The 227,253-nt window shown below is 60.4% G+C and carries 209 protein-coding genes, 8 tRNA genes, 1 pseudogene and 2 riboswitches (2 of these 220 running past the window's edge); of the genes and pseudogenes, 125 read left to right on the top strand and 93 right to left on the bottom strand.

Features of this window, described 5'->3' with window-relative positions:
* Positions 1–452 carry the 5' end (the start) of a ribonucleotide-diphosphate reductase subunit beta gene (locus ACSSVC_RS27610; protein ID WP_011062780.1) on the bottom strand. 796 nt of this gene lie to the left of the window's left edge, so 452 of the gene's 1,248 nt are visible here — the first part of the coding sequence; it begins with the start codon at positions 450–452; its stop codon lies off the left edge, out of view.
* A 750-nt stretch (positions 453–1,202) separates the two neighbouring features.
* Complete coding sequence (locus ACSSVC_RS27605; protein ID WP_016968107.1) at positions 1,203–1,466, bottom strand: DUF2790 domain-containing protein; 264 nt, start codon at positions 1,464–1,466, stop codon at positions 1,203–1,205.
* 411 nt (positions 1,467–1,877) lie between these two features.
* On the opposite strand from ACSSVC_RS27605, the gene acs reads away from it, so the two are divergent.
* The 14 genes from acs to astE all read left to right on the top strand — a co-directional run bounded on the left by acs (position 1,878) and on the right by astE (position 17,871).
* On the top strand, positions 1,878–3,833 hold the full coding sequence (gene acs, locus ACSSVC_RS27600) for an acetate--CoA ligase (protein WP_346632338.1): 1,956 nt from the start codon (positions 1,878–1,880) through the stop codon (positions 3,831–3,833).
* 612 nt (positions 3,834–4,445) lie between these two features.
* Positions 4,446–5,222, top strand: a complete 777-nt coding sequence (locus ACSSVC_RS27595) for an ABC transporter substrate-binding protein (RefSeq protein WP_102860678.1) — start codon at positions 4,446–4,448, stop codon at positions 5,220–5,222.
* A gap of 92 nt (positions 5,223–5,314) precedes the next feature.
* Positions 5,315–6,004, top strand: a complete 690-nt coding sequence (locus ACSSVC_RS27590; protein WP_016968104.1) for an ABC transporter permease — start codon at positions 5,315–5,317, stop codon at positions 6,002–6,004.
* On the top strand, positions 6,001–6,699 hold the full coding sequence (locus ACSSVC_RS27585) for an ABC transporter permease (protein ID WP_102860679.1): 699 nt from the start codon (positions 6,001–6,003) through the stop codon (positions 6,697–6,699). Before ACSSVC_RS27590 ends, ACSSVC_RS27585 begins: the two co-directional genes overlap by 4 nt.
* A gap of 1 nt (position 6,700) precedes the next feature.
* The gene (locus tag ACSSVC_RS27580) at positions 6,701–7,813 is read left to right on the top strand and encodes a succinylglutamate desuccinylase/aspartoacylase family protein (protein ID WP_346632337.1); all 1,113 of its coding nucleotides are present in this window, start codon (positions 6,701–6,703) and stop codon (positions 7,811–7,813) included.
* A 23-nt stretch (positions 7,814–7,836) separates the two neighbouring features.
* A complete protein-coding gene (locus tag ACSSVC_RS27575; RefSeq protein WP_011062773.1) occupies positions 7,837–8,601 on the top strand; it encodes an ABC transporter ATP-binding protein in 765 nt (254 codons plus the stop codon).
* A 112-nt stretch (positions 8,602–8,713) separates the two neighbouring features.
* Positions 8,714–9,694, top strand: coding sequence for a transcriptional regulator ArgR (gene argR / locus ACSSVC_RS27570; RefSeq protein WP_102860681.1), 981 nt, complete (start codon positions 8,714–8,716; stop codon positions 9,692–9,694).
* A gap of 370 nt (positions 9,695–10,064) precedes the next feature.
* The gene (locus ACSSVC_RS27565) at positions 10,065–11,285 is read left to right on the top strand and encodes an aspartate aminotransferase family protein (RefSeq protein WP_446439226.1); all 1,221 of its coding nucleotides are present in this window, start codon (positions 10,065–10,067) and stop codon (positions 11,283–11,285) included.
* Between the two features lie 132 nt (positions 11,286–11,417).
* Positions 11,418–12,437 carry an arginine/ornithine succinyltransferase subunit alpha gene (gene aruF / locus ACSSVC_RS27560; protein ID WP_346632335.1) on the top strand — a complete coding sequence of 340 codons (1,020 nt, stop codon included), beginning with the start codon at positions 11,418–11,420 and terminating at the stop codon, positions 12,435–12,437.
* Between the two features lie 85 nt (positions 12,438–12,522).
* Positions 12,523–13,548, top strand: coding sequence for an arginine N-succinyltransferase (astA, locus tag ACSSVC_RS27555; RefSeq protein WP_402885479.1), 1,026 nt, complete (start codon positions 12,523–12,525; stop codon positions 13,546–13,548).
* On the top strand, positions 13,545–15,014 hold the full coding sequence (gene astD, locus ACSSVC_RS27550) for a succinylglutamate-semialdehyde dehydrogenase (RefSeq protein ID WP_346632567.1): 1,470 nt from the start codon (positions 13,545–13,547) through the stop codon (positions 15,012–15,014). Before astA ends, astD begins: the two co-directional genes overlap by 4 nt.
* A gap of 143 nt (positions 15,015–15,157) precedes the next feature.
* A complete protein-coding gene (gene astB, locus ACSSVC_RS27545; RefSeq protein ID WP_346632333.1) occupies positions 15,158–16,504 on the top strand; it encodes an N-succinylarginine dihydrolase in 1,347 nt (448 codons plus the stop codon).
* Between the two features lie 56 nt (positions 16,505–16,560).
* Complete coding sequence (locus ACSSVC_RS27540) at positions 16,561–16,848, top strand: topoisomerase II (protein ID WP_102860686.1); 288 nt, start codon at positions 16,561–16,563, stop codon at positions 16,846–16,848.
* A 12-nt stretch (positions 16,849–16,860) separates the two neighbouring features.
* The gene (astE, locus tag ACSSVC_RS27535; protein WP_492611720.1) at positions 16,861–17,871 is read left to right on the top strand and encodes a succinylglutamate desuccinylase; all 1,011 of its coding nucleotides are present in this window, start codon (positions 16,861–16,863) and stop codon (positions 17,869–17,871) included.
* A gap of 67 nt (positions 17,872–17,938) precedes the next feature.
* Here the strand turns inward: astE and ACSSVC_RS27530 are convergent, their stop codons facing one another.
* Positions 17,939–18,448 carry a 6,7-dimethyl-8-ribityllumazine synthase gene (locus ACSSVC_RS27530; RefSeq protein ID WP_102880592.1) on the bottom strand — a complete coding sequence of 170 codons (510 nt, stop codon included), beginning with the start codon at positions 18,446–18,448 and terminating at the stop codon, positions 17,939–17,941.
* A 121-nt stretch (positions 18,449–18,569) separates the two neighbouring features.
* A riboswitch (FMN riboswitch) is annotated at positions 18,570–18,740 on the bottom strand.
* Positions 18,741–18,961: 221 nt separating this feature from the next.
* Here ACSSVC_RS27530 and ltaE point away from each other — a divergent pair.
* From ltaE to mgtE, 8 genes are all read left to right on the top strand, one after another.
* A complete protein-coding gene (ltaE, locus tag ACSSVC_RS27525) occupies positions 18,962–19,966 on the top strand; it encodes a low-specificity L-threonine aldolase (protein ID WP_492611719.1) in 1,005 nt (334 codons plus the stop codon).
* A gap of 146 nt (positions 19,967–20,112) precedes the next feature.
* Positions 20,113–22,737: an alanine--tRNA ligase gene (gene alaS, locus ACSSVC_RS27520; protein WP_492611718.1), complete on the top strand. Its 2,625-nt coding sequence runs from the start codon at positions 20,113–20,115 to the stop codon at positions 22,735–22,737.
* Positions 22,738–22,834: 97 nt separating this feature from the next.
* On the top strand, positions 22,835–24,076 hold the full coding sequence (locus ACSSVC_RS27515) for an aspartate kinase (protein WP_102860691.1): 1,242 nt from the start codon (positions 22,835–22,837) through the stop codon (positions 24,074–24,076).
* A gap of 188 nt (positions 24,077–24,264) precedes the next feature.
* Positions 24,265–24,453 carry a carbon storage regulator CsrA gene (gene csrA / locus ACSSVC_RS27510; RefSeq protein ID WP_002554426.1) on the top strand — a complete coding sequence of 63 codons (189 nt, stop codon included), beginning with the start codon at positions 24,265–24,267 and terminating at the stop codon, positions 24,451–24,453.
* A 62-nt stretch (positions 24,454–24,515) separates the two neighbouring features.
* Positions 24,516–24,606: transfer RNA gene (locus ACSSVC_RS27505), tRNA-Ser, on the top strand.
* Positions 24,607–24,713: 107 nt separating this feature from the next.
* Positions 24,714–24,790: transfer RNA gene (locus ACSSVC_RS27500), tRNA-Arg, on the top strand.
* Between the two features lie 72 nt (positions 24,791–24,862).
* Positions 24,863–24,939 (top strand) — tRNA-Arg (locus tag ACSSVC_RS27495).
* Between the two features lie 410 nt (positions 24,940–25,349).
* A complete protein-coding gene (gene mgtE / locus ACSSVC_RS27490) occupies positions 25,350–26,792 on the top strand; it encodes a magnesium transporter (RefSeq protein ID WP_346632329.1) in 1,443 nt (480 codons plus the stop codon).
* Positions 26,793–26,903: 111 nt separating this feature from the next.
* On the opposite strand, the gene ACSSVC_RS27485 is transcribed toward mgtE, so the two are convergent.
* Entirely contained in the window at positions 26,904–27,230 is a 327-nt protein-coding gene (locus tag ACSSVC_RS27485) for an Arc family DNA-binding protein (RefSeq protein ID WP_016968184.1), read from the bottom strand.
* Between the two features lie 378 nt (positions 27,231–27,608).
* On the opposite strand from ACSSVC_RS27485, the gene phnN reads away from it, so the two are divergent.
* Complete coding sequence (gene phnN / locus ACSSVC_RS27480; RefSeq protein ID WP_346632328.1) at positions 27,609–28,190, top strand: phosphonate metabolism protein/1,5-bisphosphokinase (PRPP-forming) PhnN; 582 nt, start codon at positions 27,609–27,611, stop codon at positions 28,188–28,190.
* Here the strand turns inward: phnN and ACSSVC_RS27475 are convergent.
* Positions 28,165–28,344: a PA3371 family protein gene (locus ACSSVC_RS27475; protein WP_346632327.1), complete on the bottom strand. Its 180-nt coding sequence runs from the start codon at positions 28,342–28,344 to the stop codon at positions 28,165–28,167. The two genes, phnN and ACSSVC_RS27475, sit on opposite strands and share 26 nt — an antisense overlap.
* 23 nt (positions 28,345–28,367) lie before the next feature.
* Positions 28,368–28,607, bottom strand: coding sequence for a hypothetical protein (locus ACSSVC_RS27470; RefSeq protein WP_492611717.1), 240 nt, complete (start codon positions 28,605–28,607; stop codon positions 28,368–28,370).
* A gap of 295 nt (positions 28,608–28,902) precedes the next feature.
* Here ACSSVC_RS27470 and ACSSVC_RS27465 point away from each other — a divergent pair.
* Positions 28,903–28,979 (top strand) — tRNA-Arg (locus ACSSVC_RS27465).
* A gap of 13 nt (positions 28,980–28,992) precedes the next feature.
* Here ACSSVC_RS27465 and ACSSVC_RS27460 read toward each other — a convergent pair.
* The 3 genes from ACSSVC_RS27460 to ACSSVC_RS27450 are packed head-to-tail and all read right to left on the bottom strand — an operon-like array spanning position 28,993 to position 33,219.
* The gene (locus ACSSVC_RS27460; RefSeq protein WP_404937503.1) at positions 28,993–29,652 is read right to left on the bottom strand and encodes a DUF1266 domain-containing protein; all 660 of its coding nucleotides are present in this window, start codon (positions 29,650–29,652) and stop codon (positions 28,993–28,995) included.
* Positions 29,653–29,659: 7 nt separating this feature from the next.
* The gene (locus ACSSVC_RS27455) at positions 29,660–30,901 is read right to left on the bottom strand and encodes a hypothetical protein (protein WP_346632324.1); all 1,242 of its coding nucleotides are present in this window, start codon (positions 30,899–30,901) and stop codon (positions 29,660–29,662) included.
* Positions 30,892–33,219 carry a hypothetical protein gene (locus ACSSVC_RS27450; protein WP_492611716.1) on the bottom strand — a complete coding sequence of 776 codons (2,328 nt, stop codon included), beginning with the start codon at positions 33,217–33,219 and terminating at the stop codon, positions 30,892–30,894. The genes ACSSVC_RS27455 and ACSSVC_RS27450 overlap by 10 nt, the downstream gene beginning before the upstream one ends.
* A 527-nt stretch (positions 33,220–33,746) precedes the next feature.
* Here ACSSVC_RS27450 and ACSSVC_RS27445 point away from each other — a divergent pair.
* The 4 genes from ACSSVC_RS27445 to ACSSVC_RS27430 all read left to right on the top strand — a co-directional run bounded on the left by ACSSVC_RS27445 (position 33,747) and on the right by ACSSVC_RS27430 (position 39,067).
* On the top strand, positions 33,747–35,351 hold the full coding sequence (locus ACSSVC_RS27445; RefSeq protein ID WP_346632322.1) for a response regulator: 1,605 nt from the start codon (positions 33,747–33,749) through the stop codon (positions 35,349–35,351).
* On the top strand, positions 35,348–36,037 hold the full coding sequence (locus ACSSVC_RS27440) for a sensor histidine kinase (protein ID WP_404937501.1): 690 nt from the start codon (positions 35,348–35,350) through the stop codon (positions 36,035–36,037). The genes ACSSVC_RS27445 and ACSSVC_RS27440 overlap by 4 nt, the downstream gene beginning before the upstream one ends.
* 344 nt (positions 36,038–36,381) lie before the next feature.
* On the top strand, positions 36,382–37,623 hold the full coding sequence (locus tag ACSSVC_RS27435) for a glutamine synthetase family protein (RefSeq protein ID WP_346632566.1): 1,242 nt from the start codon (positions 36,382–36,384) through the stop codon (positions 37,621–37,623).
* Between the two features lie 73 nt (positions 37,624–37,696).
* Positions 37,697–39,067: an MFS transporter gene (locus ACSSVC_RS27430; protein WP_346632320.1), complete on the top strand. Its 1,371-nt coding sequence runs from the start codon at positions 37,697–37,699 to the stop codon at positions 39,065–39,067.
* A gap of 57 nt (positions 39,068–39,124) precedes the next feature.
* Here ACSSVC_RS27430 and ACSSVC_RS27425 read toward each other — a convergent pair whose 3' ends face one another.
* From ACSSVC_RS27425 to flgA, 4 genes are all read right to left on the bottom strand, one after another.
* Complete coding sequence (locus ACSSVC_RS27425) at positions 39,125–39,871, bottom strand: flagellar brake protein (protein WP_265073600.1); 747 nt, start codon at positions 39,869–39,871, stop codon at positions 39,125–39,127.
* Between the two features lie 96 nt (positions 39,872–39,967).
* The gene (locus ACSSVC_RS27420; RefSeq protein ID WP_123726894.1) at positions 39,968–40,435 is read right to left on the bottom strand and encodes a flagella synthesis protein FlgN; all 468 of its coding nucleotides are present in this window, start codon (positions 40,433–40,435) and stop codon (positions 39,968–39,970) included.
* A gap of 48 nt (positions 40,436–40,483) precedes the next feature.
* Positions 40,484–40,801: a flagellar biosynthesis anti-sigma factor FlgM gene (gene flgM, locus ACSSVC_RS27415; RefSeq protein WP_346632319.1), complete on the bottom strand. Its 318-nt coding sequence runs from the start codon at positions 40,799–40,801 to the stop codon at positions 40,484–40,486.
* Between the two features lie 151 nt (positions 40,802–40,952).
* On the bottom strand, positions 40,953–41,714 hold the full coding sequence (gene flgA, locus ACSSVC_RS27410; RefSeq protein WP_346632318.1) for a flagellar basal body P-ring formation chaperone FlgA: 762 nt from the start codon (positions 41,712–41,714) through the stop codon (positions 40,953–40,955).
* A gap of 75 nt (positions 41,715–41,789) precedes the next feature.
* Between flgA and ACSSVC_RS27405 the strand changes: the two genes are divergently transcribed.
* The 6 genes from ACSSVC_RS27405 to flgE all read left to right on the top strand — a co-directional run bounded on the left by ACSSVC_RS27405 (position 41,790) and on the right by flgE (position 46,821).
* A complete protein-coding gene (locus ACSSVC_RS27405) occupies positions 41,790–42,722 on the top strand; it encodes a chemotaxis protein CheV (RefSeq protein ID WP_102860707.1) in 933 nt (310 codons plus the stop codon).
* 44 nt (positions 42,723–42,766) lie between these two features.
* Complete coding sequence (cheR, locus tag ACSSVC_RS27400) at positions 42,767–43,594, top strand: protein-glutamate O-methyltransferase CheR (protein ID WP_011062744.1); 828 nt, start codon at positions 42,767–42,769, stop codon at positions 43,592–43,594.
* A 252-nt stretch (positions 43,595–43,846) separates the two neighbouring features.
* Complete coding sequence (flgB, locus tag ACSSVC_RS27395) at positions 43,847–44,254, top strand: flagellar basal body rod protein FlgB (RefSeq protein WP_346632317.1); 408 nt, start codon at positions 43,847–43,849, stop codon at positions 44,252–44,254.
* 3 nt (positions 44,255–44,257) lie between these two features.
* On the top strand, positions 44,258–44,701 hold the full coding sequence (gene flgC, locus ACSSVC_RS27390) for a flagellar basal body rod protein FlgC (RefSeq protein WP_011062742.1): 444 nt from the start codon (positions 44,258–44,260) through the stop codon (positions 44,699–44,701).
* Between the two features lie 15 nt (positions 44,702–44,716).
* Positions 44,717–45,448, top strand: a complete 732-nt coding sequence (gene flgD / locus ACSSVC_RS27385; protein WP_346632316.1) for a flagellar hook assembly protein FlgD — start codon at positions 44,717–44,719, stop codon at positions 45,446–45,448.
* Between the two features lie 29 nt (positions 45,449–45,477).
* Entirely contained in the window at positions 45,478–46,821 is a 1,344-nt protein-coding gene (gene flgE / locus ACSSVC_RS27380; protein WP_346632315.1) for a flagellar hook protein FlgE, read from the top strand.
* A 321-nt stretch (positions 46,822–47,142) separates the two neighbouring features.
* Here the strand turns inward: flgE and ACSSVC_RS27375 are convergent, their stop codons facing one another.
* Positions 47,143–50,037: a ribonucleoside-diphosphate reductase subunit alpha gene (locus tag ACSSVC_RS27375; RefSeq protein ID WP_346632314.1), complete on the bottom strand. Its 2,895-nt coding sequence runs from the start codon at positions 50,035–50,037 to the stop codon at positions 47,143–47,145.
* Between the two features lie 755 nt (positions 50,038–50,792).
* Here ACSSVC_RS27375 and ACSSVC_RS27370 point away from each other — a divergent pair.
* Entirely contained in the window at positions 50,793–51,515 is a 723-nt protein-coding gene (locus tag ACSSVC_RS27370) for a response regulator (RefSeq protein WP_346632313.1), read from the top strand.
* Positions 51,512–53,122: an ATP-binding protein gene (locus tag ACSSVC_RS27365; RefSeq protein WP_404937500.1), complete on the top strand. Its 1,611-nt coding sequence runs from the start codon at positions 51,512–51,514 to the stop codon at positions 53,120–53,122. Before ACSSVC_RS27370 ends, ACSSVC_RS27365 begins: the two co-directional genes overlap by 4 nt.
* On the opposite strand, the gene ACSSVC_RS27360 is transcribed toward ACSSVC_RS27365, so the two are convergent.
* Complete coding sequence (locus tag ACSSVC_RS27360) at positions 53,085–53,861, bottom strand: 4'-phosphopantetheinyl transferase family protein (protein WP_404937499.1); 777 nt, start codon at positions 53,859–53,861, stop codon at positions 53,085–53,087. The genes ACSSVC_RS27365 and ACSSVC_RS27360 overlap by 38 nt on opposite strands.
* A gap of 221 nt (positions 53,862–54,082) precedes the next feature.
* Between ACSSVC_RS27360 and ACSSVC_RS27355 the strand changes: the two genes are divergently transcribed.
* The 3 genes from ACSSVC_RS27355 to ACSSVC_RS27345 all read left to right on the top strand — a co-directional run bounded on the left by ACSSVC_RS27355 (position 54,083) and on the right by ACSSVC_RS27345 (position 56,826).
* Positions 54,083–54,685, top strand: coding sequence for a hypothetical protein (locus tag ACSSVC_RS27355; protein WP_102860716.1), 603 nt, complete (start codon positions 54,083–54,085; stop codon positions 54,683–54,685).
* Between the two features lie 120 nt (positions 54,686–54,805).
* Positions 54,806–55,483, top strand: a complete 678-nt coding sequence (locus tag ACSSVC_RS27350; protein WP_492611715.1) for a response regulator — start codon at positions 54,806–54,808, stop codon at positions 55,481–55,483.
* On the top strand, positions 55,480–56,826 hold the full coding sequence (locus ACSSVC_RS27345) for an ATP-binding protein (RefSeq protein ID WP_346632310.1): 1,347 nt from the start codon (positions 55,480–55,482) through the stop codon (positions 56,824–56,826). The genes ACSSVC_RS27350 and ACSSVC_RS27345 overlap by 4 nt, the downstream gene beginning before the upstream one ends.
* Before the next feature lie 12 nt (positions 56,827–56,838).
* Here the strand turns inward: ACSSVC_RS27345 and ACSSVC_RS27340 are convergent, their stop codons facing one another.
* Positions 56,839–57,837 carry an AraC family transcriptional regulator gene (locus tag ACSSVC_RS27340; protein ID WP_346632309.1) on the bottom strand — a complete coding sequence of 333 codons (999 nt, stop codon included), beginning with the start codon at positions 57,835–57,837 and terminating at the stop codon, positions 56,839–56,841.
* 332 nt (positions 57,838–58,169) lie between these two features.
* Between ACSSVC_RS27340 and ACSSVC_RS27335 the strand changes: the two genes are divergently transcribed.
* Together ACSSVC_RS27335 and ACSSVC_RS27330 are read left to right on the top strand one after the other, a co-directional pair.
* Positions 58,170–59,501 (top strand): dicarboxylate/amino acid:cation symporter, encoded by a 1,332-nt coding sequence (locus ACSSVC_RS27335; protein ID WP_346632308.1) that lies wholly within the window; start codon positions 58,170–58,172, stop codon positions 59,499–59,501.
* A gap of 147 nt (positions 59,502–59,648) precedes the next feature.
* Positions 59,649–60,830, top strand: a complete 1,182-nt coding sequence (locus ACSSVC_RS27330) for a CaiB/BaiF CoA transferase family protein (protein ID WP_346632307.1) — start codon at positions 59,649–59,651, stop codon at positions 60,828–60,830.
* A gap of 33 nt (positions 60,831–60,863) precedes the next feature.
* On the opposite strand, the gene ACSSVC_RS27325 is transcribed toward ACSSVC_RS27330, so the two are convergent.
* Entirely contained in the window at positions 60,864–61,358 is a 495-nt protein-coding gene (locus ACSSVC_RS27325; protein ID WP_346632306.1) for a SprT family zinc-dependent metalloprotease, read from the bottom strand.
* A gap of 151 nt (positions 61,359–61,509) precedes the next feature.
* Complete coding sequence (locus ACSSVC_RS27320; RefSeq protein ID WP_123726910.1) at positions 61,510–62,112, bottom strand: Yip1 family protein; 603 nt, start codon at positions 62,110–62,112, stop codon at positions 61,510–61,512.
* Positions 62,113–62,404: 292 nt separating this feature from the next.
* Between ACSSVC_RS27320 and ttcA the strand changes: the two genes are divergently transcribed.
* On the top strand, positions 62,405–63,229 hold the full coding sequence (ttcA, locus tag ACSSVC_RS27315) for a tRNA 2-thiocytidine(32) synthetase TtcA (RefSeq protein ID WP_346632305.1): 825 nt from the start codon (positions 62,405–62,407) through the stop codon (positions 63,227–63,229).
* 58 nt (positions 63,230–63,287) lie between these two features.
* Here ttcA and ACSSVC_RS27310 read toward each other — a convergent pair whose 3' ends face one another.
* From ACSSVC_RS27310 to arsC, 7 genes are all read right to left on the bottom strand, one after another.
* Positions 63,288–64,823: an ArnT family glycosyltransferase gene (locus ACSSVC_RS27310; RefSeq protein WP_446439232.1), complete on the bottom strand. Its 1,536-nt coding sequence runs from the start codon at positions 64,821–64,823 to the stop codon at positions 63,288–63,290.
* A gap of 102 nt (positions 64,824–64,925) precedes the next feature.
* Positions 64,926–66,659, bottom strand: a complete 1,734-nt coding sequence (arnT, locus tag ACSSVC_RS27305; RefSeq protein ID WP_404937498.1) for a lipid IV(A) 4-amino-4-deoxy-L-arabinosyltransferase — start codon at positions 66,657–66,659, stop codon at positions 64,926–64,928.
* A 262-nt stretch (positions 66,660–66,921) separates the two neighbouring features.
* The gene (gene pmrG, locus ACSSVC_RS27300) at positions 66,922–67,587 is read right to left on the bottom strand and encodes a lipopolysaccharide core heptose(II)-phosphate phosphatase PmrG (protein ID WP_346632302.1); all 666 of its coding nucleotides are present in this window, start codon (positions 67,585–67,587) and stop codon (positions 66,922–66,924) included.
* A 433-nt stretch (positions 67,588–68,020) separates the two neighbouring features.
* Complete coding sequence (locus ACSSVC_RS27295; protein WP_346632301.1) at positions 68,021–68,692, bottom strand: DNA-3-methyladenine glycosylase I; 672 nt, start codon at positions 68,690–68,692, stop codon at positions 68,021–68,023.
* A 125-nt stretch (positions 68,693–68,817) separates the two neighbouring features.
* The gene (locus tag ACSSVC_RS27290; protein ID WP_346632300.1) at positions 68,818–69,240 is read right to left on the bottom strand and encodes a DUF2069 domain-containing protein; all 423 of its coding nucleotides are present in this window, start codon (positions 69,238–69,240) and stop codon (positions 68,818–68,820) included.
* Entirely contained in the window at positions 69,233–69,838 is a 606-nt protein-coding gene (gene wrbA / locus ACSSVC_RS27285; protein ID WP_123726916.1) for an NAD(P)H:quinone oxidoreductase, read from the bottom strand. The genes ACSSVC_RS27290 and wrbA overlap by 8 nt, the downstream gene beginning before the upstream one ends.
* Entirely contained in the window at positions 69,835–70,188 is a 354-nt protein-coding gene (gene arsC / locus ACSSVC_RS27280; RefSeq protein WP_492611714.1) for an arsenate reductase (glutaredoxin), read from the bottom strand. Before arsC ends, wrbA begins: the two co-directional genes overlap by 4 nt.
* Positions 70,189–70,327: 139 nt before the next feature.
* On the opposite strand from arsC, the gene ACSSVC_RS27275 reads away from it, so the two are divergent.
* Complete coding sequence (locus ACSSVC_RS27275; protein ID WP_346632298.1) at positions 70,328–70,792, top strand: TlpA disulfide reductase family protein; 465 nt, start codon at positions 70,328–70,330, stop codon at positions 70,790–70,792.
* Positions 70,793–70,866: 74 nt separating this feature from the next.
* Here ACSSVC_RS27275 and ACSSVC_RS27270 read toward each other — a convergent pair whose 3' ends face one another.
* The 4 genes from ACSSVC_RS27270 to ACSSVC_RS27255 form a co-directional block, all read right to left on the bottom strand.
* On the bottom strand, positions 70,867–71,271 hold the full coding sequence (locus ACSSVC_RS27270) for an META domain-containing protein (protein WP_346632297.1): 405 nt from the start codon (positions 71,269–71,271) through the stop codon (positions 70,867–70,869).
* Entirely contained in the window at positions 71,268–71,705 is a 438-nt protein-coding gene (locus ACSSVC_RS27265) for a hypothetical protein (RefSeq protein WP_110594717.1), read from the bottom strand. Before ACSSVC_RS27265 ends, ACSSVC_RS27270 begins: the two co-directional genes overlap by 4 nt.
* 90 nt (positions 71,706–71,795) lie before the next feature.
* Entirely contained in the window at positions 71,796–72,785 is a 990-nt protein-coding gene (locus ACSSVC_RS27260) for a 2-hydroxyacid dehydrogenase (RefSeq protein WP_492611713.1), read from the bottom strand.
* A gap of 63 nt (positions 72,786–72,848) precedes the next feature.
* On the bottom strand, positions 72,849–75,602 hold the full coding sequence (locus ACSSVC_RS27255; RefSeq protein ID WP_346632295.1) for a response regulator: 2,754 nt from the start codon (positions 75,600–75,602) through the stop codon (positions 72,849–72,851).
* Between the two features lie 219 nt (positions 75,603–75,821).
* Here ACSSVC_RS27255 and ACSSVC_RS27250 point away from each other — a divergent pair, with 219 nt between their 5' ends.
* The 7 genes from ACSSVC_RS27250 (at position 75,822) to ACSSVC_RS27220 (ending at position 84,047) form a co-directional block, all read left to right on the top strand.
* Positions 75,822–76,544 (top strand): response regulator transcription factor, encoded by a 723-nt coding sequence (locus ACSSVC_RS27250; protein WP_492611712.1) that lies wholly within the window; start codon positions 75,822–75,824, stop codon positions 76,542–76,544.
* Complete coding sequence (locus tag ACSSVC_RS27245) at positions 76,531–77,886, top strand: histidine kinase sensor domain-containing protein (RefSeq protein WP_492611711.1); 1,356 nt, start codon at positions 76,531–76,533, stop codon at positions 77,884–77,886. The genes ACSSVC_RS27250 and ACSSVC_RS27245 overlap by 14 nt, the downstream gene beginning before the upstream one ends.
* Positions 77,887–78,002: 116 nt before the next feature.
* Positions 78,003–78,905 carry a cysteine synthase CysM gene (cysM, locus tag ACSSVC_RS27240; protein ID WP_102880559.1) on the top strand — a complete coding sequence of 301 codons (903 nt, stop codon included), beginning with the start codon at positions 78,003–78,005 and terminating at the stop codon, positions 78,903–78,905.
* Positions 78,905–80,257 (top strand): 23S rRNA (uracil(1939)-C(5))-methyltransferase RlmD, encoded by a 1,353-nt coding sequence (gene rlmD, locus ACSSVC_RS27235; protein WP_492611710.1) that lies wholly within the window; start codon positions 78,905–78,907, stop codon positions 80,255–80,257. Before cysM ends, rlmD begins: the two co-directional genes overlap by 1 nt.
* Before the next feature lie 122 nt (positions 80,258–80,379).
* Positions 80,380–82,623: a GTP diphosphokinase gene (gene relA, locus ACSSVC_RS27230; protein ID WP_346632291.1), complete on the top strand. Its 2,244-nt coding sequence runs from the start codon at positions 80,380–80,382 to the stop codon at positions 82,621–82,623.
* A 24-nt stretch (positions 82,624–82,647) separates the two neighbouring features.
* Positions 82,648–83,481 (top strand): nucleoside triphosphate pyrophosphohydrolase, encoded by an 834-nt coding sequence (gene mazG, locus ACSSVC_RS27225; RefSeq protein ID WP_346632290.1) that lies wholly within the window; start codon positions 82,648–82,650, stop codon positions 83,479–83,481.
* Positions 83,482–83,507: 26 nt separating this feature from the next.
* Positions 83,508–84,047 (top strand): DUF2058 domain-containing protein, encoded by a 540-nt coding sequence (locus ACSSVC_RS27220; RefSeq protein ID WP_025127007.1) that lies wholly within the window; start codon positions 83,508–83,510, stop codon positions 84,045–84,047.
* A 102-nt stretch (positions 84,048–84,149) separates the two neighbouring features.
* Here the strand turns inward: ACSSVC_RS27220 and ACSSVC_RS27215 are convergent, their stop codons facing one another.
* The 4 genes from ACSSVC_RS27215 to purM all read right to left on the bottom strand — a co-directional run bounded on the left by ACSSVC_RS27215 (position 84,150) and on the right by purM (position 87,065).
* The gene (locus ACSSVC_RS27215) at positions 84,150–84,338 is read right to left on the bottom strand and encodes a hypothetical protein (RefSeq protein ID WP_011062706.1); all 189 of its coding nucleotides are present in this window, start codon (positions 84,336–84,338) and stop codon (positions 84,150–84,152) included.
* 284 nt (positions 84,339–84,622) lie between these two features.
* Positions 84,623–85,336, bottom strand: a complete 714-nt coding sequence (locus ACSSVC_RS27210; protein WP_346632289.1) for a DUF3108 domain-containing protein — start codon at positions 85,334–85,336, stop codon at positions 84,623–84,625.
* An 8-nt stretch (positions 85,337–85,344) separates the two neighbouring features.
* Positions 85,345–85,995: a phosphoribosylglycinamide formyltransferase gene (gene purN, locus ACSSVC_RS27205; RefSeq protein WP_346632288.1), complete on the bottom strand. Its 651-nt coding sequence runs from the start codon at positions 85,993–85,995 to the stop codon at positions 85,345–85,347.
* Positions 85,996–86,006: 11 nt separating this feature from the next.
* Complete coding sequence (gene purM / locus ACSSVC_RS27200; RefSeq protein ID WP_123726926.1) at positions 86,007–87,065, bottom strand: phosphoribosylformylglycinamidine cyclo-ligase; 1,059 nt, start codon at positions 87,063–87,065, stop codon at positions 86,007–86,009.
* A 369-nt stretch (positions 87,066–87,434) separates the two neighbouring features.
* Between purM and ACSSVC_RS27195 the strand changes: the two genes are divergently transcribed.
* The 6 genes from ACSSVC_RS27195 (at position 87,435) to ACSSVC_RS27170 (ending at position 92,756) form a co-directional block, all read left to right on the top strand.
* Positions 87,435–88,484 (top strand): DUF2066 domain-containing protein, encoded by a 1,050-nt coding sequence (locus ACSSVC_RS27195; RefSeq protein WP_492611709.1) that lies wholly within the window; start codon positions 87,435–87,437, stop codon positions 88,482–88,484.
* Between the two features lie 38 nt (positions 88,485–88,522).
* Positions 88,523–89,596 (top strand): AI-2E family transporter, encoded by a 1,074-nt coding sequence (locus tag ACSSVC_RS27190; protein ID WP_346632286.1) that lies wholly within the window; start codon positions 88,523–88,525, stop codon positions 89,594–89,596.
* Positions 89,597–89,825: 229 nt separating this feature from the next.
* Positions 89,826–90,530 carry a DnaA regulatory inactivator Hda gene (gene hda, locus ACSSVC_RS27185; RefSeq protein ID WP_007898944.1) on the top strand — a complete coding sequence of 235 codons (705 nt, stop codon included), beginning with the start codon at positions 89,826–89,828 and terminating at the stop codon, positions 90,528–90,530.
* 223 nt (positions 90,531–90,753) lie between these two features.
* A complete protein-coding gene (locus ACSSVC_RS27180; protein ID WP_102860746.1) occupies positions 90,754–91,374 on the top strand; it encodes a C40 family peptidase in 621 nt (206 codons plus the stop codon).
* Positions 91,375–91,538: 164 nt separating this feature from the next.
* Positions 91,539–92,072 carry a C40 family peptidase gene (locus ACSSVC_RS27175; protein ID WP_092311761.1) on the top strand — a complete coding sequence of 178 codons (534 nt, stop codon included), beginning with the start codon at positions 91,539–91,541 and terminating at the stop codon, positions 92,070–92,072.
* A 21-nt stretch (positions 92,073–92,093) separates the two neighbouring features.
* Positions 92,094–92,756 (top strand): class I SAM-dependent methyltransferase, encoded by a 663-nt coding sequence (locus ACSSVC_RS27170; protein ID WP_346632285.1) that lies wholly within the window; start codon positions 92,094–92,096, stop codon positions 92,754–92,756.
* Between the two features lie 2 nt (positions 92,757–92,758).
* On the opposite strand, the gene ACSSVC_RS27165 is transcribed toward ACSSVC_RS27170, so the two are convergent.
* Both ACSSVC_RS27165 and ACSSVC_RS27160 read right to left on the bottom strand, forming a co-directional pair.
* The gene (locus tag ACSSVC_RS27165) at positions 92,759–94,078 is read right to left on the bottom strand and encodes a PQQ-dependent sugar dehydrogenase (RefSeq protein ID WP_346632284.1); all 1,320 of its coding nucleotides are present in this window, start codon (positions 94,076–94,078) and stop codon (positions 92,759–92,761) included.
* A gap of 70 nt (positions 94,079–94,148) precedes the next feature.
* Positions 94,149–94,730, bottom strand: a complete 582-nt coding sequence (locus ACSSVC_RS27160; RefSeq protein WP_346632283.1) for a hypothetical protein — start codon at positions 94,728–94,730, stop codon at positions 94,149–94,151.
* 169 nt (positions 94,731–94,899) lie between these two features.
* Positions 94,900–95,132: riboswitch (cobalamin riboswitch) on the top strand.
* Between the two features lie 80 nt (positions 95,133–95,212).
* On the opposite strand from ACSSVC_RS27160, the gene cobO reads away from it, so the two are divergent.
* From cobO to ACSSVC_RS27090, 14 genes are all read left to right on the top strand, one after another.
* Entirely contained in the window at positions 95,213–95,824 is a 612-nt protein-coding gene (gene cobO / locus ACSSVC_RS27155) for a cob(I)yrinic acid a,c-diamide adenosyltransferase (RefSeq protein WP_346632282.1), read from the top strand.
* Between the two features lie 10 nt (positions 95,825–95,834).
* Complete coding sequence (locus ACSSVC_RS27150; protein WP_492611708.1) at positions 95,835–97,157, top strand: cobyrinic acid a,c-diamide synthase CobB; 1,323 nt, start codon at positions 95,835–95,837, stop codon at positions 97,155–97,157.
* The gene (bluB, locus tag ACSSVC_RS27145; protein ID WP_123726934.1) at positions 97,150–97,800 is read left to right on the top strand and encodes a 5,6-dimethylbenzimidazole synthase; all 651 of its coding nucleotides are present in this window, start codon (positions 97,150–97,152) and stop codon (positions 97,798–97,800) included. Before ACSSVC_RS27150 ends, bluB begins: the two co-directional genes overlap by 8 nt.
* Positions 97,797–98,705, top strand: a complete 909-nt coding sequence (cbiB, locus tag ACSSVC_RS27140) for an adenosylcobinamide-phosphate synthase CbiB (RefSeq protein WP_492611707.1) — start codon at positions 97,797–97,799, stop codon at positions 98,703–98,705. The genes bluB and cbiB overlap by 4 nt, the downstream gene beginning before the upstream one ends.
* The gene (gene cobD / locus ACSSVC_RS27135; protein ID WP_346632279.1) at positions 98,698–99,690 is read left to right on the top strand and encodes a threonine-phosphate decarboxylase CobD; all 993 of its coding nucleotides are present in this window, start codon (positions 98,698–98,700) and stop codon (positions 99,688–99,690) included. The genes cbiB and cobD overlap by 8 nt, the downstream gene beginning before the upstream one ends.
* Complete coding sequence (locus tag ACSSVC_RS27130) at positions 99,687–101,138, top strand: cobyric acid synthase (protein WP_492611706.1); 1,452 nt, start codon at positions 99,687–99,689, stop codon at positions 101,136–101,138. The genes cobD and ACSSVC_RS27130 overlap by 4 nt, the downstream gene beginning before the upstream one ends.
* A 36-nt stretch (positions 101,139–101,174) precedes the next feature.
* Positions 101,175–101,696: a bifunctional adenosylcobinamide kinase/adenosylcobinamide-phosphate guanylyltransferase gene (cobU, locus tag ACSSVC_RS27125; RefSeq protein ID WP_404937489.1), complete on the top strand. Its 522-nt coding sequence runs from the start codon at positions 101,175–101,177 to the stop codon at positions 101,694–101,696.
* Complete coding sequence (gene cobT, locus ACSSVC_RS27120; RefSeq protein ID WP_492611705.1) at positions 101,693–102,748, top strand: nicotinate-nucleotide--dimethylbenzimidazole phosphoribosyltransferase; 1,056 nt, start codon at positions 101,693–101,695, stop codon at positions 102,746–102,748. Before cobU ends, cobT begins: the two co-directional genes overlap by 4 nt.
* The gene (locus ACSSVC_RS27115; protein WP_446439242.1) at positions 102,745–103,320 is read left to right on the top strand and encodes a histidine phosphatase family protein; all 576 of its coding nucleotides are present in this window, start codon (positions 102,745–102,747) and stop codon (positions 103,318–103,320) included. Before cobT ends, ACSSVC_RS27115 begins: the two co-directional genes overlap by 4 nt.
* A gap of 1 nt (position 103,321) precedes the next feature.
* Positions 103,322–104,053: an adenosylcobinamide-GDP ribazoletransferase gene (locus ACSSVC_RS27110; protein ID WP_492611704.1), complete on the top strand. Its 732-nt coding sequence runs from the start codon at positions 103,322–103,324 to the stop codon at positions 104,051–104,053.
* Between the two features lie 71 nt (positions 104,054–104,124).
* A complete protein-coding gene (locus tag ACSSVC_RS27105; protein ID WP_123726941.1) occupies positions 104,125–104,529 on the top strand; it encodes a MarR family winged helix-turn-helix transcriptional regulator in 405 nt (134 codons plus the stop codon).
* A gap of 52 nt (positions 104,530–104,581) precedes the next feature.
* The gene (locus ACSSVC_RS27100; RefSeq protein WP_446439244.1) at positions 104,582–105,784 is read left to right on the top strand and encodes an MFS transporter; all 1,203 of its coding nucleotides are present in this window, start codon (positions 104,582–104,584) and stop codon (positions 105,782–105,784) included.
* On the top strand, positions 105,781–105,903 hold the full coding sequence (locus tag ACSSVC_RS27095) for a hypothetical protein (RefSeq protein WP_346632273.1): 123 nt from the start codon (positions 105,781–105,783) through the stop codon (positions 105,901–105,903). Before ACSSVC_RS27100 ends, ACSSVC_RS27095 begins: the two co-directional genes overlap by 4 nt.
* 55 nt (positions 105,904–105,958) lie before the next feature.
* Complete coding sequence (locus ACSSVC_RS27090) at positions 105,959–106,510, top strand: glutathione peroxidase (protein WP_346632272.1); 552 nt, start codon at positions 105,959–105,961, stop codon at positions 106,508–106,510.
* A gap of 77 nt (positions 106,511–106,587) precedes the next feature.
* On the opposite strand, the gene ACSSVC_RS27085 is transcribed toward ACSSVC_RS27090, so the two are convergent.
* From ACSSVC_RS27085 to ACSSVC_RS27075, 3 genes are all read right to left on the bottom strand, one after another.
* A complete protein-coding gene (locus tag ACSSVC_RS27085; protein ID WP_492611703.1) occupies positions 106,588–107,868 on the bottom strand; it encodes an OmpP1/FadL family transporter in 1,281 nt (426 codons plus the stop codon).
* 144 nt (positions 107,869–108,012) lie between these two features.
* A complete protein-coding gene (locus ACSSVC_RS27080; protein ID WP_346632270.1) occupies positions 108,013–108,495 on the bottom strand; it encodes a hypothetical protein in 483 nt (160 codons plus the stop codon).
* Between the two features lie 271 nt (positions 108,496–108,766).
* A complete protein-coding gene (locus ACSSVC_RS27075) occupies positions 108,767–108,991 on the bottom strand; it encodes a hypothetical protein (RefSeq protein WP_123726946.1) in 225 nt (74 codons plus the stop codon).
* 881 nt (positions 108,992–109,872) lie between these two features.
* On the opposite strand from ACSSVC_RS27075, the gene ACSSVC_RS27070 reads away from it, so the two are divergent.
* Together ACSSVC_RS27070 and ACSSVC_RS27065 are read left to right on the top strand one after the other, a co-directional pair.
* Positions 109,873–110,196 (top strand): SEL1-like repeat protein, encoded by a 324-nt coding sequence (locus ACSSVC_RS27070; protein WP_317069559.1) that lies wholly within the window; start codon positions 109,873–109,875, stop codon positions 110,194–110,196.
* Positions 110,197–110,371: 175 nt separating this feature from the next.
* Complete coding sequence (locus tag ACSSVC_RS27065) at positions 110,372–111,739, top strand: DNA recombination protein RmuC (RefSeq protein ID WP_404940078.1); 1,368 nt, start codon at positions 110,372–110,374, stop codon at positions 111,737–111,739.
* Positions 111,740–111,751: 12 nt separating this feature from the next.
* Here the strand turns inward: ACSSVC_RS27065 and ACSSVC_RS27060 are convergent, their stop codons facing one another.
* A complete protein-coding gene (locus ACSSVC_RS27060; RefSeq protein ID WP_492611702.1) occupies positions 111,752–115,225 on the bottom strand; it encodes a hybrid sensor histidine kinase/response regulator in 3,474 nt (1,157 codons plus the stop codon).
* Between the two features lie 133 nt (positions 115,226–115,358).
* Positions 115,359–115,904, bottom strand: a complete 546-nt coding sequence (locus ACSSVC_RS27055; protein ID WP_346632268.1) for a TetR/AcrR family transcriptional regulator — start codon at positions 115,902–115,904, stop codon at positions 115,359–115,361.
* A 92-nt stretch (positions 115,905–115,996) separates the two neighbouring features.
* Between ACSSVC_RS27055 and ACSSVC_RS27050 the strand changes: the two genes are divergently transcribed.
* From ACSSVC_RS27050 to ACSSVC_RS27040, 3 genes are all read left to right on the top strand, one after another.
* Positions 115,997–117,202, top strand: a complete 1,206-nt coding sequence (locus ACSSVC_RS27050; protein ID WP_492611701.1) for an MFS transporter — start codon at positions 115,997–115,999, stop codon at positions 117,200–117,202.
* A 174-nt stretch (positions 117,203–117,376) separates the two neighbouring features.
* The gene (locus tag ACSSVC_RS27045; protein ID WP_446439246.1) at positions 117,377–118,528 is read left to right on the top strand and encodes a TDT family transporter; all 1,152 of its coding nucleotides are present in this window, start codon (positions 117,377–117,379) and stop codon (positions 118,526–118,528) included.
* An 83-nt stretch (positions 118,529–118,611) separates the two neighbouring features.
* Positions 118,612–120,486: an MFS transporter gene (locus ACSSVC_RS27040; RefSeq protein ID WP_492611700.1), complete on the top strand. Its 1,875-nt coding sequence runs from the start codon at positions 118,612–118,614 to the stop codon at positions 120,484–120,486.
* A gap of 63 nt (positions 120,487–120,549) precedes the next feature.
* Here the strand turns inward: ACSSVC_RS27040 and sugE are convergent, their stop codons facing one another.
* From sugE to rdgC, 3 genes are all read right to left on the bottom strand, one after another.
* Positions 120,550–120,867, bottom strand: coding sequence for a quaternary ammonium compound efflux SMR transporter SugE (sugE, locus tag ACSSVC_RS27035; RefSeq protein ID WP_016967450.1), 318 nt, complete (start codon positions 120,865–120,867; stop codon positions 120,550–120,552).
* 117 nt (positions 120,868–120,984) lie between these two features.
* Complete coding sequence (locus ACSSVC_RS27030; RefSeq protein ID WP_446439248.1) at positions 120,985–121,950, bottom strand: bile acid:sodium symporter family protein; 966 nt, start codon at positions 121,948–121,950, stop codon at positions 120,985–120,987.
* A gap of 75 nt (positions 121,951–122,025) precedes the next feature.
* Positions 122,026–122,946, bottom strand: coding sequence for a recombination-associated protein RdgC (rdgC, locus tag ACSSVC_RS27025; RefSeq protein WP_016967448.1), 921 nt, complete (start codon positions 122,944–122,946; stop codon positions 122,026–122,028).
* Positions 122,947–123,106: 160 nt separating this feature from the next.
* Here rdgC and ACSSVC_RS27020 point away from each other — a divergent pair.
* From ACSSVC_RS27020 to ACSSVC_RS27005, 4 genes are all read left to right on the top strand, one after another.
* A tRNA-Val gene (locus ACSSVC_RS27020) sits at positions 123,107–123,182 on the top strand.
* A 19-nt stretch (positions 123,183–123,201) separates the two neighbouring features.
* Positions 123,202–123,278: transfer RNA gene (locus ACSSVC_RS27015), tRNA-Asp, on the top strand.
* Positions 123,279–123,465: 187 nt separating this feature from the next.
* A tRNA-Val gene (locus ACSSVC_RS27010) sits at positions 123,466–123,541 on the top strand.
* A gap of 19 nt (positions 123,542–123,560) precedes the next feature.
* Positions 123,561–123,637, top strand: a tRNA-Asp gene (locus ACSSVC_RS27005).
* Between the two features lie 140 nt (positions 123,638–123,777).
* Here ACSSVC_RS27005 and ACSSVC_RS27000 read toward each other — a convergent pair.
* On the bottom strand, positions 123,778–124,947 hold the full coding sequence (locus ACSSVC_RS27000; protein ID WP_346632263.1) for a catalase family protein: 1,170 nt from the start codon (positions 124,945–124,947) through the stop codon (positions 123,778–123,780).
* Positions 124,944–126,752 carry a di-heme-cytochrome C peroxidase gene (locus tag ACSSVC_RS26995; RefSeq protein WP_492611699.1) on the bottom strand — a complete coding sequence of 603 codons (1,809 nt, stop codon included), beginning with the start codon at positions 126,750–126,752 and terminating at the stop codon, positions 124,944–124,946. The genes ACSSVC_RS27000 and ACSSVC_RS26995 overlap by 4 nt, the downstream gene beginning before the upstream one ends.
* A gap of 268 nt (positions 126,753–127,020) precedes the next feature.
* On the opposite strand from ACSSVC_RS26995, the gene bamJ reads away from it, so the two are divergent.
* The 5 genes from bamJ (at position 127,021) to ACSSVC_RS26970 (ending at position 129,728) form a co-directional block, all read left to right on the top strand.
* Positions 127,021–127,734, top strand: a complete 714-nt coding sequence (gene bamJ / locus ACSSVC_RS26990; RefSeq protein ID WP_346632261.1) for a BamJ family beta-barrel-assembly machinery protein — start codon at positions 127,021–127,023, stop codon at positions 127,732–127,734.
* A gap of 291 nt (positions 127,735–128,025) precedes the next feature.
* Positions 128,026–128,481 (top strand): YkvA family protein, encoded by a 456-nt coding sequence (locus tag ACSSVC_RS26985; RefSeq protein ID WP_346632260.1) that lies wholly within the window; start codon positions 128,026–128,028, stop codon positions 128,479–128,481.
* Between the two features lie 114 nt (positions 128,482–128,595).
* Positions 128,596–128,937, top strand: a complete 342-nt coding sequence (locus tag ACSSVC_RS26980; protein WP_346632259.1) for a helix-turn-helix domain-containing protein — start codon at positions 128,596–128,598, stop codon at positions 128,935–128,937.
* Positions 128,934–129,305, top strand: coding sequence for a hypothetical protein (locus ACSSVC_RS26975; protein WP_003179080.1), 372 nt, complete (start codon positions 128,934–128,936; stop codon positions 129,303–129,305). The genes ACSSVC_RS26980 and ACSSVC_RS26975 overlap by 4 nt, the downstream gene beginning before the upstream one ends.
* A complete protein-coding gene (locus ACSSVC_RS26970) occupies positions 129,306–129,728 on the top strand; it encodes an SEL1-like repeat protein (RefSeq protein WP_346632258.1) in 423 nt (140 codons plus the stop codon).
* Here the strand turns inward: ACSSVC_RS26970 and ACSSVC_RS26965 are convergent.
* Both ACSSVC_RS26965 and ACSSVC_RS26960 read right to left on the bottom strand, forming a co-directional pair.
* Complete coding sequence (locus ACSSVC_RS26965; RefSeq protein ID WP_346632257.1) at positions 129,673–131,505, bottom strand: bifunctional diguanylate cyclase/phosphodiesterase; 1,833 nt, start codon at positions 131,503–131,505, stop codon at positions 129,673–129,675. The two genes, ACSSVC_RS26970 and ACSSVC_RS26965, sit on opposite strands and share 56 nt — an antisense overlap.
* Positions 131,506–131,640: 135 nt before the next feature.
* Positions 131,641–133,725, bottom strand: a complete 2,085-nt coding sequence (locus ACSSVC_RS26960) for a carboxy terminal-processing peptidase (protein WP_492611698.1) — start codon at positions 133,723–133,725, stop codon at positions 131,641–131,643.
* A gap of 138 nt (positions 133,726–133,863) precedes the next feature.
* On the opposite strand from ACSSVC_RS26960, the gene ACSSVC_RS26955 reads away from it, so the two are divergent.
* A complete protein-coding gene (locus ACSSVC_RS26955; RefSeq protein WP_346632255.1) occupies positions 133,864–134,826 on the top strand; it encodes an NAD(P)H-quinone oxidoreductase in 963 nt (320 codons plus the stop codon).
* Positions 134,827–134,938: 112 nt separating this feature from the next.
* On the opposite strand, the gene ACSSVC_RS26950 is transcribed toward ACSSVC_RS26955, so the two are convergent.
* The 6 genes from ACSSVC_RS26950 to ACSSVC_RS26925 form a co-directional block, all read right to left on the bottom strand.
* The gene (locus ACSSVC_RS26950; protein ID WP_123726964.1) at positions 134,939–135,592 is read right to left on the bottom strand and encodes an HAD family hydrolase; all 654 of its coding nucleotides are present in this window, start codon (positions 135,590–135,592) and stop codon (positions 134,939–134,941) included.
* A gap of 40 nt (positions 135,593–135,632) precedes the next feature.
* The gene (locus tag ACSSVC_RS26945) at positions 135,633–136,622 is read right to left on the bottom strand and encodes an ABC transporter ATP-binding protein (protein WP_346632254.1); all 990 of its coding nucleotides are present in this window, start codon (positions 136,620–136,622) and stop codon (positions 135,633–135,635) included.
* Positions 136,619–137,419 (bottom strand): ABC transporter permease, encoded by an 801-nt coding sequence (locus tag ACSSVC_RS26940; RefSeq protein WP_123726966.1) that lies wholly within the window; start codon positions 137,417–137,419, stop codon positions 136,619–136,621. Before ACSSVC_RS26940 ends, ACSSVC_RS26945 begins: the two co-directional genes overlap by 4 nt.
* On the bottom strand, positions 137,406–138,251 hold the full coding sequence (locus ACSSVC_RS26935) for an ABC transporter permease (RefSeq protein ID WP_346632253.1): 846 nt from the start codon (positions 138,249–138,251) through the stop codon (positions 137,406–137,408). Before ACSSVC_RS26935 ends, ACSSVC_RS26940 begins: the two co-directional genes overlap by 14 nt.
* Positions 138,248–139,054 carry an alkaline phosphatase family protein gene (locus ACSSVC_RS26930; protein WP_346632252.1) on the bottom strand — a complete coding sequence of 269 codons (807 nt, stop codon included), beginning with the start codon at positions 139,052–139,054 and terminating at the stop codon, positions 138,248–138,250. The genes ACSSVC_RS26935 and ACSSVC_RS26930 overlap by 4 nt, the downstream gene beginning before the upstream one ends.
* 136 nt (positions 139,055–139,190) lie before the next feature.
* Complete coding sequence (locus tag ACSSVC_RS26925; protein WP_446439250.1) at positions 139,191–140,258, bottom strand: ABC transporter substrate-binding protein; 1,068 nt, start codon at positions 140,256–140,258, stop codon at positions 139,191–139,193.
* Positions 140,259–140,621: 363 nt separating this feature from the next.
* On the opposite strand from ACSSVC_RS26925, the gene ACSSVC_RS26920 reads away from it, so the two are divergent.
* Positions 140,622–141,335, top strand: a complete 714-nt coding sequence (locus tag ACSSVC_RS26920; protein ID WP_346632250.1) for a UTRA domain-containing protein — start codon at positions 140,622–140,624, stop codon at positions 141,333–141,335.
* 40 nt (positions 141,336–141,375) lie between these two features.
* Here the strand turns inward: ACSSVC_RS26920 and ACSSVC_RS26915 are convergent, their stop codons facing one another.
* The 7 genes from ACSSVC_RS26915 to minC form a co-directional block, all read right to left on the bottom strand.
* A complete protein-coding gene (locus ACSSVC_RS26915) occupies positions 141,376–143,532 on the bottom strand; it encodes a mechanosensitive ion channel family protein (protein ID WP_346632249.1) in 2,157 nt (718 codons plus the stop codon).
* A 79-nt stretch (positions 143,533–143,611) separates the two neighbouring features.
* On the bottom strand, positions 143,612–143,818 hold the full coding sequence (locus ACSSVC_RS26910; protein ID WP_346632574.1) for a hypothetical protein: 207 nt from the start codon (positions 143,816–143,818) through the stop codon (positions 143,612–143,614).
* Positions 143,819–143,900: 82 nt separating this feature from the next.
* A complete protein-coding gene (locus ACSSVC_RS26905) occupies positions 143,901–145,190 on the bottom strand; it encodes a M18 family aminopeptidase (RefSeq protein WP_077934615.1) in 1,290 nt (429 codons plus the stop codon).
* Positions 145,191–145,315: 125 nt separating this feature from the next.
* The gene (locus ACSSVC_RS26900) at positions 145,316–145,951 is read right to left on the bottom strand and encodes an RluA family pseudouridine synthase (RefSeq protein ID WP_015636609.1); all 636 of its coding nucleotides are present in this window, start codon (positions 145,949–145,951) and stop codon (positions 145,316–145,318) included.
* Between the two features lie 92 nt (positions 145,952–146,043).
* The gene (minE, locus tag ACSSVC_RS26895) at positions 146,044–146,298 is read right to left on the bottom strand and encodes a cell division topological specificity factor MinE (protein ID WP_007898843.1); all 255 of its coding nucleotides are present in this window, start codon (positions 146,296–146,298) and stop codon (positions 146,044–146,046) included.
* Positions 146,298–147,110 (bottom strand): septum site-determining protein MinD, encoded by an 813-nt coding sequence (minD, locus tag ACSSVC_RS26890; protein WP_011062650.1) that lies wholly within the window; start codon positions 147,108–147,110, stop codon positions 146,298–146,300. The genes minE and minD overlap by 1 nt, the downstream gene beginning before the upstream one ends.
* A gap of 200 nt (positions 147,111–147,310) precedes the next feature.
* Positions 147,311–148,048 (bottom strand): septum site-determining protein MinC, encoded by a 738-nt coding sequence (gene minC / locus ACSSVC_RS26885; protein WP_102860793.1) that lies wholly within the window; start codon positions 148,046–148,048, stop codon positions 147,311–147,313.
* Positions 148,049–148,170: 122 nt separating this feature from the next.
* Here minC and ACSSVC_RS26880 point away from each other — a divergent pair, with 122 nt between their 5' ends.
* Together ACSSVC_RS26880 and ACSSVC_RS26875 are read left to right on the top strand one after the other, a co-directional pair.
* Complete coding sequence (locus tag ACSSVC_RS26880) at positions 148,171–149,103, top strand: lipid A biosynthesis lauroyl acyltransferase (RefSeq protein ID WP_346632248.1); 933 nt, start codon at positions 148,171–148,173, stop codon at positions 149,101–149,103.
* A 50-nt stretch (positions 149,104–149,153) separates the two neighbouring features.
* Complete coding sequence (locus ACSSVC_RS26875; RefSeq protein ID WP_346632247.1) at positions 149,154–150,311, top strand: patatin-like phospholipase family protein; 1,158 nt, start codon at positions 149,154–149,156, stop codon at positions 150,309–150,311.
* A gap of 44 nt (positions 150,312–150,355) precedes the next feature.
* Here the strand turns inward: ACSSVC_RS26875 and denD are convergent, their stop codons facing one another.
* Both denD and ACSSVC_RS26865 read right to left on the bottom strand, forming a co-directional pair.
* Positions 150,356–151,330, bottom strand: a complete 975-nt coding sequence (gene denD / locus ACSSVC_RS26870) for a D-erythronate dehydrogenase (protein WP_346632246.1) — start codon at positions 151,328–151,330, stop codon at positions 150,356–150,358.
* A gap of 16 nt (positions 151,331–151,346) precedes the next feature.
* The gene (locus ACSSVC_RS26865) at positions 151,347–152,657 is read right to left on the bottom strand and encodes an MFS transporter (RefSeq protein WP_492611697.1); all 1,311 of its coding nucleotides are present in this window, start codon (positions 152,655–152,657) and stop codon (positions 151,347–151,349) included.
* Between the two features lie 167 nt (positions 152,658–152,824).
* Between ACSSVC_RS26865 and ACSSVC_RS26860 the strand changes: the two genes are divergently transcribed.
* Positions 152,825–153,604 (top strand): FadR/GntR family transcriptional regulator, encoded by a 780-nt coding sequence (locus ACSSVC_RS26860; protein WP_404937476.1) that lies wholly within the window; start codon positions 152,825–152,827, stop codon positions 153,602–153,604.
* A 78-nt stretch (positions 153,605–153,682) separates the two neighbouring features.
* Here the strand turns inward: ACSSVC_RS26860 and ACSSVC_RS26855 are convergent, their stop codons facing one another.
* From ACSSVC_RS26855 to puuE, 7 genes are all read right to left on the bottom strand, one after another.
* Positions 153,683–154,468: an outer membrane protein OmpK gene (locus tag ACSSVC_RS26855; RefSeq protein ID WP_346632244.1), complete on the bottom strand. Its 786-nt coding sequence runs from the start codon at positions 154,466–154,468 to the stop codon at positions 153,683–153,685.
* 641 nt (positions 154,469–155,109) lie between these two features.
* A complete protein-coding gene (locus ACSSVC_RS26850; RefSeq protein ID WP_346632243.1) occupies positions 155,110–156,468 on the bottom strand; it encodes a nucleobase:cation symporter-2 family protein in 1,359 nt (452 codons plus the stop codon).
* Positions 156,469–156,641: 173 nt separating this feature from the next.
* Complete coding sequence (locus ACSSVC_RS26845; protein ID WP_346632242.1) at positions 156,642–157,964, bottom strand: urate hydroxylase PuuD; 1,323 nt, start codon at positions 157,962–157,964, stop codon at positions 156,642–156,644.
* A gap of 51 nt (positions 157,965–158,015) precedes the next feature.
* Positions 158,016–158,519 carry an ureidoglycolate lyase gene (locus tag ACSSVC_RS26840; protein WP_102880511.1) on the bottom strand — a complete coding sequence of 168 codons (504 nt, stop codon included), beginning with the start codon at positions 158,517–158,519 and terminating at the stop codon, positions 158,016–158,018.
* Positions 158,520–158,618: 99 nt separating this feature from the next.
* On the bottom strand, positions 158,619–159,614 hold the full coding sequence (alc, locus tag ACSSVC_RS26835; RefSeq protein ID WP_346632241.1) for an allantoicase: 996 nt from the start codon (positions 159,612–159,614) through the stop codon (positions 158,619–158,621).
* Positions 159,615–159,713: 99 nt separating this feature from the next.
* Positions 159,714–160,229 (bottom strand): 2-oxo-4-hydroxy-4-carboxy-5-ureidoimidazoline decarboxylase, encoded by a 516-nt coding sequence (gene uraD / locus ACSSVC_RS26830; RefSeq protein ID WP_102860803.1) that lies wholly within the window; start codon positions 160,227–160,229, stop codon positions 159,714–159,716.
* A complete protein-coding gene (gene puuE / locus ACSSVC_RS26825) occupies positions 160,226–161,152 on the bottom strand; it encodes an allantoinase PuuE (protein WP_346632240.1) in 927 nt (308 codons plus the stop codon). Before puuE ends, uraD begins: the two co-directional genes overlap by 4 nt.
* 425 nt (positions 161,153–161,577) lie before the next feature.
* On the opposite strand from puuE, the gene uraH reads away from it, so the two are divergent.
* Positions 161,578–161,931: a hydroxyisourate hydrolase gene (gene uraH / locus ACSSVC_RS26820; RefSeq protein ID WP_221811274.1), complete on the top strand. Its 354-nt coding sequence runs from the start codon at positions 161,578–161,580 to the stop codon at positions 161,929–161,931.
* A gap of 146 nt (positions 161,932–162,077) precedes the next feature.
* Here uraH and ACSSVC_RS26815 read toward each other — a convergent pair whose 3' ends face one another.
* The 3 genes from ACSSVC_RS26815 to ACSSVC_RS26805 form a co-directional block, all read right to left on the bottom strand.
* Positions 162,078–162,704, bottom strand: a complete 627-nt coding sequence (locus tag ACSSVC_RS26815) for a LysE family translocator (protein WP_346632239.1) — start codon at positions 162,702–162,704, stop codon at positions 162,078–162,080.
* 63 nt (positions 162,705–162,767) lie between these two features.
* Entirely contained in the window at positions 162,768–164,117 is a 1,350-nt protein-coding gene (locus tag ACSSVC_RS26810) for an NCS2 family permease (protein WP_492611696.1), read from the bottom strand.
* A gap of 291 nt (positions 164,118–164,408) precedes the next feature.
* A complete protein-coding gene (locus tag ACSSVC_RS26805) occupies positions 164,409–164,852 on the bottom strand; it encodes a MarR family transcriptional regulator (protein WP_346632237.1) in 444 nt (147 codons plus the stop codon).
* Positions 164,853–164,934: 82 nt separating this feature from the next.
* Here ACSSVC_RS26805 and ACSSVC_RS26800 point away from each other — a divergent pair, with 82 nt between their 5' ends.
* Positions 164,935–166,101 (top strand): aminotransferase-like domain-containing protein, encoded by a 1,167-nt coding sequence (locus ACSSVC_RS26800; protein WP_492611695.1) that lies wholly within the window; start codon positions 164,935–164,937, stop codon positions 166,099–166,101.
* Between the two features lie 10 nt (positions 166,102–166,111).
* Positions 166,112–166,714 carry a glutathione S-transferase family protein gene (locus tag ACSSVC_RS26795; RefSeq protein WP_346632235.1) on the top strand — a complete coding sequence of 201 codons (603 nt, stop codon included), beginning with the start codon at positions 166,112–166,114 and terminating at the stop codon, positions 166,712–166,714.
* A gap of 58 nt (positions 166,715–166,772) precedes the next feature.
* On the opposite strand, the pseudogene ACSSVC_RS26790 reads toward ACSSVC_RS26795, so the two are convergent.
* The 6 genes and pseudogenes from ACSSVC_RS26790 to ACSSVC_RS26765 form a co-directional block, all read right to left on the bottom strand.
* Positions 166,773–166,880: pseudogene (locus tag ACSSVC_RS26790) on the bottom strand (LysR family transcriptional regulator); the annotation flags it as partial.
* A 42-nt stretch (positions 166,881–166,922) separates the two neighbouring features.
* Positions 166,923–167,294, bottom strand: a complete 372-nt coding sequence (locus ACSSVC_RS26785) for a glutathione S-transferase N-terminal domain-containing protein (RefSeq protein ID WP_404937471.1) — start codon at positions 167,292–167,294, stop codon at positions 166,923–166,925.
* 101 nt (positions 167,295–167,395) lie between these two features.
* Complete coding sequence (folE, locus tag ACSSVC_RS26780) at positions 167,396–167,941, bottom strand: GTP cyclohydrolase I FolE (protein WP_011062625.1); 546 nt, start codon at positions 167,939–167,941, stop codon at positions 167,396–167,398.
* Between the two features lie 77 nt (positions 167,942–168,018).
* Positions 168,019–168,576, bottom strand: coding sequence for a Smr/MutS family protein (locus ACSSVC_RS26775; RefSeq protein WP_103739899.1), 558 nt, complete (start codon positions 168,574–168,576; stop codon positions 168,019–168,021).
* A 74-nt stretch (positions 168,577–168,650) separates the two neighbouring features.
* On the bottom strand, positions 168,651–168,971 hold the full coding sequence (locus ACSSVC_RS26770) for a hypothetical protein (protein ID WP_346632233.1): 321 nt from the start codon (positions 168,969–168,971) through the stop codon (positions 168,651–168,653).
* A 129-nt stretch (positions 168,972–169,100) separates the two neighbouring features.
* Positions 169,101–169,691, bottom strand: a complete 591-nt coding sequence (locus tag ACSSVC_RS26765) for a cysteine hydrolase family protein (RefSeq protein ID WP_346632232.1) — start codon at positions 169,689–169,691, stop codon at positions 169,101–169,103.
* A 240-nt stretch (positions 169,692–169,931) separates the two neighbouring features.
* Between ACSSVC_RS26765 and prmB the strand changes: the two genes are divergently transcribed.
* On the top strand, positions 169,932–170,840 hold the full coding sequence (gene prmB, locus ACSSVC_RS26760; RefSeq protein WP_346632231.1) for a 50S ribosomal protein L3 N(5)-glutamine methyltransferase: 909 nt from the start codon (positions 169,932–169,934) through the stop codon (positions 170,838–170,840).
* A 51-nt stretch (positions 170,841–170,891) separates the two neighbouring features.
* Here prmB and ACSSVC_RS26755 read toward each other — a convergent pair whose 3' ends face one another.
* Positions 170,892–171,683, bottom strand: a complete 792-nt coding sequence (locus ACSSVC_RS26755) for a hypothetical protein (RefSeq protein ID WP_346632230.1) — start codon at positions 171,681–171,683, stop codon at positions 170,892–170,894.
* 98 nt (positions 171,684–171,781) lie between these two features.
* Positions 171,782–172,735, bottom strand: coding sequence for an alpha/beta hydrolase (locus ACSSVC_RS26750; protein WP_346632229.1), 954 nt, complete (start codon positions 172,733–172,735; stop codon positions 171,782–171,784).
* A 142-nt stretch (positions 172,736–172,877) separates the two neighbouring features.
* Here ACSSVC_RS26750 and aroC point away from each other — a divergent pair, with 142 nt between their 5' ends.
* The 3 genes from aroC to ACSSVC_RS26735 are packed head-to-tail and all read left to right on the top strand — an operon-like array spanning position 172,878 to position 175,697.
* Entirely contained in the window at positions 172,878–173,969 is a 1,092-nt protein-coding gene (gene aroC / locus ACSSVC_RS26745) for a chorismate synthase (protein WP_123726996.1), read from the top strand.
* 28 nt (positions 173,970–173,997) lie between these two features.
* Positions 173,998–175,155, top strand: a complete 1,158-nt coding sequence (locus ACSSVC_RS26740) for an MFS transporter (protein WP_346632562.1) — start codon at positions 173,998–174,000, stop codon at positions 175,153–175,155.
* Positions 175,152–175,697: a 1,2-dihydroxy-3-keto-5-methylthiopentene dioxygenase gene (locus ACSSVC_RS26735; RefSeq protein ID WP_346632228.1), complete on the top strand. Its 546-nt coding sequence runs from the start codon at positions 175,152–175,154 to the stop codon at positions 175,695–175,697. Before ACSSVC_RS26740 ends, ACSSVC_RS26735 begins: the two co-directional genes overlap by 4 nt.
* A 72-nt stretch (positions 175,698–175,769) precedes the next feature.
* Here the strand turns inward: ACSSVC_RS26735 and ACSSVC_RS26730 are convergent, their stop codons facing one another.
* Positions 175,770–176,048: a DUF3509 domain-containing protein gene (locus tag ACSSVC_RS26730; protein WP_019093389.1), complete on the bottom strand. Its 279-nt coding sequence runs from the start codon at positions 176,046–176,048 to the stop codon at positions 175,770–175,772.
* Between the two features lie 687 nt (positions 176,049–176,735).
* On the opposite strand from ACSSVC_RS26730, the gene ACSSVC_RS26725 reads away from it, so the two are divergent.
* From ACSSVC_RS26725 to ACSSVC_RS26685, 9 genes are all read left to right on the top strand, one after another.
* On the top strand, positions 176,736–178,574 hold the full coding sequence (locus ACSSVC_RS26725; protein ID WP_492611694.1) for a long-chain-acyl-CoA synthetase: 1,839 nt from the start codon (positions 176,736–176,738) through the stop codon (positions 178,572–178,574).
* A gap of 97 nt (positions 178,575–178,671) precedes the next feature.
* Entirely contained in the window at positions 178,672–179,190 is a 519-nt protein-coding gene (locus ACSSVC_RS26720; protein ID WP_446439256.1) for an ankyrin repeat domain-containing protein, read from the top strand.
* Between the two features lie 113 nt (positions 179,191–179,303).
* Entirely contained in the window at positions 179,304–179,834 is a 531-nt protein-coding gene (locus ACSSVC_RS26715) for a hypothetical protein (RefSeq protein ID WP_346632226.1), read from the top strand.
* An 84-nt stretch (positions 179,835–179,918) separates the two neighbouring features.
* Positions 179,919–180,110, top strand: coding sequence for a PLDc N-terminal domain-containing protein (locus ACSSVC_RS26710; RefSeq protein ID WP_404937470.1), 192 nt, complete (start codon positions 179,919–179,921; stop codon positions 180,108–180,110).
* Between the two features lie 497 nt (positions 180,111–180,607).
* Positions 180,608–182,695, top strand: a complete 2,088-nt coding sequence (locus ACSSVC_RS26705; protein ID WP_346632224.1) for an LTA synthase family protein — start codon at positions 180,608–180,610, stop codon at positions 182,693–182,695.
* A gap of 421 nt (positions 182,696–183,116) precedes the next feature.
* Positions 183,117–183,674: a fimbrial protein gene (locus tag ACSSVC_RS26700; RefSeq protein ID WP_346632223.1), complete on the top strand. Its 558-nt coding sequence runs from the start codon at positions 183,117–183,119 to the stop codon at positions 183,672–183,674.
* Positions 183,675–183,731: 57 nt separating this feature from the next.
* Complete coding sequence (locus ACSSVC_RS26695; protein ID WP_446439257.1) at positions 183,732–184,472, top strand: fimbrial biogenesis chaperone; 741 nt, start codon at positions 183,732–183,734, stop codon at positions 184,470–184,472.
* Between the two features lie 226 nt (positions 184,473–184,698).
* Entirely contained in the window at positions 184,699–187,200 is a 2,502-nt protein-coding gene (locus ACSSVC_RS26690) for a fimbria/pilus outer membrane usher protein (protein ID WP_492612592.1), read from the top strand.
* A 2-nt stretch (positions 187,201–187,202) separates the two neighbouring features.
* Positions 187,203–188,174, top strand: a complete 972-nt coding sequence (locus ACSSVC_RS26685; protein WP_492611693.1) for a fimbrial protein — start codon at positions 187,203–187,205, stop codon at positions 188,172–188,174.
* A 120-nt stretch (positions 188,175–188,294) separates the two neighbouring features.
* Here the strand turns inward: ACSSVC_RS26685 and ACSSVC_RS26680 are convergent, their stop codons facing one another.
* Positions 188,295–188,447, bottom strand: a complete 153-nt coding sequence (locus tag ACSSVC_RS26680) for a DUF3309 family protein (protein WP_003226960.1) — start codon at positions 188,445–188,447, stop codon at positions 188,295–188,297.
* Positions 188,448–188,753: 306 nt separating this feature from the next.
* Here ACSSVC_RS26680 and ACSSVC_RS26675 point away from each other — a divergent pair, with 306 nt between their 5' ends.
* Together ACSSVC_RS26675 and ACSSVC_RS26670 are read left to right on the top strand one after the other, a co-directional pair.
* On the top strand, positions 188,754–189,569 hold the full coding sequence (locus tag ACSSVC_RS26675) for an SDR family oxidoreductase (RefSeq protein ID WP_492611692.1): 816 nt from the start codon (positions 188,754–188,756) through the stop codon (positions 189,567–189,569).
* 64 nt (positions 189,570–189,633) lie between these two features.
* On the top strand, positions 189,634–189,966 hold the full coding sequence (locus ACSSVC_RS26670) for a YnfA family protein (protein WP_492611691.1): 333 nt from the start codon (positions 189,634–189,636) through the stop codon (positions 189,964–189,966).
* A 35-nt stretch (positions 189,967–190,001) separates the two neighbouring features.
* On the opposite strand, the gene ACSSVC_RS26665 is transcribed toward ACSSVC_RS26670, so the two are convergent.
* From ACSSVC_RS26665 to mnmC, 5 genes are all read right to left on the bottom strand, one after another.
* Positions 190,002–190,229: a YheU family protein gene (locus ACSSVC_RS26665; RefSeq protein WP_025127101.1), complete on the bottom strand. Its 228-nt coding sequence runs from the start codon at positions 190,227–190,229 to the stop codon at positions 190,002–190,004.
* 85 nt (positions 190,230–190,314) lie between these two features.
* Positions 190,315–191,499 (bottom strand): osmoprotectant NAGGN system M42 family peptidase, encoded by a 1,185-nt coding sequence (locus ACSSVC_RS26660; RefSeq protein ID WP_492611690.1) that lies wholly within the window; start codon positions 191,497–191,499, stop codon positions 190,315–190,317.
* A 121-nt stretch (positions 191,500–191,620) separates the two neighbouring features.
* Positions 191,621–193,366, bottom strand: a complete 1,746-nt coding sequence (ngg, locus tag ACSSVC_RS26655; RefSeq protein ID WP_346632216.1) for an N-acetylglutaminylglutamine synthetase — start codon at positions 193,364–193,366, stop codon at positions 191,621–191,623.
* A 3-nt stretch (positions 193,367–193,369) separates the two neighbouring features.
* Positions 193,370–195,142, bottom strand: coding sequence for an N-acetylglutaminylglutamine amidotransferase (locus ACSSVC_RS26650; RefSeq protein ID WP_492611689.1), 1,773 nt, complete (start codon positions 195,140–195,142; stop codon positions 193,370–193,372).
* Between the two features lie 203 nt (positions 195,143–195,345).
* Positions 195,346–197,322 carry a bifunctional tRNA (5-methylaminomethyl-2-thiouridine)(34)-methyltransferase MnmC2/FAD-dependent 5-carboxymethylaminomethyl-2-thiouridine(34) oxidoreductase MnmC1 gene (gene mnmC / locus ACSSVC_RS26645; RefSeq protein ID WP_492611688.1) on the bottom strand — a complete coding sequence of 659 codons (1,977 nt, stop codon included), beginning with the start codon at positions 197,320–197,322 and terminating at the stop codon, positions 195,346–195,348.
* 148 nt (positions 197,323–197,470) lie between these two features.
* Between mnmC and pap the strand changes: the two genes are divergently transcribed.
* The 3 genes from pap (at position 197,471) to ACSSVC_RS26630 (ending at position 201,400) form a co-directional block, all read left to right on the top strand.
* Positions 197,471–198,994, top strand: a complete 1,524-nt coding sequence (gene pap, locus ACSSVC_RS26640; protein ID WP_492611687.1) for a polyphosphate:AMP phosphotransferase — start codon at positions 197,471–197,473, stop codon at positions 198,992–198,994.
* A gap of 102 nt (positions 198,995–199,096) precedes the next feature.
* Positions 199,097–200,281 (top strand): thiolase family protein, encoded by a 1,185-nt coding sequence (locus tag ACSSVC_RS26635; RefSeq protein WP_492611686.1) that lies wholly within the window; start codon positions 199,097–199,099, stop codon positions 200,279–200,281.
* Positions 200,282–200,440: 159 nt separating this feature from the next.
* Positions 200,441–201,400, top strand: a complete 960-nt coding sequence (locus ACSSVC_RS26630) for a DMT family transporter (protein WP_346632211.1) — start codon at positions 200,441–200,443, stop codon at positions 201,398–201,400.
* A gap of 72 nt (positions 201,401–201,472) precedes the next feature.
* Here ACSSVC_RS26630 and ACSSVC_RS26625 read toward each other — a convergent pair whose 3' ends face one another.
* Positions 201,473–202,867 carry a class II fumarate hydratase gene (locus ACSSVC_RS26625; protein WP_492611685.1) on the bottom strand — a complete coding sequence of 465 codons (1,395 nt, stop codon included), beginning with the start codon at positions 202,865–202,867 and terminating at the stop codon, positions 201,473–201,475.
* A gap of 192 nt (positions 202,868–203,059) precedes the next feature.
* Between ACSSVC_RS26625 and ACSSVC_RS26620 the strand changes: the two genes are divergently transcribed.
* The 7 genes from ACSSVC_RS26620 to ACSSVC_RS26590 all read left to right on the top strand — a co-directional run bounded on the left by ACSSVC_RS26620 (position 203,060) and on the right by ACSSVC_RS26590 (position 210,880).
* Positions 203,060–203,575 (top strand): DUF2059 domain-containing protein, encoded by a 516-nt coding sequence (locus ACSSVC_RS26620; protein ID WP_042940787.1) that lies wholly within the window; start codon positions 203,060–203,062, stop codon positions 203,573–203,575.
* Positions 203,576–203,587: 12 nt separating this feature from the next.
* Positions 203,588–203,887 carry a BolA family protein gene (locus ACSSVC_RS26615; RefSeq protein WP_346632209.1) on the top strand — a complete coding sequence of 100 codons (300 nt, stop codon included), beginning with the start codon at positions 203,588–203,590 and terminating at the stop codon, positions 203,885–203,887.
* Between the two features lie 102 nt (positions 203,888–203,989).
* A complete protein-coding gene (gene trhO, locus ACSSVC_RS26610) occupies positions 203,990–204,931 on the top strand; it encodes an oxygen-dependent tRNA uridine(34) hydroxylase TrhO (protein WP_346632208.1) in 942 nt (313 codons plus the stop codon).
* A 36-nt stretch (positions 204,932–204,967) separates the two neighbouring features.
* Positions 204,968–205,570, top strand: coding sequence for a DsbA family protein (locus ACSSVC_RS26605; RefSeq protein ID WP_346632561.1), 603 nt, complete (start codon positions 204,968–204,970; stop codon positions 205,568–205,570).
* On the top strand, positions 205,563–207,383 hold the full coding sequence (locus tag ACSSVC_RS26600; protein ID WP_346632207.1) for an ABC transporter ATP-binding protein: 1,821 nt from the start codon (positions 205,563–205,565) through the stop codon (positions 207,381–207,383). The genes ACSSVC_RS26605 and ACSSVC_RS26600 overlap by 8 nt, the downstream gene beginning before the upstream one ends.
* Before the next feature lie 207 nt (positions 207,384–207,590).
* Positions 207,591–210,050, top strand: coding sequence for an EAL domain-containing protein (locus tag ACSSVC_RS26595; RefSeq protein WP_404937461.1), 2,460 nt, complete (start codon positions 207,591–207,593; stop codon positions 210,048–210,050).
* 77 nt (positions 210,051–210,127) lie between these two features.
* Complete coding sequence (locus ACSSVC_RS26590; protein WP_371261283.1) at positions 210,128–210,880, top strand: iron-containing redox enzyme family protein; 753 nt, start codon at positions 210,128–210,130, stop codon at positions 210,878–210,880.
* Positions 210,881–210,976: 96 nt separating this feature from the next.
* On the opposite strand, the gene ACSSVC_RS26585 is transcribed toward ACSSVC_RS26590, so the two are convergent.
* The 5 genes from ACSSVC_RS26585 to ACSSVC_RS26565 form a co-directional block, all read right to left on the bottom strand.
* Complete coding sequence (locus ACSSVC_RS26585) at positions 210,977–211,903, bottom strand: GGDEF domain-containing protein (protein ID WP_346632204.1); 927 nt, start codon at positions 211,901–211,903, stop codon at positions 210,977–210,979.
* 369 nt (positions 211,904–212,272) lie between these two features.
* Positions 212,273–213,013, bottom strand: a complete 741-nt coding sequence (locus ACSSVC_RS26580) for a YciK family oxidoreductase (protein WP_015636577.1) — start codon at positions 213,011–213,013, stop codon at positions 212,273–212,275.
* A 56-nt stretch (positions 213,014–213,069) separates the two neighbouring features.
* Entirely contained in the window at positions 213,070–213,741 is a 672-nt protein-coding gene (gene mupP, locus ACSSVC_RS26575) for an N-acetylmuramic acid 6-phosphate phosphatase MupP (RefSeq protein WP_346632203.1), read from the bottom strand.
* 3 nt (positions 213,742–213,744) lie between these two features.
* Positions 213,745–214,443 (bottom strand): bifunctional 2-polyprenyl-6-hydroxyphenol methylase/3-demethylubiquinol 3-O-methyltransferase UbiG, encoded by a 699-nt coding sequence (gene ubiG, locus ACSSVC_RS26570; RefSeq protein ID WP_016964097.1) that lies wholly within the window; start codon positions 214,441–214,443, stop codon positions 213,745–213,747.
* Between the two features lie 62 nt (positions 214,444–214,505).
* Positions 214,506–215,837, bottom strand: coding sequence for a TRZ/ATZ family hydrolase (locus tag ACSSVC_RS26565; protein WP_492611684.1), 1,332 nt, complete (start codon positions 215,835–215,837; stop codon positions 214,506–214,508).
* Positions 215,838–215,945: 108 nt separating this feature from the next.
* Between ACSSVC_RS26565 and mtnA the strand changes: the two genes are divergently transcribed.
* From mtnA to rpsA, 8 genes are all read left to right on the top strand, one after another.
* A complete protein-coding gene (mtnA, locus tag ACSSVC_RS26560) occupies positions 215,946–217,022 on the top strand; it encodes an S-methyl-5-thioribose-1-phosphate isomerase (RefSeq protein WP_346632201.1) in 1,077 nt (358 codons plus the stop codon).
* Positions 217,023–217,376: 354 nt separating this feature from the next.
* Positions 217,377–220,046, top strand: a complete 2,670-nt coding sequence (gene gyrA / locus ACSSVC_RS26555) for a DNA gyrase subunit A (RefSeq protein ID WP_346632200.1) — start codon at positions 217,377–217,379, stop codon at positions 220,044–220,046.
* 64 nt (positions 220,047–220,110) lie between these two features.
* Positions 220,111–221,196 carry a 3-phosphoserine/phosphohydroxythreonine transaminase gene (gene serC / locus ACSSVC_RS26550; protein WP_346632199.1) on the top strand — a complete coding sequence of 362 codons (1,086 nt, stop codon included), beginning with the start codon at positions 220,111–220,113 and terminating at the stop codon, positions 221,194–221,196.
* On the top strand, positions 221,196–222,290 hold the full coding sequence (gene pheA / locus ACSSVC_RS26545) for a prephenate dehydratase (protein WP_007939916.1): 1,095 nt from the start codon (positions 221,196–221,198) through the stop codon (positions 222,288–222,290). The genes serC and pheA overlap by 1 nt, the downstream gene beginning before the upstream one ends.
* A gap of 10 nt (positions 222,291–222,300) precedes the next feature.
* On the top strand, positions 222,301–223,413 hold the full coding sequence (gene hisC / locus ACSSVC_RS26540; protein WP_492611683.1) for a histidinol-phosphate transaminase: 1,113 nt from the start codon (positions 222,301–222,303) through the stop codon (positions 223,411–223,413).
* A gap of 28 nt (positions 223,414–223,441) precedes the next feature.
* Positions 223,442–225,649, top strand: a complete 2,208-nt coding sequence (locus ACSSVC_RS26535; RefSeq protein WP_404940074.1) for a bifunctional prephenate dehydrogenase/3-phosphoshikimate 1-carboxyvinyltransferase — start codon at positions 223,442–223,444, stop codon at positions 225,647–225,649.
* Positions 225,646–226,335 (top strand): (d)CMP kinase, encoded by a 690-nt coding sequence (gene cmk, locus ACSSVC_RS26530; RefSeq protein WP_011062580.1) that lies wholly within the window; start codon positions 225,646–225,648, stop codon positions 226,333–226,335. Before ACSSVC_RS26535 ends, cmk begins: the two co-directional genes overlap by 4 nt.
* Before the next feature lie 121 nt (positions 226,336–226,456).
* A protein-coding gene (gene rpsA, locus ACSSVC_RS26525; protein WP_007931318.1) for a 30S ribosomal protein S1 crosses the window boundary here: on the top strand, positions 226,457–227,253 show its start. 898 nt of this gene lie beyond the right edge of the window; only the first 797 of its 1,695 coding nucleotides appear in the window; the start codon lies at positions 226,457–226,459; its stop codon lies off the right edge, out of view.

Raw genomic sequence — 227,253 nt, 5'->3', positions numbered from 1 at the left:
AAGCCCAGGTTGCGCATGACGATGCGGCGCTCGTCGTCGGTCAGGCCTTCCGGGTTTTTCCACAGGGCGATGTCGGCGGTCATGTTGACCTCTTGCGGCATCCAGTGGTTGGCGCAGCCGTCGAGGTATTTCTGCCAGGCCCAGTCGTACTTGAACGGTACCAACTGGTTGAGGTCGGCGCGGCAGTTGATCATGCGTTTTTCGTCAACGGCGACACGGGCGGAAGAACCTTCCAGTTCGGCCAGGCCTTCGGCGATGTCGAGCTGGTCCAGGGACGCCTTGGCGCGGGCAACGGCAGCGGAGTCGCTGGCGGTCACGGCGCGGGCTTCAAGAGCGGCGGCACCACCAGCGCTGTCGAGGCGGTCCATGTTGGCTTCAGTAGCGTGGCCGGCGTTGGCGCCTTTGACTGCAACTTCGCCTTCTTCTTTGTCGAATTCGTCCCAGCTCAGCATGACGTGTCGTCTCCTGCTTGAGGGCCAGATGCCCGTGTGAAAACAAAAGGGTTGGCTTTTCACACGGCGCTACTGGCCGCGTTAAATCATTAGAAATCGTTTGTTGCAGCAGTGAACGCAGGCAATAAACAGAAATACGTGTTCGGGTGCCTTGAAGCTGCTGTCGGGCGGAACTGAGGGTGTCGGCTCCGGCGCGGGATTCAGCAGGTCGTTTTCATCCGGTAAGGGAATGTTGCGGGCCCGTTTTGAGGACGCATTATAAGGATATTTTCGGGGTCGTGGGGCGACCGATGGGCGCAGGCGTGCCCAAGAAGGAGGGGGACTGAGAGCAAAGCGCGGGTTTACAAGGCTTTGGCCGTTGAAGATTTTTTTTCAGGTTCGGAAAATTTATCCGGAAGTGGCCAAAAAATAGCCAATTTTACTAGATGTTGTGTTTTTGCAAGCCTTTTTCGGGTTTTGAACACAACTCGAATCGTCCGGTTTTGTCGCTGAAAATCTCCTGGCAGAGCTCTTCAAGGTTGGCAGGACTGCCCTCGCCGAAGTCGTCAGTCGAGAGGCGCGAAAGGTCGTTGGCAGTGCCATGAGCAGGCCATCAACCGCAGCAGGAAAAGTGCGTGCGATTGCCGTGCTCGCACGTCGTCAAGGTGAAGCCTTTCACGGCCCTTGGGCGGGTCGTTGTCGGGCATCTTTGCCGCAAGAGGGATTTCTTGCGGCCGGCAGTCATCAGGGGCTATGCAATGAACTTGGTTATTAGCCGTTAGAGCAACCGTTGCCCATTACGCGGTATTGAAGAATATGCCGCTGACCGTGGGAGTCTTCATATTCCATGCGCGCTGGTACAACTTCGCATACTTCTGGAACTTCGCTCATGGAGATAACTTTGGCGATATCCAGGTCGGTGGAGTAAGTGTATTCCTCTACCGGTACTTGCTGCTGGGCGACATCAGTCGGGATCTCATCAGCCATCGCTGTAACGCACAGACTGCTGAGGGCCAGAACTAATAAAGCTTTCATTTGCGTTTTACCTTTCTAAGGTCGTGTGGGGTCACGCAGCCTTTGTGGGGCTGCGTGTGGAACTTGAGTAGAAGTTTGATTAACTGCCTTCGTGGGGGCTGCAACTTGGTTAATCAGATTGCCTGTTTGGCGAGGCAGATTTTAGGCCCGGGGCCTGCGACCATATAGGCGTACTTTTGATAAACACCTTTGACGGTTTTTGTAACAATCCCCGAAAAAGGCCTGTCTGGAGGTCTGTTTGAACATTTTTATCCGCGGTGAATATCGCTGTAAGCAGCGTTCTTGAAGGGTTGCGGCAAATATCGGGGTATTTCGCAGGGGGTTGTTACTACCATCGTCGAATGGTTCTATAGGCGCCCCCCGGCTACAACGGGGTCATACAAAAACAACTATGTCACCGAGGTAAGAAAGATGAGTGCGGCTTCTCTGTATCCCGTTCGTCCCGAGGTTTTGGCCAATACGCTGACTGACGAGGCGACCTACAAGGCCATGTACCAGCAGTCGGTCGTGAACCCGGACGGTTTCTGGCGCGAACAGGCCAAGCGTCTCGACTGGATCAAGCCTTTTACCACGGTGAAGCAGACCTCCTTCGACGACCACCACGTGGATATCAAGTGGTTCGCCGATGGCACCCTGAACGTCTCCTATAACTGCCTGGATCGCCATCTCGCCGAACGTGGCGATCAGATCGCGATCATCTGGGAAGGCGACGATCCTGCCGAAAGCCGCAACATCACCTACCGCGAACTGCATGAAGAAGTCTGCAAGTTCGCCAACGCCCTGCGTGGCCAGGACGTGCACCGCGGCGATGTGGTGACTATCTATATGCCAATGATCCCCGAAGCGGTGGTGGCCATGCTGGCCTGTACCCGTATCGGCGCGATCCATTCGGTGGTATTCGGTGGCTTTTCGCCTGAGGCGCTGGCCGGTCGCATTATCGACTGCCGCTCGAAAGTGGTGATCACTGCCGACGAAGGCATCCGGGCCGGCAAGAAGGTGCCGCTCAAGGCCAATGTCGACGACGCCCTGACCAACCCGGAAACCAGCAGCATCCAGAAAGTCATCGTGTGCAAGCGCACCGGTGGCGACATCAAGTGGAACCAGCATCGCGACATCTGGTACGAAGACCTGATGAAGGTGGCCGGCAGCGTCTGTGCACCGAAAGAGATGGGTGCCGAAGAAGCGCTGTTCATCCTTTACACCTCTGGCTCCACCGGCAAGCCCAAGGGCGTGCAGCACACCACTGGCGGTTACTTGCTCTATGCGTCGCTGACCCATGAGCGGGTGTTCGATTACCGTCCGGGCGAAGTCTACTGGTGCACCGCCGACGTCGGTTGGGTCACCGGTCACACCTACATTGTCTATGGCCCGTTGGCCAACGGCGCCACCACCGTGCTGTTCGAGGGCGTGCCCAACTATCCGGACGTGACCCGGGTGGCGAAGATCGTCGACAAGCACAAGGTCAACATCCTCTACACCGCCCCGACTGCGATCCGCGCCATGATGGCTTCGGGCACCGCCGCCTGCGAAGGCGCCGACGGCAGCAGCCTGCGCCTGCTGGGTTCGGTGGGCGAGCCGATCAACCCGGAAGCCTGGGACTGGTACTACAAGAACGTCGGTCAATCCCGTTGCCCGATCGTCGACACCTGGTGGCAGACCGAAACCGGCGCCACCCTGATGAGCCCGCTGCCGGGCGCTCATGCCCTGAAGCCGGGTTCTGCAGCGCGTCCGTTCTTCGGCGTGGTGCCGGCCCTGGTAGACAACCTGGGCAACATCATCGAAGGCGCGGCCGAAGGCAATCTGGTGATCCTCGACTCCTGGCCAGGCCAGGCGCGGACCCTGTACCGCGATCACGATCGTTTCGTCGACACCTACTTCAAGACCTTCCGCGGCATGTACTTCACCGGTGACGGCGCCCGTCGCGATGAAGATGGCTACTACTGGATCACGGGTCGAGTGGACGATGTGCTCAACGTGTCCGGGCACCGCATGGGTACCGCCGAGATCGAAAGCGCCATGGTTGCTCACCCTAAAGTCGCCGAGGCGGCGGTGGTGGGTGTGCCTCACGACATCAAGGGGCAGGGCATCTATGTCTATGTGACCCTCAATGGTGGCGAAGAGCCGAGCGAAGCCCTGCGTCTGGAGCTGAAGAATTGGGTGCGCAAGGAGATCGGTCCGATTGCCTCGCCGGATGTCATCCAATGGGCACCGGGCCTGCCGAAAACTCGTTCCGGGAAGATCATGCGGCGAATCCTGCGCAAGATTGCTACGGCGGAGTACGACGGTCTGGGAGATATCTCCACCTTGGCCGACCCAAGTGTGGTGCAGCATCTGATTGATACCCACAAGACCATGAACGTCGCCTGAGGCGGATTCCGAGTCATCCAGCCCCGCCCGGCCTTGTGCCGGGCGGGGCTTTTTTGTGGCCACACGATTCGCCGGCAAGCTGATTCCTGCGGGGCTGCGTGGTTGTTGCGGCGGCTGCTTTGCCAGCGAAGAGGGGCGAATAAATATCGGATATTTCCGGCAGGCGTATCCGAATGTTACCGATGTTGTCGAAGATGTAACCCCGCGCTCATTTTCGGGGCCATGGGAAACGCCTAGCCCCATTTCAGGGCCTTTTATATCCATATAAAAAATAAGTCATCACGCTGCGCTTGCCGGAATAGAAGGCTTTGCGAATAATAGGCCCGCAATTTGCAACATAGATCGGTTTACTGTCTTTTGCTCTTGCATAGATTTGAAGAGCTGTCAATGTGCTGCCCCGGCATTCTCAATGCTTCTGTAATTTGTTGTCGCATTGAGGAAATATCGGCTTCCAGCCTGTCGTTAGAATGCCGGTCACTCGCTCGTCGTTGCCTGTGTGTGAGTCCTCTGCGGGCTTCCCGGGACGCAGCGCGGCAATTCAGGTTCCACCCATTCGCATATTGGGCTGTCGCTCACTCTGCCGTTTTCGCCCTTTACCGATGGAGTTCTAAGATGAAGAAACTCGTGCTTCTTGGCGCCCTGGCACTGTCCGTGCTGTCCCTGCCGACTTTCGCCGATGAAAAGCCCCTGAAAATTGGTATCGAAGCGGCTTACCCTCCGTTTGCCTCCAAGGCGCCGGACGGCAGCATCGTCGGTTTCGACTACGACATCGGCAATGCCCTGTGCGAAGAGATGAAGGTCAAGTGCGTATGGGTCGAGCAGGAGTTCGATGGCCTGATCCCGGCGCTGAAAGTGCGCAAGATCGACGCCATTCTCTCGTCCATGTCGATCACCGATGATCGCAAGAAGTCCGTGGACTTCACCAACAAGTACTACAACACTCCGGCCCGTCTGGTGATGAAGGCCGGTACTCAGGTCAGCGATGGCCTGGCTGAGCTCAAAGGCAAGAATATCGGTGTGCAGCGTGGCTCGATCCACGAGCGTTTCGCTCGTGAAGTCCTGGCGCCGCTGGGTGCACAGATCAAGCCTTACGGCTCGCAGAACGAAATCTATCTGGATGTGGCGGCCGGTCGCCTCGACGGCACCGTGGCGGACGCTACGCTGTTGAATGACGGCTTCCTGAAAACTGACGCCGGCAAGGGCTTCGCCTTCGTCGGTCCGGCCTTCACTGACGTCAAATATTTCGGCGACGGCGTAGGGATTGCTGTGCGCAAGGGTGACAAGGCCGATCTGGACAAGATCAACGCCGCCATCGCTGCCATTCGTGAGAATGGCAAGTACAAGCAAATCCAGGACAAGTACTTCGACTTCGACATCTACGGTAAGTAAGACCGTCGAAACAGTCAGTCCGAGATGGCGCAAGCAGCAGAATCTCTGAAGTTTGCGCCATTTTTTCATCCCAATTTTCGAGGACCTGAATCATGTTGAAAGGCTACGGGGCTGTCATCCTCGATGGCGCTTGGCTGACGCTTCAGCTCGCCTTGTCGTCCATGGCCCTGGCCATTGTTCTGGGTCTGATCGGGGTCGCGCTGCGCCTCTCGCCGGTGCGCTGGCTGGCCTGGCTCGGCGACCTGTATTCCACGGTGATTCGTGGCATTCCCGATCTGGTGCTGATCCTGCTGATCTTCTACGGCGGCCAGGACTTGCTGAACCGTGTGGCACCGCTGCTGGGCTACGACGATTACATCGACCTCAATCCGCTGGCCGCCGGTATCGGCACCCTGGGCTTTATCTTTGGTGCCTATCTGTCGGAAACCTTCCGTGGCGCTTTCATGGCGATCCCCAAGGGGCAGGCCGAGGCGGGCATGGCTTACGGCATGAGCAGCTTCCAGGTGTTCTTCCGGGTGATGGTGCCGCAGATGATTCGCCTGGCGATTCCCGGCTTCACCAACAACTGGCTGGTTCTGACCAAGGCCACTGCACTGATTTCGGTGGTGGGACTGCAAGACATGATGTTCAAGGCCAAGCAGGCGGCAGACGCCACTCGCGAGCCTTTCACCTTCTTCCTCGCAGTGGCGGCGATGTACCTGGTGATCACCAGTGTCTCGTTGCTGGCATTGCGTCACCTTGAGAAGCGCTACTCGGTAGGCGTAAGGGCGGCTGATCTATGATCTTCGACTACAACGTCATCTATGACGCCTTGCCGCTGTACTTCAGCGGCTTGCTGACCACTCTGAAACTGTTGGCACTGTCGCTGTTCTTCGGCTTGCTGGTGGCCTTGCCCCTGGGCCTGATGCGGGTGTCCAAGCAGCCATTGGTGAACATGAGCGCCTGGCTCTACACCTATGTGATCCGTGGCACGCCGATGCTGGTGCAGTTGTTCCTGATCTACTACGGCCTGGCCCAGTTTGAAGCGGTGCGTGAGAGTTTCCTCTGGCCCTGGCTGTCCAGCGCAACTTTCTGTGCTTGCCTGGCCTTTGCCGTCAACACCAGCGCCTACACCGCAGAAATCATCGCCGGCAGCCTCAAGGCCACGCCTAACGGTGAGATCGAGGCGGCCAAGGCCATGGGCATGTCGCGCTACAAGATGTATCGCCGCATTCTCCTGCCATCGGCCCTGCGCCGGGCTCTGCCGCAGTACAGCAACGAAGTGATCATGATGCTGCAGACCACCAGTCTGGCGTCCATCGTGACCTTGATCGACATCACGGGCGCGGCGCGCACGGTCAATGCGCAGTACTACCTGCCGTTCGAGGCCTATATCACCGCGGGCGTGTTCTATCTGTGCCTGACTTTCATCCTGGTACGCCTGTTCAAGCTGGCCGAAGGCCGCTGGCTGCGCTACCTGGCACCGCGGAAGCACTGATATGCAACGTATCGATCATCCATTGCCCTGGAGCCACCTGGGCAGCGAGCGCAGCATCTCGGTGTTCCGTTTCGGCAGTGGCGAGCGCAAGGCCTATATCCAGGCCAGTCTGCATGCAGACGAGTTGCCCGGCATGCGTACCGCCTGGGAGCTGAAGAAGCGCCTGGCCGAACTGGAAGCCGAAGGTGCTCTCAACGGTGTTATCGAACTGGTGCCCGTGGCCAATCCGCTGGGGTTGGGGCAGTTGCTGCAAGGCAATCACCAGGGACGTTTCGAAGCCGGTAGCGGCAAGAACTTCAACCGCGACTTTGTCGAGTTGAGCGGGCCTGTGGCCCAGCGCCTGGAAGGGCGTCTGGGGGACGATCCTCACGCCAATGTGCGCTTGATCCGTCAGGCCATGAGCGAGGTGCTGTCCGAGTTGCCACCGGCTGCAAGCCAGTTGCAGGGCATGCAGCGGGTGCTCCTGAGTCATGCCTGTACGGCGGATGTGGTGCTGGACCTGCATTGCGATACCGAGGCGGCGCTGCATATGTACGCCTTGCCGCAGCATTGGCCGCAGTGGCGTTCCCTGGCGGCGCACCTGGATGTGAAGGTCGGGTTGCTGGCGGAAGATTCCGGTGGCAGCTCGTTCGATGAGGCCTGTTCGCTGCCCTGGTTGCGTCTGTCGCAACAGTTTCCCGAGGCGCAGATTCCCCTGGCCTGCCTGGCCACCACTCTGGAGCTGGGCGGTCAGGCCGACACCGGGCGTCCTCAGGCCGAGGCGCATGCTGCCGGCATCCTGGCGTTTCTCGCCGAACAGGGGTTGATTGCCGGTGAGTGGCCTGCGCCCGCGCATGAAGCCTGCGAAGCCATGCCATTTGAAGGCACCCAATTGCTGTATGCGCCGCACCCTGGCGTGGTGAGCTTTCTGCGTCCGGCCGGGAGCTGGGTAGAAGTGGGCGAACCGATTTTTGAAGTGATTGATCCCCTATCCGATCGGGTCAGTACGGTGTGTGCTGGCACCAGCGGCGTGTTGTTCGCCGTTGAGCGGCTGCGTTATGCCCAACCCGGTTTCTGGCTGGCCAAGGTGGCGGGGCGCGAAGCGCTGCGTCACGGGCGCTTGCTCAACGACTGACTGTTTTTGTGAGAACCGACCGCATGTACAAACTTGAAGTCCAAGACCTGCATAAGCGCTATGGCAGTCACGAAGTGCTCAAGGGCGTGTCCCTGAAGGCCGCAGCTGGCGATGTGATCAGCATCATCGGCTCCAGTGGCTCGGGCAAAAGTACCTTTTTGCGCTGCATCAACCTGCTCGAGCAGCCCCATGCCGGCAAGATCCTGCTGAACAACGAAGAGTTGAAGCTGGTGGCCAACAAGGACGGCGCGCTGAAGGCTGCCGATCCCAAGCAGCTGCAGCGCATGCGTTCGCGCCTGTCGATGGTGTTCCAGCACTTCAACCTGTGGTCGCACATGACCGCCATTGAAAACATCATGGAAGCACCGGTGCATGTGCTGGGCGTGTCCAAGGCCGAGGCTCGCGAGAAGGCCGAGCATTACCTGGCCAAGGTGGGTGTGGCGCACCGCAAGGATGCCTACCCGGGACACATGTCCGGTGGTGAGCAGCAGCGCGTGGCTATCGCCCGGGCACTGGCCATGGAGCCGGAAGTCATGCTGTTCGACGAGCCGACCTCGGCCCTGGACCCAGAGCTAGTGGGTGACGTGTTGAAGGTCATGCAGGCCCTGGCCCAGGAAGGCCGGACCATGGTGGTGGTGACTCACGAGATGGGCTTTGCCCGTGAAGTCTCCAACCAGTTGGTGTTCCTGCACAAAGGCGTGGTGGAAGAAAGCGGCAACCCGCGGGAAGTGCTGGTGAACCCGCAATCAGAACGTTTGCAACAATTCCTCTCCGGCAGCCTCAAGTAATAGCTGCCGTTATGCACCAAATTAGGTCATGCTGCGCACCGCGCGCCAGATGGTCTAACTTGGTGCTGCCGCCCTTGGCTTCTAACACTGTTTTCGTTTCGGATTGCCCGCCATGACTGCCCATCGAATTGGTTTCCTGATTTGGCCCAGCACTAAAGCCTTGACGCTGGCGCTGGCCGAGGAGGCCTTGCGTGTTGCCCAGCGGGTGCACCCGGACGTGGTTTATGAGCTGGCATTCCTGCAGGCCGAAGCGCCGGTCGAAGGTGCCTGGCAACTGCCGGGGGAGCCTTGGGCGGGCAAGCTTGAAGGTTGTCAGAAGTTGTTCCTGCTGGCCGATGAGCCACCGGCACCGATGAGTTCGACCCTCAGTAGCGCCCTCAAGCAGTTGGTGCGTGCCGGGTGTGTAATTGGGGGGCTGTCCGCCGGGGTTTACCCGCTGGCCCAACTGGGTCTGCTCGATGGTTATCGGGCTGCGGTGCACTGGCGCTGGCAGGATGATTTTGCCGAACGCTTCCCCAAGGTGATTGCCACCAGTCATCTGTTCGATTGGGATCGTGATCGCCTGACGGCCTGTGGCGGCATGTCGGTGCTGGATCTGTTGCTGGCGGTGCTGGCGCGGGATCACGGCGCAGAGCTGGCCGGTGCGGTTTCGGAAGAGCTGGTGGTCGAGCGCATCCGTGAGGGTGGCGAGCGTCAGCGTATTCCGCTGCAGAACCGTCTGGGCTCCAGCCATCCGAAGCTGACTCAGGCAGTGCTGCTGATGGAGGCCAATATCGAAGAGCCATTGACCACCGACGAGATTGCCCAGCATGTCTGTGTGTCTCGACGTCAGTTGGAGCGGATCTTCAAGCAGTACCTGAATCGGGTGCCCAGCCAGTATTACCTGGAACTGCGCCTGAACAAGGCGCGGCAGATGCTGATGCAGACCAGCAAGTCGATCATTCAGATCGGCCTGTCCTGCGGCTTCTCCTCCGGTCCGCACTTCTCCAGCGCCTACCGCAATTTCTTTGGCGCCACCCCCCGTGAAGATCGCAATCAACGGCGCAGCAGCAGCCCGTTCGAACTCTCCTCCGTGCCAGCCGAACGCGGCTGACCCCGTCCTGTAGAAGCCGGCTTGCCGGCGAATCCCCCAGGCAACCCACTCGCGCCACCTTGTTGGCGTAACGCCGATAACCTTTTCGGGATTTGGGTCCGCTCGCCACGCAGCTATCTGGATAGCTATGTGAATAACTACCTGGGTAATTACCTCGGGCAAATTGCCCGGCAAATCTGCCGCTGAGCCTGCGCGCAGTTTAAACTGCGCCTTTGCGACGCTATTTGTCGCATTGCCATAAACCCGCGTAAAACCGGGGTTGGCGCTATAAGAAGTTGTCGCTTGGCGACAAGGCCGGGCACAAAACTGTCCTTACAATCCCTCCATCGCTCGCCAGTTTCAGGCGGGTGTTCCTCTTCAGGAGACTCCGATGTCCGTTGAGCAAGCTCCGGTGCAACGCGCCGATTTCGACCAGGTGATGGTTCCCAACTACGCACCTGCCGCTTTCATTCCTGTGCGCGGCGCGGGGTCTCGAGTCTGGGATCAGTCGGGACGGGAGCTGATCGACTTCGCCGGCGGCATCGCGGTCAACGTACTGGGCCACGCCCATCCGGCGCTGGTGGGAGCTCTGACCGAGCAGGCCAATAAACTGTGGCATGTGTCCAACGTGTTCACCAACGAGCCGGCTCTGCGTCTGGCCCACAAGCTGATCGACGCCACTTTCGCTGAGCGCGCGTTCTTCTGTAACTCCGGTGCAGAAGCCAACGAGGCCGCCTTCAAGCTGGCCCGGCGTGTGGCTCACGATCGTTTCGGTGCCGAGAAGTACGAAATCATCGCCGCGCTGAACAGCTTCCACGGTCGCACCCTGTTCACCGTGAACGTCGGTGGCCAGTCGAAGTATTCCGACGGCTTCGGTCCGAAAATCACCGGCATCACTCATGTGCCGTACAACGACCTGGCAGCCTTGAAGGCGGCGGTTTCCGACAAGACTTGCGCCGTGGTATTGGAGCCGATCCAGGGTGAAGGCGGCGTGCTGCCGGCTGAGCTGGCCTACTTGCAAGGCGCCCGCGAGCTGTGCGACCAGCACAACGCGCTGCTGGTATTCGACGAAGTACAGACCGGCATGGGCCGCAGCGGCGAGTTGTTCGCCTACCAGCATTACGGCGTGACCCCGGACATCCTCACCAGCGCCAAGAGCCTGGGCGGCGGTTTCCCGATCGCGGCGATGCTGACCACCGAAGCGCTGGCCAAGCACCTGGTGGTCGGCACCCACGGCACCACCTACGGCGGCAACCCGCTGGCGTGTGCCGTGGCCGAGGCGGTGATCGATGTGATCAACACCCCCGAGGTGCTCAATGGTGTGAAGGCCAAGCACGACCGCTTCAAGACCCGTCTGCTGCAGATCGGCGAGAAGTACGGCCTGTTCACTGAAGTCCGCGGCCTGGGCCTGTTGCTCGGTTGTGTGCTCAGCGAAGCCTGGAAGGGCAAGGCCAAGGATGTGTTCAACGCCGCCGAGAAAGAAGGCCTGATGATTCTGCAAGCCGGTCCGGACGTGGTGCGCTTTGCTCCGAGCCTGGTGATCGAGGATGCCGATATCGACGCTGGCCTGGACCGCTTCGAGCGCGCCGTAGCGAAACTGACTCAAGCCTGATCCAGGTAGCAGTACTCCTCGGCGTCGGCTTTAGTGGCCGGCGTCGAGCCTAATTCCTGTGCCGGGCTGTCCCGGCATTTTTTTCCCTGAGTCGGACGGTTTCCGACCTGTTTTAGAGTAAGGAGTGACACCATGCTGGTGATGCGCCCCGCGCAAATGGCTGATCTGGGCGAGGTACAGCGTCTGGCTGCAGACAGCCCGATTGGTGTCACCTCCTTGCCCGATGATGTGGATCGCCTGAGCGACAAGATCGCTGCAAGTGAGGCTTCGTTCGCGGCTGAAGTGAGTTTCAACGGCGAAGAAAGCTACTTCTTCGTCCTTGAGGACACCGACAGCGGCAAGCTGGTGGGTTGTTCGGCCATCGTCGCTTCTGCCGGCTATTCCGAGCCGTTCTACAGCTTTCGCAACGAAACCTTCGTTCATGCGTCCCGCGAGCTGAAGATTCACAACAAGATTCACGTCCTGTCCCAGTGCCACGACCTGACCGGCAACAGCCTGTTGACCAGTTTCTATGTGGTGCCGGAACTGGTGGGGTCGCCCTGGTCGGAGCTCAACTCCCGGGGCCGCCTGCTGTTTGTCGCCAGCCATCCGGAGCGTTTCGCCGATTCGGTGGTGACCGAGATCGTCGGCTACAGCGATGAGCACGGCGATTCGCCGTTCTGGGACGCCATCGGGCGTAACTTCTTCGACCTCAACTATGCCGAGGCCGAGCGCCTGTGCGGCCTGAAGAGCCGGACCTTCCTTGCCGAACTGATGCCCCATTACCCGATCTATGTGCCGCTGCTGCCGGACGCCGCCCAGGAAGCCATGGGCCAGGTGCACCCGCGGGCGCAGATCACCTTTGACATCCTGATGCGCGAAGGTTTTGAAACCGATCACTACATCGACATCTTCGACGGTGGTCCTACCTTGCATGCACGGGTTTCGGGGATTCGCTCCATTGCCCAGAGCCGCGTGGTACCGGTGAAGATTGGCGAGGCGCTCAAGGGCGGCGGTCGCCAGTACCTGGTGTCCAACGGTCAGTTGCAGGATTACCGCGCCGTGTTGCTGGAGCTGGATTACGCCCCGGGCAAACCGGTGACCCTGGATCTGCAAACGGCCGAAGCCCTGGGCGTCGGCGAAGGTGCCAGCGTGCGCCTGGTGGCGGTTTAACCCCTGCTTTCACGACCTGGAAAGCATGCCTAGAAAGCAGCGAGTTTCGCGCAGGCCGCCAGCGGCCTGTGTTTGAGGAGATAGCATGATCGTTCGTCCCGTACGCAGCAGCGATTTACCCGCGCTGATCGACCTGGCCCGCAGCACCGGCACCGGCCTCACCACCTTGCCGGCCAACGAAGAGCGCCTGACCCACAGGGTTGGCTGGGCGGAAAAGACCTTTCGCGGCGAAGCCGGACGCGGCGATGCGGACTACCTATTCGTGCTGGAAGACGACAATGGCCGAGTGGTGGGGATTTCCGCCATTGCCGGTGCCGTCGGCTTGCGTGAGCCTTGGTACAACTTTCGGGTCGGCCTGACGGTCAGCGCCTCCCAGGAGCTGAATATCTACCGTGAGATTCCCACGCTGTTCCTGGCCAACGACCTGACCGGCAACTCCGAGCTGTGCTCTTTGTTCCTTCACGCCGATTACCGCACCGGCCTCAATGGCCGCATGCTGGCCAAGGCGCGGATGCTGTTCATCGCCGAATTCCCGCAACTGTTCGGCAACAAGATCATTGCCGAGATGCGCGGCATGTCCGATGAGAATGGCCGCTCGCCGTTCTGGGAAAGCCTGGGCCGTCACTTCTTCAAGATGGAGTTCAGCCAGGCCGACTACCTGACCGGGGTTGGCAACAAGGCGTTCATCGCCGAGCTGATGCCCAAGTTCCCGCTCTACACCTGCTTCCTGTCCGAGGATGCACGCAATGTGATTGGCAAGGTCCACACCGACACCGAGCCGGCCCTGGCCATGCTCAAGAGCGAGGGCTTCAGCTACCAGGGCTATGTCGACATCTTCGACGCCGGCCCGGCGGTGGAGTGCGAGACCAGCAAGATCCGCGCGGTGCGTGACAGCCAGGCACTGGTGCTGGCCATCGGCACCCCGGGCGACGACGCCACGCCGTTCCTGATCCACAACCGTAAACGCGAGGACTGCCGCATCACTGCGGCGCCTGCACGCTTCGCTGCGGGCACCCTGGTGGTCGATCCACTGACCGCCAAGCGCCTGCAACTCAACGCCGGCGACCAGGTCCGCGCGGTTCCGCTGTCTGCTTCTCGGGAGTCGAAATAATGAGCACGCTGTACATTGCCGGCCAATGGCTGGCTGGCCAGGGCGAAGCCTTCACCTCGGTCAATCCGGTGACCCAGGCGGTTATCTGGTCCGGTAACGGCGCCACTGCCGCGCAAGTGGAAAGCGCCGTGCAGGCGGCTCGCCAGGCGTTTCCAGCCTGGGCCAAGCGTTCGCTGGAAGAGCGCATCAGTGTGCTGGAGGCGTTTGCCGCCAGCTTGAAGGCGCGTGCCGACGAACTGGCTCGCTGCATCGGTGAGGAAACCGGTAAGCCCCTGTGGGAAGCTGCCACCGAAGTGACCAGCATGGTCAACAAGATTGCTATCTCGGTGCAGAGCTACCGCGAGCGTACCGGCGAGAAGAGCGGCCCGTTGGGCGATGCCACGGCGGTGCTGCGGCACAAGCCCCACGGCGTGGTGGCGGTGTTCGGCCCTTACAACTTCCCCGGGCATCTGCCTAACGGGCACATCGTTCCTGCGCTGCTGGCGGGCAACAGCGTGCTGTTCAAACCGAGCGAGCTGACGCCGAAAGTGGCCGAGCTGACGGTCCAGTGCTGGATCGAAGCCGGTCTTCCGGCGGGCGTCCTCAACCTGTTGCAAGGCGCCCGGGAAACCGGTATCGCCCTGGCCGCCAACCCAGGTATCGATGGCCTGTTTTTCACCGGCTCCAGCCGCACCGGCAATCATCTGCACCAGCAGTTCGCTGGGCGTCCGGACAAGATCCTGGCTCTGGAAATGGGCGGCAACAACCCGCTGGTGGTGGATCAGGTCGCCGACCTGGATGCAGCGGTCTACACCATTATTCAGTCGGCCTTCATCTCTGCCGGTCAGCGCTGCACTTGTGCTCGCCGCTTGCTGGTGCCGCAAGGGGCCTGGGGTGATGCCTTGCTGGCGCGCCTGGTGGCGGTCAGCGCGACCATCGATGTGGGTGGCTACGATCAACAGCCTGCGCCCTTCATGGGGTCGGTGATCTCCCTTGGCGCCGCCCGTGCGCTGATGGACGCGCAACAACAGTTGCTGGCCAATGGCGCCGTAGCCTTGCTGGAAATGACTCAACCCCAGGCTCAGGCTGCCTTGCTGACCCCGGGCATCCTGGATGTCACGGCGGTGGCTGAGCGTCCTGATGAAGAGCTGTTCGGACCTTTGCTGCAAGTGATCCGCTACGCTGATTTCGATGGAGCCATTGCCGAGGCCAACAACACTCAGTACGGCCTGGCTGCCGGTCTGTTGTCGGATTCTGCCGAGCGTTACCAGCAGTTCTGGCTGGAGAGCCGTGCCGGGATCGTCAACTGGAACAAACAGCTGACCGGTGCCGCCAGCAGCGCGCCTTTTGGTGGCGTCGGGGCTTCGGGCAACCATCGGGCCAGTGCCTATTACGCGGCGGATTACTGCGCGTATCCGGTGGCTTCCCTGGAAACCCCGAGCCTGGTGCTGCCGAGCGCGTTGACGCCGGGTGTGCGCTTGTCCTGATTCGAGAGGCCTTTATGGTCTCTTCGCCCGCCAGCTGGCTCCTGCAGATCTGTGTCGGAGCCGGCTGGCCGGCGAACGAGCGCGAAACGCTCGCCCTGTGTTGAACCGATGCCTATAACAAACAGATTCGTGGAGCCTCGCTGATGAAATCCTATGAAGTCAATTTTGACGGTCTAGTGGGGCCGACCCATAACTACGGCGGTTTGTCCTACGGCAACGTCGCCTCCCAGAGCAACAGCCAGCAGGGCTCCAATCCCAAGGAAGCGGCGCTGCAAGGCCTGGCGAAAATGAAAGCGCTGATGGAAATGGGCTTTCAGCAAGGCGTGCTCGCTCCGCAAGAGCGGCCCGATGTCGCGGCCTTGCGCAACCTGGGTTTTGCCGGGACCGATGCGCAAGTCATTCAGCAAGCCGCCAAGCAGGCGATGCCGTTGTTGGTGGCCAGTTGCTCCGCTTCGAGCATGTGGGTGGCCAATGCCGCCACGGTGAGCCCAAGCGCCGACACGGCTGACGGTCGTGTGCACTTCACCGCCGCCAACCTCAACTGCAAGTACCATCGCAGCATCGAGCACCCGACCACCAGTCGCGTGCTGGGGGCGATGTTCGCCGACCAGAAACATTTCGCCCATCACGCGGCGTTGCCGGCGGTGGCGCAGTTCGGTGATGAAGGCGCGGCCAATCACACCCGTTTCTGCCGTGATTACGGCCAGGCCGGTGTCGAGTTCTTCGTCTTCGGTCGCAGCGCCTTCGACAACCGCTACCCGGCACCGCAGAAGTACCCGGCGCGTCAGACCCTGGAAGCCTCGCAAGCCGTGGCGCGTCTGCATGGCCTGAGCGAGGAGGGTGTGGTCTATGCCCAACAGAATCCTTCGGTGATCGACCAGGGCGTGTTCCACAACGACGTGATCGCCGTTGGCAATGGCGAGGTGCTGTTCTATCACGAGGATGCCTTCCTCGAGACCGAGAAGATGCTCGCTGAACTGCAGGGCAAACTGGGCAAGCGCGGCGGCAACTTCCAGTCGATCTGTGTACCGCGTTCGCAGGTGACGGTGGAAGATGCGGTGCGCTCCTACCTGTTCAACAGCCAACTGCTGTCCCGTGCCGATGGTTCGATGCTGCTGATCGTGCCGGAAGAGTGCCGCAGCAACGAGCGGGTCTGGCAGTACCTGCAAAGCCTCACCAGCTCGGGTGGCCTGATCCGTGAAGTGAAGGTTTTCGATCTCAAGCAGAGCATGCAGAACGGCGGTGGCCCGGCTTGTCTGCGTCTGCGGGTGGCTCTTAATGAAACCGAGCTGGCGGCAGTCAATCCTGGGGTTATCATGACCGCGCCGTTGTACGACACCCTGACCCAATGGGTCGGCAAGCACTACCGCGACCGCCTCAGTGAAAGTGATCTGGCGGACCCGCAGCTGTTGCTTGAATGCCGGACGGCACTGGATGAACTGACGCAAATCCTTAAACTGGGCGCGGTTTATCCCTTCCAGATCAATTGAAAGCCCGCGCCCGGCTGATCCGGGCGCTCCGCTTCACCCCAGATGAGAACGACCCCATGAGCGATACCCTGCAACTGATCCTTGAAGACACCGACGGCACCCAACTGCAAACCTCCTGCACCCGCTTCGCGGTGCTGTGGCAGGGCAAGGAAGTGTGGATCCAGCAGGACGGCCGTGGCCAATTGCTGATCGGCGTGGACGTGGAAGAGGGCGATGCCGAATACGCTAGCCTGCTGCTGCGTCCGCTGGCCACCAACCTGGTCAGCCTGCAACTGGAAATGGAACCGGCCGACGCTGGTGAAGATGATCACGTGCATGGCCCTGACTGCGGTCACGCTCACTAAGGAAGCCGCTTTATGCTCGCCCTCGGCAAACTGCTTGAACTGACCCTCGCCGGCCGTGAACCGGCAGAGAAGACTCAACTGACTGTCGACGGCGTGCGCATGCGCTGGCTGAGCGAGGGCGCCCTGGAAGTACGGCCGCCCGAAGCTCGGGATAACGGTCTGGACCTGTTGTTGTCCGCCGGTATCCACGGCAACGAGACGGCTCCCATCGAGCTGCTCGACCGTTTGTTGCATGACATTGCCCGGGGCGACTTGAAGCCCAGGGCCCGCATTCTGTTCCTGTTCGGCAACCCCGAGGCCATGCGCCGTGGCGAGCGATTCGTCGAGCAGGACGTCAATCGGCTGTTCAACGGCCGGCATGAGTTGAGCAGTGGTTTCGAAGCCCTGCGGGCTTGCGAGCTGGAGCGTCTGGCGGCAAGTTTCTTCAATCTGCCGGATCGCGAACGCCTGCACTACGATCTGCACACGGCGATTCGTGGTTCGAAGATCGAGCAGTTTGCCCTCTATCCGTGGAAGGACGGGCGCCGGCATTCGCGCCGTGAACTGTCGCGCCTGCGGGCCGCCGGCATGGAGGCGGTGCTGCTGCAAAACAAGCCTTCCATCGTCTTCAGTGCCTACACCTACGATCAACTGGGGGCCGAGTCCTTCACGCTGGAACTGGGCAAGGCGCGGCCATTCGGGCAGAACCAGGGCGTCAATGTCGAGCGCCTGGAAACCCGTCTCAAGCACATCATCGAAGGCACCGAGCCTGGAGCGGAGCAGGACAGTCTCGACGGTTTGCAACTGTTCAGCGTGGCGCGGGAAATCATCAAGCACAGCGACAGCTTCCACCTGCATTTGCCGGCGGACGTCGAGAACTTTTCCGAGTTGGAAGTGGGTTACCTGCTGGCCGAGGATATCGCCCAGACCCGTTGGGTCATCGAGGAAGAGGGCACGCGGATCATTTTTCCCAACCCTAAGGTCAAGAACGGCCTGCGTGCAGGGATTCTGATTGTGCCGACCACGGCTGACGGCCTGGCCTGAGGTTCGCCGGCAGGCCGACTCCTGAACAACTCTGTAGGAGCGGGCTTGCCGGCGATGCTCTTATCGCTTAAACGGCAACCGCACGCTGCTCATTGCGGCGCAGGGCCCGAACCTTCTGCAGGGTATCGGCGCAGGTCTTCGCTGCTTCCTGACCCTTGTGCACGAAGTGCTCGAAGAAGAACTTCTGATGCTCTTCACCCGCATGGAAATGATGCGGGGTCAGCACCACGGAGAACACTGGCACTTCGGTTTCCAACTGCACCTGCATCAGGCCGCTGATTACCGACTGGGCGACGAACTCATGACGGTAGATGCCGCCGTCCACTACCAGACCCGCGGCGACGATGCCGGTGTAGCGACCGGACTTGGCCAGCAGTTTGGCGTGCAGAGGAATCTCGAAAGCGCCGCCGACTTCGAAGAAGTCGATATCGCTTTCCTGATAACCCTGGGCGAGCATTTCCGCGACGAAACCCTGGCGGCTCTGATCGACGATTTCCTTGTGCCAGCAGGCCTGGATAAAGGCGACGCGCTCGTTGGGGTGGTGTTTGCTTTTGCTATCGATTGCGGTGGGTTGCATCTGTTCTGACTCCTGTTTGTATGAAAAACAGGGCGTATATGAATCGAATGGGATTTAAGGGTGCGCGCAGAACGGCCGTGGATTTCCCACAAGCTGTCCGACAACGGCCCTTTGGCGCCAATCCCGTTCTCTCTTCATCCGGACTATGACCGTCGGCCCCGGAATCACACCGGGTCTGCTGACCTTGTCGTCACCTGTGGCCTTGCCACGGGCATCGCCAAGCGCTCGCGGGCTATGCACATTGCGCGCAATTACCGCCGGTGGGGAATTACACCCCGCCCTGAGAACGATTGCCCGCGAGTTTTTCACGGGCGGTGAGTTTTTAACACAGATTTGGCGGGGAAGCATTGCGTCTTTTGGATAATGTTCATCGGATTTTTCACCCTGTGGCGCAAGGTTTTCTACAGTTGCTGCTTGATTAATCGCCCGTGGGGCCGCAGTAATTCGTTTCGAAAGGGAATTCCCCCTGTTTAGCGCGGACCTTGCGGTCCCCCGTAGCCGGAGCCAGATGTGATGAGCGTGATCGATCTTCGTAGTGACACCGTGACCCAGCCGACCCCGGGCATGCTCGAGGCCATGGCTTGCGCCCGTACCGGAGACGATGTCTACGGCGAAGACCCGACGGTCAATCAGCTGGAGGCGGAACTGGCACAACGCTTGGGATTCGCCGCTGCCCTGTTTGTACCTTCCGGCACCATGAGCAATCTGCTGGCCTTGATGGCCCACTGCGAGCGAGGCGATGAGTACATCGTCGGCCAGCAGGCCCATACCTATAAATATGAAGGGGGTGGCGCCGCGGTGCTGGGATCGATCCAGCCTCAGCCGCTGGAGCTTCAGGCCGACGGCTCCCTGGACCTGGATCAGGTGGCGGCCGCGATCAAGCCCGATGACTTTCATTTTGCCCGCACGCGCTTGCTGGCCCTGGAAAACACCATGCAGGGCAAGGTGCTTCCCCTGGCTTACCTGGCCCAGGCTCGGGCCTTTACCCGCGAGCGGGGGTTGGCCCTGCACCTGGATGGTGCGCGGCTGTATAACGCGGCGGTGAAGCTGGGGGTGGATGCCCGGGTGATCACCGAACACTTCGATTCAGTATCGGTGTGCCTGTCCAAGGGCCTCGGTGCGCCAGTGGGCTCGGTGTTGTGCGGCTCCCGTGAGCTGATCGACAAGGCGCGGCGCCTGCGCAAGATGGTCGGCGGTGGCATGCGCCAGGCCGGTGGGCTGGCAGCAGCGGGGCTGTATGCCCTGGAGTATCAGGTACAGCGTCTGGCGGATGACCATGCCAATGCGCAGTTGCTGGCACAGGGGCTGAGCCAGGCGGGCTTCAGTGTCGAACCGGTGCAGACCAATATGGTGTATGTGCAGATGGGGGAACGGGCGGAAGCCCTCAAGGCGTTCGCCGCCGAGCGAGGGATCTGCCTCAGCGCCGCGTCACGGCTGCGCCTGGTAACCCATTTGAATGTCAGTTCCGGGCAAATCGAACAAGTGGTGAGCACTTTTGCCGAGTTTTCCCGTAACTGACAGTGTTCTCCGTCCAATTGACTGTTTGTATCGTACAAACACGCTGTACCAAGTGATTAACGCCGATATAATGCGGCCCTTTGCCGTCGTTTCGTCTGTTGACGTTGCGCACAGGCCTTTGGCCGCAGTCTCCGTGGAAGAACCTAATGAAAAGCGCAGAAATCCGTGAAGCCTTCCTTCGCTTCTTCGAAGAGCAAGGCCACACCCGTGTAGCCTCCAGCTCTTTGATCCCAGGCAACGACCCCACCCTGCTGTTCACCAACGCGGGGATGAACCAGTTCAAGGACTGCTTCCTGGGTCAGGAAAAGCGCGCTTATACCCGCGCTGTCAGCAGCCAGAAGTGCGTCCGCGCCGGCGGCAAGCACAACGACCTGGAAAACGTCGGTTATACCGCTCGTCACCACACCTTCTTCGAAATGCTGGGCAACTTCAGCTTCGGTGACTACTTCAAGCATGACGCCATCACTTTCGCCTGGACTTTCCTGACCTCCGACAAGTGGCTGAACCTGCCGAAGGAAAAGCTCTGGGTCACGGTTTACGCCAGCGACGACGAGGCTTACGACATCTGGACCAAGGAAGTCGGGGTGCCGGCCGAGCGTATGGTGCGCATCGGTGACAACAAGGGCGCGCCTTACGCTTCCGACAACTTCTGGACCATGGGCGATACTGGCCCGTGCGGCCCTTGCACCGAGATTTTCTACGATCACGGCGCCGATATCTGGGGCGGCCCACCCGGCTCGCCTGAAGAGGACGGTGATCGCTACATCGAAATCTGGAACAACGTGTTCATGCAGTTCAACCGCACCGCCGATGGCGTTCTGCACCCGCTGCCGGCGCCGTCGGTGGACACCGGCATGGGCCTGGAGCGGATCAGCGCAGTGCTGCAGCATGTGCACTCGAACTATGAAATCGACCTGTTCCAGAGCCTGCTGGACGCGGCAGCCAAGGCCATTGGTTGCACCAATGATGCCCAGGCGTCGCTGAAAGTGGTGGCCGACCACATCCGTTCCTGCGGTTTCCTGATTGCCGACGGCGTGCTGCCGTCTAACGAAGGTCGTGGTTATGTGCTGCGACGGATCATTCGTCGTGCCTGCCGTCACGGCAACAAGCTGGGGGCCAAGGGCAGCTTCTTCTACCAGATCGTCGCGGCCCTGGTGGCCGAAATGGGCGAAGCCTTCCCAGAGCTTAAATCCCAGCAGGCGCATATCGAACGCGTGCTGAAAGCTGAAGAAGAGCAGTTCGCCAAGACCCTGGAGCAGGGCCTGAAGATCCTCGAACAGGATCTGGCGGCACTCGAAGGCTCGGTAGTGCCGGGCGACGTGGTGTTCAAGCTCTACGACACCTACGGTTTCCCCATGGACCTGACCGGTGACATCGCCCGTGAGCGCAGCCTGACCCTCGATGAGGAAGGTTTCGAGCGCGAGATGGAAGCCCAGCGTGTACGTGCCCGTTCCGCCAGCTCCTTCGGCATGGACTACAACAGTCTGGTCAAGGTCGATGTGGCCACCGAGTTCACCGGCTATCACGCCACCAGCGGTTCGGCCAAAGTGGTCGCCCTCTATAAAGAAGGGCAATCGGTCGACGTACTTAATGAAGGCGAAGAAGGGGTTGTGGTTCTTGACCAGACTCCGTTCTACGCCGAGTCCGGCGGACAGATCGGTGACTGCGGTTACCTGCAGGCTGGCAGTGCACGTTTTGATGTGCGCGACACCACCAAGACCGGTGGTGCGTTCCTGCACCACGGCGTACTGGCGTCGGGCAGCCTGATTGTGGGTGCTCCGGTTGAAGCTCAGGTCGATGCCGACGTGCGTCACGCCACTTCGCTGAACCATTCGGCCACCCACTTGCTGCACGCCGCACTGCGCCAGGTACTGGGCGAGCATGTACAGCAGAAGGGGTCGCTGGTGGACAGTCAGCGCCTGCGTTTCGACTTCAGCCACTTCGAAGCGATCAAGCCCGAGCAGATCAAGGCCCTGGAAGACATCGTCAACGCCGAGATTCGCAAGAATACGGCGGTGGAAACCGAAGAGACCGACATCGATACCGCCAAGAAGAAGGGGGCCATGGCGCTGTTCGGCGAGAAGTACGGCGACAGTGTGCGCGTACTGAGCATGGGCGGTGATTTCTCGGTTGAGCTGTGCGGCGGTATCCACGCCAACCGTACCGGCGACATCGGTCTGCTGAAAATCACCAGCGAAGGCGGTGTGGCTTCCGGCGTACGGCGTATCGAAGCGGTCACCGGTGCTGCGGCCTTGGCGTACCTGAACGCTGCGGAAGAACAACTCAAGGAAGCGGCGACCCTGGTCAAGGGCAGCCGTGACAACCTGATCGACAAACTGTCGGCCGTGCTGGAGCGCAATCGTCTGCTGGAGAAGCAGCTTGAGCAACTGCAGGCCAAGGCAGCTAGTGCGGCGGGTGATGATCTGTCCGCTCAAGCGGCAGACGTCAAGGGCGTGAAAGTGCTGGCTGCGCGTCTTGACGGCCAGGACGGCAAGGCGCTGTTGGCGCTGGTGGATCAGTTGAAAAACAAACTCGGCCGCGCAGTGATCCTGCTCGGCAGTGTCCATGAGGAAAAGGTCGTACTGGTTGCGGGTGTAACCAAGGACCTGACTGGCCAACTCAAAGCCGGTGATTTGATGAAACAAGCCGCTGCGGCAGTGGGTGGGAAGGGTGGTGGTCGTCCAGACATGGCTCAAGGCGGTGGTGTTGATGCTGCTGCGCTGGATGGGGCACTGGCCCTGACCGTGCCATTTGTCGAACAGGGTATTTAAGGCGCCGAGCCGGGCCCGTCGTCTAGTGGCGGGCCCTTGCGCTGTGCAGTTTGATTGATTAACGGGCGCCCCTTTACGGGCTGAGGCGGCTTAGAAAATGGCTTTGATCGTACAGAAATTTGGAGGCACTTCGGTCGGCTCTGTCGAGCGGATCGAGCAGGTCGCCGACAAGGTGAAGAAGTTCCGCGAAGCCGGCGATGACCTGGTGATCGTGCTGTCGGCGATGAGCGGCGAAACCAATCGCCTGATCGATCTGGCCAAGCAGATCAGTGGCGAAGCCAAACCGGTTCCCCGTGAGCTGGATGTGATCGTCTCCACCGGCGAGCAAGTGACCATTGCGTTGCTGGCCATGGCGTTGATCAAGCGTGGTATTCCGGCGGTGTCCTACACCGGCAACCAGGTGCGCATTCTTACCGATAGCGCTCACAATAAAGCGCGAATCCTACAGATCGATGATCAGAAGATTCGTGGTGACCTGAAGGCCGGGCGTGTGGTTGTGGTTGCCGGTTTCCAGGGCGTTGACGAGCACGGCAACATCACTACGTTGGGTCGTGGTGGCTCCGACACCACCGGTGTGGCGCTGGCAGCGGCCCTGAAGGCTGACGAGTGCCAGATCTATACCGATGTAGATGGCGTCTATACCACTGATCCACGTGTGGTACCCAAGGCTCAGCGCCTGGACAAGATCACCTTCGAAGAGATGCTGGAAATGGCTAGCCTCGGTTCCAAGGTGCTGCAGATCCGCGCGGTCGAGTTTGCTGGCAAGTACAACGTTCCGCTGCGCGTGTTGCACAGCTTTCAGGAGGGTCCGGGCACCCTCATTACTATTGATGAAGAGGAATCCATGGAACAGCCGATCATTTCCGGCATCGCTTTCAACCGCGATGAAGCCAAGCTGACTATCCGTGGCGTGCCAGACAATCCTGGCGTGGCCTTCAAGATTCTCGGCCCAATCAGTGCGGCGAACATTGAAGTCGACATGATCGTGCAGAACGTTTCGCACGATAACACCACCGACTTCACCTTCACCGTGCACCGCAATGACTACCTGGCGGCCCAGACTGTGCTGGAAAACACCGCCCGTGAGATCGGCGCCCGTGAGGTGGTCGGTGATACCAATATTGCCAAGGTCTCGATCGTTGGTGTTGGCATGCGCTCCCACGCGGGTGTGGCAAGCCGCATGTTCGAAGCCCTGGCCAAGGAAAGTATCAACATCCAGATGATCTCCACGTCCGAAATCAAGGTTTCGGTGGTGATCGAAGAGAAGTACCTGGAGTTGGCAGTGCGTGCGTTGCACACCGCGTTCGAGCTTGACGCTCCAGCCCGCCAGGGCGAGTGATAGGTGTTTGAAAGGGGCGCGGTCTGACCGCGCCCTTTGTGTTTTTGATCGGCACGGCAGAAAACTGTTCTTTTGCCCGTGCTAGTCAATACTTAGGCGTGTAGGACTGCAGCCGACCAGGTTGTAGGCCGACACCCTTTTTTTTGCAGACTGTAGTCCCTGAAAATGTAATGCGTGAGGAGAAAGGTATGCTGATTCTGACTCGTCGGTGCGCAGAAAGCCTGATCATTGGTGATGGCGAGATCACTGTGACCGTGCTCGGCGTCAAAGGTAATCAAGTGCGTATTGGTGTCAACGCCCCCAAAGAAGTGGCGGTTCACCGTGAGGAAATTTACCTGCGGATAAAGAAAGAGAAGGACGAAGAACCAAGCCATTAATTTTTATCGTTTTTTTTGTTTGCAAACGGGGAGAAAGCTGGTTAATATACGCCCCGTGTTGCGGAGAGCTGGCCGAGTGGCCGAAGGCGCTCCCCTGCTAAGGGAGTACACCTCAAAAGGGTGTCGGGGGTTCGAATCCCCCGTTCTCCGCCATTATTTGTTTAGTACGTTGTAATCTGGCTTCTTCTGTAAGTTGTTGAAATTACTAGAAAAAGTGCTTTACAAAAAGATTTAACGGCCTATAATGCGCGGCAACAAATGCACTCGTAGCTCAGCTGGATAGAGTACTCGGCTACGAACCGAGCGGTCACAGGTTCGAATCCTGTCGAGTGCACCATTTAAGAGTTAGTTGCAGCAATGTAGTTAACTTGGCTTCAGCCAGTTGTGGTCTGGTCTAAAAACACAAAATGCACTCGTAGCTCAGCTGGATAGAGTACTCGGCTACGAACCGAGCGGTCACAGGTTCGAATCCTGTCGAGTGCACCATACACCAGAAAGCCCGCATCGAAAGATGCGGGCTTTTTGCTTTCTGCGTTTTATTTATTTGTCGTTCTTCTTGCTCGTCCGGCTGGAACGGCTTTGGTCTTCGGAAGTCGAATGCTCTGCCTGTCGCCGAACTTTTTTCTCCCGGTGTGTGTTTTCTTTTTCTGCCGGGGCGTCGCAGTTTCATAGATTCGGACACTACTCAGGTTTATGCCGCAAGCGCTTGTTCTTGCCGCGATTTTTTAACGTTTAAAACTGCCAAGCGGTGTATCATTGCGCCCGTCAGCCCCGCCGGGGCTTGTGGAATACCTCCATGGACTTACCCAGTAGTTACTCAGTATCCCGTTTTCACAATCATGAACTGACTGATTGATCCTTCCGGCGTGCTCCTCTGCTGGGAGTGGAGTTCGCCTATGACCGAAGTAGAAGTAAAGAAAACGCAGGAAAGCCTGCAAGACCGCCTCGCTCAAGTCGTTGAGCTGCTGCAGCGCCAGCGGGTGGTTGAAGACCTGACGCACCGTCAGGAAGGTCACCATCACGATCGGGTCGAGAACCTGGTCCATCGGCAAAATCTCGTCGAATTGCAGCGCAAGCTCGATGATCTGCACTCTGCCGACGTTGCCTACATCCTTGAAGCCTTGCCTCTTGAAGAACGCCTGACCGTCTGGCAGTTGGTCAAGGCCGAGCGTGACGGCGACATCCTTCTCGAAGTATCCGATTCCGTACGTGAAACCCTGATCGCCGACATGGACGATCACGAGCTCCTGGCTGCTGCCAAGGAGATGGACGCCGACGAACTTGCTGACCTGGCTCCCGAGCTGCCGCGAGACGTCGTCCATGAGTTGATGGAAGCCCTTGACGGCCAGCAGCGTGAGCGAGTTCGCTCTGCGCTCTCCTATGACGAGGAGCAGGTCGGTGCGCTGATGGACTTCGAGATGGTGACGATTCGAGAGGACGTCAGTCTTGAAGTGGTTCTGCGCTACCTGCGCCGTCTCAAGGAGCTGCCGGGCCATACCGACAAGCTGTTTGTGGTGGATTACGACGGCGTGCTCAAGGGTGTCCTGCCGATCAAGCGTCTGTTGGTTAATGATCCGGACAAGCAGGTCGCGGAAGTCATGGCCAGCGACCCGGTGAGCTTTCATCCGGATGAAGATGCCTACGATGCGGCTCAGGCATTTGAGCGTTATGACTTGATCTCGGCCCCGGTGGTTGACAAGAACGACAAGCTGATCGGCCGTTTGACCATTGACGAAATGGTCGACCTGATTCGTGAGGAGAGCGAGACCGAAGTTCTCAATATGGCCGGTCTGCGGGAAGAGGAGGATATCTTCGCCTCGGTCTGGAAGTCCCTGCGCAACCGTTGGGCCTGGCTGGCAATCAATCTGATTACCGCGTTCGTCGCGTCTCGAGTGATTGGTCTGTTCGAAGGCTCTATCGAAAAGCTGGTAGCCCTGGCGGCACTGATGCCAATTGTTGCGGGTATCGGCGGCAATTCGGGTAATCAGACCATCACCATGATTGTCCGGGCCATGGCCTTGGACCAGGTGAGTACTGGGAATACTTCACGCCTGATGCGCAAGGAACTGGCAGTAGGCCTGATCAATGGTCTGGTCTGGGGTGGGGTGATCGGTGTTGTCGCCTACATGCTCTACGGGAGTTGGTCGTTGGGAGTGGTGATGACCGCCGCGATGACCCTGAACCTGCTGTTGGCGGCCCTGATGGGGGTTCTGATTCCCATGACGCTGGCGCGCTTGGGGCGTGACCCGGCAATGGGGGCCAGCGTAATGATTACTGCCATGACCGACAGCGGTGGCTTCTTCATCTTCCTTGGTTTGGCGACGATCTTCCTGCTCTGAGCCAGCCTCGCACATCGGTTTATTCGCGAAGCGCCTTTATGGCGCTTCGTTGCTTTTATCGCAGGCAAAAAAAAGCCAGCGGCTAGGCTGGCTTGAGCTTTCAGGGTGAAATCAGTTGGCGTCTGCGGCCATTTCGGCGTCATGGGCGATCAGCGAAACCAAAGCGTTCTGCTGGCGATGAGAGAGTTGACGGAAGCGTTGAAGCAGTTCGCGTTCATGCAAGGACAGCTCAGGGCTATCCAGGCGCATGCTCAACTCTTCACCCAAGGCACCTTCCTGAATAAGACTCTGTTCCAGGCGCGCGATGATTTCGGAGTTCATGCTGCGGTGATGATTGCGAGCCACCTCGGCAATGCGTTCACGCATCCCGTCGGGTAGACGTACGACGAACTTGTCAGCCGTACGGCTGGAATAAATTGCCTGTTTCAATGGGCGCATATATTTAACCGGTTAGTTCAGGGGAGCGGTTCTCGGAATTGGCCGCGGGCTGTCTTTTAGGACAAGCCTGATTGCCAAATGTTCAACCTGAATTGTTAAGAGGCCCGCATCATGCCTCAAAATTGCCAGATCCTTGGCGTCAATTCTGTGACAAATATTGAACTGGATAAAGGCGTTATGCCAGCACCAATTATCAGAAATGCGGACTGGTTTGAAAAGATCGCCGGGCCCGCGTTGTTGGCCGCATTCTCCCATTCGACGGGAGTGTCAGTGCACGGGCGAAGGTGCATGCTATGCGGGTGAGAGTGTAATCCCTACCTGTTAGAGGATAGTGGCAAATGGCCGATTTACTAGTTGTGCTGTCCGGAGCGGCAGCCTATGCCGGGTAGAGTGATTTATTTGATGGGGCCTTCAGGGGCCGGCAAGGATAGCCTGATTGATGCGGCCAGGCAGCCTTTAAGTGCGTTGGGATGTGAGGTTGTAAGAAGGGTGATCACGCGCTCGGCCGAGTCGGTGGGCGAGGAGGCGTTGGGGGTCACTGCCGAGGAGTTCGAGCGACGGGTGGCTCGGGGCGATTTTGCCTTGTTTTGGCGAGCCAATGGTCTGGGTTATGGCATTCCCGCGCAGATCGATGCTTGGCTGGCGCAGGGGCAGAATGTGCTGGTCAACGGCTCTAGAGGTCATTTGCCTCAAGCGCGGGAGCGTTATCCTGATTTAATTCCGATAGTTCTGATGGTCGATACCGACGTATTGCGCCGTCGCCTGCTGCGTAGAGGCAGGGAAAGCCTGCCGGAGATAGAGCGTCGCCTGCAGCGCAATGAAAAATTTGCCACTGCTGCCTGGCTGGATGAGGAGCAGGTCGTGCGTCTAGACAATTCGGGTGAGTTGACGACAACCCTGGAGGGGCTGCTGGTCATACTGAGCGAGAAGGGGGTCAGCGCAATACCGGGTCGAACTTGATCTTGCGCCCGGCCAACAGCGCCAACAGGAATAGGCTGAACATTGAGCCGCAGATGATCAGAGCTGCATTGGCCTGGGGGGCTTCCGGCAGCAGCAAGGCGGCGATAGCGCTGAGCAACGTCAGAATAAGCAGGCTTTTGGCTGCGGTGGACATAGAAGGCTCCTGAAGTCTTGGTCTTAAAAAATCCAGCGTTCGGTTGGCGTGGCGGCTGGTTGCTGCGGTGTCTTTTCCTGGGTAACCCTGGTCACGCTGCGAGGCTCGCCCTGGGCGTTCATGACTGCCAGCTGCGGTGTCGGGTGCTGGTTGTAACGAGCGCTGGACAGTCCGGCAGGGCCAGCGTTGTCTGCAGGTTGAAAGTGAAAAGCCACCAGTACGGCAATGGCGATCGCATTCAAGAGAAACAGGGCGCTGTTCATGGGCGTCATCTCCGCAGTGTTTTATCCACTGATAAAGCAGCCTGCGTGCCAAGAGTTTAACTGTAGATAAACTCTTTAAAAACAATAACTTGAGGTGGATTTTAGATGTCGATGAATTGCATTTTGCAATGATGGCTTTTTGCGGTGATGCAATTTGCACGATGAGACCCCGAGTGAGCGGATCGCTCCTGACGGCTCGTGCAAAAAGCCCTATGGATAACATGACAAATGCGGCCTTGGCCGTTAACATGCACGCCGTCCTACGCGCCGTGAAGTATCAGGCGCTTGCAGTTTTGTCTCAGTAGCTCAATTGGATAGAGCATCCCCCTCCTAAGGGGAAGGTTGGCAGTTCGAACCTGCCCTGGGACACCATCCCTTCGCGGTCTCAATCCGCCACAGGCAACAACGCCGGCAGGCCCTGCCAGGCAACCCCAGCCCAGATGCCGCTACCGGGCATGAGCAGCCGGCTCAGGCTTGCTTCATTGAACACCTCACCCAGAGAGTCGGCCCTGAACGCCGCGATCCATTGGCTGCGCCCGAGCATGAAGGCTCTGCCGAAGTCTTCCCAGTCGCTGAAGCAATCCTGAGCTCGTTGGGCATTGAGGAGCATGATCCTCCATCCGCTCTCTGTGTCGATCCAGCCCATCAACATCGCGCAGCGGACAAAGAAGGCGCTGCGCACGCAGGCGAAGGCCATTGCTGCTCGCGGGTCGTCGGTGGCGTTCAGGTCGTGCAGGTCAACCCGGAACCACTGGCGTTCCAGGGTGCTGTTCAAGTGTTCGCGGACTTCGTCGTTCGTGGCGTTGCTGCGAAAGCCGATCTGGTGCAGCAGCGGGGCCCTGAGGGAGGCTTTCGCCTGATCCATGAAATGGGTGGTCTCGGGATCGAAGAAGCCGGTCATCCCGGTGGCATCCACCATGGGTTGGGCCAGGCTCAGTGCCCAGCGTTTGCGTGGCGTGAACACCACCAGAGACGTAGGCGACTGGCGGCGAAAGTAGCGCCACACCAGCCAGGCGCCGAAGGCTACGGCAATTATCGTCATCATGTGCGTTTCACCGGTTTCTGGCCTGCCAGGCTGCGATTTCCTCGGCCTGGGGAGGAGACATGTCCGTCCAGGGCACGCCTTCGGTCCGATACAGCGGGTCGTCGGCGTGGCGTTGTGGCCAGGGGCTTTTCTTGAAGATATGGCGGGTGGCGTACTTGACCGATGGCGCCTGGGGGGCAACTTCCAGCAGCAAGTTGGACTGGCGGGCCGCCACCAGCCATTCGACCATGGCCGACGGGGCGTCCAGTCGGTAGAACAGTTGCGGGTAGCGAGCCACCAGGCGGGTCTGGGCTTGCGCATCGCTGACTTCCTCGATACGCAACCAGCCGGCATCGGTGCGCACGATGCCGATGGCAATGCAGTCGGCTGGCGTCTGCAGGTCGGTGTCCAGGGTGTTGAGGAGGCGCAGCAGGTCCTGGAAGTAGCGCTCGATGGGCGGGCGGTTCTGCTTGCCTTTGACTTGCTCCACGGTCAGTACGCCGTCGTCCTGGATGATCAGGCTGACGGTGATGTGAGGCTGGCCCTGGGCATCACGCAGACTGAACACGCGCATGCCCTGTTGCTCCACGGCTTCGGCGTAGCGTTCACCGTAGCCGCCGGTCAAGGCTCGGCGGTTGGCGAATTGTCCCAGGCAGTGGCGCATCACATAGCTTTCGAAGGCCATTTCAGCCCGTAGCAACGGGCTTTCCGGGCGCAGTTCGACCCAGGTGTGTTCGGCGCAGGAGACCGCCACATTGAGGGCGTCGGGAGAGCTCTGGCGCCAGCCCTGATCGACCCGGGCGGCCATCTGTGCGTGCTCTTTTTCCCATAGTGCCAGGGCCTGCGGGCAAGTGATGCGCTCCAGCTTGCCCTCCAGTGCCGTGCCTTTACGCGAGGTCAGGAACTCCACCAGTTGCGCTTCCTGCTGCAACAGCAATGGCTCCAGCGGGTCGACCCATACCAGCGCCGCCACGGTCTTGGCGGCGTCTTCGAGTTGTACCTTGGCAGCGCTGTCGAAGTACCCGCTTACCCAGGCCGGCGGCGCGTCACTACCCAATGCCGCACAGGCGTCATCCAGGGTCTGGATGCGCCGCGCAGGTTCGAAGTTGCCCACCAGGTGGCGATAGAAGTGATTCAGCAGCCAACCCTGCACCCCATCCTCGTCGCCGCGCCCCAGGCTGCGCTGAGTGATGCCGCGTTTCAGTTCATCGGCATTCAGCAGGTTGCGTGGGGCGTAGCTGGGGCTGCGTTTGTCGGCGCTTACTTCCATATCTGCCACCAGTTTTTCTTGCCGGCCGGTTGAGCCGGTGCTTGCAGCTCGCTCAGGATCTCCTCGATCCGGGCGCGGCACCTGATGTCGTAGTCATCGTCCGGGGTGCACAGCGCCAGGGTTCGTGCGCAGTAGTCAATGGCTTCGGCGGTGCGGCCACGGGCCTTGAGGAAGTCCACCGAGCTGGACATGACCGAGACTTCGTTGAGGGTCAGCACTGCTGGCTCGTAACGCTGCCAGAGGCTGTCGGCGTTGTCGGGATGGGCATGGGCCAGGTAGCGCGCGACCTGAATCCGGGCGAACAGCGCCGAGCTGTCCAGTTGCCGATCGCTGACACCTTGCTCTTCCTGCCACTTGAGCAGGCGTTCGAGCCAGATGAGGATTTCGTTGTCGCGATCGAGCTTGTACAGGGCGTACACCACGGAGGCGACGTACTCATTCGGGTCGTGGCGGCTGTAGCCGAACTCCGCCGAGTAATGCCAAAGCTGTTCTGCGGCATCGATGATGCCGGGCAGATCCTCCAGGCTGATACGTGCACTGAGCAGGCCGTTGTAGTGTTCGGCGAACGGGCTGGCGGCGATGCCGCGCGCGTGCAGCTCGATGGCGTCTTCGTAGCGGATCTGGTTGTAGTAGCGATAGTTGATCGCCAGGTTGTTGCAGAGCATGGAGTACAGGTGCGCGCAGGCATCGTAGGGGTGGCCGCTGCCGCTGGCGAAATAGCGTTCCATGTGGGCCTGGCCCTGCTCGTAGGCGTCTTTCTGCGCTTCGCGCAGCAACGAATAGGCCTGGTCCCGGGCGTCCTTGGGCAGCTTGTCGGCTTCAGTCTCTGCCAGGTCTTCGATGCTCAACGCATAGTTGTAGGCGTATTTGCCGCAGGACAGCACCGGCTTCGGCACTTTCAGTGCCTCGATCACCCCCAGGCTTTTGACCCGAGCGGCAAACAGCGAGAACGCGCTGCGGTTGTCCTGTATACGGCCTGCCTGGATGGCGTTTTGCAGCAGGCTGGCTTCGGTGGTTGCGTCGATCAGGCCGCGCTCTGCGTCATGCACGGCGGCCAGGCGGGTGATCCAGGGCTGCTCGGGGGTACGCCGCAGGGCTTCGGCGCGGGCTTCGGCAAACAGTGAGTCGCGTGTCTCCAGATCTTCCATGGCCTGGTGCAGGGCGGCCAGCAGCGGGGTGGTATCGGACTCGGTGGTTTCGATGTTCGGCAGCGCCTCGAGAAAACTCTGCAGTGCTTCCTCGGTAATACAGGCACGCATCACGCAGATCGGCCACCAGGCACTGCGCTCTTCGGGATCTTGCAGGCGGTCGAGAACCAGGCGGGCGGTAGCTGGCCAGAGTTCGGTTTGCCTGTCGTAGATGTCGATGAAGGCTCGAAACCCCGCTTCGTCGATGCGTCCGGCTTCCATCAGCCAGGGCAGTTCGTACTCGATAAAATTGTTGCCGCCGTCAGAATCCAGGCTCAGGGCGGCGGCATTGCAGACCTTTAAGGCTCCGGCCAGGTCGCCCTGGGCGTGCAGGGCGCGGGCGGCCAGGCGCGCAGTACGCACTTCCCACTCGCGGCGCTGGGGCAGCGAGAGGCCTGAGGTCAATTGGGCGATGGGTTGTTCGAACAGCGCCAGGCGCAACGGGATGATCTCGATCAGCGAGTTGCCCAGCCACAGCCAGTCGCCTTCATCGATGTCTTGGTCGGGACCGGCCGTGCGTACGGCGTTGACGGCTTCCAGCGCGGCGCTACGGGCTTCTTCATCACGACTGTGAAAGGCCAGGACGCGGGCGCGGCGTTGATACTGGTCGGCAGCATCCCAGGCACGCAACGCTACACGGGCAGGATTGCCCAAGGTCAGGGCATAGCGCACTTCGATGGTTTTCAATGCGACTTCGAGGCGACCCTGTTCCAGCTCGTCGAAGATTCGGTAGCGACGATAGTGCTCGACATTGAAGTCCAGGGTTTGTGTGGCCATCTGGTTGAGTTGCTCGAGCACCTCAAGCAAGGTTGTGTCGTCGTCCAGATAACTGGCGACTCGCAAGCGCAGGATGGCCAGGTTCATTGTCAACTCGGCGCGGGCGGGCTCATGCACGGCTTGCAGCAGAGCATTGCCATCCTCTGCGATAACGGCCCGGGCCGCGGCTGAATCACCGGCCTGCATCCATAGCGTGTGCAGGCGGTCGATCGAGGCCAGGGAGTCGGCCCGCAGCGGCTGTGCTTGCAACTGGGCCAGCAGGGTATCGGTTTCCTGGTCCTGTTGCTGTGCCTCAAGGCGGTCCATGAACTGTTCCAGTTCAATCCCGGTTATCGCACTGCTGTCATGCGCCATCGTTAACTCCATTTGATAATGACCTGCGCATCCCATGATGCACTGCCTGGCAGACCGGCATTTGCTCGTCGATGATACCGCCGTCGGGCGTCATGCCGATCCTTCGACACCCGGATTGCAAGCCTGTGGGGCTTGCGACTGATGGAACCTTTGCCGGCTGGCCGGCCCTGCTTGCAGGGCCGGTATTGCGGAGCAAAAACGATCGAGGCTTTGAGGCGCAGCACGCTATCAGGTGATGTTTCAGAATCCAAGGTTTCAACACGCAGCCAAAGTGTTTTTCAGCGCTGGGCCAGGACTTTTTACATCAGGCAGCAAATGCTGTCCGGCCACTTTAAGGGAATGGCGAATTCGGCCGATAACTTCAGTGGACAATTGTGTTCCCAAGTGGCGATCTGCATCACAGGTCGACTTGAAAGTGCTTGATAGCCCGTGGCCAGCAGCTATTATCTGCGCGCCAAAAACAGGCTGCGAAGCCGGGTGGGTCCTGCTGTCCCTGGATTGATCTTCTTACTTGCCTGGAATCTTCGATGCTGGCGTACCACCAAAAGAGCTTTTTGATCGTCGATGATTTCTCGGACTTCCGCAGTTCGGTGCGTTCGATGTTGCGTGAGCTGGGCGTCAAGGACGTGGACACCGCCGACACTGGCGAACAGGCCCTGCGCATGTGCGCGCAGAAGCGCTATGACTTCATCCTCCAGGACTACCATCTGGGCGACGGCAAGAAAAACGGCCAGCAGGTGCTGGAAGACCTGATGCTGGAAAAGCTCATCAGTCATGAGAGCGTGTTTCTCATGGTCACTGCCGAGAGCAGTCAGGCCATGGTACTCAGCGCCCTCGAGCATGAGCCCGATGCCTATCTGACCAAGCCCTTCAATCGTTCCGGCCTGGCCCAGCGCCTGGAGCGCCTGCAACAGCGCAAGACCCTGCTCAAGCCCATTCTTCAGGCCCTTGATCGGGGCAAACCGGTGGAAGTGCTCAACGCCTGCGTCGCTCTGTGCAAGCAGGACCCGCGTTACGCGCCGTTGTGCCTGCGCTATAGGGCCGATGCCCTGCGCGACATGCATCAGAACGAGCCTTTGGAGCGCCTGTATAACAGTATTCTGGCGGACCGGCCGTTGCCCTGGGCCTACGTCGGCCTGGGGCGCCTGCTGTTCAAGCGCGGGCAGGTAGGCGAAGCCAAGGCTGTCTATGAAAAGGCCCTCAAGGCTTTCCCGATGATGCCGGGACTCTATGACGGACTGGCGGATGTGCTGGTGGCCGAAGGCGACACCAAGCGTGCCCAGAATGTGCTGGAAGAGGCAGTGCGCCTATCGCCGTTGGCGGTGCGTCGTCAGGCGCTGCTGGGCAAGCTGGCCATGGCCAACGAAGACTTCGACAGTGCTTCCAGGGCCTATCGGCAGGCTGTATCTCAGGGCGCGCAGTCGCGCTTCAAGGATCCGGAAAGCAATCTTGGCCTGGCCCATGCCTTGATCAGCAAGGGCAGTGAAAAGGGCCTGGACACCCGCACTCGCCTGGAGATCAACCAGACCCTGAGTGCGGTGGCCAAGGAAAACCCCACCGACCCTGGATTGCAGATTCGTGCGCGGCTGATGAAGGCCACCAGCCTGCTGCTCAATGATGCGGAAACCGCAGAGAAACTCACCGAGCAGGCGCTGATGCGCCTGGACGGCATGGAGCAGTTCATGAGTCCTGAAGCGGCATTGCTGGTGGCCAAGCAACTGCAGATGTTGGGGCAGGCCAGTGCCGGTGCCTCGATGTTGAAAAACTGTGCGGAAATCTACGGCGACGATCCGAAGGTCATGCAGAACATCGCCAAGCTCACCGACGATCCGACTATTCTCAGTTCGTCCAATGCAGCGGCCGACATCAACCGCCAGGGCGTGCGCAGTTACAAGGCGGGCAATCTGAGCGAGGCTCGGGAGCTGTTTCGCAAGGCTTTGGCCATGCAGCCGAAGAACATCAGTATTGCCCTGAACATGGCGCAGTCGCTGTTGCACGGCACTGACCCCAATACAGACGCGGCGCTCCTGGAAGAATGCCAGGCGTGCCTGAAAATGGTCGGCATGATGCCCGATACCGACGCGCGTTATCCGCGCTACCAGAAGCTGCGAAGCAAGGCGTTTGGCGAATGAACGAAGAGCAACAGGCGCTCGATTTCTCCACGGTGATTGCCTCCACCGTCCATGACATGAAAAACTCACTGGCCATGCTGATGCAGGCCCATGCCCAGTGGCAGGCCCGTCTGCCCGAGGCGCACCTGGCGCCCGAACAGGGGGTGATCGATTACCACTTCGCTCACCTCAACGGCATGCTGGTGCAGCTCCTGGGGCTGTACAAGCTGGGGGTCAACCAGTTGCCGCTGCAGCCGGCCTACCACGAGCTGGATGATTTCATCGAAGCGCAACTGGTGAGCCATCAGGATGTGTTCAGGAGTCGTGGAGTCTCTGCCACCTATGAGGTCGACCCCTTGAGTCCTCTGGGCTTTTTCGATCGAGAGCTGATTGCCTCGGTGTTGGCCAACTGCATCAACAACGCGCTGCGTTACGCCCGCCATGCACTGTTGATCACGGTCAGTGACGAAGAGGGGCAGGTGGTGCTGTCCATCAACGATGACGGCGACGGCTACCCGCAAGCGATGATCGAGCGTCAGGCCGATTATGTGCAGGGCATCAATCAGAGCAGCGGCAGCACCGGGCTGGGGCTGTATTTCGCCGGACGCATTGCCGAGCTGCATCAGCGCAATGGCGTGTGCGGGCACACCCGTATCAGCAACGGCGGCCCATTGGGCGGCGGGCTGTTCAAGCTGTACTTGCCTTGAGTGCCTGATCGGCGTGGTCGCCGAAGACTGCGGCGGCCAGGTGTTATCAGGGTGGCCAGGCCCTATCAGGGGCTATTGCCTTCTTCTTTTTCAAGATCGGTCCCGGCCATGACGTGTGGGTTGCTCGCCGGGAGTTCGTGCCCTCCCGGGATTTTATTCTTGTCTGCTTGAAATCCTGAACGGGTGATGCGTATTTTGTACGGGTCGCCGTTCGCGGCTCGTATAACAACAAGGATTGAGTCATGACAACCGATGGCCACAGTTCACTCGCCGAGCGATTGACGGGCATTGATGAGATTGAATGCGTCACTCCGGATCTCAATGGCGTGCCGCGGGGCAAGGTGATGACCGCCGAGGGCTTTCTCGAAGGGCGGCGTTTGCAGATGGCTCGCGGGGTGCTACTGCAATGCATCATGGGCGGGTATCCGCCGGCACGGTTTTACGGCAGCGACGACGGCGACCTGGCGCTCAATGCCGACCCTCGGCAGATTCATCGTCTGCCCTGGAGCCAGACACCACGGGCACTGGCCATTTGTGATGCGGATGAGCTCAGTGGCGAAAGCTCGCGACTCTCCACCCGCGGCCAGCTCAAGCAGGTGATCGCACGCTATTCGGCCCTGGGGCTGGCGCCGGTGGTGGCCACTGAGCTGGAATTCTTCGTGTTCGCCGCCAATGACGATCCGGCACAGGCTTTTCGGCCTCCGGTAGGCCTGGACGGTCGACGGGAGGAGGGCTACTCGGCATTCAGTGTCAGCTCCAACAACGGCCTGCGGCCGTTCTTCAAGGAAGTCTACGAGTGCATGGCGGCCCTGGGCTTGCCTCGCGATACCTTCATGCATGAAATGGGCGTCAGCCAGTTCGAGATCAACCTGTTGCACGGCGATCCGCTGCTGCTGGCAGACCAGACCTTCCTGTTCAAGCACCTGCTCAAGGAAGTGGCCCTCAAGCACGGGCTGATCGTGGTTTGCATGGCCAAGCCCCTGGCTCATACGCCGGGCAGCTCAATGCATATTCACCAGAGCCTGGTGGAGATCGGCAGTGGGCGTAACGTCTTCAGCGATGACACCGGGCAGCCGACGGCGATGTTCCGCCATTTCATCGGCGGGCTACAGGCCGGGCTGGCGGACCTCACCGCATTGTTCGCGCCCAACGTGAACTCCTATCAGCGCTTGTGCCATCCTTACGCTTCGCCGAACAATGCTTGCTGGTCCCATGACAATCGGGCTGCGGGGCTACGTATTCCGGCCAGTTCGCCGGTGGCGCGGCGGGTGGAGAATCGCCTGCCGGGCGCGGACGCCAATCCGTACCTGGCGATTGCGGCGAGCCTGGCAGCGGGCTTGCACGGGATCGAGAACGAGCTGGAGCCCGCGGCGGCTATCCAGGGTGAGTTCGAGGTTCCGGACAATCTGTCGCTGCCTTGTACCTTGCATGCGGCGTTGGAGCGTCTGAAACGTAGTCAGTTGGCAAGGGAACTGTTCGGCACCGAGTTCATCGAAGGCTACATCGCTTCGAAGACCATGGAGTTGACCAGCTTCTTTGATGAAATCACTCCCTGGGAGCGGCGTGTGTTAGCGGCCCAGGCATAACCGAACCGTCGCTGGTCGGGTCCTGATTTGCCAAGGGCCCGGCACCTCATTCAAGGAGCCGCTCGGAACGCCGATGCGCCAAATCTGGAAATCCTTTCGAGCGCTTTATTTCGCCTCGCTGATGATGTTGATCGGCTCGGGTCTGCTCAGCACTTATCTGGCTCTTCGCCTGGCCGCCGACCATGTCGATGGCCTGTGGGTGGGGGCCTTGATGGCGGCCAACTATTTCGGTCTGGTATTGGGGGGCAAGCTGGGGCATCGGTTGATTGCCCGGGTCGGGCATATCCGCGCCTACGCTACCTGTGCCGGGATCGTTGGTGCGGCGGTGCTCGGGCACGGTTTGGTGGACTGGCTGCCGGCCTGGCTGGTGCTGCGGATGATCGTCGGCCTAGGGATGATGTGCCAGTACATGGTCATCGAAAGCTGGCTCAACGAGCAGGCCGACGCCAATCAGCGCGGTCTGGTGTTCAGCGGCTACATGATCGCCTCTTACCTGGGGTTAGTGCTGGGGCAGTTGATTCTGGTCATGCACCCGGCCCTGGGGTTGGAACTATTGATGCTGGTGGCCCTGTGCTTTGCCCTGTGCCTGGTGCCGGTGGCCATGACCCGGCGTATTCACCCGGCGCCTTTGCATCCGGCGCCGATGGAGCCGCGCTTCTTTATCAAGCGAGTACCCCAGTCTCTGAGTACCGTGCTGGGGTCGGGGTTGATCGTGGGTTCGTTCTATGGCCTTGCGCCGCTCTATGCGTCGCAGCAGGGCTTGAGTACCGAGCAGGTCGGTCTGTTCATGGGGAGCTGTATTTTTGCCGGTCTGGTGGTGCAGTGGCCATTGGGCTGGTTGTCCGATCGCTATGATCGGGCGTTGCTGATTCGCTGTTTCGCACTGTTCCTGGCGGTGGTGGCCCTGCCTCTGGCGATCCTGCCGTCGGTTCCCCTGGAGATGCTCTTTATTCTCGGGTTCCTTTGTTCCCTGGTGCAGTTCTGCCTCTATCCGCTGGCGGTGGCTTTCTCCAATGACCACGTGGAAAGTGATCGTCGAGTGTCGCTGACGGCGATGCTGTTGGTGACGTATGGCGTGGGGGCGAGCATCGGTCCGTTGGCGGCCGGGGTGCTGATGAAGTTGTTCGGCAGTCAGATGCTGTATGCCTTCTTCAGTTTCTTTGCCCTGGTCCTGGTCTGGAGGATCCGGCCGAAGGCGGTGACCAATCTGCATCAGGTGGATGATGCGCCGCTGCATCACGTCGCCATGCCGGACAGCATGTCCAGCTCACCTCTGGTGGCGGCTCTCGATCCACGGGTGGATGAGCAGGTGGTGCAGGATCAGATGCAGACCACGCCCGCTCCGGATGCTGTGCCTGCAGCGGAGCCTGAGACGCCGGAAGCGTCGGATGAGGCGTCGCCCGACGATTGTGCTCGGGATCATCTGAGTGGGGCTCGACCCTAGAAACGAAAAACGGGCAGTTGCCGCAAGGCACTGCCCGTTTTCATTGATGCGTGGGGTTCAGAGGTCGTCTTTGTCGAAGCGCCGCGCTTCACGCTGCAACTGATAGACGAAGCGCTCTACCTGACGCTGCACCAGGCCGCTCATGTTGTGAAAGCGCACGCCGGCGAAGGTGGTGTCGATACGCTCCTCGTGATGCAGGTAACGCAGTTCGACCGGGGCGGTCATGCTGCCGAAGGGCAGGGCGGCAATAAAGCGCTCGTACACCTGACCCAGTTGCAGGCGCGAAGAGATATCGCCGTCGAAGCGCAACTTGCAGCCGGTAGCGGAAATATCCAGCAGCTTGCCGGTCAGAGGGGACTTGAGTTTTTCGCCGCTGAGTTCGATGTCGACCAGTTGCGCCAGCTTGAGTGCAGCCCGGAAGGCGTTGCGGCGCTGGTGGTAAACCACTTCGTCCGGCAGCGTGGTCCGGTAGCAGCGCCCGCCATTGGACTCATCGAGGGTCGGCAGGCCGTTGCTTTCCCAGGCGATGCGCACGCCTTCATGAAAGCCTTCAACGCGAAATGGCTCGCCTGCCAGCATGAATCGCTCACCGTCGCGAGGGATCATTTCATCAAGGGCAATCATGTTGCTGTCGCGGTCCACTTCCACGAGGTAGCTCTGGAAGCGCTGACTGCGCTCATGGAAAGTGATGATCAGCGGGTCGTGGCTCTCTTGCAGCAGCCGCAGGTTGGAGGAAATTTCCAACGCAGTGGTGAACACCTTAGGTGGCTGCGGAGCATCTTCCGCGTTTGAGGCGTTGAACACGGTTCATCAATCTCCAGACAAAATACAACTACACGCAGGATCTGGCATTTTGCCAGTATGTTTCACGGCTTGGTAGCGCGCACTCATTTTTGGGGCTTAAGCCTGACTGAGTGGGCGGGGCTTCGCAAGCATAGAGGTAGAGCCGCGGGCGTCATAAAGTGCTGGGGGTTCACCGCCGTTGAGGATTTTCAACTGGTTGGCGGTGGTGGCCTGTTGAATCTGGATCGAACGGCCATTGAGTTCGTTGGTGGCCTGGCAGTCGGCGAGCAACTGGGTCAGCAGATTGCCCTGCTCGAGCAGTTGGTCGCCCAGGCTGGAGTGACTGGCCAGTTGCTCGAGGCCTGCACGATTGCTCGGCAGGTTCAGGCTGGCAAGGATCTCTGTGCGCTTACGGCCATGCTGTTCCAGCAATATGACCAGGGCCTGCTTCTGCGCCAGGATATCCTCCAGCAACGGCATGTCGCGGCCGTGCAGGGCAATGGATTCGGCTCTGAGCAGCTCCAGCAGTTGTTGAGCTGGAGCAAGGTCGTCATTGATCAGTTGCAGTAAATTGGTGTCGTGCATGGCTGGCCTTGGGGATTAAGCGTCCAAAAGCCTGGCGCAAGCCTGTGGCTAGCGCTGGGCTTCGAAGTTGAGCAGTTTGCTGGCTATACGGTTGCTGTCGACCTTATAGCTGCCATCGGCAATGGCTTGCTTCAACTCGGCCACTCGGGCCTTGTCGACAGCAGGCTGATCGCGCAGCTTGTCGGTGATTTTCTGCAACTGTTGAGCCTCATTGCTGAGGTGTACCGATTCCCCGCTTTTGCTGGTCTCGGCTGCAGTCGTCAGCGGAGCGGATTTGCCGGCATCACCGGTTTCCTTGCTGGCGCTGGTACGCGTACTGCCTGTCAGTGAAGGGGAGCTGTTTAAACGGCTGAAGTCGATGACCATGATGAAGAAAACCTCTGGGTATTTGGACGCTTGCCATGTTTTCGGCCATACCCTGAAAAACTTTAGGCTCGATTGTCGACAAGCCAGCGCAGGTATCTGCGACCCTTTATCGGCCACAGTTTAGGGAACGAGCGAGTCGAGCGCCAGTTATCTACATTGCCACTTCCACCTGCCCCGGTGCGGTGATGCGCGCCTTGATCACTCGCTGCGAGTTTAGGTTCTTGACCCGGATCTGCTCGCTCATGCCGCCATTGGACAGTGCCTCCCCCGGCATCCGCACGTTCAGGGTGCCGCTACGTGCCGAAATCACCACCTGATCGCCCTTGCGCACCACTTCAGCCTGTTCCAGGTGCCCCAGGGTAATGAGCTGGTCGGCGACCATTGGTCGGACAAGTTTCTGACCAATGGCCTGGTCCACGGAGGTCAGGTAGCCCTGATTGTTCAGGCTGATATCTCTCTCACGCAACACCACGTCTTCCGGCTCGATGATCCCGGCGCGCTTGAGTGGGCGTGAAGTGGTGACCACTTCGCGAAACAGCTTGACCTGGGCTGGCACGAATACGGTCCAGGGGGAGGCGCCTTCGCAGCGTACCTTGACCGTGACCCGTCCCAGCGGCTGTGCTGGACTTTCCAGGCTCGCTGTCAATTCCTTGTCGCAGGCGGGCATGCGCATACGCGGATCCAATTGGTTGACTTGGATTTCGTAGCGTCCTTCCGTTTGACTGGTGGCCAGGTAGTCTTCTACCGTGAATTCAAGAAACCCTTGAGTGACGCCGATAAGTAGATCAGGCAGGGTGACCGAATCAGCAACGGCAGGGCCGCCAGGGTTTAGGATACACAGCGCCGACAACCCACAAAGCAATGCGCGGTAGGGGGATGTCAGGCGTCGGAAAAATGTCGTTTTGGCGTTCATAACAGTTAAAAAGCAAGCGCCGTGCCGTTTAGTGATGAGCGTGCGTCGGATCTTAAAGCTTTGGGGAGTCTGGGCATGGCTGGTGTAATGGATTCGGTAAACCAGCGCACGCAATTGGTTGGGCAGAATCGCCTGGAGTTGCTGCTGTTCCGTCTGGACGGCGAGCAACTCTACGGGATCAACGTATTCAAGGTTCGCGAGGTGCTGCAATGCCCCAAGCTGACCCTGATGCCCAAATCCAACCCTGTGGTGTGCGGTGTCGCGAATATTCGAGGGGCGACCATTCCGATCCTGGATCTGGCAATGGCCACAGGTTCGGGTGGGTTGCAGGATCAAAGCAATCCGTTCGTCATCATCACTGAGTACAACACCAAGACCCAGGGGTTTTTGGTGCGCTCGGTGGAGCGTATCGTCAATATGAACTGGGAAGAGATCCATCCGCCGCCCAAAGGGACTGGTCGCGATCACTACCTGACGGCGGTAACTCGGGTGGACAACCAGTTGGTCGAGATCATCGACGTTGAAAAGGTTTTGGCGGAAGTCGCCCCCACTTCCGAGTCGATCTCGGTGGGCGTGGTGGACGTCGAAACTCAGCACAAGGCTGTATCCCTGCGAGTGCTGACCGTTGACGACTCGTCAGTGGCGCGTAAACAGGTTACTCGCTGCCTGCAGACTGTGGGTGTCGAGGTGGTGGCGCTGAACGATGGCCGGCAGGCGCTGGACTACCTGCGCAAGCTGGTGGATGAGGGCAAGAAGCCGGAAGAGGAATTCCTCATGATGATTTCCGACATCGAGATGCCCGAAATGGACGGTTACACCCTCACGGCCGAGATACGTAGCGATCCACGCATGCAAAAGCTGCATATCATCCTGCATACTTCGTTGTCAGGGGTGTTCAATCAGGCGATGGTGAAGAAGGTCGGTGCCGATGACTTCCTTGCCAAGTTCCGTCCTGATGACCTGGCATCCCGGGTAGTCGACCGGATCAAAGCAGCAGACCACAGCTGAGGGCATCAGCCCCTGGCGAACATAAGATTTAAGAGGCGGCAGCATTGTCTACGGGTAATTTGGATTTTGAACAGTTCCGGGTCTTCCTGGAAAAAGCCTGTGGTATTTTGCTCGGGGAAAACAAGCAATATCTCGTCTCGAGCCGTCTCAACAAACTGATGGAGCAGCAAGGCATCAAAACCTTGGGTGAGCTGGTTCAGCGGATTCAGACCCAGCCGCGCAGCGGATTGCGCGAGATGGTGGTGGATGCGATGACGACCAACGAAACCTTGTGGTTTCGTGACACCTATCCCTTCGAAGTGTTGAAGAACAAGGTGCTTCCCGAGGCCATCAAGGCCAGCCCCAATCAGCGCCTGCGGATCTGGTCGGCGGCATGCTCGTCTGGGCAGGAACCCTATTCTTTGTCGATGTCCATCGATGAGTTCGAGCGCAGCAACATGGGCCAGTTAAAGATGGGGGTGCAGATTGTTGCTACCGATCTGTCCGGGACCATGCTCAATAACTGTAAGACCGGCGAATACGATAGCCTGGCCATTGGCCGTGGTTTGTCGGCCGAGCGCCTGCAGCGCTACTTCGACCCTAAAGGGCCGGGGCGCTGGGTAGTCAAGGCACCGATCAAGAGTCGGGTGGAGTTTCGCTCGTTCAACCTGCTGGACAGCTACGCCAGCCTAGGCAAGTTCGACATCGTGTTCTGTCGCAATGTGCTGATCTACTTCTCGGCCGAGGTCAAGAAGGACATCCTGATGCGCATTCACAGCACTCTGAAGCCTGGCGGTTACCTGTTCCTGGGCGCTTCCGAAGCGCTCAATGGTCTGCCGGATCATTATCAGATGGTGCAATGCAGCCCGGGGATCATCTACCAGGCGAAGTGATTGATTGTTGCGGCAATAAAAAAGGAGGCCTCAGGGCCTCCTTTTTTGTGGGCGTCATTTTATCGGGTGGCTGGGCTAAAAGCGGCAGCTCGATTGCCGCTTTGCCGGCGTTTCGCGGAAATCCATTGCCGCTTTTCTGGCATTGCCGCCTTGCCGCTGCCGTAGAGCCCTTGATTTACGGGGCTCCTTGACTTGGCACGTAGCTTGCTAAGTCAAGGTTACGAAAAATCAGGTCACCCGAAGGTTTCCGACATGAGCATCAGCTTCGATAAAGCGCTCGGTATTCACGAACAAGCTCTTGGCTTTCGCGCCAAGCGTGCCGAAGTGCTGGCCAACAACATCGCCAACGCCGACACCCCGAACTACAAGGCTCGGGACCTGGACTTCTCCGCTGTGCTCGCCGAGCAGAACGACAAGGCCAAGAACGGCAGCTTCGCGCTGAACATGACCAATACCCGGCATATCGAAGCCCAGGGCCTGGGCAGTGGCGACGAGTCGCTGCTGTATCGCACGCCGATGCAACCTTCGATCGACCAGAACACCGTGGATGCTCAGTTGGAGCAATCGAGCTACGCACAGAACTCGGTGGACTTCCAAGCCAGCTTCACGCTGCTCAACAGCAAATTCAAAGGGCTGGTTGCAGCCCTGCGCGGAGAGTAATCCATGTCCCTTGCCAGTGTTTTCAATATTGCCGGTAGTGGCATGAGCGCTCAGACCACTCGTCTGAACACCGTCGCCAGTAACATCGCCAACGCCGAGAGCGTGTCGTCGAGCATCGACCAGACTTACCGCGCTCGTCACCCGGTGTTTGCCACCATGTTTCAGGGCGCCCAGAGCGGTGGCAGCGATTCGCTGTTCCAGAACCAGGACGCTGCAGGCCAAGGCGTACAGGTGCTGGGTGTAGTGGAAGACCAGAGCAATCTGGAAGCTCGCTACGAACCGAACCACCCGGCTGCGGATGCCAAAGGTTACGTCTACTACCCCAACGTCAACGTGGTGGAAGAAATGGCCGACATGATTTCCGCCAGTCGCTCGTTCCAGACCAACGCTGAAATGATGAACACCGCCAAAACCATGATGCAGAAGGTCCTGACCCTGGGTCAGTGATAAGGGGCGAAGCCAATGAGCGTTACGGATACCACCAGCGGCCCATCCCTTAAGGATGTACTGGCCAACTCGTCGAAGAAGACCGCGAACACCACCAGCGCCGACGGCCTGGCGGCAGCGACGAACAGCACCACCGGTAAGCAGGCCCTGGGCAAGGACGCGTTTCTCAAGTTGTTGGTGACCCAGCTGAACAACCAGAACCCGCTGGATCCTCAGGACAACAGTGCGTTCGTTGCCCAGTTGGCGCAGTTCTCTACCCTGGAAGGGATCACGACCCTTAATACCTCGGTGAACTCCATCACTGGCAATTACAAATCGTCTCAGGCTCTGCAGGCTTCGTCCCTGGTAGGTCGCTCGGTGATCGTCCAGTCCGGCACCACTCAGGTGGACACCAGCAAGAGCATGACCGGTTCGGTGACCGTTCCGGCTGGCGTCAGCTCGGTCAAAGTGACCATCACCGACAAGGATGGCAACACCGTCAAGACCATCGACATGGGCAGCCAGAAGGCCGGCAACGCCAGCTTTGTCTGGGATGGCACCAAGACCGACGGGACCAAGGCGGCCCCGGGTAACTACACCTTCAAGGCCAGCACCACCATCGACGGCAAGGGCACTGACCTGATCACTTATCTGCCGGCGACAGTCAACAGCGTCACCATCAGCCAGACCGGCGGAGAGTTGATGCTGAACCTGGCAGGACTGAGCAGCCCGATTGCCCTGTCCAAAGTACAAACCATTGGTATCTAGAGCCGACTAACCGGCACAAGGAGTGGAATATGTCTTTCAATATCGGCCTTAGCGGTCTCTACGCTGCCAACAAACAGCTGGACGTCACCGGCAACAACATCGCCAACGTCGCGACCACCGGTTTCAAATCTTCCCGCGCAGAATTCTCCGACGTCTACTCGGCCACCAAGCTGGGCAGCGGCACCCAGGTGATTGGTAACGGCGTACGCCTGTCCAACGTTTCCCAGCAGTTCACCAATGGTGATATCAGCAACACTGGCAACGTGCTGGACATGGGCATTCAGGGGCAGGGCTTTTTCGTGCTCAGCACCAACGGCTCGCTGACCTACACCCGTGCCGGTACCTTCAAGACCGACAAGGAAGGCTTCATCACCAACAGTGATGGCACTGCGCGCCTGCAAGGCTATGCCGTAGATGCCAACGGCAAGATCATCAACGGTGTATTGACCGACCTGCGGATCGATACCTCGAACCTGTCGCCCAAGCCAACCGACTCGATCTCCTCGACGATCAACCTGAATTCCGATTCGACTCCGATCAATGTGGCTTCGACCGCTCCGGTTTATGTGTTCAATCCGACCGACAACACCACCTACACCAAGTCGTTCAGTACTCCGGTGTATGACACTCAGGGCAACAAGCACGTCATGGATCAGTACATGATCAAGACGCCGAACGCCAATGAGTGGCAAACCTACACGCTGATTGATGGTCGCAATCCGGACGGTACTGCATTCACCATGGCCAACCAGTCGCCGATCACCATGAAGTTCGACTCGTCGGGCAAGCTCAGCAGCATGACCCCGCCAGCTGCGCCTGGGACCACGCCGTACACCATTACCGGTAACAGCATTGTCATGTCGGCTGCTGCCTGGACTCCGGGTACCGTCACCAATGGCGTGTTCACTCCTAACGGTGCCAAGCCAGCGCCGAACGGCGTCAGCATCGACATGACCAAAACCGGTTCGGTGTTCGGCGAAAGCACTCGCTCGATCATCGCGCAGAACGGCTACTCCACTGGCCAGATCAGCAGCCTGACCATCGATGGCACCGGTGTAATGCTGGCCAACTTCAGCAACGAGCAGACCAAGGCGATCGGTCAGATTTCCCTGGCCAGCTTCACCAACGAGCAAGGTCTGCAGCCGGTAGGCGGCACTCAGTGGAAAGAGACCTACTCGTCCGGTATTCCAGGTTATGACGCTCCGAAGACCGGCACCCTGGGAGCGATCCAGTCCAACTCCCTGGAAGAGTCCAACGTTAACCTGACCAATGAGCTGGTGAACCTGATCAAGGCTCAGAGCAACTATCAGGCGAACGCCAAGACCATCTCCACCCAGAGCACCATCATGCAGACCATCATCCAGATGACCTGATGCTGGTTCGCTTGAGCGCTGTACAAAAAGCCCCTCGATGAGGGGCTTTTTTATGCCCGCTTGCCCATGTTCGTTATCGACGGCAGGTTCCTGGAGGTGCACTGGTTTGAGCAGGGCGTGCCTGTGCAGGTGTGCAGGCGGGCTGGCTTGTGTAGGGGCTGGCTTGCCAGCGAAGGCATCCTTGAAGCTTGTGCAGCGCTCGGGGGCTTCTTCGCCGGCAAGCCGGCTCCTGCGGTTTTGTTGGGGGCAAAAGAAAACCCCCGATAAGCCGGAGGCCTATCGGGGGTTGGCACAGGCGCCATAGGCGCCTGTCAGCTCAGCTTATTGGCAGGCTTCGCAGTCCGGCTCGTCGATGGCGCAAGCCTTCGGCACTGGAGCAGGACCGGCTGGCGCAGCCAGGACCGAGTCGTCACCGTGGTTGCCACCGCTGGAAACAGCGTTCAGCTTGCCGGTGTTGATGGTGGACTTCTCGGTGCTGGTGGCGGCCAGGGCGCGGAGGTAGTAGGTGGTTTTCAGGCCACGGTACCAAGCCATGCGGTAGGTCACGTCCAGCTTCTTGCCCGAGGCGCCGGCGATGTACAGGTTCAGCGACTGAGCCTGGTCGATCCACTTCTGGCGACGGCTGGCAGCGTCGACGATCCACTTGGTTTCCACTTCGAAGGCGGTCGCGTAGAGCTCTTTGAGTTCTTGCGGGATGCGCTCGATCTGTTGCACTGAACCGTCGTAGTACTTCAGGTCGTTGATCATGACCGAGTCCCACAGGCCGCGAGCCTTGAGGTCGCGAACCAGGTACGGGTTGATCACGGTGAATTCGCCCGACAGGTTCGATTTCACGTAGAGGTTCTGGTAGGTCGGTTCGATCGACTGCGATACGCCGGTGATGTTGGCGATGGTCGCGGTCGGTGCGATGGCCATGATGTTGGAGTTACGAATGCCTTTCTGCACGCGGGCACGTACCGGCGCCCAGTCCAGGGTTTCGTTGAGGTCCACATCGATGTACTTCTGGCCACGGGCCTCGATCAGGATCTGTTGCGAATCCAACGGCAGGATGCCTTTGGACCACAGCGAACCCTGGAACGTCTCGTAGGCGCCGCGCTCGTCGGCCAGGTCGCAGGAAGCCTGGATTGCGTAGTAGCTGACCGCTTCCATGGACTTGTCGGCGAACTCGACGGCAGCGTCGGAACCGTAAGCGATGTGCTGCAGGTACAGCGCGTCCTGGAAGCCCATGATGCCCAGGCCGACCGGACGGTGCTTGAAGTTGGAGTTCTTCGCTTGCGGCACCGAGTAGTAGTTGATGTCGATCACGTTATCGAGCATGCGCACGGCGGTGTTCACGGTGCGTTCCAGCTTGGCGGTGTCCAGCTTGCCGTTGACGATGTGGTTCGGCAGGTTGATCGAGCCCAGGTTGCAAACGGCGATCTCGTCCTTGTTGGTGTTCAAGGTGATCTCGGTGCACAGGTTCGAGCTGTGGACCACGCCCACGTGCTGCTGCGGGCTGCGCAGGTTGCACGGGTCTTTGAAAGTCAGCCATGGGTGGCCGGTTTCAAACAGCATGGAGAGCATTTTGCGCCACAGGTCTTTGGCCTGGATGGTCTTGAACAGTTTGACCTTGCCCGGGTACTCGGTCAGGGCTTCGTAGTACTCGTAGCGCTCTTCGAAGGCCTTGCCGGTCAGGTCGTGCAGATCCGGTACTTCGGACGGCGAGAACAGGGTCCACTTGCCGTCATCGAAGACACGCTTCATGAACAGGTCAGGGATCCAGTTGGCGGTGTTCATGTCGTGGGTACGACGACGATCATCACCGGTGTTCTTGCGCAGCTCGATGAACTCTTCGATGTCCATGTGCCAGGTTTCCAGGTAGGCACACACAGCGCCTTTGCGCTTGCCACCCTGGTTAACGGCAACGGCGGTGTCGTTGACCACTTTCAGGAACGGCACGACGCCCTGGGATTTGCCGTTGGTGCCCTTGATGTACGAGCCCAGCGCACGAACCGGAGTCCAGTCGTTGCCCAGGCCGCCGGCAAATTTCGACAGCATGGCGTTGTCGTGGATGGCGCCGTAGATGCCCGACAGGTCGTCTGGAACGGTGGTCAGGTAGCAGCTCGACAGCTGTGGACGCAGGGTGCCGGCGTTGAACAGGGTTGGGGTCGAAGCCATGTAGTCGAAGGACGACAACAGGTTGTAGAACTCAATGGCGCGGTCTTCACGCTGCTTCTCTTCGATCGCCAGGCCCATGGCCACGCGCATGAAGAAGATCTGCGGCAGTTCGAAGCGGATACCGTCCTTGTGGATGAAGTAACGGTCGTACAGGGTTTGCAGGCCCAGGTAGGTGAACTGCTGGTCGCGCTCGTGGTTGATCGCCTTGCCGAGTTTTTCCAGGTCGAACTCAGCCAGTACCGGGTTCAGCAATTCGAACTCGATACCCTTGGCGACGTAGGCTGGCAGTGCCTTGGCGTACAGGTCGGCCATTTCGTGGTGAGTGGCGCTTTCGGCCACTTCGAGGAAGCCCAGGCCTTCGGCACGCAGGGTATCCATCAGCAGGCGGGCGGTGACGAACGAGTAGTTCGGCTCGCGCTCGACCAGGGTGCGGGCGGTCATCACCAAGGCGGTGTTGACGTCTTTCAGGGCCACGCCGTCGTAGAGGTTTTTCAGGGTTTCGCGCTGAATCAGATCGCCATCGACTTCTTCCAGGCCTTCACAGGCTTCGCTGACGATGGTGTTCAGACGGCCCATGTCCAGAGGAGCGAAGCTGCCATCGGCGCGGGTGATGCGGATCGATGGGTGGGCTTGTACCGGCTCTTCGCCGGTGGAGCGAGTGGCGCGTTCCTTGGCACGCGAGTCGCGGTAGATCACGTAGTCACGGGCAACTTTCTGCTCGCCGGCGCGCATCAGGGCCAGCTCTACCTGGTCCTGGATCTCTTCGATGTGGATGGTGCCGCCCGAAGGCATGCGACGCTTGAAGGTCGCGGTAACCTGTTCGGTCAGGCGCGCCACGGTGTCGTGGATTCGCGACGAGGCAGCGGCGGTGCCGCCTTCAACTGCGAGGAACGCTTTGGTGATAGCGACGGTGATCTTGTCATCGGTGTAAGCAACGACAGTGCCGTTACGCTTGATCACGCGCAATTGGCCAGGGGCGGTAGCAGACAGATCCAGATTGGAATCGGCGGCCTGCGGCGCATTGGCCTGCGGGTTCTCGCGAGTTGTGTCGGTTTGCATGGGTGTCTCCACGTTCTCTATGTTTGTTTGGGCACCAATGAGGTGCCCACCGTTCCGTCCTGAAGCACTACAGCCGGCAGAGGCCGGGCATAACGACTTCGGGACAGTTCAGGAAGGGGGCTGTTGGCGCCGCTTCCATGCCGAAGTCATGGTGTCGAGCCTGGGCTCGGCACCTTATTCCTGGTGGGTGACAGTCTTGTTGCTGCAACACCCGTACCGCTTTCTCCTGGACAGGGTGGAAAACGATGCCATCCGCACGCGCGGTCTTGGTCTTCTGAAACAGCGATTGGTTCCACCAAACGGGGCAAGAAAAGGGCTTGAGTTTCTTGTCTGAATTGTGTTTGGTTTTTTGCGTAAAACCCTAGATATAGGTGTTTTTGGCCGGCGGGCTACAAGATAATGCGTTTGGGGGGCTGATTGCAACGTGCTGCCTGTGGATAAGGTTGTGCGTAAATTGTGTATGGACTGGGTAAAACTCGCGGAGGCCGCAGTCCTAGTGCATGGAACCGTTTGTCACTGTTTTTTACCGCCGGAAATTGCCTTGGGCGGATTTTTGCGGGCGCGAACCCTATCACAAAAAATCCCCCTGACCGAGTCGTTTTAGTCGCTTGTGTGTGGGGCGATCCCGGTTGCTACAATCCGTCGCGGTTCATGGGGTGCTGACGGCGTTTTCCATGGCCGGTTATCCGTCTTTTTCATGACAAAAAGACGGGTGCCTTCCTTCCAGTGAGTGCTGGCAATAAAAGAGGTCGAGCGTGGAGCAAGAAGCCTGGCAGGTACTGATTGTCGAGGATGACCAGCGTCTGGCTGAGTTGACCCGTGAATATCTGGAGAGCAACGGCTTGCAGGTGGCCATCGAGGGCAACGGCGCTCGGGCTGCAGCCAGGATCATTGCCGAGCAGCCAGACCTGGTGATTCTCGACCTGATGCTGCCCGGCGAAGACGGCCTGAGTATCTGTCGCAAGGTCCGGGCTCGCTATGACGGGCCAATTCTCATGCTCACCGCCCGTACCGATGACATGGATCAGGTCATGGGCCTGGACCTGGGGGCCGACGACTATGTCTGCAAGCCGGTGCGCCCGCGTTTGTTGCTGGCGCGGATCCAGGCCTTGCTGCGGCGCAGCGAGGCACCGGAGCCTGCCCAGGAGAAAACCCGGCGCCTGCAATTCGGTCCCCTGGTGGTGGACAATGCCCTGCGCGAAGCATGGCTGAGCGATGTCGGCATCGAGCTGACCAGTGCCGAGTTCGATCTGTTGTGGCTGCTGGTGGTGAACGCCGGGCGAATACTGTCCCGTGAGGAAATTTTCACCGCTCTGCGCGGCATAGGTTATGACGGCCAGGATCGTTCCATCGATGTGCGCATCTCGCGCATCCGGCCCAAGATCGGCGACGACCCGGAGCACCCTCGACTGATCAAGACCATTCGCAGCAAGGGCTATCTGTTCGTTCCCGAAGCCGCCGCCGACTTGCCCTCGTGAACTCCATCTTCCTGCGTATCTATGGCGGCATGTGCGCCGCGCTGATCCTGGTGGCGCTGCTGGGGGTGCTGGCTCTGCACCTGCTCAACGAAGTGCGCAGCGAGCAGTACCGCGAACGACTGGCCCACGGCACCTTCTCGCTGATGGCGGACAACCTCAAGCCCATGAGCGAAATCGAGCGTCGCCGCGCGCTGGCGGTGTGGGAGCGGTTGTTGGGGATTCCCCTGCGCCTGAAGACCTTCAGCCAGACCGACCTGGACAGCAGCCAGCGTGGCCGAGTCCTGCGGGGGCAGGCGCTGGTGGAGCAGACCGGGCCCTTCGCCGCCCGGGTTTATCGCCTGGTTAGTGAGAAGGAGCAGTTGCTGCTCAGTGCCGAAGTGCAACAGATCAGCGAGCAACTGGCCCGGGCAACCATCTATCTGCTGGCGGACGAGTTGGTACGGTATCCGGTGGCGGAGCAGCCCGAGCGCCTGGCGGCGTTAAAGAAGGCCAAGGGTTTTGGTTTCGACATGCACCTGTCCACCCAGGATGCTGCCGATATGGATGATGACCAGCGCCGGCGGGTGGCCGAGGGCGATACGGTGATGGCCTTGGGCAAGGGCGGTGACTCGATCCGGGTATTCGCGGGGCTGGTGGGTACGCCCTGGGTCCTGGAAATCGGCCCGCTGTATCAGATGAACCCTTATCCGCCGCAATGGCTGGTGCTGATTGCCGTGCTCGGCCTGAGTTTGATTGGCCTGATCGTCTATTTATTGGTGCGCCAGTTGGAGCGACGTCTCAGCGGCCTGGAATCGGCAGCCACGAAGATTGCCAAGGGCAGCCTGGAAACCCGCGTGCCGGCTCGTGGCGTGGATTCGGTGGGGCGCCTGGCGGCTGCATTCAACGGCATGGCCGAGCATCTGCAGCGCTTGCTGGCGATCCAGCGCGAACTGGTGCGGGCGGTCTCTCATGAGTTGCGTACACCGGTGGCTCGGTTGCGTTTCGGCCTGGAGATGATTGCTTCGGCAAGTACCGATCAGGCACGGCAGAAGTACCTGGACGGCATGGACAACGATATTCAGGATCTGGATCGGCTGGTGGACGAGATGCTCACCTATGCCCGCCTGGAACAGGGCTCGCCGGCCTTGAACTTCCAGCGTATCGATCTGGATGCGCTGATCAACCAAGTGATCAGCGAGCTGGCGCCCTTGCGGGCCAACCTCAAGGTCCAGCGTGGGCTGTGCCTGTCCGCGGCCGAGTGCGACGGCGCCTGGGTCGAGGCTGAGCCGCGCTATCTGCACCGAGCGCTGCAGAATCTGGTGAGCAATGCCATGCGCCATGCGGAATCCCAGGTCACCGTCAGTTATCAGGTGGGCCAGTTGCGCTGTCGGGTGGATGTGGAGGATGACGGTCCCGGCGTACCGGAAAGTGCCTGGGAAAAGATCTTCACGCCTTTTCTGCGCCTGGATGACAGCCGTACCCGGGCTTCCGGCGGCCATGGGCTGGGGCTGTCGATTGTGCGGCGAATCATCCATTGGCACGATGGCCGGGCCCTGATCAGCAAGAGCAAGAGCCTCGGGGGCGCCTGCTTCAGCCTGAGCTGGCCCCGGCAGCAGGAACCCCGCTGACAATTGTCGGGGGAGCAGCCTTGATGGCGATCAGGCTGAGCAACTGGTCGCCCTCGACCACGAACTGCCCCTGTAGCTCACTGCCGTGGTGCCATTCTTCGTTCAGGTCCGTCAGTAGACGCACTCGGACCTGGCCCTCGGGGGACCATTCCAGTACCTCGGCGTGCTCGAAGTAGAAGTTTTTCTGCACCAGCGGATACAGGGTCTTGTACAGGCTTTCCTTGATCGAGAAGGTCAGGGTCACCGCCAGGGCGTGCAATGCGGGGGGCAACAGGTCCAGGCGTTGCAGTTCCGTCGGAGTGAGGATCTGCTGCGCCAGATTGGCGGCGCGCTCATTGCTCAGCAGTGTTTCCAAATCCAGCCCCAAGGCTCGCCAGTGCTGTTTGTCGGCGACAATGGCGGCGGCGCGTCCAGTGCTATGGGTGATAGAGCCGCAGATATGCTCGGGCCAGATCGGCGCCCGGTCGGCCCCGATCGGGGGAACCCAATCCATGCGCTGCAGTTGCCACAGGGCGGCCCGGGCACACAGGCGGCCGGCAAGGAACTCGGCCTGGCGCTTGGCTACCGAGCGCTGGATGCTTGGTGGCGCTTCAATGCCGCTGCGCTGGAAATCATCTGCAGCCAAGTGCCCGGGATTGAACCGAGTGCTCAGCCAAAGGGTATGGGGCAATGCCTCCGGCAGGGGCCAGGACGCATCCAGAGAGGTACAGCAAGCGGGGAGAGGGGGGAGTGCATTCATGGCTGCTAGTTTGCCGGGTTGAAGAGTTCGAGGGTAGCGGTGTGTGGCGCAGAGAGGGGACTCAGAAGGCTAGGCGAGAGCCGTTGTGCAGGTAGAACGCCTCAAAACAGCCAGATGGATCTGGTTCAGGCGAGGTTAAGAGTGTGTTCAGGGGGAGTTCAGGGCGGGCTGTTTACTCTAGCCCCGTACCCAAAAAGCCAATAGCGCAAAGGAAACTTCCTATGACTTCATTGAAAAAACTGATCCTGGCCTTTACCGTTCTCGGCGCCAGCGCCGCCGTCCAAGCCGCTGACAGCAACTTCGCCAGCCTGACCTACGGCCAGACCAGCGACAAGGTTAAAAAATCCAGCCAGCTCAACAGCAATCTCGGCCACCCGAACGCCGATGGTGTGATCGGCAAGGACAACACCTGGGGTGTGCGCTTCGGTCAACAGAATGACCAGGGCCGTTACTACGCCACTTACGATTACGTTTCCGGCTCTCACAATGGCATTAAACTGCGTCAGCAAAACCTGCTGGGCAGTTACGATATGTTCCTGCCGGTGACCAGCAGCACCAAGCTGTTTGGCGGCGCTACCGCCGGCTTGACCAAGCTGACCCAGGAGTCCCCGGGCTTCAGCCGTGACAGTGACATCGGTTACGCGGTGGGAGTGCAGGCTGGTGTCCTGCAGCAGGTTTCACAAAACACGTCGGTGGAGCTCGGCTACCGTTACCTGCGCAGCAATGCCGGGACCGAGATGAGCGAGCGGGGCGGCAGCAAGCAAGGTTCTTTGAGCCTTACCAGCAGCGCCCAGACTTATCTGTCGGCCAACTACGCTTTCTAAATAAGCGGCCTGGCCTGAACCGCGCCGGATCGTGCCTTGGGCACGGTCCGGCGCTGGCGCATTGATCGTCAGGGCGCAAGGGCGCCCTTGGAGATGTCGAATTTTGCCTGGGAGAGCGTTATGAAGTTGCTGGTCGTCGAAGATGAGGCGCTGTTGCGCCATCACCTGCAAACCCGCCTCACCGACAGTGGCCATGTGGTCGAGTCTGTGACGAACGCCGAAGAGGCGTTGTATCAGACCGAGCAGTTCAATCACGATCTGGCGGTGATCGACCTGGGGTTGCCCGGCATGGGCGGACTGGATCTGATCCGCCAGCTACGTGCCCGTGGCAAGACGTTTCCGATCCTCATCCTCACCGCCCGCGGCAACTGGCAGGACAAGGTTGAAGGCCTGGCCGCCGGTGCCGACGATTATGTGGTCAAGCCGTTTCAGTTCGAAGAGCTGGATGCACGGCTCAATGCGTTGTTGCGGCGCTCCAGTGGTTTTACCCAGTCCACCATCATTGCTGGCCCGTTGCTGCTGGACCTGAACCGCAAGCAGGCGTCCCTGGATGAGCAGCCCCTGGCCCTGACCGCCTACGAATATCGGATCCTCGAGTACCTGATGCGCCATCACCAGCAGGTGGTGGCCAAGGACCGGCTGATGGAGCAGTTGTACCCGGACGATGACGAGCGTGATCCGAACGTCATCGAGGTGCTGGTGGGGCGGCTGCGGCGCAAGTTGGAAGGTCCGTCGGGCTTCAAGCCGATTGATACGGTGCGCGGCCTGGGCTACTTGTTCAACGAGCGCTGCCGATGATTCGATCGCTGCGCCTGCGGCTGATGCTGGCGGCGACCACCCTGGCGGTGCTGTTCATGCTGGCGTTGCTGCCGGCCATGCAGGGGGCCTTCAGCCTGGCGCTGCAGGACTCCATCGAGCAGCGCCTGGCTTCCGATGTCACCACCCTGATTTCAGCGGCGCGAATTGAAAACAATCGCCTGCAGATGCCCGCGCAACTGCCGGACGAGCGCTTCAATCTCGCCGACAGTCGCTTGCTGGGCTACATCTATGACCGAGAGGGGCACCTGGTCTGGCGTTCCCGGGCCACCCAGGAAGAGAACATCAATTACCGGCCGCGGTACGACGGGCGCGGTAACGAGTTCGCCAGAATCCGTGAAGCCAATGGCCAGGAGTTCTTCGTCTACGACGTCGAGATCAAGTTGCTGGGGGGCAAGAACGCGGCCTTCAGTATCGTTGCATTGCAGCCGGTGCGTGAGTACCAGCAGACCCTGGAAGGGGTCAGGGAAAACCTCTATCTGGGCTTTGGTGCGGCGTTGCTGGTGCTCCTGGCATTGCTCTGGCTGGGGCTGACCTGGGGCTTGCAGGCCCTGCGGCGCTTGAGTCAGGAGCTGGACCAGATCGAGAGCGGTACCCGCCAAAGCCTCAGTGAGGAGCATCCGCGGGAGCTGTTGCGCCTGACCGGTTCCTTGAACCGTCTGCTGCAAAGCGAGCGCGAGCAGCGCAGTCGCTACCGGGACTCCCTGGATGATCTGGCCCACAGCCTGAAAACCCCGCTGACGGTGTTGCAAGGGGTCAGCGAGGACATGGCGCAGCGGCCTCAGGATCGGGAGCAGGCCTGGGTCCTGCAGACGCAGATCGAACGCATGAGCCAGCAGATCAGCTACCAGTTGCAGCGTGCCAGCTTGCGCAAGAGTGGCCTGGTGCGCCATCAGGTGCGTCTGCGACCGGTTCTGCAAAGCTTGTGCGACACCCTGGACAAGGTCTATCGCGACAAGCAGGTGCGCGTGTCCTTCGATTTGCCCGAGCGCTGCTATGTGCCGATCGAGCAGGGTGCCTTGCTGGAGTTGCTTGGCAACCTGCTGGAGAACGCCTACCGCCTGTGCCTGAGTTCGGTGCGCATCAGTGTGCGCGAGACTCTGGACGGTTCTGAGCTGTGTGTTGAGGACGATGGTCCTGGCGTGCCGCCGGATCAGCGGGCACGGATTCTCCAGCGTGGTGAGCGTCTTGATCGCCAGCATCCAGGGCAGGGCATAGGCCTGGCAGTGGTCAAGGACATCATCGAAAGTTACGGTGCACAGTTGACCCTGGGGGACTCTGCCCTGGGCGGTGCGGCCTTCAGGATTCACTTCCCGGCGCTGTAAAGGGCGCTTTCGCTACTGCTCCCGGGCGCGATAGGCGCCTGGGGTCAGGCCAGTCCATTTCTTGAATGCCCGATGAAAGGCCGAGGGTTCGGAAAAGCCCAGTTGCTCGGCGATCTGTTGCAATGACAGGTCGGCCCGCCCCAGGTGGTAGATGGCGATGTCGCGGCGCAGTTCATCCTTCAGCTCCTGAAAGCTCGAACCTTCTTCTCGTAGATGGCGGCGCAATGTCTGTGGGCTGACGTGCAGGTGCTGGGCAACGCTTTCCAGGTCGGGCCAGCGCTCCCGGTCACGGCTGAGCAGATGCCGCAACTGGCTGCTGAGGCTATCGCCCTGGTCCGGGCGTGACAAAAGGTCGGCGGGGGAGCGCTCGAGGAAGTGCTTGAGGGTACGTTCATCCTGTAACAGCGGCATGCCCAGGTAGCGACTGTGGAACAGCAGGCTGCTGTGTTCCTGGCTGAACAGCAGTGGGCAGGGGAACAGCAAATCGTATTCCGCGCCGTGTTCGGGTTTCGGGTAGCTGAAGCAGGCTTGCTCAAGACGTATGCGCTGGCCGATCAACCAGCTGCCCAGACGATGCCAGATCACCAGCAGGCTTTCGCTGAGAAAATGCTCTGGGTCCCATAGCTCAGAATCATCCAGGCTCAGGCGAGCCATATCCCCTTCACGCGTCAGACGAAGGCGCGGAGCTTGCGCAAACAAGCTATAAAATAATAAGCCGCGATTGAGCGCTTTTTCCAAGGTGCGGCAGTGGATCAGCGCGTGGCACATCATGGCAAAGGTTCCGCGTTTACTGGGGCCATGGCCGAAGCCCAGGTACTCATCGTCCAACGCCAGCCACAGTTGCTGCAGCAGACAGGTGAATTGCTCGGGGGCGATGCGTGCCTTGGGCTGGCTCAGGAGTTCGGGGCCAATGCCCAGCTGCTGCAGCAGCGGCCCGTAATCGTAGCCGCGACGACGTGCACCGCCTAAGGCGGCACGGGCAAAGTGGCTGGCGATGGTGCGTTCGCGCATGAAGGCTGGTCCGTCCATTGAGTGGCGGATGTTAGCCAGCCCCCCATGAGGGAACAAGGCGGATATCCGCCAAATTGTAGGACGAGACTCGGTAGATGGGCGGAAATCCGCCAGCTGCGCCGGGTGCAAGGGATGCAAAGATCGGCTCGACCCCTGATGTCTAAAGGCCTGTAGGGCTTTTTTACAAGGTGGCACGGGCTTTGCGATAGAGCCGGAAGATCTGCCAGCACGCAGCTCGACACAACAAATCCCTCCAGCGCAGGAGGGTTCGCACTTTAGGCACCGCATGCATCGACGGACGCTGCATACCGGGGCTCTTGAGGAACTTTGCAATGACGACTCGTCAGCCACTGTACAAATCCCTGTATTTCCAGGTGATCGTTGCCATCGCCATCGGCATCCTGCTCGGTCACTTCTATCCTCAGACCGGCGTGGCCCTCAAGCCCCTGGGTGATGGGTTCATCAAACTGATCAAGATGGTCATTGCGCCGATCATTTTCTGCACCGTGGTGAGTGGTATCGCCGGCATGCAGAACATGAAATCGGTGGGCAAGACTGGCGGCTACGCGCTGCTGTACTTCGAAATCGTCTCCACCATTGCCCTGCTGATCGGCCTGATCGTGGTCAACGTGGTGCAGCCGGGTGCAGGCATGCACATCGACGCCTCGACCCTGGATGCTTCGAAAGTCGCGGCCTATGTGACTGCGGGCAATGACCAGAGCATTGTCGGCTTCATCCTCAACGTGATCCCGTCGACCATCGTCGGTGCCTTCGCCAACGGCGACATCCTGCAAGTGCTGATGTTCTCGGTGATCTTCGGTTTCGCCCTGCATCGCCTGGGTGCCTACGGCAAGCCGGTGCTGGACTTCATCGACCGCTTCGCCCACGTGATGTTCAACATCATCAACATGATCATGAAGCTCGCGCCCCTGGGTGCGCTGGGTGCCATGGCCTTCACCATCGGTGCCTACGGCGTCGGCTCCCTGGTGCAACTGGGCCAGTTGATGATCTGCTTCTACATCACCTGCGTGGTGTTCGTGCTGGTGGTCCTGGGGGCCATCTGCCGCGCCCACGGCTTTAGCGTGATCAAGCTGATCCGCTACATCCGCGAAGAACTGCTGATCGTGCTGGGCACCTCGTCCTCGGAATCGGCCCTGCCACGCATGCTGATCAAGATGGAGCGCCTGGGTGCCAAGAAGTCGGTGGTCGGCCTGGTGATTCCTACCGGTTACTCCTTCAACCTGGACGGTACCTCGATCTACCTGACCATGGCCGCGGTGTTCATTGCCCAGGCAACTGATACCCACATGGACATCACTCACCAGATCACCCTGCTGCTAGTGCTGCTGCTGTCCTCCAAAGGCGCTGCGGGTGTCACCGGCAGTGGCTTCATCGTTCTGGCCGCTACCCTGTCGGCCGTGGGTCACCTGCCGGTGGCTGGTCTGGCGCTGATTCTGGGTATCGACCGCTTCATGTCCGAAGCCCGTGCCCTGACCAACCTGGTGGGCAATGCCGTGGCTACCCTGGTAGTCGCCAAGTGGGTCAAGGAGCTGGACGAAGACAAACTGCAGGTCGAGCTGGCGTCTGGTGGCCGTGCGATCACCGACACCCGTGAAACCGACGATCTGGGTGTGGCCGAAGGTCCGGCGCCGAGCATCAAGTAAGTCTTGCTGAATATAAGAAACCCGCTGCGGCGGGTTTTTTATTGCCTGGAGATTGAGCGCAACGGTCAGTCCGGCTGACCGTTGTGGTAATTGTTGCGCTGCTCGCGGCTGCCTACTCTGAGGCAGTCGATCAAGAGGAGAGGGCACATGCAAGGGCCGTTGGCGTCACTCAAGGTACTGGATTTCTCCACCCTGTTGCCGGGGCCGTTCGCCTCGCTGCTGCTGGCGGACATGGGGGCCGAGGTGCTGCGCATCGAGTCGCCGACTCGCATGGACCTGCTGCGGGTGCTACCGCCCCACGATCACGGCGTATCCGCCAGTCACGCCTATCTCAACCGCAATAAGCGCAGCCTGGCCCTGGACCTCAAGCGGCCTGAGGCGCTGGAGGTGATCCGGCAACTGCTGCAGGACCATGACATCGTTCTCGAACAGTTTCGCCCGGGCGTGATGGAGCGCCTGGGGTTGGGGTACGAGGCCTTGAAGGCGATCAATCCGCGGCTGATCTACGTCTCCATTACCGGCTATGGTCAGACCGGGCCCTACAAGGACCGCGCCGGCCACGACATCAACTACCTGGCCCTGGCCGGGCTCGCCAGCCAGACCGGGCGTCGCGACCAGGGCCCGTTGCCTCTGGGCATCCAGGCGGCGGATATCGCCGGGGGCTCGCTGCACGGCGTGATCGGTCTGCTGGCGGCGGTGATCGCCCGGCAGCACAGCGGGCAGGGCCAGCACCTGGATATCAGCATGACCGATTGCGTGTTCAGCCTGAACGCCATGGCCGGAGCCGGTTACCTGGCCTGCGGGGTTGAGCCGGGGATGGAGCAACAGGTGCTCAATGGTGGCAGCTTCTACGACTACTACCGCAGCCGGGATGGTCGTTGGCTATCGGTGGGCAGCCTGGAGCCGGTGTTCATGCAGCAGCTGTGTCAGGCCCTGGAGCGGCCGGAACTGGCAGCCCAGGGCTTGTCCCCCCTGCCCGAGCAGCAAAGGGCCCTCAAGCAGGCCTTGCAGATCGAGTTCGAGAAACACGACTTCGCCGAGCTTTGCCAGTTGTTCGCCGGGCTCGACGCTTGTGTCGAACCAGTGCTGAGCTTGGCCGAGGCGGTGGAGCATCCCCAATTGCAGGCCCGGCAACTGGTAAGCCAGGTCCCCCGGGAAGACGGTAGCCTCCAGGCACAGATGGCATGTCCGCTGAAGTTCTCCGAGGGTTTGCCCGAGCCGCGGCATATCGGCGCCAGGCTGGGCGCCCATTCCGATCAGGTGCTGGCGGAGCTTGGTTACAGCGCTGAGCGTATCGAGGAGCTGCGGCGCAACCAGATCATCGCGTAGGCGTCGGCTTGTCGGCGAAGCACGTTGGCGCCATCACTCGACCCTGGTTTCTCCGCTGTAGACCAGGGTGTGCCGACAGCGTCGACACAAGTAGCGACGCCCCTGAGCCACCAGCTTGTGGCGTTGCGCCGAAAACGGAAAATCGCTTTCGGCGCAGGGGCAGCGGTAGATGTAGCGGGTCACGCTGCGACGTTTGACGTCATAGGTGTGGCAACGATTGGGCGGCAGTTCATACACCCCGCGCATGATCAGTTGCCATTCCTCACCGTGGGGCTGAATGCGTTCGCCAAACAACTGATGGGCGATCAGGTGCGCGACTTCGTGGGCCACGGTCTGCTTGAGGAAGTCTTCGCTGTTTTCCCGGTACAGCTGCGGATTGAAGCGCAGCAGGTTTTCGTGCAAATGGGCGACCCCGGCTTTCTGGCCTCGTAATTTGAGGCTGACCACCGGGCGTTTGAAAGGACGTTTGAAAAAGGATTCAGCGAGTAGGAAACAGTCTTCGACGCGGGTATTGAGTTGCTCGGGCATGCTTAACGGCTCTCCAGAGTGGCTGAGTATGCCGCAAAGACCGGCGAATCCGAATCGTCCAGGCGCCGAATGGTCGTCGGATCGCGTCCATTAAGAAGGCCGCCTTGCGGCGGCCTGTGTTGGCAGATGGAGGATTATTATTGGTGCGGCGTCAGTTGGTGTACACGGGGCCGACGCCCAGGCCCCAGACAATCACGGTGAAGGCCATGATCGCTACCAGCACCACCAGTCCTACCGCCAGGACCGAGCTGGAAAACAGGAATCCCTCGTCCGACGGGATGTTCATGAAAGTCGGGAGCCCGACGTAGAGCAGGTACACCGTGTAGCAGATCGCCGCCGTGCCGATGATCATCCCCAGCCACATATGGGGATACAGCGCCGCCAGGCCGCCGACGAACAGCGGTGTCGCGGTGTAGGTGGCAAAAGCGACGCAGCGCGCCAGGCTCGGGCTGGCGTCATAGGTCCGGGCCATCCAGTGGATGAAGGCCCCCATCACCGCCACGCCGCCGAGCATGGCCAGGTACGACATGATGGTCATCCACAGGGCGCTTTCCATGGTCAGCATCACCGGCGCGCGGTTGCCGATGACCCAGCCGACCTGGGTGGTGCCGATAAAGGCCGAGATGGCGGGGATCGCTGCCAGAATCAGCGTGTGGGTCAGGTACATGTGGCTGATGCTTTCCTCTGCATCGCCACGGATGTCTCGCCATTCCTGATCGGGGTGGGTGAAGAGTCCTACGACATGATGAATCATGGTCAGTCACTCCTTTATTGTTGCCATCGCCCCCCAACGGAGCGCTTACAGCCAAGTGGCACAGTCAGTATAGGTCTATATATGCATGCGACCTTATGTCGCAGTATAGGGAGGAGTTTTCGTCAGATGTGCGCACCTTTAGAGCAAATCGCGCTGTAAAACCCCAGGGTAATCGCGGGTGTGTCTGTCACCGCAGCCCCGGAGAGCGCTGCGTTGCGACGCTTTCAAGGGACCGGGGTTTTTGCGTAAAATGTCCGGCTTTTCGTCACATACCTCGCGGATTCCAAGCGCCATGGGCACTCTTACGGTCAACCAGAACAAACTGCAGAAACGCCTTCGCCGACAGGCGGGCGAAGCGGTCGCCGACTTCAACATGATCGAAGAGGGCGACAAGGTCATGGTCTGCCTGTCCGGCGGCAAGGACAGCTACACCATGCTCGACGTGCTGTTGCACCTGCAGAAGGTGGCGCCGATCAAGTTCGAGATCGTCGCGGTGAACATGGACCAGAAGCAACCCGGTTTCCCCGAGCATGTACTGCCGGCCTACCTCAAGGAGTTGGGGATCGAGTACCACATCGTCGAGAAGGACACTTACTCGGTGGTCAAGGAACTGATACCGGAAGGCAAGACCACCTGCTCACTGTGCTCGCGCCTGCGTCGTGGCACCCTGTACACCTTCGCTGATGAGATTGGTGCCACCAAGATGGCCCTCGGTCACCATCGTGACGACATCGTCGAGACCTTCTTCCTCAACATGTTCTACAACGGTTCGCTCAAGGCCATGCCGCCCAAGCTGCTGGCCGATGACGGGCGCAATGTGGTGATCCGCCCGCTGGCCTACTGCAGCGAGAAGGACATTCAGGCCTACTCCGACCTCAAGCAATTCCCGATCATTCCCTGCAATCTCTGCGGTTCCCAGGAGAACCTGCAACGTCAGGTGGTCAAGGAAATGCTCCAGGAGTGGGAGCGCAAGAGCCCGGGGCGTACTGAAAGCATTTTCCGCGGCCTGCAGAACGTGATCCCTTCGCAACTGGCGGATCGCAATCTGTTCGACTTCACCAACCTGCGCATCGACGACAGCGCCACGCCGCGTTTCGTCAATGTGGTGAATCTCTGATCCGTTCTCGCTGAGCTTCCATCTCCATGCCGGTTGCTATCCGGCGTGGCGAGGCGCTTCAGGCCCCGGGGGCCTGCGGAATGAAGGCGACACTGCCCTCGGATTTTTTTTTCGCCAGCCGCTCACCGTTGGTCGGCAGTGTGCGGATCAGTTGATGATCCTTGCCCAAGTAGCTGAGCATCGACGGTTCGTTCTGACTCTGTCGCACCAGGATCAGAGTGCGTTGGGGGTCCCAATGCTGGCCGCTGGTCTTGTCCAGCCAGGCCATGAAGTCCGCGCTGGTGCCGGAACGAGGGAAGTCCTGGGTTTCGGCGACGTAATAGAAGGGCGCTCCCTGATTCTGCAGGTACAGCGGCACTTTGTTATCCACCTCGACCATCACCATCCGCCATTGATTCCAGGGGGCAATCCGGCTTGCCTCGGCCCTGACCTGCGTGCCGAACTGGATGACACCGCCTCCGCCATTGCTCCAGGGATAGGCCACCCCCAGCACCAGCAGCAGGACCAGCGCTGCGCTGGCAAAGCCTATGGTCCAGTTGCGTTCGCTGTGCTTGCCGCTGGCGCGTCGTTGTAGCAGGTGGCGGTTCAGCCACCAGCCTCCTAATAGTTGGGCGAAGGGCACCAGAGGCAGGACGTAATAGCTGCGCCGACTGCCGCTGGCAGTGAAAAACAGAAACAACAAGCCCAGAGCCCAGACCAGCCAGCGCTCATTGGGTTGTAGCTGGCGCCAGTGACGCGCCGCTACCCAGAGGGCGAGTACCCAGCAGGGTGCCCAGGGCAAGGTGTAGGCCGGCAGGTAGATCAGGTAGGTATAGATCGGCCCGACATGGTCGAAAGGGTCGAAGAAACGCTGCACATTTTCCCGGAACACCAAGCTCAGCCCGCTTTCACCGTAGGTCGGGGCGCCATACAGGTGCGAGAGCACGAACGGCACCATGTACAGCAGGGCAGCCATCAGCAACGCCAGGCACAGGCGTGGATTGAGGTGACGCTTCCAGCGTCCCTGGCTCAGCAGGTGTGGCAGCAGGATGAGCCCCGGCAGGACGAAACCGATCAATCCCTTGAGCAGTGAAGTCGCCGCCAACAGCAGGAAGAACAGGCAATAGCGACTCAGGCGGGTATCTTCGGGTCCTCGCCAGTACCACCACACCGCTGCCAGCACTCCACACACGGTGAGAATGTCCGCGGTGGCCACCCGTGCCCAGAATGCAAAGTAGAAGGTGGTGGCCAGCATCCAGCCGGCGATCAGCCCGGTGCCCTTGTGAAACAGTTGCTCGCCAAGCAGGTACACCAGCCAGATGCTCAGCCATCCGGCGAGCACCGAGGACAGCCGCAGCGACCAGTGCCCCAGGCCTCCGGTCAGCCAGGCGCTGGCGGTGATCAGCCAGTAGGACGGCAGGGGTTTGTCGTAATAGGGGGCGCCCTTGAGATAGGGGTCGAAGTAGTCGCCACTCTGCAGCATCTGCAAGGCAATGTTGGCCCAGCGGGTTTCCGCCCCCCACAGCTCACGGGAGCCCAGGCCGAGGAGCAGGATCAGGGCGCTGACGCCCAGAAGCAGGGCCAGGGCCTTGCGTTCGCTGTTGCAGCTTTTCATGGGCGGATTTCTGCAGGCTGTATGTGGGAGGAAGGTGCAAGAAGCGCCAGCGCCGACGGTGGTCGACGCTGACGCTCTCAGGCAGGTGTCAAGGCAGGCAGGTCAGGGTTGAGCGGCCGGTAGGATCAGGATCAGCATGTTGCCTTGTTCGTAGCGCTTGCCCCCCGGTGGAAGCAGGGCGACTTCTTCGTTCTCCAGTACGTCCTTGACCCGCATTACCACACCCACCGATCCCTGTTTTCGCGCGTCACTGACCCATTGGCCGACGTCGGCCATGCTGACCTTGCGCTGGGCCGACTCAGGATAGGCCAGACCGTATTTCAATTCGCCCTCGGTGTTGTACAGCGCCACGTCCGAGCGCTGCAGGCGCCAGGCCAGCGCTGAGGCAGCCCCCAGGTCGTTGCTCAGCAGGCGGTCGGTCTGCTTGAGTTCCGCAAGGTGCTCCTTGATGAACTGGTCCGGCATCTTGTTGTGCACGATCAAGCCGGGCATTCCCGCAGGCAGCAGCGCCACCAGCAGCCAGATGCCCAGTGCCGGTGCTGCCCAGTAGTTGAGCGGCCGGGAGGCCGGCAGCAGGTTGGCGATGATCCAGCCCATGAGCATGATGAACACCAGGGACAGGCTGAGCATTTCGTCGTGGCCGTACACCGGCCGCGTGATCTGGATCACCACCAGCGCTACCAGTGCAGCGACGCCGATCAGCAGGTTGAGCAGGCTGTTGAGGCGAACAGTCCGGGTCTTGCCTGCGCTGATCCACTGGATCAGTGCGTGGCCCATGAGCACGGCCAAGGGCAGCAGGCAGGGCATGATGTAGGTCGGCAGCTTGCCGCGGCTCAGGCTGAAGAACGCCAACGGCAGCAGCAACCACAGCAGCAGGTAACCGGTGGCCGCCTGGTGCTTGTCCTTCCAGGCCTGAATCAGAGTGCCGGGCAGCAAGGCGGCCCAGGGCAGGCTCGAGACCACCAGCAGCGGCAGGTAGAACCACCAGGGGCGAGTGTGCTGGGCATTCTCGGCGGCAAAGCGACGGATATGTTCATGCCAGAAGAAAAACCGCCAGAAATCGGGTTCATGGGCATGGATGCTCAACACCCAGGGCAGGCTGATGGCAATCGCCACCAGCACCGCCACCAGGCCATAACGCAGTAACTCGCCGAAGCGTCGTTGCCAGAGCATGTAGGGCAGGGCGATCAGCACTGGCAGCAACCAGGCCAGGAACCCCTTGGTCATGAAGCCCATGCCGCAGGCGGCGCCCAAGGTGCCCCAAGCCAGCAACCGGCCGCGCAGGGTCTGGCTGCCCAGGGCGAACCAGAGCGCCACCAGGCTGAGGTTGACCCACAAGGTGAACTGGGGATCGAGATTGGAGTACCCGGCTTGCCCGGCGATCAGGCCGAAGCTCATATAAAGCAGGGCAGCGGCAAAACTCTTGCGCGGGTCGCTCCAGATCCGGCGAGTGATCAGGTAAGCCAGCAGTACGCTGAGGCCGGTGCTCAGGGCCGAGGCAACACGTACCCCGAACAGGTTGTCACCGAACACTGCCTGGCCGATGGCGATCATCCAGTAGCCGGCAATGGGTTTTTCGAAGTAGCGGATGCCCATGAAGTGCGGAGACACCCAATCCCCGCTGAGCAGCATCTCCTGGCTGATCTGTGCGTAGCGGGTTTCATCCGGAATCCAAAGGCCGTGGCTGGTCAGTGGCAGCAGGTAGAACAGTGCGAAGGCCAGCAGCAAGAAGGGTATTGCCCAGCGTTGGATGCCGCTGGTTGCACTCCCGCCCAGGGTATAGCCGGAAGGCGTGGTGCTTGTTCCATAAGCTTGGGGCGGTAAAGTGCGCTGCATTTGTGTCCTCTAAGTCATTTGTCGAAAGCGGTGGCTTGTTACGTTCATTAGGTATCACTGATGAACGGTAAATTGTTGTCGAATACTCAGGTTTCTCAAGTCTTAAAAAAAATATACTTGGCTGCGCCTGTTTGATGGGGCTTCTTGTAAGTGAGAGGGGCGCTCTCTTAGTGCAAGGACTTATAAGGTCAAATAGTTAGCGAGAGAGTGTGTCTACTTCCCGAGTAAAGTCTGTTGAGATGTTGTTAAAAATAGTTACAGCTTATTCGATAAGGTGCTCAAGAGTTTTTCGCCAGCTTGCGGCATTGATAATGCCCATTACTTCCATGGTTCCGTCCACGTTCAGGGTGACAAATAGCGAGCTGGCGTACTTGCTGGCCAGTGCATGTTCAAAGCCCAACTGGCTTTCCAGGTCGCTGATGCAATCGCTGTGGGTAATCAGGATCAGGTTGCGCTTGAACAACTTGTGCGCCTTGATCTGTTCTTCGAAGTGTTCGCCGCAGTTGCTCAGCCAGTCCTGGGTCTGCACCGGCCGGTTGAACATGAACTCCGAAGTTTGCCGGGTTCGGGTTGCCGGGCTGCTGATGACATCGGTAGAGGCCATGCCCAGGGTGCGGAACGCCCGGCCCAGGTCGCTTGCTATGCGGCTTCCGGATAGGGTGATGCCGTCAACAGGCCCCAGGCAGGGATTGGCGGAGCGGTCGCAGCGCTCGGCATGCCGCACCAGGGCAATTACCTCGCCGCTTTGCCAGTGGCGATAGAAGCCGGCTTGCTGCATCTGGTTGTCGACACCCAGGTCCAGTGGCGTGGCTGGCCACAGGACAAAGCCGCAGACGAGAGTTACCAGGGCTGCCCCACAGGCGCCAGCCAAGATTCGCAAGCTGCGGATTGTCTTGCCGCCAGTACCGGATTCAGCCGTATTGACCACGTCGTTTACCTGATTAGGTTGTTGCCAGGTGTTCTGAAAAGAACGGCATGCGCTCACCGGCATCCTCGCCGCAACTGGGGCCAATTTAGGTCGGGCCAAGTGGGCGGAGAGTGAAAGCAATGTGAAAAAAACGAATGTATGGCGGCAGTTCTTTTAAACCTGACAGCCTTTGTTCAGGTTGTTGGCCTGATCAGTGCTTTGTTGTCAGGCCATGCCCGTCTATTGGCCAGCAGAGTGTGGCTACAGAAACCGTCTATCTATCGTTCTTATCGTTGTGGCAAGTGCGCAGCGAACTTTATCCGATAAAAAACAGCGGAAGAAAAAACCCGCGTTTAGTTCAGCTTATTGTCAGCTTGAGATGGAGGCGCTTGAGAGCGGGGTGTTCCTCTGCCCGTTGTACCGGGCAGAGAGCCACGTTGATGAAAGGGGGGGATCAGTGATTGACGGTGTAGGCCAGCATCGCTGACAGCTGGCACAGTGGTCGGCCACTTTCCTGCTGCCACTGGTTGAACACTTCCTGGACCAGGGCCTGGTCACGCTTGCTGCTGGGCACCTTGTCGACAATGTTCTGGGCGTTGAGTGCCGCCACGACGTCCCAAGTGGGGATGAACGTGTCCTTGCCCACCATGCGCAAGAAGCGCGGGGCGGAAAGCCCTCCCATCTGGTTGCCATGCTTGGCCAGGTATTGCCATAGCCCCGTGATGTCCTGAACTGGCCAGTCGGCAATGAAGGCGCCGAAACTGCCGTGCTGTTTTTCCACATCGAGGATCATCTGGGCATTGCGCGGCACACTCTTGAGTTTGCCCAGATGGCGAATGATCCGCGTGTCCTGCATCAGTCGCTCCAGATGCTCGGCGCCCATGAGCACCACTTTGTCCGGATCGAAGCCAAAGAACACTTGTTCGAACGCCGGCCATTTGGCATCTACCAGGCTGTGCTTCAACCCGGCGCGAAAGACTCGCAAGGCCAGGGTCGACAAGTAGCGATCAGCGCTCAACGAGCGCAGGTAGTCGTGGCTCGCCGGCGTCGGCAGCTGGGCTTCGAGGGCTGCGGCGGAGCCAAAGCGATTAAGACAATATTCGTTCAACCATTTGTAATCGTGCATGCCTGCTCCGGGTTGGTTCGGGAGTATCGGTCAAAAAGTCTGCTGACCAAGGTGGGGGCGCCGAAACGGCGATGCAAGCTCCCCGGGCGATGTCATGCCCGGGGGAACCAGAGGGCTGCGGGGCGTCAGGCCGGATCGGCACCTTCGCCGGCGAGCCGGCGATTGAGCTGGAAGCGCCAGCGTACGTAGAGCAGTGCCGAGGTGAACACCGCCAGGCTGGCGAACATTTCCAGCAGGCCGAACAGCTGACGATTCGGGTCGTAGGCCGCCAGTGCCCCCTTGATGAAGTACAGGTTGACCACAAAGCACATCCACGAGTGCCCGCGGGCACTGCCGCTGAGCATGCCCGGTGCCATCAGCAACAGGGGCACCAGTTCGATCAGCAGGATCACCCAGGGCCGGGCGCCGTGGAGGTCGGCTACCAGCAGGTAGTAAACGCAGAGCAGGCCTACCAGGCCGAAAAAACAGATCAGGCTGAGGATCCGGGCTATCCGGACCCGAGGTTCCAGCCACTCCACTGCAGGCAGGATCTTCGGCTTCTTAGCCACGGCCGTTCTCCAATTGCTGAGCGGTTTTCGCCAGGCGCAGGCCCAAGGCCCGGCACAGGGCAATTTCATGCTCGTCCAGCGGGCTCTTGCCGTCCGCCCCGGCATGATGGCTTGCGCCATAGGGGGTGCCACCGCCGCGGGTTTCCAGCAACGCTGACTCGCTGTAGGGCAGGCCGGTGATCAACATGCCGTGATGCAACAGCGGCAGCATCATCGACAGCAGGGTGGCTTCCTGGCCGCCATGCAGGCTGGCGGTGGAGGTGAAGACGCCGGCGGGCTTGCCCACCAGGGCACCGGTCAGCCAGAGGTTGCTGGTGCCGTCGAGAAAGTACTTTAGCGGGGCTGCCATGTTACCGAAGCGGGTCGGGCTGCCCAGGGCCAGGCCCGAGCAGTGCTTCAGGTCGTCGAGACTGGCATACAGCGCTCCGCTTTCGGGAATGCTCGGTGCCACGGCTTCGCACTCGGTGGAAATTCCCGGGACAGTGCGCAGGCGCGCTTCCAGGCCGGCCTGTTCGACACCTCGGGCGATCTGGCGGGCCATCTCGTTGGTCGAACCGTTGCGGCTGTAATACAGGATCAGGATGTACGGCGCGCTCAAGGCAGAATCTCCAGCACATTTTCCGGTGGGCGCCCGATGATGGCCTTGTCGGCGGTTTCGAGAATCGGCCGTTCCATGAGTTTCGGGTGCTGGGCGATGGCAGCGATCAGTCGTTCTTCGCTGAGGCTGGTGTCCGCCAGGTTGAGGTCTTTGTACTCATCCTCGCCGGTGCGCAACAGCTGGCGCGCGCTGATGCCCAGCTTGCCCAGCAGGCGGTGCAACTGGACGGCGTCCAGTGGGGTTTCCAGGTAGCGGACCACGGTCGGCGCCAGGCCGCGTTGTTCCAGAAGTTCCAGCGCACCGCGGGATTTCGAGCAGCGCGGGTTGTGATAAAGCGTCAGATCGGTCATGTGCGGGTCGCATCTTGCGTAAGGTGGCGGCTATTCTACCCGCGCGACAGGCTCTCCTGAACCTTGGGAGTCGATAGGTCGCATCGGCCCTGGGTCGGCAGTTATTTTTCAAGACACCTTTCAAGACAGGAAACAGCGCATGGCAAGGCAATTGGCGGCAGCATTGGCGATCATTACAACCCTGCTGCTGGGCGGCTGTGGCAATGACTACGGGGTCGACCAATACGGCCAGAAAGTCGCCGCCGAGCGCATCGACAAGCAATGGCTGGTGCTCAACTACTGGGCGGAGTGGTGCGGGCCTTGTCGCACTGAAGTGCCCGAGTTGAATGCCCTGAACGAGCAGCTCAAAGGGCAGTCGGCCACTGTACTGGGGGTCAATTTTGACAATGTACAGGGTGAGGAACTCAAGAGCGCCAGCGAGAAACTGGGGATCAAGTTCACGGTGCTGGCGCAGAATCCTGAGCAACTCTTCGATTTGCCACGCAGCGAGGCGCTGCCGGTGACCTACATCATCGACGACAAGGGCAAGGTACGTGAGCAACTGCTGGGTGAGCAGACCGCAGCGGGCGTATTGGCAAAACTGCAGGCTCTACGCGGTCATTGATGGGGTAATGATGCCTGCAGCCGCTGATAGTGTCGGCGGCCGCAGGAATTGGGGGCAATCTGTCCCGGGTCGGATCAGCCTTCTTCCAGCCACCAGCGCAGCGGCTTGCCTTCGGCAGGCCAGAAGCGTACTTGCTCGATCGGCGAAACATCCCAGCGCTCTACGCTTTCCAAGGCCTGGAGGAAGCGCCGTTCCTGCTCCATCAATGCTGGAGCACAGAGTTTGCGGGTGCTGCCGACCTTGCCGAAACTGAGCTTTTCGCCGTCCAGTGTGTAAGGCGCGAACCAGTGGTTGCAGCCACCATTGCCATAGGCGCGGCCGTCTTCACCCAAGGTGATGGTCAGGTGGCTGTAGTCGATCAGTGGCCGCTCGCCAATCCATTCCAGGACGTAACTGCGATCCTGCTGCAGCTTCAGCGGCTCGGCGGCGCAGCCCATCAGGCCGGCCCCCAGTGCCGCAGTCAGCGCCAGGCGTTTCATTGGCCGGCCTGCTGGCATTTCGGGCAGAGGTGACGTTCGCCCTCACTGGCCCAGCCCAGCTCGGCAATTCGTGCGCTGGCGGCAGGTTTCTGAGCCTTGGTGCCGAGCTTGGCATCCACTGCAAACTCGAAGTTCAGCTCTGCTGCGCAGCTGTCGCAGTTGACTTGCCATTGATGAATCGCCAGTTCGCCGAATACCGGGCCACGGGCCACGGCGACCCATTGGCCGACCGGATTGATCAGGTGGCGGACTGTGTCCACTGTCAGGCGCATGGACAGGTCCTTGCTGCCCTTGAGCGTGACCAGCAGCACGTCGTCGGTACGGATCGAACCACCGTTGCCGGTGACTTGATAGCGACCCGGTACCAGGGCGCGACATTCGATCAGGGTGTGTTGCGGGTTCATCAGGTTGTAGCGGAAATCGTGTTCGACCATGGGTCCTCCAAATCTGCCGCGTATGCTAGCACGGGCCCCTGCGCCGCAGGTTGCGGGCAGGCGACCTTCGATCAGGCCGTGGCCGGGATTTCAGCCATGGACCTGATTCTGCGGCTGGCCCGCAGCCCAGCTGGCAATGTTGTGCAAGGTGGTGTCGGCGATGGCCGCCAGAGCCTCGTGGGTCAGGAAGGCCTGGTGCGCGGTGACTATCACATTGGGGAAGGTCAGCAGCCGGGCCAGCACGTCATCCTGCAAGGGCAGGTCGGAACGGTCCTCGAAGAACAACTGGGCTTCCTCTTCATAGACGTCCAGGCCCAGATAGCCCAGTTGACCGCTCTTCAGTGCTTCGATCAACGCCGGTGTATCCACCAGTCCACCACGCCCGGTATTGATCAGCATTGCCCCGGGCTGCATGTGCGCCAGGCTGTCCTGGTTGATCAGGTAGCGACTGTCGTCGGTGAGGGGGCAGTGCAGGCTGATGATCTGCGCCTGGGCCAGTAGCTCCGACAGGCTCAGGAAGCGGGCCCCCAGGGCCTCGACGGCAGGATTGGGGAAGGGGTCGTAAGCCAGCAACTGGCAGCCGAAGCCGGCCATGATGCGAGCGAAGGTGGCGCCGATCTGTCCGGTGCCGACAATGCCCACGGTCTTGCCCACCAGATCGAAGCCGGTCAGGCCATGAAGGGTGAAATCGCCTTCACGGGTGCGATTGTAGGCTCGATGCAGGCGTCGGTTCAGCGCCAGGATCAGGGCCACCGCATGTTCCGCCACGGCATGGGGCGAGTAGGCCGGAACTCGGACCACATCCAGGCCCAGGCGCTTGGCGGCAGGCAGGTCGACATGGTTGTAGCCGGCTGAACGCAGGGCGATCAGCCGGGTACCGCCGGCGGCCAGCTGCTCCAGCACTGGGGCGCTCAGGTCGTCGTTGATAAAGGCGCAGACCACTTCATGGCGCTCGGCCAGGGCCGCGGTGTCCAGGCTCAGGCGGGCGGCCTGGAATTGCAGTTCGATACCCGTGGGCAAGTGGGCGCCGAGAAAACTTTCACGGTCGTAGTTCTGGCTGCTGAAAAGAATCGTACGCATGCTTGCATCCTTGGTCGGGGCGCCCAGCATGCAGGCCAGGCGCCGGGCAGGTCTTGCCCTGGATCAGGCGTTGATCCGCGCTTCGACGGCGAGACGTCCGATGGCGTGGTCCAGTTCATCCAGAGCGGCAAAGGCTTTGACGTCTTCCTGCTTGAGCAGGGTTTCGCTGCGCTGGCAGGCCGCGCGCAACTGTGGCACTCCGCAATATCGGGTGGCACCGTGCAGGCGGTGGACGCGTTCGATCAGGGCACTGTGGTCATTGGCTGCGCGAGCGGCGTTGATCGCCTCGCGATCGGCCTCCAGGGACGCCAGCAACATGGCCAGCATATCCGCCGCCAGATCAGCCTTGCCGGCCGCCAGGCGCAGGCCTTCGTCCTGATCCAGCACTTGCAGCTCCAGGCTCAGTTCCGAGCGTTCATTGGCCCGTTCCGGACCCTGATTGCGCAAGGCCAGTCCGGTCCACTTCAGTACCACTTGGGCCAGTTGCCGCTCACTGATGGGCTTGGTCAGGTAATCGTCCATGCCGCTTTGCAGCAGGGCGCGCTTTTCGTTGGCCATGGCATGGGCGGTCAGGGCCACGATGGGCAGTGGCGTGCCATGGCGCTCGCTTTCCCATTGGCGGATCGCCTCGGTACTTTGTCGGCCGTCCATGCCCGGCATCTGCACGTCCATCATCACCAGATCGAACGGTTCGTTCTGGATCGCGTTCAGCGCTGCGTAACCGTTGTCCACTGCCAGCACCTTGGCGCCCATGTCCTCCAGCAAGGTCTGGATCAGCAGCAGGTTGGCCGGGTTGTCGTCGACACACAGGACCCGCGGAGCGCGGCTGGAGAGGCTTTCCTCCGGCTCGCTGCGGGCCCGGCGCGGGGTGACCAGATCGGACAGGGCACGACGCAGTTTGCGGGTGCAGGCCGGCTTGGCCTGCAACTGGCTGTGGGGGTTGGGCACCGACAGGTGAAACAGCGTCTGTTCGGTGGTCGGGCACAGCACCAGGACTTTGCAGCCCAGGTGCTCCAGGTCCCAGATGTGCTGGCTCAGGCGCTCGGGAGACATGTCGTTGGTGGTGATGCCGAGCACCGCCAGGTCAATGGCCTGGTCGCTTTGATGCACGCCGGTAATGCCGTTGGTCAGGGCTTCCAGGGTGTTGAACGGGGTCACTTCCAGGCCGCAGTCTTCCAGTTGGTGCTGCAGGGCCTGGCGGGCCAGTTCGTGATTCTCCAGTACCGCTACGCGTCGCCCCAGCAATGGGGGACCAGGCAGGTCCTCGGCGTCGTCGCGGGTTTTCGGCAGGTTCAGGCTGATCCAGAATTCCGAGCCTTCGCCCGGAGTGCTGTCGACGCCGATTTCGCCGCCCATCTGTTCGATCAGGCGCTTGGAGATCACCAGCCCCAACCCGGTGCCACCGGGTTGCCGCGACAGCGAGTTGTCGGCCTGGCTGAAGGCTTGGAACAGAGCGCGAACATCCTGGTTCGACAGGCCAATGCCGGTGTCTTGAATGCTGATGCGCAGTTGCACGCTGTCTTCGTGTTCTTCTTCCAGCATCGCCCGGGCGACGATGGTGCCTTCGCGGGTGAACTTGATGGCGTTGCTCACCAGATTGGTGAGGATCTGCTTGAGCCGCAGCGGATCACCCACCAGGGACAAAGGCGTATCCCGATAGACCAGGCTCACCAGTTCCAGCTGCTTGGCGTGGGCTGCTGGCGCGAGGATGGTCAAGGTGTCCTGCAGCAAGTCCCGCAGGTTGAACGGAATGCTGTCGAGCACCAGTTTGCCCGCTTCGATTTTCGAGAAGTCGAGGATTTCGTTGATGATCCCCAGCAGGCTGTCGGCGGACTTTTCGATGGTACCCAGGTAGTCCAGCTGGCGCGGTGTCAGCTCACTTTTCTGCAGCAGGTGGGTGAAGCCGAGAATACCGTTGAGGGGCGTGCGGATCTCATGGCTCATGTTGGCCAGGAATTCCGACTTGATACGGCTGGCCTCCAGGGCCTCTTTGCGTGCCAGATCCAGCTCGATGTTCTGGATCTCGATGGTTTCCAGGTTCTGGCGCACGTCTTCGGTGGCCTGATCGATGCTGTGTTGCAATTCTTCCTGAGCATTTTGCAGGGTGCTGGCCATGCGATTGATACCCGAAGCCAGCTCATCCAGCTCCTGGCTGCCCAGGGGCGGCAGCCGGGTTTCCAGGTTGCCGTCCTTGAGTTGCGCCACGGCCTGCTTGATCTGAGTCAGTGGGTTGTTGATGGTCCGTCCCATGCGCACCGCCAGCAGGGCAGTACCGGCCAGGCCAGCGGCGATCAACAGCAGGCTGGCGAACAGGCTGCGGTAACCGCGCAACAGCATGCCGCTATGGGACAGCTCCAGTTCCACCCAGCCCAGCAAGCGGTCTGATTCATCGGGGATCAGATCACCGGCCAGATTGCGGTGGCGGCCGAACACCGGCAGTTGGTAGCGGGTCGCGTCACTACCACTGCGCTGCATCATGTGGGTGCTGTTACCGCTGGGCGGTGGATTGAGCATGCTGGGGCCGGCGTGGGCCATGAGCGTGCGATCGGGGGCAAGGAATGACACCGCGCGCACGTCCTGCTGTTCCAGGGCTTGGGTGGCGATGCGTTCGAGCATCGGCGAGTTGCGGTTGCCCATTGCCGGTGCCACCAGGGAAGCCAGCTGTTCGGCGATCATTTCGCCGCGTTGCAGCAGTTGGGTCTGCAGGTCGGAGAGCTGCATCCAGGTGAAATAGCCGCCCAGTACCAAAGCCATCAGGCTGGTGGGCAGCAAGGTCAGCAACAGTACGCGGCCTTTGATTCCCAGTTTCTTGAGCACGCAACTCTCCTGCTTCCACGCTGTTTTGAAAGGTCGACGGGCACGTCCGTGATGCGCCACCTGCGCAGTGTAACGATTTGCTGGAGGCTGATCTTGGCAAATTGCAGACGGTTAGCCGACAGCCGGAGGGTGGATCGAGGGGCTACGACCAAGGCGCTGGTTGCCGCGATCCGGGCAATCTTGAATAATTGCCCAACTGAGAATGACTTGCAGAAGCTAATGACTCCCGTAGCTGTTGAGCCTCCCCGTATCCTGGCAATTGAAGACGACCCGGTGCTCGGTGCCTATGTGCATGAGCAGCTGGGGCGCTGCGGCTTTGCCGTGACCTGGTGCCAGAACGGCCAGGAAGGTTTGGGCATCGCGCGTCGGCAAGCCTTTGATGTGGTGTTGATGGACATCCTGCTGCCGGGCATCGACGGCCTGGCGGTGCTGACCCACTTTCGCCAGAGTCACTCCACGCCAGTGCTGCTGATGTCGGCCCTGGGAGCAGAGGCCGATCGCATCAGTGGATTCCGCCTGGGTGCCGACGACTATTTGCCCAAGCCCTTCAGCATGGCCGAGTTGCGGGTACGCATCGAAGCCATCCTGCGGCGAGTGGCCCTGGATCAGCGGCCGACACCGCCGAAACTCAGCAGCAGCATCCAGAGCCTGCGTTTTGATGACGAGCTGTGTGACGTGTTTTTTGCCGAGCGCTGGGCGGGTCTGACCCGTAGCGAATACCGCCTGCTGGAAACCCTGCACCGCAACGTCGATGAGGTGCTGAGCAAGGCCTTCCTTTATCAACATGTGCTGCAACGCGGGTACGCGGCCCATGATCGCAGCCTGGACATGCATGTCAGTCAGATACGCCGCAAGCTCAAGGCGCTGGGCTACAGCGAGCGTGAAGTGCGCACGGTGTGGGGCAAGGGCTATGTGCTGAGTGCCTTCGATGAGCTGGTCTGATCTGCCGGGTCGGCACTCGCTGTTCTGGAAGCTGGCCTGCCTGCTGGTGGCGTTCTGTCTGTTGATGATCTGGCTGAGCTGGTCCTGGGGGCGTTATGTGGAGCAGAAGAACCTGTACCTCGCCGATGAAGCCCGGGCCACCTTGCGCAATTACGCACAGGAAGCGGAACAGGCCTGGAAGGTTGGCCAGCAAGCCGGTGTCGATGCCTGGATCCAGGAGATGGCCGGCCGTGAGAGCACTTGGGTCGGCGTCATCGGCAGCGATCTGCAAGCCCTGAGCAGCTACCCGTTGACACCGGCCGAGGCTCAGCGCCTGACATTCCTGCGAGGGGCGGATTGGCCAGTGAGCCGGCACAGCCGTGGGTTGCCCTGGCTGAAAATTCCGTTCCCCGATGATCCGTCCCTCGGCAGCCTGGTCATCGAGCTGCCACAGCGCTTCATGCCCGGGCGATACCGGGTGTTCTGGCGCGTGATCACCAATGGCGTGATCCCCGGACTGTTCACGCTGCTGCTGTGTGTGGGTCTGTACCGTTTGTTGGTGGTGCCGCTCAATCAGCTGCGAGAGCAGGCCAATGCCTGGCGTGCGGAGCAGTTGAATGTGCGGCTATCCACCCAGACCACTGAGCGCAAGGACGAGTTGGGGGAATTGGGACGATCGTTCGATCAGATGTCCGAGCGGCTGCAAAGCACCGTGGCTGTTCAGCAGCAGTTGCTGCGGGACCTGTCCCACGAGTTGCGCACTCCCTTGAGTCGCCTGCGGGTGGCTTGCGACAGCGAGCAAAACCTGGGGGCATTGCGTGAACGCCTGTCTCGGGAAGTCGACGGTATGCAGCGCCTGGTGGAGGACAGCCTGCAATTGGCCTGGCTGGACACTGAGCGGGCGCCGCTGCCTGAGGAACAGATTCAGGTCCAGGCCTTGTGGGAGATGCTCAGCGAGAACGCCTGCTTTGAAAGCGGCTGGTCCCCAGCGCAATTGCGCTGTGACCTACCGGCTGATTGCTGGGTGCGCGGGCATCTCAATACCCTGGCCCAGGCCCTGGAAAACATCTTGCGCAACGCCATCCGACATTCACCGCCCGGGGCTCTGGTCATCCTCGATGGTCGACGTGACGCTGAGTATTGGCATTTGTGGCTGGACGACCAGGGACCCGGTGTGGCCGAAGAGGATCTGGAACGGATCTTCGCGCCTTTTATCCGGCTGGACGGATCGCGACCGGGGGATGGGGGGTTCGGTCTCGGCCTGAGCATTGCGCGCAATGCGGTGGGGCGCCAGGGAGGTCGGCTGTGGGCGCAAAACACGGCCCATGGCCTGCGTATTCATATGCAGTTGCTGGCGGCCTGAACCGGCCCTGCGCCGCCTTATATCAATAAGCCATAAGTCCCGCACTTTGCGTGATATGGCGCTTGGGCGTTTGCCGGTATGATAGGCGCCCCCGCAGTCTGGATTGCGAATACGCCATGACCTTGCAGTACCCAACCATCGCCGATTGCGTCGGCAACACCCCGCTGGTTCGTTTGCAGCGCCTGCCCGGCGCCACCAGCAATACCCTGCTGCTCAAGCTCGAGGGCAATAACCCGGCGGGTTCGGTCAAGGACCGTCCGGCACTGTCGATGATCACCCGCGCCGAGTTGCGTGGGCAGATCCAGGCCGGGGATACCCTGATCGAAGCGACCTCGGGCAACACCGGTATCGCCCTGGCCATGGCTGCGGCGATCAAGGGTTACAAGATGATCCTGATCATGCCCGACAACTCCAGCGCCGAGCGCAAGGCGGCGATGACCGCCTATGGTGCCGAGCTGATCCTGGTCAGTCAGGAAGAGGGCATGGAAGGCGCCCGTGACCTGGCCGAGCGGATGCAGGCCGAAGGCCGTGGCAAGGTGCTCGATCAGTTCGCCAACGGCGACAATCCGGAAGCCCACTACACCGGCACCGGTCCCGAAATCTGGCGCCAGACCCAGGGCAGCATCACTCACTTCATCAGCTCGATGGGCACCACCGGCACCATCATGGGCACTTCGCGCTATCTGAAAGAACAGAATCCCCAGGTGCAGATCGTGGGTCTGCAGCCGATGGAAGGCTCGGCCATTCCCGGCATTCGCCGCTGGCCCGAGGAATACCTGCCGAAGATCTATCAGGCCAGTCGGGTCGATCGCATCGTCGACATGGCTCAGAGCGAAGCTGAAGACGTGACCCGGCGCCTGGCCCGGGAAGAGGGCATCTTCTGCGGCGTGTCTTCCGGTGGTGCGGTGGCAGCGATGCTGCGCCTGTCCCGGGAAGTGGAAAACGCGGTCATGGTCGCGATCATCTGTGACCGTGGCGATCGTTACCTGTCGACCGGCATTTTCGATGCGCCCAACTGATGGCTAAGCACGAGAGAGGCCTGCGCTTCCAGCCTGCGGGCGGTAGCCGGGCCCCGCAGATTCCGGTGGGCAAGAAGCAGCGTTTGACGATTCAGCGTCTGGCCAACGACGGCCGTGGCATTGCCTTTGTCGAAGGGCGTACCTGGTTTGTCAGCGGTGCCCTGGCCGGTGAAGAGGTCGAAGCTCGGGTGTTGGGCAGCCACGGCAAAGTAGTGGAGGCCCGTGCCGAGCGCATCTTCAACGCCAGTGATCTGCGTCGCCCGGCGGCCTGCGCCCATGCCGGGCGCTGCGGCGGTTGCAGTGTCCAGCACCTGCCTCATGCCGAACAGCTTGCCCTGAAACAGCGCATGCTCGCCGAGCAGTTGTCCAAAGTCGCGGGTGTCGAGCCCGAGGCCTGGGCTGCCCCCTTGAGCGGTCCCGAATTCGGCTATCGACGCCGCGCCCGAGTGGCGGTGCGCTGGGACGCCAAAGGCAAGCAACTTGAGGTGGGTTTCCGCGCGGCGGGTAGCCAGGACATCGTCGCCATCGACGATTGCCCGGTGCTGGTACCGGCCTTGCAACCTGTCATGAACCGCTTGCCCGCCATGCTGCGACGCTTGAGCAAGCCTCAGGCACTGGGGCATGTGGAGTTGTTCAGCGGTTCGGCCCTGGCGGTGCTGTTGCGCCACATGGCGCCGTTGTCCGACAGCGACCTTGGGATCCTCAAGGACTTCTGCGATTTCCATCAGGCGCAATTGTGGCTGCACGGTGAAGGCGAGCCGCAACCCTTTGATCCATCGCAGGCTCTGGGCTATCGCCTGGAGACCTGGGACCTGCACCTGGCGTATCGGCCGGGGGACTTTGTCCAGGTCAATGCGCGAGTCAATGAAGCGATGGTCGCCCAGGCCCTGGAGTGGCTCGCGCCGCAAGCTCAGGAGCGGGTGCTGGATCTGTTCTGCGGGCTGGGCAACTTCGCCTTGCCGCTAGCCCAGCACGTGCGGGAAGTGGTGGCAGTGGAAGGCGTGGCGACCATGGTGGCGCGGGCCGCTGAAAATGCTGCCAGCAACAATTTGCATAACACGCGCTTTTTTCAAGCCGATTTATCCCAACCTCTGAGTGCTGCCGAGTGGGCTGATGAAGGCTTTTCTGCGGTACTCTTGGACCCACCCCGCGACGGTGCTTTCGAGGTGGTCCGCCAGTTGGCGACCCTGGGTGCCAAGCGGTTGGTGTACGTGTCATGCAATCCGGCAACTTTGGCTCGTGACACAGTCGAACTGATCAAGCAGGGCTATAGGTTAAAACGTGCCGGGATCCTCGATATGTTTCCTCAGACGGCGCATGTCGAGGCCATGGCGTTATTCGAAGCGAGCTAGGATGGCTTGTCTAATCCGACTGATCTTTCAGGTGTGGTTCGCTGGCCCTGCGAGCTGCGCCCGAGCGTTGAAGGTCAGCGATTTGACGCATTGAATGTGCGTCGTAGGGAAGGTAAAGCAAGATGGTACAGGTGAGAGCGCACCAGCCGATCAACACCGACGGCAGTATCAATCTCGAGGCATGGCTCGATCATACGGTCAGCGTCGACATGGCACTGGACCGTGAAGCCTTGAAAGAAGCCTGCGAGTTCGCTCGCGAGGCTGAGTTGCAACACATAGCGACGAAGAATCTCAGCGCCGAGGACGTGTCGAGTTTCAGCACGGGCCTGGAGATCGCCGAGATCCTTGCCGATCTCAAACTGGATCAGGACTCCCTGGTCGCCGCGGTACTGTACCGTGGCGTCCGCGAGGGCCAGATCCAGCTGCCGGCGGTCAGCCAGCGTTTTGGTCCGGTGGTGGCCAAACTGATCGATGGCGTGCTGCGCATGGCTGCCATCACTGCCAGTCTCAGCCCTCGTCAATCCCTGGTGCTCGGTACTCAGGCCCAGGTGGAAAACCTGCGCAAGATGCTGGTGGCCATGGTTGATGATGTGCGAGTGGCATTGATCAAGCTGGCCGAGCGGACCTGCGCCATTCGTGCGGTGAAGAGCGCCGACGAAGAGAAGCGCAACCGAGTTGCGCGGGAGGTCTTCGATATCTATGCGCCGCTGGCTCACCGCCTCGGCATCGGCCATATCAAGTGGGAGCTGGAGGACCTGTCCTTCCGTTACCTGGAGCCCGAGCAATACAAGCAGATCGCCAAGCTCCTGCATGAACGGCGCTTGGATCGCGAGCGCTTCATCAGCGACGTGATGAACCAGCTGCAGAACGAATTGAAGGCTACCGGGGTCAACGCCGACATCAGCGGGCGGGCCAAGCACATCTACTCCATCTGGCGCAAGATGCAGCGCAAGGGGCTGGAGTTCAGCCAGATCTACGACGTACGTGCAGTACGGGTGCTGGTGCCGGAAATGCGCGATTGCTACACCGCGCTGGGCATCGTGCATACCCTGTGGCGGCACATTCCCAAGGAATTCGACGACTACATCGCCAACCCCAAGGAGAACGGCTACCGCTCGTTGCACACCGCGGTGATCGGCCCCGAGGGCAAGGTGTTGGAAGTGCAGATCCGTACCCATGCGATGCATGAGGAGGCGGAGCTGGGGGTCTGTGCCCACTGGAAGTACAAGGGCACCGACGTCAAGTCCGGCTCCAACCATTACGAAGAGAAGATCTCCTGGCTGCGTCAGGTGCTGGAATGGCACGAGGAACTGGGGGATATCGGTGGCCTGGCCGAACAGTTGCGCGTGGATATCGAACCGGACCGGGTGTACATCTTCACTCCCGACGGACACGCCATCGACCTGCCCAAGGGCGCCACGCCGCTGGACTTCGCTTATCGGGTGCACACCGAGATCGGTCACAACTGCCGGGGCGCGAAGATCAATGGGCGCATCGTGCCGCTCAACTACAGCCTGCAGACCGGCGAGCAGGTGGAGATCATCACCAGCAAGCACGGCACCCCGAGTCGCGATTGGCTGAACCCGAACCTGGGCTACGTCACCACTTCCCGGGCGCGGGCGAAGATCGTCCATTGGTTCAAGCTGCAGGCCCGTGATCAGAACGTCGCCGCCGGCAAGACCTTGCTGGAACGCGAGCTGAACCGTCTCGGCCTGCCTCAGGTGGACTTCGACAAACTGGCCGAGAAGGCCAACATGAAGACTGCCGAGGACATGTTCGCCGCCTTGGGCGCGGGCGACTTGCGTCTGGCGCAACTGGTCAACCTGGCTCAGCAACTGGTGGAGCCGGAGCGCGGCAATGAACAGCTGGAGCTGATCCCGCGCAAGGCCGCCGGCTACAAGCCGGGCAAGCGCGGCGACATCCAGATCCAGGGCGTGGGCAACTTGATGACGCAGATGGCAGGTTGCTGCCAGCCGCTGCCGGGGGATGCGATCGTCGGTTACATCACCCAGGGTCGAGGCGTCAGTATTCACCGTCAGGATTGCGCCTCGGTGCTACAGCTGGCTGGTCGCGAGCCGGAGCGGATCATTCAGGTCAGCTGGGGCCCGGTGCCGGTGCTCACCTATCCGGTGGATATCATCATTCGTGCCTACGACCGTTCCGGTCTGCTGCGTGACGTGTCCCAGGTACTGCTCAATGAGCGCATCAACGTACTGGCGGTCAACACCCGGTCGAACAAGGAGGACAACACGGCGTTGATGTCCTTGACCATCGAGATTCCGGGCCTGGATGCATTGGGACGTTTGCTGGGGCGCATATCCCAGTTGCCGAACATCATCGAGACCCGGCGCAATCGAACCCCGTGATGCCCGCATGAAATGGATGAACTGATGTACAGCCTTGAAGACCTGCTCCACCTGATGGCGCGCCTGCGGGACCCGCAATACGGCTGCCCTTGGGACATCAAGCAGAACTACGCCAGCATCGTCCCTCATACCCTGGAAGAGGCCTATGAAGTGGCCGACGCTATCGAGCGCGGCGACTTCGACCACTTGCAGGGCGAGTTGGGAGACCTGCTGTTCCAGGTGGTGTACTACAGCCAACTGGCCCGGGAAGAGGGGCGCTTTGAATTCGATGGGGTGGTGGACAGCATCACCCGCAAGCTGATCCGTCGTCACCCCCATGTGTTTCCCACTGGGGACCTGTATGCACCGCTGGACATCCCGCGGCTCGATGAAGAACAGGTCAAGGAGCGCTGGGAGCAGATCAAGGCCGAGGAGCGTGCAGAGAAGTCCGATGCTCCGCAGCAGCTGTCTCTGCTGGACGATGTGCCAGTGGCCTTGCCGGCTCTGTCTCGCGCCGCCAAGTTGCAGAAGCGTGCGGCCCAGATCGGGTTCGATTGGCCGCAAGCCCTGCCGGTGGTGGACAAGGTCCGTGAAGAGCTGGATGAAGTGTTGGAGGCCATGGCTGACAACGACCCGGCGGCGATCACCGATGAAATTGGCGACCTGCTATTTGTCGTGGTTAACCTGGCCAGGCACCTCAAGGTCGATCCGGAAACCGCGCTGCGGGGTGCCAATGCCAAGTTCGACAGACGCTTTCGATTTATCGAGCAGGCATTGCGCGATACCGGTCGTCCCGTGGAAGATTGCACCCTCGAAGAGTTGGATGCCCTGTGGGGCGAAGCCAAACGTCAGGAAAAGAATTTGCCCAGCTGCGGCTGAGGCCGTTGCCTAAGTGAGTAAGCACCATGAGCCTTTCCCTTCGCGACCAGTTGCTCAAAGCAGGGCTGGTCAACCAAAAGCAGGCCAAGCAGGTCAGCAAAGACAAGCAGAAGCAGCAGCGCCTGGCCCATAAAGGCCAGATCGAGCTTGACGATTCCCAGCAGCGTGCAGCTCAGGAAGCCATGGCCGAGAAGGTCAAGCGCGACCAGGAGCTCAATCGTCAGCAGCAGGAGAAGGCCGAGCAGAAGGCTCGTGCGGCCCAGGTCAAGCAACTGATCGAGGTTTCGCGTCTGCCCAAGCTGACCACCGAGGATTACTACAACTTCGTCGACGACAAGAAGGTCAAGCGTCTGTCGGTGAACACCCTGATGCGCAACAAACTCAGCAGTGGCTCCCTGGCCATCGTTCACCATGGCGGCGGTTACGAGGTGATTCCGCGGGAGGCGGCGCTGAAGATCCAGGAGCGTGACCCGCGGCGTATCGTGCAGCTCAATACCCCTACAGAGGCGCCGGATGAGGATGATCCGTACGCGGCCTATCAGATCCCTGATGATCTGATGTGGTAAGCCTCCAGTAACGAAAAACCCCGCTCATGGCGGGGTTTGTCGTTTATGGGGGGCGGGCGCGGATCCGCGTGGAGATCCCGGCGCTCTTGCGCTGACGTTGAGTCAGGAACTCTGGGGTGCGCGGTTCTGCTCGAGTTTTTCCAGCTCAGCCTTGTAGCTGTGGGCGTCGCTCTCGGAATGGAACATGCCCACCAGCATGTCTTGTTGATGCACATCCCAGATCCGTACACCCGCGGCTACGCCTTCATGGGACATATGTGAATCGTCGCGTTCAGTTACTTTTACAGTCATCTGCTAGCTCCAATCTCTGTTGATCTGCGGCAAGGCGTGTGCAGGACTCTGTTATATATTTTGTTAGCTTGCTAAGTAAATTGCCTGGATCTGCAACAGACCCTTGCAGGATCGGCGACAATCCTGCAGCCCGCGAAAACCGTGACATTTCGCCGCAGTGGCGGAAGTTTCATGACAAAAGTTTCATCTTTGATGCATTGCGCCAGAGCCCCTGGGTGGGGCTGACAGGTAGATCCAGGACAAAAAAAAGCCCCGCATGTGCGGGGCTTTGATTCTGTGGTGACTCAGCCGCCTTTGACGGTTTTGCCGTTGACCGTGCCGTTAAGGAGCATGATGTTGTACTCCTTGCCGTCGGTTTCCACTTGTTGCAGGCGTACCAGGAGGTAGTCCCAGTCCTTGGCGAACCACATCACGGTGATGCGTTTGCTTTGTGTCGGGTCGCGTACGCGCTCGACCTTGATCGCATCGATCTGGCCGGCCTTGGTGTCGACCTTCTCCGAGCCCAGGACGCGGAAGTCGTAGGTATCGACTTCGCCGCCATCGACCACTTGATAGCTCATGGTCTTCTTGCCGGCGGCCACGTCGTGCTGCAGGGCCAGTTGATAGGTGGATTTATCCACCATTCCGGTGTTCAGGGGCAGCTTGACCGCATCGCCGCGATCGGTGCCGGTGACCATCTTCGCGTTCCAGTCGAAGTCCAGGTCGGCTTTCTTGGCCTTGCCCAGACCGCCACGCTCGAAGTGATAGGACTGGGGCACCAGAGTGTCCTTGTCCAGGGTCAGGGTGCTTTCTTCACTCAGGCTGGCGATCATCATCGATGCCTTGAAGCTGAGTTTCCACGCGCCATTGGCGGTTTTTTCCAGGCTGCGTTCAGCCGTGCCGCTCATGGGCAACTGCTTCCAGTCGGCGGTATAGCTGGCGGAGAACGGGTGAAGGTCTGCTGCCTGCACAACCGGCAGGGCGAACAGAGCACAAGCGAAGAGCAGGGCGCGACGCATAAAATCTCCTAGGTTCGAATCAAATAGCCGCTGGCGGCCAGTAATTGACCATCCAGTAAAGCACCCTGATCGCCAAGCGTCAGCCGACCTTCGGCAAACCAGCGTACGGCCATGGGGTAAATCCGGTGTTCCTGGACGTGCACTCGCTGCGCCAGGCTTTGCGGCGAGTCGTGCAACTCTACCGGGATCACAGCCTGTACGACCAGAGGCCCGCCATCGAGTTCCTCGGTGACGAAGTGCACACTGCAACCGTGCTCGGTGTCTTTGGCCTCCAGCGCCCGCTGATGAGTGTGTAACCCTTTGTATTTGGGTAGCAGCGAAGGGTGGATATTCAACAGACGGCCCTGGTAGTGACGGACGAATCCAGCGCTGAGAATGCGCATGAACCCGGCCAGTACCACCAGTTTCGGTTGGAAGGTATCGATCAGCTCGATCAACCCCTGGTCGAAGGCCTCGCGGCCTTCGAAGGTGGTGTGATCGAGGAAGCGGGTAGCAATACCCGCTTCCTTGGCGCGCTGCAGGCCATAGGCGTCAGCGCGGTTGGAGATCACGGCAGCGATGCGAACCGGACTGTCGTCGGTCCGCGCGTTGTCGATCAGGGCTTGCAGGTTACTGCCGGTGCCGGACAGCAGCACCACAACATCACAGGTCGGCGACATCCGCTCTTGCATCAGTGGGCCTTGAGGTTCTTCAGCTCGACCTGGGCCGCGCCTTCGGCTGCGGTGGCGATCTGGCCGATGACCCAAGGCTGCTCGCCGGCTTCACGCAGAACGTTCAGGGCGTTTTCGACCTGGTCCTGGGCGACGCAGATGACCATGCCCACGCCGCAGTTCAGTACGCGGTGCATTTCGTGCTCGTCGACGTTGCCTTTCTCTTGCAGCCAGTCGAAGACCGCTGGACGCTGCCAGCTCGCGACGTCGACCACTGCCTGGGCGCCTTTTGGCAGTACCCGTGGAATGTTGTCCAGCAGACCGCCGCCGGTGATGTGGGCCATGGCCTTGACCGCGCCGGTGTCCTTGATCAGTTTGAGCAGTGGTTTGACGTAGATGCGGGTCGGGGCCATCAGCAGGTCGGTCAGTGGCTTGCCGTCCAGTTGGATGCTTTCGATGTCGGCACCGGAAACTTCGATGATCTTGCGGATCAGCGAGTAGCCGTTGGAGTGCGGACCGGAAGATGGCAGGGCCAGCAGGGCGTCACCGGCGGCGACTTTCGAGCCATCGATGATCTCGGCCTTTTCCACCACACCGACGCAGAAGCCGGCCAGATCGTAGTCTTCGCCTTCGTACATGCCTGGCATTTCAGCGGTTTCGCCGCCCACCAGGGAGCAGCCGGACAGTTCGCAGCCGGCGCCGATGCCGGTCACTACCTGGGCTGCGGTGTCGACGTTGAGCTTGCCGGTGGCGTAGTAGTCGAGGAAGAACAGCGGTTCGGCGCCGCAAACCACCAGATCGTTGACGCACATGGCCACCAGGTCGATGCCGATGCTGTCGTGCTTGTTCAGGTTCAGGGCCAAGCGCAGCTTGGTGCCGACGCCGTCAGTACCGGAAACCAGTACAGGTTGTTTGTAGCCGGCCGGGATTTCGCAGAGGGCGCCGAAACCGCCCAGGCCGCCCATGACTTCCGGGCGCGCAGTGCGCTTGGCGACGCTCTTGATGCGTTCGACCAATGCTTCACCGGCGTCGATGTCTACACCGGCGTCTTTGTAGCTCAGGGAGGGTTGCTTGCTCATGATCCAGGCCTTTAGGGGGGATTCAGGGGTATCGACCGAACCAGAGAGCCTGCCGAAACACTGCAAAAGGGTTTCAGGGTGCCCAGCTGATGCCGGTCTGCGAAGGCGCGCGATTTTATCAGGCTTGAGGGGCAGCGGCCATCCTCGGGCCGACGGGTAGAGGCATATCCTGTTAAAAAAACCGCGATTGGCCGTGTTGGTGCTCCTGCCCATGCCTGTATAAGGTATAGCGCTCAAGTGGCTATCGTTATGACAGTGCGAAAACAATCGGGCGACGGGTGAATGTTTTGCCGGGGCTTGTGGTCACAGCCTTGCTCGCAGCGGTTCATGGGTGCTGTTTCAATCGTTTTTTGTCGTCGGGAATCTTCCATGCGTCTGGGTAAATTTCTATTTGTGGGCTGTTTGTCATTGGTCAGCCTGGCGAGTCATGCCGAAACCCTCAATGGCTTGTATCAGGTGCGTGAGCCGGTGAGCAGTCAGTCGCCCGAAGAGCGCGACCAGGCCACCCAGCGAGCACTTGAAACCCTGGTGCTGCGCCTCACTGGCGACGCCAAGGCTGCACAAGGGCCCGGTCTGGCTGCGATCCGCAAGGGCCCGCAGCAGATCATCAGCCAGTATGGTTATGACGCCGGGCCGCCGGAAAGCTTGCAGGTGGACTTCGATCCGGTCAGCACCGATCGTGCCCTGCGCCAGGCGGGGCTGTCGTTGTGGGGTAGCAACCGGCCGTCGATCCTTGGCTGGTGGCTGAGTGATTCAACCGAGGGCTCCAGCCTGGTCGGGGATGGACAGGCCAGTGCCGCGCCCCTGCGGCGAGCAGCTCAGCATCGTGGCTTGCCTTTGCGTTTGCCTCTTGGCGACCTGGATGAGCAGATTGTCGCGACGGCGCCGAATCTTGAAGGCGCCGATCCGGCTCCGCTGCGTGAAGCTTCTGAGCGCTATGGTGCAGATGCGCTGTTGGCGGTACATGCTCGTGAAGAGGGCGGCCAATGGCAGGCCAAGTGGCGGTTGTGGCTCGGCGATCAGAAAGAGCAGGGCACCGTTCAGGGGGCTGATACCGCTGCTTTGGCGGATGGCGTATTGCTTGCGGTGAGTCAGCGTCTGGCGCCGCGTTTCGTTACCCGTCCTGGTGTTTCCAGCGAGCAGTTGCTCGAAGTGCAGGGCATGACCCTGGAGCACTACGCAGCCTTGGGGCACCTTTTGGAGCCTTTCGGTGCGCAGTTGCAGAGTATCGACGGTGACCGGGTCGTCTATCGGGTCAACGGCAGCGCGGAGCAACTGCGGGCGCAGTTGTCCCTGGCCAAGCTGCAAGAGATTCCGGCTGGTGAGGCGCTGGCGCCTCAGGTGCCTGTGCAAGGTGCGCAAGGCTCGGCGCCAGCCGCTGCTGCGGCGACACAGGCGCAGTTGCGCTTTCGTTGGTAGCAGGTTGATTTCCTTCTATATAGAAGCAGGAGTGGTTTATGGCTGATACGCGTCGTTGGGTCTGGTTGGGTGGAGTGCTCCTGGTCTGTGGGTTGGTCTACCTGCTGCACCCGATCCTGAGTCCGTTCCTGGTGGCGCTGTTGTTGGCCTATCTGTTCGACCCGCTGGTGGATCGCCTGGAAAAATGGGGGCTGTCCCGTACCTGGGGCGTGGTGGCTGTGTTTGCGCTGTTCACTCTGATCGTGATGACACTGCTGCTGGTACTGGTGCCGATGCTGGCCAAGCAGTTGCTGCGATTGTATGAGTTGGCGCCGCAGATGCTCGACTGGGTACAGCACTCGGCAATGCCCTGGGTGCAGTCCCGGTTGGGGCTGGCGGATGGCTTCTGGAAGTTCGACAAGGTCAAGGCTGCCATCAGCGAGCATATGGGGCAGACCACGGACATTGTGGGTGTGGTGCTGAGCCAGGCCACCGCTTCGGGTCTGGCGCTGATCGGCTGGCTGGCCAACCTGGTGCTGATCCCGGTGGTCAGCTTCTACCTGTTGCGGGACTGGGACCTGATGATGGCCAAGATCCGTAGCCTGTTGCCGCGCAATCGCGAGGAGCGGGTGATGTCCCTGGCGGGTGAATGTCACGAGGTGCTGGGGGCGTTTGTCCGCGGGCAATTGCTGGTGATGCTGGCTCTCGGGGTGATCTATGCGGCAGGGCTGATGCTGGTAGGGCTCGAATTGGGCTTGTTGATTGGGCTGATTGCCGGTTTGGCGGCGATCGTGCCGTATATGGGCTTTGTCATAGGTATTGGCGCGGCGCTGATTGCCGGTCTGTTCCAGTTTGGTGGCGACCTGTACCCGATGCTCGGCATCGTTGCGGTATTCATGGTGGGGCAGGCGCTGGAGGGGATGGTGCTGACGCCGTTGCTGGTGGGGGACCGGATTGGTCTGCACCCAGTGGCGGTAATCTTCGCCATCCTCGCTGGTGGCGAACTGTTCGGGTTTACCGGGGTGCTGCTGGCTCTGCCAGTGGCGGCAGTGATCATGGTGCTGGTACGCCATGTGCACGACCTGTACAAGGACTCGGACCTCTACAGTGGTGCTGAAGACCCCGAACTGTAAGGGTGGCGAAGGGCTAGATGATTAGGGGCGCCCCGGGCGGGCGTTCCTTCATGACTATCGACCTGCTGCTGTCCAGGCTGTCAAAGAATCCCCTTCAGCCCGTTTCGACTGACGCAAACCTTTGATTTTGCTTGTGGTCTGCTGCATTGTGCGCTCGGCGTCACGGGTATAAACTTTGCAAACTTTACACAGAGGCCACTAACGGTTCCTTTGGAACTGTTCAGTCAGCATGAAACCGATTCAGCTGCCCCTAGGTGTGCGTCTGCGTGATGACGCCACCTTCATCAACTACTACCCAGGCGCCAATGCCGCTGCACTCGGCTACGTCGAGCGCCTATGCGAAGCCGACGCCGGCTGGACCGAAAGCCTGATCTATCTCTGGGGCAAGGACGGCGTAGGCCGTACTCACTTGCTGCAGGCGGCGTGTTTGCGTTTCGAGCAGTTGGGGGAGCCTGCGGTTTATCTGCCGCTGGCAGAGTTGCTGGATCGTGGTATCGAGATTCTCGACAACCTTGAACAGTACGAACTGGTCTGCCTGGATGATCTGCAGGCGGTGGCCGGCAAGGCGGATTGGGAAGAGGCACTGTTCCATCTGTTCAATCGCTTGCGCGACAGTGGCCGACGCTTGCTGATCGCGGCCTCGACCTCGCCCCGAGAGTTGCCAGTGAAGCTGGCGGACTTGAAGTCCCGTCTGACCCTGGCGCTGATCTTCCAGATGCGTCCGCTCTCCGATGAAGATAAATTGCGTGCCCTGCAACTGCGTGCGTCCCGTCGTGGACTGCACCTGACCGATGAAGTCGGGCATTTTATTCTGACTCGCGGCACTCGCAGCATGAGTGCTCTTTTCGAGCTGCTCGAACGTCTTGATCAGGCCTCGTTGCAAGCTCAGCGCAAACTGACCATTCCCTTCCTGAAAGAGACCCTAGGCTGGTAAAACCGGGGCCTGCAGAGTTTCCCTGGTATGCGTTCGGCATATTTCAGGCGCCAGAAAACGCACCTTTGGAAGGGTTTCCAGAGGCGGGCGAACTTAAAATGGGCTTAAAGCCTTAGATGTACGGAAGAAACTCATAAGTCACATTCTGATCGATTGAATTTGCAAATGAGGGCGATAGAAGGCATAGTCGCGTCTTCTTTTATTTCAAGCCACGGTCGTGCCCATGCTAAATCGCTTCGCACCCCTCGTGCCTCTCGCACTCGTTACCCTGTTGTTTGGTTGCGCTTCTCACACTCCGGTGTCTCAGCAGCAGCCCGTGCAACAGGCTCAAGTCTCCGCAAAAAACCAGTCTTCCGCTGTTTACCAGGAAGAGCTGGCAACTGAAAAGGAACTGGCAGAGTTCTCTGACAGCAAGCCTTACCAGTTGCCAGTTCTGGCTGACAGCATCCTCGAGCGCGGCATGTCCTTGATCGGTACCCGTTACCGTTTCGGCGGTACCTCGGAGGCCGGCTTCGATTGCAGCGGTTTCATCGGTTATCTGTTTCGCGAAGAGGCGGGCATGAACCTGCCGCGTTCCACTCGCGAAATGATCAACGTCAAGGCTCCTCTGGTCGCACGCAACAACCTCAAGCCGGGTGATCTGCTGTTCTTCAGCACCAATGGCCGTGGGCGCGTCAGCCACGCCGGTATCTACCTGGGGGATGATCAGTTCATCCACTCCAGCAGTCGTCGCAGTGGCGGCGTGCGGGTCGATAGCCTGGGTGACAGCTACTGGAGCAAGACCTTCATCGAAGCCAAGCGAGCCCTCGCCATGGCGCCGACTGTAGTCACTGCACGTAAATAAGCAGACCATTTGTAGGGCGAAGTTAAAGTCTTACTTGAAGTTTGGCGTGTAGACGCTAGAATCCTGATCTATTGTTGAAACTAACCGCGTAAGCCCTGCTTACGCGGTTTTGTTTTCAGTACCACGGCAGAGAAAGCCGCATCCCGATCAGGATTGTTCAGCTTATGTCGACCTCGGCCCGTTTTGCGCTTATTGCCCTCGCTGCACTGCTCAGTGCCTGCGCCAGCCGTACACCGCCTCCGGCGCCTGTGGTACGTGCTCCGGTATTCAACTCCTCCCAGGCTTTTTCTCCGGTTGCCGAAGACGTGCTGTTTCGCGCCTTGGGCCTGGTAGGCACGCCTTATCGCTGGGGTGGCAATACTCCGGACTCCGGATTCGATTGCAGCGGTCTGATTGGTTATGTCTACCGTGATGCGGCTGGTATTTCCTTGCCGCGCTCGACTCGGGAAATGATTGGCATGCAGGCGCCGGATGTGGGCAAGAATGCCTTGCAGACCGGTGACCTGATCTTCTTTGCCACCAATGGCGGTTCTCAGGTCAGCCATGCCGGGATTTATGTTGGCGAAGGACGTTTCGTGCACGCCCCGGCCACAGGTGGCACCGTTAAGCTCGACAGTCTGTCCAAGGCCTATTGGCAGAAGGCCTACCTGAGCGCCAAGCGTGTACTGCAGCCGGAACATCTGGCGCACAATCCATAAGCCTTCCCTGTCGAGGTGCTCGTGACTGCTCGTACTCTCAACCTCGACGATGCCCTTTATCAGTACCTGCTGGACGTTTCACTGCGTGAGACGCCCCTATTGCGTCGTTTGCGTGACGAAACCCAGGCGCTGCCCAATGCGCGCTGGCAAGTGGCGCCGGAACAAGGGCAGTTCCTCGCGCTGCTGATCAAGCTCACCGGTGCTCGCCGGATCCTCGAGGTCGGGACCTTCACCGGCTATAGCGCCTTGTGCATGGCTCAGGCGCTACCCGACGACGGTTCGTTGACCTGTTGTGACATTCCCGGTGACTACAATGCCACCGCCCGTCGTTACTGGAAGGAGGCGGGAGTCGACCAGCGTATTGACCTGCGCCTGTCGCCTGCGCTGGAGACCCTGGCTGGCCTGGAGCAGGCGGGCCCGCTTGAGTCTTTCGATCTGATCTTTATCGATGCGGACAAGGCCAATTACCCGGCCTACCTGGAGTTCGCCCTGCGTTTGCTGCGAGTTGGGGGGCTGGCGGTGTTCGACAACACGCTATGGAGCGGGCGAGTGCTGGAGGCGAATGCCGCCAGTGAGGATACCCGAGCCATCCAGGCGCTCAATCGTGCCTTGAAGGATGACTCGCGCATCGACTTGTCACTGCTGCCCCTGGGGGATGGCCTGACCCTGTGCCGCAAGCGCTGAACTCAGGGCGCCTTGGCGGCGGATACCCGCCAGATCTTGTTGCCGACATCATCGGCGACCAATAGGCCTCCTTGCTGATCGATGACTACCCCGACCGGGCGCCCCAGGGCTTTTTCATCGGCATTGAGAAAGCCGCTGAGTACGTCGATTGGTTGTCCCTGGGGTTTGCCCGCGCTGAAAGGCACGAATATCACCTTGTAGCCGCTGTGGGGCTTGCGGTTCCAGGACCCGTGCTGGCCGATGAAGGCGCCTTCGGTAAAGGGGGCGGGAAGTTTGCTGCCTTCGGCGAAGGTCAGGCCCAGTGAGGCCGTATGTGGGCCTACGGCGTAATCCGGAGCGATTGCCTTGGTCACCTGCTCGAGATTTTGTGGCTTGACCCGCACGTCCACGTGTTGCCCGTAGTAACTGAAGGGCCAGCCATAAAAAGCCCCGTCCTTGACCGAGGTGATGTAATCCGGAACCAGATCGCTGCCGATTTCGTCGCGCTCATTGACTGCGGTCCATAGCGCTCCGCTGACCGGCTCCCAGGCCAGGCCATTGGGGTTGCGCAGGCCGGTGGCGAACAGGCGATGCTTGCCACTGGCGCGATCCACTTCCCAGATGGCCGCACGGCCTTCTTCTTTATCCAGGCCATTTTCCCCAACGTTACTGTTCGAGCCGACGGTGACATACAGCTTGCTTGCGTCCTTGCTGGCGATGACGTTCTTGGTCCAGTGGTGGTTGAGTGTGCCGCCGGGGAGGTCGAGCACCTTGGTGGGGGCTGCGCTGATGTGGGTGTCACCGTTCTGATAGGGGAAGCGCAGCAGCTTGTCGGTGTCCGCCACATACAGATCATTGCCCACCAGGGTCATGCCGAAGGGGGAGTTGAGGTTCTCCAGGAACAGGCTGCGGGTTTCCGCCACGCCGTCGTGATCCTGGTCCCGCAACAGGGTAATGCGATTGGCGCTGGGGACGGCTGCGCCGGCTCGGCCCATTACTTTTCCGGCGATCCAGCCACGAATGCCCTGACTGTCATCCGGCTTGGGTGGTGCATTGGTTTCAGCCACCAATACATCGCCATTGGGCAATACATACAGCCAGCGTGGGTGGTCGAGGTTTTCGGCGAAGGCGGCAACCTGGGTGCCGGCTGCGGCCGTGGGTTTTGCGCCTTGGGGCCAGCCGATGGCAGGGGCAATATTGACCGTGGGGATCAGCGTGGGATTGGGTTCCGGCAGCTTGGGGTTCGGTCCGGTGCCGTCTGAGACTTGCAGGCTGGAGGTTTCGCCGCAGGCGGTGAGGCCGGCGGCGATAACGATAAGCAAGGTGTGTTGAAGCTTGAGCATGCTGATTTCCCTATGAGTGCACGAACGTCGTAGTCATAGAGGAGCATAGCCAGTCGATGGTTCCGCCTGATCAGCGGGCCTCCTTGAACAGTACGGCAATCCCCGGATGGTAGTGGCCGCTTTCGTTATGCAGCTTGCGGTAGGCGTAGGGGAAGTACCAGGCTACGGCGCAGCAGTGCTCCTTTTGCAACTCGTCCAGCATGTCCTGAAGTTCTTCGGGAGAGGCGCTGTGCTGGGCTTTTTGCGGGGCTACAAACAGGCAGCCGAGCCTCAGGTCGCTGGGATAGCTGATCTTTTTGGCGTCACTGGCAATGTCCAGCAATGGCTGGGTCAGGTGCAGGCTGTTGACCCGTGGCCAGCGCTGAGTGGTCTGGATATAAGCGCGTTCGTCCTTGGTGGCCAGGTACAGGTCGGTACGAGCGTTGCGAGCACCTTCCTCCTGCTGCTTCTTGCTGGGGCTGTGTTCCAGGCTGATCATCTCCGCCATCCAGGCGGCCGCGGAGAGTAATCCCAGGTTGGCCTTTTCATCGAACCAGTACGGGGTTTCGTTATCGCCGCGGACTGCGTTGTAGCGGTCAATGCAATCGAACCAGCGTTCCAGCATCGGGCGCAGGAATTCCAGCTTTGGATTGCTGATGATCATGCCTTGCATCGAACTCACCCCTTATTGTTGTGTGGCAGGACCTGGGTCCCGGAATGTGGCTATTTGATATCACTGCTCTGAGTGTGGCACAAGATTGGCGCCAGTTTGTTGATGCAGTGCAGTTTTGTGCGATGTGCGACGGCCGGCTTTAATTGACGCTCCACCCCCAACCCTCTAACCTTCGCGACTTGTTTCAGGTGCTCTGTGGCCCGTGGTCGACAGAGTGAAACAGGGAAGCCGGTCAGTGCCTGTTCCAGCGATGGACACGGCAACGATTCCGGCGCTGCCCCCGCAACGGTAGATGAGTCAAGGCTGTGCCAGATGCCACTGTGTCGATGACATGGGAAGGCGCGCAGCCCGGCAGCGATGCCCCTCATGAGCCCGGAGACCGGCCTGATCCATCCAACGGCATCACGGTGGGCGATGCCAGGCTAGCGCCGTCTCTTTCTTTTCCTGCCCGCCGTTCCCCAGCCCCAACGGAGAGCTGCCCCATGAGTGAATCCCCCGATCGTGACGAACGCCATCTGGCGCGCATGTTGCGCAAAAAAGCCGTGATCGATGAGCGCATCGCCAACTCGCCCAACGAATGTGGTTTGTTGCTGGTGCTGACCGGCAATGGCAAGGGCAAGAGCAGTTCGGCCTTCGGCATGCTGGCGCGGTCCATGGGCCACGGTATGCAGTGCGGCGTGGTGCAGTTCATCAAGGGCCGTAACAGCACCGGCGAAGAGTTGTTCTTCCGGCGTTTTCCAGAGCAGGTGCGGTTTCACGTGATGGGTGAGGGTTTCACCTGGGAAACCCAGGATCGCCAGCGCGACATTGCTGCGGCCGAAGCGGCCTGGGCGGTATCCAGGGAGCTGCTGAACGACCCGGAGATTGGCCTGGTAGTACTCGACGAGTTGAACATCGCCCTCAAGCACGGCTACCTGGATCTGGATCAGGTGCTCAGTGACCTGCAGGCCCGTCCCCCCATGCAGCACGTGGTGGTAACCGGCCGCGGCGCCAAGCCGGAGATGATCGAGCTGGCGGATACCGTCACTGAAATGGGCATGATCAAGCATGCGTTCCAGGCCGGTATCAAGGCGCAGAAAGGTGTTGAGCTGTGAGTGTGAATTCATGACCGATGTTCGTCATTGCCCGGCGGTATTGATCGCCGCACCGGCTTCCGGCCAGGGCAAGACCACCGTGACCGCGGCATTGGCCCGTTTGCACTGCAACCAGGGGCGCAAGGTACGGGTATTCAAGTGCGGTCCGGATTTTCTCGATCCAATGATTCTTGAGCGAGCCAGCGGTGCTCCGGTGTACCAGCTGGACATGTGGATGGTCGGGGAGCAAGAAAGCCGCCGCTTGCTTTGGGAGGCTGCGGGCGAAGCGGACCTGATTCTGATCGAGGGGGTCATGGGGCTGTTCGACGGCACGCCCTCCAGCGCCGATCTGGCACGGCATTTCGGAGTCCCGGTGCTGGGGGTGATCGATGGCACCGCCATGGCCCAGACCTTTGGTGCGCTGGCCCTGGGACTGGCCCGCTATCAGCCGGACCTGCCGTTCGCTGGGGTGCTGGCCAACCGGGTAGGCACCTTGCGTCACGCGCAGTTGCTTGAAGGCAGCCTCACCGAGGGACTGCGCTGGTATGGAGCCTTGTCCCGGGAGACTGACATCGAGCTGCCCAGCCGCCATTTGGGGCTGGTGCAGGCCAGCGAACTGAATGATCTGGACCTGCGTCTTGATGCCGCCGCTGCAGCCCTGGCCAGCAGTTGCCAAGTGGCACTGCCGCCGGCAGTGAGCTTTGCCGCACCCACGCCGGAGCCCTGCGAGCCTTTGCTGGCGGGTGTGCGAATCGCCGTAGCGCGGGATGAGGCGTTTGCCTTTACCTATGGCGCCAACCTGGATCTGTTGCGGGCCATGGGCGCGCAGTTGAGCTTCTTCTCGCCGATTCATGACACCGAGTTGCCGGAGGCGGACAGTTTGTACCTGCCCGGTGGCTACCCCGAATTGCACCATCAGGCACTGGCGCAAAACACCGCGATGCTGGGCGCTATTCGTGCTCACCATGGTGCGGGCAAGCCGTTGCTCGCGGAGTGTGGTGGCATGCTGTATTTGCTGGACTCCCTGACCGACGTCGAAGGGCTGCGTGCCAATCTCTTGGGGTTGCTGCCCGGCGATGCCGTGATGCAAAAACGCCTGGCGGCCCTGGCCTTGCAAGCGGTGGAGTTGCCGGAGGGCAGCTTGCGTGGCCACACCTATCATCATTCCCTGACCAGCACGCAACTCGAGCCGATTGCCCGTGGCATCAGTCCCAATGGTGGTCGTGGTGCGGAAGCGGTGTATCGCGATGGGCGGATGACTGCCTCCTATGTGCACTTTTACTTTCCGTCCAATCCGGCGGCGGTGGCGGCGTTGTTCGTGCCGGCTTCTGCAGAGGGCGTGGCAGGTGAGTGAGCAGGGGTTTTCTGCGGCGGAGCGTGAGGCGGTTTATCGCGCCATTGCCGAACGCCGGGACATGCGTCACTTCGCCGGTGGCAGTGTCGCGCCCGAGCTGCTGCAGCGTTTGCTGGAAGCGGCGCATCAGGCGCCCAGTGTCGGGTTGATGCAACCCTGGCGCTTTATCCGTATCAGCGATCGACCACTGCGTGGACGAATCCAGCAGTTGGTGGAGGAGGAGCGGGTGCGCACTGCCGAGGCGTTGGGGGAGCGTTCCGACGAGTTCATGAAGCTCAAGGTCGAAGGCATCAATGACTGTGCCGAGGTGCTGGTGGCGGCGTTGATGGATGGGCGCGAGCGGCATGTCTTTGGACGGCGGACCCTGCCGGAAATGGACCTGGCCTCGCTGTCCTGTGCCATTCAGAACCTTTGGCTGGCAGCCCGCAGCGAAGGACTGGGCATGGGCTGGGTTTCGCTGTTCGAGCCCCAGGCCCTGGCCGATCTGCTGGGATTACCCGCCGGCGCCAAACCCTTGGCCGTGTTGTGCCTGGGACCGGTTACCGAGTTCTATCCGGCGCCGATGCTGGCGCTGCAGGGCTGGGCGCAACCCCGGCCATTGAGTGAGTTGCTGTATGAGAATTACTGGGGAGTGAGTCAATGAGTGTGGCGTTGCTGAGTGTCGCCGGGGTGGCGCTGGATGCGCTGCTGGGCGAACCCAAGCGCTGGCATCCGCTGGTGGCCTTTGGCCGTGTGGCGGATCGTATCGAGCAACGTTTCAACGCCGCCGGCCGAGGCTGGCGCAGCCATGGGGTCACGGCCTGGGTACTGGCGGTGCTGCCCTTGACCCTGTTGGCCACGGCCCTGTCCTGGCTGCCCTACATCGGTTGGCTGGTGGAGATCGTTGCACTGTATTGCGCCCTGGGTCTTCGCAGCCTCGGCGAGCACGTCGAGCCGGTGGCTCAGGCTTTGCGCAGTGACGACCTGGATGAAGCCCGGCATCGGGTCGGCTTTCTGGTGAGCCGTGAGACCCGTGAGCTGGACGCCACCGAAGTGGCGCGGGCAGCCACTGAATCGGTGCTGGAAAACGGCAGCGATGCCGTGTTCGCCGCCTTGTTCTGGTTCGCCGTGGCCGGCGCGCCAGGGGTGGTGCTCTATCGTCTGAGCAACACTCTGGATGCGATGTGGGGTTATCGCAACGAGCGTTTTGAGCGTTTCGGCTGGGCGGCGGCGCGAATCGACGACCTGCTCAATTACATTCCTGCACGGCTGGTGGCCCTGACCTATGCCTTGCTGGGCAAGACCCGCCTGGCGCTCACATGCTGGTGGCGCCAGGGCCCGACCTGGGACAGCCCCAATGCCGGCCCGGTGATGGCGGCTGGAGCGGGTGCCCTGGGGGTCGAGTTGGGCGGCGCAGCGATTTATCACGGTGAGTTGCACCAGCGCCCGCAACTGGGCGAAGGCGAGCCGGCGAGTGCCGACTCCATCGATCGCGGCTGGAAGTTGGTGCAGCGAGGTGTCTGGCTGTGGTTGTTGATTCTGTGCCTGGGGGCTGAATTCTATGCTTGAGCACGGTGGAAGGTTGCGCAAGGCGGCCCAGGAACACGGAATCGCCGAAGAGGCCTGGCTGGATCTGTCCAGCGGATTGGCGCCCTGGCCATTTCCCCTGCCGCCCATTCCCCTGCGTGCCTGGGCGCGCCTGCCGGAAACCGATGACGGCCTGGAGCAAGCGGCCTGCGCCTACTACGGCGCGAGTGAGGTGTTGCCGGTGGCCGGTTCCCAGGCGGCGATCCAACTGCTGCCGCGGCTGCGGCGGGCGGGCAAGGTTGGGGTCCTGTCGCCCTGTTATGCCGAGCACGCCGAGGCCTGGCGGCGCAGTGGCTATCGGGTGCGTGAGGTACTGGAGCAGGAAGTGGATTTCTTTCTCGACAGCCTCGATGTGCTGGTGGTGGTCAACCCCAACAACCCCACCGGTTTGAGCCTGACGCCGGAGCGCCTGCTGGATTGGCACGCCCGCTTGGCCCAGCGCGGTGGCTGGTTGGTGGTGGATGAAGCCTTCATGGATAACACCCCGCAACTGAGCCTGGCCCGGCATGCCCATCAGGTGGGGCTGATTGTCCTGCGTTCATTCGGCAAGTTCTTCGGGCTGGCCGGAGTACGCCTGGGCTTTGTCCTGGCCGAGCGCCGGTTGCTCAGGCTGTTGGCGGAGCAGGTTGGCCCCTGGGCGGTCAGCGGGCCTACCCGGGTGCTGGGGCAGGCCTGTCTTCGGGATGTCGAGGGCCATGCCCGGCAACGTCTGCGCAGTGAGGCGGCCAGTGAGCGTCTGAGTGAAGTCCTGGAGCAGCATGGCTTCAAGCCCCAAGGCGGCTGTGCGCTGTTCCAATGGCTGATCACCGCCGAGGCCGAGCGGCTTTATCAATTCATGGCGCGGCGCGGCATTCTCCTGCGGCTGTTTGCCCACAACAGCAGTCTGCGCTTCGGCCTGCCCGCCGACGATGCCGATTGGGCGCGCCTGGAACAGGCGCTGCAGGCTTATCGCAAGGACTATCCATGAGCACGCTGATGGTACAGGGCACCACCTCGGATGCCGGTAAGAGCACGTTAGTGACCGCCCTGTGTCGCTGGCTGTTGCGCCGGGGCGTCAGCGTGGTGCCGTTCAAACCGCAGAACATGGCGCTCAACAGTGCAGTGACCGCCGATGGTGGTGAGATCGGACGGGCCCAGGCGGTCCAGGCCCAGGCGGCCAATCTGGCGCCCCACACCGATATGAACCCGGTGCTGCTCAAGCCCAACAGCGACACCGGTTCCCAGGTGATCATTCACGGCCGGGCCGTCACCACCATGAATGCCGTGGCCTATCACGACTACAAGGCCATCGCCATGCAGGCGGTTCTGGCTTCCCATGAGCGTCTGCGAGGCGCTTATGAGGTGGTGATGGTGGAGGGGGCCGGCTCTCCGGCCGAGATCAATCTGCGGGCTGGCGATATCGCCAACATGGGGTTTGCCGAAGCGGTGGACTGTCCGGTGCTGCTGATTGCCGATATCAATCGTGGTGGGGTGTTCGCCCATCTGGTGGGAACTCTGGAGCTGCTTTCGCCCAGCGAGCAGGCGCGGGTCAAGGGCTTCATCATCAATCGTTTTCGCGGTGACCTGGCGCTCTTGCAGCCGGGGCTGGACTGGCTGGAGGCGCGTACCGGCAAGCCGGTGATCGGCGTGCTGCCCTATGTCATGGACCTGCATCTGGAGGCGGAGGACGGCATCGACCAGCGCCAGGCCGGCAAGGTCGATCAAGTGCTGAAGGTGGTGGTGCCGGTGCTGCCGCGCATCAGCAATCACACGGATTTCGATCCGTTGCGCCTGCATCCTCAGGTGGACTTGCAGTTCATCGGCCCAGGGCAGGTGATTCCCGCCGCGGACCTGATCATTCTTCCCGGCTCGAAAAGCGTACGCGGCGATCTGGCCTATCTGCGAGCCAACGGCTGGGACCGGGCCATCGCCCGGCACCTGCGTTATGGCGGCAAGCTGCTGGGGATCTGCGGTGGACTGCAGATGCTTGGCAAGCAGTTGCACGACCCACTGGGTTTGGAGGGCGCGGCGGGCTCCAGCCCGGGCCTGGGCTTGCTGGATTTTGAGACCGTGCTCGAAGCAGAGAAGCAGCTGCGTAACGTCAGCGGCTGCTTGACCCTGGAGACTGCGCCGGTCAGTGGCTATGAAATTCACGCCGGCGTCACTCGCGGCCCGGCCCTGGAGCAGCCTGCGGTGCAGTTGGAGGACGGTCGCAGTGATGGCGCTTGCAGCGTCGATGGGCAGATCCTCGGCACCTATCTGCATGGTCTGTTCGAGGCTCCGACAGCCTGTGGTGCACTGTTGCGTTGGGCGGGTCTGCAGGATGTGCAGGAGGTGGATTACCACGCCTTGCGCGAACGCGATATCGAGCGTCTGGCGGACCTGGTGGAGCATCATCTGGATACCGCCGCACTGCTCAAACTCTGTGGCCTGTAGCGCCACGGTGGACTTACTTTTCAAAGGTGCTCAAGCATGCTGCAACTGATTCTCGGCGGTGCCCGCTCCGGCAAGAGTCGCCTGGCGGAAAAACTGGCCACTGACAGCGCCCTTGAGGTGATCTACATCGCCACCAGCCAGCCCCTGGATGGCGAGATGAATCAACGTATTGCCCATCATCGTGAGCGCCGCCCGTCCCAATGGAGATTGATCGAAGAGCCGCTGGAGCTGGCCCGGGTGCTGCAGCAGGCCGCTGGCACCGGGCGTTGCCTGCTGGTGGATTGCCTTACCCTGTGGTTGACCAATCTGCTGATGCTCGAGGACGAGCAGCGCTTGGCCATCGAACGTGAGGCCTTGTTGCAGTGTGTGGCGACACTGCCGGGGGAGATCATTTTTGTCAGCAACGAAACTGGAATGGGTGTCGTGCCCCTGGGCGAATTGACTCGCCGCTACGTGGATGAAGCCGGTTGGCTGCATCAAGCCCTGGCCGAACGTTGTCAGCGTGTGGTGCTGACGGTGGCCGGTCTGCCCCTGACTTTGAAAGGAACTGCGTTATGAGTAACTCCTGGTGGCTGAACCCGTGTAAGGCGGTCGATGCCCGGATGGTCGAGCAAGCCCTGGAGCGTCAGCAGCAATTGACCAAGCCGGCCGGGTCCCTTGGTCAACTGGAGCCCTTGGCGGTGCGTCTGGCCGGTTTGCAAGGACAGCTCAAGCCATGCCTTGAGCGGTTGTGGATTTCGATTTTCGCCGGGGATCACGGGGTGGTCGCCGAGGGCGTATCCGCCTACCCACAGGAAGTGACAGGGCAGATGCTGCTGAACTTTGTCAGCGGCGGTGCAGCGATCAGCGTGCTGGCACGGCAACTGGGTGCGCAACTGGAGGTGGTGGACCTGGGGACAGTGGCCTTCGGATTGAGCCTGCCGGGTGTGCGCCACCTTAATCTCGGTGCCGGTACGCAGAACTTTGTCCAGGGGCCGGCCATGACCCCGGCTCAGGGTGAGCTGGCCCTGCAAGCGGGCCGTGACAGTGCGTTGCGCGCCCGTGCCGAGGGTGCCCAACTGTTTATCGGTGGTGAAATGGGCATTGGCAACACCACTGCCGCCAGTGCCATTGCCTGTGCGTTGCTGGACATTCCGGTGGCGCAGTTGGCCGGACCGGGGACGGGTTTGAATGCCGAAGGGGTCAACCACAAGGCTCAGGTCATCGAGCGGGCCTTGGCCCTGCATGCAAGCTCCCGCGACGATGCCTTGCAGACGCTGTTCAATCTCGGTGGTTTTGAAGTGGCTGCGTTGGTAGGGGCCTATCTGGCCTGCGCTCAGGAAGGAATCGCAGTGCTGGTTGATGGGTTTATCTGCAGTGTCGCGGCGCTGGTGGCGGTGCGCCTGAATCCGGCGTGCCGTCCATGGCTGCTGTTTGCGCATCAAGGAGCCGAGCCGGGACACCGGCATGTGCTGAGTGCTCTGCAAGCCGACCCGTTGCTGGACCTGGGCTTGCGCCTGGGGGAGGGCAGCGGTGCTGCGCTGGCGGTGCCGTTACTGCGCCTGGCCTGTGATCTGCACGGGCAGATGGCGACCTTCGCCGAGGCGGCCGTGGCGGACCGGCCGGCATGACCCTGCATCTGGACCTGTTGCGCCACGGTGAAACCGAGCTGGGCGGTGGTTTGCGTGGCAGTCTGGACGACGCCCTGACAGCGCGGGGCTGGCAACAGATGCGTGATGGGGTTCAGGGGCGCGGGGGTTGGGATCTGATCGTCAGTTCACCCTTGCAGCGGTGCTCGCGTTTTGCCGAGCAACTGGCTGCGCAGTTGCAGTTGCCCCTGCTTCTGCAGCCTGATGTACAGGAGCTGCATTTTGGCGCTTGGGAGGGGCAGAGCGCAGCGGCGCTGATGGAAACCAATGCCGATGATCTGGGCCGATTTTGGTCCGACCCCTATAGCTTTACTCCGCCCCAGGGGGAACCCGTGGTGGACTTTTCCCGACGGGTGCTGGGTGCGATCGAGGGCTTGCAGCGCGATTGTGCCGGGCAGCGGGTGCTGTTGATCAGCCATGGCGGGGTGATGCGCCTGTTGCTGGCCCGGGCGCGTGGGCTGCCCCGAGAGCAGTTGCTGAATGTGGAAGTCGGTCACGGTGCGTTGTTCAGCTTGAAAGTTGCCTCCACGGGGCAATTGAGCGAGGAGGGCTGAGATGCTGCCGTTCTGGATTGCCCTGCAGTTTCTCAGCAGCCTGCCCATTCGCCTGCCGGGTATGCCCCAGCCTGAAGAAATGGGACGCTCATTGCTGTTCTATCCCTTGGTGGGTCTGTTGTTCGGTGTGCTGTTGTGGCTGCTGGACGCCGTGCTCGCTGGCACCCCTTTGCTGGTACACGCGGCGTTGCTGCTGAGCGCTTGGGTCTTGCTCAGTGGGGGATTGCACCTGGATGGACTGGCAGACAGTGCCGATGCCTGGCTGGGGGGCTTCGGTGATCGAGAGCGCACCCTGAGCATCATGAAGGACCCCCGAAGCGGACCCATCGCGGTGGTGACGCTGTTGCTCGTGCTGTTGCTCAAGTTCGCCGCGCTGGTAGCGTTGATCGAGCAGCAGCAGGGCTTTGCCTTGTTGCTGGCGCCACTGATTGGGCGTGCCTCATTGCTGGGGTTGTTCCTCTCCACGCCATATGTGCGTGCGGGTGGCCTGGGGCAGGCCCTGGCCGATCATCTGCCGCCACTGGCAGGGCGGCAGGTGCTGGGCTTGAGTGTACTGGTCTGTTTGCTGCTGGGTGGCTACAGCGGGCTTTGGGCCGCGCTGCTGGCGGTGGTGCTGTTCTTCTGGTTGCGTCAGTTGATGATCGGGCGCCTGGGCGGCACTACCGGCGATACAGCGGGGGCTCTGTTGGAGTTGCTGGAAACGGCTGTACTGCTGGCGCTGGTGGTTCTTTGAGCAAGGCCTGCAGTGGCTGATTTTTTCTGAAATTTCTTGCCTTGGATTAATCGCGGGTATATACACGCATCATGCTTCCCTCCCAGTGTTTGTGCACCAACCTGCGTCGTGCCGCTCGTGGCGTCAGCAGGTATTACGACGGCGCCCTCGACGGCTTCGGGATCAATGTTGCCCAGTATTCTTTGCTGAACAACCTGCTGCGCCTCGATCAGCCGAGCATTTCCAGCCTGGCGGATGCCATGGGCCTGGACCGCAGTACGCTGGGGCGTAATGTGCGGGTGCTGGAGGCTGCGGGTCTGGTCCGGTTGATGGAAGGTGACGACCAGCGCAACCGTCTGGTGCAACTGACCGATGCCGGACATGAGCGCTTGGTGGCGGCCTTGCCGGCCTGGGAGGCAGCCCAGCAGCGGCTGATCGATCGGCTTGGGGTGGAGAAGCGTGAAACCTTGTTGGCCTTGCTGAACGAACTCGCCTGACGGTGCTTCGTTCGAATATAAGCGGGTATATACCCGCACTTGGAGAATAAAAATGTCATCGATGTGGCGCACCAGCGGCTGGGTACTTCTCGGCAGCGCATTGATCCTGGCGCTGTCGCTGGGGGTTCGGCATGGTTTCGGACTGTTTCTGCCGCCCATGAGTGCACAGTTCGGCTGGGGGCGTGAAGTATTCGCCTTTGCCATTGCCTTGCAGAACCTGATCTGGGGCCTGGCGCAGCCCTTTACCGGAGCCCTGGCCGACCGTTTTGGCGCCGCCAGGGTGGTGCTGATCGGTGGCGTGCTGTATGCCGTGGGACTGGTGTTCATGGGGCTGTCTGATTCGGCCCTGACGCTGTCCTTGAGTGCGGGGTTGCTGATTGGCATTGGATTGTCGGGCACCTCCTTCTCGGTGATTCTCGGGGTTGTCGGCCGGGCAGTACCGCCGGAGAAGCGCAGCATGGGCATGGGGATCGCCAGTGCCGCTGGCTCTTTCGGTCAGTTCGCCATGCTGCCGGGGACCCTGGGCCTGATTGGCTGGCTGGGTTGGTCGATGGCGCTGCTGGTACTGGGATTGCTGGTAGCACTGATTGTGCCGCTGGTGAGCATGCTCAAGGACAAGCCCCTACCGGTGCTGGGGCATGAGCAGAGCCTGTCCGAGGCATTGCGTGAGGCCTGTTCTCATTCGGGGTTCTGGCTGCTGGCGTTCGGCTTTTTCGTCTGTGGCTTCCAGGTGGTGTTCATTGGTGTGCATCTGCCGGCCTATCTGGTGGATCAACACCTGCCGGCCACTGTCGGCACAACGGTTCTGGCCCTGATCGGCCTGTTCAATATCTTCGGTACCTATACCGCCGGCTGGCTGGGAGGGCGGATGTCCAAGCCACGCCTGCTTACCGGCCTGTATTTGTTGAGGGCGGTGGTGATTGGTCTGTTCCTGTGGTTGCCCGTGACGCAGGCCAGCGCCTACCTGTTCGGCATGGCCATGGGCTTTCTCTGGTTGTCCACCGTGCCTTTGACCAATGGCACAGTGGCTACCTTGTTCGGGGTCAGGAACCTGTCCATGCTCGGCGGTATTGTGTTCCTGTTCCATCAGTTGGGGTCCTTCCTCGGCGGTTGGCTGGGAGGAGTGGTGTATGACCGTACCGGGAGTTACGACTTGATCTGGCAGGTGGCAATTCTTCTCAGTTTGCTGGCTGCGGCGCTCAACTGGCCGGTGCGTGAGCGTCCGGTGGCGCGCTTGCAGGCAAGTGCAGCATGAGCTCATGGCTGGGTTGGGCGGCCGGCCTGGGAGTTGGCATCCTGTTGTTGCTGCTGGCCTGGTGGGGCTGGCACCGCGGCGGGCTGGCGCTGATGCAGTTGGGCATGGGTGCTTGCTAGGCGGGCGAGGGGGCGAGTAACGTCGTTGCCTGACCACTATTTAAGGACACTGGACATGGCTAAGGGCTGGTTTGTTGTTCCGGCATTACTCGCAACCTTCGCAGGCTCGGCTTGGGCTGCAGACTGCCCGGCGTTGTTGCAGGGCTCTGTCCCCAAGTTGCACGCCAAGGAATCCATCGATCTGTGCCAGCGCTTTGCCGGCAAGCCGCTAGTGGTGGTCAATACCGCGAGTTTCTGCGGGTTCGCCCCTCAGTTCAAAGGCCTTGAGGCGCTGTATCAGCGTTACAAGGATCAGGGGTTGGAAGTGGTGGGCGTGCCGTCCAATGATTTCAAGCAGGAGTCCAAGGATGGCGCTGAAACCGCCAAGGTCTGTTACGTCAACTACGGCGTGACGTTCACCATGACCGAGCCGCAGAAGGTTCGAGGGCCGGATGCAGTGCATCTGTTCAAGGTACTGGCGCAGCAGAGTAATGCGCCGAAGTGGAATTTCTACAAGTACGTGGTGGATCGCCAGGGCAATGTGATTGCCAGCTTTTCCAGTCTGACCAAGCCGGATAACCCGGAATTCATCGAGGCGGTGGAGAAGGCCTTGGCGTCGAAGTCCTGATCCCGCATTCATCGGCCAATAAAAAACCCGCAGAGGCGGGTTTTTTATTGGCTTGAAACTGCGTGGCCCAGAGTTCGTTAGAACTTGTAGGTAGCGCCCAGGCCGTAGCCCCATGCGCTGTTCTGGTAGGTCGCGCTGTAGGCATTGCCTTTGCCAGTTCTGTTGACGTTGACGTCCTCTTCCTTCAGGTACGAAACCGCCAGGTCGAGAGTCAGGTCTTCAGTCGGGCTGTAGCCAGCACCAAAGCTGATCGCCTTACGGTCACCGGTAGGGATACGTACGGAGCGATCCGTGTTGTTGGTTGGCGCCTGGTCAACCGAGAGGCCGCTGCGCAGGACCCACTCTTTGTTGACCTTGTAGGAAACACCTACAGCCGAGGCCCAGGTGTCGTGCCAGTTCTGTGGTTCGGTGATGGTGCCGATCGGGCCCCTAGAGCCGCCGAGCAGAGCAGGAACGCCTTCGTTGTTCACGGTGATGTCTTTCAGGCGGCTCCAGCGAGTCCAGGTGCTACCTGCATAGACAGTCCACTGGTCATCCAGTTTCTGGGTGACCGAGAAGTCGACGACTTCCGGGGTGGTGATATCCAGCGAGGCATCGTAACGGCCGCCATTGAAAGGACCGAAGCCTGGGCCGGCAATGTTGGTGTGGCCTTCGAGCTTGTACTTGACCTTCGAGTGGTAAGTCAGACCCAGACGAGTGGTGTCGGTAGGCTGAACGATAATGCCGACGTTGTAACCGATGGCGGTATCGTCTCCCTTGATCTTCACGCTGCCGTCATTGCGGCCGAAGAGTGCAGGGTTTGGAAATGGCGTAGCAGAAGTCAGTTCACCGCTCAGGCGGTTGATGGTCGGGCCAAAGCCAATCGACACCATGTCATTGAAGGCGTAGCTGACGGTCGGTTGCAGAGTCACGACCTTGACTACGCTCTTGTCACCGTAATAACGGCTGGCAGAGCTGGACTCATAGTTGGTAACGAGGCCGAAAGGTGCATAGGCCCCCAGACCCAATGCCCAGCCGTTGCCCAGTTGTTTGACGAAGAACCCCATGGGAACGCTGGTGAACGGAACCATGTCGCCGTCGCTGGTGCCGCCAGGTGGGCCGCCCTTGACGTTCTTCAGGTTGGTCTTGGCATCGATTGCCGCTACGCCGACAGTAACTTGATCGCGTTTCAGCAGGGACATACCGGCAGGGTTGCCGTAAACAGTGCTTGCATCTTCGGCAGAAGAAGAACGACCCGCGAAACCGGTCCCCATGCCGCTGATGCTTTGTTCGTTAAGAGCAAAGCCGCTGGCGAAGAGTTGGGTTGAGGCAAGTGCAACCGCGAGACTTATGGTGGATTTGAGCATTACTTTTTTCATTATTAGAACTCCTGGTGATCACCGAGGCGAAAATTACCAACATTTTGGCCTGGGCGCTATAGGCTGTAACAGTTGATTTAGAGCGGTTTTGTAGGACAATCCGACCAAAATTTGGATTTTTCTCCGACTTTGTAATGGTCGTTGTCAGCAGGCGACCTGGCTCAGCGGTGAAACACAGGTTTGCCAGGCGCAGGCGAAATCTCTCAAACGTCCTTGTGGTTGAAAGGTCTTCCTCCATATACGAGCCATGCCGAGCAGATCGTCGGCAGCGGGGAGCGGGGTGTGTTGTTGCTCCACCAGCAACCAGGCGATTGCGGTGGCGTAACGCAGGTTGACGGTCAATTCGAGGTGCGGGCCACTGAGGAAAGCGTGCTGGCTGGCCAGTCCGCGAACCAGGCTGGCCCGCTCCGGGTCCAGCGCCAGGTAGTGATCCCAGAGGTCCTGGTGGCGCAGTTCGGTGATGCGATACAGGCCGTGGCCGCGGCGATCGTGCAGGGCCGAGCCCAGCGCCGACTGGCTGGCAGCAATGCCCAGCAACAAGGTTTCAGCGGTTTTGCTATGACTGCCCAGATACATCAGGGTCGGGCGTATGACATAGCGGCACAACTCGCTGGCGGCGATACCCATAATGCCCTCGAAGAGTGAAAGTGACCGGCTAAACCTGAAGGAGCTTGGCAGCGATAAAAGGATCAGGTTTGCCGGAAGCGGCTCAGGCCGCCTGAGTTGAAGTGTAGTGTCATATCTATGCTGTAAAGGACTGTTTTTAAAATATTTCCGTTCTCTTGTTATAAGCCTTATATCCATTGGTACTTTGGATGAAGTGGCAAATGGGCAAATAACAGGCAATAAAAAGCCCCGCTATCAAGCGAGGCTTTTGAGGTTTTAGCACTCTGGTGTATCAGGCCACCAGGGCCTGACGAGTACGTTCGATCACTGCCTGCAGCGGTTCAGCGCTGGAATACTGATCGGGGTACAGACGTTCGCTGTGACGTGCGATGCCGTGTTCGTTGACCAGGGTGAAACTGAAGCAGCCTTTGCGAGCAGCCATGATCAGGCAGTTCAAGGGTGCAAAAGCGTGGGTGAGGGTGCGAATGGCATCCTGAGTCTGGATTTGAGTAGACATAATTATTAGGTGTTCCTACAAATGACACGGTTAAGAACCGTGCAACGTTAAAACGTTCCAGTAACGTCGACCACCATTGGTCAAACGAAGAACCTGACTGGAACAAAGCAGCCAGTTGCAGCGCTTTAATAAGGTTGCGCTAGGGCTGGCAGGTAGGTACTTAGGAGGGCAGGCAACACAGCAGGGGCAAAGGTTCTGGGCCCAGGGTGGAGATCCTGATCAATTTGCAGGTTGGTTCGGTCAGAGTAAATGGCTCGGGCATTGCCTTTGATTTCGTTTCAAGGGCGATGTCAGTATGAGTTTTACCTGGAAACCAGCGAGGTGGTCGGTCCTTGGTATTCGACAATGTTCTCTCAATTGGAGAGGGTGTCGGCGGGACTTGTTCGACCAGAATTGACTTTCAGCTTGGTACTAACGGCGAGGATTCTATTGAGTTGAAGCGAGGAATGCAAGTGTGCTAGGAAAAATGTTTGGTGAGTGGCGAAACTGCTCCATGACTACTGTGTAACCGTTGTCTTTGTGGCGTGTACGAAAACGGTGCGTTACTGGCGTTAATTTTCGCCCGGTTGTGCACACTTGTCGCGCAGCGTGTCACCCTGTTGTCACCTTCCCCAAGGCTTGCCCTATAGCCTGTCTCGAGAATTTAAGTCAATGATAAACATCGTCTTTTTTTACTGGTGAAAAAATCGTCAGTTTGACTGCAGGGCCCGTCTCATGGGGCTTTGGGAGGGTTGTGGAGGGGTTGTCCACTGACTTATCCACAGCTTCTGTGGATTGTCCCAAGCGCTTGCTCTAGGACGGGCGTGCTGGCTCTTTTGGACTTTACCCGAGCGAAAAAAGGAGTAGAGTGGCGCGCCTTCCGATCTGCCCCACAGTGCTTTATGAAGTTTCGCTCAGTATCACCTTCTGTTACCGCCCCTCCTGACAGTGTTACCGAACCCAAGCGCTTCTCCCTGCGTGTTGCTCTGTGGTTGCTGGACAGCCCGCGCCTGGGGCACAACCCCAACGTCAAGCATTTTGCCGGACGTTTGCTCAAGCAGCCGGCCCGGGAAGGCGTGGTCGCGGCGCAAAGTCGCCTGGGTCAGTTGATGTGCCGCGAGTGTGGCAACGCTCGGGATCGGCGTATCGGTCACGACCTGTTACGCCAGGCAGCCCGCGCCGGTGACCGTCGTGCTCAACTGGAACTGGGCCGTATCGAAGACTGAGCTGTCCAACGCTCGGTGGCTTGGTTAACCTTCATTCCTTATTTCGTTGACAGGAATTGCTATGGCTATGGACTTGACCAGCCTGCTGCTTGGCCTGGCGGGAGCGGCGTTGCCGTTACTGGTGCTGGCCTGGCAACTGCAGCGTCGCGCCAGTTCCAGCCAGTCCGAGCTATCCCTGCTGGAAGAGCGCCTGGCCACGGCCCAGATGGCCCAGGAAGGGCTCATGGCGCAGCTGGATGCCAGCCGCGATGAAGTCAGCGACCTGAGCCAGGCCAATGCACTGAAGCAAGCGGACCTGGCGGCCCTGCGTCGAGAGGTCGAGTTGCTGCAGATTGAGCGAGACAACGCCCGCGATGCTGCTCACGCCTGGAACCTGGAGCGTGCCGCCAAAGAGAACGAATTGCGGCGTCTGGACGCCCAGGCTGCTTCGTTACAGGCCGAACTTCGGGAGCAGCAGGAGAGCCACCAGCAGCGCCTTACCGATCTGCAAGGTTCCAGGGACGAACTTCGGGCCCAGTTCGCCGAGCTGGCGGGCAAGATTTTCGATGAGCGCGAACAGCGTTTCGCCGAGACCAGCCAGCAGCGGCTTGGGCAGTTGCTGGACCCGCTCAAGGAGCGCATCCAGTCGTTCGAAAAACGGGTCGAGGAGAGTTATCAGGCCGAGGCCCGCGAGCGCTTTTCCCTGGCCAAGGAGCTGGAGCGTTTGCAGCAACTGAATCTGCGCTTGAGTGATGAGGCCACCAACCTGACCCGTGCCCTCAAGGGGCAGAAGACCCAGGGCAATTGGGGTGAGCTGATTCTTGAGCGGGTACTGGAGCACGCCGGCCTGGAGAAGGGGCGCGAATACCAGACCCAGGTCAGCCTCAAAGGGCCGGACGGCGAGCGCTTCCAGCCCGATGTGCTGATCATGCTGCCGGGTGACAAGCAGGTGGTGGTGGATTCCAAGGTCAGCCTTACGGCCTACCAGCAGTATGTCGGCAGCGACGATCCGCAGATTGCCCAGGCGGCCCTGAAGCAGCATGTGCTGTCCTTGCGCAACCACGTCAAAGGCTTGGCCGGCAAGGATTACAAGCGCCTGGAAGGCTTGCACAGCCTCGACTTCGTGCTGCTGTTCGTACCCATCGAAGCGGCATTCTCGGCAGCCCTGCAAGCCGAGCCCAACCTGTTTCAGGAAGCGTTTGACCGACACATCGTCATTGTCAGCCCGACTACCTTGCTCGCTACTTTGCGGGTGATCGACAGCCTGTGGAAGCAGGAACGTCAGAGTCAGAATGCCCGGGAAATCGCCGAGCGCGCGGGCTGGCTCTATGACAAGTTCGTGCTGTTCATCCAGGATCTGGATGAAGTCGGCAACCGTCTGCAGCAACTGGACAAGGCTTATTCCGCCGCGCGCAACAAGCTCACCGAAGGTCGGGGCAATCTGGTCAGTCGCAGTGAGCAGCTCAAGTTGCTGGGGGCCAGGGCCAGCAAAAGCTTGCCGGCAGATTTGCTGGAACGGGCCATGACCGATGCCGAAGGGAGAGAGTTGGAGTTGCCGGAGTAGCCCGGCATTGGCTCAGCCCAGAGGTAGGTGACGACTCAACAGGGCACGCAAGGCTGCCGGTTTCACGGGCTTGGCCAGATAGTCCAATCCTGCCGCGTGCACTTGGGCGACCATTTCCGGGCGTCCGTCGGCACTGATCACCACTCCCGGCACCGGCTCACCCAACTGGGTGCGTAGCCAGGCCATGACCTGGGTGCCGGTTTCGCCATCGTCCAGGTGATAGTCCACTAGCGCCAATTGCGGGCGGATGCCTTCTTTGAGCAGCGCTGCGCACTCCTCGCGGTTGCGGGCGGTCCAGACCTGGCAGCCCCAGCGCGTAAGCAGGCTGTTCATGCCGATCAGGATGCTGTCTTCGTTGTCCACACAGAGCACCTGCCCGCCGTTGAGGGACTGCCCATTGAGTTCGACCGCCTTGCCCGACACGACGACGCTACTGCGGGCCAGGGGTACGTTGACACTGAATACACTGCCCTTGCCGGGCCAGGAGCGTACCTGCAACGGATGGCCGAGGACCCGGCACAGGCCGTCGGCGATTGCCAGGCCCAGTCCCAGGCCTTTTTCGGCGCGTGTCTGGTGGCTGTCCAGGCGCTTGAACTCTTCGAAGATCACCTGCTGCTTGTCCTGAGGAATACCCGGTCCTCGATCCCAGACTTCCAGGCTCAATGAGTCGCCCTGGCGACGCACTCCCAGCAGGACCGGGCCCTTGGCATAACGGAAGGCGTTGGTCAGGAAGTTCTGCAGGACCCGCCGCAGTAACTTGATGTCACTGTCGATCCGTAGATGACTGCCACGCACCCGGAATTGCAGGCCCTGTTCCTGGGCCAGCGCCTTGAATTCCGCCCCCAGGGTGTCGAACAGCTCGTTGAGGGCAAAGGGTTTGCGATCGGGGGTGATCTTGCCGTTTTCCAGGCGCGAGATATCCAGCAGGTCGCTGATCAGATCTTCGGCAGAGCGCAGTGAGCTGTCCAGGTGCTGTACTAGCTGCTGGGCTTCGACAGAGAGTCCGTCGTCCTGGTGAGAAAGGGCGGCGGAGAACAGCCGCGCGGCGTTCAAGGGTTGCATCAGGTCGTGACTGACGGCCGCCAGAAAGCGCGTCTTGGACTGGTTGGCCGCTTCCGCCGTGCCCTTGGCTTCGGTCAGCGCAGCGTTGAGTTGCGACAGTTCATGGGTACGTTCGGCTACCCGTTGTTCCAGGCCTTCGTTGGCCTCTGTCAGGGCCTGCTCGGCCTCGCGGAACGGGGTGATGTCGGTGAAACTCATGACGAAGCCGCCGCCGGGCATCGGGTTGCCAATCAACTCGATGACCCGGCCATTGGGGAACAACCGCTCGGAGGTATGGGCCCGTCCCTGACGCATCCAGTGCAGGCGTCGGGCGACATGGACCTCCGCTTCGCCGGGGCCGCACAGGCCGCGCTCGGCATTGTGGCGGATGATGTCGGCAATCGGCCGGCCGACGCTGATCAGGCCTTCGGGGTAATTGAACAGCTCCAGATAACGACGGTTCCAGGCCACCAGCTTCAACGACTGGTCCACCACACTGATGCCCTGGGTGATGTTTTCGATTGCGCCCTGCAACAGCGCGCGGTTGAACTGCAGCACTTCGGAAGCTTCGTCAGCGATGCGTACCACGTCTTCGAGTTGCATCTCCCGACCTTCGATGGCGGCCTTGACCACGGCTCGGGTCGAGGAGGCGCCGAGGACACCGGCCAGCAGGCGTTCGGTGTGGGCGATCCATTCGCCGTCGGCGTTCTGGTTCGGGTTGAAGCCTTTGCCCTGACGATAGGCGAAGCGGATGAAGCTTTGGCGGGCGCGCTCTTCACCGACAAAGCGCGCGGCCAGTTTCAGCAGGTCGTCGATCTGCACTGACAGCATCGAACGTGAGCTGAGGCGACCGCTGATTTCCTGGCCGATAAAGCGCCCGGCCTGCCAGTGTTCGGAAACCCGGGTGCGTGACAGCACCGAGACCCAGGCGAACAGGGTGAAGTTGCCGGCCAGGGACAGCACCACGCCCTGGGTCAGCGGTGTGATCGGCAGGGACAGCGGATTGCCATGCAGCCAGGCCAGGCCAGGGAAGCTGCTCAGGGACCAACCCAGGCTGTGGGCAGCGATGGGCAGAACCAGGGTGTAAAACCAGATAAAGGTGCCGGCGGCGAGTCCGGCAAACACCCCTCGACGGTTGGCCTGTTTCCAGTACAGCGCGCCGAGCATGGCCGGCGCCAGTTGAGTCACGGCGGCGAACGCAATCTGGCCGATGGTGGCCAGACTGGCGGTGGAGCCCAGCAGGCGATAGCTGACATAGGCCAACAACAGGATGACCACGATGCTGACTCGGCGCACCGAAAGCATCCAGTGACGGAACACTTCAAAGGGGCGCTCGGCGTTTTTATGTCGCAGCAACCAGGGCAGCAACATGTCGTTGGAGACCATGGTCGACAGCGCCACGCTGGCCACGATCACCATGCCGGTGGCGGCCGAGGCGCCACCGATGAACGCCAGCAAGGCCAGGGCGGGATGAGCTTGGGCCAGAGGCAGGCTGATAACGAAGGAGTCCGGCAGTACGCTGCTGGGCAGGAGCATCTGTCCGGCCAGGGCGATGGGCACCACAAACAGTGCGGCCAGGGCCAGGTAGGCTGGAAATACCCATTTGGCCAGGCGCAGGTCCTGAGGCTCGATGTTTTCCACCACGGTGACGTGGAACTGTCGTGGCAGGCAGATGATTGCCATCATCGCCACCCCGGTTTGTACCACCATCGATGGCCAATTGATGGTTTCCTTCCAGTACTGCTCCAGGCGCGGCGCCAGCATGGCCTGGTTGAACAGGTCGTCGAAGCCGTCATACAGGCCGAAGGTCACGAAGGCGCCGACGGCGAGAAAGGCGAACAGCTTGACCAGGGATTCAAAGGCAATCGCCAGCACCATGCCCCGGTGGTGTTCGGTGGCGTCGAGGTTGCGGGTGCCGAAGACAATGGTGAACAACGCCAGGATCAGCGACACGATCAGCGCCGTGTCCTGGGCGCGAGTGCCCATGGCGTCGGCTCCGGCACCGATCAGCAGGTTGACTCCGAGCACGATGCCCTTGAGTTGCAGGGCGATGTAGGGCAGCACCCCCACCAGACAGATCAGGGCTACGACCACTGCCAGGGACTGGGACTTGCCGTATCGGGCGGCAATGAAGTCGGCAATGGAGGTGATGTTCTCCTGCTTGCTGATCATCACCATCTTCTGCAGGACCCAGGGGGCGAATACCAGCAGCAAGATGGGCCCCAGATAAATCGGCAAGAAGGCCCAGAGCTGTTCGGCGGCCTGGCCCACGGCGCCAAAGAAGGTCCAGCTGGTGCAATAGACGGCCAGCGACAGGCTGTACACCCAGGCCCGCACTCGCGGCGGAAGGGGCGCGCTGCGACGGTCGCCGTAGAAGGCGATGGCGAACATGATGGCCATATAGGCCAGGGCAACGGCGGCAATCAGCCCGCTGGACAACGACATGGAAACTCCGAAGCAAGGACACCGGGCACGTCAGCCCGGCCAGACAGTCTGGCACGATGTTGAGTTGACGTCAGTGTCGACCAAGGTATCAGCGCGGTCTGATGTCGCAGGGCCGGACGGTCGTTCGGGCGGGCTAGGGTTGCAGGGCGAGCTCGATCATTTCATGGAGTTCCGACACCGGTAGTGGCGTGGCGGAGAACAGGATGCGAAACACGGTCGGCGCCACGATCAGGTTCAGCAGGCGATCGATGTCCGGCAGGCGTTCTTCACTGTCCTGATAGCGTTCGAGGAGAGTCTGCAATTGAGCGCTGAGGATAGTCACGCAATAGCCTGGAGTCGCGCTGCATTGCACATCGCGCATCATGTTGCGTCCGGGCTCCGAACTCATTTCATCCAGATACTGCTCGGCCCAGGCCCGCAGGTCGCCCCGCAGGCTGCCGGTGTTGGCCGGTTCGCTGTCCGGACGCATGCGTGCCAGTGCAACATCGGCCAGCAGGGTCGACAGGTCGCCCCAGCGTCGGTAGATGGTCGAGGGGGTGACGCCGGCGCGAGTGGCGATCTGCGGCACGGTCAAGGACGAGCGGTCCTGCTCCTCAAGGAGCTGGCGGACTGCCGTATGGATGGATTCCTGAACCCTGGCGCTACGGCCGCCTGGGCGTAAAGCTTCTTTAATAGCCATGGGAACGAACCTTAACACAAAGAATTTGCTTTAAGCTCGGGGCGGTAGCACACTGCACAAAAGCAAAATATTAGCTTTAGTGGAGCGTGCTTATGTCCGGTGCTATCGACACCTGTGTGTCCAGCCGTCGCAGTTTGGTGTTTCTGGCCATTACCTTGCTCAGTTTTCTGGCGGCCTCCAGCGTGCCGACACCGCTCTATCACCTTTACCAGGAAACCCTGCATTTTTCTCCGGCGATGCTGACCCTGGTGTTCGGGGTCTATGCCCTGAGTCTGCTGGCCGCCCTGCTGACGGTGGGGTCTGTGTCGGACTACCTGGGGCGGCGGCCGGTGATCTTTGCCGCCTTGCTCCTCAATGTCCTGGCGATGCTGCTGTTTATCAATGAAAGCGGGGTGCAGTGGCTGATTGCTGCAAGGGTGATGCAGGGCTTTGCCACTGGCATGGCCACCAGCGCGCTCGGCGCCGCGTTGCTGGATACCGATCGCCAGCAAGGCCCATTGGTCAATAGTGTTGCGCCCCTTCTGGGCATGGCGTGCGGCGCCATGGGCGCCAGCTTGCTGGTGGAGTTCGCGCCGTTGCCGCTGCAGCTCAGTTACTGGTTGCTGTTGGGGGTGTTCGTGGTCCAGGCCCTGTATGTCTGGCGCTTGCCGGAAAGTGTCAGTCCGCAATCTGGTGCCTGGGCCTCATTACGGCCCACATTGCATGTACCGCCGCAAGCGCGGCGCGCGTTATGGCTGGCATTGCCGGTGGATGTGGCGGTATGGGCTGTGGGCGGCTTTTATCTGTCCTTGGCCCCATCCCTGGTGCGCGCCGCTACCGGGTCTACCTCGAACCTGATCGGCGGCGCTCTGGTGGCGGTGCTGACCCTCAGTGGTGCAGTGATGATCTTTTCTCTGCGCCAGCGACCGGCGGACAAGGTCCTGCGCCTGGGGGCCGGGTTGTTGGCGGTGGGGATGATGCTGATCCTCGGCGCAGTGCACAGTGCCAGCCTGATGCTGTTCTTCCTTGGCACCCTGGTGCTGGGCAGCGGTTTTGGCGCCGGATTTCTTGGCGCGCTGCGCAGCGTGGTGCCCCTGGCCTTGCCCCACGAGCGCGCGGGCCTGATGTCGGCGTTTTATGTGCTGAGTTATCTGGCGTTCTGTCTGCCGGCATTGCTGGCGGGCAACCTGACCCGCAGCTTCGGCCTGATTGCGACTACCGATGGCTATGGGGCCGTGCTGATCCTGCTGTCCCTCGGCGCTCTTCTGGTACTGCTGCGTCGCCCGGTGCCGCCTTGTTGCACGGCACCTGGGAATTGAGCCTGTGGCCCATCCACTGAAAGAACATCCTGGGTACTGATGATCGAGTTTGAAGGCAGCGCCTCGGACTTAATATCTATTCAGTAGATAACAGATAGAGAAATTACCCGTTATATAGATATTCGATTAGGTTCTACCATGGGCTCCACCTCATCAGAGGACAGGAGACACGTCATGCCATGCACCCACAGCGTCAAAGCCGGCCGCCGGCCCTTGAGTCATCTGCAACACCCCCGCGAAGCCATTCGCCAATTCACCCCCAACTGGTTTGCCGCCACCATGGGCACCGGGGTTCTGGCCCTGGCGCTGGCCCAGTGGCCGGCCCAGGTTCCAGGCCTGCATCAGGTGGCCGAAGGATTCTGGTGGCTGACCATTGCCCTGTTCGTGCTCTTCACGGTGATGTATGCCGCCCGTTGGGTGCTGTTCTTCGATGAGGCGCGGCGAATCTTTGGTCACTCAACGGTCTCGATGTTCTTCGGCACCATTCCCATGGGGTTGGCAACCATCATCAACGGCTTGCTGTTGTTCGGTGTTCCCCGCTGGGGTGAGGCGGTGGTGCACCTGGCGCAGGTGTTGTGGTGGCTGGACGTGGCCATGTCCCTGGCCTGTGGAGTGTTGATTCCCTACATGATGTTCACTCGTCAGGAGCACAGCATCGATCAGATGACCGCTGTCTGGCTGTTGCCTGTGGTGGCGGCCGAAGTGGCTGCGGCCAGCGGTGGCCTGCTGGCGCCGTATCTGCAGGATGCTCACGCGCAGTTGGTGATGCTCAGTACCAGCTACGTGTTGTGGGCCTTTTCACTGCCGGTGGCGTTCAGCATCCTGACCATCCTGCTGTTGCGCATGGCCCTGCATAAACTGCCCCATGAAAGCATGGCAGCCTCGAGCTGGTTGGCCCTGGGCCCGATCGGCACCGGTGCACTGGGCATGCTGGTGCTGGGGGGCGATGCACCGGCGATCTTTGCCGCCAATGGCCTGCCCGGCGTCGGTGAGATTGCTGCCGGCCTGGGGCTGGTGGCGGGGCTGACGCTGTGGGGGTTTGGTTTGTGGTGGATGTTGATGGCGGTGTTGATCACCCGACGCTACCTGCGTGAAGGCATCCCCTTCAACCTCGGCTGGTGGGGGTTCACCTTCCCGCTGGGGGTGTATTCGCTAGCCACCTTGAAGTTGGGTAGCACTTTGCACCTGGGATTCTTCAACGTATTCGGCGCGGTATTGGTAGCGGCCCTGGCGTTGATGTGGCTGATCGTGGCCAGGCGCACGGTCCAGGGGGCCTATAAAGGCGAGCTGTTTGTTTCGCCATGCATTGCGGGCTTACGGAAATAATCGCCAAAGATAGGTAAGGTTGTGGCCTGGATCGATATTCGACATTCCAATAACAGTATCCACGCCACTCAGGGACATGGAAGATGAGTCACCCTTCGCAGTTCACCTTGCTCCGCAAGCGGCGGTTCCTGCCGTTCTTCATCACTCAATCCCTTGGCGCCTTCAACGACAACATCTTCAAGCAGTCGTTGATCCTGGCCATTCTCTACAAGCTGAGCATCGAAGGTGATCGCTCGATCTGGGTCAACCTCTGTGCCTTGCTGTTCATCCTGCCGTTCTTTCTGTTCTCGGCCCTGGCCGGGCAGTTCGGTGAGAAGTTTGCCAAGGATGCGCTGATTCGCCTGATCAAGCTGGGGGAGATCGCGATCATGACCGTGGGGGCGGTGGGGTTCGTCTTCGACCATCTCTGGCTGATGCTGGTGGCGCTATTTGCCATGGGCACCCATTCGGCGCTGTTTGGCCCGGTGAAATATTCAATCCTGCCCCAGGCTTTGCGTGAAGAGGAGCTGGTGGGTGGCAATGGCCTGGTGGAAATGGGGACTTTCCTGGCGATCCTGGCAGGGACCATCGGCGCCGGGATCATGATGTCCTCGGCTCATTACGCCCCCATCGTCTCGTTCGCCATCATTGGCGTCGCGGTGTTGGGGTACCTGGCGAGTCGGGCCATTCCACGGGCTGCTGCCGCAACCCCGGATATGCGCCTGAACTGGAACATCTTCAGTCAGTCCTGGGCCACCTTGCGTCTGGGCTTGGGGCAGACACCGGCGGTGTCGCGGTCGATTGTCGGCAACTCCTGGTTCTGGTTTGTCGGGGCGATCTACCTGACTCAGATTCCTGCCTATGCCAAGGAATGGATGCACGGTGACGAGACGGTGGTGACCCTGATTCTCACCATATTCTCGGTGGGTATCGCGGTGGGCTCGATGCTGTGCGAGAAGCTTTCGGGGCGCAAGGTAGAGATCGGCCTGGTGCCGTTCGGCTCCTTTGGCCTGACGGTGTTCGGCCTGCTGTTGTGGTGGCATTCCGGTGGAATCCCGGAAAGTGTCAATGGTCATGGCTGGCTTGAAGTGTTGGGTTTTGGGCATGCCTGGTGGGTGTTGTTCGACGTGCTGGGACTGGGGGTTTTCGGCGGCTTCTATATAGTGCCGCTGTACGCGCTGATCCAGTCCCGCACTCCGGAGAATGAGCGGGCCCGGGTAATTGCCGCCAACAATATTCTCAATGCGCTGTTCATGGTGGTATCGGCGATTGTTTCCATCGTCATGCTGAGCATGGTCAAGCTGACCATTCCCCACCTGTTCCTGGTGGTGTCGCTGCTGAACGTTGCGGTCAACGTCTATATCTTCAAAGTGGTGCCCGAGTTCAGCATGCGTTTCTTGATCTGGCTGCTCAGCCATTCCATGTACCGCGTCGAGCATCGCAATCTGGAGCAGATCCCCGATGAGGGGGCTGCCTTGTTGGTGTGCAATCACGTGTCCTTTGTTGACGCCTTGTTGATTGGCGGCGCTGTACGTCGGCCGATTCGCTTCGTGATGTACTACAAGATCTACAACCTGCCGGTATTGAACTTCATCTTCCGTACCGCCGGGACCATCCCCATTGCCGGCCGGCATGAAGACCTGGAAATCTATGAAAAAGCCTTCAAGCGGATTGCCCAGTATCTTCGCGATGGCGAATTGGTGTGCATTTTCCCCGAGGGCAAGCTGACTGCCGATGGTGAGATCAACGAGTTCAAGGGCGGCCTGACACGGATTCTCGAAGAAACCCCGGTGCCGGTGATTCCCCTGGCCTTGCAGGGGCTGTGGGGCAGCTTCTTCAGCCGCGACCCGAGCAAGGGTTTCTTCCATCGTTTCTGGTCACGAGTGACCCTGGTGGCCGGGTCGAGCGTGGCGGTGGAAGCCGCCGAACCGGCGCAGCTACAGGCCATGGTGGGGCAACTGCGCGGCAGCCGTCGTTAATGCTCTGACGGACACAAAAACGCCCGCAATGCTGCGGGCGTTTTTATTTCTGCGACCTGACTATCAGCTGGCGCTGACTTTCAAGCCCACCAGACCGGCAATGATCAGCGCTACGCTGGCCAGGCGCACCAGGGCCATGGACTCGCCGAACAGGATGATCCCGGCGATCACCGTGCCAATGGCACCGACCCCGGTCCAAATAGCGTAGGCCGTGCCCAGAGGCAGCTCCTTCATGGCCAGACCCAGCAGACCCAGGCTGATGGCCATGGCGAGGATGGTCAAGGCGGTGGGTAACGGACGGCTGAAGCCGTCCGTGTATTTCAGGCCCACAGCCCAGCCCACTTCAAACAAACCGGCAAACAACAAAATGATCCAGGACATGCTGACCTCATCGGTTGATGGGGTCGTCCCCACGAATAAGTCACTCGATTGAGTGCGAGGTCGTCCTCGCGCTGCGCAGTATACTGCTCAGTACTGATCGGTCGATCAATTTTCGGCTCAGTCGCCGACCCGTTGTGTTTCCAGTTTTTGCTCGCTCTTGTCACTCATGCGGCGGAAGTAGGTCGAGAGCAAGGCCCCGGAAATGTTATGCCAGACACTGAACAGGGCACTGGGCACTGCCGCCAGGGGAGAGAAGTGGGCGCTTGCCAGGGCGGCACCCAGGCCGGAGTTCTGCATGCCGACTTCCAGTGCCAGGGATTTGCGTTGTGCCAGTGGCAGCTTGAAGAGTCGACCGGTGAAATAGCCCAGCAGGTAGCCGAAGCTGTTGTGCAGCATCACCACCGCCATGATCAGCAGTCCGGATTCGGCGATTTTTGCCTGGCTGGCGGCCACCACGGCAGTGACGATGATGACGATGCTGACCACCGAAACCAGCGGCAGCACTTCCACCGCATGCTGTACCCGATGGCCCAGTAAGCGCTGGGCAAGCACGCCCAGCACGATCGGCAGCAGCACCACTTGCAGAATCGACCAGAACAGCTCCATGAAGGACACCGGCAGCCAGGCCGAAGCCAGCAACCAGATCAGCGCAGGGGTCAAGAGTGGCGCGAGCAGGGTGGTGACTGCGGCGATGGCCACCGACAGGGCGAGGTCGCCCCGGGCCAGCCAGGTCATGACGTTGGACGAGGTGCCACTGGGGCAGCAGCCCACGAGAATCACGCCGACGGCAATTTCCGGCGGCAGATGGAAGGCCTGGCAGAGTAGCCAGGCCACCCCGGGCATGATTACGAAGTGCGCGACTACTCCCAGGGCGACGCGCCACGGATGACGGGCCACTTCGGCGAAGTCTTCGAGCTTCAGGGTCAGTCCCATGCCAAACATCACCAGGCCCAGCAGGGGCACAATCGCGCCTTTGAGGTCGATGAACCAGGTCGGCTGGAGGAATGCCAGCACGGCAAAGATCAGTACCCAGTAAGCGAAGGTGTTGCCGACAAAGCGGCTCAGTGCAGCCAGTGCGCGCATGACCTGTTCCTTATTATGTGAAAACGCCACCGAAGGCGGTGGCGTCTAGTGCGCAGCGGTTATCCGGGCAAGGCGTCAGATGCCTTGCGGAATTTCCTCGCCACCCAGGGCTTCGAACAACGCCGGCAGGAAATCGCCGAAAGTCAGCATCATCAGGGTGAAGCTGGCGTCCTGCTGGCCGAGGGCTTCATCGCCGCCGTCCTGTTCCGCCTGATCCTGCAGCAGGTCTTCGAACTTCAGGCGCTTGACCACCATCTTGTCGTCGAGCATGAAGGACAGTTTGTCCTGCCAGGCCAGGGACAGTTGGGTGACCACCTTGCCGGTGCTCAAGTGCAGCTGGATTTCCTCGCCGGTCAGGTCCTGGCGCTTGCAGCGCACGATGCCGCCGTCTTCGTGGGTGTCGCGCAGCTCGCACTCGTCGAGGACGAAGAAATCGTCGGCGGCTTTCTGGGTCTTGACCCAGTCGGTCATGATCGCGCTCGGAGCAATCTTCACGGTCAGTGGACGTACCGGCAGGGTGCCGAGGACTTCACGCAGCGTGGAGAGTAGGTCTTCGGCACGTTTGGGGCTGGCGGAGTTGACCAGAATCAGCCCCTGTTTCGGGGCGATGGCGGCGAAGGTCGAGGAGCGGCGGATAAAGGCACGGGGCAGGAACGCTTGGATGATTTCATCCTTGATCTGGTCGCGCTCCTTCTTATAGACCTTGCGCATCTGTTCGGCTTCGATCTCTTCGACCTTTTCCTTTACCGCGTCGCGCACCACGCTGCCAGGCAGGATGCGTTCTTCCTTGCGCGCTGCTACCAGCATGAAGTCCTGGCTGACGTGCACCAGCGGGGCGTCTTCACCTTTGCCGAAAGGGGCGACGAAACCGTAAGTGGTCAACTCCTGGCTTGCACAGGGGCGCGCCAGTTTGGTCGCCAGTGCAGTTTCCAGCGCCTCAGCATCAAAAGGCAGATCTTGGGTCAGGCGATAGATCAGCAGGTTTTTGAACCACATGGGGTGAATCTCTCCTTTATACAAAGGAGGGCATTATTCTCTTCGCTGCTGCTCAGGCCAACCCTTCGCTAAGCCTTTGGAAGGCCTGAAAAAATTATTATAAAAAGTGCTTGCCAGAGTGGGGTCTGCTCCGTAGAATGCGCGCCACACCGAACGTGAAGGGTGATTAGCTCAGCTGGGAGAGCGTCTGCCTTACAAGCAGAATGTCGGCGGTTCGATCCCGTCATCACCCACCATTCGCATTCAGTGTTACGCGCAGCGGTAGTTCAGTCGGTTAGAATACCGGCCTGTCACGCCGGGGGTCGCGGGTTCGAGTCCCGTCCGCTGCGCCATATTCGGTAACCTGGAACACTGAACGCCAGGTCACCACAGAAAGCCCGCTAGCGCGGGCTTTTTGCTGTAAAGAGTTTGTGGGTAATGCGGCATTTCATGGGAATTCAGATTTTTTTGATAAAATTATCAATTAAATCAACACTTTAAGAATTTCTGTGGCATAATGCGCCCCGCAACGAAGGTAAAGGGTGATTAGCTCAGCTGGGAGAGCGTCTGCCTTACAAGCAGAATGTCGGCGGTTCGATCCCGTCATCACCCACCACTTACTTTCAACGCTACGCGCAGCGGTAGTTCAGTCGGTTAGAATACCGGCCTGTCACGCCGGGGGTCGCGGGTTCGAGTCCCGTCCGCTGCGCCATATTCGGTAACCTGGAACACTGAACGCCAGGTCACCACAGAAAGCCCGCTAACGCGGGCTTTTTGCTGTCTGGGGTTTGGCTTCGGGCAAATCCGGTATCAAAAAAAGCGGCCCGCAGGCCGCTTTTCTTGTTTCTGGGCTTACTGCTCGGCGTTACGGCTGTGCCGGTAGTCACTGACAGCTTCGTACACCGCTTTGCGCAAGCGGTTGATACCACCGATAGGGCGATGGGCCTCAATACCGAACCAGGGATTGAAGGATTGATTGTCGCAGGCCAGGTTTTGCGCCGGAGTGTCGAAGTCCTGGGCGGGGATCGTCAATCGGGCCACGGTTTCAAACGGTGCGTCGCTTTCCTTCCACTCGATGCTGGTGTCTTCGATCGGCATGAACCGGCTCGGGTCCTGGCGCTGGATCTGCAACACGAAGCAGGCGGGCATCCGATCGCTGGAGAGCTGCTGGATCAGTGCGCTGCGCAGGAAGTTGGGCAGGTCCTGGTTCTGCGCTGGCAGGCTGTAGGCCGGGCAACTGTCCGGGTCTGGCATGACCCGAAACTTGGCGTTGGCGTTACCGAACTTGTAGGGCGAGACCGAAAAGTAGGTGGTCTGGGTCGGGCTGGTCGGTGCTGGCGACAGCGTGTCCAGGGCGATGAACAGATGGCGGATCTGCCAACTGCGAGGATCCCAGGCTGGGAAGAAGGCGCCGACTTTCTTGCCATCCGCCTGGGCGGCAATGTTCTGTTGATATTCCGCTACATCGCTGACGAAGAAGTTCGGATGATTGAACATCACGAAGTCCTGCTCGCGTCGCGCTGATTCCGCAGGGATCAGCTGTTGCCCAGGAACATCCAGCAGTTTGATCGCCATGCCGCGGGCGTCGCGAATGCTGTCGAACTGCGGATAGGCATTGCCGTTGGACAAACGCACAGTCGCTTGCCAGGTCTGGCCGGGGGTGGTGAACACGCCCTGGCGCAGTTCCGAATTCAGCTCCTTGAGCACCTGGACCTCGGCTTTCACGCAGCCATGAGCCTTGGCATGGGCATCGCGCAGGTAGCGAGTGCCTTCACGATGCTGATCGACGATGCGTACGGCGGTCTGGATGATGTCCTGGGTGCGTGCGGCTTCATCGGCGGGAATCTGCTCCTGTACCGCCACCGGGCCACGGTGCTGCCAGGCAAACCAGGCGCTGCCCAGGGCCCAGCCCAACAGGCCGATACCGGCCAGCAATAACAGAGTCTTGCCCAGCAATGCGCCGAGGCGTAGCCAGAGCCTGCCCAGCAGGGACGGTCGTTTTCTTGCGAGATCGAGTTTCATGGCAGTTGTGACTCCAGCGGTCCGCCCAGCACTTTCAAGTATTCCAGTAGTGCCCAGCGTTCTTCAGGTTGCAGCAGAGGGCCGATGACGCCGTTGCCACGCTGCCCGGCACGGAATTCGTGGCCGCTGTTGTGGTTGCCGCTGATGCGGGTATCGAATTCAAAGCCGTTCTTGAAGGCTTCCGGGCGATAGCCCAAGTGCTTGGGATCGTATTCGAAGGTGCCTCGATAGAAGGTGGTGGAGCGTTCAGATTGCGGCGAAAGCAGTTGATACAGGTTGGGCACCGAGCCGTTGTGCAGATAAGGCGGTGTTGCCCAGACCCCAGCCAGTGGCCGGGCCTTGTAGGCACGCAGCTCCCGCACGCCGATCGGCAGGCCATAGCCATCCAGTCGTGGTCGTTCCTCGGGGGAGACCTTGGCATCGCGGTAGGCACGTTCCTCGACGAAGGCGGTGATGTAGGCCAGGCCCTTTGCGGCTGAGAGTTGGCGCAGGTCCAGTGGTTCAGTGGGTGTCGGGTGCAGTTCGACGTTGGACTTGGCCAGTTCGGCGGTATCCCATTGCAGGGCGCTCAGGTCATAGCGCAGGTCGGCGATATTGCTGGCGGAGTTCGGATCGGTGCCAATCACCGAGACCGGGAGCATCTTCAGTTGCTGCACTGGTCGGCCATTGCTCTCGCTCACGGTTGGTAGGTGACAACCGGCACAGTGGCTGGCGAACAGACTGCGGCCCTTGGCAGCCAAGGGTTTATCGACAGTGCCCAGCAGTGCCTCCGGCCAAGTGGGAGGCTTCAGACGCTGCAAGGTTTCTTCTATATGGTTGAGGTCGCGAACCCGCACACTGGACGGGTAGCGGGCATCGCCGGTGAGTGGCTGGCCGTCGCTGTCGAACAGATTGAGGGTGGCGCCGACCCCTAGGGCTTCGCCGATGTTGCGGGCCATGGGTTGCTGCGCCGAACCGTTCCACTGCACCCAATCGAAGGTCCAGATGTCCCACAGTTGTGGGTAATCCACCGGGGCGTTGGCGACCCGATAGTTCTGCGCAGAAATGGCGTCGCCGAAACTGGCGTTGGCTATGCGGCCGAAGGCATCGGTGCGACCCGGGCCTTCCTCGGTGGGATAGAGGCCTCGATGGGTATCGTTCCAGGCTACTCGGAGGAAGGTGTCCAACGAGGCCTTGAAGTCCTTACGCAGTTGTTCATGTTGCGCGTCATAGTCTGCGCCCAGCACTTTGCGGGCGAAACGTTCGAATTTCCATGGGTTGTAATAGGTTGTGGCCAGGCTGGCTACCAGCGCTTGGCCGAAACTGCCGCCACGCAGGGTTGGCACGCTGGAGGGCAGGATGTGTTGCGCCGAGCCACCATCGATCCGCAGTGCCTGATGGTTGAAGCGCAGTTCCCCGGTGTGGCAGGCGGCGCAGGTGATGTCCAGGTACTGTTCCGGGCTGCCTGGGTTCTGGTGCCGGGCGAACCCTACTGGCAGGTTGCCGGGATTCTGCGTCGTGGCTTTCTGTCCAGGCTCCACCAGGAAGCCGAAGCGCGCCAGGTACTCCGGCGCCGCGAAGGACTGTTTGGAGAAGGGCAGCTCCAGGGCGGTGAACCATTCATAGCGCAGGCCTTTGACCTGAGTGCCTTGGGGAGTGAAATAGTAGGTCTGGCGGTCGGCGGCATCCCACTGCTCCAGATAGTGCACCTGCTCGACGGGCACGTAGTCGGGAAGCCTGGGGTTGGCGATGTAGTACAGGACTACGGCCAGGATTATGCCGATCAACACGGCAATCAACAGCAATACACGGTAGATGAGGCGCAAGATGTACGTCCTTGTCGAATTTGCTTTCCTTATGCCTGAGCGTCTCTGACGCGGCAAGTAGCCATTACTTGCGCTATGGTTATTCGCGCTCGTTCCGGTGCCTCACGGAGCCGCATGGGCAGGGTGTTCCCCAACGTACAAAACGTGTTTAAAGACGTGAACTTATCGGACATTTACTACTCTTACGCCGGTAGCCATTGGTCGTGGTCGCCTGATAAGCTCGCGGCTTTATTCGATTGCCCTTTAGGCGCATGAACAAGGAAATAGCATGAAACAGCATCGGTTGGCGGCGGCGGTGGCCCTGGTTAGCCTGGTACTTGCGGGTTGTGATTCGCAGACCAGCGTAGAGCTGAAAACCCCGGCGCAAAAAGCTTCCTACGGTATCGGCCTGAACATGGGCAAGAGTCTCGCCCAGGAAGGCATGGATGATCTGGATTCCAAAGCGGTAGCCCAGGGCATTGAAGATGCCGTCGGCAAGAAAGAACAGAAGCTGAAGGATGACGAACTGGTTGAAGCCTTCGCCGCGCTGCAAAAGCGTGCTGAAGAGCGCATGGCCAAGATGAGCGAAGAGTCGGCTGCTGCCGGCAAGAAATTCCTCGAGGAAAACGGCAAGAAAACCGGCGTGACTACCACCGCTTCCGGCCTGCAGTACGAAGTGCTGAAGAAGGCTGACGGTCCTCAGCCCAAGCCGACTGACGTGGTCACTGTTCACTACACCGGTACTTTGACCAACGGCACTGTATTCGACAGCTCGGTAGAGCGTGGCAGCCCGATCGATCTGCCGGTCAGCGGCGTTATCCCAGGCTGGGTTGAAGGCCTGCAATTGATGCACGTGGGTGAGAAGTACAAGCTGTACATCCCTAGCGACCTGGCCTACGGCGCGCAAAGCCCAAGCCCGTCGATCCCGGCCAACTCGGTTCTGGTATTTGAACTGGAGCTGCTGGGTATCAAGGATCCAGCCAAGCAGGACGCCGCCAAGTAACCTGTCTCAGCGCCTGAAGCAACGCCCCGTTCTTACGGGGCGTTGTCGTTTCTGCGGGACGTTGCTGGTAAATAGTCCGAACCGGCGCGATCGTAGGCGGTCAGAACTGGGTATCTGCGGTGGGTAGTCTGTGAGGGCTGCCAAGTCAATGAAATTATGGGTTTTTTTATGTGAGTAAAAAACGCCCGATCTGAGCTAAGCCCTTATGAAACGGGGCTTTCAGCCGTGAAAAATAGCTCTGTTCACAAGGTTATCCACAATTTGTGTGGATAACATTTCAGTGGAGTGATGATGAAAGCACCCTGGAGTTTTGCCCGCTTCCTGCCTTTGGCTGGTCGGTTGCTGAGCCGTGGCCGTTTACCGACGCTGTTGTTCGCCGTGGCCAGCAAGGGGGCTAGCCAAGGTGGTCGCCTGGGCAAGGTCAAGGAGGACCTGCGCCTGCTCCAGGCGCTGTGCCTGGCTTACTGGCGAGGGGAGTATCGCGCCGTCAGCGCCAAGGCTTTGCTATCGGTGGTGGCGGGGTTGATGTATTTCCTCAGCCCGGTGGACGCGATCCCCGATTTCATCCCGGTATTGGGCATGCTTGACGACATCGCCGTGCTGGCGTGGTTGATGAAGACCCTGGACGACGAGCTTGGCGCCTTCCGGGCCTGGCGTAATCGCCAGATGCCGGAAAAGCTGGCTGTGGTCGAGCGCCTGCCGGATACACCGGAACAGCTGCAACTGGAAGGGCCACGGAAAAACTGAGGCGATTCACTCGCTCCCTCAACAATCATGCTCCCCGCGACCGCCGCCGCTGTTAGGATTACACTTCAAGGGAAAAGTCCGACTCGGTAAGAGTCGTTGTCCTACGGGGTAGTAATGGATATTCAGATTATTGAACGCGATGGCGAGCCCGAATATGCGGTTCTGCCGTGGGCTCAGTATCAAGCTTTATTGACAGCCGCAGGTCTCACCGAACAACTACCGTACGCCGCTGCAACCTCTCAGGCGGCGCCACCAGCCCAGAGTCTTCCGGGCCTGGATCAATTACGCAATCTGCGCGAAGGGAAGGGCATCGCCATTGAGGCGCTGGCCCGCAAAGTAGGTATCAGTCCGTCTTACCTGGCCCTCATTGAAAGTGGCGAGCGTCAACCCGACGCTGCGATTCGCCGCAGCCTGGCCTGGGAGTTGACGGTGCCGGGGTGGAGGGAGCAATCGTGAGTGTAAGGATCAGTCGTCAGCACTGGGATGGGCTGTTGGGTGAGCTGGATCAAGCCCGTCGTCAACGCCATCTTTTAACCTACCGGGCATTGCTGGAGCGATTGCAGCTGCCTAGCCCGGCCATGCAAACCCTGACGGCCGCGCTGGAGCATCTGGCGGCCCTGGATGCCCGGGCCGAACAGCCATTGCGCAGCTCATTGGTGATCAGCCAAGGGGCCAGCCGTTTGCCTCGTACCGGATTCTTTGAGTGTGTGGAGCGTTTGGGACGTTTTTCCGGGCCGTCCGATGGCGTGGCCGCTGCTTCATGGCACGCTTCGGAAGTGGTGCGCGTGTTCGAGTACGAATACCCCGAATCAGCGGAGGCTTGAATGTTCTGGCGACTCAAGGCACGACTCAGCTATTGGCTGGCGCGCCGGTTGTTTCATTGGCCGTGGTTTATCCGTGAACCCCGCAGTTGGCGCTGGATGGAGGGGCAATTCGCGCGCATGGCCAATCTGGGGGATGTCGACGCGCAAAGTTTCTACGGACACATCCTGACCTTTCGTGGACAGGGGCTTGGGGCGCGGGAGGAGGGCATTCGTCTGCTGCGCCTGGCGGCGTTGGCCGGTGACGGTAAGGCCGCCTATCAACTGGGGGTGATCAGCCTCGCCGGCTCCGCCAGCAAGGCTCCTGATGCTGCCGAGGCGAGCCGTTGGTGGACGCTCTCGGCCAAGGCCGGGCATCCCCTGGCGGAGCTCAAGCTGACGCAGCTGAATCAGTCTTCGCATCCTGATCCCGCATCGGTTCCTTGAGCGCCTCGCTTCCCATGCGGGCTGCAGCTTCCAGGCTGTCGATCACGTGGATGCTGTAACCCTGAACATTCTTGGCATGATGCTTGGCCTGGGACGCCAGCTCTGCCAATTGGCTGGAGTCCAGTTGTCCACAGGCCTGTGGATACAAGTGCACGACGCCGATGGACAGTGACAGCAGGGGGAACTCCTGACGCACTCCTTGACGGTTGGGGGCGACAAAACAGCCAGCCTCCAGGTGTTCGCTGCGGTAGAAGCGCCGGCACTGACTGTGAAAGTCGTCCAGCAGCTGGTTCAGGCGCCTTTGCCAGTCTTCAGGTCCGAGCACCAGCAAGAAATCATCCCCGCCAATATGCCCGACGAAGTCACGACTCGGATCGACCCGATCATTCAGGCATTGGGCCAGGCACAGCAGCACTTCATCGCCACGGCCATAACCGTAGATATCGTTGAAGGGCTTGAAGCTGTCGATGTCCACGTAACAGATCACTGACTCGCGCCCTTGCTGCAGCAGGCGGGTCAGGCATTGCTGGATGGGCACATTGCCCGGTAACAGGGTTAGGGGATTGGCATAGCGCGCCTGCTGGATTTTCAATTCGGTGATCAGTTTGAGCACATCGATTACCCGTCCCAGCCCCAGGTAGTGCCCGTTCAGGGTAATGATGAAGTCCTCCTCGATGCGTTGCCGAGCGCGACTGGTGATCAGGCGGCTCACCTGTTGCAGGGACTGGCTGAGTTCGACGGCGAGGAAGTCGTCATTCATCAGGCGGCTGATGGGTTTGCGGGCAAAAAGATCGGTGGCGAATGGCTTGAGCAGGGCATCCGAAAGCGAATGCCGGTGGACGATCCCGCAGGGTTGGCCCTGTTCGTCGAGGACCGCCAGAGAGTTGAGGTTGGCTTGCCGGCGAAAGGCTTCCAGCACGTTGGCTGTCGGGGTGTTGCGGGCCACGGCGGGCTGTTCGTTGAGCAGCGCGCTGAGGTCACTGCCTTCATCGTTGAGTGCCACGCTGGTGTGGTCATGCTTGGGCATCATCGCCCGGGCATCCCGGGGCGGTTGTTCCTGCGGTCGGCACAGCAAGTAGCCCTGGACCAGATCGACACCCATTTCACTGAGCACCGCCAGCTCCTCGTGCATCTCAATCCCTTCGGCGATCACCTGGGCGCGGGATGCCTTGGCAATCTGCAGGATCGAGCCGACGAATTCGCGTTTTAGCGCGTCCTGATGGATGCCATCGATAAAGTGCCGGTCGATCTTTACATAGTCTGGCCGCAGCTCGGACCACAGGCGCAGGCTGGAGTAACCGGCGCCGAGGTCATCCAGGGCGATGGAAAATCCCATGTCCCGGTAGTGATGCAGGGCATTGTGCAATAGCTGAAAGTCGTCGATGGGGGTCTGTTCGGTGAGTTCGATCACCACCTGGCTCGGAGGAATGCCAAAGTCTTGCAGCAGTTGCAGGGTACGGCCGGGTTGGTGGGCCGCCTCCAGCAGAGACTCCGGAGATACGTTAAGGAACAGCTTGCCGGGTAACTGCTGCTCGCTGAAGCGTTTGCAGGCGCTGTGGCGGCAAGCGATCTCCAGTTCGCTCAGGCGCCCGGCCTGGCGGGCCACGGCAAACAAGGCGACCGGTGAGTGCAGGGGGCTGTTGGAGGGGCCGCGGCTCAAGGCTTCGTATCCGAGGATGCGTCGCTGCGAGAGAGAAATGATCGGTTGGAACAGGCTGTGCAAACCGCTTTGAGCCAGGATTGAACTCAATGCACTCAGCTGTTCGGTCGTGGTCATGGCGATCTCTATCGATAAAAAAAGGACCGGGCACCGCTCCTGATTCAAGAGCGGCGCCCGGTCCTTCATTTCACGACAGAATGATGACTGTTTAATGACGATCCGAGGAGCGATCGAATTAAATTGCCATCATCTTCAGTGCTTGGCCACCGAGGTGTTGAGCTTCAGATAGTCCAGCAGAATGCGCCCGGTCTCACTCAGGTAGGCATCGTCTTCCGGCTTGGTTTTGTCCGGCTCGGCAGCAGCCAGTGCATCCTCGTCTTCTTTTTTCAGCTCTTTGAGCGGCTCTTCACCCTTGGCTTTGCGACGAGCATTTTCCAGAGCCAGTTGCTTGGCTTCGATGTCGGCATGCTGTGCCCGACGATCCGCTTCGTTGAGGCTGACGGTTTTTTCCGCCATCAGCTTCTGTGCCAGGGCCAGCTTGTCGCGGATGAACACAAACTCCGGATCCTTCGCCGAACGATTTTCATGTTCGGCCTTGAGCTGGGCCAGGAACGGCTTGAACGGATCCACTGCCGGTTTGATGGCCGGGCGAATGGTGTCCCATGGCATGGCTTCAGGCAGTGCGCTCTCGCCGATTTCCTTGGTGTCGATGATCGACGGGTAACCGATATCCGGAAGAACGCCCTGATGCTGGGTGCTCTGGCCGGAAACCCGATAGAACTTGGCCAGGGTCAGTTTCAGCTCGCCATGGTTCAGTGGCTGAATGGTTTGCACTGTACCTTTACCGAAGGTCTGGCCACCGATGATCAGCGCCCGGTGGTAGTCCTGCATGGCGCCGGCGAAGATCTCCGAGGCCGAGGCCGAGAGACGGTTGACCAGCAGTGCCATCGGGCCTTTGTAGAAGGCGCCGGGGTTTTCGTCTTCGAGCACATCCACACGGCCATCGGCGTTGCGTACCAGTACGGTCGGGCCCTTGTCGATGAACAGGCTGGTCAGTTCGGTGGCTTCCTGAAGAGAGCCGCCGCCGTTGTTGCGCAGGTCGATGACTACACCGTCAACCTTGTCTTTCTGCAACTCGGTCAGCAGTTTCTTCACGTCACGGGTGGTGCTCTTGTAGTCCGGATCGCCAGCACGGAAGGCCTTGAAGTCCAGGTAGAAGGCCGGGATCTCGATCACCCCGAGCTTGTAGTCCTTCCCATCCTGCTTGAGGTTGAGGATCGACTTCTTCACCGCCTGGTCTTCGAGCTTCACCGCTTCGCGGGTGATAGGCACGATCTTGCTGGTCTGGTCGTTTGGCGCATTGCTGGCCGGAATCACTTCCAGGCGTACCAGGGTGCCTTTCGGGCCACGGATCAGTTTGACCACTTCGTCCAGGCGCCAGCCCACTACGTCGACCATTTCCTTGTCGCCCTGGGCGACACCGATGATCTTGTCTGCGGGAGCTACCTGCTTGGTCTTGTCCGCCGGACCTGCCGGCACCAGGCGCACGACCTTGACCTGGTCGTTGTCGCTCTGCAACACGGCGCCGATGCCTTCCAGCGACAGGCTCATGTTGATGTCGAAGTTTTCCGCGTTATCCGGCGAAAGATAGTTGGTATGCGGGTCGTAAGACATGGCGAAGGTATTGATGTAGGCCTGGAAGATGTCTTCGGCCCGGGTCTGGTCCAGGCGCGCCAGCTGATTCTTGTAACGCTTGGTCAGCGTCTCCTGAATCTGCTTGGGCTCCTTGCCAGCGATTTTCATCCGCAGCACTTCGTCCTTGACGCGTTTGCGCCACAGGTCGTCGAGCTCTACGGTGGTCTTGAGCCAAGGGGCGTCCTTGCGGTCGATCAGCAAGGTTTCCTTGGCGTTGAAGTCAATTTTGTCGACGCCTTTGTTGAGTTCCGCCAAGGCGAAGTCCAGACGCGCTTTGACCCGGTCCAGATAACGCTTGTAGATGGTGAAACCGGCATTCAGGTCGCCGCTCTTGAGGAAGTCGTCAAACTGGGTTTTCCATTTGTCGAACTCCGCGATATCGCTGGCCATGAAGTAGCTGCGCGATGGGTCCAGCAGCTTCAGGTAGCTGTCGTAGATGATCACTGAGCGCGCATCATCCAGCGGCGGTTTGCTGTAATGGTGGCGTTTGAGCAGTTCTACAACATTGAGGCTGGCAATTACCTCATCGCGATCGGGCTGAAGTTGATCCCAGCTATTGGCTGCGAACGTATTGGTCGACATCGGCAGAAGGCCGAAACCAATGAATAGGGCGAGGGCGGTGCTGGGGAACAAATGCTTCATGCTGATTCGACGCGGGGGCAATTGATAACGCATATTAGGCCGTCTTTGAAGTCGCCGGTTCCATAAGGACCGGTCGCATAATGCAAAAAGCCCGGTGCTACCGCTCCGGGCTCAGTCCAGACTCACTATGGAGGCACTGTGAAAGCATTGCAAGGCGTTGAAGGTCATGTGGAGTGGGTTGAAGAGCCAAGTCCTGCCTGTGATGTAGGGCAAGTTCGCATTCGGGTGGCGGCTGCGGGGCTCAATCGGGCCGACCTGTTGCAGCGTGCAGGTCTCTATCCGCCCCCTCCGGGAGCCAGCCCGATCCTGGGCCTGGAGTGCTCCGGGATTATCAGCGAAGTGGGGCCGGGTTCTTCCTGGCAGATCGGTGATCGGGTGTGTGCGCTGCTGGCCGGTGGCGGCATGGCCGAGGAAGTGGTGGTTGATGCACGCCATGTACTGCCGGTGCCCGAGGGGCTGTCCCTGGCCGAGGCCGCGGCGTTGCCCGAGGTCTACAGCACGGCCTGGCTCAATCTGTTCCAACTGGCGGCGCTCAAGCCTGGCGAGAAGGTGCTGTTGCACGCGGGGGCCAGCGGCGTCGGTTCGGCCGCCATCCAGCTGTGCAAGGCATTCGGCAATCCGTGCTGGGTCAGCGTTGGTTCCGCGGATCGCCTGGCCTACTGCGAGAGCTTGGGCGCCCAAGGCGGTGTGGTGCGTACCGATGGCCTTGAGGCGCTGCGGGATTTTGCGCCTTTCGATGTGATTCTCGACCCGGTGGGTGCCAATTATGCAGCCAACAATCTCAAACTGCTGGCCCTGGATGGACGCTGGGTATTGATCGGCCTGATGGGGGGGCGTGAAGCGCAACTGGACCTGGCTCAAGTGCTGGCCAAGCGTATCCAGTTACTGGGTTCGACCCTGCGCAGCCGCAATGAACAGTTCAAGGCCGACCTGTTGAGCGACCTTGGGCAGAATGTCTGGCCGCTGTTCAGCGAAGGGCGTCTGAGCCCGCAATTGGCCAAGACCTTCCCGATTCAGGATGCGGAAGCGGCTTTTGCCGAGCTGGCGACCAATCAGGTCTCGGGCAAGCTGGTGCTGGTGATCGACTCCAGCCTGAGGTGATTGCTGTGGTAGGGGCCGGCTTGCTGGCGAACCTTGCTCCAGGCTTTTGGGGCTGTTCGCTGGCAAGCCAGCTCCTACACAAGCTGGCAGCCAACGAATTTCGGGAGGGGGATTATTTCCAGTGATGGATCGGCCAGCCGGCCTTTTGTGCGTGCTCGCGTAGTACCGGGTCGGGGTTCACTACCTGGGGATGGTCGACCCGCAGCAGCAGCGGCAGGTCATTGCGCGAATCGGAGTAGAACGTTGCGCCTTCCAGGTTTTCTTCTTCGGCGTCCAGCCATTCCAGCAAGCGGGTGATCTTGCCTTCGCGGTAGGTCAGGGTGCCAAGGGTGTGACCGCTGTACACGCCGTGCAGCACTTCCAGCTCAATCCCCAGCACTTCGTCGATGCCCAGGCGAGCGGCAATCGGCTTCACCAGATGGGTGCCCGAGGCGGAAATCACCAGAATCCGGTCGCCGGCCTTGCGGTGGGCCGCAATGGTGGTGCACGCCTCACTGAAAATGATCGGCTCGATCACCTCTTCCACCCAAGGCTCCACCAGGTGCGCTACCTCTTCCGGGGTGCGTCCCGCCATGGGTTCCAGGCTGAAGCTCATGAACTCCTCCATGGCCAACTTGCCATGACTGTAGGCGTCCATCAGTTCGTTGTTGCGACGCATGAACGACTCGCTGTCGACCCAGCCAAGGCGGCCCATCTGTGCGCTCCAGAGGGTGGCGCAGTCGCCGTGAATCAGGGTTTCGTCCAGATCAAAAATTGCCAAGGCCATCAGTGCAGCTCTCTCTTCAGGATCAATTGCGTGAAAGCCGTCAGGCTACCTCACACAGGGCGGCAGGATCGATGGTCAGTGCCAGACGTTGGCCGTCAGCGTGCAGGTCATCGGCCGAACGGTTGAGAACATCCACCACCAGCTCCACGCCGCGAGCCTCGACCCGGTAGCGAATCACATTGCCCAGCAGGCTGTGGCTGCGAACCAGTGCATCGAGCTGGCCCTCCCTGCCAAGTTCGATGGCTTCCGGGCGAATGGCGATACGCCCGCTGACCGGGCGCTGCAGCAGCTTGCTGGCACTTTCGGCGTCCAGCAGGTTGTAGTTGCCAATAAAACCTGCTGCGAATACATCCACGGGCGCTGTGTAGAGCGTCTCGGCATCGCCGCTCTGGACAATCCTGCCCTGGTTCATCAGGAAGATCCGATCGGACATGGTCAGGGCCTCCTCTTGATCATGGGTGACAAAAATCGTGGTCAGCCCCAGTTCCCGCTGGATGTTGCGGATCTGTTCACGCAGGTGCTTGCGAATACGCGCATCCAGGGCTGACAGCGGTTCGTCCAGCAACAGCAAGCGCGGCCGGGTCACCAGTGAGCGGGCCAGGGCCACCCGCTGGCACTGGCCACCGGACAGTTGATGTGGATAACGATTGGCGAAGTCGTTGAGCTCCACCAGTTGCAAGGCTTCAAGGACCCGCTTGCGACTGTCATCGGCGTTGACCTTCTGCATGCGCAGGCCGAAGGCGACGTTCTGTTCCACGGTCATGTTGGGGAACAGCGCGTAGCTCTGAAACACCATGCCGATCCCGCGTTTCTGCGGGCTCAAGGGCACTATGTCCTGGCCATCGAGAAAGATTTTGCCGCCGTCCACCGGGGTCAGTCCGGCGATGCAGCGCAGCAGGGTGGACTTGCCGCAGCCGGACGGGCCCAGCAGGGTGACGAACTCACCTTTCTGGATCTCGCAATTGATATCGCTGAACACCGTGGTGCCTGCGTAGTTCTTTTGCAGGTGTTGGACGCTGACGAAGCTCATTGGCTTTTGTCCTTGTTCAAGATGTTGGCGGCCCAGGTTAGAACCAGCACAAAGAAGAAGTAGGAGATCACCAGGGCGCTGGTGAAGTGGCCGCTGCTGTTGCGCATGTTGTTCAGGTAGACCTGCAGGGTTTCATAGCGGGTGCCCACCAGGATGTTGGCAAACACGAATTCGCCGAACAGGAAGGAGAAGGACAGCAGCAGCGCCACCATCAGACCTTTGCGCAGGTTTGGCAGCACCACCAGAAAGGCCGCCTGCCAGGTACTGGCGCCCAGCAGTTGGGCGGCGTCCATCAGGTCCCGCAGGTTGATCGCCTGCAGGTTGTTGGTGATGGCCCGGTACATGAATGGCAGGGCGACAGTGAAATAACAGCCGATGAGAATCCAAGGCGTGCCAACCATGGCGAAGGGGCCTGAGCCATAGAGTTGCAGCAGGCCCACTGAAGACACCACGGGCGGCACCGCGAAGGGCAGCAGGATCAGGATGTTCATCAGCGCGTCGAGCTTGGGAAAGTGGTAGTGCACCACAAACAGCAGCGGCAGGATCAGCACCACTGAAAGCACCAGCGCCCCAACGCAAACCAGCAGCGACTGGCCGAAGGCATTGAGGAAGCGCGGGTCGCTCCACAGTTGCAGGTACCACTTGAAGGTCAAGCCGCTGGGCAGGATGGTGGCTGACCAACTGCTGGCGATGGAGTAGACAAAGGTCCCCAGCAGTGGCAGCAACAGGATGGCGAACAGCAGGTAGACCACCACCCGGTGGTACAGAGCGGCGGAGCCGGGTTCAGCGCGAGACATGGTAGCTCCTCTTCAACAGCAACTGATGGACGATGGTTACCAGGGTCATCAGGGCCACCAGCACCACCGCCAGGGCGCTGGCCATGTTCGGGTCCAGGGAGATATCCCCGGAAACCATGGCGGCAATGCGGATCGGCAGCACGTTGAAGTTGCCGGTGGTCAGGGCGTAGACCGTGGCATAGGCGCCCAGGGCGTTGGCCAGCAGGATCACGAAGGTGCCCAGCAATGCCGGGGTCAGCACGGGCAGACCGATGTGGCGCCAGAACTGCCAGCCGTTGGCCCCCAGCAGCGCGGCGGATTCACGCCAGTCTTCGCGCAGGGCGTCGAAGGCCGGGTACAGCAGCAGCACACCCAGGGGAATCTGAAAGTAGGTGTAGAGAATGATCAGCCCGGTCTTGGAGTACAGGTTGAAGTCCTGAATGATCCCCGACTGCTTGAGCATGATGGTGATGGTGCCGTTGAACCCCAGGAGGATGATGAAGGCGAAGGCCAGGGGCACACCGGCGAAGTTGCTGGTCATGTTGGCGAAGGCGTTGACGAAGTTGCGCAGTCTGGAGTCGACCCGGCGCAGCGAGTAGCTGCCCAGTACCGCGATGATGATGCCGAACACGCTGGACCAGAAACTGATCTCCAGGCTGTACTGGATCGCCTGCAGGTAGAACTTCGAGCTGAAGATCTTGCTGAAGTTGGCCAGGCCCCAGCCGAACTCTTCCGACTGCAGGCTGTTGATCAGTACCCACACCAGCGGGGCGATCTGGAACACGATGAAAAACAGGGCAAAGGGCACTAGACAGAGGGCCGCCAGCCATTTGCCACGGGTGACTGAATTCACTGCAACAGCTCCCGGCAGAAGGGTTTGTCATGGGGCACGCCGAGCAACTGGCAGATCGTGCCGCACAGTTCGGTCTGTTTCGGCGTGGCGTTGGCATCGAGACTGAAGGCATTGCCGAGAACGAACAGCGGGACTTCCCGCTCCTCGGCCAGCAGGCCGTTGTGGGAGCGGTCGTTGTTCATGCCATGGTCGGCAGTCACCAAAACCTGGTAGCCGGCATCGAGCCAGCCTTGCAGGTAGTCGGCGAGAATGATGTCAGCCGAACGCGCGCTGTTGCGGTACTGGGTGCTGTCGAGGCCGTGCTTGTGCCCGGCGTCGTCGATGTTCATCGGGTGTACCAGGAGAAAGTCCGGTTGGTACCGCAGGCGCAGGCTCTCCGCATCGGCGAACAGGTGGGCGTCGGGGTAGTGATCGCTCCAGTAGAAGTGGCCGTACTGGATCGGCAGATCGGGGTTGGCGGTGTGCCGGTCCTGTGGTGCATTGAACGGGCTGCGGTTGTACAGCTCGCTGACCCAGTGATAGGCCGCGGCGGCAGTGGAGCGGCCGGCATCGCGAGCATAGTGGAAAATGCTGCGCTGGTTGGACAGGCGCGAGACCTGGTTGTGGACGATACCGCTGTCGATCGGCGTGACACCGGTGAGGATACATTCGTACAGGGGGCGGGACAGGGCCGGTAATTCGCATTGCAGCTTGTACAGGGCGGCGCGGCCTGCGCCGACGTAGGCTTGCAGGTGGCCCATGGCGTGTCGGGCAACTTCGTGGTTGAGGCCGTCGAGCACCACAAGGATGACGTTGTGCTTCATGAGCGGGAGAACTCCGGGATCAGGCAACGCATGGAACCTGTAGGAGTGGCCGGGCGGCGTTGCGCTTGCCGGCGAAGGTATCTGCACGCTCGTACAGGCCTTCGCCGGCAAGCCGGCTCCTACGACTAATGCAGCATTACGGCATGTTGATGATCACTTCTTCCTGCCACTTCTGCGGCAGGGACTTGGAGGTTTTCTCCCAGGCGTCGGCGTCCTTGATCGGGGTCACGTGCTTGTACTGTTCGTTGGGCAGCAGGTTGGCCTGGACGTCCGCCGGCAGGGTCAGGTGCTCGGCACGGATCGGGCGCGCATTGCCGCGTGCCAGGTTGGTCTGACCGGCATCGCTGAAGATGTACTCGCGAGCCAGTTTGGCGGCATTGGGATGCTTGGCGTATTTGTTGATGATGGTGGTGTAGCCGGAGATGACCGAGCCATCGGATGGGATCAGCACTTCGTAGTCATCCTTGTTGACCATCTTGTTGCGGTAGCTGAGGCCGTTGAAGTCCCAGACCACGCCCACTTCCACCTCACCTTTCTCCATGGTGGCGATGGTCGGGTTGGCCAGGGACAGGCGGCCTTGCTTGGCAATTTCGGCGAACATCAGCAGCGCTGGCTGGATGTTCTTCTCGTCACCGCCCTTGGCAATGGCGGCAGCCAGCACGCCGTTGGCGGCTTGTGCGGCGGTGCTCACGTCACCGATGGAAACCTTGTACTTGCCTTTTTCCAGGTCGGCCCAGCTCTTCGGTGCATCAGAGCCGTGCAGCAGCTTTTTATTGACGATGAAGGCGATGGTGCCGGTGTAGGCCAGCGCCCAGTTGCCGTCCTTGTCCTTGGCCCAATCCGGGACCTGAGCCCAGGTGCTCGGCTTGTAAGGTTGGGCTACGCCCTGTTTGACTGCGATCGGGCCGAAGGCGGCGCCAACGTCGCCGATGTCGGCGCTGGCGTTGTCTTTCTCCGCGGCGAACTTGGCGATTTCCTGGGCCGAACTCATGTCGGTGTCGATGTGCTTGAGGCCGTAGGTTTTCGCCAGGTCCTCCCAGGTGCCTTTCCAGTTGGCCCAGTCGTCGGGCATGCCGACGCTGTTCACGGCGCCTTCCGCTTTGGCAGCGGCTTCAAGGGTTTTCAGGTCGTTATCAGCGGCCATGGCGGCGGTGCACAGGGCAATGGTCGAGCCTAACAGTGATGCCAGGAAAAGCTGTTTCATCCGAAGCTCCTTTGGGTGTGTTCAACGCTGCGTTGTTATCGACAGTCTTGCGATGGGTTGGTCTAGGTCAGCAATACCTGAGCCAATTTAGGCGTGTTGGATGACACTTTGATGTCGGTGCCTGCGGTCGGCACCTGGATTCGTGTGCAGGTCCGGGGCTGCGAAATAAGCGTAGACCATGCCAAAACACCCGTTCTGCAAGGTTCTGGCGGGTAATTTGCAAGTTTGTCAGAGACCTGCTCAGTGGCTTTGTCATCTATCAGTCATATGCATTGCCTAGGCTTTCGACACGGATGCAGAGCACTGCCCCGGCCCCTGCGCTGCCCTGAAACAGTGCTGGTCTAGTCCAGATAGGTAACGTTGATGCGTATTGATGCAACCAAAGCGGTGACAGCCATCGGCCAGGTCCTGCAGGAGCAGATCGCCCATGGTCTGTTGGCACCCGGGAGCAAGCTGCCGGCCGAGCGCAAGCTCAGCGAGTTGTTCGCCACTACCCGCATCACTGTGCGCGAGGCCTTGCTGCAACTGGAGGCCCAGGGGCAGATCTACCGTGAGGAGCGCCGTGGCTGGTTTGTTTCGCCGCCGCGCCTGGCCTACAACCTGATGCAGCGTAGTCATTTCCACGCCATGGTCAGTGCCCAGGGACGAGTGCCTTCCACTGAGGTGATCTCGGCGCGCCTGCAACCGGCTTCGGCGGCAGTCTGCGCCTGGCTGCAATTACCGGCGCTGTCCAGCGTGATCCAGATCTGCCGGGCGCGGCGCATCGATGAGCGCCTGGTGCTGTATGTCGAGCACTACCTGAACCCCAAGTACTTTCCGAAGATTCTTGAGCTGGACCTGAACCAGTCGATCACCGAGCTCTATGCCCGGCATTACGACCTGCATTATGGACGGGTGCGCTTCGAGATCGTGCCCACGTCATTGCAGCCGGAAGCGGCGGCGGCCTTGAAGGTCTCGGTGGGCAGCCCCGGGCTGCGCATCGCCCGGGTCAACTATGACCAGCATGAGCGGCTGATCGATTGCGATCTGGAGTTCTGGCGGCATGACGCGATTCATGTTGGCGTTGACGTTCTTTAGACGCCAGTGCCGTTCGCCGGCAAGCCGGCTCCTACACTAATCATTGTGTTTCCGGCGTGCCTCCGGGGGTAATCACCTGGATGCTCATGCGCGGGGTGGCCAGGTCCAGTCCGGCTTCGTCCAGGTGACGCTTGAGGGACAGGTTGAACGCCCGTGACACTTCCCATTGCTTGATCGGAGCCGTCTTGAAGCGGGCTCGGAGAATGGCGCTGCCGGACTCGAAACTCTCTACTCCCTGGATCTCCAGCGGCGACCAGATGTTGCGTCGTTGCAAGGGATCGGTACGCATCTTCTGGCCAACATCGCGCATCAGCTTGATCGCGTCGTCGATCTCCATGTTGTAGGGAATCGCCACGCGAAAGATCGCGTAGCCGAACTCTCGGGAGTAGTTCTTGATGCTCTTGATTTCGCTGAACGGGATGGTGTGCACGATGCCGTCGATGTCCCGCAGGCGCACGGTGCGTATGGTCAGGCCCTCGACGGTGCCCAGATGACCGCCGACATCCACGTAGTCATCGATGGCCAGGGAGTCCTCGATGATGATGAACAGACCGGTAATCAAGTCTGCCACCAGGGACTGGGCGCCAAAGCCGATGGCCAGACCGATGACACCGGCACCGGCCAGCAGCGGCGTGACGTTCATGCCCATGTTGGCCAGGGCGACGATGGTGGCGATGATGAAAATCGTCACGAACAGCACGTTGCGGATCAGCGGCATCATGGTCTGTGCGCGGGCGTTGGCCAGGCCCTTGCGCGAGCGGGTCAGTGCGTGATGCACCGCGGTGTCGCTGAGAATCCAGATCAGCCAGGCAAAGATCAGGGTGCCGCCGAGGCTGAACAGCTTGACGCTGACTTCATGGCCGTCGCCTTCGGTGAAGCGGATCAGCGACATGCCCCAGACCCGCAGGCCCAGCTCGATGAATGCCAGCCAAACCGCCAGGTGGGCCAGGGTATAGAAGAAGCTTTTCAGCCGTTCGGAATACAGCGCATGGCGTTTGTGCCCACGCTGGGGCTTGAGGGCGTGGCGCCGAACCAGGCCGTTGATCACCATGCACAGCACCAGCAGCACCGTGCACAACAGTGACTGGCGAAGGGCCGTGCTGGTGTCGCCGGCGGAAACGAAGGTGGCGAACAGCGAAATGCCCACCAGCACCAGCGCGGGGAGATACCAGAAAGTGCCGATGATTTCGATGGTGTCGCTCAAGGCGCGGCGGGTCAGGCGTCGGGACAGCGGCTGATTGCGGATCAGGTGCGCGATCGGCCGGCGGAAGCGCAGGATGAACACCCCGGTGGACAGCGCCGCCATGACATTGGCGAAAGTCGCTGCTGTGTGGGCCAGGTGCTGGCCAAGGCTGGCCACCATCCGTGGGTCGCTCAGGGCCTCGCCGAACGCGGCGAAGCTGCCGATCCACCACAGCGGCCGGAACGCCTGGCGGCGCAGGATATACAGGGCACGATGACGGTGCGGACCATCGAGCACGGAAAACGCCACCACGCAGATCGCCGAAAAACAGGTGCCCACCACCAGGGCGTAGGCGAGAACCATGGCCAGGTCCTTGCCCAATGACGAGGGCAGGGAGTAGGTCATGTAGACGGTGATCAGCAGAGCGATCAGCCAGGGGCCGAGCTTGCGCAGGGCGAAACGCAGCAAGTCCCAGGTCTTGGGGTGCTGGGGCAGTTCATCGGTGAGACCGAAACGCAGGCGTACCCGATGGCTGAGCCAGATCAGCGCGGCGGCCAGCAGGCTCCAGACCATGAGGATCAGGGCAAAGGCAAAGATGATCGGCAACCATTGGCTGGCTGGCAGCATCAGTGCCGACAGTTCTTCCTGGGCTTGATCGAACTCGTCGGTCCAGCGGGTCAAGGGGCTATCAGCGCCGGAGAACTGTTTCTCCAGGCTCGACAGGGTGCCGCCAATCAGGCCGAGCACGCCTTCTTCAGTGGCGGGCTGGGCTTTTTTCGTGGCATCCCGGAGCTTTTTCAGATCAGCCAGCAGCTTGGCTCGTTGCTGGTCGTTCTCCAGGGACTTGATCACCTCGTCCAAAGACTGCCCCAGCGGCTCTTCTGCTTGTGGTTGCGGTTTGCTCTGGTTGCCCAGCAGGCCCGGCAGGCCAACCGCCTGCGCACTGCTCAGGGGCAGGAAGGTCAGCAGGCAGACAAGCACATAGCAGGGCAGGGCGAAAAGACGAGCGAACACTGGGCGGTCAACCTCGGAGAAAGTCGGATCGACCGAGTGTACGAGGCCGCCAAATTCAATGCGAGGGCGAGCGCTGCATTTATTCCGCCAGTTTGGCGAGGATTTTGTAAACCACGGTGCCGAGAATCAGCAGCATGCCGATCCACATGCTGAACACGCCGAGGTTCTTGTCCCGGAAGTTGAAGCCGATGGCCAGGAGAATCATGCCCGTGAGAATCGGGATGAGCATGGAGTGGAACGAAGACATCGAGATCATGGCGACGGCCTTGTCAGGAAGAGTACTCATAAGTCTAGGTCGCTTTGTCGCGACCCGGGTTGATGTGTATCAGAAACCGGCGGGGCCCCCTGAGGGGCCCCGCGGTTACAACTCAGGGCAGTTCGTGGCTGGCGTAGAAGGCGCTCAGGACCTTTACCAGGTGGGCCAGATCGTGGCTGCCACAGAGTTCACGGATCGAGTGCATGGCGAAGGTAGGCAGGCCGATGTCCACGGTGCGCACTCCCAGGTGGCTGGCGGTGATCGGGCCGATGGTCGAGCCGCAACCCATGTCGCTGCGCACCACGAAACTCTGCACCGGGACTTCCTCGGCCATGCACAGATGGCGGAAGAAACCGGCAGTTTCGCTGTTGGTGGCGTAGCGTTGGTTGCTGTTGACCTTGATCACCGGGCCGGCATTGAGTTTCGGGCCGTGATTGGCGTCGTGCTTGTCGGCGTAGTTGGGGTGTACGCCGTGGGCATTGTCTGCGGAAATCAGCAGCGACTTCTGGATGGTGCGGACGAACTCGTCGCCTTCGGGCAGCAGGCGGCGCAGGGTCTGTTCGAGCATCGGACCATCAGCGCCGCAAGCCGAGCAGGAGCCGACTTCTTCATGGTCGTTGCACACCAGTACGCAGGTTTCTTCGCTGTCGGCCGTCAACAGGGCCTGCAGCCCGGCGTAGCAGGACAGCAGGTTGTCCAGGCGAGCACCGGCAATGAAGTCACCGTGCAGGCCGATCACCGCGGCGCTCTGGGTGTCGTAGAAACTCAGCTCGTAGTCCAGCACCACATCGGCGTTCAGGCCGTGTTCGCGGGCCAGTTGGTCGGTCAGGACCGCGCGGAAATCCACCCGCTCATCGCCGGCGAACTGGGCCAGGATCGGCGGCAGTTCGTTCTGCGCGTTGATCGCCCAGCCCTGATTGGCTTCACGGTTGAGGTGGATGGCCAGGTTGGGAATGATCGCGATCGGCGCCTTGAAGTCGATCAGTTGGCTTTCCACTTTGCCATCGCGGCGGAAGGTCACGCGGCCGGCCAGTGACAGATCACGGTCGAACCAGGGGGCCAGCAGTGCGCCGCCATAGACTTCCACACCCAGCTGCCAGAAACCCTGGCGCTGCAGTTCAGGCTGGGGCTTGACCCTCAGGCAGGGACTGTCGGTGTGAGCGCCCACCAGGCGGATGCCACCTTGCAGTGGCGAATGCCGGCCCAGCTTGAAGGCGACGATGGAGGAGTCATTGCGGGTGACGTAATAGCGGCCGTTGGCTTCGGTGGTCCACGGCTCGCGCTCGTCTAGGCGCTGGTAACCCGCCGCTTCCAGGCGTTGAACAAGGCTGGCAGTGGCATGGAAAGGGGTAGGGGAGGCCTTGAGGAAGTCGATCAGGCCTTGGTTCAACTCTTCGCGCATAAGTAGCTCCAGACAGCAGTGGCGCGAGTTTAACGTATAGGCGGGCCTTGTAGGAGCCGGCTTGCCGGCGAAGAACAGGCGCCGGGGCGACATCACCGGCAAGCCGGCTCCTACAGTGGGGAGAGTCAGAACGGCGCGGGGCACTCGAAGCGCAGGCGCTCGCCAGTCTGCGGGTGAGTGAAGCTGAGCATGCTGGCGTGCAGACATAGGCGGGGCCAGGCCGCCAGTGCCTGTGGGTGGGCATAAAGGCCGTCACCCAGCAGCGGATGGCCGATGGACAGCATGTGTACCCGCAACTGATGAGAGCGGCCGGTGATGGGGGTCAACTCGACCCGGCACCAGTCGCCGCAGCGCTCCAGCACTCGCCAGAAGGTCAGGGCGTGCTTGCCGAATTCGTGGTCCACCACATGCCGGGGTTTGGTTGGCGGGTCATAACGCAAGGGCAGATCGATGCTGCCGCTGTCCAGTTCCGGCTGGCCCCAGCACAGGGCGGTGTAGGCTTTTTCGGTTTCGCGGTCATGAAACTGTCGCGACAGTTCGCGATGGGTATCAGCGTCCCGGGCCAGGAGAATGATGCCCGAGGTTTCCCAATCCAGCCGGTGGACGATACGGGCTTCGGGGTAGCCGTTTTCCTGCAGGCGAGTGATCAGGCAGTCCTTGTTGTCGTCGGCGCGACCGGGGACTGAAAGCAGCAGGGTGGGTTTGTTCACCACCAGAACCGCGGGGTCCTGATGCAGGATGTGGATATTCGACAACGGCATTAAAACAGCCTCGTAACAAACGCCAACGGCGGCTCGCCAACCTCCATGCAATGCATGAGGCCAGCGAGCCGCCGTGGCTCCCGTCGGATCAATCAGCGATCAGGCAGGGTGATATTGAGTTCCAGGATCGAGCAACTGCCCTGGTTTTCCAGAGCGACGTGCACGTCGTCGGACCCGATATTGACGTACTTGCGGATCACTTCCACCAGTTCCTTCTGCAAGGCGGGCAAGTAATCAGGGGTGCTGCGCTGGCCGCGTTCATGCGCCACGATGATCTGTAGACGCTCTTTCGCTACCGACGCGGTGCTGACCTTTTTGCTGGCACGAAAGAAGTCAAAAAGATTCATTATCTACCTCCAAACAGGCGCTCGAAGAATCCCTTCTTCTCGACATCAAGGAACCGGTGTTCCACGGTTTTGCCCAGCAAACGGTCGACTGCGTCGCTGTAGGCCTGGCCCGCATCGCTCTGGTCGTCGAGAATCACCGGCACGCCCTGGTTGGAAGCCTTGAGCACGGCCTGGGATTCCGGAATCACGCCCAGCAGGGTCACTGCGAGAATTTCTTTGACGTCTTCAACACCGAGCATTTCGCCGTTGCTGACGCGCTCCGGGTTGTAACGGGTCAGCAGCAGGTGTTCCTTGATCGCGTCTTCGCCCTTTTCGGCGCGACGGGACTTGCTGGCCAGCAGGCCGAGCATACGGTCGGAGTCACGGACCGAAGACACTTCAGGGTTGGTCACGACAATCGCTTCATCAGCGAAGTACATCGCCAGGTGCGCGCCTTTCTCGATACCGGCAGGGGAGTCGCAGACCACGAACTCGAAGGTTTCCTTGAGTTCCATCAGGACTTTTTCTACGCCTTCCAGGGTCAGTGCGTCTTTGTCGCGGGTCTGGCTGGCGGCCAGCACGTAGAGGTTTTCCAGGCGCTTGTCTTTGATCAGGGCTTGCTGCAGGTTGGCTTCGCCATTCACCACGTTGACGAAGTCATACACCACGCGACGCTCGCAACCCATGATCAGGTCGAGGTTACGCAGGCCGACGTCGAAGTCGACGATGACTGTTTTGTGACCGCGCAGAGCGAGGCCGGTACCGATAGCGGCGCTGGTGGTGGTTTTACCCACACCACCCTTGCCGGATGTAACCACGAGAATCTTGGCCAAGGTGTTTCACCCCTAAGGAAAAAGGACTTTTAGCCCCTGAAAAACATCTCTTGAAAACTACTGCAGTCGGACAGCCTTGGCTGGAGCTCGGTCAGCGGCAGCATTTATCGTCGATAAACACTGCTGATTGCCAATTTCCTACTTCGTTTGAGCCGTAATCGCTACGTTTTAGAGATGTTTGGAAAATGCGGCAGTATCCGTTAAAGACGTGTGATGTTCAACACGTCACCCGACAGGCTGACCTGGACTCCAGAGCCCCACAAGGGGTCGCGCCGCAGGTCTTCGGAAACCTTGTACTGACCAGCGATGGAGATCAGTTCAGCGCTCAATTGCTGACAGAAAATCCGAGCCTTGGTGTCACCTTTGACGCCAGCCAGGGCCCGACCACGCATTGGGCCGTATACATGGATATTGCCATCGGCGAGAAGTTCCGCGCCGGGGCTGACCGAGGACACCACTACCAGATCGCCACCCTGGGCATAAATCTGCTGTCCGCCGCGTACTGGCGAAGTGATGATGCGGGTCGGCTTGACGGTCGGTTCAGGCGGCTTTTCCGGCACTTTCTTGACCTCGCTTTCCGGTGGGTCGAGAGGGCGCTCCCGGGCACCGGAAGGTGGCAGCACTGGCAGATCGACGGCAATGGCCGCTGCAATGTCTTCAATCCGACTGGCGCGAATCGCCAGGGTGCGCAGACCGTGCTGGCGGCAGACACGCATCAGCCCTGGCAGATCCACCGAACCCTCGGCAGCAGGCAGCTTGTCCAGCGCCAGTACCAGTGGAGCGTTGCTGAAGAAGTTCGGCGCCTGGGCGACCTTCGCGGCCAGTTGGCGATCGAGGCCTTCAAGGTCGTTGCGGGCCAGTTCCAGCACCGTGATGGCGAGCATGCTGCCCTTTAACTGGAACACAGGATCTTGGTCTAGCGATTCGGTTTGGCTCATGGTCTGCAGAAGGCGGCTTGTCACTAAAAGTGCCGAGACTTATAACGAGATCGCCCGCGCCCCGCAAGCCAGGTCGAACCGATGTAGAATGCGCGACCTTGTTGTCTGTCCCGGAATCTGTAATGGATCGCCCGCGTTTTCGAGCTGCATTCTTGTCTCCACGTTTCTGGCCGCTGTGGCTGGGGCTTGGCGTGTTATGGCTGATCGTCCAGCTGCCCTATCCTGCGCTCCTGCAAATCGGCCGTGCCCTGGGGGCGCTGATGTATCGAGTGGCCGGCGATCGACGGTCTATCGCCCGACGCAATCTGGAGCTGTGTTTCCCGGAAAAATCCGCCGCGGAGCGCAAGCGCCTGCTCAAGGAGAACTTCGCCTCCACCGGGATCGCCTTCTTCGAAATGGCCATGAGTTGGTGGTGGTCCAGGCAGCGCCTGGCGCGCCTGGCCCATGTCGAAGGGCTGGAGCACCTCAAACAGGCCCAACGCGAAGGTCATGGGGTGATTCTCATGGCCCTGCACTTCACCACCCTGGAAATTGGCGCGGCGCTGCTGGGTCAGCTGCACACCATCGACGGCATGTACCGCGAACACAAGAACCCGCTGTTCGATTTCATTCAGCGTCGTGGCCGCGAGCGGCACAACCTGGATTCCCTGGCCGTGGAGCGAGAGGACGTGCGCGGCATGCTCAAGCTGCTGCGCTCCGGTCGGGCCATCTGGTATGCACCGGACCAGGACTACGGCGCCAAGCAGAGCCTGTTCGTGCCGCTGTTCGGCATCCAGGCGGCTACCGTGACCGCCACCAGCAAGTTCGCCCGCCTGGGCAAGGCACTGGTCGTGCCTTTCACCCAGGAGCGCCTGGCCGATGGCAGTGGCTATCGCCTGGTGATTCATGCACCCCTGACAGATTTTCCCGGTGCCACTGAAGAAGAGGATTGCCTGCGGATCAACCAGTGGGTGGAAAGTGCGTTGCGCGCCTGTCCCGAGCAGTACCTCTGGGCCCATCGACGCTTCAAGAGTCGGCCGCCGGGCGAGCCCAAGCTCTACAAGAAGCGCGGTTGACCGCCTGGCATTGATTGCCGGATCTTGTGCGCCACGGATGGAGTGAGTTGATGAGTGTTGCGCAACCGATCACAGGTTTGATTCTTTCCGGCGGCGGTGCCCGTGCCGCCTATCAGGTGGGCGTGCTGGCGGCGATTGCCGAGCTGCTGGGGCCCGGCGCGCGCAATCCGTTCCCGGTGATCGTCGGCACTTCTGCCGGGGCCATCAATGCGGTCAGTCTGGCCAGTGGGGCCACGGACTTTCCCGCCGCCATCGAGCGTCTCACGGCATTCTGGCGCAGCTTCCGCAGCGATCAGGTGATGCGCAGCGATTGGCCGGGAGTGATTCGCCAGGCCAGTCGTTTTGTCGGCCACAGTCTGTTGGGGCTTGGTGCACAGGTGCCAGTGGCGCTGATCAACAACTCGCCGCTGCGCGAGCTGCTTAATCAGCACATGCATCTTTCGGGCATCAATCAGGCCATTTCCCAAGGGCAGTTACATGCGGTAGCGGTGACGGCCTTCGGCTACGAATCCGGACAGGCGGTGACTTTTTATCAAGGTGGCGGGGTGATCGATCCCTGGCTGCGTCATCGGCGCATCGGCGTTCCCACGCATCTGACGGTGGACCACCTGCTGGCCAGTGCGGCGATCCCCTTGCTGTTCGCGCCAGTGAAGCTCGACCAGGAGTATTTCGGCGACGGTGCTGTGCGCCAGTCGGCGCCCATCAGCCCGGCGTTGCATCTGGGCGCCAGCCGCGTGCTGGTAGTGGGGGTCAGTGGCAACCCGCGGGGCAACGATCCGGACGCCACCCTGCAGCGTGCTTATACCGGGCAGCAGCCGACTCTGGCGCAGATCGGTGGCCATATGCTCAACAGCACCTTCATTGACAGCCTGGAAAGCGATATCGAACTGCTGGAACGGCTCAATCATTTCAGTCGGCTGTTACCCGGAAGTTCGGCGGATCGTGGCTTGGGTATTGCTCCGGTGGAAGTGCTGGTGATCGCCCCGAGTCAGCCGATCGACGAGATCGCGGCAAGGCATCGGCAGGAGTTGCCAGCAGCATTGCGCTTGTTCCTGCGGGGGCCGGGGGCCACTCGGACCAGTGGTGCCGGGGTCCTGAGCTATTTGCTGTTCGAGGCGGCGTATTGCAGCGAGCTGATCGAACTGGGGCGCAGCGACGCCCTGGCCAAGGGCGAGGAGTTGGCGCGGTTTCTGGGCCTGAAGGGTTGAGGCCCGGACCCAGCCGATGAGCCCGGGGCCTTCGCAGCTTGAGGTCAGTCAGGCAGGTAATCCTGGATGAACTGGCGGATCACACCGACAAAATCCTCGTCCGCGGTAAAGCCCAGTTCGCGGGCATATCCGGCACTGAACGCTCCCGGCCAGGAGCCGACGATGCGTTCGATGTTGGCATCCGGGCGTAGCTGAATACGCTGGGCAACCTCGTCGCCCGCCACTTCCCGCAGCGCGTCGATCATCTGCGCCACGGTCAGCGACAGGCCGGGCATGTTGATCACTCGGCCCTGACTCAAGTGCTGCGCGGCCAGTTCATGGCCATGGATCATGTTGGCAATGGCCTGGGCGGGAGACATCAACCAGAGTCGGGTATCCAGGGGCACCGGGCAGACGCTGGCCTGGCCGCTGAGGGGTTCTCGGATGATACCGCTGGCGAAGCTGGACGCCGCCAGGTTCGGTTTGCCTGGCCGCACCACGATGGTTGGCATGCGCAGGCTGCGGCCATCAACGAAGCCGCGTCGGCTGTAATCGGCGAGCAGCAGGTCATTCATGGCTTTCTGGGTTCCATAGGAGCTTTGCGGAGCCCAGACCTGATCATCGTCGACGTTATCCGGCAGTTGCCCACCGAAGACGGCCACAGAACTGGTCATCACCCACTTTGGGCAGGAGCCCAGCTGGCGCGCCCGGTCCAGCAGACCTTGGGTGGCGCTGAAGTTGACCCGCATGCCCAGTTCGAAATCGCCTTCCGCCTGGCTGGAGACCACGGCGGCCAGATGAAAGATGCTATCGGTGTCGGCGTCGATCAGTTTGGCCAGCACCTGTTCATCGGTAATGTCTCCGCCTTTGACCTGCACCCGTGGGTCATCGAGGCCCTGCAGGGGTTCCCGGTCGAATGCGGTAATGCGCTTGATGGGTTGCAATTGGCCGTGACGGTCGGTGAGTGTGCCCCGTTGCAGCAAGGCTTCGATCAGCCGCCGTCCGAGAAAGCCGGCCGCGCCGGTAACAAGAATATTCATGAGTGGCTCCAACTGTTCAGCGATTGACGAGTTTTCCGGGGATCTTGAAGACCAGCAGGGCGCCGATGAACAACGCGCTGGCCATGACGTACATGCCGATGGTGGTGCTTTGGGTCAGGTCCTTGAGAAAACCCATCAGGTAGGGCGAGACGAAACCGGCGAGGTTGCCCCAGGAGTTGATCAGGGCAATGCCGGCGGCGGCCGCAGTGCCGCCGAGAAAGGCCGTGGGCAGGCTCCAGAACAGCGGCAGGGTGCTGAAAGCGCCCATGGCACCCAGGGTCAGGCCGATCATCGATACCGTGAAGTTGTCGCTCCAGGTGGCGGAAATCATCAAGCCGATACCGCCAAGTACGGCGGTCAGCGCCAAATGCCAGCGGCGTTCGCGCAAGCGGTCGGCGCTGCGGGAGATCAGCACCATGGTCAGCGCTGCAGCGGCATAGGGGATCGCCGTGAGCATGCCGACCTCGAACACGTCGCTGACCCCGGCCTGGCGAATCAGCGAGGGCAGCCAGAAACCAACGGTGTAGAAGCCGGCGATCATGCAGAAGTAGATGGCGGTCAGCAGCCAGATCCGGGGTTGCCCGAACACTTGCCTGACGCTGTGAACCTGGTGGCCGTCGGTCTCGGCCTCGATCCGGGTCTGCAGCAGGCTTTTTTCTTCGCGGGTCAGCCAGCCGGCGTCGGCGATACGGTCGCTGAGGCAATAGATCACCAGGCCGCCCACCAGAATCGAAGGCAGGCCTTCGAGGAAGAACATCCATTGCCACCCCGCGAAGCCCTGGTGGCCATTGAGGGCGCTCATGATCCAACCGGATAGAGGTGCACCAATCAAGCCCGAAAGTGGTACTGCGGTGGCGAACAGCGCGTACATCTTGCCGCGGCGGTTGGAGGGGAACCAATAGGACAGATACAGGATGACACCGGGATAGAACCCGGCTTCGGCGATGCCCAGCAGAAAGCGCATGACATAGAAGGAGGTGGGGGTGCTGACGAACGCCATGCACGAGGAAATGATGCCCCAGCTGATCATGATGCGAGCGATCCACAGGCGCGCACCGACCCGATGCAGGATCAGGTTGCTGGGAATTTCCACCAGAAAGTAGGCGATGAAGAAGATTCCCGCGCCCAGGCCGTAGACCGCTTCGGAAAATTGCAGGTCTTCGGACATCTGCAACTTGGCGAAGCCGACGTTGACCCGATCCAGATAGGCCACCAGGTAGCACAGCAACAGCAACGGCAGGATGCGCCAGGCGACTTTGCGATAGGCCAGGTCTTCAAACGAGTCGGTGGGGGAGCGGGCGGCAGTTTGCGACAGTGATTCAGTCATGTCTTTACCCATCCTTGTTTCTTGTATTTGGGTGATTTTGTTTTTATCGGACTTGCTGAGTTGTCTTAGATATCATAATACATCATACGAATTCAATGGCCCGACACCGAGCGGGACGGCGTGCATGAAATGCAGTACCGTTAGTCACTTTGAATACAGAGATACCCATGTCCAAGCCTGACAACTCTTCCCTCGCCGTCGATTCCATGGCGACGCTCAAGGATGCGGCCAAGGGCACCCTGGCGGATCAAGTGACCGCGGCACTCAAGGCACATATCGCCAGTGGCGAGGCCCTGCCCGGTTCGCGGCTGCCCACCGAGCCGGTCATGTGCGAGCGCTTCGGTGTCAGTCGCACAGTCATCCGCGAGGCGATTTCGCGCTTGAAGTCGGCCGGGCTGGTGGAGGTGCGCCAAGGTAGCGGCACCGTGGTCAGTGAGGGCGCGCATATCAAGGCCTTCACTATCGATCTGGATGTACGCGGGTCGATTGAGGCCGTGCTCCGAGTCACTGAGTTGCGACGTGGTATCGAGGGCGAGGCGGCGGCGCTGGCGGCGCAGCGGCACACCCCCGAGCAACTGCAGGCGATCCACCAGGCGCTGCTGGCCATCGATGTGGCCGAGCAGGCCGGCCAGGACGGCGTGGAGCAGGACCTGGCCTTTCACTTGTCGATTTCCCAGGCCACCGGCAATCCGCTGTATCCCTCATTGCATGAGTTCATTGCTCAGTTCATCAAGGAGGCGATCCGCATTACCCGTTCCAACGAGGAGCGGCGCCGGGATCTGGCGCATTCGGTGCGCGATGAGCATTTCGCGGTCTATGGGGCCATTGCCGCTCGTGATGTCGAAGGGGCGCGGCAGGCAGCGCTGAGCCACATCCACAATGCGGTGGAACGGCTCAAGAGTGCCGATCCGGCATTCTGGCGGGACTCCGGATCACGTCTTGCCTGATAGGTAGCATCGCGCTGTCCCATCAGCCTGAGTGGCCGGCGCTCATCGGAACATGAGGGCCGGCCGTCTCACGGAGTATCAGAAGTGGTACTTGACCAACAGGCTGGCGGTGTCCTGGTTGGTCTCGAAGTTGCGCGAATCCTCGATGCCGTACTTGTTCTTCCAGTAGTCGTACTCGAAACCGACGTACAGTTGCTTGGCGCCCCAGTTCAGTGCCTTGCCCAGGTCGTATTTGACCTGTGGGTTGAAGTGTAGGTTGGCGTGGTAGGTGCCCTTGGCGTTCTGGTCGTTGTCCACCACCCAGTCCATGAAACCGTCGATCAGGATGTCCGAGCGGCCCACGGGGATGGTGTAGGACCACACTGGGGTGATCTGCCAGACGTTGTCACCCGGGCGGCTGCCCTCGGTGTGGCGCTGGTAGAAGTTCAGCTGGAAGTAGTCGAAGCCCGGCACTGCCAGATCGAAACCCGGACCTATCAGGTAGGACTCGTTATCGCCTTCGCCGAATTCGTAAGTGAAGGCCAGCAGCACATCCTTGATCGGACCGAACTCAAACTTCTGATCAAAGATCTTGCCGAACGACAGGCGTGGGCTGAACTCGCCGTAATAAGTGTCCGGGCCGACGTTGCCGTCTTTCTTGCCGTTGTAGAAGATCCGGTCGAGGAAAAAGAAGTTGTCCCCGTACTTCCAGGCGTCGGCGTGCTCGAACGTCACCGTCTGTTGAATCTGCGGGTTGACCTCGAAGTTCTTGCCGTACAAGTAAGTCAGGCTGTTGTTCTGCCATTGCAGCAGGTCGCCAGCCATGGCCTGCCCCCCGGCCAGCAGGCCGGCAGCCAGCATCAGGCGTGTGCACATCGGTTTCATTCGGTTGCTCCCAAAGTAGGTAGTTCCACGTTTTTTTTGGCTCGGCGCTCTGGTTTGGCGCCTTTTTTCTTTGCTGTAAAAAACCATCCGATCGGTCAGCTTTGTTGCTGTTAGCAAGAGCTGAGCCAAGGCCGAAAAAAAGCAAAAAACTCCCGTCCGGCTGTATAGATACAGTCGTCCGAGAGTATTTCCAACATTGATTTCGTGCGCCTTGTTACCTGTCTGGACCGGGATAAGTTGGCCTTCAGGTCAGGTTTTTCATCCGGGCTTTTTTTTAGACCGAATTTGCGTGGCCGCGGAGAATACTGGCTCCCACGGCAGGGCTCAAGTGCTCCGCAACAGAGCACTTGCAGCCACTTTGGGGCAGGCTTGCCGATCATTTCAGCAAGGCCTCGGCGACGGCAGGCAATAGCAGAGCGAAGGCCGCCGGCAACTCGAGGTATTTCGGGGCGCCAATGACCGTCCAGCGGTCAGGGTGGGGTTAGCCTGTGCAGGCTGCATGATGGTTGCTCCCTGTTTGTTTTTATTTTCAAGGCGCAGCGTGTTTTGGGCAGGGGCGGCCATGGTCCGGGCAGTCGCTGCAGTCAAGCATGAACGGTAAAACCAGGCTCGGGGCGCCAATCTGACGCCCCGGTTGCCACTCAGTGCTGATGCGCTTCCCGGGCATTGCCGGCGGCCCGTTCGGTGCCACCGAGGATGTTGAACAGCAGGTTCAACAGCAAGGCGCTCAAGGTCGCCATGGCGATGCCACTGTGGGTGATGGGGCTCATCCACAGGGGCAGGTGGGCAAAGAACTCGGGACGCACCACGGGGATCAGGCCCATGCCGATGCTCACGGCCACCAGCAACTGATTGCGCCGGTCGGCGATATCGGCCTCCTGGAGAATCTTGATTCCGGTAGCCGCCACCATGCCGAACATCGCAATCGCTGCGCCGCCCAGCACCGCCGGAGGAATCGAAGCCACCAGGAAGGCCGCCTTGGGCAGCAGGCTGAGGACAATCAGCAGGCCTCCGGCCACGATGGTCACGGAACGGCAGCGAACTCCGGTCATTTGCACCAGGCCGATGTTCTGGGCGAAGGAGGAGTGGGTAAAGGTATTGAGGAAGCCGGCGAAGAAGGACGCACCGGCATCACAGAGCAGACCGCGACGCAGCATGCGCGGAGTGACGTCCTGGCCGGTGATCTTGCCCAGGGCCAGGAACATCCCGGTGGACTCGACGAAGATGATCACCACCACCAGGCACATGGACAGGATGGGGGCAAGATGGAACTCGGGCATGCCGAAGTGCAGCGGGGTGACGATCTGCAGCCAGGGTGCCTGGGCCATGCCGCTGAGGTCCACCATGCCGATCAGACCGCAGAGTACGTAGCCCAGCCCCATGCCGATCAGCACGGAAATATTGACCCAGAAGCCCCGCATGAAGCGATGGATCAGCAAGATAGTGCCCAGCACCAGCGCGGCGATAGCCAGATAGATGGGGGACCCGAATTGCGCGGCAGCGCTGCCGCCGCCGGCCCAGTTCACCGCCACTGGAAACAGTGACAGACCGATCGAGGTGATGACCGTCCCAGTGACCAGAGGCGGGAAGAAGCGCACCACCTTGGACATGAAGGGCGCAATCAGCATGCCGAAGAACCCTGCGGCAATGGTGGCGCCGAAGATCCCCTGCAGGCCGATGCCAGGCATCTCGGCCATGGCCACCATGCTGCCCACGGCGGCGAAGCTGGCCCCCATCATCACTGGCATGCGAATGCCCATGGGGCCGATACCGAAGGACTGGACGATGGTGGCGATCCCCGCTACCAGCAGGTCGGCGTTGATCAGGAAGGCGATTTCTTCACGACTCAGGCCCGCGGCCTGTCCGATGATCAGCGGTACCGCAATTGCACCGCCATACATCAGCAGAACGTGTTGCAGTCCTACCAGGATCAGTTGCAGGAAAGGCAAGCGCGCAATGGCGGGCGCATCGGGGACGCACTGTTCGGATGAATCGGACATGCAATACCTCGGGTCTTTTTTATTCTTGTGATTTAACCGCTGCATCTTGGTGCGCAACGTGTCTGTAGCAGGCAAATCTTGATCGGCTGATGGCAAGCAAGCCCGCCTCTACAGATGAGTCCGGTTCTGTAGGGGCGAGCTTGCTCGCGAATCGGCCTGGCGACAGGCGCTGATCAGTTGGTCTGGGCCCCCTGGGCAATCCAGGCACCGATCAGTTCACGTTCCTGTTGGGTCATCTGCGTGATGTTGCCCAAAGGCATGATCTGACTGGTGACTGCCTGGGCCTGGATACGTGCGGCTTGCAGGCGGATCTGTTCAGGGGTATCGAACATCACCCCGGCTGGTGCGGCACTGAACAGGGGGCTGGTGGGCTTGGCCGAATGGCAAACCGCGCAGCGCTCCTGGATCACACTGTGCACCTTGTCAAAGGCCGGACCGGCGCTGGATGCCTGTGCCGGACTTGCCGCTGGAGCCGCTGGAGCCGCCGGGGCTTCTGCGCTGGCTGGCGCCGCAGGTTTGGCGCCACCGCCCAGGGCGGTTTCCGGCAGAGGCTGGTACTCGATCTGGCCGGCGGCCTTGGCTACTTCAGGGGCACTGGGGGCTGGCGTCGGGCCGGTCACGTAGGCCAGGCAGATCATGCCCAATGCAGCAACGGGCAGGGTCCAGGCGAACTTGTGGCTGTCATGCCGGGTGTTGAAGTAGTGACGGACCAACACCGCCAGGACCGCGATCCCGGCCAGGATCAACCAGTTGTACTGGCTGCCGTAGGTGCTCGGGAAGTGGTTGCTGATCATGATGAACAGCACAGGCAGGGTGAAGTAGTTGTTGTGACGCGAACGCAGCAGACCCTTGGCCGGCAGGGTTGGGTCCGGTGTGCGGTTTTCCGCGATCGCCGCCACCAGTGCGCGCTGGGCCGGCATGATGATGCGGAACACGTTGCCCACCATGATGGTGCCGATGATGGCGCCCACATGCAGGTATGCGCCACGGCCGCTGAACACTTTGCTGAAGCCGTAAGCGGCGGCAATCAGCAGAACGAACAGGATGAAGCCGAGCAGGGCGGGTTTCTTGCCCAATGGCGAATCGCAGAGGAAGTCGTAGACGAACCAGCCGGCGATCAATGCACCGATACCGATGGCCACGCCTTCAGGACCGGTCAGGCCGCTGCCGGGGGCAACCAGATAGAGCATCGGGTTGTAGTAGAACACCAGGCACAGCAGGGCAATCCCCGACATCCAGGTGAAGTAGGCTTCCCACTTGAACCAGTGCAGGTTCTCCGGCATCGAGGGCGGGGCCAGTTTGTATTTTTCCAGGTGATAGATACCGCCACCGTGAATCGCCCAGAGGTCGCCGGACAGGCCGTCCTTGGGGTTGACGCGATTGAGGTTGTTCTCCAGCCAGACGAAGTAGAACGATGCGCCGATCCAGGCCACACCAGTGATCATATGTACCCAACGCACGCTCAGGTTGAGCCATTCCAACAGATGTGCTTCCACAGTCTTTACCTCTTGCCTGTCACCCTTGTTGTCGGGTGATCAGACCTTCTCTTATTGGTGGGGGGCGAGGATCAAACACTCATCCTCTTTGAAGAAATGCTCATCGCAGTTATTGCCTTTGCCACTGCGATCAACCACCAGGAAGTCATCCCGCTTTTCGATCGTCAGCACCGGGTGGTGCCAGACGCCGCGATGGTAATTGATGCCCTGCCTGCCATTACTGACGAAGGCGCGGACCAAGCCTGATACAGGTTCATCGCCAAGTGGCGCGACCACGATCAGAAAGGGGTTGCCGAGCAGCGGAATGAAGGCCTGGCTGCCCAGCGGATGGCGTTCCAGCATGCGGATGGTCAACGGCATTTCCAGCGCGTCGGCGCGGAAGATGCTGATGATCGCCTGGTCCTCCGGCTGGGCGGTTTCAACCGTCGCCAGGCGGTGGAAGCGCATGGTCGAACCATTGTTGATCATGAAGTGATCACTGCCATCGGTTTCGATCACGTCACCGAAAGGGGCGAAGGCTTCTTTGCTCAGGGGTTCAATCATCAATGTGCGCATGCTGTTCTTCTTATCTTGAGTTTGTTTTGTCTGTTCTGCGGTCATCGCGAGCCAGCTCGCTCCTAAAGACGCGGGTTTGCCTGCGATGGAGGGGCTACCTTATTTCGCGACCTTGCCCAGGAGGCGCAAGCGGCTGACGCCTCCGTCTGGAAACACGTTCAGACGGATATGAGTGATCGGGCCTAGGGCTTTGATCTGCTCGGCAAAGCTGTGCTCGGCGTGCATTTCCAACTTCTGGCTGGGCAGCAGTTCACGCCAGAACAGGCTCTGGGTTTCGATCTGGCTGTCGGTGCCGCCCTTGACGAATGCGCCCTGGATCGAGCAGCTGTCCGGGTAGTTGCCCTTGAAGTGCAGGGTATCGACGATGATCTTCTCGATTTCGCCGGCGTGGCCCAGAGCGACGATCACCCAGTCATTGCCGGGAGTGCGACGACGAGCAGTTTCCCAGCCGTCGCCCATGTTGATCCCGCGACCCGGATTGAGAAGGTTGCCCATGCGTCCGAAGTGTTCGTCGGAGCAGGCCAGGGCACGACCACCGTTGAGAGCCGCAGCCAGGTCGACTTGTTCGTTGTCAGCGATGGCCGACCAGTCGCGGTACGGCGTGCCGTAGACCCGCAGACGCGCTACACCGCCATCCGGATAGATGTTGAAGCGCAGGTGACTGAACGGCTGGTCGTTGTTGATCTCGTGGTAGTGATGGCTGTCGCCTTGCAACTCGACAGCAGATAGTACTTCGACCCACTGGGTGTCTTCGCCAGGTTCGCCTTCGCTCAGGAAACAGGCCTCCAGAGATGCCGATGGCGGGAAGTTGCCGGTGAAGAATGAGGTGTCGATGTCCACGCCCTTGATCGAGCCCGGCACGCCCAGGCGGATCACTGCGCTGTCGTAACCTTCGAAGCGCTTGCGACGGGATTCCCAGCCATCCATCCACTTGCCGTTATCATCGAACACGCCTTCCTTCCATATAGCCGGGGTTGGCTGGAACAGGCGGTTCGCGTCAGCGAACCAGTCATCGGTGACCGAGATGATCTTGGTGCCCAGGCGGGCGTCGGCCAGGTTGACGAACTTCTCGAAAGGGACGGCGTAAGCTTTCATTCTTCTTGTCTGCCTTGAAATAGGTGGCTGGGGATGCACGCAGAACCGGGAGTAGCAGGAGGTATCCAGATTCTCGGGGCTATCCTCAGGAGCGAGTCGCTACAGGGTCAGCAATCTGAACAATGCGATTTTGTTGATCTCTGCCAGCGCGCACTTGAACTCGGTGTCCACCGAGTTGTGGATACGGGTTTCGAACGCTGCGAGGATCTGGTGCCGGTTGCTGCCTTTCACCGCCATGATGAAGGGAAACTTGAACTTGGCCTTGTAGGCATCGTTCAGCTCGGTGAACCGTTGGAACTCTTCGGCTGTGCATTGGTGAATGCCGGCGCCAGCCTGTTCGTTGGTGCTGGCTTCGGTCAACTGGCCCTGGACGGCGGCTTTGCCGGCCAGGTCCGGGTGAGCGTTGATCAGTGCCAACTGGCTGGCGTGATCGGCGCTCAGCAGGATATCGCTCATGCGCTGGTGCAGGCCTTCAATCTGGTCGACGGAGGCGTCAACCCCCAGGTCGTAGGCTCTTTCAGCGACCCATGGCGAATGTTCATAGATGTCGGCGAAAGCCTCGACGAAGGCCTCACGGCTCAGGGTCGATGGCTTGAGGCTCTGGAAAGCAGTCATTGCGCCGCTCCCTGGTAAGGATGGGTCTGTTGCCAGTGGCGGGCGATATCGACACGACGGGTGAACCAGACCTGCTCGTGACCTTTGACGTATTCGATGAAGCGCTTGAGGGATGCCAGGCGGGCCGGGCGGCCGATCAGACGACAGTGCAGGCCGATGGAAAGCATCTTCGGGGCTTCGGCACCTTCGGCGTAGAGCACATCGAAGGCATCTTTGAGGTAATGGAAGAAGTCGTCGCCCTTGTTGAAGCCCTGGACCTGGGTGAAACGCATGTCGTTGGTATCCAGGGTGTAAGGGATGACCAGATGCGCCTTGCCAGTGGGATTGTTGGGTTCCCAGTAGGGCAGGTCGTCGTCGTAGGTGTCGCAGTCATAGAGGAAGCCGCCTTCCTCCATTACCAGGCGCCGGGTGTTCGGGCCGGTACGACCGGTGTACCAGCCCAGGGGGCGTTCACCGGTGATTTCGGTAAGGATGCGGATCGCTTCGAGCATGTGCTCGCGTTCCTGGGCTTCGTCCATGTACTGGTAGTCGATCCAGCGGTAGCCGTGGCTGCAGATCTCATGGCCAGCCTCGACCATGGCGCGGATCACGTCCGGATGGCGCTGAGCGGCCATGGCTACGGCAAAGATGGTCAGCGGAATGTCGAATTCCTTGAACAGCTTGAGGATCCGCCAGACGCCGGCGCGGCTGCCATACTCGTACAGCGATTCCATGCTCATGTTGCGCTCGCCCTGCAGCGGCTGCGCTGAAACCATTTCCGACAGGAAAGCTTCCGATTCCTTATCGCCATGAAGAATGTTGCGCTCGCCGCCCTCTTCGTAATTGAGCACGAAGGACAGGGCGACACGGGCATTGCCCGGCCAGTGAGGATGAGGGGGGGTAGAGCCATAACCGATCAGGTCGCGAGGGTAGTCAGCGCTCACTGCAGTCTTCCTTCTTATTCGTGATAAGGGTGGCGTGGCGGAACCTGAAGCCGGTAACCCAGGTGAGCGTCACTGCGATGGGCTGATTGTATACAAGTTTATATTCACTTTGTAAGCCTGATTTTTTGCATTTTTCTGCTTTTATCGCTATGGCCTACACCTGCAAGAAACTTGCCTGGATGGTCAGCTAATGGATGGCAAGTCGTCTGTTGCTGTGGTGTTGAGGTCAATCCACAGGCTCCCGGGTGGGGCAGTGCGCGAGTGAATATTTGCGATTATTATTGTGTACAATTTTTTTGAAAAATGTCTTAATCATGACCTCGCCGCAGCCTTTCACCCGTCGAAACGCCGCGGTCCTCTTTCAATCACTGACTCCGGGAGGCGCGAGGCCTGGGCGCAGCAGTTGCGTCAGGCACGCAGAATCAATGGGACGTTTGACTACACACGTTTTGGATGCCGCACATGGCTGCCCCGGCAGCGCTATCAAGGTCGAGCTGTATCGGGTTGAAGGGGCGCAGTTGGAGTTGGTCGCCAGCACCCTGACCAACAGCGATGGCCGTTGCGATGCGCCGCTGCTGCAGGGCGATGACTACCGTTCCGGGGTTTACCAACTGCATTTCCACGCTGGCGATTACTACCGCGCCCGGGGTGTACAACTGCCACAGCCGGCTTTCCTTGATGTAGTAGTACTGCGGTTCGGTATCAGTGCCGAGCAGGAGCATTACCACGTGCCGCTGCTGATCTCGCCTTACAGCTATTCGACCTACAGAGGAAGCTAGGACTTTCCCCCCAAGAATCCTGCGCAAATAGCTTCTTTGGTCCTTGCCCGCTCACACTGCGGGCTTTTTTTCGCCGGTTAAAAAGTCGTCTCCGGCACGTCGGATCCTGGCTGACCGTTGCAGGAGCCGGCTTGTCGGCGAAGCGCTTAACGGCTCAACAGGGATGCGGCTCCAGCCCCTGTGAACAGCCCGGCACTGATGCGATTGAACCAGCTTTGGCCCTTGCCGCTGCGCAAGTAACGCGCGGCGCCATGGGCACCGAGGCCGTAGGCCAGCTTGCACGTCAGGTCCAGCAAGGTCCAGGTAGCGATCATGATCAGCAGTTGTGGCAGGAAAGGCTGCTGGGCACTGAGAAACTGCGGCAGGAATGCGGCAAAGAACAGAATGTCCTTAGGGTTGCTGGCTCCCAGGACAAAAGCGCGCCCGAACAGTGCGTGAAAGCGCGGTTTCGGTGCGACTTCCGGCACCACGGCGCCGTGGGACGGCTGCCGCGATTGCTGCCAGCTCTGCCAGGCGAGGTAGAACAGATAGAGGGCGCCGACGATCTTCAGGGCGCTGAACAGTTGCTCCGAAGCTAGCAGCAGTGCACCCAGGCCCAACGCTGATGCGCTCAACAGGCAGATCGAGGCCAAGACCCCGCCGAGAAAGGCCGGGTATGAGCGGCGCAGGCCATAGTTCAGGCTGTTGCTGATCATCAGCAACGACAAGGGACCCGGGATCAGGATCACTACCAAGGCAGCGCCACTGAACAGCAGCCAGGTTTCCACACTCATTAGATTCTCCATATGCACAAAAACCCCATCCGAAGGGATGGGGCGGGTAGGACCAGGTGCGACTTACAAGAAAATGAACTTGGCGATGAAGATCGCACACAGCACATACAGGCTGATGGAGATTTCCTTGTGTTTGCCCGTCCCGGCCTTCAGTACCACATAGGTGATGAAACCCAGGGCAATGCCGTCGGCGACGGAAAAGGTCAGCGGCATCATGATTGCCGTGACAATCGCCGGAATGCTGTCAGTGGCTTCGTCCCAGTTGATATGGGCCATGCCTCCCATCATCAGCATCGCGACATAGATCAAGGCACCCGCGGTAGCGTAAGCAGGGATCATGCCTGCCAGCGGAGCAAAGAACATGGCGGCAATAAATAGCACACCCACGGTGACGGCGGTAAGGCCAGTCCGACCGCCAGCGGCCACACCGGCGGCACTTTCCACGTAGCTGGTCACCGGTGGCACCCCGACCACTGCACCGAAGACGCTAGAAGCACTGTCAGCCTTGAGGGCGCGCGAGAGATTTTCGATCTTGCCGTCGGCATTCACCAGACCGGCACGCTGGGCCACGCCCATCAGGGTGCCGGCAGTGTCGAACATGTGCACGAAGAGGAAGGCCAGGACCACGCTGATCATGCTGACGTTGAACACCCCGGCAATATCCATGGCCATCCAGGTGGGCGCCAGGCTCGGCGGGGTGGACAGGATGCCGTTGTAGTGCACCAGCCCCAGGCCCCAACCGGCCAGGGTCACGGCAATGATGCTGATGAGGATTGCACCGAATACTCGGTGGTAGCTGAGCACCGCGATCATCAGAAAGCAGATGGCCGCCAGCAGCGGGCCCGGTTCACGCAGGGAGCCAAGCTTGATCAGGGTGGCCGGGCTATCGACGATGATGCCGGCGGTTTTCAGCCCGATCAGCCCGAGAAACAGCCCGACACCGGCTCCCATGGCGAAGCGCAAGCTCACCGGAATGCTGTTGAGCAGCCATTCACGAATCCGCGACAAGGTCAGGATCATGAACAGCACACCGGAGATGAATACCGCGCCGAGGGCGGTTTCCCAGTTGTAGCCCATGGTGCCGACCACGGTGTAAGTGAAGAAGGCGTTGAGGCCCATGCCCGGGGCCAGGCCCACCGGCCAGTTGGCGTACAGGCCCATCAGCAGGCAGCCCAGGGCGGCGGCGATGCAGGTGGCAACGAAGGCGGCGCCGTGATCGATGCCGGCGTCGGCCATGATGTTGGGATTGACGAAGATGATGTAAGCCATGGTGATGAAGGTTGTCAGACCGGCAATCAGCTCGGTCTTCACCGTGGTGCCATGCAATCTGAGTTTGAAGATGCGCTCCAGCCAGCCGCTGTTCAGCGAGGGCGAGAGGTCCAGCGGAGAGGATTCGGATTTGCGGCTTTCCACAGCGAGTACTCCTCAAGAGTTTTATTGTTTTTTCCAGAGCCGGGCACGGGAGGGTGGGCAGCGGCTCTTTGAGGCAGGCAGGGCTTGTGGGGTTTGTTGACCTGCGGGTCAAGAACTCACACGTGGCGAATTATGCTTTTGTATACAAAGAAAGCAAATAATGTTTTTGGTTTTGTGTGCGAAAAATCTGAGGACTTGGCTATATCACGTCAGGTCTTTATGCCTGATAGCGCGGAAGGTGGGCAGCGCCTGCTCGGCGGCCTGGGAGGGCGCGCCGAGAGGAAGGTGTTATCAGTCGTCTACAGGTTTTCCCGCCAGTGCCTGGTTTACTGCCAGCCAGCCATTGACCGCACTTTCTCCGGCTTCGGCGAAGGCCCGTTGCAGCAGTTTCACTTGTTCGCGACGCAGGGAGTGTTCAAAGCGCACGCCATCGTCGGTCAGTTGCAACAGGCGTTTTCGTTTGTCGCTGGCCGGGGCGACGCTGTCTACCAGGTGCATTTCCATGAGTTGGCGCAAGGGCGTATTCAGCGCCTGCTTGCTCACCCCCAGCAGCGTGAGCAGTTCTTTCACGCTCAGGCCGGGGTAGCGGGCAATGAAAAACACGATGCGCTGGTGCACGCGACTCAAGCCGCGGCGCTCGAGCATTTCGTCGGCCTTGGCGGTAAAGGCCTGATAGCCAAAGAAGAAGGCTTCCATGGCGGCTTGTTGCGAGGTCTGGCTTTTAAGGTCAAGCATATTGACGTATCTGCGAAAACCGGCGTAATTTCGGTCAAGCAGTTTGACGTATTTCCTCCGACCTTTGCTAGCGGTGACCTCCATGGCCTTCTCCGAACGTGTATCGCGCCTCAAAAGCTCCTTGATCCGTGAAATCCTTGCCGCGGCCCAGCGCCCGGAAGTGATGTCGTTCGCTGGAGGGCTGCCGGCCGAGGTGATGCTGCCCAAGGTGCAGTGGCAAGACATGCCCTTGTCCATGGGCCAGTACGGTATGAGTGAAGGCGAGCCGCAGTTGCGTGAAGCCCTGGCTGGCGAGGCGCGCAAGCTCGGCGTGCCTTGCGAAGCGAGCCAGGTCCTGGTGGTCAGCGGCTCCCAGCAGACTCTTGATCTGGCGGCCAAGCTGTACATCGACAAGGGCACCCAGATCCTGTTGGAAGCTCCAACCTATTTGGCCGCCCTGCAGATCTTCCAGTTGTTTGGTGCCGACTGCCTGACGGTGCCACTGGAGGCCGATGGTCCGGATCTGGCGCAGATGCGCACCCGCCTGGAGCAGTATCGTCCAGCATTCGTCTACCTGATCCCGACGTTCCAGAATCCTTCGGCAGTGCGCTATAGCGAAGCCAAGCGTGAGGCGGTGGCGGCCCTGCTAGACGAGTTCGGCGTGACCCTGATCGAGGACGAGCCCTATCGCGAACTGACCTTCGACGGTGGCAGCGCGACACCCATTGTCAGCCGCTTGAAAAAGGCCAGTTGGATCTACACGGGCACCGTATCGAAAACCCTGCTCCCGGGATTGCGGGTTGGGTATCTGATCGCCAGTCCGGACCTGTTCCCCCATCTGCTGCGCCTGAAACAGTCCGCGGACCTGCATACCAACCGTGTCGGCCAGTGGCAGGCCATGCAGTGGATCGGCAGCGATCAGTTCCAGCAGCACTTGGGTGAACTGCGCAGTTTCTATCGTCTGCGCCGTGATGCCTTTCAGGTCGCGCTGCAAACTCATTTTGCCGATCTGGCTGACTGGCAGGTGCCCCAGGGTGGTCTGTTTTTCTGGTTGAGCTTGAAACAACCCCTGGATACCCGCACTTTGCTCAAGTCAGCGTTGGAACAAGACGTGACTTTCATGCCCGGCGAACCGTTCTTCTCTGAACCGGAGCGCAATCATGGGCATCTGCGGTTGAATTTCAGCCATATCGATCCGGCACGGCTGGACGAAGGCCTCAAGCGGCTGGCCACCGTAATACGTCAAGCACAGGCTGCACGGGCAGCCTAAGGGGAGGGCCATGTACAAGGTTTATGGCGATTACCGTTCGGGCAACTGCTACAAGATCAAGCTGATGCTCAGTCTTCTAGGGCTGCCTTATGAGTGGCAGGCAGTGGACATTCTCGGAGGCGATACCCAGACCGAAGCTTTCCTGGCGAAGAATCCCAACGGCAAGATTCCGGTACTGGAGCTGGAAGACGGTACCTGCCTGTGGGAGTCCAACGCGATTCTCAACTTCCTGGCCGACGGCAGCGAGTTCCTTCCCAGCGAACCGCGCCTGCGTACCCAGGTCCTGCAATGGCAGTTCTTCGAGCAGTACAGCCACGAGCCCTACATCGCCGTGGCGCGCTTCATTGAACAGTACGAGGGCCTTCCCGAAGAACGCCGGGACGAGTACCTGAAGCTGCACAAGCGTGGCTACAAGGCGCTGGATGTGATGGAGAAACAATTGAGCCGTACGCCATATCTGGTGGGCGAGCACTATTCCATTGCCGACATCGCACTCTATGCCTATACCCACGTGGCCCATGAAGGCGGCTTCGACCTGACTCGCTACCCGGCCATCCAGGCCTGGATGCAACGGGTGCAAAGCCATCCCCAGCATGTGGCGATGTTCGATTGAGCGAGGGGCGTTGCCCACTGGACCGGCCTTGTGCCGGTTCAGTGCTTTATGGGGGGCATCAATTCGCGCTGTTCGTCAAAGACTGGCCCAGCAGTTCATAACAGCGCTGCGCGGCAGGACTCAGTTGCTGGCCGCGGCGGCGGATCAGGCCGATCTCGCGGTTGACGTGCTGTTGCATCGGCCCGGGACAACAGCCCGGGGGAGGGCATCAAGCAGCCGAGAAGCGCTGGTTCAGGTAGTCGATGATCACTTTGGATTCATACATCCAGGTGGTCTGCCCATTCTCTTCGATACGCAGGCACGGCACCTTGATCTTGCCACCCTGCTCCAGCAGGGTCTGGCGATCCTGCTCATTGTTCTTGGCGTCGCGCAGCGCCACTGGCACGTTCAGGCGGTGCAGGGTACGGCGGGTCTTCACGCAGAACGGGCAGGCGTGGAACTGATACAGGGTCAGGCCCTTGGCGGCCTGTTCGACTTGCGCTTGAGCAGCGGCAGTGCGCTTCTGCTTGCGCGGGCGGGTGATGAAGTCGATGAAAATGATGAGTTGGCCCAGGCCGACTCGCAGCGCTTTGACGATCACGGTATTGCCTCTTGCCCATGAATGAAGGGGCGGCAGCTTACCTGATTTTTGCCAGACGAAAAAAACCGGCGATCAACGCCGGTTTTTCTGCTCAGGGCCTGTTACTTGATCAGGCTGAGGAACTCGCTGCGGGTCGCGGCATTTTCGCGGAACTCACCCAGCATCACCGAAGTGATCATCGACGAATTCTGCTTCTCCACACCGCGCATCATCATGCACATGTGCTTGGCCTCGATCACCACGGCAACCCCAAGGGCGCCGGTCACTTGCTGGACGGCGTCGGCGATCTGCCGGCTGAGGTTTTCCTGGATCTGCAGGCGGCGGGCATACATGTCGACGATGCGCGCGACTTTCGACAGTCCCAGGACCTTGCCGCTGGGAATGTAGGCAACATGAGCCTTGCCGATGAATGGCAGCAGATGGTGTTCGCACAACGAGTAGAGCTCGATGTCCTTGACCAGCACCATTTCGCTGTTGTCGGAGCTGAACAAGGCACCGTTGGTGACCTCTTCCAGGGTTTGGGCATAACCGCGGCAAAGGTACTGCATGGCTTTGGCGGCACGCTTCGGCGTGTCGAGCAGGCCCTCGCGGGAGACGTCCTCGCCCAGTTGGCCGAGGATCGCGGTGTAATTCTGTTCCAGGGACATGAAACTACCTGTGGGATTTTACGCAAAGGGCAAGGGTACGGTGGCGGACACGGCGCTGCAAGCTTGGCGCAGCGGCTTTATTCGTCGCGGCCTTCCATCATGGTGCGTTTGAGCATCACGTACAGCGCCCCGGTGCCGCCATGTTTGGCCTGGCAGGAGGTGAAGCCCAGCACCTGCGGATGCTGGCGTAGCCAGGTGTTGACGTGGCTTTTGATCATGGGGCGCTTACCGTCCAGGCGCACGGCCTTGCCGTGGGTGACGCGCACGCAGCGGATTTCGAACTTGGTGGCTTCGGCGAGAAACGCCCAGAGGGTTTCCCGGGCCTTTTCCACGGTCATGCCATGCAGGTCGAGGCTGCCTTCAAAGGGAATCTGGCCGATTTTCAGCTTGCGCATCTGGCTTTCCTGGACCCCGTCGCGGGCCCACATCAGCTCATCTTCAGGCCCCACATCGATGACAAACTGATCGGACAGCCCGTCCACGGTCGTGGTCTCGCTACGCACAGTGGCAGCCTGGCGCAGCTTGGCGATCTGTGCCCGGTCGGCCTTGGGTTTGCCTGTGTCGGCCCGATCGTGCTTGATCGGCTTGACGCCGCGGATCTCGTTTTTGAATAGGGAAAAATCGTCGTCTTGCATGTCAGCCTCCGCGAAGGGCGGCTAGTTTACCCAACTCGGAACACCTTAAGGCGCGCAAATCGCGCCCAGGATTGTCAGTCGTGTTTTTTCATCAGGTGCGGCGCCATGTTCAGCGCCAGGGGCTGGCGCATGCGGCGCCGGCAACGCCGCCACAGGCGCACACCGACATACAGCAGTACCAGGCCGATCAGCAGGATCAGCGCCGAGCCCAGTGGGCTGGCGTTGAGCTCTCCCAGCGCCGGAGCGCGTCCCAGCAGGCTTGCGGTCCCAGCCAGGGCCAGCAGCACGCCGAAGGTCGCCAGCAATGCAGAGAATCCAGCCCCCAGGCGCAGGCGCCAGTTTCGCGGGCTTTTGGGCCGCAATCGGCGTGCGTCAAAACCATCGGATATCTTCATTCCGACCTTCCTCAATGGGTATCGGCCCTTCGACCGGGAGTTGACCGGGTGGTTCCTGAGGCTAAGGCAATTGCTGCAAATGCGAGGCGTTTATGGATGAGCGGCCCGCCAGCCGCTCACCAAGGCTGGTCAGGTCAGGCTTGCGGTCTGGGCGAGAGTGGCGAAGTTGTCGGCCATGATCGCCATTTCAGTCTGCTGAACATGCTCGGCGCTGAGAATGCCGCCCTTGTAGGGCAGGTCACGGGTGGCACAGGCGTCCTCCACCAGGGTGCAACGGAATCCCAGGTTCTTCGCTGCACGTACGGTGGTGCTGACGCTGGAGTGGCTCATGAAGCCGGCGACGATCAGGTCCAGGGAGCCCAGATCCTGCAGGCGCTTTTCCAGCTCGGTGCCGTGAAAGGCACTGGGCAGCAGCTTGCCGATAATGGTCTCGTCGCCTTGGGGCTCAAGGCCGGGGATGAATTCGCCGCGCTCGCCCTGAGGGTCGAACAGGCCGCCGACGGTGCCGAGATGGCGTACATGCACGATGGGCCGGCCGGCAGCCCGGGCGGCGGCCAGCAGTTGGCCGATGTTAGCCACTGCCTTGTCCATGCCGGACAGGGCCAGGGGGCCGCTGAGGTACTCTTTCTGGGCGTCGATGATCACAAGGGTCGCGTGGCTCAAGTTGGCCGCTGCATAACCACGACCGCTGAGTTGAAACATCGTCTTTGGAACGGACATTCTGGGGCTCCTGTGAGTGGGGCTTTTGCGACATTGTCCTCTGGCGGAGCGCTTCTGTGAATCGCTACTAACGTAAGGTGCGCCGTTGTTGGCCTGCAGCCTTGTCAAGAGGGGCAAGGTATTGGGCTTCCCGGGCCAAAAGCGGTCTGTCGGGCGATTGTACGGCGGTGGCTTTTCATTCGTCGTCGGCAGGCGCTTTGGCTGTTAGAATTGCCGGTCGTTTTTTCAGGAGTCTGTCCCGTGATCACTTCCCGCCTTCGCACCTTGCGTGACCATATCCGCTGGGCTGTCAGCCGCTTTCATGGGGAGGATCTGTTCTTCGGCCATGGTACCGACAACGCCTGGGACGAGGCCCGCCAATTGGTGCTCGGAGCCTTGCACCTGCCCTGGGAAATCGCCGACAGCTACCTGGACTGCGCGTTGGAAGACGATGAGCTGGTCCACCTTCAGCACCTGCTCAAGCGCCGTATCGAAGAGCGCGTGCCCACGGCCTATCTGTTGGGTGAGGCCTGGTTCTGCGGCATGTCGTTCATCGTTGACGAGCGTGTGCTGATTCCTCGCTCGCCCATCGGCGAGTTGATCGAGAAACGCTTCGAACCCTGGCTGGGCACTGAGCCTGCGCGGATTCTCGATCTGTGCACCGGCTCCGGCTGCATCGGCATCGCCTGTGCCTATGAGTTCCGCGAGGCCGAAGTGGTGCTGGCCGACCTGTCCTTCGAGGCCCTGGAAGTGGCCAACCAGAACATTGAGCGCCACGGTGTCGATGAGCGGGTGTTCACCGTTCAGGGCGATGGTTTCGATGGCTTGCCGGGGCAGCGCTTCGACCTGATCGTTTCCAACCCGCCGTATGTCGATGCCGAAGATTTTGCCGACATGCCGGACGAGTACCAGCATGAGCCCGAGCTGGGCCTGGCCTGTGGCGATGATGGTCTGAATCTGGTGCGGCGCATGCTGGCCCAGGCCGCTGATCACCTGACCGAGAAAGGCTTGCTGATTGTCGAAGTGGGCAATAGCCAGGTGCACGTCGAGGCACTGTACCCCGAAGTCGACTTCGCCTGGCTGGACTTCGAACGCGGCGGTCACGGTGTGTTCATGCTCACTGCAGAGCAGTGCCGCGAGCATCAGGCGTTGTTCGTCGCTCGCGCCTGAGCCATTGCCGGCCCGCGCAAGGCGGGCCTTGAGCCTTGAAGAGGTTGCGACTCAGCGGTGAGTCGCAATCCAGATCAGCAGACCCGCCTGGAAGACCGCAAAGGCCACCAGGCAGGTGATGGTGAAGCGCAGGCCGGTGTCTTCACGTTTGTACTTGGTGACTTTCTCTTCCTGCTTGCGCAGTTTGACTTCCAGCTCTTCCAGGTTCTGCTCGGCCTGCTGGAGCATCTGCGCCGCTTCCAGTATCTCCACGAACTGCAGTTTCTCGGTGTTCCACTGGCTCAGCAACTCGCCCACCTGAACATCTTTGACGCTGCCCTTGAGATGCTGGGCATCGGCATACACCACGTCGAAGCCCTGGGTGCGCAGCACATGATCGCGACGCAGGCGAGTGTCCTCATTGAGGGCGTCCTTGTTGGCGAGGTCGAAGCCGTCCACCCGGTAGTGCGGCCACTTCTTCTGCGCCCACTGCGCGGCCTGGGCCAGCAGGAAGCGTCCGATGCCACGGTTGAGCGGTTCGATCTGCAGCCCGCCTTCGGGCTCGAAATGCACCCGGTGGGTGTCGTGCTCGACCCAGACATCCAGATGATTCTGTTCCTTGCGCACGCGCTGGCCGGGCAGGCTGATGGTCATGCGCAGCAGGCTGTGCTCTTTGTTGTTGCGTTCGGCATAACCGAACTCGACAAAACGCAAAGGGCGTCCGCCGGTGGCGCGATCGGTCTGCAGGGGCGCCAGGCGCAGCATCTTGTGATGTTCGGCCTGGACATCCGCCCACGGCAACGGCGCCGCTTCCGGTACGGCGGCTTCCTGCTCGGTGGCGGGTGAATTCGAGGTATCAGTCATAACGGCAAGTCCTGTCCAATCGCTGCGCGCCGACAGCAATCGAACGGCCGGCAAAGGCTTATCGGCCGTTTTTTTCAGGACTGGAGGGTAAAAACAGCCTAACGGGTGTGAAGTCCGTCAATAAAACTGATGATGGACCGGCCCAGTTCCGCCGCCAGGGGCAATTGCGGGTCCTTGTAGGACGCCAATTGGCGTTTGAGATCGTTGGGCACGATACGCAGTACATGGTTCATGCCATCGATCAAGGTCAGTTGAGCATCCGGTTTCGCCGCCTTGAGCACCCGGGCGTCGTCGATGCTGACCTGGATATCGTTGCTGCCCTGGATGATCAGCGCCGGCATTTTCAGGCGGGCGAAAGCGGCGGCCGGGTCCTCGCGGAACAGGGTGATCAGATAGGGTTGCACGCTGGGGCGGAAGATCACTTGCAGGGCCGGCGGCACATCGTTGTCGACCTGACCGGCCTTGAGGCTGTCCAGCAGTTCATTGCTGCGCACCATCAGCGCCGGCGGCAGGCGATAACTCAGTTGCTGGCGCAGCACCTGATCCACGGGCCGGGCGGTGCCGGAGATGGAGATCACCCCGGCGGCGTCCAGTTGGCGGGCGGCGAGGCTGGCGATCAGCGCACCTTCGCTGTGTCCCAACACGATCAGTTGGCCCAGGCGCGGGTCGGCCTTGAGCTGCTTGCCCCAGGCCACGGCGTCGGCCACATAGGCGTCGAGGGTCAGGTTGCGTTCATCCGGGGTCGCCGCGAGGCTGGCAGCCACACCGCGTTTGTCGTAGCGCACGCTGGCGATGTTGTGCTTGGCCAGCACCCAGGCCAGGCGCTTGAGGCTGTCGTTGCGCCCGCCGTCGGGGTTGTTGCCGTCGCGGTCGGTGGGGCCGGAACCGGAAATGATCAGCACCACCGGCACCGGCTGCGCAGATTTGGGCAGCAGCATCGAGCCATACAGCTCGCCGTGGCCGGTCTCCAGGCTTACGGGGCGTTGCAGGACGGCCGCGTTGACCAGGCCGGTGAACAGGGAAAGGCTCAAGAGAAGGACTCGCAGCATCATCACGCCATCATGGATAAGGTGCCGGTTGGACTCGGCCAGGGGCAGAAGGTTCGAGGATGAACTAGTTGGGTAGCCTGCGTATACTTGCGCCCTTCAGTAATCCTGATTGAGTTATTTCGGCTGATTTCACGGAGCTCCCCGCATGTCCGGCAATACCTACGGCAAGCTGTTCACTGTCACCACCGCGGGCGAAAGCCATGGTCCGGCGTTGGTCGCCATTGTCGACGGCTGCCCGCCGGGCCTCGAGCTGTCCCTGGAAGACCTGCAGCGTGACCTGGACCGGCGCAAGCCCGGCACCAGCCGTCACACCACCCAGCGCCAGGAACCCGATGAAGTCGAGATCCTTTCCGGGGTGTTCGAGGGCAAGACCACTGGCTGTTCCATTGGCCTGTTGATCCGCAATACCGACCAGAAGTCCAAGGACTATTCGGCGATCAAGGATCTGTTCCGTCCGGCTCACGCCGATTACACCTACCACCACAAGTACGGCATTCGTGATTACCGTGGCGGCGGTCGCAGCTCGGCGCGGGAAACCGCCATGCGCGTGGCGGCCGGGGCCATCGCCAAGAAATACCTGGCCAGCCAGGGCATCGTGGTGCGCGGCTACATGAGTCAGTTGGGCCCGATCGAGATTCCGTTCAAGACTTGGGATTCGGTGGAGGACAACGCGTTCTTCAGCCCCGATCCGGATAAGGTTCCAGAGCTGGAAGCCTACATGGACCAATTGCGCCGGGATCAGGATTCCGTGGGGGCGAAGATCACCGTGGTCGCCGAAGGCGTGATGCCGGGCCTGGGCGAGCCGATCTTCGATCGTCTGGATGCCGAACTGGCCCACGCGTTGATGAGCATCAATGCGGTCAAGGGCGTGGAAATCGGCGCCGGTTTCGCCAGCGTCGCCCAGCGCGGCACCGAGCACCGTGACGAGCTGACCCCGCAAGGTTTCCTCAGCAATAACGCCGGTGGCATTCTTGGCGGTATCTCCTCGGGGCAGCCGATCGTTGCCCACCTGGCGCTCAAGCCGACGTCCAGCATCACCACGCCAGGCCGCTCCATCGATGTTGATGGCAATCCGGTGGACGTGATCACCAAGGGCCGTCACGACCCTTGCGTGGGCATTCGCGCCACTCCCATTGCCGAAGCCATGATGGCCATCGTGCTGATGGATCACCTGCTGCGTCACCGCGGCCAGAATGCCGACGTGCGCGTCAGCACGCCGGTACTGGGCCAGCTGTAATGGCGGTTCTGCCAGTCGCTACGGTCTGATGACCGTGGCGGCGCTGCCGTACTGGCGGCTTTCCAGTTTCTACCTGTTCTATTTCGCCCTGCTGGGCTCGACGGCGCCGTTTCTGGCGCTGTATTTCGATCACCTGGGTTTTTCCAGCGCGCGGATCGGCGAACTGGTGGCCATTCCCATGCTCATGCGCTGCGTGGCGCCCAACCTTTGGGGCTGGCTGGGGGACTACACCGGCCGGCGCCTGGCGATCGTGCGTTTTGGTGCAATCTGCACCCTGATCTGTTTTTCCCTGATCTTCGTCGACAAGAGCTACGCCTGGCTGGCCATGGTCATGGCCCTGCACGCGTTTTTCTGGCACGCAGTCCTGCCGCAGTTCGAAGTGATCACCCTGGCGCACTTGCAGGGGCAGACCTCACGCTACAGCCAGATCCGTCTTTGGGGATCCATCGGTTTCATTCTTACCGTGGTGGCTTTGGGGCGCCTGTTCGAGTGGTTGAGCCTGGATATCTATCCGGCGGCATTGGTGGCGATCATGGGCGGCATCGTGCTCAGCAGCCTGTGGGTGCCCAACGCCCAGCCTGCGGTGCAGGGGCCGCGGCTGGCCGGGGAAGGCTTTATCAAGCAGTTGCGCAGTCCCGGTGTGTTGGCCTTCTATCTGTGTGTGGCATTGATGCAGATGAGCCACGGCCCTTACTACACCTTCCTGACCCTGCACCTGGAGCGCCTGGGCTATACCCGTGGCCTGATCGGCATGCTCTGGGCCCTGGGGGTGGTGGCCGAGGTGCTGATGTTCCTGGCCATGAGCCGGATTCTGGCGCGGTTTTCCGTGCGCCGGGTGTTGCTGGCGAGTTTCCTCTTGGCGGCTTTGCGCTGGTTGCTGTTGGGCGGCCTGGCGGAACATCTCGGGGTGCTGTTGTTGGCGCAGGTGCTGCATGCGGCGACCTTCGGCAGTTTTCACGCCGCAGCCATTCATTTCGTGCAACGCAGCTTCGGCGCTCGTCAGCAGGGTCAGGGCCAGGCGTTGTACGCCGCCCTGGCTGGAACCGGAGGCGCCTTGGGGGCCCTGTATTCCGGCTACAGCTGGAACGCCCTGGGCGCCACATTGACCTTTAGTATTGCTAGCGTCGCCGCCCTGGCCGCAGCCGTTATCATTGCCACCCGCATGCAAGAGGAGTTGCCGTTATGAGCAGCCTGTCCGTCTACCACGTATCCAGCCCGGACCTGCCGAACAAGGTTCTGACCCACTTCGACGATATCGCTGCGACCCTGGCCGAACAGGGGATTGGCTTCGATCGTTGGCAAACCTCGACACGGATCGAGCCGGGGGTCAGTCAGGAGGAGGTGATAGCGGCCTATCAGGAGCAGATCGATCGGCTGATGACCGAGCAGGGTTATGTCAGCGTTGATGTGATCAGCCTCAACCGTGACCATCCACAACGAGTCGAGCTGCGTGCCAGCTTTCTCGACGAGCATCGCCATGGCGAAGATGAAGTGCGGTTTTTCGTCGCTGGACGCGGGCTGTTTTCTCTGCACATCGACGACTATGTCTATGCCGTTCTTTGCGAAAGGAACGACCTGATTTCGGTACCGGCAGGCACTGCTCATTGGTTCGATATGGGGGAGGAGCCGCACCTGGTAGCCATCCGCCTGTTCAACAATCCCCAAGGCTGGGCGGCCAACCTGACCGGAGACGCTATCGCCAGTCAGTTCCCACGCCTGGACGATTGAGCGGGAAGCTCAACGTCAACGGGCCGGCCCCACGCAAGGTGGGGCCGGCCCGAGCAGGAAGCCGAAGGTGGCTTAGGCGGAGTGGTAAGTCGGCAAGGCAAAGCGGTTTTGGCTTTGCAGCATGGAAATCTGAGGCAACTCACTGGCTTGTTCGGCCAAATCACGACGAATTGCACTGATGACCCAGGACAGCTGGTCGGCGGCATGCAGCTGCGCGTAGGAAATCGAACGCTTGAACTGTTTGCCTTCGCTGTTGCGCAGGGTGAGCAGGATGCCACCGTCTGGACGGGGTTGGGTGGTCACTTCGAAGTTGGAGAACAGGGAGGAAAATTTTTCTTGGATCAGGCTCATGTCTATCAGCTCCGTTAGCTCTTGAAGAGAAAGCGTGGAGTGATAGGTGCAGCGATTGTGCCAGTATTGTTTTTTTATAAAGTCCTTTTAAATCAATTAGTTATGATTTAAAGGATATTTCGGTTTCGTGCAAATTGCATGAATGGCCATCGTGCATCCTGCATTTTGCAGGTTGGCGGCGATTGGCCGTGGGCGTGGCTACGGTGTTATGACCGCTGGCCTTGAGAGAAAATTCAATCGTTTATGGATGAGGCTGGAGGGCCTTGGAGATAACCGGTGGGGAGATACAAAAGTTTGCAAAAACTCCGTGTACAGGCCCGCAACGGCTGACGTATTTTCCAGCCAGTGACGCTGTTTCAACGCTGCATCGGCGACCCAGCCGAACAGGTTTGAAAGGTGTCTCTGCGACATGGAATGTGTAGTGGCGTGATCCAGCGATCCTGCCCGACGGATAATAAGAACATAGGACGCCCTCCATGAATGGTCCCACCGCATTATTAATGCCGGTGCTCTCAGCAGCGCTGTGCTTGCCCTGCCTTTATCCCTTTGCGGGTTATCCCCGCAGTCTTCGCTTGCCGGTTGCCGAACCCTGGGTCGCCAACCCCGGTTGAGCCTTGTGCCGGCTGTGTTGCCAACACCCGGCCGGCCTGGCTGGGCACAGACCTTTGCTGTCGAACCGGAGCAACCATGAATAAGCACAAGAGCGACATGATTACCTGGGGCATGATGCTGCGAAAGGTGCCGTCCATTGCCAAGGCGCTGCCTCGGGTGGTGCGAGGCATGAAGGCGGGGAACATCGACAAGCCTGACCAACCCTGCGGACTGGGTTGGAGTTTCGAGCAGGCGACCCTGCGCAATCCCGAGGGGCCGGCCTTGTTGTATGGCGATCGGGTACTCAGTTATTCCCAGGTCAATCAATGGGCCAACCGCATCGCTGCCTACCTGCGGGAACAGGGCATCGGCAAGGGCGATGTGCTGGCGATTTTCATCGAAAATCGTCCTGAGTTGCTGGTCACGGTGCTGGCGGTGACCAAGCTTGGCGGGATCTGCGCGATGCTCAACACCGCTCAGACCCAAAGCGTGCTGGTGCACAGCCTGGAGTTGGTCAAACCGGTGGGAATCATGGTCGGCGCTGAGTTGCTGGCGGCTTTTTCCGCGGTGCGCGATCAAGTGGATATCGATCCGGCTCGCACCTGGTTCGTGGCCGATCAGGACACCTTCGCCGACCCCGGACCGACTCCGGACGGCCTGGTCAATCTGATGGCCGAGAGCGCCGGTTATCCAGCGGACAATCTGGTACAGGCCCAGCGCATCTTTTTCAACGACCCTTGCTTCTACATCTATACGTCCGGCACCACGGGTCTGCCCAAGGCGGGGATTTTCAAGCATGGGCGCTGGATGCGCACCTCTGCCGGCTTCGGCACTATTGCCCTGGATATGCAGCCCGGCGACGTGGTGTATTGCACCTTGCCGCTGTACCACGCCACCGGGCTGTGCGTCTGCTGGGGCTCGGCCATTACCGGCGCCTCGGGGTTCGCCATTCGCCGCAAGTTCAGCGCCAGTCAGTTCTGGGACGATGCGCGTCGGTTCAAGGCGACGACTGTGGGTTATGTCGGTGAGTTGTGTCGCTACCTGATCGATCAGCCCAGCACTGCCCGGGATACCGAGCATGGGGTGTTGAAGATGATCGGCAATGGCCTGCGTCCGGGAGTCTGGAGCGAGTTCAAGCAACGTTTTGGTGTGGGTCATGTGTGTGAGTTGTATGCGGCCAGCGACGGCAATATCGGTTTTAGCAATATCCTCAACTTCGACAACACCGTGGGTTTTTCCCTGATCCCCTGGGCATTGGTGGAGTACGCCCACGATACCGGGGCGCCGTTGCGCAACAGCCAGGGTTTCATGCAGAAAGTGGCCAAGGGTGGACAGGGCCTGCTACTGGCGAAGATCGACGACAAGGCGCCGCTGGACGGTTACACCGATCCGGAAAAGAACCTCAAGGTGATCCTCAAGGACGTGTTCGAGAAGGGCGACTGCTACTTCAATACCGGTGACCTGCTGCGGGACATCGGGTTTGGCCATGTGCAATTCGTCGATCGGCTGGGAGACACCTATCGCTGGAAGGGCGAGAACGTCTCCACCACCGAGGTGGAGAACATTCTGCTGGGGCACCCGCAAATTGCCGAGGTGGTGGCCTATGGCGTCGAAATCCACAACACCAACGGTCGTGCGGGGATGGTGGCCATTACCCCGGCGGAGTCTCTGGCGACCCTGGATTTCAGTGCCTTGCTGCAATTCGCCAGGCAGCAGCTTCCGGCTTACGCGGTGCCGCTGTTCCTGCGGATCAAGGTGAAAATGGACACTACTGGCACCTTCAAGTACCAGAAGAGTCGACTCAAGGAGCAGGCATTCGACCTCGAACGAACCGGCGACGATCCGGTCTATGCCTGGCTTCCTGGGGCGGACACCTATGTGCAATTGACCCCGCAGATTTTTGCGGAGATCCAGGGCGGGCGTCTGCGTTATTGATTCTGCCTATGGCGGCTCTTGGGAAAAAAGGGATGACAGGCCGCGGCCGGCTTGGGGAAACTAGGGCCTTTCCGATTGACCGAACCTGGAGTTTCCGATGACCGACAAAAGCCGCCAGATGACTGAAGATGAGGCCGCCCAGTTTGTCGAGCAGGTATTCAACGTGGCCCGCCAGGGCGATGCACAGATGCTCGACAAGCTGGCGGGCAGTGGCCTGCCGGTCAACCTGCGCAATCACAAGGGTGACACCTTGCTGATGCTGGCCGCCTATCACGGGCATGTGGATGCAGTGCAAGTGCTGCTCAAGCACAAGGCCGATCCTGAGATCCGCAACGACAATGGCCAGAGCCCGATTGCCGGCGCCGCCTTCAAGGGCGACCTGGCAGTGGTCAAGGCTCTGGTGGAAGGCGGAGCTCAAGTGGAAGGCTCATCGTTTGACGGTCGTACTGCGCTGATGATGGCGGCGATGTTCAACCGCACGGAGATCGTTACCTACCTGATCAGCCAGGGGGCCGATCCCAGGGCTCGGGATACCAATGGTGTCAGTGCCCTGGAGGCGGCCAAGACCATGGGCGCCGTGGACACCACCGCACAACTGGAAAAACTTCTGGCCTGAGGTCGAGGGGAAGGAGGCGAGGGCGCAGGGCCTTCGTCTCGGTGATAGGTCTGGCCGTCCACTTTAGGCTATCCTTCGCGCCCTCGAAATTTCCTTGCCTTCAGGATGCGCCCATGAAAACCGCCCTTATCGAACTCATCAGCAAAATCAGCTCCGGGTGCATGGGCGACGCCGAGATTCAGCAGATCGCCGATGAAGCGGCCCAGGCCTATGCTGATCCCCAGGGGTTCCTGGCGGCCAATCCGGACATCAACTACGACGACAGCTTCCCCATTCCCCTGGGCGAATGGGTGGTGGTGGGCAGCCTGCCGGAGACCGTGCTGTTTCAGGCTGATACCTACGTCGACCTGTTCGCCCAGATCGTTGCCTCTTTCGGCAAGGACGTGACCTTCAATATCAAGCCCAAGCAGTTGGCCAAGATCGAAGCGCTGACAGCCCTGAACCGCATCCAGATCCAGATGGGCAGCATGAATCCGGAAAATGGCGGTTACGTGCTGATGAACTTCAGCCAGTTGCTGGATGACGAGCTGCAGATGGTGCTGGTCTACGGCAATGATGTGCCACGAGTGCTTGAACTCTGTGCCGAGGTCGGCATTGTCGCGGCGCCGGCTCTGGAAGCGCTGAAGATTGCTGTGCACGTCTGAATCCGCATTTACGGTGGAATAAAGCGGAACCCTGATTCAGCGCGACTATCCTAAAGAGGCATACCTTCATTTGGGAGCGACACCATGGGTTCCACCTTCAATGGCCTGATTGGCCTGATCATTCTGGCCCTGGATATCTGGGCCATCATCAACGTTCTGAAAAGCGGCGCCGAAACCGGGATGAAGATTATCTGGGTGTTGTTGATCATCTTCCTTCCCGTCCTTGGGCTGATCATCTGGGCCATTGCCGGTCCTCGAGGCAACGTCAGGCTCTGAACCAGGACGTGTGACGAACAGACCCGGAGTCATTGCCGGCGAGGGAAAAGAAGGGCCGTCACAGGCGGTGTGAAAACTACTGCGTTTGGCAATACTGCGTTAAAAACAGGCTCGGAAGCTCATTTAGGCCCCCTAAAGTCGAACGCGACCCCGGCCGTTCCTCGCCTGTTTTTGCCTTGTCTTGCCTTCACTCGCGACGTTTCACACAGCCTGGTCAGGCCCTTTTTTGTGTGACTAAACATGCGTTGAACGAAATTTTCACAAAGTCTCTAAGACAATCCGCCGGCGCTTTTTAGCCTGTCATCTCCCCCTGCAATCTGTTGATCCAGAGCCATTGGTGGTGGGTTTGGCGGTACTGTCCACTAATCAATGGCAATGCCTCCAGTGATCGTGCACCATTTGCGCACCGCGTATTCCCCCGCCGCTCAGGTGGCAATAAGAGGGCAGAACGCAGCTGTATTCTTGCAACTTAAACTTCCAATGGGTCCTAAAACGACATGGCAAACTCGGATGCCCTGAGTCAGCAGCGATCCTCGAATCGCCTGCTGCAACCGACCGTCAAATCCCATCTGGCCTACACGCTGCTGTGCGCGCTGGTCATGATGGTGATGTTTTCTTTGTTGCGCGTCGCGCTGTTGATCTACAACCGCGAGATGATTCTCGACACCCCGGCTTCGACGTTCCTCGAAGCGTTTGCCAATGGCCTGCGTTTTGACCTGCGGCTGGTGGTCTACCTCAGCGTACCGCTGGTGCTGGCCATGCTCAGTGCCCGGGCTATGGCGGCTCGCGGGTTGCTGCGCTTCTGGCTGACGGTGACCTCCAGCATTGCGCTGTTCCTCGGCCTGATGGAGATGGATTTCTACCGTGAGTTCCACCAGCGTCTCAACGGTCTGGTCTTCCAGTATGTGAAGGAAGACCCGAAAACCGTGATGAGCATGCTCTGGTACGGTTTCCCAGTGGTCCGCTACCTGCTGGCCTGGGCCGTGGGGACCTGGATCCTCAGCCTGGCGTTCAAGGGGGCCGACCGTGCCACTCGGCCTCGTGGGCCGTTCAGCGGTGGCAATGTCGGCACACGTCAGATTGCCCCCTGGTATGCACGTATTGCGGTATTCGTGGTCTGCCTGCTGATCTGTGTAGTGGCTGCCCGTGGCACCCTGCGCCAGGGCCCGCCGATGCGTTGGGGCGATGTCTACACCACCGAATCGAACTTCGCCAACCAGTTGGGCCTTAATGGCACGCTGCAGTTGATGGCGGCGGCCAAGGATCGGATGTCCGAGGATCGCACCAATATCTGGAAGGCGACCTTGCCCCAGCCTCTGGCTCAACAGACAGTGCGCGACATGCTGCTGGTGCCGAGCGACAAACTGGTGGATGGGGATATTGCCGCCGTACGCCGTAACTACACGCCGGATGCGGACAAGACCCTGCCGATCAAGAACGTCGTGGTGATCCTGATGGAAAGCTTCGCCGGGCATTCGGTGGGCGCGCTGGGACGTCCAGGGGAGATCACTCCGTACTTCGACAAGCTGTCGAAGCAAGGCTTGCTGTTCGACCGCTTCTTCTCCAACGGCACTCATACCCACCAGGGCATGTTCGCCACCATGGCTTGCTTCCCCAACCTGCCAGGCTTCGAATACCTGATGCAGACCCCGGAAGGCAGCCACAAGCTGTCTGGACTGCCGCAGCTGCTGAGCGCCCGCAAGTATGACGATGTGTATGTCTACAACGGTGATTTTGCCTGGGACAACCAGTCGGGGTTCTTCAGCAACCAGGGCATGACCAACTTCATTGGTCGTAATGACTTCGTCAATCCGGTGTTCTCCGACCCGACTTGGGGCGTGTCCGACCAGGACATGTTCAACCGTGGTCTGGAAGAGCTGAAGGCTCGTGAAGGCAAAGAGCCGTTCTACGCCCTGCTGCAGACCCTGTCCAACCACACCCCGTATGCGTTGCCGACGCCATTGCCGGTGGACAAGGTGACCGATCGCGGCAGCCTCAATGAGCACTTGACTGCCATGCGCTACTCCGACTGGGCATTGGGCCAGTTCTTCGAGAAGGCGAGCAAGGAACCCTACTTCAAGGAGACGCTGTTCGTCGTGGTCGGCGATCACGGTTTCGGCAATGAGCAGCAGATCACCGAAATGGACCTGGGGCGTTTCAATGTACCGCTGCTGATGATTGCGCCGGGCATCCAGGAAAAATTCGGCCAGCGTGACCACACCGTGGGCACTCAGATCGACATAGTGCCCACCATCATGGGCCGTCTCGGTGGCGATGTGCTGCATCAGTGCTGGGGGCGCGACCTGCTCAATCTGCCGGAAGGCGACAAGGGTTTTGGCGTGATCAAGCCTTCGGGCAGTGATCAGACCGTAGCGTTACTGACTGCTGACCGAGTGCTGGTGCTGCCCAAGGAAATGCCGCCACGTCTGTATAAATACGAACTGGGCGCCACTCCAGGGGGCGAGTTGATTCCCGAGGCCGCGGATGAAGCGCAGCTCAAGCAGAAGCTGGAGTCTTTCCTGCAGACCGCGACCAAGAGCTTGATAGACAATACCGCTGGCGTGGTCAACGGCAAGCCGGATTGATCCGCAGGTCTCCCGCCAATCCTTTCAGAGGGCTGGCGGACTGACTGGGCCCGACTCGCGGCACACTGAACACCCCTCAATGAGGGGTGTTTTTTTTCGCAGCGAAAACAGGCGGTGTTCGCAGACGTGTTCCGTCCAAGGATTTCGCATCGGTTTTGCAAGAGATCATCTGCCAAGTTTTAAGAATTTCCTTATGTTTCCTGGGAAAAATTCCTACGTTAACAGCCGATTTCTTGGTCGAACTTGGGAAGTTTCTCGGGTTTTAGGATTCATCTCATATCGGCTATCCCAACAGACTGTAATGATCCCTCCCGCTTCGGCCCAGACAGATACGGATAACGCTCTAGATCAGGCACGCAGCATCGGTTCTTGAATGGTGCGATCAGCAATGCGCCACGAAGATTGGTAAATGGAGAGAGGAATGAAAAAGCTATTTGTGGCAGCGGGTATGGCTTCGGGTCTTTTGACGGCTGCGGGGACTGCTTGGGCTGATGGAGTCGACGTGAGGTTGGAATTTACGGGGTTTATCAGCACCGAAACCTGCTCCGTCGAAAACACCGCAAGTGGTACCTACGTTCACAAGGTCGATCTGCCCCCTGTCGGTTCAAGTGTACTGGCTGAAAAGGGCACTGTTGCGGGGTTGACCCCCTTCAAGCTCAAGTTCACCGGTTGCTCCGGCAGTACGGTGGGGGTCTGGTTCAAGCCCGACTTGACGAAAGTGGATGCGCTGAGCGGCGCTTTGATCAACACCTACTCTGGCGAGGAAACCGCTTCAAACGTTCAGGTGCAATTGCTGGACAGCCAACAGCGGGCTCTCAACCTGAACACCATCACTCCTGACGATATCCAGAAAGTGAATGTTGATAAGGACAGCAAAGACGCGACGCTGAATTTCTACGCCCAGTACCTGGCCGGTGTTGATAACACCACCGGTGGTCCAGTCGCTGCAAACGTTGTACTGGACATGGTTTTTGAGTGAGGAAAGGTCGTCCCGGGGTTCAGGCCCCGGGGCTCCGCGCAACGAGTGATGATAGCCATGCCCCGCCATTTTTTGTTTCTGCTGTGTTTCTGCTGTGCCCTTGTGTTGCTGCCCCTGAAGGTGCAAGCCAACGTGGTAGTGAGTGGAACGCGGATCATCTATCCGGCTCAGGAGCGTGAAGTCAGTCTTGGACTCAGCAATAAGGGTGAGCAACCTGCACTGGTGCAAGTCTGGATCGACGAAGGCAATCCGGATTCCAAGCCTGATGATGTGGACGTGCCGTTTGTGGTCATGCCGCCAATGGCCCGTATCAACCAGGGAAAGGGGCAAACCCTGCGCATCGCCTACATCCCTCAACCGGGTATCCCACAGGATCGTGAATCGGTGTATTGGCTCAACCTGCTGGATGTTCCGCCACTGGCTTCCGGGCAGGTCAGCAACCACATGCAATTGGCGTTTCGTACTCGTTTGAAGTTGTTTTTTCGTCCCGCACAACTGTCGGGAAGTGCCATGGACGCGGCGGAAAAACTCCGTTGGAGCCTGGTCAAGTCAGGTGCTGAGACCGTACTGAGGGTACGCAATGACTCGGCCTTTCACGTTTCCTTCAACTCGGTGGATGTGAAGCTCAAGAGTGGCCCAAGTCTGAGTGCACAAAGCCGGATGCTGGCACCGAAATCCTCTGCTGACTTCACGCTAGGGCAAACACCGTCTCCTCCTGGGGGCCAGGGCAGTGTGGTTTACGAGTGGATCAACGACTACGGAACTTCGGTTCGTCGCGAAACCCCGCTTGAGCCCTAGGAGCCATTCCGGGCGCTTGGTTCTGCATTGGTCAACTTCCTTCGCGCTACTACGACAGCCGTGATTTCGTCAGCACTGGCGCATGGTGCTTAACGTCTGGAAAGGTGTAATGAGCGCTTTGTCTCCCCCCCCATTCTTATCGCTTAGCCGCCTCCTGCGCACGAGGTGCGGCCGTTTTGCTCTGCGCGCGGAAGTCATTTTTGGAGGTGCGACGCTGTTGTCGGGAATGCTGAGTGCAGTCAGTGAGGCAGAGGAACTGATCCAGTTCAACCCTGCGTTCTTTGACAACAGTCGGGGACAGTCTGTGGACCTGTCGCAGTTTGAGCGCGGCAACCCCCTGACACCGGGCACTTACCGGCTTGACCTTTACCTGAACCAGAACTGGGTGGGGCGTCAGGAGATCCTGTTCAGGACCTCCACTGACGGTTTGAAGGTACAGCCCTGTCTGCCGCCAGGCGTACTGGAACAGTTGGGGATGGACTTTGCCAGGCTGCCCGTGGAGCAAGCGGCGCGTGCCCTCTCCTCTGAATGTCTGGGTCCTGATGATCTGCCGGCCCATAGCCGTTTCGATGTGGATATGTCGGAGTTGCGGGTCGATCTGTCCATTTCCCAGCTGTACTTGAGCCAGACCAAGCGTGGTTATGTATCACCCAAGGACTGGGACTCAGGGGTCAATGCCGCTTTTCTCGGTTACAGCAGCAATTTGAACGACAACCGTTCCAGTGGGCAGACCAGTCGCCAGTTCTATAGCAGCTTCAATGGAGGAGTCAATCTGGGGGATTGGCGCTTGCGGCACAACGGTTCCTACACCTACAACGATTCATCCGCCAGCGGCCGGCGCAGTCATTACAGCGCGCTGAGCAGCTATGTACAGCGGGACATGACGGCACTCCAGGCGCAGTTGACCCTGGGGGAGTTCTACACCCCTGGCAACTTCTTCGACAGCATGCCCTACACCGGATTGCAGTTGAGCAGTGATGAGCGAATGCTGCCCGACTCCATGCGCGGTTTTGCCCCTGTGGTGCGGGGCGTTGCAGATACTACGGCCAAGGTCAGTGTGCGTCAGGGTGAAAGCCTGCTCTACGAAACCACGGTGCCCCCTGGCCCATTTGCGATCGACGACCTGTACAACTCCGGTTATGCCGGTGACCTCAACGTCACCATTACCGAGGCCGATGGGCGGACCAAGAACTTTATCGTGCCTTACGCGTCAGTGGCGCAGTTGCTGCGCCCCGACAGTTCGCGTTTCAGCCTCAGTGCCGGGCGCTATCGCGATCAGAGTCTCGACACGCCTCCCACCTTCCTTCAGGGCAGCTATCAGCGCGGCCTGTCCAACCTGCTGACAGGCTATGGCGGCGGGATTGTCGCGCAGGATTATCGAGCCTTGTTGGGAGGAGTCGCCTTGAGCACTGCGCTGGGAGCGGTGGCCGCTGACGTGACTCATTCCCAGGCATCGGGCTTGAATGATTCGCTGCCTGACACTCAGGCACAGATGAGCGGGCAAAGCCTGCGGTTGACTTACAACAAGCTCATTGAAACCACGTCTACCAACTTCAGCGTGGCGGCCTACCGGTTTTCCAGCGAGGGCTATCTGAACTTCGGTGAGTTTGCCCGCCTGCGCAGCACCGAGACACCCAGCCACCTGTTTAAGCAACGCAGCCGGGTGCAATTGAACCTCAACCAACCCCTGGGCGAGCGTCTTGGTTACCTCGCTTTTTCCGGTATGGCACAGAACTACTGGAACCGTGATCAGGGCAGCGACATCACCTATCAGGTGGGCTACTCCAACGGTTTCAACTGGGGCAGTTTCAACCTCAGCGCCAGTCGTACCCGCAGTGGCACCGGGCGCATGGACAATCAATACCTGTTGAGTTTCAGCGTGCCTCTGGGGCGTACCCGGTACTCGCCTTACCTGAGTTCGTCGATCCGCTACGCCGGTAATCGCAACTACGGCATCAACAACTCCCTGAGCGGCAGTGCCGGTGACCAGGGGGAGCTTGGCTACAGCCTGTATGGCTCCCGTGATAGCTACGAGGGGCAGGGCAGCAACAATTATGGCGGCAACCTGCGTTATGACACGGCCCATGCCAGCTATAACCTCGGGGCCAGCCGTGGGAAAAACTACCGTCAGACCAACCTCGGCATGCAGGGCACGTTGGTGGCGCATCCAGGCGGGCTGAACGCCACTGCGAACCAGGGCGAAACCATTGCGGTGCTCGAAGCGAGCGGTGCCGAGGGCGCTCAGGTGCTCAGCAGCACCAATGCGCGAGTCGCCGATAACGGCTACGCGGTGGTCGCCGGCCTGACACCTTATCGCCGCAATGAAGTGGCACTGGACCCCAAGGGCACTTCACGGGATGTGGAGCTTGAAATGACCTCGCAACAAGTGGCCCCCCGGGCGGGAGCCGTGGTCATGCTGCGTTATCCGACGCTGGTGGGGCGGCCAACCCTGATCAAGCTGGTACGTGACGACGGCGAGCCTATCCCCATGGGCGCGCAGGTGCTCGATGCCGCAGGAGCCTCGCTGACTCAAGTTGGGCAGAGTGGGCGGACCTTTCTCCGAGGGTTGGAGGGGAGTGGACAGTTGTTGATCAAGTGGGGGAGCGGGGCGGATCAGCAGTGTCTGGCGCCTTACAACATAAGCACCGAAAAATCGGCCCAGGACGAGTACTACGAATTACTGAAACTACCTTGCAAGCTCTTGAGCACAAGCCAGGCGGGAGGATGATCATGGCTCAGCGCATTCTATACAACCCTTGGAAAACCCTGTGCCGAAGTGTTCTGAGCATTGGGTTGTTATTGTTTGGCGCAACAGTTTGGGCGGCATCGTGTAAGGGCGGAACCAAGTCGACCTCAATCACCGCAGCGGAGTTGGCGAGTGTTAAGCCTCCTCGTGACGTAGCGTTAGGCAGCACGATATTTACCAAGAATATTGATGAGGGGGCGGTCAATATTTCCTGTGAGGGCACAGGGCTTTGGTTTGACTACGGTTATGTCGAGTCGCCTGCGCAGACGGACTACAACAACGTTTACGAAACCGGTATTCCGGGGATCGGTATGCGTGTGAAGTGGTTCCACGAAAATGGGGTGTACATGCAAGCCAACAGGCACGAACGCCAGATTGCTCCGTGGACATACACGCCAGTACAGAAGTTCACCTTCGAGTTGGTGAAGACGGGGCCGATCAAGACCGGGACATCTCGAAACAACCGGGTCTCCGTTTTTTACCACAACCATTTAAGTAACGAGATTGTGTTCCCAAGCATGAGCTACACCGCGATGAATAGCGGCTGCGAAGTGGCCGAGCCGATTCGCACCATCCGATTGCCGACGGTCAAGCAGGCCGCATTCACTCGCCCGGGCACGGCTATTGGTCTGAAGACGTTTTCCATTGATTTGAAGTGTGACAAGGGCGTCAAGGTGGCCTATCGGATCGATGGGCTGAACAGCCGGGATCACACGCTGCTCAACAGCCCTGAGAGTGGCATGGCCAAGGGGGTGGGGTTGATTTTGGTGCAGGGTGGCGCCAACAGCCAGATCAAGCAGGAGCTTGGCACCCGAACGGAGTTCAAGGTTACCCAGACCACCGTAGAGGGTGAAGCGCTCAGTATTCCGCTGACCGTTATGTATGTGCAGATTGACCCCAAGGTCGAAGGTGGGGATGTATCCAGCGGCGCGACGGTGACGTTTTTCTACGAATAGGGTGCCGGAAAAAGTTGCAGCTGACCTTCAACTTGCGTGACCCAATTGCTAAACAAGGGACGTGGTCAAACAACCACGACCCTTGTATTCGAGCCTGCCTGCAATTGTGCGCTTGAAGTTTTATATCCTGCCAAGCAGCAGCAACACCAACAGCACCACCAGGACCACGCCAATAATCCCTGAAGGTCCGTAACCCCAACTTCTGGAGTGCGGAAATACTGGCAGGCCGCCAATCAGCAGCAGAATCAGAATGATGATCAGAATGGTGCCCATGGCTGTTTCCTTATTGGAGTACGGTTGAACAACAGAGTCGTTCAAGGACAAGTTCGTTTTACGCAGAAAGCGAACCGCTTAATAAATCCGACTCCGCGCCTATCGAGAAAATTCCAAGTTTTTTTAATGTTTTCCGCTTCCAGGGTTATTTCCTTTAAACCTGGCAAGGTTGCCTGCTGCGGGCGCCGTAGTGTTCACCAAGTCATTGGTTTGCCTGGGGCATTCAGCACCCTGATGGTGCGTGGGTGGCGCCAGGGCCTTCGCTACACTGCGGCTCATCTTCCCCGGAACAACAAGGCAACTCTTATGCAAAATCGCATGATGATCACTGGCGCCGGCTCCGGCCTGGGTCGCGAAATCGCTTTGCGCTGGGCCCGTGAAGGCTGGCGGCTGGCCTTGTCCGATGTCAGTGAGGCGGGCCTGCAGGAAACCCTGAAGCAGGTACGCGCAGCCGGTGGCGAAGGCTTCGTGCAGCGTTGTGATGTGCGTGACTACAGCCAGCTGACGGCCTTTGCCCAGGCCTGTGAGGTCAAGTTCGGCGGCATCGACATTATCGTCAACAATGCTGGTGTGGCTTCGGGCGGTTTCTTCAGCGAACTGTCCCTGGAGGATTGGGACTGGCAGATCGCGATCAACCTGATGGGGGTGGTCAAGGGCTGCAAGGCCTTCCTGCCGTTGCTGGAGCAGAGCAAGGGCAAGATCATCAATATCGCCTCCATGGCCGCCTTGATGCAGGGCCCGGCCATGAGCAATTACAACGTGGCCAAGGCGGGGGTGGTGGCGCTTTCCGAGAGCCTGCTGGCGGAGCTGGCGCAACAGGAAATCAGCGTGCATGTGGTTTGCCCGTCGTTCTTCCAGACCAATCTGCTGGATTCCTTCCGTGGCCCGACCCCGGCGATGAAGGCCCAGGTGGGCAAGTTGCTGGAAAGCTCACCCATTACCGCCGCCGAGATTGCCGATTACATCCACACTCAGGTCAACGCTGGCCAGTTCATGATCCTGCCTCACGAGCAGGGACGCATGGCCTGGGCCTTGAAGCAGAAAAACCCTCAGGCGCTGTACGACGAAATGACCCTGATGGCGGACAAGATGCGCGCCAAGGCCAAACAAGGCGCCAACTAAGCTTGCCCCACCACCACGGCCTCGTTAGGGTTGCCGGCACCTGGCAATCCTGACGAGACCTTGCATGCTCAATTACCTGTGGTTCTTCCTTGCCGCGCTGTTTGAAATCGCCGGCTGCTATGCCTTCTGGATGTGGTTGCGCCAGGGCAAGAGTGCCCTCTGGGTTGTTCCCGCCCTGATCAGCCTGACCCTGTTCGCTCTGTTGCTGACCAAGGTCGAAGCCACTTATGCCGGGCGCGCCTATGCCGCCTACGGTGGCATCTACATCGTGGCGTCCATTGGCTGGCTGGCGGTGGTGGAGCGGGTGCGGCCCCTGGGATCGGACTGGCTGGGGCTGCTGCTGTGTGTGATCGGGGCCAGTGTGATTCTGTTCGGCCCGCGCTTTTCCAACGGTTGAGCATCCCGGCCCAAAGATTTGGGCCGGTCCAGGCATCAGTCGAACAACTCCTTGGGCACGTCGTGCTTGAGCATCAATTGGCACTGCTCGCTGTCCGGATCGAAAACGATCACTGCCTGGCCCTTGCTCAAGGCCTGACGGACCCTCAGGACTCGGGTTTCCAGTGGAGTTTCATCACCGTTGTCGGTGCCCTCGCGGGTGACGAAGTCTTCGATCAGGCGGGTCAGGGTGTCCACTTCAAGTTGGTCGTGGGGAATCAGCATAGGGGCCTCCGGCAAACAATCCCGGATGCTACTGCGCCCGGGTCTGTGCCGCCAGCGACGGCGTGCACAAACTCGGTGTCGAGGTTCAGGATTTCTGTCCTACCAGGCTGTCCACCGAGGGCACCCGGGTATCGCTTTCCATCTGTGCGTCGTGTTCCAGTTGGTGACTGAAACGGTCCAGAGAGCCTGTGGCCGGTTGCGCATCACTGGCAAACACCGGCGGGCTGAGAATGTAGGCGCCCAACAGGCGACTGAGTGCCGCCAGGCTATCGATGTGGGTTCGCTCGTAGCCGTGGGTAGCGTCGCAACCGAAGGCCAGCAGCGCGGTGCGGATGTCGTGACCGGCGGTGACCGCCGAATGGGCGTCGCTGAAGTAGTAGCGAAACAGGTCGCGGCGTACCGGCAGTTCGTGCTCGGCGGCCAGACGCAGCAGGTGACGGGACAGGTGATAGTCGTAAGGGCCGCCGGAGTCCTGCATCGCCACGCTCACTGCGTGCTCGCTGGAGTGCTGGCCTGGAGCGACCGGAGCAATGTCGATGCCGACGAACTCACTGACATCCCAAGGCAGGGCCGCCGCCGCGCCGCTGCCGGTCTCCTCAGTGATGGTGAACAGCGGATGGCAGTCGATCATCAGGGTTTCACCACTGTCGACGATGGCCTTGAGGGCGGCCAGCAAGGCCGCAACCCCCGCTTTGTCGTCCAGGTGCCGGGCGCTGATATGGCCGCTTTCGGTGAACTCAGGCAACGGGTCGAAGGCGACAAAGTCGCCCACGCCAACCCCCAGGGACTCGCAGTCGGCGCGGGTGGTGCAATAGGCGTCCAGGCGCAGTTCTATGTGGTCCCAGCTGATGGGCAACTCGTCCACTGCGGTGTTGAAGGCGTGCCCGGAAGCCATCAACGGCAGCACGCTGCCACGCAGTACGCCGTTATCGGTGAACAGGCTGACCCGGCTGCCTTCGGCAAAGCGGCTGGACCAGCAGCCCACGGGTGCCAGGATCAGGCGGCCATTGTCTTTCACCGCACGGACGCTGGCGCCGATGGTGTCCAGGTGCGCCGAGACGGCCCGGTCGGGGCTGTTTTTCTGGCCCTTGAGGGTGGCGCGGATGGTGCCGCGCCGGGTCAGCTCGAAGGGGATGCCCAGTTCTTCCAGGCGTTCGGCGACGTAGCGCACGATGGTGTCGGTAAAACCGGTGGGGCTGGGAATGGCGAGCATTTCCAGAAGGACTTTCTGCAGGTAGGCGAGGTCCGGTTCGGGAATCTGGCGGGTCATGGAAACTCCTGATGAGAAAAGGCCATCGATGGTTTCGACGAGAGAGTGAGGGGCCTGAAGAGGGTTTTCGCCGGCCAGCCCGCTCCTACAAGAAGGTAGGAGCCGGCTGGCCGGCGAAGGATCAGGGCGCGGGTTGGCTGTGGGGAAACAGCAGGTCGATGAAACGTTCGGCAGTGGGTTGCGGTTCATGGTTGGCCAGTCCGGCGCGCTCGTTGGCTTCGATGAACACGTACTGGGGCTGATCCGCCGCCGGCACCATCAGGTCCAGACCCACCACTGGAATGTCCAGGGCCCGGGCCGCGCGGACAGCCGCGTCGGCCAGGGTCGGATGGAGAATGCCAGTGACGTCTTCCAGGGTGCCGCCGGTGTGCAGGTTGGCGGTGCGCCGGACGAACAACCGTTCGCCGGCCGGCAGCACGCTGTTGTAGTCGTAGCCGGCGGCATTCAAGGTGCGCTGGGTTTCCTTGTCCAGAGGGATCTTGCTTTCGCCACCGGTGGCCGCCTGGCGTCGTCGGCTGCGGGCCTCGATCAAGGCACCAATGGAATGCTGGCCGTCGCCGATGATTTCGGCGGGACGGCGGATGGCCGCGGCCGCCACTTCAAAACCGATCACCAGGATGCGCAGGTCCAGACCCTCGTGGAAGCTTTCCAGCAGCACTCGGCTGTCAAAGCGGCGGGCGTTGTCTATGGCTTGCTGTACCTCTTCGATGGTACTCAGGTCCACGGCCACGCCTTGTCCCTGCTCGCCATCCAACGGTTTGACCACCACCCGCTGGTGCTCGTCGAGAAACTCCAGGTTGTCGTCGGCGTTGCCCGCCAATTGCTGGGCGGGCAGGTTCAGCCCGGCACCCTTGAGCACCTTGTGAGTCAGGCTCTTGTCCTGGCACAAGCTCATGCTGATGGCGCTGGTCAGGTCGCTCAGGGATTCCCGGCAACGCACCCGGCGGCCGCCGTGGCTGAGGGTGAACAGGCCGGCGTCGGCATCGTCCACTTGCACGTCGATACCACGGCGATGAGCCTCCTCGACGATGATCCGGGCATAGGGGTTGAAGTCTGCCTGGGGGCCGGGGCCGAGAAACAGCGGCTGGTTGATGCCGTTCTTGCGCTTGATGGCGAAGGTCGACAGGGTGCGAAAACCCAGCTTGGCGTAGAGGTTCTTGGCCTGGCGATTGTCGTGCAGCACCGACAGGTCGAGGTAGCTCAGGCCGCGGCTCATGAAGTGTTCGATCAGGTGCCGCACCAGCACTTCGCCCACACCCGGGCGGCTGCAATCTGGGTCCACCGCCAGGCACCAGAGGCTGCTGCCGTGCTCCGGGTCCTGGTAGGCCTTGTGGTGGTTCAAGCCCATGACGCTGCCGATCACCGCGCCGCTGTCTTCGTCCTCGGCCAGCCAGTACACCGGACCGCCCTGATGGCGCGGAGTCAGGAGCTTCGGATCGATGGGCAGCATGGCCCGTGCCTGATACAGCTGATTGATCGCCTGCCAGTCGGATTCGCTCTGGGCCCGGCGGATACGGAAGCCGCGAAACACCCGGGTGGCCTGGCGGTAGTCGCTGAACCACAGACGCAGGGTGTCGGAAGGGTCAAGGAACAGCTGCGTCGGTTCCAGCCCGAGCACCTGTTGCGGCGCCGCCACATACAAGGCGATGTCGCGCTCGCCGGGACGCTCGTTGAGCAACTCCTCGGCAAGGCGGGTGGGGTTGGGAAAGGTATGGCCGATCAGCAGTCGGCCCCAGCCGCAATGCACGGCGATGGGTTCATTGCCGGGTTCGCTGCCGTCTTCGGCAAAGCGTGCCTGCAGCCGTTCATAGGACGGCGCCTGGCCGCGCAGCAGACGTTGGCTGTAAGCCGTGGCGTGAGCTTTCATCGGTCAGATTCCTTGTTCACTGAGCCACAGGTTCAAGGCTGCCAATTGCCACAGCTTGGAGCCGCGCAGGGGGGTCAGCTGGCCCTGGGGATCGGTCAGCAGGCGATCGAGCATGGCCGGGTTGAACAGGCCGCGATCCTGGCTCGGGTCCAGCAGCAGTTCACGCACCCAGTTCAGGGTAGCGCCCTGCAAGTGTTTCAGACCCGGCACCGGGAAGTAGCCTTTTTTGCGATCGATCACTTCGCTGGGGATCACCAGGCGGGCGGCCTCCTTGAGTACCTGCTTGCCGCCGTCCGGCAGTTTGAAGCGTGCCGGGACCCGGGCCGACAACTCCACCAGGCGGTAGTCGAGGAAGGGGGTGCGCGCCTCCAGGCCCCAGGCCATGGTCATGTTATCCACACGCTTGACCGGGTCATCCACCAGCATCACCGTACTGTCCAGGCGCAAGGCCTTATCCACAGGCGCGTTGGCGCCGGGCTGGGCGAAATGCTCGCGGACGAAGTCGCCGGCGGCGTCATGCTCGGTCAGCCACTGGGGTTGCACGGTGGCGGCATAGTCGTCGTAGCTGCGGTCGAAGAAGGCATCGCGATACGCCCTATAGGGATCGCTGGCGCCGTCCACTTGCGGGTACCAGTGATAGCCGGCGAACAGTTCGTCGGCACCCTGGCCGCTCTGCACCACCTTGCAGTGTTTGGCCACTTCCCGGGACAGCAGATAGAAAGCGATGCAGTCGTGGCTGACCATCGGCTCACTCATGGCACGGAACGCTGCGGGCAGTTGCTCGATGATTTCGTGTTCGCCGATGCGCAATTGGTGATGTCGGGTGCCGTAGTGTTGGGCGATCAGGTCCGAGTACTGGAACTCGTCGCCCCGTTCGCCGCCGGCATCCTGGAAACCGATGGAGAAGGTCGAGAGATCGTCCACCCCCACCTCCCGCAGCAGGCCTACCAGCAGGCTGGAATCGACACCGCCAGAGAGCAGCACACCGACGTCCACCGCCGCCCGTTGCCGAATGGCCACGGCTTCACGGGTGCTGTCCAGCACCCGGTCGCGCCAGTCTTCCAGGGTCAGGTTGCACTCGTCGGCGTGGGGCCCGTAAGGCAGGGTCCACCAAGTCTGTTGTTCGCTGCGACCGTCTGCCTCGATACGCATCCAGGTGGCCGGCGGCAGTTTTTCAATGCCCGCCAGCAAGGTGCGCGGTGCCGGGACCACGGCGTGGAAGTTCAGGTAGTGATTGAGTGCCACCGGGTCGAGGATCGGGTTGATATCGCCGCCCTTGAGCAAGGCCGGCAGGGTCGAGGCGAAGCGCAACCGCTGGCCGGTACGCGACAGGTACAAAGGCTTGACCCCGAGACGGTCGCGGGCGATGAACAGGCGCTGGGCATCGCGTTCCCAGATAGCGAAGGCGAACATGCCGTTGAGCTTGGGCAACAGGTCGGTGCCCCAGGCGTGATAGCCCTTGAGCAGCACTTCGGTGTCGCCGCCGGAATGGAAGGCATATCCCTGGGCTTCCAGCTCGGCGCGCAATTCTGGGAAGTTGTAGATGGCGCCGTTGAAGGCCAGGGACAGCCCCAGCTGGTTGTCGATCATGGGCTGCGCCGAGCCATCCGACAGGTCCATGATTTTCAGCCGTCGATGGCCCAGGGCGATCGGGCCCTGGCTGTGAAAGCCCCAGGCGTCGGGGCCACGGGGGGCCAGGTGGTGAGTGATTCGTTCAACCGCTGCCAGGTCGGCAGGTTGATGATCAAAGCGTAATTCGCCAGCTAATCCGCACATAAGTCCTTACCGGTTTTTCCGTTGGGGAGAGTCAATCCGCAGTCGCCAAAACGACGGCTACCTGGAAACTGACCTGTGCATAACTCGGGAGTTTTAGACCGATCGGTTATAAGCCGACGAGTGGTATTGGGCGGCGAGAGGTGATTCTGAACGCTGTCCAATGGCCATCGGCGGCCTTCAAGAATGAAGGCCGCCCCACGGGATCAGGCCTTGCCGCGAATCAGGCGACGCAGGGCAAAGCGGTTTGGATGACAGGCTTCGGCCACGCTTCTGGGCAACGGCAGCGGTTCGTTTTCCAGCCAGGCGGCCAGCAGTTCGCCGGACAACGGTGCGGTGATCAAACCGCGAGAGCCATGGCCACTGTTGATGTACAGGCCGTCGAGCCACGGACAGGGCAGGTCTGGCACCTGACGGGCGTCCTTGCCCAGGGCGGCGTAGGTTTCGGCGAACGCTTGCGGGTCCGCCAGAGGACCGACGATGGGCAGGTAGTCCGGGCTGGTACAGCGGAAGGCTGCGCGGCCTTGCAGGCTGTCCAGGGGCAACTGTTCGGCGTTCAGGCGTTGCAGCAGGTCGCTGGAAATTTCCCGCAGCATCGCAAGGTTACCGGCATGTTCGGCAGTGGTCGGCGTCAGGTCCTGGCTCTTGAAGTCGAAGCTGGCGCCCAGGGTGTGTTCCCCTTGTCGCGCTGGGGCCACATAGCCTTCAGCGCAGACCACGGTGGCCAGGCGCTGGCTGTGCTCGGTTTGTGGCAGGCGGGTGATCTGCCCGCGGATGCGCTTGAGGGGCAATTCGGCGCTGGCCGGGAAGCGTTTGATTTCGGCGGCACCGGCGAGGATCACCACCGCCGCACTGGCCAGCATCCGTTCGCCATCCCAGGCTTGCCATTGCTGGTCGACCCGCCGCAACTCCAGCACTTCCTGGTGAGTCAGGACCTGGATCTGCGAATGCTTGGCCTGCCACTGGCACAGGGCGGGCGGATGCACCCAGCCACCTTCGGGATAGAACAGGCCGCCGTGGTCCAGGCCGATGCCGGCCAGGGCCTGGGCACGTGGCTGGTCGAGCACATGCAGCAAGTCGCTGGGGAAGGCTGCGGCCAACTGCGCCTGGCGCTCGGTTTCCTTGGGGTTGAAGGCCAGTTGCAAGACCCCGCAGCCATCCCAGTCCAGGCCACGTTGCAGGTGTTCCAGCTGGCGTCGGGTGTAGCCGAAACCGCTGAGGATCATTTGCGAAAGCGCGGTGCCGTGGGCGGAGAGCTTGAGATAGAGCACCCCTTGCGGATTGCCCGAGGCTTCCTGGGCCAGTTGTTCGTGGCGCTCCAGTAGTTGCACCTGCCAGCCGCGGGCGGCGAGGCTGGCGGCGCTGGCGCAACCGGCCAGTCCGCCGCCGATCACCAGGGCGGTCCTGGCCTGGGGCTGCGGGCGTGCGAACCAGGGCTTGGTCCGGGCCGGCGGAGGGGTGTCTTCGGGCCAGCCGAGGAACTCGCCCCGCAGCACTTCCCACTTGTGGCCGATGCCCGGAGTGCGCTTCATCTTGAAGCCGGCCCCGTTCAACAGGCGCCGTACCCAGCCGGTGCTGGTGAAGGTGCTGATGGTGGAGCCCGGCGCCGCCAGGCGCGCCAGTTCCGCGAACAGCTCCGGGGTCCACATGTCGGGGTTCTTTGCCGGGGCGAAGCCGTCGAGAAACCAGGCATCGATCTGGGCGTCCAGTTGCGGTAACTGCTCCAGGGCATCGCCGATCAGCAAGGTCAGGATGACCCGGCCGCCCTCCAGGGCGATGCGCTGGAAGCCCTGGTGCACGGCGATGTAGTGCTTGAGCAGTTGCTGTGTCAGGTTCGCCAGTTCCGGCCACAGGGCCAGAGCCCGTTGCAGATCGGCAGGGTTCAAGGGGTACTTTTCGACGCTGACGAAATGCAGCCGGGCGGTGGCCGGCGCCTGCTCCTGGAACAACTGCCAGGCGCAGAGAAAATTCAGCCCGGTGCCGAAGCCGGTTTCACCGATGACAAATCTCTCGCCGGGCTTCAGCGCGGCAAAGCGCTCCCGCAGGCGGTTCTGTTCGATGAATACATGACGGGTTTCGTCCAGGCCCGATTCGCTGGAGAAGTACACATCATCGAAGACCCGCGAGCGCGGGCGTCCTTGGTCGTCCCAGTCGAGCTGGGCGTGGGGCAGTTCAGGTGTCATGTTCGGCTCGTTTGGCGCAAGGCGGCCATTCTAGCCGATCACCGACCCTGTGCCTGATCCACGGCAAGCTGCGGCGGGTTCAGGGATTTGTTTTCCTTGGCCGAGGTCCATCCGCTAGTCTTGGACAATTCTTGGAAGGAAGCCGCTCATGTTCGAATCCGCTGAAATCGGTCACGCCATCGACAAAGAAACCTACGACGCCGAGGTGCCGGCCCTGCGTGAGGCCTTGCTCGAAGCACAGTTCGAGCTACGTCAGAAGGCCAAGTTTCCAGTGATCGTCCTGATCAACGGCGTCGAGGGCGCGGGCAAGGGCGAGACGGTCAAGCTGCTCAACGAATGGATGGACCCGCGTCTGATCGAGGTGCGTACCTTCGACCAGCAAACCGATGAAGAACTGGCCCGGCCTCCGGCCTGGCGCTACTGGCGGATGCTTCCGGCCAAGGGGCGCATGGGGGTGTTTTTCGGCAACTGGTACAGCCAGATGCTCCAGAGCCGGGTACATGGCGAGATCAAGGACCCGCGCCTGGACCAGGCAATCAATGGCGCCGAACGCCTGGAAAAGATGCTCTGCGATGAAGGCGCGCTGATCTTCAAGTTCTGGTTTCACCTGTCCAAGAAACAGATGAAGGACCGCCTCAAGTCCCTGCAGGATGACCCGCTGCACAGCTGGCGTATCAGCCCGCTGGATTGGCAGCAGTCGGCCACTTACGACAAATTCGTCAAGTACGGCGAGCGGGTCTTGCGCCGCACCAGTCGAGACTACGCGCCGTGGCATGTGATCGAGGGCGTCGACCCCCATTACCGCAGCCTCACCGTGGGACGGATTCTGTTGGAAGGATTGCAAAATGCCTTGAACCGTCAGCCGTTGAGACCGGCCCAGGTCAATGCCGCACCGCTGCCGTCGGCAGTGGATCAGCTCAGTCTGCTGGACAGCCTGGACATGACCCAGCACCTGGACAAGGACGACTATGAAGAGCAGTTGATTACCGAGCAGGCACGCCTGGCCGGTTTGCTGCGGGACAAGCGCATGCGCAAGCACGCTCTGGTGGCGGTGTTCGAGGGCAATGACGCTGCCGGCAAGGGCGGCGCCATTCGCCGGGTCGCGGCAGCACTGGACCCGCGCCAGTACAGCATCGTGCCGATTGCCGCGCCCACTGAAGACGAGCGTGCGCAGCCCTATCTCTGGCGCTTCTGGCGGCATATTCCGGCGCGCGGCAAGTTCACCATCTTCGACCGTTCCTGGTACGGCCGAGTGCTGGTGGAGCGGGTCGAGGGCTTTTGCCAGCCCGCTGACTGGCTGCGGGCCTACAGCGAGATCAACGACTTCGAGGAGCAGTTGGCCGATGCCCGGGTGATCGTGGTGAAGTTCTGGCTGGCCATCGACAAGGACACACAACTGGAGCGTTTCCAGGCACGGGAGGCGATTCCCTTCAAGCGCTTCAAGATCACCGAGGACGATTGGCGCAACCGCGACAAGTGGGGTGACTATCGCGCTGCCGTCGGCGACATGGTGGACCGCACCAGCACCGAAGTGGCGCCCTGGACCCTGGTGGAGGCCAACGACAAGCGCTGGGCCCGGGTCAAGGTTCTGCGCACCATCAACCGGGCCCTGGAGGCGGCCTTCGAGCGCTCCGACAAGCACGACAAGAAACAGAAGAAGGACAAGAAGTAGGCCGATGGTCGCGCATACGCCCAGTGAATGATTGTCGCGGTGGGAGAGGAGGGGGATCTATGCTCGATGCTCTTCCAGCCGACAACAACAATGAGGTGCGTCATGCGTGAAGTGGTGATCGTCGACAGCGTACGGACTGGCCTGGCCAAGTCCTTTCGGGGCAAGTTCAATCAAACCCGCCCGGATGACATGGCGGCTCACTGCGTCAATGCGCTGCTCGTCCGCAACGGCATCGACCCGGCCAGTGTCGAGGACTGTATCGTTGGCGCCGGCTCCAATGAAGGCGCCCAGGGTTTCAACATCGGTCGTAATGTCGCCGTGCTCTCCGCGCTGGGCACCGGTACTGCGGGCATGACCCTCAACCGTTTCTGCTCTTCAGGCCTGCAGGCGATCGCCATCGCCGCCAACCAGATCGCCTCCGGCTGCAGCGACATCATCGTCGCCGGTGGCGTCGAGTCCATCAGCCTGACGATGAAGAGCGTCAACACCGACAACCTGATCAACCCGCTGCTCAAGGAGCAGGTGCCGGGCATCTACTTCCCCATGGGCCAGACCGCGGAAGTGGTAGCCCGGCGCTACAACGTCAGCCGCGAGGCCCAGGATCTCTATTCCCTGCAAAGCCAGCAACGTACCGCCCAGGCCCAGGCTGATGGCCTGTTCAGCGACGAGATCGTACCGATGACGGTCAAGTACAAGGTCGAGGACAAGAACACCGGGCAGGTGCAGATGGTTGACGGCGTGGTGGATCGTGACGACTGCAACCGCCCCGACACCACGCTGGAGAACCTTGCGGCGTTGAAGCCGGTGTTTGCCGAGGATGGTTCGGTGACTGCGGGCAACTCTTCGCAGCTGTCCGATGGTGCCTCGATGACCCTGGTGATGAGCCTGGAACGGGCCCTGGCCCTGGGACTCAAGCCCAAGGCGTTTTTCCGCGGCTTTACCGTGGCCGGCTGCGAGCCGGACGAAATGGGGATCGGCCCGGTGTTCTCGGTGCCCAAGCTGCTCAAGGCCAAGGGCCTGACGGTGGATGACATCGACCTGTGGGAACTCAACGAGGCCTTCGCGTCCCAGTGCCTGTATGCCCGGGATCGGCTGGAGATCGATAACGCCAAGTACAACGTCAATGGCGGCTCGATTGCCATTGGCCACCCGTTTGGCATGACCGGTTCCCGTCAGGTGGGGCATCTGGTGCGTGAGTTGCAGCGGCGCAACCTGCGGTACGGCATCGTCACCATGTGTGTGGGGGGCGGGATGGGGGCGACGGGGCTGTTCGAAGCCGTGCGCTAGGTTTCGGGCTTCGCCGGCAAGCCGGCTCCTACGGGGGACGGTTTGTGCTTTTTACGACCTGCACAATCGCGTTTGCGCTTTGCTGCCAACTGTCTCTGTGTCGGCTCCTGGCCCGGGCCTAGAATGTGAACCTTGCTCGTCAGGCTTTGTGGGGTTCGCATGCATGTCTCGTCCGGTCGTTGGGTTTATGGCTTGTTCCTCGCCTTATTGACCGCGTTGTTGTGGGGCATCCTGCCCATCAAGCTCAAGCAAGTGCTGCTGGTGATGGACCCGGTGACCGTGACCTGGTTTCGCCTGCTGGTGTCCGGCGGCTGTCTGTTTTTCTATCTGGCGGCGGTGGGGCGTTTGCCGCGCTGGCGTGCGCTCGGTCCCAAGGGTGTGTGGCTGGTGCCGATTTCGGTCTGCGGTCTGGTGGGCAACTATGTGTTGTACCTGATGGGCCTGAACCTGCTGAGCCCGGGCACTGCGCAACTGGTGGTGCAGATGGGCCCGATCCTGTTGCTGATCGCCAGTGTCTTTGTGTTCAAGGAACGCTTCAGCCTGGGGCAAGGCCTGGGACTGCTGGTGCTCTTGCTCGGTTTCGGGCTGTTTTTCAATCAGCGACTGACCGAGCTGTTGACCTCCCTGAGTGACTACACCGCTGGCGTTCTCACCATTCTCGCGGCTTCGGCGGTCTGGACTTTTTATGCCCTGGGCCAGAAGCAGTTGTTGAGCGTGTGGAATTCATTGCAGGTGATGATGGTGATCTACCTGTTCTGCGCGCTGTTGCTCACCCCGTGGGTGCATCCGTTGGAGGCCTTGGAGCTGAGTCCGTTGCAGGGCTGGCTGTTGCTGGCCTGTTGCCTGAATACCCTGATCGCCTATGGCGCCTTTGCCGAAGCCCTGGCCCATTGGGAGGCGTCGCGGGTCAGTGCGACTCTGGCCATTACGCCTTTGGTGACTTTTGCCGCGGTGGCCTGGGCGGCCTGGGTCTGGCCGGAGTATGTGCACGCCGAGGAGATCAATGGCCTGGGTTATGGCGGGGCGCTGCTGGTGGTACTGGGTTCGGCGCTGACGGCGTTGGGGCCGTCGTTGATGGCAGGGTTGCGCGCCCGGCGGCAGCGGATCGCTGCGGGGTGAGCTTCGCCGGCAAGCCAGCTCCTACAGAAGTGTGGCGGTAGGAGCTGGCTTGCCAGCGAAAAATACGCCGCGCTAACCCTGTTTCCCTGCCTCCAGCATGTTTTCCGGTCGCACCCAGGCGTCGAACTGCTCATCGGTCAGGTAGCCCAGCTCCAGTGCGGCTTCGCGCAGGGTCAGGTTCTCGGCATAGGCCTTCTTGGCGATTTCGGCGGACTTGTCATAGCCGATGTGGGTATTGAGCGCGGTCACCAGCATCAGGCCTCGTTCCAGGTGCTCGGCCATCTGCAGTGGATCGGGCTCTAGTCCGGCGATGCAGTGATGCTGGAAGTTGCTGCAGCCATCGGCCAGCAGGCGGATCGATTGCAGCAGGTTGTGAATGATCACCGGTTTGAACACGTTCAGCTGCAGATGGCCCTGGCTGGCGGCAAAGCCGATTGCCACGTCATTGCCCATCACCTGACAGGCCAGCATCGACAGCGCTTCGCATTGGGTTGGATTGACCTTGCCGGGCATGATCGAGCTGCCCGGTTCGTTCGCCGGCAGTTTGACCTCCGCCAGTCCCGCTCGCGGTCCCGAGCCCAGCAGGCGCAGGTCGTTGGCGATTTTCATCAGGCACACGGCGAGGGTTTTCAGCGCGCCGGACAGATTGGTCAGCGGTTCGTGGCCGGCCAGGGCGGCGAACTTGTTGGGGGCGGTGACGAAGGGCAGGCCGGAAAGGGCGGCCAGTTCGGCGGCGATGGCCTCACCGAAGCCGTGGGGCGAGTTCAGTCCGGTGCCCACGGCGGTGCCGCCCTGGGCCAACTCGCACACCGCAGGCAAGGCGCTGCGGATGGCTCGTTCGGCGTATCCCAGTTGGGCGATAAAGGCGGAAATTTCCTGGCCAAAGGTGATCGGGGTGGCATCCATCATGTGGGTGCGGCCGGTTTTCACCAGCTTCATGTGTCGGGCCGACAGTTCGGCCAGGCCTCCGGACAGTTCGCTGATCGCCGGCAGCAACTGGAACTGCACGGCCTGGGCGGCAGCGATGTGCATGGCGGTGGGAAAGCAGTCGTTGGAGCTTTGCGAGCGATTGACGTGATCGTTGGGGTGCACCGGGGATTTGCCGCCCCGGGGGTTGCCCGCCAGCTCGTTGGCCCGGCCGGCCAGCACCTCGTTGACGTTCATGTTGCTCTGGGTACCGCTGCCGGTCTGCCACACCACCAGGGGGAACTGGTCATCATGCTCGCCGGCCAGCACCTCGTCGGCGGCCTGTTCGATCAGGCGGGCGATGTCGGCGGGCACGTCGCCGTTGCGATCGTTGACTCGGGCGGCGGCTTTCTTGATCAGGGCCAGGGCATGCAGCACGGATAGAGGCATGCGCTCGTTGCCGATGGCGAAATTGACCAGCGAACGTTGGGTCTGTGCGCCCCAATAGGCTTCTTCCGGGACTTCAACCTGACCCAGGCTGTCGGTTTCGATTCGATTCATCGTGGCATTCCTCCAAGTCTGACTGGCCAGTTTAGGCCCTGATCTGCGGCTCGGGTTCCGTGAATGGGGTTTTTCCGCCCGCCACCCGGGCAAAACCAGGGGGCGTCAGGGGGTGGGGTTGAGGGACGCGGATTAATAGGCGCAGAATGGTCGCCCTTGGGGTTTTACCTCGCCTGCTAGATAGGAAACTCGATGACCCGTTTTCGTGCCATCTGTACCGCGGTTGTTCTGGTGTGTGCCAGCGGCCAGGTTCTTGCCGATACCGCCAGCCACAACGCCAGTGCCGAGGCCTTCCTGACCCTGGCCCATGCGGACAAGCTCGGTACTCCGGTGTACATGCAAGTTCAGCAAATGTTCGCCCAGCGCTTTGAGCAGACCAAAGCCCCGGAATCCAAACGTGCCCTGCTGGAAACCTACCAGGCCAAAGCCAATGCCGCCCTGGATCAGGCCATTGGCTGGAACAAGCTGAAGCCGGACATGGTCAAGCTCTACACCAGCAACTTCAGCGAATCCGAGCTCAAGGACCTGGTGGCGTTCTACCAGTCGCCACTGGGCAAGAAAGTCCTGGAGAAAATGCCCCAGCTGACTCAGCAATCGGCGCAGATGACCCAGGCCAAGCTGGAAAGCGCGGTACCAGTGGTGAACAAGCTGCTGGCCGACATGACCGCCGAGCTCGAGCCTAAGGCAGCACCGGCGAAGAAGAAGTAAGCGGAGTCCGCAATGACCATGCAACAACGTATCGAGTCGGCGCTCGGGGCATTGCAGCCCGAGCACCTGCAAGTGCTGGATGAAAGCCACATGCACAGCCGTGGCCTGGAAACCCACTTCAAGGCGGTACTGGTCAGCGAGCAGTTCGCCGGCCTCAACAGCGTCAAGCGCCATCAGAAGGTCTACGCCACCCTAGGTGAGCTGATGGGCCAGTTCCATGCGTTGGCGCTGCACACTTACACGCCCGAGGAGTGGTCGAAGATCGGTGTGGCTCCGGCTTCGCCGACCTGCGCCGGAGGCAGTCAGCATTAATCGCGGTTTTTTTGATAGAATCCGCAACGCGCCGCTTATGCCGGCGCGTTTTTTTTTGCATCCGGTTCACCCTTTACGAGGGTAGCCACCTGGAGATTTCCCATGACACAACCCATTGTCGTGGCGGCACTGTACAAGTTCGTCACCCTCGAAGATTACGTCAGCCTGCGCGAGCCCCTGCTGCAGGCCATGCTGGACAACGGCATCAAGGGCACCCTGCTGATCGCTGAAGAAGGCATCAACGGCACGGTATCCGGCAGCCGCGAAGGCATCGACGGGCTGCTGGCCTGGCTGAAGAACGATCCGCGCATGATCGATATCGATCACAAAGAGTCGTATTGCGATGAGCAGCCGTTCTACCGCACCAAGGTCAAGTTGAAGAAAGAGATCGTTACTTTGGGCGTGCCCGGCGTCGATCCCAACAAGAAAGTCGGGACCTATGTCGAGCCACAGGACTGGAACGCCCTGATCAGCGACCCCGAAGTGCTGCTGATCGACACCCGTAACGATTACGAAGTGTCCATCGGCACCTTCGAAGGCGCCATCGACCCCAAGACCACCAGCTTTCGCGAGTTCCCCGATTACATCAAAGCCCACTTCGACCCGAGCAAGCACAAGAAGGTGGCGATGTTCTGCACCGGTGGCATCCGTTGCGAGAAGGCATCGAGCTATATGCTCAGCGAAGGGTTCGACGAGGTGTTCCACCTCAAGGGCGGGATCCTCAAGTACCTCGAAGAGGTGCCGCAGCAAGAGAGCAAATGGCAGGGCGACTGCTTCGTATTCGATAACCGGGTCACGGTGCGCCACGACCTGAGCGAAGGCGACTACGATCAATGTCATGCCTGCCGCACTCCGGTGAGCGTCGAGGATCGGGCTAGCGAACACTATGTGCCGGGGATCAGTTGTCCTCATTGCTGGGACAAGCTGAGCGAGAAGACTCGCCGCAGCGCCATCGATCGGCAGAAACAGATCGAATTGGCCAAGGCCCGCAACATGCCGCACCCGATTGGTTACAACTACAAGCAATCACCTTCCGAGGCTTGAGCCATGTCTGCCCGCCTGCTCTATGTGATGGACCCGATGTGTTCATGGTGCTGGGGCTTTGCGCCCGTGGCCCAGGCCCTGGCAGAGCAGGCCCAGGCTGCCGGAGTCGAGTTGCATCTGGTGGTGGGCGGCTTGCGCACCGGCAGCGGCGCGGCACTGGAGCCCAATACCCGGCGCTACATCCTTGAACACTGGCAGGCGGTCCATCAGGCCACCGGCCAGCCGTTTACCTTCGACGCAGCCTTGCCCGATGGCTTTGTCTATGACACCGAGCCGGCTTGTCGGGCCATCGTCACCGCCCGCAGCCTGGCTCCGGACTGTGCCTGGAAACTGCTGGGGCTGATCCAGCGGGCGTTTTATGTCGAAGGCCGCGATGTCACCCTGGCCAGCGTGCTGGTGGAGTTGGCGGAGCAGGCTGGGGTTCCGCGGATCGAGTTCGCCGAAGCCTTCGACCGCGCCGAGCAGCATGCTGCCACAGCGGCGGATTTCACTTGGGTCCAGGACCTGGGAATTGCCGGATTTCCCACCTTGCTGGCGGAGCGCAACGGCCAGTTGGCCTTGCTGACCAACGGCTATCAGCCGCTGAGCGAGTTGTCGCCGTTGCTGGGACGCTGGCTGGAGCGCGCCGCCTGTGCCTGATCCGGTCGATTCAAGCGCCCCCGCTAAAAACGTAGATCGTCTGAGCTGGGGGGAAATCCGTCGTCTGGCCCTGCAACACAGAAAGTCGCTGTGGATCGCCAATGGTGTGGCCGTGCTGGCGACCCTGTGCAGTGTGCCGATTCCGTTGTTGCTGCCGTTGCTGGTGGACGAGGTGCTGCTGGGCCATGGCGATGGCGCATTACAAGTGATGAACCGCCTGCTGCCCGATGGCTGGCAAAGTGCGGCGGGCTATATCGGGCTGATGCTTTTGGTCACCCTGATCCTGCGTTGCTCCGCTCTGGTGTTCAACGTGGTCCAGGCGCGGTTGTTTGCCGGTTTGGCCAAGGACATCGTCTATCGGATCCGCGTGCGTCTGATTGAACGGCTCAAGCGCATTTCCCTGGGTGAGTACGAAAGCCTTGGGGGAGGCACGGTCACCACGCATCTGGTCACCGACCTGGACACGGTGGACAAGTTTGTCGGTGAAACCCTGAGCCGATTCCTGGTGGCCATGCTGACCCTGGTGGGCACGGCCGGCATTCTGATGTGGATGCACTGGAAGCTGGCCCTGCTGATCCTGCTGTTCAACCCGTTGGTGATTTTTGCCACGGTGCAACTGGGCAAGCGAGTCAAACACCTGAAGAAGCTGGAAAACGACAGCACTTCGCGCTTCACCCAGGCCCTGACCGAGACCTTGGAGGCGATTCAGGAGATCCGCGCCGGCAACCGCCAGGGCTACTTTCTTGGACGCTTGGGCCAGCGTGCCGAGGAGGTGCGGGACTACGCCGTAGCCTCACAGTGGAAAAGCGACGCCTCGGGCCGGGCCAGCGGTTTGCTGTTCCAGTTCGGCATCGACATTTTTCGTGCGGCGGCAATGCTCACAGTGCTGTTCTCCGACCTGTCCATCGGCCAGATGCTGGCGGTGTTCAGCTACCTGTGGTTCATGATCGGCCCGGTAGAACAGTTGCTGAATCTGCAATACGCCTATTACGCCGCGGGCGGGGCCCTGACCCGGATCAACGAGTTGCTGGCGCGGGCCGATGAGCCGCAGTACAGCGGTGGCGTGGATCCGTTCCAGGGGCGCGAAACCGTCGGCATCGAAGTCCGCGGCCTGAGCTTCGGTTATGGCGATGAGCGGGTGCTGGACAACCTGAACCTGTCTATTGCCCCAGGCGAGAAAGTGGCCATTGTCGGTGCCAGCGGCGGGGGCAAGAGTACTTTGGTGCAGCTGTTGCTGGGGTTGTATACGCCGCAGACCGGAGTGATCCGCTTTGGCGGTGCCACTCAGCAGGAAATCGGCCTGGAGACGGTACGGGATAACGTCGCGGTGGTGCTGCAGCATCCTGCGCTGTTCAACGACACGATTCGCGCCAACCTGACCATGGGCCGCGAGCGCAGTGACAGCGCTTGCTGGCAGGCCCTGGAAATTGCCCAGATGGAACCCACCGTCAGGGCTCTGCCCCTGGGCCTGGACAGTGTGGTCGGGCGTTCCGGTGTGCGCCTTTCCGGTGGACAGCGCCAGCGCCTGGCTATTGCGCGGATGGTGCTGGCCGAACCCAAGGTGGTGATTCTCGACGAAGCCACGTCCGCCCTGGACGCCGCCACCGAGTACAACCTGCATCAGGCCTTGACGCGTTTTCTGCGGGGGCGGACTACGCTGATCATTGCTCATCGCCTTTCGGCGGTTAAACAGGCTGACCGGGTTTTGGTGTTCGATGGCGGGCAGATTGCCGAAGATGGCGACCATCAGCAGCTGATTGCCGATGGTGGTCTTTATGCCAAGCTATACGGGCATTTGCAGCAGGTTCGATAGTCTTGAGTTTTGTCCGGGTTTCTGTGTTTAGTGCTTGAATTTCCTGGTGGAATAACCGTTTCAGCGTGAAAGAGCGGCCGTTTCCCCGTGAAGGTTCGGTCCGGACGCTGCTCAGCCTGCGTCGGATCCATGGAAATTAGCCTAATCTGTGCTGTCTGAGACGGGACTACTGGGTGTTCATTTGGCAGTGCGCAAGCAAGGACCCTCATGAAGCAAAAGCGGACTTTCGCAACGCCGCGGTTGTTGGGCATCGTCTGGCCCTTTATCGCCGTGGTGTTATTTCAAGCGCTGTTGGGCGGCCTCAGCCTGTATGTCCTGTCGGCAGTGCGTGGCTATGTTGCCGGTGAGAGCCTGTGGTCCAAAGGCCAGAAAGACGCCATCTACTACCTCAATCTGTATGCCGACAGCCGCGACGAAGGCACCTTCCTCAAGTACCAGAACGCCATAGCCGTACCCCAGGGCGGGCATGAGCTGCGGGTGGCCCTGGATCGCCAGCCGCCGGACCTGGAGGCTGCGCGCCTGGGGATTCTCAAGGGGGGCAATCACCCGGATGACGTCCCCAGCCTGATCTGGCTGTACCTCAACTTCCGTCATTTTAGTTACCTGGAAAAAGCCATCGATCTGTGGACTGTGGGGGACGGCTACCTGCTGCAGCTCGATACCGTGGCCCGAGAGATGCACCAGGGGATTAGCAGCAACAGCGCCGGTGAAGGCGATGTGCAGCGCTGGAAGAGCCAGATCTTTGCCATCAACGATGGCGTCACTCCCGCAGCAAAGGCTTTCAGCGATGCTTTGGGGGAGGGGTCGCGGGTCATCCTGCGTCTGTTGCTGGTGACCAACCTGGCCACGGCGCTGATCCTGATTGCCCTGGCGTTGCTGCGCACCCACAAGTTGCTGGCCCAACGGCATGCCTTTGCCGACGCGTTGCAACTGGAGAAGGAGCGCGCGCAGATCACCTTGCAGTCCATTGGTGACGGGGTGATCACCACGGATGTCGAGGGCGCCATTGCCTATATGAACCCAGCGGCGGAAGAACTGACTCGCTGGAAGGCCGAGCAGGCGGTGGGGCTGCCCCTGGCGGCCTTGTTCAATCTCTTGGACGAAAACGCCCAGGCCGACGGCTTCACTCTGATCGAACACATCCTCAGTGGTCAGCTCAGTGGTGGCAGCGAGCATTCCAAGCTGATCCAGCGGCTGGATGGCAGTACGGTTTCGGTGACTCTGGTGGGGGCGCCGATCCGCAATGCCGGGAAGGTCAGTGGCACGGTACTGGTGTTGCACGACATGACCCAGGAGCGGCAGTACATCGCCAATCTATCCTGGCAGGCGACCCACGATGCCTTGACCGGTCTGGCCAATCGCCGGGAGTTCGAATTCCGCCTGGAGCAGGCGTTGCACAGCCTGATCCGCCAGCCCGCCCGGCATGCGCTGATGTTTCTGGATCTGGACCAGTTCAAGCTGGTCAACGACACCTGTGGCCATGCTGCTGGGGATGAGTTGCTGCGGCACATCTGTGCGTTGCTGCAGTCGGGGCTGCGCGAAGGTGACACCCTGGCCCGATTGGGAGGGGACGAGTTCGGGATTCTCCTGGAGAACTGCTCGCCGGAGGCCGCGGAGAAGATTGCCGAAGGGCTGCGCCAGACGGTGCAGAACCTGCATTTCGTCTGGAAGGGCCGGCCATTCGTGACCACCGTGAGCATTGGGCTGGTGCATATCGCCCAGACTCCCACCACGCTTGAGGCATCGTTGCGGGCAGCGGATATGGCTTGTTACATGGCCAAGGAGAAAGGTCGCAACCGGGTGCAGGTCTACCATGCCGACGATTCGGAATTGTCCCTGCGATTCGGCGAGATGGCCTGGGTTCAGCGGCTGCATATGGCCCTTGAGGAAAACCGCTTCTGTCTCTATTCCCAGGAAATCACCGCTCTAGGTCGTACCGAGCACGATGGTGGCCACGTGGAGATTCTTCTGCGTCTGCACGACGAGGCCGGTCGGATGATCCTGCCGGACAGCTTCATTCCTGCGGCGGAGCGTTACGGCCTGATGACCTCCCTGGATCGCTGGGTGGTGCAGAACGTCTTCAAGATCATCGCTCAGTGCATTGCCGAGGGCCGGGAAGGGCCGATGGCCATGTGTGCGATCAATCTCTCGGGCATCACCATTGGCGACGACGAGTTTCTCGACTTCCTGCGAGAGCAGTTCGTTGTCTATGGCGTGCCGCCGAAGATGATCTGTTTTGAAATTACTGAAACCAGCGCAATTGCCAATTTGGGCAGTGCGATCCGTTTTATAAATGAACTCAAGGGTTTGGGCTGCCATTTTTCCCTGGATGACTTTTGTGCGGGAATGTCGTCGTTCGCTTATCTCAAACATTTGCCTGTAGACTTCCTCAAGATCGATGGAAGTTTCGTAAAGGATATGCTGGACGACCCGATTAACCGCGCCATGGTCGAGGTGATCAACCACATCGGGCATGTCATGGGTAAGCGCACGATTGCCGAGTTTGTTGAAACACCGCAGATCGAGCAGGCCCTGCTTGAGATCGGCGTGGATTATGCTCAAGGCTACATTATTGAACGCCCGCAATTGTTTACCTGTGACAGCCTGCAGTGTCGACCCGTGCGGCCACAGCCTTTGTTGTTCAAGGCGCCCGGCACGTTCCGTTGAAACCTCTTTTGGATCCGCACATCACAATCAAAAGGAGCCCGACAGTGATCGACACATTCAACCGAACCGGTCCGCTCATGGAAGCTGCCAGCTACCCCGCCTGGACCCAGCAATTGATCCAGGACTGCAGCGAGAGCAAGCGCCGTGTGGTGGAGCATGAGCTGTATCAGCGCATGCGCGACAACAAACTCAGTGCCAAAGTCATGCGTCAGTACCTGATCGGCGGCTGGCCTGTGGTTGAACAGTTCGCCCTGTATATGGCGCAGAACCTGACCAAGACTCGCTTTGCCCGTCATCCCGGCGAAGACATGGCGCGGCGCTGGCTGATGCGCAACATTCGTGTCGAACTCAATCATGCCGATTACTGGGTGCATTGGAGTCGAGCCCATGGTGTGACCCTGGAGGACTTGCAAGCTCAGCAAGTGCCGCCGGAACTGCACGCCCTGAGTCACTGGTGCTGGCACACCAGTTCGGCGGATTCGCTGATCGTGGCTATCGCCGCTACCAATTACGCCATCGAAGGGGCGACGGGCGAATGGTCGGCCCTGGTCTGTTCCAACGGCATCTATGCCGCCGCGTTCCCGGAAGAAGACCGCAAGCGCGCTATGAAGTGGCTGAAGATGCATGCCCAGTACGATGATGCCCATCCCTGGGAAGCCCTGGAAATTATCGTCACCCTGGCGGGTTTGAATCCGAGCAAGGCCCTGCAGGTTGAGCTGCGCCAGGCCATCTGCAAGAGCTATGACTATATGTACCTGTTCCTGGAGCGCTGCATGCAGCAGGAAAAGACCACGGTGACCCGCGAGCGTCTCGCACTGGCTGAGGGGTAAGTCGGGGCTTGGCGGGCAGGTCGATTGTCACGGGCGATAGCGGCCCGTGGTGGTGGAGTTGCCCGTGATTGATATGGCAGGGGCGGGGCCTGGTACCTAGCCCGCCATTGCCAGTCGATTGCGTCCTTCCCGTTTGGCCACGTACAGCGCGCTATCGGCGCGGCGCAGCAGGCTCTCTGCGGACTCACCCGGCAACAGGGTCGAACAGCCCAGGCTGACGGTGAGTTCGATCAGTTTGCCATCAGCCCAGTACTCCTGGGCTTGGGCGGCATTTCTCAGTCGTTCTCCGACCATTGCCGCCGCGTCGCGCCCGGTGTTGGAAAGCAGGATCAGAAACTCTTCCCCGCCAAAGCGAAACACCATGTCCACATTGCGCAATTGCCCCTTGATCGAGGCGGCAACGGCCTTGAGCACTTCGTCGCCGGTGCTGTGGCCGTAACTGTCGTTGATGCGCTTGAAATGGTCGATGTCCAGCATCAGCAGGGACAGTGGAAGCGAGTGGCGGCGAGCCATCTCGATTTCCCGTTGCAGGGTCTGGTCCATGGCGATGCGGTTGCCGGTGTCGGTCAACGGATCGCGCAGGGCGCTGCGGGTTGCGGCGCGATACAGCAAGGCGTTGCGCATCGGGTACAAAAGGGTAGAGAGCAACGACTCCAGGTGACCCTGTTCGGTATCGCTGAAGCGTTGGTTGCGGCGGAAGACCAGCTCGCCCATGGGCTGGCCTTCGTGGCTCAGGCTGTAGCTGATGGAGTGGTGCCCGCGCTGGCCGAATTCCAGGCGCAGATCGCTGGGGGAATGCTGGTAATGCAGGGCGTCGAGGGGGACCAGGCGTTGCACTTCGCGAAAGAACAGGCCGAGGATGCGTTGCGGCTCAAGGCTGGTTTGCAGTTGCAGTCCCAGTTGCTGGCGCAATTGTCCGAGGCTGACGGGTTGTTTGATCAGCGGCGTCTGCTGGCCAAAGCCCAGGCGTTGCAATTTGGCGCTATCGAAGTCAATTGCGTTGGTCTGGGTCGGTGTTTTCATCTGAGCTTGAGCCCCCTGAGCACTATGTACGGTGTTTCTGCCTAGGTGAGAGCGGCTCAGAGCTGCGCGTCATACTGTTCCTTCAGTCCCGTAGGACAATCGCGCATATTTTATGCCGCTTCACCTTTGGCTAGAAAGCCCTCGGCACAAGCCGTTTTCCACAGTGTCAATACGCCGTGGGTTGAGTGTTCTTAGAGCGAAACTCGTGCCATTCGGTTCACACGAATAAAACTTGTTTGAATTCAATTAGTTGGTGAGTCTGCGAGAAAGCGGCTCACCTTGATTGACATTTGTTTGGCTTGAAACCCGCGGGGATCGGGGCTTGCCAAGACGTCGCGACAGTATTCTGTCGCGACGAACGGGAGGGGATTACTGCGCGTCGAAAGCCTGGCCGTTGATTCCGGTGCTGTCCGGGCCCATCAGATACAGGTAGACCGGCATGATCTCTTCCGGTGTCGGGTTATTGCTGGGGTTTTCGCCCGGGTAGGCCTGGGCACGCATGCTGGTGCGGGTGGCGCCCGGGTTGATGCTGTTGGCCCGGACCGGAGCCACGGTATCCAGCTCATCGGCCAGGGTCTGCATCAGGCCTTCGGTGGCGAATTTGGACACGCCGTAGGCGCCCCAATAGGCCCGTCCCTTGCGGCCGACGCTGCTGGAGGTGAAGACCACCGAAGCATCCTGGGACAGTTTGAGCAGCGGCAGCAGGGTGCTGGTCAGCATGAACATGGCGTTGACGTTGACTTGCATCACTCGCATGAAGTTTTCCCCCGACAGCTGCTCCAGCGGTGTGCGTGGGCCAATGATCGAGGCGTTGTGCAGCAGGCCGTCGAGGTGGCCGAACTCGGTCTCGATCATCGCCGCCAGTTCGTCATACTGGTGCGGCAGGGCAGTTTCCAGGTTGAACGGAATCACTGCCGGCTGGGGATGGCCGGCCGCTTCGATGGCGTCGTAGACCTCGGTCAGGTTGGCTTCGGTCTTGCCCAGCAGGAGTACGGTGGCGCCGTGGGCGGCAAAGGTCTTGGCGGCGGCAGCGCCGATACCACGCCCGGCGCCGGTGACCAGAATGACCCGGTCCTTGAGCAGTTCGGGGCGAGCGGAATAATCAAACATAAAAGGCCTCAACAGAAATTCGATCGTCTCCGGCGCTTAGCCGGGAATGCTGCCGTTTAGCAGCTGCACAATGCGTTATCCAGAACCTGGCGCAACTCCAGCGGATGGTTGACCACCACGTCGGCGCCCCAGTGCCGGGGATTATCGTCCGGATGGATGTAGCCGTAGGTCACGGCGGCGGTCTTGGTGCCCGCGTCGCGGCCGGATTCGATATCCCGCAGATCGTCGCCTACGAACAGCACGGTGGACGGGTCCAGCTCGAGCATCTTGCATGCCAGGATCAGCGGCTCGGGGTCGGGCTTGCTGTTTTTCACATGGTCGGGACAGATCAGCAGCGCCGAGCGTTCGGCCAGTCCCAGTTGCTGCATGATCGGCTCGGCGAAGCGCAGCGGCTTGTTGGTCACCACCCCCCAGATCAGATTGGCCTTTTCGATATCGGCCAGCAGCTCGGCCATGCCGTCGAAGAGTTTGCTGTGCACGGCGCAATGCTTGAGGTAGCGCTCAAGGAACTCCAGGCGCAACTCCTCGAACCCCGGGGATTCCGGGTCCATGGAAAAGGTCACGGCTACCATGGCCTTGGCGCCGCCCGAGACTTCGTCGCGGATATGTTGGTCGGCAATCGGCGGCAGGCCGCGATCACGGCGCATGCCCTGGCAGACTGCGATGAAGTCGGGCGCGGTGTCGAGCAGGGTGCCATCCATATCGAAAAGAACGGCTCTGATGGCCATGTCTCACTCCTCTCGCAGGGTCTGGATCATGTAGTTGACGTCAACGTCCGCTGCCAGTTTGTAGTGCTTGGTCAGGGGGTTGTAGGTCAGGCCGATGATGTCCTTGACGGTCAGGCCGGCAGAGCGGCTCCAGGCGCCGAGCTCCGAAGGACGGATGAATTTCTTGAAATCATGGGTGCCGCGAGGCAGCAGTTTCATGATGTATTCCGCACCGATGATGGCGAACAGGTAAGCCTTGGGGTTGCGGTTGATGGTGGAGAAAAACACCTGACCGCCGGGCTTGACCATGCGGAAGCAGGCGCGGATCACCGACGAAGGGTCGGGGACGTGCTCAAGCATTTCCAGGCAGGTGACCACGTCGAACTGCTCGGGCATCTCCTCGGCCAGGGCTTCGGCGGTGATCTGCCGGTACTCGACATTCACGCCGGATTCCAACTGGTGCAACTGGGCAACTGCCAGAGGGGCTTCGCCCATGTCGATCCCGGTCACGGTGGCACCGCGCTGGGCCATGGCCTCGCTGAGGATGCCGCCACCACAGCCGACGTCGAGCACCTTCTTGCCGGCCAGTCCGACCCGTTCGTCGATCCAGTTGACCCGTAGCGGGTTGATGTCGTGCAGGGGCTTGAATTCGCTTTCGCGGTCCCACCAGCGATGGGCCAGGGCTTCGAATTTGGCGATTTCAGCGTGGTCGACGTTGCTCATGAGTGATACTCCAAAGCTAAGAAATTCTCTGTTGGGCCTCAAGCGTCCGCTCAAGGTCCGGGTTATTGGGTATGGCCGCTGATGCGCTGGCCCCAGCCGCGGGCAGTGGCGCTCAGCTGTTGTTCGTCCTGGCGGGTGAGGCGCCGGTCATCCAGCAGTTGCTTGCCGGCGACCCACAGGTGTTTTACGCAGTCCCGGCCAGTGGCGTAGATCAGTTGCGACACTGGGTCGTAAATCGGTTGCTGGGCCAGGCCGGCCAGGTCGAAGGCCACCATGTCTGCGGCCTTGCCGATTTCCAGAGAGCCTACTTCGCTTTCCAGTCCCATGGCTCTGGCGCCGTTCAGGGTGGCCATGCGCAGGGCGCGATGGGCATCCAGGGCGGTTGCCGAACCAGCCACGGCTTTGGCCAGCAGGGCGGCGGTACGAACTTCCCCCAGCAGGTCCAGATCGTTGTTGCTGGCCGCACCATCGGTACCCACCGCGACGTTGACCCCGGCCTGCCACAGGCGCTCTACCGGGCAAAAGCCGCTGGCCAGTTTCAGGTTGGATTCCGGGCAATGAATGACGCTGGTGTTGGTTTCTATCAGTAAAGCCAGGTCGTCATCGCTGATTTGAGTCATATGAACGGCCTGGAAGCGCGGCCCCAGGAGGCCCAGTCGAGCCAGGCGGGCCAGGGGGCGCTCGCCACGCTGCTCCAGGGATTGCTGCACTTCGAACGCGGTTTCATGTACATGCATGTGGATCGGGGCGTCGAGTTCTTCGGCGATCATCCGGACTTTTTCCAGATTCTCGTCGCCTACGGTATAGGGCGCATGGGGGCCGAAGGTGATCTTGATCCTTGGATGATGCTTGAGATCGCCAAACAGTTCGACGCCCTGACGAATGGCTTCGTCGGCGTCGTGGGCACCAGGAATGGGGAAGTCGAGGATCGGGATGGCGATCTGGGCACGTATGCCGCTGTTGTGAACGCGCTCGCTGGCAACCTTCGGATAGAAGTACATGTCAGAGAAACAGGTGATACCGCCTTTGATCTGCTCGGCGATGGCCAGGTCGGTACCGTCTCGGACGAAGGCTTCATCCACCCACTTGGCTTCGGCAGGCCAGATATGCTTTTCCAGCCAGGTCATCAGCGGCAGATCGTCGGCCAGACCGCGAAACAGTGTCATGGCTGCATGCCCGTGGGCATTGATCAGTCCCGGGCTGAGCAGCATGCCAGGCAGTTCGCGGACTTCGGTGGCGCGATACCTCAGCGCCTCGGCTCGCGGGCCGATGAACAGGATGCGCCCGTCGCGGATGCCCAGGCCGTGTTCCTTGAGGACGACGCCGGCTGGCTCCACCGGTACCAACCAGGTCGGTAACAGCAGCAGGTCGAGCGCAGTCTCACGGTTCGGCATCGAATATCGGTCCAAGGCTTCATATAAAGGATGGCGAAGTATACCCGAGCGTCTTGGCGGGGGGATCGCTATAATCCGCGGCTTTTGTTCATGAGTGCGGGGTGAGGGATGCGCGATCGTCTGTTGGCTGCGGAGAAGGTCAAGGCCATTGATTGGCGGGATAACACTCTGTACCTGCTCGATCAGCGGAACCTGCCCTTCGAGGAGACCTGGGTTGCCTGCGACAGCGTGGCCGGGGTCGCCGAGGCGATTCGTTCAATGGTGGTGCGCGGCGCTCCAGCCATTGGCATCAGCGCAGCTTATGGTTTGGTTTTGGCGGCTCGTGCGCGCTTTGTCGCAGGCGGCGATTGGCTCGCCGCTTTGGAGGCGGATTTCGCCCTGTTGGCGGAGTCTCGCCCGACCGGTGGCAATCTGTTCTGGGCCTTGAATCGCATGCGCGAGCGTCTGGGTCGGGTCAGGGACCAGGCTGAGCCGCTGGCGGCGCTGGAAGCCGAAGCCATGTCGATCCATGAGAGTGATCGTGAGGCCAACCTGACCATGGCCCAGTTGGGTGTGGATTTGATTCGCCGGCATCAGGGCAATCCCCAAGCCTTGTTGACCCACTGCAATACAGGCGCTCTGGCGACCGGCGGCTTCGGTACGGCTTTGGGGGTGATTCGTGCGGCTTGGCTGGAAGGCATGGTGGAGCGAGTTCATGTCGATGAAACTCGTCCCTGGCTGCAAGGGTCGCGCCTGACGGCCTGGGAATTGGCCAGTGAGGGCATTCCCGTGACCTTGAACGCCGACTCCGCCGCCGCCCACATCATGAAGACCAAAGGTGTGACCTGGGTCGTTGTCGGTGCTGACCGAATCGCCGCCAATGGCGATGTGGCGAACAAGATCGGCACCTATCAACTGGCGGTCAATGCCATGCATCACGGAGTGCGCTTCATGGTGGTGGCGTCCAGTTCGACCATCGACTTGAATCTGGCGAGTGGAGATGACATTCCCATCGAGGAGCGCGACGCCGCAGAGTTGCTGGAGCTCGCTGGCAAGCGGGTGGGGGCGGATGTGGAGGTCTTCAATCCGGTATTCGATGTGACGCCTGCGGACCTGATCGACGCCATCGTCACCGAAAAGGGCATTGTCGAACGTCCTGACACGGCAAAAATGGCGCAATTGATGTGTCGTAAGCGCTTGCATTGATGTGCGGCCTCGAACGTTGCTCTCTATGACCTGCCGAGGCGGGCCGTCGGGTCAGAAAAAACACATAAATGTGTGCGAATTTGGCCTCTGAGCCTCTCTCGTCTCTTATCAGGCTGTCACCGGTCAACTAACTATGCTCCATGCGCGTCAGGGGGATAGGTGCGTGGCGGCGATTGTGATAACATCCGGCGGTTTCCAAGGCGGTCCGATGCGACTGCCTTCACTGCGCAAATCCATGGCATAACTTGTTGATTTGTCGTAAGTCGGTGCATGGCACTAGGCCTGCAGCGGCGAGCTTCGTTCGTCCCATATGGATGTGACGAAGTTTCACCAGAAAAAGGAATCAGGCTTCTCATGGGCGAACTGGCCAAAGAAATCCTCCCGGTCAATATCGAAGACGAGCTGAAACAGTCCTACCTCGACTACGCGATGAGCGTAATCGTCGGGCGGGCACTGCCTGATGCGCGCGATGGCTTGAAGCCCGTGCACCGGCGTGTGCTGTACGCGATGAGCGAGCTCGGTAACGACTGGAACAAGCCGTACAAGAAATCTGCCCGTGTTGTCGGTGACGTGATCGGTAAGTATCACCCTCACGGTGATACCGCGGTGTACGACACCATCGTTCGTATGGCCCAGCCATTCTCCCTGCGCTACCTGCTGGTAGACGGCCAGGGTAACTTCGGTTCGGTCGACGGCGACAACGCGGCGGCCATGCGATACACCGAAGTGCGCATGACCAAGCTGGCGCACGAGCTGCTGGCCGACCTGCACAAGGAAACCGTGGACTGGGTGCCGAACTACGACGGCACCGAGATGATCCCGGCGGTCATGCCGACCAAGATCCCCAACCTGCTGGTCAACGGCTCCAGCGGCATTGCCGTGGGCATGGCGACCAACATTCCGCCGCACAACCTCGGTGAAGTCATCGACGGTTGCCTGGCGCTGATCGACAACCCCGAGCTGACCGTCGACGAGCTGATGCAGTACATCCCCGGTCCGGACTTCCCGACCGCGGCGATCATCAATGGTCGTGAAGGCATCATCGAGGCCTACCGCACTGGCCGTGGACGCATCTATATGCGTGCCCGCTCGATCATCGAAGACATCGACAAAGTCGGTGGCCGCCAGCAGATCGTCATCACCGAGCTGCCGTACCAGTTGAACAAGGCCCGTCTGATCGAGAAGATCGCCGAGCTGGTGAAAGAGAAGAAGCTCGAAGGCATTACCGAGCTGCGGGACGAGTCCGACAAGGACGGTATGCGCGTGGTCATCGAGCTGCGTCGCGGCGAAGTGCCTGAGGTGATCCTCAACAACCTCTACGCCCAGACCCAACTGCAAGCCGTGTTCGGCATCAATATCGTGGCGCTGATTGACGGCCGTCCGCGGATCCTCAATCTCAAGGATCTGCTGGAAGCCTTCGTTCGTCACCGCCGCGAAGTGGTGACCCGTCGTACCGTATTCGAGCTGCGCAAGGCGCGTGAGCGTGGCCATATCCTTGAAGGTCAGGCCGTTGCCCTGTCCAACATTGACCCGGTCATCGCCCTGATCAAGGCCTCGCCAACGCCGTCGGAAGCCAAGGAAGCGCTGATCAGCACCCCTTGGGAGTCCAGCGCGGTGATGACCATGGTCGAGCGTGCCGGTGCAGACTCCTGCCGTCCGGAAAACCTCGATCCGCAATACGGTCTGCGCGATGGCAAGTACTTCCTGTCCCCGGAGCAGGCGCAAGCCATTCTGGAACTGCGTCTGCACCGCCTGACCGGCCTCGAGCACGAAAAACTGCTGGCCGAGTACCAGGAGATTCTCAACCAGATCGGTGAACTGATCCGCATCCTCAACAGCGCCACGCGCCTGATGGAAGTGATCCGCGAAGAGCTGGAAGTGATCCGCGCCGAATACGGCGATGTGCGCCGCACCGAGATCCTCGATGCGCGCCTGGACCTGACTCTGGGCGACATGATCCCGGAAGAAGAGCGTGTAGTGACCATCTCCCACGGCGGCTATGCCAAGACCCAGCCGCTGGCTGCGTATCAGGCCCAGCGTCGTGGCGGTAAAGGCAAATCGGCCACTGGCGTCAAGGATGAGGACTACATCGCTCACCTGCTGGTAGCCAACAGCCACACCACGCTGCTGCTGTTCTCCAGCAAGGGTAAGGTGTACTGGCTCAAGACTTACGAGATTCCTGAAGCATCCCGTGCTGCTCGCGGCCGTCCGCTGGTGAACCTGCTGCCGCTGGACGATGGTGAGTACATCACCACCATGCTGCCGGTAGAGGAATACACCGAAGGTCACTACATCTTCATGGCTACCGCCAACGGCACTGTGAAGAAGACCCCGCTGGAATCCTTCAGCCGTCAGCGCAGCGTCGGTCTGATCGCTCTGGAGCTGGACGAAGGTGACGTGCTGATCAGTGCTGCCATTACCGATGGCGAGCGTGAAGTCATGCTGTTCTCCGATGGTGGCAAAGTGACTCGCTTCAAGGAGTCCGACGTACGCGCCATGGGTCGTACCGCTCGCGGTGTTCGCGGCATGCGCTTGGCTGAAGGCCAGAAGCTGATCTCCATGCTGATTCCGGAGGAGGGCAGCCAGATCCTCACCGCTTCCGAGCGTGGTTTCGGCAAGCGCACCGCCATCAGCGAATTCCCTGAGTACAAGCGTGGCGGTCAGGGCGTTATCGCCATGGTCAGTAACGAGCGTAACGGTCGCCTGGTAGGCGCGGTTCAGGTACTGGACGGTGAGGAGATCATGTTGATTTCCGATCAGGGCACCCTGGTTCGTACTCGTGTCGACGAAGTATCGAGCCTGGGCCGTAACACTCAGGGCGTGACTCTGATCAAGCTGGCCAGCGATGAAACCCTGGTGGGCCTGGAGCGGGTGCAGGAGCCATCGGAGATCGAAGGCGAAGAGTACGAAGGTGAAGAGGGCGCTGAATTCGAGGGCACCGTGCTGGATGCGGTAGCCGAGCCGGATGATGCAACCGATGGCCAACAGGCAGACGCCGCAGGCGAAGAAGAGTCGAAAGACTAAATAAATCGTAGCAGGGCAGAGTGTTTGCTCTGTCCGCTACCGTGAATGCATAGCGAGAGTGGATGTGAGCAAACGAGCCTATAACTTCTGCGCAGGTCCCGCTGCGCTACCTGAAGCTGTCCTGTTGCGTGCCCAGGCCGAATTGCTGGATTGGCATGGCAAGGGCCTGTCAGTCATGGAGATGAGTCATCGCAGCGATGAGTTTGTCTCCATCGCCACCAAGGCGGAGCAGGATCTGCGTGACCTGCTGAATATCCCCTCGAACTATAAAGTGCTGTTCCTGCAAGGCGGCGCCAGTCAGCAATTTGCCCAGATTCCACTGAACCTGTTGCCTGAAGGCGGTAAGGCCGACTATATCGACACCGGTATCTGGTCGCAGAAAGCCATTGAAGAGGCCTCTCGTTACGGTCAGGTCAATGTTGCGGCCACTGCCAAGCCTTATGACTACTTTGCGATTCCCGGTCAGAACGAATGGCAGTTGTCGAAAGACGCCGCCTACGTGCACTACGCGCCGAACGAAACCATCGGTGGCCTGGAGTTCAACTGGATCCCGGAAACCGGCGACGTTCCCCTGGTGGCCGACATGTCTTCGGACATCCTCTCGCGCCCTGTGGATATCTCCCGTTTCGGCATGATCTACGCCGGCGCGCAGAAGAACATTGGCCCCAGCGGCATCCTGGTGAACATCATTCGCGAAGACCTGTTGGGTCGTGCCCGTTCTCTGTGCCCGACCATGCTTGACTACAAGGTCGCGGCAGACAACGGCTCGATGTACAACACGCCGCCGACCCTGGCCTGGTACCTGTCCGGTCTGGTGTTCGAATGGCTCAAGGAGCAAGGTGGGGTGCAAGCCATTGCCAAGCTCAACGAGGCCAAGCAGCGCACTCTGTATGACTTCATCGACGCCAGCGGTCTTTACAGCAACCCGATCAACAAGTCCGATCGCTCATGGATGAACGTGCCTTTCCGCCTGGCGGACGATCGTCTGGACAAGCCGTTCCTGGTGGGTGCTGAGGCTCGTGGCCTGTTAAATCTCAAGGGGCATCGCTCGGTGGGCGGCATGCGCGCCTCCATCTATAACGCCGTGGACATCAACGCAGTCAATGCGCTGGTGGCCTACATGGCGGAGTTCGAGAAGGAACATGGCTGATGTCTGAGCAAGAACTCAAGGCCCTGCGCCTGCGCATTGACGCCCTGGACGAGAAGGTCCTGGAACTGATCAGTGAGCGTGCGCGGTGCGCCCAGGAAGTCGCCCGGGTCAAGATGGCCTCCCTGGCAGAAGGCGAAGTGCCGGTATTCTATCGTCCGGAGCGTGAGGCTCAGGTGCTCAAGCGGGTGATGGAGCGCAACCAGGGGCCGCTGGGCAATGAAGAGATGGCGCGTTTGTTTCGCGAAATCATGTCTTCGTGCCTGGCCCTGGAGCAGCCGCTGAAAGTGGCCTACCTCGGTCCTGAAGGCACCTTCACTCAGGCCGCGGCGATGAAGCATTTCGGCCATGCGGTGATCAGCAAGCCGATGGCTGCGATCGACGAAGTGTTCCGTGAAGTGGCTGCTGGTGCGGTGAACTTCGGTGTGGTGCCGGTGGAAAACTCCACTGAGGGTGCGGTCAACCACACCCTCGACAGTTTCCTCGAGCACGACATGGTGATCTGCGGAGAGGTCGAGCTGCGTATTCACCACCATTTGCTGGTGGGTGAAAACACTAAAACTGACAGCATCAGCCGTATCTACTCTCACGCCCAATCATTGGCCCAGTGCCGCAAGTGGCTGGACGCGCACTATCCGAATGTCGAGCGTGTGGCGGTATCCAGCAACGCCGAAGCGGCCAAGCGGGTCAAGGGCGAGTGGAATTCGGCAGCCATCGCCGGCGACATGGCTGCAGGCCTTTATGGGCTGACTCGTCTGGCGGAGAAGATTGAAGATCGTCCGGACAACTCCACGCGCTTCTTGATGATCGGCAATCAGGAAGTGCCGCCTACCGGCGACGACAAGACTTCCATCATCGTGTCCATGAGCAACAAGCCGGGCGCATTGCACGAGCTTCTGGTGCCGTTCCACGACAACGGTATCGACCTGACGCGAATCGAGACCCGACCTTCGCGCAGTGGCAAATGGACCTATGTGTTCTTCATCGACTTCGTCGGCCACCACCGTGATCCGTTGGTCAAGGGTGTGCTGGAGAAGATCAGTCAGGAAGCAGTGGCACTCAAGGTGCTGGGTTCCTACCCGAAAGCGGTTCTCTGAGGCTTTAACAATGAGTGGCGACTTCCTCGCACTGGCACAACCAGGCGTGCAACAACTTTCGCCTTACGTTCCGGGCAAGCCCGTGGACGAACTGGCCCGTGAGCTGGACATCGATCCGGCCACCATCGTCAAGCTGGCGAGCAATGAAAATCCGCTGGGCGCCAGTCCCAAGGCGCTGGCGGCGATTCGCGACGAGTTGGCGGAACTGACTCGTTACCCCGATGGCAACGGCTTTGCTCTCAAGTCTCTGTTGGCCGAGCGCTGCGGCGTGGAGATCCAGCAGGTGACCCTGGGTAACGGTTCCAACGACATTCTGGAGCTGGTGGCTCGCGCCTATCTGGCGCCAGGCCTGAATGCGGTGTTCAGTGAGCACGCGTTTGCCGTCTACCCCATCGTTACCCAAGCAGTCGGTGCTCAGGCAAAAGTCATTCCCGCCAACAAATGGGGGCACGACTTGCCGGCCATGCTCAAGGCTATCGATGAGCAGACCCGTGTGGTGTTCATCGCCAATCCGAACAACCCGACGGGGACCTGGTTTGGTGCCGAGGAGCTGGATGAGTTTCTTCAGGACGTGCCGGCCCATGTGCTGGTAGTGCTGGATGAGGCCTATATCGAGTATGCCGAAGGCAGTGACCTGCCGGACGGTCTGGACTTCCTGGCGGCCTACCCGAACCTGCTGGTATCGCGGACCTTCTCCAAGGCCTACGGCCTGGCGGCCCTGCGGGTCGGTTATGGACTCTCGACCTCGGTGGTGGCGGATGTCCTGAACCGAGTCCGCCAGCCGTTCAACGTCAACAGCCTGGCTTTGGCGGCGGCCTGCGCCGCGCTGCAGGATGCGGATTATCTGGCTGAAAGCCGTCGTTTGAATGAGTCGGGCATGCAGCAGCTGGAGGCGGGTTTCCGTGGTCTGGGTTTGAGCTGGATCCCTTCCAAGGGCAATTTCATCGCTGTGGACCTGGGGCGTGAAGCCGCGCCAGTGTTCCAGGGGTTGTTGCGCGAAGGTGTGATCGTGCGTCCGGTGGCTAACTACGGGATGCCGAACCATCTGCGCGTCACTATTGGCTTGCCGGCGGAAAATACTCGCTTCCTTGAGGCTTTGGCCAAGGTTCTGGCTCGTGGTTGATGTCATTCCAATGCAATCTGCTGTGCCTATGATCGGTCGCCTGGTGGTGATCGGCCTGGGGTTGATTGGCGGCTCCTTTGCCAAGGGGTTGCGTGAAAGTGGTGTATGTCGCGAAGTGGTTGGTGTCGATCTGGACCCGCAGTCTCGCCAGTTGGCGGTTGAACTGGGGGTAGTGGATCGCTGTGAAGAAGACTTGGCTCTGGCTTGCCAGGGCGCCGATGTGATTCAGCTCGCAGTACCGATCCTGGCCATGGAAAAACTGCTGGCACTGTTGGCCAGAATGGATCTGGGGGCGGCTGTGCTGACTGACGTCGGCAGTGCCAAGGGCAATGTGGTGCGTGCGGCGCAGGTGGCCTTTGCAGGCATGCCGACGCGGTTCGTCCCGGGGCATCCGATTGCCGGCTCCGAGCAGAGCGGCGTCGAGGCCTCCAATGCGCAGTTGTTCCGTCGTCACAAAGTGATTCTGACGCCTCTGGAGCAAACCGATCCTGCCGCGCTGGATCTTGTCGACAAGCTTTGGCGTGAGTTGGGAGCAGATGTTGAGCACATGCAGGTCGAGCGCCACGACGAAGTCCTGGCCGCGACCAGTCATCTGCCGCACTTGCTGGCATTTGGTCTGGTCGACTCCTTGGCCAAGCGCAGTGAAAATCTCGACATCTTCCGTTACGCTGCGGGCGGGTTCCGCGATTTCACGAGAATCGCCGGCAGCGACCCGGTCATGTGGCATGACATCTTTCTCGCCAACCGCGAAGCAGTTCTGCGCACACTCGATACATTTCGCAACGACCTCGACGCCTTGCGCGACGCGGTTGATGCAGGGGACGGGCATCAGTTATTGGGCGTATTCACTCGCGCCCGGGTTGCCCGCGAGCATTTCGGTAAAATCCTGGCCCGCCGGGCCTATGTGGACGCTATGAACTCCAACGATCTGATTTTCCTGGCAAATCCTGGTGGCCGCCTGTCTGGGCGGATTCGTGTACCGGGCGACAAATCGATTTCCCACCGTTCGATCATGCTTGGCTCCCTGGCTGAAGGTACCACCGAAGTCGAGGGGTTCCTCGAGGGTGAGGATGCTCTGGCGACGCTGCAGGCCTTCCGCGACATGGGAGTGGTCATCGAAGGTCCGCACCATGGGCGTGTGACTATTCATGGTGTTGGTCTACACGGTTTGAAGCCGGCGCCGGGCCCGATCTATCTGGGTAACTCCGGTACTTCGATGCGCCTGCTCTCCGGTCTGCTGGCTGCACAGAGCTTCGATAGCACCCTGACAGGGGACCCCTCGCTCTCCAAGCGTCCGATGAATCGCGTGGCCAACCCGCTGCGGGAAATGGGTGCGGTGATCGAGACGGCGGCCGAAGGTCGCCCGCCGATGGTGATTCGTGGTGGTCACCAGCTCAAAGGGTTGACCTACACCTTGCCAATGGCTAGTGCTCAGGTTAAGTCCTGTCTGCTGCTGGCTGGCTTGTATGCTGAGGGTAAGACCACAGTCACTGAGCCAGCGCCGACCCGCGACCATACTGAGCGTATGCTGCGTGGTTTTGGCTACTCGGTGAATGTTGATGGCGCAACCGCCTCCGTTGAGTCGGGCGGTAAGCTCAAGGCGACTCATATCGAAGTCCCCGCGGACATTTCTTCTGCGGCGTTCTTTCTGGTAGCTGCTTCCATCGCCGAAGGCTCCGAGTTGGTGCTGGAGCATGTGGGCATCAACCCGACCCGTACTGGCGTGATCGATATCCTGCGCCTGATGGGGGCTGATATTCGTCTGGAAAACCAGCGCGAAGTCGGCGGTGAGCCGGTCGCCGATTTGCATGTACGTGCCGCCAAGCTCAAGGGGATCGAGATTCCTGAAGAGTTGGTGCCATTGGCGATCGACGAATTCCCTGTGCTATTTGTGGCTGCCGCCTGCGCCGAAGGGCGTACTGTGCTGCGTGGCGCGGAAGAGCTGCGGGTCAAGGAGTCCGATCGTATCCAGGTAATGGCTGATGGTTTGCTGACCTTGGGAGTCAAGTGTGAGCCGACTCCCGACGGCATCATCATTGATGGTGGCCAGATTGGCGGTGGTGAAGTGCATGGTCATGGTGATCACCGTATCGCCATGGCATTCAGCGTTGCTTCGTTGCGCGCCAATGCGCCGATTCGTATCCATGACTGTGCGAACGTTGCTACCTCGTTCCCGAACTTTCTTGCGTTGTGCGCGCAGGTGGGGATTCGTGTCGCGCAAGAGGCTCAGTCGTGAATATCAAGGCGCCCGTGATCACCATTGATGGGCCAAGTGGTTCAGGTAAAGGCACCATTGCTGGCAAGCTGGCCAAGCATCTGGGTTGGTGTCTGCTGGACTCCGGGGCTCTTTATCGGCTGCTGGCTTTCGCTGCACGCAATCATGGTGTTGACCTGACTAACGAAGAATCGCTGAAGCTGTTGGCGGCTCATCTGGATGTGCAGTTTCTCGGTGCCACTGAAAATCACCCACAGCGGATCATCCTCGAGGGCGATGATGTGACCGACGACCTGCGCAATGAGCAGGTTGGAGCCTGGGCGTCTCAAGTGGCAGCGCTGCCGGCTGTGCGTGATGCCTTGTTGCAGCGCCAGCGCGCATTCCAGGAGCCGCCGGGCCTGGTTGCGGATGGTCGCGATATGGGCACCGTGGTGTTTCCTGATGCTCCATTGAAGATTTTCCTGACTGCCAGTGCCGAAGAGCGCGCTCGTCGGCGCTACTTGCAGTTGAAGGGAAAAGTCGATGGTGTTAGTCTGTCGAGTCTGCTAGATGAGATACGTGCGCGCGACGAGCGCGACACCCAGCGAGCGGTAGCCCCGCTCAAGCCGGCGGCTGACGCCATACAGCTGGATTCCACGGAGTTGTCCATCGATCAGGTGTTGCAACGCATCTTGAGCGAGATCGCCATTCGCGATATCGCCGGGTGAACAAGGAAGATCGCGGGGGACCAGTCATAGTCCTGCGATCTTTCTTTTATATGAACGTAACCCACATTGTCTGGGATGTGGCAGATGGGCGGATTCTTCGCCCTTATCAACAGGAATTAAAATGAGCGAAAGCTTTGCGGAACTCTTTGAAGAAAGCCTAAAAACCCTGAACCTTCAGGCAGGCTCCATCATCACCGGTGTTATCGTCGACATCGACTACCAAGCGCGTTGGGTAACCGTTCACGCTGGTCTGAAGTCTGAAGCGCTTATCCCGCTTGAGCAGTTCTACAACGATGCTGGCGAACTGTCCATCAATGTTGGTGATGAAGTTCACGTTGCTCTGGACTCGGTTGAAGACGGCTTCGGTGAAACCAAGCTCTCCCGTGAAAAAGCCAAGCGCGCTGAATGCTGGATCGTTCTGGAAGCAGCCTTCGCAGCCGAAGAAGTGGTCAAGGGCGTTATCAACGGTAAGGTTAAAGGCGGCTTCACTGTCGACGTTAACGGCATCCGTGCGTTCCTGCCAGGTTCTCTGGTTGACGTCCGTCCAGTGCGCGACACCACGCACCTGGAAGGCAAAGAGCTCGAGTTTAAAGTCATCAAACTCGACCAGAAGCGCAACAACGTTGTCGTTTCCCGTCGTAGCGTCCTCGAAGCCGAGAACTCCGCTGAGCGTGAAGCTCTGCTGGAATCCCTGCAGGAAGGTCAGCAAGTCAAAGGTATCGTCAAGAACCTCACCGATTACGGCGCATTCGTTGATCTGGGCGGCGTCGATGGCCTGCTGCACATCACCGACATGGCTTGGAAGCGTATCAAGCATCCTTCCGAAATCGTCAACGTTGGCGACGAGATCGATGTCAAGGTTCTGAAATACGATCGCGAGCGCAATCGTGTTTCCCTGGGCCTGAAGCAGCTGGGCGA

The organism is Pseudomonas sp. E1BtOHC1, from assembly GCF_058744285.1.
The sequence above is the reverse complement of the archived record's forward strand: the minus strand, read 5'-3'. Positions and strand labels throughout refer to the sequence as shown.

Coding starts and splice junctions, on each gene's coding strand:
- folE (WP_011062625.1), bottom strand. CDS start 167,941: ATGTCCCTGGAACAGAATTACACCGCGATCCTCGGCCAACTGGGCGAG.
- ACSSVC_RS27530 (WP_102880592.1), bottom strand. CDS start 18,448: ATGCAACCCACCGCAATCGATAGCAAAAGCAAACACCACCCCAACGAG.
- ACSSVC_RS26905 (WP_077934615.1), bottom strand. CDS start 145,190: ATGCGCGAAGAGTTGAACCAAGGCCTGATCGACTTCCTCAAGGCCTCC.
- ACSSVC_RS27245 (WP_492611711.1), top strand. CDS start 76,531: ATGAGCTGGTCTGATCTGCCGGGTCGGCACTCGCTGTTCTGGAAGCTG.
- ACSSVC_RS27045 (WP_446439246.1), top strand. CDS start 117,377: ATGCCATGCACCCACAGCGTCAAAGCCGGCCGCCGGCCCTTGAGTCAT.
- ACSSVC_RS27360 (WP_404937499.1), bottom strand. CDS start 53,861: ATGAATGCACTCCCCCCTCTCCCCGCTTGCTGTACCTCTCTGGATGCG.
- ACSSVC_RS27265 (WP_110594717.1), bottom strand. CDS start 71,705: ATGGTCGAACACGATTTCCGCTACAACCTGATGAACCCGCAACACACC.
- ACSSVC_RS26695 (WP_446439257.1), top strand. CDS start 183,732: ATGCCCCGCCATTTTTTGTTTCTGCTGTGTTTCTGCTGTGCCCTTGTG.
- ACSSVC_RS27195 (WP_492611709.1), top strand. CDS start 87,435: ATGCGTCTGGGTAAATTTCTATTTGTGGGCTGTTTGTCATTGGTCAGC.
- flgB (WP_346632317.1), top strand. CDS start 43,847: ATGAGCATCAGCTTCGATAAAGCGCTCGGTATTCACGAACAAGCTCTT.
- ACSSVC_RS26805 (WP_346632237.1), bottom strand. CDS start 164,852: ATGCTTGACCTTAAAAGCCAGACCTCGCAACAAGCCGCCATGGAAGCC.
- cobO (WP_346632282.1), top strand. CDS start 95,213: ATGAGTGAATCCCCCGATCGTGACGAACGCCATCTGGCGCGCATGTTG.
- ACSSVC_RS26580 (WP_015636577.1), bottom strand. CDS start 213,013: ATGTTTGATTATTCCGCTCGCCCCGAACTGCTCAAGGACCGGGTCATT.
- arsC (WP_492611714.1), bottom strand. CDS start 70,188: ATGACCGATCTGACGCTTTATCACAACCCGCGCTGCTCGAAATCCCGC.
- csrA (WP_002554426.1), top strand. CDS start 24,265: ATGCTGATTCTGACTCGTCGGTGCGCAGAAAGCCTGATCATTGGTGAT.
- ACSSVC_RS26705 (WP_346632224.1), top strand. CDS start 180,608: ATGGCAAACTCGGATGCCCTGAGTCAGCAGCGATCCTCGAATCGCCTG.
- cobU (WP_404937489.1), top strand. CDS start 101,175: ATGCTGCAACTGATTCTCGGCGGTGCCCGCTCCGGCAAGAGTCGCCTG.
- aruF (WP_346632335.1), top strand. CDS start 11,418: ATGCTGGTGATGCGCCCCGCGCAAATGGCTGATCTGGGCGAGGTACAG.
- ACSSVC_RS26735 (WP_346632228.1), top strand. CDS start 175,152: ATGAGCAGCCTGTCCGTCTACCACGTATCCAGCCCGGACCTGCCGAAC.
- relA (WP_346632291.1), top strand. CDS start 80,380: ATGGTACAGGTGAGAGCGCACCAGCCGATCAACACCGACGGCAGTATC.
- ACSSVC_RS27345 (WP_346632310.1), top strand. CDS start 55,480: ATGATTCGATCGCTGCGCCTGCGGCTGATGCTGGCGGCGACCACCCTG.
- ACSSVC_RS26770 (WP_346632233.1), bottom strand. CDS start 168,971: ATGAAGATATCCGATGGTTTTGACGCACGCCGATTGCGGCCCAAAAGC.
- ACSSVC_RS27160 (WP_346632283.1), bottom strand. CDS start 94,730: ATGCAAGGCATGATCATCAGCAATCCAAAGCTGGAATTCCTGCGCCCG.
- ACSSVC_RS26950 (WP_123726964.1), bottom strand. CDS start 135,592: ATGGCCTTGGCAATTTTTGATCTGGACGAAACCCTGATTCACGGCGAC.
- ACSSVC_RS26685 (WP_492611693.1), top strand. CDS start 187,203: ATGGCTCAGCGCATTCTATACAACCCTTGGAAAACCCTGTGCCGAAGT.
- ACSSVC_RS27590 (WP_016968104.1), top strand. CDS start 5,315: ATGTTGAAAGGCTACGGGGCTGTCATCCTCGATGGCGCTTGGCTGACG.
- ACSSVC_RS27085 (WP_492611703.1), bottom strand. CDS start 107,868: ATGAAAAAAGTAATGCTCAAATCCACCATAAGTCTCGCGGTTGCACTT.
- ACSSVC_RS27180 (WP_102860746.1), top strand. CDS start 90,754: ATGCTAAATCGCTTCGCACCCCTCGTGCCTCTCGCACTCGTTACCCTG.
- ACSSVC_RS26750 (WP_346632229.1), bottom strand. CDS start 172,735: ATGATGCTGCGAGTCCTTCTCTTGAGCCTTTCCCTGTTCACCGGCCTG.
- ACSSVC_RS27210 (WP_346632289.1), bottom strand. CDS start 85,336: ATGCGTCGCGCCCTGCTCTTCGCTTGTGCTCTGTTCGCCCTGCCGGTT.
- ACSSVC_RS26615 (WP_346632209.1), top strand. CDS start 203,588: ATGACCATGCAACAACGTATCGAGTCGGCGCTCGGGGCATTGCAGCCC.
- hisC (WP_492611683.1), top strand. CDS start 222,301: ATGAGTGGCGACTTCCTCGCACTGGCACAACCAGGCGTGCAACAACTT.
- ACSSVC_RS27215 (WP_011062706.1), bottom strand. CDS start 84,338: ATGACTGTAAAAGTAACTGAACGCGACGATTCACATATGTCCCATGAA.
- ACSSVC_RS26730 (WP_019093389.1), bottom strand. CDS start 176,048: ATGAGCCTGATCCAAGAAAAATTTTCCTCCCTGTTCTCCAACTTCGAA.
- trhO (WP_346632208.1), top strand. CDS start 203,990: ATGACACAACCCATTGTCGTGGCGGCACTGTACAAGTTCGTCACCCTC.
- ACSSVC_RS26840 (WP_102880511.1), bottom strand. CDS start 158,519: ATGCGCACATTGATGATTGAACCCCTGAGCAAAGAAGCCTTCGCCCCT.
- ACSSVC_RS26960 (WP_492611698.1), bottom strand. CDS start 133,725: ATGAAGCATTTGTTCCCCAGCACCGCCCTCGCCCTATTCATTGGTTTC.
- ubiG (WP_016964097.1), bottom strand. CDS start 214,443: ATGAGCAACGTCGACCACGCTGAAATCGCCAAATTCGAAGCCCTGGCC.
- mnmC (WP_492611688.1), bottom strand. CDS start 197,322: ATGACACCTGAACTGCCCCACGCCCAGCTCGACTGGGACGACCAAGGA.
- ACSSVC_RS27575 (WP_011062773.1), top strand. CDS start 7,837: ATGTACAAACTTGAAGTCCAAGACCTGCATAAGCGCTATGGCAGTCAC.
- cbiB (WP_492611707.1), top strand. CDS start 97,797: ATGAGTGTGGCGTTGCTGAGTGTCGCCGGGGTGGCGCTGGATGCGCTG.
- pap (WP_492611687.1), top strand. CDS start 197,471: ATGTTCGAATCCGCTGAAATCGGTCACGCCATCGACAAAGAAACCTAC.
- ACSSVC_RS27165 (WP_346632284.1), bottom strand. CDS start 94,078: ATGCTCAAGCTTCAACACACCTTGCTTATCGTTATCGCCGCCGGCCTC.
- minC (WP_102860793.1), bottom strand. CDS start 148,048: ATGAGCCAAACCGAATCGCTAGACCAAGATCCTGTGTTCCAGTTAAAG.
- ACSSVC_RS27310 (WP_446439232.1), bottom strand. CDS start 64,823: ATGAAAAGCTGCAACAGCGAACGCAAGGCCCTGGCCCTGCTTCTGGGC.
- ACSSVC_RS26680 (WP_003226960.1), bottom strand. CDS start 188,447: ATGGGCACCATTCTGATCATCATTCTGATTCTGCTGCTGATTGGCGGC.
- flgD (WP_346632316.1), top strand. CDS start 44,717: ATGAGCGTTACGGATACCACCAGCGGCCCATCCCTTAAGGATGTACTG.
- gyrA (WP_346632200.1), top strand. CDS start 217,377: ATGGGCGAACTGGCCAAAGAAATCCTCCCGGTCAATATCGAAGACGAG.
- ACSSVC_RS26865 (WP_492611697.1), bottom strand. CDS start 152,657: ATGACTGAATCACTGTCGCAAACTGCCGCCCGCTCCCCCACCGACTCG.
- flgC (WP_011062742.1), top strand. CDS start 44,258: ATGTCCCTTGCCAGTGTTTTCAATATTGCCGGTAGTGGCATGAGCGCT.
- ACSSVC_RS27150 (WP_492611708.1), top strand. CDS start 95,835: ATGACCGATGTTCGTCATTGCCCGGCGGTATTGATCGCCGCACCGGCT.
- ACSSVC_RS26815 (WP_346632239.1), bottom strand. CDS start 162,704: ATGAGTGTGGAAACCTGGCTGCTGTTCAGTGGCGCTGCCTTGGTAGTG.
- rlmD (WP_492611710.1), top strand. CDS start 78,905: ATGGCTAAGCACGAGAGAGGCCTGCGCTTCCAGCCTGCGGGCGGTAGC.
- ACSSVC_RS27190 (WP_346632286.1), top strand. CDS start 88,523: ATGGCTGATACGCGTCGTTGGGTCTGGTTGGGTGGAGTGCTCCTGGTC.
- mupP (WP_346632203.1), bottom strand. CDS start 213,741: ATGGCCATCAGAGCCGTTCTTTTCGATATGGATGGCACCCTGCTCGAC.
- flgE (WP_346632315.1), top strand. CDS start 45,478: ATGTCTTTCAATATCGGCCTTAGCGGTCTCTACGCTGCCAACAAACAG.
- ACSSVC_RS27605 (WP_016968107.1), bottom strand. CDS start 1,466: ATGAAAGCTTTATTAGTTCTGGCCCTCAGCAGTCTGTGCGTTACAGCG.
- ACSSVC_RS27000 (WP_346632263.1), bottom strand. CDS start 124,947: ATGAAACTCGATCTCGCAAGAAAACGACCGTCCCTGCTGGGCAGGCTC.
- ACSSVC_RS27355 (WP_102860716.1), top strand. CDS start 54,083: ATGACTTCATTGAAAAAACTGATCCTGGCCTTTACCGTTCTCGGCGCC.
- ACSSVC_RS27110 (WP_492611704.1), top strand. CDS start 103,322: ATGCTGCCGTTCTGGATTGCCCTGCAGTTTCTCAGCAGCCTGCCCATT.
- sugE (WP_016967450.1), bottom strand. CDS start 120,867: ATGTCCTGGATCATTTTGTTGTTTGCCGGTTTGTTTGAAGTGGGCTGG.
- ACSSVC_RS26800 (WP_492611695.1), top strand. CDS start 164,935: ATGGCCTTCTCCGAACGTGTATCGCGCCTCAAAAGCTCCTTGATCCGT.
- ACSSVC_RS27030 (WP_446439248.1), bottom strand. CDS start 121,950: ATGCGCGCACTGGCTGCACTGAGCCGCTTTGTCGGCAACACCTTCGCT.
- ACSSVC_RS27330 (WP_346632307.1), top strand. CDS start 59,649: ATGCAAGGGCCGTTGGCGTCACTCAAGGTACTGGATTTCTCCACCCTG.
- uraD (WP_102860803.1), bottom strand. CDS start 160,229: ATGACTGCTTTCCAGAGCCTCAAGCCATCGACCCTGAGCCGTGAGGCC.
- ACSSVC_RS27270 (WP_346632297.1), bottom strand. CDS start 71,271: ATGAAACGCCTGGCGCTGACTGCGGCACTGGGGGCCGGCCTGATGGGC.
- rdgC (WP_016967448.1), bottom strand. CDS start 122,946: ATGTGGTTCAAAAACCTGCTGATCTATCGCCTGACCCAAGATCTGCCT.
- flgA (WP_346632318.1), bottom strand. CDS start 41,714: ATGAACGCCAAAACGACATTTTTCCGACGCCTGACATCCCCCTACCGC.
- ACSSVC_RS26775 (WP_103739899.1), bottom strand. CDS start 168,576: ATGCAAGACGACGATTTTTCCCTATTCAAAAACGAGATCCGCGGCGTC.
- ACSSVC_RS26700 (WP_346632223.1), top strand. CDS start 183,117: ATGAAAAAGCTATTTGTGGCAGCGGGTATGGCTTCGGGTCTTTTGACG.
- purM (WP_123726926.1), bottom strand. CDS start 87,065: ATGAGCAAGCAACCCTCCCTGAGCTACAAAGACGCCGGTGTAGACATC.
- ACSSVC_RS26875 (WP_346632247.1), top strand. CDS start 149,154: ATGAGTGTTGCGCAACCGATCACAGGTTTGATTCTTTCCGGCGGCGGT.
- ACSSVC_RS27070 (WP_317069559.1), top strand. CDS start 109,873: ATGAAGTTTCGCTCAGTATCACCTTCTGTTACCGCCCCTCCTGACAGT.
- ACSSVC_RS27075 (WP_123726946.1), bottom strand. CDS start 108,991: ATGTCTACTCAAATCCAGACTCAGGATGCCATTCGCACCCTCACCCAC.
- ACSSVC_RS26635 (WP_492611686.1), top strand. CDS start 199,097: ATGCGTGAAGTGGTGATCGTCGACAGCGTACGGACTGGCCTGGCCAAG.
- ACSSVC_RS27565 (WP_446439226.1), top strand. CDS start 10,065: ATGTCCGTTGAGCAAGCTCCGGTGCAACGCGCCGATTTCGACCAGGTG.
- ACSSVC_RS27375 (WP_346632314.1), bottom strand. CDS start 50,037: ATGCAAACCGACACAACTCGCGAGAACCCGCAGGCCAATGCGCCGCAG.
- ACSSVC_RS26945 (WP_346632254.1), bottom strand. CDS start 136,622: ATGAGCTTCGTCAGCGTCCAACACCTGCAAAAGAACTACGCAGGCACC.
- ACSSVC_RS26930 (WP_346632252.1), bottom strand. CDS start 139,054: ATGAAGCACAACGTCATCCTTGTGGTGCTCGACGGCCTCAACCACGAA.
- ACSSVC_RS27115 (WP_446439242.1), top strand. CDS start 102,745: ATGACCCTGCATCTGGACCTGTTGCGCCACGGTGAAACCGAGCTGGGC.
- ACSSVC_RS27445 (WP_346632322.1), top strand. CDS start 33,747: ATGCTGGCGTACCACCAAAAGAGCTTTTTGATCGTCGATGATTTCTCG.
- ACSSVC_RS26920 (WP_346632250.1), top strand. CDS start 140,622: ATGCGTATTGATGCAACCAAAGCGGTGACAGCCATCGGCCAGGTCCTG.
- ACSSVC_RS26970 (WP_346632258.1), top strand. CDS start 129,306: ATGTTCTGGCGACTCAAGGCACGACTCAGCTATTGGCTGGCGCGCCGG.
- ACSSVC_RS27460 (WP_404937503.1), bottom strand. CDS start 29,652: ATGATGACGATAATTGCCGTAGCCTTCGGCGCCTGGCTGGTGTGGCGC.
- ACSSVC_RS27105 (WP_123726941.1), top strand. CDS start 104,125: ATGCTTCCCTCCCAGTGTTTGTGCACCAACCTGCGTCGTGCCGCTCGT.
- ACSSVC_RS26720 (WP_446439256.1), top strand. CDS start 178,672: ATGACCGACAAAAGCCGCCAGATGACTGAAGATGAGGCCGCCCAGTTT.
- ACSSVC_RS26630 (WP_346632211.1), top strand. CDS start 200,441: ATGCATGTCTCGTCCGGTCGTTGGGTTTATGGCTTGTTCCTCGCCTTA.
- ACSSVC_RS27405 (WP_102860707.1), top strand. CDS start 41,790: ATGGCTGGTGTAATGGATTCGGTAAACCAGCGCACGCAATTGGTTGGG.
- ACSSVC_RS27060 (WP_492611702.1), bottom strand. CDS start 115,225: ATGTCGTTGTCCAGCGGGCTGATTGCCGCCGTTGCCCTGGCCTATATG.
- ACSSVC_RS27515 (WP_102860691.1), top strand. CDS start 22,835: ATGGCTTTGATCGTACAGAAATTTGGAGGCACTTCGGTCGGCTCTGTC.
- ACSSVC_RS27595 (WP_102860678.1), top strand. CDS start 4,446: ATGAAGAAACTCGTGCTTCTTGGCGCCCTGGCACTGTCCGTGCTGTCC.
- ACSSVC_RS26910 (WP_346632574.1), bottom strand. CDS start 143,818: ATGAGTACTCTTCCTGACAAGGCCGTCGCCATGATCTCGATGTCTTCG.
- ACSSVC_RS26620 (WP_042940787.1), top strand. CDS start 203,060: ATGACCCGTTTTCGTGCCATCTGTACCGCGGTTGTTCTGGTGTGTGCC.
- alc (WP_346632241.1), bottom strand. CDS start 159,614: ATGAAAGCTTACGCCGTCCCTTTCGAGAAGTTCGTCAACCTGGCCGAC.
- ACSSVC_RS27250 (WP_492611712.1), top strand. CDS start 75,822: ATGACTCCCGTAGCTGTTGAGCCTCCCCGTATCCTGGCAATTGAAGAC.
- cysM (WP_102880559.1), top strand. CDS start 78,003: ATGACCTTGCAGTACCCAACCATCGCCGATTGCGTCGGCAACACCCCG.
- ACSSVC_RS26690 (WP_492612592.1), top strand. CDS start 184,699: ATGCTGAGTGCAGTCAGTGAGGCAGAGGAACTGATCCAGTTCAACCCT.
- ACSSVC_RS27220 (WP_025127007.1), top strand. CDS start 83,508: ATGAGCCTTTCCCTTCGCGACCAGTTGCTCAAAGCAGGGCTGGTCAAC.
- ACSSVC_RS27050 (WP_492611701.1), top strand. CDS start 115,997: ATGTCCGGTGCTATCGACACCTGTGTGTCCAGCCGTCGCAGTTTGGTG.
- ACSSVC_RS27090 (WP_346632272.1), top strand. CDS start 105,959: ATGGCTAAGGGCTGGTTTGTTGTTCCGGCATTACTCGCAACCTTCGCA.
- ACSSVC_RS26855 (WP_346632244.1), bottom strand. CDS start 154,468: ATGAAACCGATGTGCACACGCCTGATGCTGGCTGCCGGCCTGCTGGCC.
- argR (WP_102860681.1), top strand. CDS start 8,714: ATGACTGCCCATCGAATTGGTTTCCTGATTTGGCCCAGCACTAAAGCC.
- ACSSVC_RS27260 (WP_492611713.1), bottom strand. CDS start 72,785: ATGCGTACGATTCTTTTCAGCAGCCAGAACTACGACCGTGAAAGTTTT.
- ACSSVC_RS27350 (WP_492611715.1), top strand. CDS start 54,806: ATGAAGTTGCTGGTCGTCGAAGATGAGGCGCTGTTGCGCCATCACCTG.
- ACSSVC_RS27450 (WP_492611716.1), bottom strand. CDS start 33,219: ATGGCGCATGACAGCAGTGCGATAACCGGGATTGAACTGGAACAGTTC.
- ACSSVC_RS27340 (WP_346632309.1), bottom strand. CDS start 57,837: ATGCGCGAACGCACCATCGCCAGCCACTTTGCCCGTGCCGCCTTAGGC.
- ACSSVC_RS27100 (WP_446439244.1), top strand. CDS start 104,582: ATGTCATCGATGTGGCGCACCAGCGGCTGGGTACTTCTCGGCAGCGCA.
- hda (WP_007898944.1), top strand. CDS start 89,826: ATGAAACCGATTCAGCTGCCCCTAGGTGTGCGTCTGCGTGATGACGCC.
- ACSSVC_RS27585 (WP_102860679.1), top strand. CDS start 6,001: ATGATCTTCGACTACAACGTCATCTATGACGCCTTGCCGCTGTACTTC.
- ACSSVC_RS27580 (WP_346632337.1), top strand. CDS start 6,701: ATGCAACGTATCGATCATCCATTGCCCTGGAGCCACCTGGGCAGCGAG.
- ACSSVC_RS26590 (WP_371261283.1), top strand. CDS start 210,128: ATGGAAGCTGCCAGCTACCCCGCCTGGACCCAGCAATTGATCCAGGAC.
- ACSSVC_RS27325 (WP_346632306.1), bottom strand. CDS start 61,358: ATGCCCGAGCAACTCAATACCCGCGTCGAAGACTGTTTCCTACTCGCT.
- phnN (WP_346632328.1), top strand. CDS start 27,609: ATGCCGGGTAGAGTGATTTATTTGATGGGGCCTTCAGGGGCCGGCAAG.
- ACSSVC_RS27420 (WP_123726894.1), bottom strand. CDS start 40,435: ATGCACGACACCAATTTACTGCAACTGATCAATGACGACCTTGCTCCA.
- ltaE (WP_492611719.1), top strand. CDS start 18,962: ATGAGCGTGATCGATCTTCGTAGTGACACCGTGACCCAGCCGACCCCG.
- ACSSVC_RS26985 (WP_346632260.1), top strand. CDS start 128,026: ATGAAAGCACCCTGGAGTTTTGCCCGCTTCCTGCCTTTGGCTGGTCGG.
- ACSSVC_RS27055 (WP_346632268.1), bottom strand. CDS start 115,904: ATGGCTATTAAAGAAGCTTTACGCCCAGGCGGCCGTAGCGCCAGGGTT.
- ngg (WP_346632216.1), bottom strand. CDS start 193,366: ATGAAAGCTCACGCCACGGCTTACAGCCAACGTCTGCTGCGCGGCCAG.
- acs (WP_346632338.1), top strand. CDS start 1,878: ATGAGTGCGGCTTCTCTGTATCCCGTTCGTCCCGAGGTTTTGGCCAAT.
- ACSSVC_RS26710 (WP_404937470.1), top strand. CDS start 179,919: ATGGGTTCCACCTTCAATGGCCTGATTGGCCTGATCATTCTGGCCCTG.
- ACSSVC_RS26755 (WP_346632230.1), bottom strand. CDS start 171,683: ATGACTGATACCTCGAATTCACCCGCCACCGAGCAGGAAGCCGCCGTA.
- astA (WP_402885479.1), top strand. CDS start 12,523: ATGATCGTTCGTCCCGTACGCAGCAGCGATTTACCCGCGCTGATCGAC.
- ACSSVC_RS27540 (WP_102860686.1), top strand. CDS start 16,561: ATGAGCGATACCCTGCAACTGATCCTTGAAGACACCGACGGCACCCAA.
- ACSSVC_RS27295 (WP_346632301.1), bottom strand. CDS start 68,692: ATGCACGATTACAAATGGTTGAACGAATATTGTCTTAATCGCTTTGGC.
- mgtE (WP_346632329.1), top strand. CDS start 25,350: ATGACCGAAGTAGAAGTAAAGAAAACGCAGGAAAGCCTGCAAGACCGC.
- ACSSVC_RS26665 (WP_025127101.1), bottom strand. CDS start 190,229: ATGCTGATTCCCCACGACCAACTTGAAGTGGACACCCTGACCCGCCTG.
- denD (WP_346632246.1), bottom strand. CDS start 151,330: ATGAATATTCTTGTTACCGGCGCGGCCGGCTTTCTCGGACGGCGGCTG.
- ACSSVC_RS26675 (WP_492611692.1), top strand. CDS start 188,754: ATGCAAAATCGCATGATGATCACTGGCGCCGGCTCCGGCCTGGGTCGC.
- ACSSVC_RS27040 (WP_492611700.1), top strand. CDS start 118,612: ATGAGTCACCCTTCGCAGTTCACCTTGCTCCGCAAGCGGCGGTTCCTG.
- cobT (WP_492611705.1), top strand. CDS start 101,693: ATGAGTAACTCCTGGTGGCTGAACCCGTGTAAGGCGGTCGATGCCCGG.
- ACSSVC_RS26715 (WP_346632226.1), top strand. CDS start 179,304: ATGAAAACCGCCCTTATCGAACTCATCAGCAAAATCAGCTCCGGGTGC.
- ACSSVC_RS27455 (WP_346632324.1), bottom strand. CDS start 30,901: ATGGAAGTAAGCGCCGACAAACGCAGCCCCAGCTACGCCCCACGCAAC.
- ACSSVC_RS27430 (WP_346632320.1), top strand. CDS start 37,697: ATGCGCCAAATCTGGAAATCCTTTCGAGCGCTTTATTTCGCCTCGCTG.
- ACSSVC_RS26880 (WP_346632248.1), top strand. CDS start 148,171: ATGGATCGCCCGCGTTTTCGAGCTGCATTCTTGTCTCCACGTTTCTGG.
- mtnA (WP_346632201.1), top strand. CDS start 215,946: ATGCGCGATCGTCTGTTGGCTGCGGAGAAGGTCAAGGCCATTGATTGG.
- ACSSVC_RS26795 (WP_346632235.1), top strand. CDS start 166,112: ATGTACAAGGTTTATGGCGATTACCGTTCGGGCAACTGCTACAAGATC.
- ACSSVC_RS26965 (WP_346632257.1), bottom strand. CDS start 131,505: ATGACCACGACCGAACAGCTGAGTGCATTGAGTTCAATCCTGGCTCAA.
- ACSSVC_RS26740 (WP_346632562.1), top strand. CDS start 173,998: ATGACCGTGGCGGCGCTGCCGTACTGGCGGCTTTCCAGTTTCTACCTG.
- flgM (WP_346632319.1), bottom strand. CDS start 40,801: ATGGTCATCGACTTCAGCCGTTTAAACAGCTCCCCTTCACTGACAGGC.
- ACSSVC_RS27335 (WP_346632308.1), top strand. CDS start 58,170: ATGACGACTCGTCAGCCACTGTACAAATCCCTGTATTTCCAGGTGATC.
- arnT (WP_404937498.1), bottom strand. CDS start 66,659: ATGCAGCGCACTTTACCGCCCCAAGCTTATGGAACAAGCACCACGCCT.
- ACSSVC_RS26925 (WP_446439250.1), bottom strand. CDS start 140,258: ATGAAACAGCTTTTCCTGGCATCACTGTTAGGCTCGACCATTGCCCTG.
- ACSSVC_RS27080 (WP_346632270.1), bottom strand. CDS start 108,495: ATGGGTATCGCCGCCAGCGAGTTGTGCCGCTATGTCATACGCCCGACC.
- pheA (WP_007939916.1), top strand. CDS start 221,196: ATGTCTGAGCAAGAACTCAAGGCCCTGCGCCTGCGCATTGACGCCCTG.
- ACSSVC_RS26725 (WP_492611694.1), top strand. CDS start 176,736: ATGAATAAGCACAAGAGCGACATGATTACCTGGGGCATGATGCTGCGA.
- ACSSVC_RS26650 (WP_492611689.1), bottom strand. CDS start 195,142: ATGTGCGGATTAGCTGGCGAATTACGCTTTGATCATCAACCTGCCGAC.
- minE (WP_007898843.1), bottom strand. CDS start 146,298: ATGAATCTTTTTGACTTCTTTCGTGCCAGCAAAAAGGTCAGCACCGCG.
- astB (WP_346632333.1), top strand. CDS start 15,158: ATGAAATCCTATGAAGTCAATTTTGACGGTCTAGTGGGGCCGACCCAT.
- ACSSVC_RS26670 (WP_492611691.1), top strand. CDS start 189,634: ATGCTCAATTACCTGTGGTTCTTCCTTGCCGCGCTGTTTGAAATCGCC.
- ACSSVC_RS27275 (WP_346632298.1), top strand. CDS start 70,328: ATGGCAAGGCAATTGGCGGCAGCATTGGCGATCATTACAACCCTGCTG.
- ACSSVC_RS27485 (WP_016968184.1), bottom strand. CDS start 27,230: ATGCGCCCATTGAAACAGGCAATTTATTCCAGCCGTACGGCTGACAAG.
- ACSSVC_RS27095 (WP_346632273.1), top strand. CDS start 105,781: ATGAGCTCATGGCTGGGTTGGGCGGCCGGCCTGGGAGTTGGCATCCTG.
- ACSSVC_RS27435 (WP_346632566.1), top strand. CDS start 36,382: ATGACCGCCGAGGGCTTTCTCGAAGGGCGGCGTTTGCAGATGGCTCGC.
- aroC (WP_123726996.1), top strand. CDS start 172,878: ATGTCCGGCAATACCTACGGCAAGCTGTTCACTGTCACCACCGCGGGC.
- ACSSVC_RS26850 (WP_346632243.1), bottom strand. CDS start 156,468: ATGTCCGATTCATCCGAACAGTGCGTCCCCGATGCGCCCGCCATTGCG.
- mazG (WP_346632290.1), top strand. CDS start 82,648: ATGTACAGCCTTGAAGACCTGCTCCACCTGATGGCGCGCCTGCGGGAC.
- alaS (WP_492611718.1), top strand. CDS start 20,113: ATGAAAAGCGCAGAAATCCGTGAAGCCTTCCTTCGCTTCTTCGAAGAG.
- uraH (WP_221811274.1), top strand. CDS start 161,578: ATGGGACGTTTGACTACACACGTTTTGGATGCCGCACATGGCTGCCCC.
- purN (WP_346632288.1), bottom strand. CDS start 85,995: ATGTCGCCGACCTGTGATGTTGTGGTGCTGCTGTCCGGCACCGGCAGT.
- ttcA (WP_346632305.1), top strand. CDS start 62,405: ATGGGCACTCTTACGGTCAACCAGAACAAACTGCAGAAACGCCTTCGC.
- ACSSVC_RS27175 (WP_092311761.1), top strand. CDS start 91,539: ATGTCGACCTCGGCCCGTTTTGCGCTTATTGCCCTCGCTGCACTGCTC.
- ACSSVC_RS26860 (WP_404937476.1), top strand. CDS start 152,825: ATGTCCAAGCCTGACAACTCTTCCCTCGCCGTCGATTCCATGGCGACG.
- ACSSVC_RS26765 (WP_346632232.1), bottom strand. CDS start 169,691: ATGTCCGTTCCAAAGACGATGTTTCAACTCAGCGGTCGTGGTTATGCA.
- ACSSVC_RS26625 (WP_492611685.1), bottom strand. CDS start 202,867: ATGAATCGAATCGAAACCGACAGCCTGGGTCAGGTTGAAGTCCCGGAA.
- bamJ (WP_346632261.1), top strand. CDS start 127,021: ATGAAACAGCATCGGTTGGCGGCGGCGGTGGCCCTGGTTAGCCTGGTA.
- ACSSVC_RS27440 (WP_404937501.1), top strand. CDS start 35,348: ATGAACGAAGAGCAACAGGCGCTCGATTTCTCCACGGTGATTGCCTCC.
- ACSSVC_RS26660 (WP_492611690.1), bottom strand. CDS start 191,499: ATGACCCGCCAGATTCCCGAACCGGACCTCGCCTACCTGCAGAAAGTC.
- astE (WP_492611720.1), top strand. CDS start 16,861: ATGCTCGCCCTCGGCAAACTGCTTGAACTGACCCTCGCCGGCCGTGAA.
- ACSSVC_RS27130 (WP_492611706.1), top strand. CDS start 99,687: ATGAGCACGCTGATGGTACAGGGCACCACCTCGGATGCCGGTAAGAGC.
- ACSSVC_RS26980 (WP_346632259.1), top strand. CDS start 128,596: ATGGATATTCAGATTATTGAACGCGATGGCGAGCCCGAATATGCGGTT.
- cobD (WP_346632279.1), top strand. CDS start 98,698: ATGCTTGAGCACGGTGGAAGGTTGCGCAAGGCGGCCCAGGAACACGGA.
- ACSSVC_RS26940 (WP_123726966.1), bottom strand. CDS start 137,419: ATGTCTCGCGCTGAACCCGGCTCCGCCGCTCTGTACCACCGGGTGGTG.
- ACSSVC_RS27470 (WP_492611717.1), bottom strand. CDS start 28,607: ATGAACAGCGCCCTGTTTCTCTTGAATGCGATCGCCATTGCCGTACTG.
- ACSSVC_RS26595 (WP_404937461.1), top strand. CDS start 207,591: ATGAAGCAAAAGCGGACTTTCGCAACGCCGCGGTTGTTGGGCATCGTC.
- ACSSVC_RS26900 (WP_015636609.1), bottom strand. CDS start 145,951: ATGCCGTTGTCGAATATCCACATCCTGCATCAGGACCCCGCGGTTCTG.
- ACSSVC_RS27475 (WP_346632327.1), bottom strand. CDS start 28,344: ATGTCCACCGCAGCCAAAAGCCTGCTTATTCTGACGTTGCTCAGCGCT.
- ACSSVC_RS26585 (WP_346632204.1), bottom strand. CDS start 211,903: ATGAAAACACCGACCCAGACCAACGCAATTGACTTCGATAGCGCCAAA.
- ACSSVC_RS27320 (WP_123726910.1), bottom strand. CDS start 62,112: ATGATTCATCATGTCGTAGGACTCTTCACCCACCCCGATCAGGAATGG.
- ACSSVC_RS26535 (WP_404940074.1), top strand. CDS start 223,442: ATGATCGGTCGCCTGGTGGTGATCGGCCTGGGGTTGATTGGCGGCTCC.
- ACSSVC_RS26605 (WP_346632561.1), top strand. CDS start 204,968: ATGTGTTCATGGTGCTGGGGCTTTGCGCCCGTGGCCCAGGCCCTGGCA.
- ACSSVC_RS26565 (WP_492611684.1), bottom strand. CDS start 215,837: ATGCCGAACCGTGAGACTGCGCTCGACCTGCTGCTGTTACCGACCTGG.